Consider the following 230686-nt stretch of genomic DNA (forward strand, 5'->3'; position numbering starts at 1 on the left):
TAACACGCTTGTTTGATAAAATCCGCGGATTGCAACATGGGAATGCGTATGGACTTCCGCCAATTCCGCACCTTCGTCATTGCGGCCGAGCAACTGCATCTCGGACGCACGGCGGAATTACTCGGCATCGCTCAACCGGCCGTCACGCAACAGATCAAATCACTCGAAGCGCAGCTCGGCTTCAAGGTGTTTCATCGGGTCCGTCGCGGCATTGAACTGACAGAAGCCGGCGCGATTTTTCTGGAACATGCGCAAGCGGCACTCGCGAAAGCGGAAACGGCCGTTCTCGCCGGACGACGCGCGAGTCGCGGCGAACTCGGCAAGATCTGCATTGCGTATGCGCACTCGGCGATGCTCGAACCGGAGTTGCCTGCACTGCTCAAACGCTTCTCCGAAGCACGGCCCGACGTCGAACTGGAATTGCGCGATATCACCGTGCAGGAACAGGTCAGCGCACTCGCCGACGAACGGATCGACGTAGCGTTCTTACGCTCGCCGCCAGGACCACTCCCTGCTTCGATCAAACTCACTGCGTTCTCGCGTCAACCTCTCGACGTGGTGCTCCCGCGCAATCATCCGGCGGTGCAATCGGACACGCTGACATTGCGCGATCTCGCCAACGAGCGCTTTATCGTCGTCGACGATCCACCGGGCATCGGCATTGGACATCGGGTGCTGCAACTGTGCATGGAAGCGGGATTCGAGCCGGCGCATGTGCTGCGCGCGGGAGATTCGGTGAGTATCGTCAGTCTGGTATCGGCCGGTTTGGGCGTGGGTCTGGTGCCGCGTTCGCTATCGCGATTCGGTATCGACGACGCCGTATTCAAACCCATTCCGATGGCCAACTGCTTTACGGAAATCGTCATCGCGACCCGCGCATTCGACCGGTCCGCGACGACCCGTCTGTTGCTTGAATTCGCTCAGAAACCCACCGGCGCTTAAACGCGTCAATGCATCGAAGCGAGTGCCCCTCTCTGCGGCACTCGCCTTCCCGACAACGTTCTATTGCACTGCCACACCGCTTGCCGGATTCAAGGCGCTCGCGTGCGCCAGTTGCGCGGTCGCGCTCTTTGCTTGAACGCGCGCTTCGGTCGCTTGCATGTCCGCCCGACGTATCCGGTACTCGGCCTGTGAAGAGCGAGCATTTGACGCCGCGCAATCAATCGAATCAAGCAAACTACGGCCGCGATTTCGATAAGAAGTTGTTATCGAAATACGAAAGAAACGGTAAGCACCGACACCTGGCCAACGCCAAAAGCAAAACGTCCGCCGTCCTCGACTAGAGGAACGGCGGACGTTGACGACTCGCATGCCAAACAAAGCGCGCTAAAGATCCGAGTACTTCAATACCTTAAGCAACCACAACTGGCAGTCGGTACAACCGCGTCGGCTTAGCGACGTTGTAGACCATTTTCCGATGCGGGAATGCGTGCCTTCGACGGATGACCGATACCGCCTTCCTGCAACCAGTAGCCGAGTCCCATGAAGATCGCACCACCGGCGATATTGCCGAGCGTGACGAAGAACTCGTTATGAATCGCGCCTTCGAGCGTGATGTTTGCCGGGTGATCGCCGATCAGTGCGAGTGCAAATGCAAACATGTTGGCGACGCTGTGCTCGAAACCGCTTGCGACGAAAGCGAAGATCGGCCAGAAGATCAGACCCAGCTTGGCGCTGTCATTCGACGTGCGCGCAGCCATCCAGATTGCAAGGCAAACCAGCCAGTTGCACAGCAGTCCCTTCGCGAACAGTGCGGTTCCCGGCGTGCTCATCTTGACCGACACCGACTTGAAGAATGCATCGGAGCCGTCGGTCAACAACACGCCGCCGCCCGCCAGATGCAGGATTTCCGCAAGCACCGTTGCGCCGATCAGATTGCCGATCCAGCACACGACCCAAACCACCACCAGCCCGCCCATTCCCGTCTCACCGCGCAACACGGCGAACGGCATGTACATCGCTGTACCGGTGAACAGTTCTGCGCCCGCGAACACCACGATCGTCAATGCACAGGCAAACACAGCGCCCATGATCAGATGCGCGTAAGCGGGATCGACGTGCGCGCCGACCGTGTACATCAGGATATCGCCGAAGCCAATATAAGCACCGGCCATTGCTGCACCGATGAGAAATGCCAACGGCGAGCGCAACACAGTCGCTGCCTTGTGAGCCCCGACCTTAGCGAATTTATCAATGCTTTCTGCGTACATCACAACTCCAGTGTTTCCGAATTCTTAGTCTCACTCATGGTGCGACAAACTGGCGCGTATGATAAATCGACGCATCTCAAGATTCATTACAAAACGGAGCCAAACGTCTCGATTAAGGACCTGAATTCACTGTACTCCTGCCACGACGTCCAATCTGTGCACCTTTTGCGCCGATATCCTGACGATAGCCTTGCAATGGAGCACAGATTGGACGTGCGACGAGCAGTACACACGTCAAGACGCGCCGCTTAGGAAAAACACAGCACGGACTCGCGTTTAAAACCGGTAGTTCAGCAGCAGTTCAAGGCGCCGGTCGTTGCCAAGCAGATATTGCGTCTCGTCGTAGTACGCGCTTTGCACGTAGTGGCGATTGAGCACGTTGTACGCACGCGCGGTGATCGTCGTGTCTTTGCGCGGCTTCCATGCGAGCGCCAGATCGACAGTCGTATAAGACGGCATGACCAGTTGATTCGCCGTATCCGCATAGCGCTTGCCGACGTACTTGACGCCCGCAATGCCTGTCCATGCCGAAGCGAAACGCCAGCTGACCCACAGATTCGCGAGACGCTGCGGCACCGAAACCGGCACATTGCCCGCGCGCGATACTGTCGTCCCACCTGAGCTTTCGACGAAATCGTCGTACTTCGCGCGCAGCATCGACACATTCGCATCGATGCGCCAGTCGCGCGCGACCTCCGCGCCGAGTGTCGCTTCGAGTCCGCGCGACGACTGCTGCCCGACCTGAATCGAGTTATCCGGATTCAGTGGATCGGCGGTGACGAGATTGTTTTTGACGATCCGGTACGCAGCGAGCGACCAGTCCGCCTTGCCGCCAAGAAACGATTGCTTGATGCCGACTTCGATCTGCTTGCCCGTCGCCAGTGTGAATTTCGCTTTCGACGCGTTGAGCATCAGCAGCGAACTGACGGGATCTGCCGCGATCGAGTACTGTCCATAGACCGCGAGATCGGGTTGAATGTCGAACACCGTACCGACGCGCCAGCCCGTGTTCGCAAACACCTTCGTAAAGCCGCCGCCATTGACGAGGTCGTCGCGATTCACACTCGCATGGTCGTAGCGAATGCCGCCCACCACCGACCATCGCGATGTGATCGCGAGCCGGTCTTCGGCGAACAGCGCGTACTGGTTCGATTGCGAGCGGTACTTCGGCGCTGTCCCCGCGACATTGATAAAACTGCCCGCGTCGAAGTTATAAGGATCGACGTATGACGTGCCCGAGTACGGCGAATTATTATCGTGCTGAAACGTGGTGTGATTCAGTTCGAAGCCGGTGGAAAAGGTGTTTTTCATACCAAGCAACGCGCTTTCGAGTGTCGCGGACGTCACGTTTCCATACTGCTCCTGATCGTGAAAGATCTCGGTATAACTGCTTCTTTCGATCAATCCCGATGAAGGCATATACGTGTAGTACTCGGCGTCTTTCCAGTGCCGGTTACTCTTCATCCGGTACAGCGTGCTCGTGACGCTAAGGCTGTCGCTGGGTTGCCAGTTTGCCGCCACCGTCGCCCATCTGTCGCGATACGAAATTACGCTGTCGCCGACGTTGTAATTCTTCGAATACAACGACGAGTCGAGTTTGCCATTGATCAGCGGGATGCCGAAATACTGCATCGGATGCTGAAAGCCTTGCGCATACGACGCCGTCACGTTGAGTTCCGGCGTGATGTCGTAACGGATCGCACCCGACACCGACAGGTCACGCGAATTGCCCGCGTCCACCCAGTTCGCCGAACGGTTGCCGCTGATGTCGAAGCGATACGACAGCCGGTCGTTGATCGCGCCGCCGCTGCCGAATGCAATGCGTGCGGTCCGTTCCGTGCCGACACCCAGCTGGATTTCGTTTTCGATCGGCGTGCGGGTCGGTTTCTTCGGCACGACGTTGACGACGCCGCCAATCGCGCCCTCGCCGTAGATCACCGAAGCCGGTCCGCGCAGCACGTCGATATGATCGACGGCCCACGTATCGAACGGATACGTCACGCCGATTGCGCCATACGGGCGCACGCCGTCATACAGTTGCGTCACCGACGAACTGCCGACGAAACCGCGCGCGGACAGTTCCGAACCGCCGTTGCCCGGATGCGGCGATTCGCTGATGCCCGTCGCGCGACTGACCGCATCGACGATGCTTGCGTCGCCTCGTTCTTCGAGCGTCGCGCGATCGAGTTGCTCGACGCTTGCCGGCGTTTCGAGCGAAGTCAGTCCGAGACGACTGCCAGTCGTCAACGGACGTTCGAGTGGATTCGCTTTTGCGGCAGTGACGCGAACCGTCGGAAGCTGTTTCGACGCGGCGTCGTTCGGCGCAGCCGGAACATCGTTTGCGTCCTGTGTGGCGGGCGCGTTTTGCGCGTACGCCGCAGAAGCGAAAGCGGTCAGCGTGGCGGCGGCGAGAAGTGTGAGTGTGCGGATCATGATGGCATTGCGCGCTGTTACGCGTTCGTATGATGGGTAAGCGGCCGCTGCGACGTCGCGCGCGCGGCTGGACAGAGAGGCGTGATCGCGGTTCACGATGTGATTCGATGCGAGGCGCGCGCGACGATGAACCGGTCGAACACCCAGACCATCACCATCGTTGCGCCCATTAGCGGAAACACGACGCCGAGCAGAATCAGCGCGGCCTTCCAGCGACGCATCGGCGGCGCCGCACGTTCGCGCGACGGCGCACCGATCGATCGTTGCGGTCTGCGCGTCCACCACATCACGACACCCGTGAGCGCCATCGCGGCGAGTCCGAGCGAAATTGCCGCGCATGCAATCTGGTTCCACACGCCGAAATAGCGGCCCATATGCAAGGCCGTGCCATAGGAGACGACTTGCGACACGGCACCGTAATCGGCGTAGCCGATATCCCTGAGCACCGCACCGCTGTATTGATCGATGTAGATCGTTCGTTCTGCCTTCGGGTCGGCGGGGAACCACGACACGGTGAACACGCCTTCAGGCGTCGCGGGCAGCACGAGGTCGTAGCCGCTCGTCACGCCGCGCGCGGCAGCAATGTCGATCACCCGTGCAATCGACAACGCATCGCCCGACGCGGACTGCGAATCGGGCACCGGCACCTTGCCGACGGCCCACGGCGTCTGCGCGATCGGCAGATCGTCCATCACCATGCCGGGCATTGCGTTCGACACGGCACGGGAGCCGGTTGCGGCCTCCCTGGCGGCTTCGTGATGATGGGAAGTGCCTGCCACACTCGCATCGGCGCTGGAAGCCGCCAGCGCGCCGCTCGATGCGCCCGGCCGCGTCGAACGCAGCGGCAGGTCGCCCCACGCGCCCGCTGGATCGCCGAGGCTTGCGCGAGTTGCGAGTACCTTGAACTGCTGGCCCCAGAAACCGGACCACGGCAATCCCGACAACACGAAAGCGAGCGCGCCGAGCGCCAGCCAGATACCCATCACCGCGTGCAGGTTCTTCCACAACGGCCGCCCTTTCAACGATAGACGCGGCAGCAATGCATCGCGCGCGGTGGTCTTTTTTCGCGGCCACCACAGTGCGACGCCCGTGCCGATCATCACCAACGTCCAGCACGACGCGAGTTCCATCAGCAATTCGCCGGGACGTCCGAGCAGCAGCTTGCGATGCAGCATCCGGTCGATCCGCATAAAGCGGTTTTCGACGCTGAGCGTTCCCAGGATTTCGCCCGTGTAGGGGTTCAGATAGACGCTTTCCATCTGCGCGTCCGGTAGACGAAACACGAATTCCGCGCTACGCGCCGGATCGGTTTTCACTGCGACGCTGCTTGCAACCGAACCCGCAGGCACTGCCGTGTGTGCTCGCGCGAGCAGCGCGTCGGCGGATAGGCGCGGCGATGTTTGCGGCGCGACGTTGAATCGATGGCTGTAAAGCAGCGACTCGATTTGCGGTTGAAAACAGTACAGCGTGCCGGTGATCGCGAGGATCACCAGAAACGGCATCACAAACAGCCCGGCATAAAAATGCCAGCGCCATAGCGTGCGATAGCCGCGATAACTCGCATTCGCGGATTGATTCGACGCGGTGTCGGCGACATCGGCGTCGGCCGGCAATGCGCGTCGGGAAGGATGAGCGGACATTCGATGTTCCTCGATCGATAGATGAGTCGCTGTCGTCGGCTTCGCAACCGGCGTGACGGATCGTCCGCGCGCAATGCGCGACGACGTCGCATTCGCGAGGCGAAACCGGACAGGACGAATTCAGGGGACGAGCGCTCACGCACGCCTGCAACGCGGCGTGTAAACGGGCAATCAATTGCCCGTCAAAAGCGAGCGGATACGATCAGACGAGGAACGGTGGCGCGCGCGGACGGCCCGACGGGAACGCCTGGCGCGGTTGAAAACGGGTGGAGAGAACCGGCGCGGCCGCGGCTGTGACGACCGCTGTAAAACAGGGCGAAGCAGTCGCGACATCGGGCATCGCGACGTGATGCTGAAGCAACTGGCAATAGCCGCATGCGCCGAATGCATCGTCCGCGTGATGGCGGCCTGCATCGTGCGACTGCGTTTCCGAACAGAGTTCGGCAACCGGCTCGTGCGCCTCGCTCGACGCCACCAGTTGACTGACGAGCGGCGCGAACACGAGCAGCCACATGGCGAACAAACCGAGCCATGCGGTGACGCGAATGCGGGTTCGTAGCGCGGTCATCGGAAGACCGCGCGGGTACACATTGATTGGGAAAACATGATACGTCCTGGGTTTCAGTCGTCAGTTCGTCGTCGGGCCGTCGCTGGTTCATACGTTCATGCGTATGACGATGCCCATGCAGGCGCCGCGATACGCACACGAATGCGCAGCCCGCGATGCCGCAGCAAAACGCTGTGACATCGCATCGGAAAGACTCTAATCAGGACAGAACGGGAGGCGCGCGAGGTTGCGCCGAGGTCAGCGGTTCGACCAGACGCACGCTTTCGAAGCGGGTGGCGACCGGATGCTGGATGGCGCGTGCAGTGACGGCGAAGGTGACGGGTACGCCGGTAACGACGGGCATATGCGCAAGCAGGTTGCAGTACCCGCACGCCTGGCCGTCGGACATCGATTTGCCGGAATGCGACGGGGCGTTGTCAGCGGATTCGTGACTGACGACGTGTTGCGGCGGCTCGGACTCCATCGACGACATCGGGCAATGCGGACCCATCGACGCGATCATCGCCGCGGTGGCCATGTCGTCGCGATGGCTGGCCGCGAGTGCTTGCGACACCGTCGGCGCGAGCGTTGCCATCAGGATTGCGAGCAATCCCAGCAAGCTGCCAATCGTCCGGTAGAAGCGGCCGCGCATACGCCAGAATAATGTCAGGAGAGGAACCGGCGAATTATGCCACGCGGGCGTGTGATTGCGGGTTCAGACGTAGCAGGTTTAACGCCGCGAACGATCGCGTTTACGCAACCAGTCGAGCACCGCGCGACCCGCCGATGTCTCGAACCAGCGCGCATGACCCAGCAGATAACCGTCATACGCGACGTCCGCGTTCTCCGGCGATTTCACGATGCCCGCGAAATAACCCACTTCCGACAGCGCGAACTCCGTATGCACGATCGGCAGTAACGCGATCAGCGCAAAATACGCTTCGCCGGACAGCGGATTGAGCGATTCATAACCGGTCAGCAATGCATCGATCTGATAGAAATGCACACGACGATTCTCCGCCGCCGACATCCACTCGATCGCATTGCGTTCGATCGCCAGCGCGAGGTCGTACACCGCGCAGGTGCGATCCGACAAACCGAAATCGAGGATAGTGCGCACTTGCGCGCCCGCAGCGACATCAGTCCACAGCAGGTTCGAAGCATGCCAGTCGCCATGCGTCCACAACGGTTCGAGCGACGGCAAGCACGGTGCGAATCGCGCGTGATGCGGACCGATCGCATCGACGATCTCACTGCGCCATGCACGCGATCCGAGTGCTTCGAGCATCAAGGGTTGTGCATCGACCCAGCGTTCGAGCGCACCGGAGAAATCGTCGGAACCCAGCACACGAAAACTCTGCAATAGCGGCCTGATCGTGCGCGCGGGCGCCGCATAGTCCGCCGCCGCGCGATGCATGCGCGCCAGCGTCCGGCCCGCCGCGTATGCGTGCGACGCATGCGAAAACGGCAACCACGACATCGTCTCGCGATACGCATCGACGCCGGGTGCCAGTGCATGCACTTCATACGTCCAGTCGCCGGACGTGACGGCCGTTGCGCCGTCGAAGGTGTCGAGCACGTCCGAAACCGGCATCCCGCGCGAGCGCAGATGCGCGATAAAACGATGTTCTTCGTGCAAGCCTTCGGTGTCGCGAATCGTCACGTGATGACGCTTCACGAACAGCACATCGCCGCGCACCGTATTGACGATTGCCGCCGCCGAAAACGGTCGCGGACTGTGCCACGACACGGTCGCGATCGGACCGATTTCCGCGTCCGTACGCGAGTGATTCGCGTCGCGCCGATAGCGCGCAAGCACGCCGCTCAGTTCATCGCGCGTCATCAGCGGCCAGTCGCGTTCCTCCTGAACACCATCGACACCGAACTGCTTCGGCGCGATAGACAGCGGCAACGTGTCCGATGCGTAATCACCGTGTTGAACGGACATAGTCGAGCTTTCCCTTTGCACGTTCGCCGTTACGCAACCGACGCCGGTTCGCGTTGCGCGGCGGCGTCTACGTCACGGGCCATCGCGCGACTCCAGTCACGCCAGCCGATCACGGCCAGGCCGATAAACAGCGCGTAGAGACCGGCCGTGGGATACAAACCCTTGAACAGAAACATACCCACGTAGACCACGTTGACGACCGACCACAGCCACCACGACGCAATATAGCGGCGTGCGGTCCAATACTGTGCAACGAGGCTGAATGCGGTCAGCGACGCATCGACGAACGGCAACGCGGCGTCGGTATAGCGCGCCATCGCGAAACCGAGCGCCGCGCTGCACACGACCGCGAATCCGAGCCCCGGCAACAGCGCGCGCAACGGTACGACTCGCACGTGAACAGCGCCGGATGCGTTGCCGTCAGGGGTGTTGCCGGACTCGCGCTGCGCGAGCCAACGCCACCAGCCGTACACCTGCAAAATCGCGAACGCGCCTTGCAACAGCATGTCCGAATAGAGTTTAGCGTCGTAGAAAATCCAGCCGTACAGCGCGACCGACGCGAGTCCCACGGGCCAGCACGCCATCATCCGGCGCGCAGTCAGCCAGATTGCCAGCGCGCTCACGATCACGCCGACGATTTCAAGTGCGGACATCCTCTTACTCTCCCGTTCTGAATTCGAAGCCAGTATGCAGCATCAAAAACGGCATGCTCCCAGTGTTTAGCCGATCAGAAGTCATACGTCACCGACAGTCGCGCGGTGCGCGGTGCACCGAGATACAGGTACGCGTCGCCTTGCAGTTCGCCTGCGTCCTGCCAGTAATACTTGTTGAACAGATTATCGACGGCGACGCGCACTACGGTCTTGTGACTGCCGATCCTGGTCGTATAGCTCGCGCCCAGATTGAACACGAAGTACGACGGCACGCGTGCAGTGCCTTCCTCGTTCGCATTTTTGCTGCCCACGTAATTCACGCCGCCGAGTAGATGCAAACCGGCCAGCACGGGCATCGTGTAATCCGCATAGACGGCGGCGCTCAGGCGCGGTACGTTGATGACCTGATGCCCCTCGTAAGCGGCCGATCCCGAGTCATACGCGCGCGCACGAATCGCCGCGAGACTCGCGGTCAGCGTCAGGCGTTCGGTGGCGCGGCCGGCGGCGCTGAGTTCGATCCCCTGATGACGTTCGGTGCCATGCTGCACGAACGTATAACCCGCATCCGACGAATCGGGCTGCGCGTATTCGAACGGTTTGTTGATCGAAAACACTGCAGCCGTCAGGCTCAACCGGTTTTGCCAGTCGTATTTCGCACCGACCTCCACCTGATTCGATTCGACCGGCGGCAGGTAATCGTAGGCATTGCTCGCGCGCACCGGCGCCTGATCGCCGAGCGACAGCGCCTTGCTATACGACGCGTACAGACTCAGCGGCTCGACCGGTTTATAAACCAGCGCGACTTGCGGCAGGAACACAGTTTTATCCGTGCCGGTTTCGGGACCGTCCATGCTCGACCAGCTTTTCTGACGCAGAAATACTTCGCGGCCGCCCGCGAGAATTTGCCAGTGATCGTTGAAGCTCACGCGATCCATGCCGAACAGCGAATACTGGCGCGCGTCCAGATGCGGATACGACGCGCTCGGCGAATTCGGCGACGGTGAAAACGTCACGTCCGGTCCGTAAATATTCTCCGAGCCGACGTAGTCGTATACGGAGTCGGACAGATCGACCACGCGGCGCTGCACGCTCGTGCCGAACGTGACTTCGTGGCGAATTGCACCGGTCGCGAACTTGCCGGTGACGACCGCTTTCAGTTCATCGTTACGTCGATATTCGCCGGGGCTGCGGTAGTCGTAGACGTCGAAATCGCCACTCGAACTGAAGAAATACGGTGACGTGCCACCCGCGCCGCAACTCGCGACGTAATAGCAGCCGTACGCGAATGCGACGTTATCGTCGATCATCGTATGGCTGCGGCCGGCCGCGATATACGCTCGCCAGTTATCGTCGAACTGGTAGTCGAAGCGCGCGTTCAGGTTGAGTGCGTCAGTCGTGACGGGCTTCGCCCACGGTTGCGCACCGAGCAGTCTCGATGCCGATGCCGCCGACGGCACCACCGTTCCGCCCAACAGTTGATAGCCCGATTGCGAACGCTGGATCAGTTGCTGGAATTCCGCGTCGAATTGCAGCGATGCACGCGGACTGATGTTCCAGTCGGCGGCGATCGATCCGAACGTGCGCCGTCCGTTCGTGCCGTCCACATACGAGTGGATATTCTCTTTCGCCGCATTGATCCGGATGCCGAACTGATCGTCGACACCGAAGCGTCGGCCGAGGTCCATCGCCGCCGACGTCGAACCACGACTATCGACGCCTGCCGTTACGCTCGCAACGTTCGCGGGGCGCTTGGTCACGAAGTTGATCACACCGCCCGGCGCGATCACGCCACTGTCGATGCCGGCGAGACCTTTGAGGATTTCGACCTGTTCCTTGTTTTCGAGCGCGACGTTCTGCTCGCCCGAAATGCTCAGGCCGTCGAGCCGGATCGCGCTCGCCGGATCGACCGGATAGCCGCGAATCGACAAGCCTGGGTAATAACCGACCGGCGCATAGGCGTTATTGACGGACGCGTCGTTGCGCACCACATCGGTCAGCAGTCTGGCTTGCTGGTCGTCGAGCAGCGCGCGATTCACGACGCTGACCGAAGCGGGCGTGTCGCGTAACAATGCATCGTCGTAGCCCGCCACCGACGCGGTACGCGCACGAAACGTATCGCCGTTCGTGCCGTTGACGGTGACCGTCGGCAGCTGTGTGCCGTCGGCGGTAGACGGTGTTGAAGACGCGGGCGCTGGTGCGGCAGCGGAACTCGTGGCGTCGTTGGTCTGTGAGTACGCAGACTGCGTGGTCAGCAAACTGGTCGCAACCGCCACGCCGATCGTGGTCTTCTTCAGTTGCCGCGCGGACGGCGTGAGCAAGGTCTGCGTCAGCCGCTTAGGTCTAATGCTTGTCATATTTTTAGAAAAGCGCCGAATTCCAGCCGCGAAACACGCGACGCCGACGCAGAGCAAATGTGGATCCAGAATATCAACCAACGCAGTGGAATCAGGAAATCACCGTGTCCCGACCAATGGTAAGGAGCCAAAAGACCCTTAAAACAGGCTTATCCTTGCGAGGCACGGATTGCACCATGCGGCCGCGCGTGGGTCAAATAGGATCTTCACTCCCCGTGATAACTTCGCGACACGTGGCGAATCCTTGCAATTCGACTACGCATTGCACGAATTCGGACGGTCGATATCGTATCGCGGAGGCAGCGGCGCGGATGGAGCGCCGGATGATGGAGGGTTCGCACGTCGGGTTCGTGCGTGTGCCGGGTCACGAAGCATTGTCGTGTCGGCGGATATTCCGACCGGTTGGCGCATGTATGCGGCGCCGTGGCAACCGGCCTTACTTCCTGATCAGGATGATGCGTTTGGGCTTGTCGTCGATGATCTTCTGACGGTGCTTGTTCTTCATTTTCTTCCACTCTTTGCACTCTGTCCGCGTGCGCAGACATCCCACGCAAAGGCCGGACTTGCTGTCGAATTTGCAGATGTCGATACAGGGCGATTTGACACTCATGACGGAAAGCTCGCAGATCTCGCTGATGTGCTCTCCACTGTCGCATGAACGCGTCTCGACCGCAAAATGAACCTGTCAATGACGGCGATAGCGCAGTGTTTTTTGCGCTATCGCGATCCGGGAAGTTTAAGTTTTTCCGTGATGAGGTCAGGTGGTTAAAGCGCGGCAATGCCCGAGAGACTCGGCGAAAAAAAGTACTCGCCGCCTTTCATCACGACAAAGTCGCGGAAGTCGAAAGAGACTGTCGCGCCGGCCTGACCCCAGACTTTCGGCCAGACTTGCGCGGTCGGTGCAGGGTTCGCATGCTGACCGATGACGGGATCCATCCCGGAACCGGCGCCGGGGAATCCCGCGTTATCGACCCATAGCGTCTGAATGAATTCGAACTGGTCGACGATGCTGCGCTGATAGGCCATGAACAGCAATCCGACACCGTCCACGGGCATTTTTGAAATGTCCTCGAACGTGTCGGCCGCGCGTTCGCCATAAGTAATCCCGCGCCGCGCCATATGACGTGTCATCTCGTCGACCAGTCCACCAGGCCCACTGCCGCGAGGATTGCTCTTGCGAATATGCGACATGAACGGGCAGCGCGATCCGTCGGTATCGTGCCGATAATCGAAGTCGTTCGGTACGGCGGCATCGTTCGGTGGAAGACTATCTTCGATCAACGGCTCGTCGGACAGCGCCACCGGCGTACCGTCCTCGAACCGGCCGATCACCAGCGCACCCGCAAGTTCACGCGCGTCGCCGGTCAAGCCCATCGCGGTCGCAAGCACCTGTTCCTGGGTCTTGAACGCCCTGACCTTCTCCTCCAGCTTCCGAAACACGAAGTAGCTGCCACTGGAGTCCGCGCCGCCAAACGGATCATGGATCAGCACCTGCGCGGGACCGACCATCGGGTTCCACAGTGTGCGGCCGTCCGATTCCCCGGCGAGATCGCGTTCCAGCATCAACGGCTGGCTTCTGCCATCGACATAACCAAAGTGTTCGATGCCGTTGCCCCGCTCATTCTTTTGCTGATCGCCCGGCTGCGAGACAAGCACATCCGCGAAGGCGCTCACTTCGATTGCGACTTCCCTGGCCATGAACGCAACTTTGGCCTGCTGCACGTCGGCAATCAACAGCATCGCGTGAATCTCGTCAGCGAACCCCGGCTCCCAAGCTGCAATTTTCGGGTCGTTCAACGGATCGATGCTCGCCTGCGCGCCCGCACGAAAGCTCGCATCGCCGAACGCGGCCGTGTCCTTGCCGAGATACGCGTACCCGGCCGCACTGACCACGAAGATCTGAAACACGCCGCCATCCTTTTGGGTCGCCTTGAACGCCGCTGCATCGTCGATCTGCTTTTGCGCACTGGTGATCCGGGCCTTCAACGGACCGTGCAACCACGCTCTCACCATTGCAATCCGACCCGGCTTGAACTTCAGGAAAATATGCGCGGAATGATCGCGCCCATGCCCTTTAAGGATATTGCCCTGCAGGTCGCTCAGGTTATCGATCTGATTAGCCAGATCTTCTTCCGACAGAGGCTTGTCGATTAAATGCAATGCTTGCGGGGACGTTGTACTCATCGAAAATCTCCTGAATGCCGCTGCCGCCGGGAAAATCGTACAGCGTGTATTGGGCTCGAGCGGGCCGCTCATCGGTATCAGGCAATGGGACGATAAGCGACCGGAATTGGCACGACCGGTTCCCGCCAGGCGCAACGCGTTGCTACATGCCTCTCTCCGGAAACCGTTCGTCTTTCGATAGATGAAAGACAACTAGCAGGCCGTTGAAATATCCGTCGTTGACGCGCTGAGGTGCGTTGCGACGGATGCTGAGCTTGCATTTCTAAAACATGAAACACCTTTGTCGGCGTTCGAGAGCCGTAGCGGATTCACTATATCGATGCGATTCATTGCTTCGAACCCCTTAACCGGCAAGTGTGCGCATACGCGTCAGGTTGTAGCCAACCTGCGTCAGCACGAAGAGTTGGTCTACGCGCTCAAGTCCCCGACACATCGCTTGCCGGATTCGCCCAACCGTCTTGCCCCAGCCGAACACCTGTTCAATGCGCTTTCGCTTTTTCTGGCTTACGGCATAGCCGCTCCAGCGCGTCGTTCGCTCGTCGATCGCTGAGCCGCCGGGACGACCATCGTTTTGCGCAACATGTGGCGTAACGCGGTGTGCGCGACAGGCGGCCACGAAGCCGGCGGTGTCGTAGTTCTTGTCCGCGCCCACCGTGATACTTCGCGGTGCAACGCTCGCGGCATCAATAAGCATCTGCGCAGCGGCATCGCGTTCGGCAGTGCCCGTAGCCAGCGTCACCTGTGCGTTGACTACGAGTCCGTGGCGGTTGTCGGTCAGCACATGGCCCATATAACAGAGCACCGCACCCGTGCCTTTGCTCTTTCGAAACAGGCGTGCCTGGTCGTCTGTCGTGGATGCGTGTGTCTCGTTACTGCGCTTCTGACCGTGCCAGTTCTCGTTCGGCGCGGGAGGTTCGTCAGGCGGTGTGTCGTCTTCGTCAGAAGCAGATTTCGGCACAAAGCTCTTGTGTCCAGCCCACGCCTGAATCAGTGTGCCGTCGACGCTGAAGTGTTCCCCGGAAAGATGTCCGCGCTCACGCGCGGTTTCGACTGTCTCGTTGAACAACAACACCATTACGTCATGTTCGAGCAGCCGCTCGCGGTTCTTGCTGAACGTCGAGTGGTCCCACACTGTGCCGTCCATCGGCAGCCCGACGAACCAACGGAACAACATGTTGTACGAAATCTGTTCCACCAGCATGCGCTCGCTGCGAATCGAATACAGAACCTGCAGCAAGAGGGCTCGCACCAGCTTCTCCGGGGCAATGCTGGGCCGTCCACCTTTCGCGTCTGCCTCGTACATCCCCATGAACACGCCGTCCATGCGCTTGAGCGCATCGTTTAGCCAGGCACGAATCGGACGCAACGGATGGTCCTTCGGCACGAAATCGTCCAGCTTCAGGACTGTGAACATCGACTCGGTAAATCCATCTGCCCCACGCATCGGGTCCGTCTCTCTAGCATTGATGACATACGTTCAACGTTTACGCCTCCGTCGACGATGACAGCTTCGCGGAGTATTTCAACGGCCTGCTAGATGTAAGGCGAGAAAGATCGATAAGTAAACGTCAAAAACTTTCGCAGAATGTGAGTTATCAGACAGAAGTCAGCCATCCTCAAAAAATCAATTATCGTTTAAACCTCTTCAACGCTTTAAAACACCCGTCCCTCAATTAAATCCATATTTGAAAGTCCAAAATTAGCAGGATCGCTAATAACATCTTATCAATTAAAAACCGAATACAACTCACGCCATGAAACCGGAATCGGTAATACCGGAAAAGCATGGCGCGGCCCGTTCACGTCAGCCGCGAGACGAGATCGTCCGTGATTACCCCAGGATTGACCTAGGCCAAACGACTTCCGATAATAGCCACATCGTGGACTGTACGTCCATATTGTGGACACAAAAGAGGAATTCAATGCCCGATACGACCTACTCCGCCATGACGCCGTACCAGCTTCCGTTCCCCAAGGAAGCGCAAAAGGAAGTCGTCGTCCCGTTCGCCATCCCGACAGATGAACGGGTCTGGGTGCCGCAAGCCGAAAACGTGTCGTTCCGGCCGCTTTGCCTCAACGCATCGCAGGGTTACTGGATGAACCTGCTGCGCGTGCGCAAGTCGGGCGTGCTCAGTCGCCACCGTCACCCGCAAGGCGTGCACGGCATGGTGTTGAAGGGCCGCTGGCGCTACCTCGAACACGACTGGATCGCCACCGAGGGCAGCTACGTCTACGAACCGCCCGGCGAGACGCACACGCTGTACGTGCCCGAAGACGTCGAGGAAATGATCACGTATTTCCAGGTCAACGGCGTGATGTTCTATTGCGACCCGTACGGCAATTACACCGGTTACGAAGACGTCTTCACGAAGATCGATATGTGCCGCAAGCACTACACCGAAGTCGGTCTCGGCGAAGACTACGTGGACCAGTTCATCCGATGAGCACGCGCCCTACATTCGCCGGATACGACTTTGCGGGACGCGTCGCGGTTGTGACGGGCGCGGCGGGCGGCATCGGACGCACGGTATGCGACGCGTTCGCGCAAAACGGCGCCCGCACGGTCAACTGGGATCGCGTCGCGGGCAATCTGGACACGCCGGACGCACCACGTCATTTCGCCGTCGATATCACGCAGCCCGATTCGATCCTGGCCGCACTCGACGCGACGCTCGCCGAATTCGGCCGCATCGATTGTCTGGTGAACAACGCGGGTTTCGCGGGTCCGACACTGCCGCTGGACGAATACGATCCGCTCGAATGGCAACGGGTGATCGACGTCAATCTGCTCGGCACATATCACGTCAGCCGCTTCGTCGTACCCGTGATGCGGCGGGCGAATGCGGGGCGAATCGTCAACGTCGCATCGCTGGCGGGCAAGGAAGGCACGCCGAACGCGTCCGCGTACAGCGCAGCGAAAGCTGGCGTGATCGCGATGACGAAATCGCTCGGCAAGGAACTCGCGCAGACCGGCATCGTCGTCAACGGGATCGCGCCCGCCGCGGTGGAAACACCGTTACTCGCGCAGATGTCGCCCGGTCATGTTCAAACGATGATCGGCAAAAGTCCGATGGGCCGTCTCGGCACCACCGACGAAGTCGCGAGTCTCGCGTTGTGGCTCTGCTCGGATTCGTGCTCGTTCAGCACCGGCGCGATCTTCGATCTGTCCGGCGGACGCGCGACGTATTGAGTTCCGTCAATGCCGCGATGAACTCGCCGACAGGCTCGATCGGCACACGCTCAAACACTACAAGATCACATTCGGTTGGAGACAAACATGCCCCAGAAATCACAGCGCCTGAAGCGCACGCAGGTGATCGCGGTCGTCTTTCTGACGATTGCCGGCGTCGTCAATTACCTCGACCGCAGCACGCTGTCGATCGCCAATCATTCGGTTAGCCAGGAATTGCATCTGTCCGGCGCGCAGATGGGTTTGCTGCTGTCGGCATTCTCGCTTGCGTATGCGTTCGCGCAGTTGCCGGTCGGCGCCATGCTCGACCGCTTCGGCTCGCGCGCGATGCTGGGACTCGGCATGCTGGTCTGGTCGCTGGCGCAGGTGGCGGGCGGCTTTATCCAGACGCTCAATCATTTTCTGGCCGCGCGGATCGTGCTGGGCGTCGCCGAAGCACCACTGTTTCCGGCGGGCGCAAAAGTCGTCAACGAATGGTTCGCAGTGCGCGAGCGCGGTGGCCCGACCGGCACCTTCATCGCGTCGTCGACGATCGCGCCGATGATCGCACCGCCATTGCTGACCGTACTGATGCTCTCGTTCGGCTGGCGTCCGATGTTCGTCATCATGGGTGTGCTCGGCGTGCTGGTGTCGGTCGGCTGGTACGTGGTCTATCGCAATCGCGACGAAGTCGCGCTCACCGAAGCGGAAACCGCTTACCTGAACGACGGCGTGCAGATCGAAGAACGCCCGAAGGGCCTGAGCTTCGCCGAATGGGGCACGCTGTTCAAGCTGCGCAATACGTGGGGCATGATTTTCGGCTTCATGGGCGTGATCTATATGGTGTGGCTGTATCTGACGTGGTTGCCCGGCTACCTCGAACACGAGCGCCATCTGAGCATCGCGCGCACCGGCTGGCTGGTGTCGATTCCGTACATCTTCGGCACTTTCGGCATGGCGGGAAGCGGCTATATCGCCGATTACCTGCTCAAGCGCGGCATGGCGCCGATCCGCAGCCGCAAGTGGCCGGTCTGCGTCGGACTGATCGGCGCGGCGGCGTTCACGGTGCCTGCGGCCTACACGCCCAGCACCGCGCTCGCGATCACCTATGTGTCGCTCGCGATGTTCTTCGTCAATCTGGCCAGCGGTAGCGCATGGGCGCTCGTCAGCGTCGCCGCGCCACGACATCTGGTCGCGTCGCTCGGCAGCATGCAGAACTTCGGTGGTTATCTCGGCGGCTCGTTTGCGCCGGTCATCACCGGCATCGTGGTCGATCAGACACACTCGTTCGTCAATGCGTTGCTGATCAGCGCAGGCGTCGCATTCGCCGCCGCGTTCGTCTACCTGTTCGTCGTCAAGGAAGTGGCCCCCGCGCCGCTGCCCCGCGCCGCGACCACACAACCGACTTAAGTTCTTCTCCAGCGGAATTCACATGACATTCAAAGACAATCTTCTCGAAGGCAAAGTGGCGCTCGTGACGGGCGGCCTGTCCGGCATCGGGGCTGCCATCGCGAACCAGTTGGCGCAACTCGGCGCGAAAACCGTCGCGGCCGGTTTGTCGTTGCCGGACGGCGCGCCCGACACGCTGAACGCCAGGATCGGGCAACGCGAACTCGACGTGCGCTCCGCCGACGACGTCGCGGCAACGCTGAAAACCTTCGACCGGCTCGATTTCGTCGTCAATTGCGCGGGCGTGATCAGCCGGATCGAAGAGCATCGGCTCGACGTGTTCGAGCGCGTGATGGACATCAATCTGAACGGCACGATGCGGGTGTGCGCAGGTGCGCGCGAGATGTTGAAAGCGTCGTCGGGATGCATCGTCAATACGGCTTCGATGCTGAGCTTCTTCGGCGGCGGGCTGGTGCCTGCGTACAGCGCGAGCAAGGGCGCGATTGCGCAGCTGACGAAGTCGCTCGCGATCGCCTATGCGGCCGACGGCATTCGCGTTAACGCGATCGCGCCGGGCTGGATCGCCACGCCGCTAACGCAGGCGTTGCAGGACGACGACGGCCGCTCACAGGCGATTCTCGACCGTACGCCGATGCATCGTTGGGGACAGCCGGAAGAAGTCGCGCAGGTCGCGGCGTTTCTGTGCACGCCCGCCGCGTCGTTCATGACGGGCGCGATCGTGCCGGTCGATGGTGGCTATCTGGTGGCTTGAGTGCACGTCTGACCGTTCGGCGGTACGCAATCTCGCAGTCGATATCGGGGCCATAAAAACAAGGGCATAATTGATTACATTCCGCCCATCCATTGCCTGATGTCGACCTCCGATTCCAAGCTCCCGCCAGGCGCTGCGTCCGCCGACGCAAAGACCGTCGCCGGCGCTGCCGCGTTCTCCAAGTTCATCGCCGTGCTGCAACTGGTCGCCGACGCCGACGCGCCGCCGAACATCGCGAAACTGAGCGCGGCCAGCGGCTATCCGCGCCCCACCGTTCACCGGATCGTCGCGGCATTGCAAGCCGAAGGGCTGATCGTCGGCACGGCCAGCGGCAACACCTTCGGCCTCGGTCCGCGCCTCGTCAATCTGGCGAGCCGCAGCTGGGAGCGCTCCGACCTGCGCATTGCCGCAGTCGACGCGCTGATGAAGCTGCGCGACACGACGTCCGAAACCGTGCACCTCGCCGTGCCCAGTCAAGGCGCGATGGTGTACATCGAAAAGCTCGAAAGCCCGCATGCCGTGCGAATGGCATCGCGAATCGGCACGCGGGTGTCGCTGACGTCCAGCTCGGTCGGCAAAGCGTATCTGTCGACGCTCGACGCGGCCGGCCGCGAGGCGCTGCTGAAGGACGCGCCGCTCGAACGCTACACCGCGAACACCATCACCGACCTCGACGCGCTACGCGCCGAACTCCTGGTCACGGCCGAACGCGGCTATGCCGAAGACCGCGAAGAAAACGAAATGGCCATCTCATGCTACGGCGCGGCGATTCGCGGCACCGACGGACACACGGTCGGCTGCGTCAGCATCAGCATGCCGACCTTCCGTCATCAGACCGATGCGCGAACCTGCTATATCGAGCCGCTGCTCGCCGCATGCAGGGACATCGCCGCGCGTCTCGGACCGACCGCCGGGCGCTGAGCGCCGGCGTCACGCCCGCGCGAAGCCGTTCAGGGTCGCCCCACGCGAAACCAACCCAACGTCGTGCGACGTCTCCGCCGGTGCATTCACGATGAAAATCGCCACGGCCGATCTCAAGCTCGCCGCCTGATCGGCCATCGCCTGCGCGGCGGCGGTTGCCTGCTCGACCAGCGCCGCATTTTGCTGGGTGACTTCGTCCATCTGCGTGACGGCCACGTTGACCTGCTCGATGCCGGTGCTCTGCTCCGCCGACGCCGACGCGATCTCGCCCATGATGTCCGTCACGCGCTGAACCGAACGCACCACTTCGCCCATGGTTTGACCGGCGTTTTCGACCAGCTGCGAGCCGCTCGCGACATGCGTCACCGAGGCCTCGATCAGATCCTTGATTTCCTTCGCCGCCGAAGCACTGCGCTGCGCGAGCGTGCGCACTTCGCCCGCCACCACCGCGAAACCGCGTCCCTGTTCGCCTGCCCGCGCCGCCTCGACGGCCGCATTCAGCGCGAGGATATTGGTCTGGAATGCAATCCCTTCGATAACCGAAATGATTTCCGCGACCTTCGACGAGCTTGCCGTGATGTCGCGCATCGTATCGACCACCTGCTGCACCACGTCGCCGCCCGACGCCGCCGTTTGCGACGCGCTCGACGCCAGCGTGCTGCCCTGACGCGCGTTATCGGTGTTCTGTCGGACCGTCGACGTCAATTCTTCCATGCTGGCCGCCGTTTCTTCGAGCGACGCCGCCTGCTCCTCGGTCCGTTGCGACAGATCGACGTTGCCTTGCGCGATTTCGCCCGCCGCCACCGAGATCGATTCGGCCGAATCCTTGATGCCCGACACGATCGACGTCAACTTCGCGCGCATCGCTTCCAGCGACATCATCAGGCTCGACGTGTCGGCCGCTGCGACATCGATATGCACCATCAGATTGCCCGCCGCGATCTCGCCCGCGATCTGCTGCGCGACGCTCGGCTCGCCGCCCAGTTGACGAAGAATGCTGCGCGTAATCAGCGACGCCGTCACGATGGCGAGCAGGATCGACAGTGCGGCGATGGTCGCGATCGTCGCACGCACGTTCGAATACGTCGCGACCGCTTCCTTCTGCGATGCCTTGTTGAGTTCGTCTTCGAGATCGGCCAGTTCGACCGCTCGCGCGAGCCAGATCCGCTGCGGCACGCGGGCGTCCTGCAACAAGGTGCGGCCGGCACCCGCCGGATCGTCCGACACGGCCAGCTGCGCGACCTTGCGCAACGGCGGCAGCGCAGCGGCTTCGTCCTGCTTCAACGCGGCAATCAACGCGCGTTCGCGCGGCGTCGTCGAGACTTCCGACGCGAACATTTTGTCGAGCGCCGAATAGGCGTCCGCATACATCTGATCCTGCTTCGTGATCCGGTCGGCCTCGCGGCTCATGTCCTGCTTGTCGGACATCAGCGCCATGTTGCGCACGGCGATGGCGCGATCCTGAATCGACGAGCGCAATTCGTTTGCGAAGCGGGCTTCGGAATTGTTGACGCGAGAGATCTCGTCGAGCTTCGCGTTCAGGTCGGACAAGCCATAAAACGCTACCGAAGCAAGCGCGATCAGCAACAACGTCAGCAATCCGAATCCAAAGATGAGCCGGGTAGATAACTTAAGGTTTTTCATCTGCACTTGATCCTCTGTCGCCGTGCCGTTTAGGAGATTACGACTTGTTTACGGCATGCTGACAGCGGAATGAAGAGCAATCTGCAACGACTTTTTGACGCAGACCAAAGTCCGCGCGTTGCATTCACATCACGCGAAGTAATCGGTTTCGCGTAGATCGGTCAAAAGCGCCGGATGCTCCGGTTGCCAGCCCAGCGTCTCGCGCGTGATGGCGCTGGAAGCGTGATTGTCGAGCGCGACGAATCGCGCGATCCAGTCGAAATGCGCGGCCGCTTCGTCCGGTGTGAGACTGCGCGCGGGCACGCCCAATCCCGCGCCGATGGTCTCGGCAATCGACCGCATCGGCACGCCCTCTTCGGCGACGCCGTGCAGCCGCGAGCCCGCTGCCGCGCGTTCGAGCGCAAGACGGAACAGCGCGGCAGCGTCGAAGCGATGCACGGCCGGCCATCGGTTCGCGCCGTCCCCGACATAAGCCGCCACGCCCGTGCGCCGCGCGATGCCGATCAACGCGGGCACGAAACCGTGATCGCCGGCGCCGTGAACCGTCGGCGACAACCGCACGACGCTGGTGCGAACGCCGCGCGCCGCCGCATCGATCACCAGCGCTTCCGACGCGGCGCGCGGGTGCGCCGTGCCGCCATCGTGCGGCGTGTCGTTTTCGGTGGCGATGCGGTTACCCGCGACCAGTGCCGTGCCCGAGGTGGACACGAACGGCTTGCCGCTGCCTTCGAGCGCGTCGATCATCGCGGTAATCGCGCGACGGTCGGTTTCGGCGGCTGCGGCCATCGCGGAGAAGTCGTGTACGTAGGCCAGATGAATCACGCCATCCGATGCGCGCGCGCCGGCGGCAAGGCTGGCGGGGTCCGATAGATCGCCGCGATGCACGTCGGCGCCGAACGCTTTCAGCGTGTCGGCGGCGGCGTCGTTGCGGGCCAGCCCCAGGACCGTGTGTCCTGCGGTGATAAGCTGATGAACGGTCGCTTCGCCGATAAACCCCGTCGCCCCGGTGACGAATACTCGCATGTCAAACTCCTCGTGATGTTCGAATCGGATTCATGATTCTCGTATGTGGCTTGAGACCGTAAAAGCCGGGAGCGTATACCGTGATGCCTGTTAACACCCTCAGCATGCTGAACACGGCCACGCCGTCGCTCGGCGCTTTCTTGCGCGATCGCCGCTCGCGTCTCGCACCCGGTCCCGAGGTTCAGGGACGACGCCGGACGCCCGGCTTGCGGCGCGAAGAAGTGGCGAGTCGCGCGAACGTCAGCGTCGCGTGGTACACGTGGCTGGAACAGGGTCGCGGCGGTCCGCCGTCGGACGAGGTGCTGGAGCGTCTCGCACGGGCGCTCGAACTCGATGCCGCCAGTCGCGAGATGATGTTTCTGCTGGCGCAGCAGCGTCCGCCACCGCGCCTCGCTCCGGTCGATCTGCCGCCCGTCGCGCCTGCGGTACAACGCGTGCTCGACGGCATGCCGACCAGCCCCGCGCTGGTCAAAACACCAACCTGGGATGTAGTCGCGTGGAACGCGGCGGCGACCGCCGTGCTGGCCGACTACGCGTCGTTGCCGGTGCGCGAGCGCAATGTATTAAGGCGGATTTTCAGCGACACGCACGCTCAGGTCGCCATGCCCGATTGGGAAGACGTCGCGCGATTCGCGATTTCGGTGTTCCGGATCGACGTTGCGCGCGCGGGCAACCTGCCCGAGGCGGCAGAACTGGTCGCGGAACTGGAGGAGAGCAGCGCTGCGTTTCGTCGGCTATGGGCCGAGAACGATGTGCGCAACCACGCGGGCGGGATCAAGCGGCTGCGTCACCCGGTGCTTGGATTGATCACGCTCGAATACTCGGCGTATTCGGTGGAGGACGCGGAAGGCTTGAGCGTCGTCGTCTTCACACCGACCATCGCCGCCGAGGTTCGCGCGATAGAACGCTTGATTGCCGCTCGCGCTCACGCGGCACAAGCGGAAGAAGCGTCACACGGAGTGCCTGCACTCGCGCAGCCGTCGGAAATAGCGTCCGGCGCACCATCGAAAGCACCGGCGTAATCGAGCCGTGGCGCCGCGCATGCGAGCGCCCGGCGTGGGCTACGAATTCGCGCCGCCTGCGCTACGGCACGAAAACCACCGGCGCGACGGCTTTTTCGCATCGACGACATCGGGCACGTTGCGCCACCAGCGTTCGCCGCGATGCGGCGCGGCCAGATCGACCCGCTCGCCCATCCGCGGCGTCGACAACGGAATACCGCGCGCCGCCGCCAGTCCCACCACCCGCTCGAACGGTTCCTGCCACTGGTGCATCGCCAGATCGAACGTGCCGTTGTGAATCGGCACCAGCCAGCGGCCGCGCAGATCGGCATGCGCCTGCACGGTGTCGTCCGGTTGCATATGCACATACGGCCACTGTGCATCGTAGGCGCCGGTTTCGATCAGCGTGACGTCGAACGGCCCGAGCCGATCGCCGATGGTCTTGAAGCCATCGAAATAACCGGTGTCGCCGCTGAAGAACACGCGCAGGTCGTCGTCGGCGATTACCCATGATGCCCACAAGGTGCTGTTCGAATCGAACAGACTGCGCCCGGAGAAATGTTGTGCGGGCGTCGCGGTCAGCGTCAGGCCGTCGATCGAGTCGGTTTGCCACCAGTCGAACTGGCGGACCTTGGCCGGATCGATGCCCCATTCGATCAACCGGTCACCGACGCCGAGCGGCGTCAGAAACACGCCCGTCGTAGCGGCCAGCGCGAGCACGGTGTCGCGGTCCAGGTGGTCGTAGTGATCGTGCGACAGGATCACGCCGCGCAACGGCGGCAAATCGGCCAGCGCGATGGGCGGCGCATGAAAGCGCTTCGGACCGACGCTTCGAAACGGCGACGCACGCTCCGCGAACACCGGATCGGTCAACCAGAACTGACCGCGCAATTTCAGCAACATGGTGGAATGGCCGAGCCGGTACAGGCTGCGATCCGGCGCGGCGTCGAGTTGCGCGCGCGTCAGCGGATCGACCGGCAGCGCGCCGCCCGGCACCGTGTCCGCCGGCTTTCTGAACAGCATGTTCCACATGATGCGCAAGGTCTTGCCGAAGCCTTCGACAGGACGCGGCCGCGCGTTGCGAAAACGCTCGCCGTCATGCTGCGCCGACGTGCGCGACAGTTCGCGCCCGCGCCTTGCGGCGGTGAATCCCAACGCGCGCCCCAAAAAACCGCTGACCGAATTCATACGATGCGTCCCGACACGGAAAGTAGACTGATCAGTGTAGTTTATTCGAGAAAAAAGTAAACTGCACGGTGTAAAATTTAAACATGAACACCCGCACCGCCGACCTCACGCCCCAACGTCTGACCGATCGCAAGCGCGTCGCCGTCATCGCCGCCGCTATCGAAGAATTTCTCGCGGCCGGTTTCGACGCGACCAGCATGGACCGGATCGCCGCGCGCGCGAACGTGTCGAAGCGCACCGTGTATAACCATTTCCCGAGCAAGGAAGCGCTGTTCGCCGCGATCCTGCATCGGTTATGGGAAGCGAGTCATGAGGGCGAGGCGCCTGCGTATCGCGGCGACCAGCCGTTGCGGCCGCAACTGATGGCGTTGCTGACGCGCAAGCTGCGTCTGATGAACGACGACGCGTTTTTGTCGTTGGCGCGGGTGGCGATCGCCGCGGGCATTCATTCGCCGGAACGAGCGCGCGACATGGTCGCGCGGATGGGCGAGCGCGAAGAAGATCTGACGGTATGGATTCGTGCCGCCGCGATGGATGGGCGACTCGCTGCCGACGACCCGGTGTTCGCGTCGCAGCAGTTGCAGGGTCTGGTGAAGGGTTTTGCGTTCTGGCCGCAGGTAACGATGGGCCAGCCGCCGTTGACCGACGACGAACGCAGCCGCGTGGCCGCGTCAGCCGCCGATATGTTTCTTGCGTGCTACGCGTCGGCGTCGTGAGCTGGCGTGATTATTCCGGTCGCGCCGACTGCGCATCGACATACACCCACGCCGACACGCCCGAGGCCAGTACCACGCGGTCGCGTCGATACGCATCGACTTCGTAGTCGTCCGCGTGCTGCAACTCCGCCGGCGTGATGGCGAACACCATGCCGCTTACCGAGTCGGCCGGATTGCCGCTATACGTGACCACCGGATGATGCGTCTTGCCGCTCGTCGCCACGACCGCCGCGTCTTCTATCTTCAGCATCGTCAATGCGTAAGCCGGCATCTGGTCGGCGTCGCCGTCTAGCTTGCGGCCGAACGTGGCGAGTTGAACCTGTTCGAGTTGCAACGTGCCATACGAAAACAGACGCTCCGAATACACCTGATCGGTACTGGTCATAATGTGAACCGCGTTGATGAATGATCGAACGATTCTACCTACAGACTCGCATTTTCGTGATCTCGCGGACAGGTCGGCCTTTTATAGACATACGCGTGATACGCGTCGCGAACTGGTTGTTCGCGCCCGTGCCCGAGTTACCGAGGAAACTGCTGCTCGAACCGATTTCAGCCTGCACCGGCACGCTACGACCCGACACCGTGTTGCTGCCCGATGCCTTCTGCCAGATCGCGAGCAGGTACACGTCGGTACGCTTCGACGGTTTGCCCACACTAGCGCCGCGGCGATCGCCGCCACGGCTTCACCGCTCACACCGGCCGATTCACAAGACATGTTGCTGCAACCCGTAGAATTGATGCGGTTCGATCATCAATGACCGGCTAACGGAATAACGCTTCCATCGTGACGACCACACTTGAACAACTGAAGGCGGGACAACTTGCCGGTGCGCGGCAACTGAAGCTCGCGTGCGGGTTGACCGAATTCCCGCGCGAGATTTTCGATCTCGCCGACACGCTCGAAGTCCTCGACCTGTCCGGCAATGCACTGTCGACACTGCCCGACGATTTGCCGCGGCTTAGCCGTCTGCGAATCCTGTTCGCGTCGAATAACCGCTTTACCGAATTGCCCGCGATGCTGGGGCAATTCCCGCAACTCAGCATGGTCGGCTTCAAGGCGAACCGGATTCGCACCGTGCCCGGCGCTGCGCTCGGGCCGCAGCTTCGCTGGCTGATCCTGACGGATAACGATATCGACGCATTGCCCGCGGAAATCGGCGCGTGTTCGCAACTCCAGAAGTTGATGCTCGCGGGCAACCGCTTGCGCGCGTTGCCGCCCGAGATGGCCGCATGCACGCGTCTCGAACTCGTGCGTCTTGCGGCGAACCAGTTGAGCGCACTACCCGACTGGCTATTGCGCTTGCCGCGATTGACGTGGCTCGCTTACGCAGGCAATCCGTTTAGCGAAGCACTCGAACACACCGCGTCGATCGATACGCCGGTCGCGGAGATTGCGTGGACGTCGCTTGCGCTCGAACACACGCTCGGTGAAGGCGCGTCGGGCGTGATCTATCGCGCGACGCTGCGCGCAGACGACAGCGACCAGCCGCGTCCCGCGCAGCATGTCGCGCTCAAGCTGTTCAAAGGCGCAGTCACGAGCGACGGTCTGCCCGACTGCGAAATGGCCGCGTGCATTCATGCGAGTCGTCATCCGAACCTGATCCCGGTGATCGGCAAGGTGAAAGATCATCCGGACGGCACGCATGGACTGGTGATGACGCTGATCGATCCCGCGTTCGACAATCTCGCCGGACCACCGAGCATGGCATCCTGTACCCGCGATATCTACCGCGACGGCCTTCGCTTCGACAACGCTGCGGCGTTGCGAATCGCGCATGGCATCGCGTCGGCAGCGAGTCATCTGCATCGACGCGGCGTGATGCACGGCGACCTGTACGCGCACAACATCCTGCATGGCGGCGACGGCCGCGCGTTGCTCGGTGACTTCGGCGCGGCATCGTTTTTCGCGCCTGACGATCACGAACTCGCCCGCGCGTTGCAACGTCTCGAAGTACGCGCATTCGGTTGTCTGCTAGAAGAACTGATCGAACGTAGCGACGTAAGAACAGCCATTGGCGCAAGCGACGTCGATGCATTGCTCGAAGCCTGTCTAAGCGAACAGGTTGACGAGCGGCCGTCATTCGATACGATCACGATGCGGCTGTCCGCGTGGCTGTCCGGGCTCACCGCAATCTCACCGCTTTAGCCAAAGCTATTCAATAAGCTTAGCGTCGATCATGTCTTTAGCGATTTCAATATCGCTAAAGAACTTTCCACTCGGCATGGCGCTGTCTACGCAACTTTACGTAGGCGATTTCGCTAAGGCGCTTACGGATGACACCGTTCTTTCGTGTGCGTATGATCGCGGTCAATCCGGTAAATGCCGAATACCGCGTGTTCGACCCGCGCTGCTTTCAAATTAATTACATATCACGCTGATTCAGCTGCATTTCATTACGAACTGTCAGCTTCAACCGGTTCGAACCCGCCTTAGAAGAGGGATGTTTGCCTCGACAGAATACTCAAAGGCCCTTGCGGGCCTTTTGACGTTAGTGAAGCACGCGCTTTGCACCCAAATGATGCCAAGCGTTTTGTAAGCTATTGCGAATGCGTGACTCATAAGGTCTCGCGTCGGCAATCGAGTCGTTGGTTTCAAAATGCAACCCAGAAGGAGACCGTAGTGCCATCAACCGAACAATCCGGCCGTTCCTGGCTTTGGTTAATCTTGCTGATCCCGTATGTCGCGCTGCTTTGGCTGCCGTTCTATAACGACACGCAACCGTCGTTCGCGGGTTTTCCGTTCTTCTACTGGTATCAGTTTCTGTGGGTTCCGCTCACGTCGGTGCTGATCTACGTCGTGTACCGGGGCCTTAAATGAACGATATCAATCCAGTCAATCCGGTCGCGATGACCGTCTTCATCGCCTTCTTCGTTCTCGTCACTGTCGTCGGTTTCTTTGCGGCACGCTGGAAGCGCGGCGACCTGACGCAACTGCATGAATGGGGTCTCGGCGGACGTCAGTTCGGCACCGTCATTTCGTGGTTCCTGGTCGGCGGCGACTTCTATACCGCCTATACCGTGATCGCGGTTCCGGCACTCGTCTACTCGGTCGGCGCATACGGTTTCTTCGCGTTGCCGTACACGATCATCGTCTACCCGTTCGTGTTCGCGGTGATGCCTAAACTGTGGAAAATCGCGAAGGCGCGAGACCACATCACGGCGGCCGATTACGTCCACGGCGAATACGGCGGCAAGTGGTTCCCGGCTGCGGTCGCGTTGACGGGTATCGTCGCGACGATGCCGTATATCGCGCTCCAACTGGTCGGTATGCAGGTGGTGATCAAGGGACTCGGCGTCACCGGCGAATTGCCGCTGATCGTCGCATTCGTGATTCTCGCGCTGTACACGTACACGAGCGGCCTGCGTGCGCCGGCGATGATCGCGTTCGTCAAGGACATCATGATCTACATCGTCGTGATCGCCGCCGTCTGGCTGATCCCGTCGAAGCTCGGCGGCTACGCTCACGTGTTCGATGCAGCCGATACGTATTTCAAGGCCAAGGGCGGCGCCACCGGCATCATCCTGAAGCCGACGCAATTCACCGCCTACGCATCGCTCGCACTGGGCTCGGCGCTCGCGGCGTTCATGTATCCGCATACGATGACGGCCGTGCTGTCGTCGTCGTCCGCGCAGACGGTGCGCAAGAACGCGATTTTCCTGCCGGCGTACACGTTGTTGCTCGGCCTGATCGCGTTGCTCGGCTATATGGCCATCGCAGCGGGCGTGCATGTGAAATCGGCTTCGGACATGGTGCCGACGCTGTTCAACACGCTGTTCCCGTCGTGGTTCGTCGGCTTCGCGGCGGCGGCGATTGCCATCAGTGCGCTGGTGCCTGCCGCCATCATGTCGATCGGCGCAGCGAACCTGTTCACGCGTAACCTGTGGCGTCCGCTGGTCGCACCGTCGATGGGTCCGGCTCAGGAAGCGTCGACCGCGAAGATCGTGTCGCTGGTCGTGAAGTTCGGCGCGCTGCTGTTCATCGTGTTCCTGCCGACGCAATACGCCATCGACCTTCAGTTGCTCGGCGGCGTGTGGATCCTGCAGATCTTCCCGGCAATCGTGTTCTCGCTGTACACGCGTCGACTGAACACGCCGGGGCTGTTTCTCGGCTGGCTGGTCGGCATCGTGATCGGCACGAGCCTCGCGATCATCCAGGGTCTGAAGCCGGTGTTCGCGCTGCATCTCGGCGACGCAACGTACCCGCTGTATATCGGTCTGATCGCGCTGGCGGCGAATATCGTCGTCACGTTTATCGTGTCGGCTGTCACGCCGAAACGCGCGGCCGTTTCCGTCTAAGCCTGCTTCTGCCACTTCGAGCGGTTGCCCGAAAAACCGGTGACGGCACATGCCGTCACCGGTTTTTTTTCAGCCTTCACGCGTCACACATCACACATCACACATCACGCAGGGCGGTGCTTCTCCGATAGCGCCAGCAACGCGAATCCGCACATCGCGATCACGATCAGCCATATCAAGGTCTCGTCCCAGAAGAAGTGCCACGGATTGCGCGGCCAGTACAGCTTCAGAAACACATAGCTCGACGTGCACGACACGACCATGTACGACGCGAGCGCGACGAGCAGAATCCCCGCTTCGCGCACCGCGCGTTTGCGCTGCCCGGTCAATTCGCCTCCCACCAGCATCAGCGACAAGCCAATCAGGATGAAGACGCCCGCACCCGATTGCGTGGCAGTGGCATGCGCGGGCGCCTGACCGTTGAACAGTCCATAGAGCGTGACGAGCATTACGAACGCCGCAAGACCGTATAACAGGCGTCCGGCAGCCAGTCGCGCCGCACGCCAGCCGCCGTCCGGCTCGAACGCGGCCGGACCGATATCGACCCGCGACAGCACCAGCACCGCCGCCGGCACGCAGGCGATCAGCAAACCCCACACGGTCGAACCCAGCGACGTCGTGGTGGTCAGCAGATCGACGGCGGCATTGACCGCCGTGACGCCGATCAGAACGGGTTTCGCGCGCGACATCCCGCGCATCAGCGCAATCGCGATGCCGAGATTGGCCAGCGCGACGCTGCCGAGCCACATCCATTGCAGCGGCGCGGACAGACGCGATGTCGGTGTCAGCGCAACGTCGATCGAATGCGCGGCGTGATACGCCCGATACAGCAGAAGCAGGCAACTCACTGCGGAAAAGTACAGAAAGCAACCGACGAAAGACGGCAGCAACGAGCGCGTCGTCACAGGTGGCGCAGTGGCGTTCATAGGAGTTCTGGTTGGAGCATGCCCGGTCGATACAGACATCGCGCAAAAGCCGATTGCCTGCCTTACCGCGTATTACGGCACGAACCGCCGGAAATTGAGGGCGGCGGGATTCCCCGCGCGCCGTCAGCGCCGGTTTTCCAGAACGAAGCGGACCTTGCGCGCGAGTGCCTCGCGCGTATAGGGCTTGACCAGCAACTCGACGCCTTGATCGAGCCGGCCGCCATGCACGATGGCCTCTTGCGTATAGCCGGACGTGAACAGCACGCCGATCTCGGGCAACCGCTCGCGGGCGCGCGCCGCCAGCTCCGTGCTGCGCAACGGGCCGGGCATCACGACATCGGTGAAGAGAAGATCGACGGGAATGCCGCTTTCGACGATCGCGAGTCCGCTCGACGCGTTACCGGCTTTCAGCACGCGATAGCCGAGTTCCTTCAACATCTCGACGACGACCGATTGCACGCCTTCGTCGTCCTCGATCACCAGAATGGTTTCCGAGCCGCCCGTCACCGCTTGCAACGCACCCGGCGCGACCTGCGCTTCGATATCGAGCGAACGCGGCAGATACACGCTGACGGTGGTGCCACGGCCCACGTCGCTGTCGATCGTCACGTGCCCGCAGGATTGCTTGACGAAGCCGAACACCATCGACAGTCCAAGGCCCGAGCCCTTGCCTTCCGGCTTGGTCGTAAAGAACGGCTCGAACGCCTGACTGACGACGTCGGGCGACATCCCGCAGCCCGTGTCGCTCACCGACAGCCGCACGTAGTGCCCCGGCAGCACATCTTGTTCGTTGCGCGCGAAATCGGCGTCGAGTTCGACGTTGTCGACGTGGATCGAAAGCGTGCCGCTGCCGTCCATCGCATCGCGCGCGTTGATGCACAGATTGAGCACCGCGTTCTCGACCTGCGCGGTATCCACGAAGGTATTCCACAGGCCGTCGGCGATACGGATCTCGATCTCGAACGCCTCGCCGAGCGTGCGTCCCAACATGTCGTGCATCGCCGTCAGTGCGCGCCCGACGTTGACGACCTTCGGTTCGAGCGCCTGACGCCGGCTGAACGCGAGCAGATAGCTGGCGAGTTTCGCACCGCGATCGACGGCCACCAGCGCGTTGTCCATCCGCTGCGTCGCGCGCGCATTGCCTGCGACTTCGCGCGGAAGCAGTTGAAGGTTGCCGGAAATGACCTGAAGCAGATTGTTGAAATCGTGCGCGACGCCACCCGTCAAACGGCCGATCGCTTCCATTTTTTGCGCCTGCTGCAACGCGAGTTCCGCCTGCCGGAGCGCCTCGGCAGTTTCGCGATCCGCCGTCGTATCGCGACCGATCGCAAGCGTCACGCCGTCGCGTTGCGCGCCGGTCCAGTCGATCGTCGTATAGCCGCCGTCCTTGCGCAACACCCGCGATTCGACGCGAAACGACACCTCGTTGTCCTTGCGGGAAAGCTGTCCGGCACCGAATTTCGGCCAGTCGTCCCGATGCACGAGATCGACGATGCGCCGTTCGATCACGTCCGCCTCGCTCCAGCCGAGCAGGCTCAGAAACGCCGGATTGACCGACTGGAGCCGTCCTTCCGGACCGATCACGACCATTGCATCCACCGACAGCCGCCACATCCGGTTGCGATCCGCCGTGCGCGCTTTCACTTCGTCTTCGAGCGCCGCCGCGAACGCCTGCAACTTGCGTTCGGCGAACACCTTCGCGGTGGTTTCGACAACCGTGTCGAGCAGACCGGTGACGTTGCCGTGTTCATCGAAAACCGGGCTGTAGCAAAACGTAAAGTAAGTCTGCTCGACGACGCCGTAGCGGATCACTTCGAGCGGAAAATCTTCGATGAAGGTGGACTCGCCCGCGAGCGTGCGCTCGGCAATCGGCCCGATGACGTCCCACGCTTCGGCCCACACATCGCGGAACGAGCGGCCGAGCGCGAACGGCTTGCGGCCGAGGATCGGCACGAAAGCGTCGTTGTAGATCATCGTCAGTTCGCGGCCGACCGCGAGACACCCCGGAAAATTCGACGCCAGCACCATATTCGCCGCGACGCGCAGCGAAGCCGGCCACCGCTCGATCGGGCCGAGCGGCGTCGTGTGCCAATGATGCGTCCTGACGCGGTCGGCCATCGCGCCGCGCGCGTAGATCGGGATACCTGAAATGGGTGTGTCGTCCACAGCTGACCGTGTCCTGTGTTGCGAAGCCAGTGATTCGATGCCGCGATAGCCGGGGCTTTCATGTTCGAAGCACCGCGCCGGACAAAATTATCGCATCAACTTTTGCCCGGCACTTTCCGGCGCTCACGCGGGCTTTCGGTCCGTTCCCGCAGCAAGACCTGGTCCGAGCAGGCCAGAAAACCCTTGATCAGCCGGGCACGCGGCGACGCGCGATGCCACAGCACGCCGAAGCGGCGCGGTTCGGTCTGCACCGGCAACGCGAGTTTCGCGACCTCCAGATGCGTGGTCAGCGGCGACACGATATCCGGCACCAGCGACACCCCCAGCCCGCGATCGACCATCATCGCGATCGCCATCAGCGAGTTCAGCTCGAACAGTTCGTGCGGAACGATCTTCGCCGCCCGCAGATACTGGTCGGCCTGTTTGCCGCCGCCGAGCGACCGGTCGTAGCGGATAAACGGCTCGCGCGCGAGCAGATCGTGCGGATCGCGGCCGGCGAGTCGCGACGGCGCGAGCACGACGATCGGCTCCTCGCGCAGCAGGTGCCAGTCGTACGCTTTCGGCAACGCGAAAGCCGGATGCAGGCACACCGCGACGTCCACATCGCCGCGTTGCAGCGCTTCATACAGTTCCATCGACGTGCCGGCGCGAATCAGCACGTTCGCCTGCGGGAACGCGCTCGCGAATCGCGCCAGCACGTCCGGCACGAGGCTCAGCAACGCGGTGGTGATCGTGCCGATCCGCAGTTCCCCAGCCGCCACGCCTTCGAGCGCGAACGCTTTCAGTTCCCCGAACTCGCGCACCAGCCCGCGCGCCCGTTCGATCACGCGATAGCCCGCCTCGGTCGGCATCACCGTGCGGCCGGAGCGCACCAGCAACTCGACGCCCAGTTCGCGCTCCAGCGACTGAACCTGCTGTGCGACCGCGGCCGGCGTCACGCCGATCCGGCGCGCGGCTTCCGCCATCGAACCGCTATCGACGACGAGCAACAGATTGGCGAGAAAGGCGACGTCCATAACGATAGTTTATCTGTCGTTTGAAGATAGGTCTGGATAGTTTATCTAAATCCAGACGAGTTTTAGACTGGCTTCCAGTAAATCAAAGAATGGAACGGAGACATGAGAAGCAAACTGTTCGTGCCTGCCTCGCGACCGGAACTGTTCGCGAAGGCGCTGGCCAGCGCCGCCGATGCGCTGTCGTTCGATCTTGAAGACAGCGTCGCCGCCGAGCGCAAACCGCAAGCGCGCGCCGCGTTGCGCGAGTTGTTCCGTTCCGGTGACATCGGGCAGGCCGACCGCCGCAAAGTGCTGATCGTGCGCGTCAACGCAATCGACACCCCGCATTTCAGCGCGGATATCGACGCCGTCGCGCAGCGCGGCGTCGATCTGATCAATCTCCCGAAACCCGAAACCGCCGACGACGTGCGCGCCGCCGCGGCCGCGCTCGACAAGGCCGAAGCCGCCAACGGCGTGACCACGCCGATCCGTCTGCTGCTCAACGTCGAATCGCCGAAAGCGTTGCGCCACGCCGCCGAACTGGCCGCCGCGCATCCCCGCGTGGCGGGTCTGCAACTCGGCCTCGGCGATCTGTTCGAACCGCTCGGTATTGCGCGCCGCGAAGTCGCGGCGATCCAGCAGGCGATGTTCACGTTGCGTATCGCCGCCGGTGAAGCAGGCGTGTTCGCGTACGACTCGGCGTTCGCCAATATCAAGGATGAAGCCGGTTTTCGCGCCGAAGCGCAGCTCGCGCGGTCGATGGGCTTTCTCGGCAAGAGCTGCATTCATCCGGCGCAGATCGCGTTGGCGAACGAGGTATTCCGTCCGTCCGACGACGACATCGCGCATGCCGTGCGCGTCGTCGAAGCCGCGCGCGAAGCCGACGCCAACGGTATCGGCGCTTACGTGGTGGACGGCAAGATGATCGATCCGCCGTTCGTCGAACGTGCCCGCGCGCTGGTGCGCGACGCAGCGCGACTCGGCCTGCTCAGCGATGCGCAACGCAGCGCGCTGGCCGACGGCATCGCGCGCGACTGACACGCCGCGCCACGCCGCATCCCCCGACATAGCCATACCGATGGAGCCTCTCATGGAACGTTCGTCCCACTCATCCGAAGCCGCAGCAACGGGACCGTTGGCGGGGATTCGCGTGCTCGACCTGAGCGCCTATATTGCCGGCCCGTACGGCTGCACGCTGCTCGCCGATCAAGGCGCGGAAGTCATCAAGATCGAACCGCCGACTGGCGACAACCTGCGCAAGTATCCGTCCACGCTCGAAGCCGAAAGCCGCGCGTTTCTGGGCGTGAATCGCGGCAAGCGCGGCCTCGTGCTCGACCTGAAGCAGCCGGAAGCGCTCGCGGTCCTGATTAAGCTCGTGAAATCCGCCGACGTGCTGGTGCACAACTTCCGCCCGAACGTGCCCGCGCGTCTGGGCATCGCCTACGAGCAGTTGCGCGACGTGAATCCGCGCCTGATCTACTGCGCCGTTACCGGTTATGGCGATACCGGTCCGAACAAGGAAAAAGCCGGTTACGACCAGGTGCTGCAAACGATGAGCGGCATGTGTACGTTGCAGGGCAAGCGTGGCGGCCCGCCGGAGATCCTGTACGGGTCGGTGGTCGATTACTACGCGGCGGCAATGGTGGCCGCGGGCGTGTCGTCGGCGCTCTTCGAGCGCGAACGCAACGGCGCCGGACAGTATGTCGGCGTGTCGCTGCTGCGCAGCGCGTTGACGATGCAATCGGCACGGATGATCTGGGCCGACAGCGAACCGAAAGACGTCGGCCGCGATATGCGTTCCGGCGGCATCACCGGCATTCATCCGACCCGCGACGGCTACCTGTACATCTCCGCGAATACGCCGCATTTCTGGCAGGCGTTGTGCGAGAAAACCGGCCTCGACGCGCTCGCCACCAACGAGCGCTACGACACCGTGCGCAAGCGCGCGCAGCATTGCGACGAGATCGTGCCGCAATTGCACGCAGCGCTTCAGGCGCGCTCGGCGCCCGAATGGGAAGCGCTGTTCGGCGAAGCCGTGCCGTGCGCCGCCGCGCGCAGCATCGAGGATATGTTCGACGATCCGCAAGTGCTCGCCGAAGACATGGTCGCGACGTATCACTATCCCGGCGTCGGCACGTATCGCGGTTTCAAGCAGCCGATCCGTTTCAGCGCCACGCCCGGCCCCGAGCCGGTTGCCGCGCCCGCCTTCGGCCAGCATTCGACCGAGGTGCTGCGCGACGAAGGCTGGAGCGACGCCGAAATCGACGCGCTGCGCGCAACGCGCGCGGTACTCTGAGTTCAGGTTTCGGCGCACGGCAACCGCATCAGGACGGAGACGAACGATGGCAACGCCACAGACCCGATTGACCGCACCGGCCGGCGCGTGCGATGCGCACATGCACATTTACGATCGCCGTTTTATCGCGGACGGCGCGTCGCTGGCGGGCTTCCAGGAAGGCGCGAGCGTCGACGATTACCGTCGGGTACAGACCCGCATCGGCACGCAGCGCACCGTCGTCGTGACGCCGCGCATCTACGGCACCGACAACGCCGTCACGCTCGACGCGATCCGCCAGCTGGGTCATGACCGCACGCGCGGCGTCGCGGTGCTGTCGCCCGCCGTCACCGATACGCAACTCGCCGCGCTGCATGACGGCGGCATTCGCGGCATCCGTTTCACGCTGTACACGCCCGCGCATGCAGTCGTCACCTTCGAGATGGTCGAGCCGCTGGCGCGCCGTGTCGCGGAGCTTGGCTGGCACGTGCAACTGCATTGGACCGCAGCGCAGATCGTCGAGCATCAGGCGATGCTCGCGCGCCTGCCGTCGTCGATCGTGTTCGATCATCTGGCCCGCTTGCCGTTGCCCGAACGCACGTCGCATCCGGCCTACGACGTGGTGCGGCGACTCGCCGACAACGGCCGCGTGTGGGTCAAGCTGTCCGGTCCGTATCTCGACTCGGCACTCGGCCTGACCCACGGTTACGCCGATACGACGCCGACCGCGCGTGCATGGATCGATGCGTTGCCGACGCGCGTGGTGTGGGGCAGCGACTGGCCTCACGTCACCGAAACCCACAAGCCGGACGACGCCGATCTGCTCGATCTGCTCGGCACCTGGACGGGTGACGACGCCACCCGCCGACGCATTCTGGTCGACAACCCGGCCGCGCTCTACGGCTTCGCCACGGCGCAATGACACGCACTGAATCCCCCTGATCGACGCACGCCAAGAACGCGCGAAACACAATGAATCTCCGGAGACACGTATGAAAACCGCCGCCACGGCACCCCGCGTCCGCAAGACACGCTTTACGGAAGCGACCATCGCTTTCTTCGAACGGACCATTCCCGATCCGTTCGTGCTCGCCATTCTGATTACCGTCGTGGTCGCGGCGCTGTCGGTGTGTTTCGCGCCGCATGCGTCGGCGGGACGGCTGATCTCCGGCTGGTACAAAGGCTTCTTCGACATTCTGACCTTCGCGTTCCAGATCACGCTGATCCTCGTCACAGGTCACGCGTTCGCGCATGCGCCGCTGGTGCAGCGCGTCTTCAAGGCGCTGGTTTCGATCGCGCGTACGCCTGTTCAGGCGGCCGCGCTCACTTTCGTGCTGGTCGCGCTCGCGTCGTTTCTGAACTGGGGTTTCGGTCTCGTGGTCAGCGCGTTGCTCGCGCGCGAAGTGGCGAAGCGGATGCGCGTGGATTTCGCGTGGATCGTCGCAGCCGGCTTCTCCGGATGGGTCGTGTGGGCCAGTGGCATTTCGAGTTCGATCGCGCTTGCGCAATCCACGCCGGGCAGCGCGATGAACGTCGTGCAGAAGCTGACGGGCCAGGTGCTGCCGTTCGGCTCGACTGTGTTCACCAGCTTCAATCTGGTGCCGACCATCGTGATGCTGGTCGCGATGCCGTTCGTGTTCGCGTGGCTCAAGCCGCGCGACGAAGACGCCGTCGTGCTCGACACGGAGAAACATCCGGATGCGCCGCCGCGCGTGAAACCCCAGGGCAAGCTGAGCTTCGCGCGCTGGATCGAATACTCGTGGATCGGCAGTGCGTTTATCGGCGCGGTCGGTGTCGCGGTGCTGGTTGTGGCGCGCAGCGAACACATTGCGTTCACGGGCGTCAACGCGGTGATCTTCGTGATGTTCATCGCAGGCGTGATCCTGCACGGCTATCCGCTCGCCTATGCCGACGCCGTCAAGAACGCCGCGAAACAGACCGGTTCGATGATGCTTCAGTATCCGTTGTACGGCGGCATCATGGGCATGATGGACGCGACCGGTTTGCCCGACGTGATCTCGCACTTCTTCATCACGATATCGAATGCGCACACGCTGCCGTTCTGGAGCTATGTGTGCTCGCTGATCGTCACGTTCTTCATTCCGAGCGGCGGCGGTCACTGGGCCGTGCAAGGTCCGTTCGTAGTGCCGGCGGCGGTCGCGCTGCACGCGTCGGTGCCCGCAACGACAATGGCCGTCGCGATGGGCGAACAGGTGTCGAACATGCTGCAACCGTTCTGGGCCGCGCCGGTCGTCGCGATGGCCGGCATCGGCGTGCAACGCGTGCTCGGCTTTACGGTGATGACCTTCCTGGTCGGCGCGGTGGTCTACGGCGTCGCGCTGGTGCTGCTGGTCTAGCCAGACCTGCTCAAGACAATGAACGGAGACAAAGCCATGAAAGCAGCCGTTGCATCCGACGCCGCGACGCTCAAATCCGCGCCCGCGCGAACCTTCAAGGACCGCTGGTGGGCCGTGTTCGATCTGCGGATCGGCTCGTTGCCGCTGCCGGTGTATCTCGTGCTGGTGGCAGTGCTGGCCGCGATGACGATCCGCGGCAAACTCGCCGCGGACCTGCCGACCGGCATCGCGCTGGTCGCGGTCGGCGGCTTTACCTGCGCGGAACTGGCAAAGCGGATTCCGTGGATTCGCCATATCGGCGCGACGTCGATTTTCGCCGCATTCATTCCGTCGATGCTGGTGTACTACAAGCTGATGCCGTCGCCGGTCGTCAAGGCCGTCACCGACTTCACCAAACAGTCGAACTTCCTCTATCTGTTCATCGCCGCGATCATCGTCGGCAGCGTGCTGGGGATGGATCGCCGCACGCTGATCAAAGGCTTCGTGCGGATTTTCATTCCGGTCGCGGCAGGCTCGATCGCAGCGGCGTGCGTCGGCACCGGCGTCGGCGTTGCGCTCGGGCTGGATCTGCATCACGCGCTGTTTCTGGTGGTGGTGCCGATCATGGCGGGCGGCGTCGGCGAAGGCGCATTGCCGCTGTCGGCGGGCTACGCGCAGATCATGGGCGTCGAGCAGGGGCCGCTGTTCGCGCAGGTGTTGTCCGCGGTGATGCTCGGCAATATCGCGGCGATCTGCTGCGCGGGGCTGTTGAGCTACCTCGGCACGCGCAAGCCGTCGTGGACCGGCAACGGCCAGTTGACCGTCGCCACCCATGCCGACGATGCCGACATGCACAAGCCGCCGCTCGCGTTCGAGTTCGACGTCAGTTCGGTCGCGGCGGCGGGCGCGACGGCCATCGCGTTGTATCTGCTCGGGGTGTTGAGTCATCAACTGTTCGACTGGCCCGCGCCGGTCGTGATGCTGATTCTGGTGGTCGCGGCGCAATTGTTCCACGTCGTGTCGCCGCGCGTGCGGGGCGGCGCGCGCTTCATGTACGGCTTTTTCTCGACCGCCGTCACGTATCCGCTGATGTTCGCGATCAGCGTCGCGATGACGCCGTGGGGCGAAATCGTCACCGCGTTTCACTGGGTCAATATCGTCACCGCCGTTTCGACCGTGCTGACGCTGGTGGTGACGGGCTTTTTCGTCGGCCGGTTGATCGGCATGTACCCGGTGGAAGCCGCGATCGTCAACGCGACACATAGCGGACTCGGCGGCACCGGCGATGTCGCGATCCTGACGGCGGCGAACCGGATGGAACTGATGCCGTTCGCGCAGATCGCGACGCGCATCGGCGGCGCCGTCACCGTGATGGTGGCGCTGGCCGCGTTTGCGTGGATCCACTGACGGATCTGCCTCATCCCTATTACATCATCATTTCAATTTAAAAAAACGATGCCTCGCCAACGTTTGCGCTGAAAGCCGCATGTCGGTCCGCTATCAATCTCACCGGATTTTTGCCGTAAAGCAGTGACCGAGGAATCACCGCCGGCGGGTCGAAGCACAACAACATGCGACCAGCCGAACGGGTTCAAACGATCGCTTTTCGAAAAGCGGCGTGCGTTCTGGAATTTCGTTGATGGTTGGGAAGCGCCTTTGGATCGAGTCGAAGCTGCCGCACGGCTTCGCGTGCCCGCTCGCCATGTGTCGCGCCGATGGTTATCCACGGTCGTCGTCCTGCACGCGCCGGAGACGCCGATGAACGCCGCCGACGACGCCATTGCGCAAGACGAGGCGACCTATCAGCGCCTCGTGCAAAGCATTACCGACTACGCGATCTATATGCTCGACGTCGACGGTATCGTCACGACGTGGAATGCCGGCGCGCAGCACGCGAAGGGCTATACCGCCGCCGAAATCATCGGCAAGCATTTCTCGTGCTTCTATTCGACCGCGGACCGGCTCGCCAATCTGCCCGGCGAGAATCTCGACATCGCGCGACGGACCGGCAAGCACGAGTCCGAAGGCTGGCGTGTGCGCAAGGATGGCGGACGCTTCTGGGCGCACGTGGTGCTCGACGCGTTGCGCGATGAAGACGGCCGGCTGTTCGGTTTCGCGAAGATCACCCGCGACTGCACCGGACAGCGTCTGATGATGGAGAAATCGCGCGAGCACGAACGGCGCTTCCGCTATCTGGTTCAAAGCGTCACCGACTACGCGATCTACATGCTCGACACGAACGGCATCGTGTCGAACTGGAATGCGGGCGCCGAACGCGCGAAAGGCTACAAGGCGCGCGAGATCGTCGGGCGTCATTTCAGTTGCTTCTACACGCCCGAAGACCGCGCCGCCGGTATGCCCGCCCGCAGTCTTGCCACCGCGCTCGGCGCGGGCAAACACGAAACCGAAGGCTGGCGCGTGCGCAAGGACGGCACGCGGTTCTGGGCGCACGTCGTGATCGATCCGATCTACGACGACGACGGCGAACTGTTCGGCTACGCAAAAGTCACGCGCGACCGCACCGAAGCGCGCAACCTCCAGCAACTGACCCGCGACCACGAACGGCGCTTCCGTCTGCTCGTCGAAGGCGTCACCGATTACGCGATCTACATGCTCGACACGAACGGCATCGTGTCGAACTGGAATGCGGGCGCGCAACGCGCGAAAGGCTATACCGCGAGCGAGATCGTCGGGCGTCACTTCTCGTGTTTCTACGATCCCGAAGACCAGACGCGCGGCTTGCCGCAACTCGGTCTCGACACGGCGCGCGCTGCCGGCCGCTTCGAAACGGAAGGCTGGCGCGTGCGCAAGGACGGCACGCGTTTCTGGGCGCACGTGATCATCCAGCCGATCTACGACGACGCCGCGAAGCTGTTCGGTTACGCAAAAATTACCCGCGACCGCAGCGAGCAACGCAAGAATTCGTTGAAGCTGGCCGAGACCACCCGCAACCTCGACCTCGCGCTCGACAACATGTTGCAGGGCATCTGCCTGTTCAATCGCCACGGCCGTCTGGTGCTGTGCAACGACCAGTTCGCGCAGATCCTGTCGATTCCCGTCGAGCGGTTGAATCCGGGCGCGCGTCTGCAATCGGTGCTGCGCGAAATCTGCGCGATTGCGCGGCCTCTGGTGTCCGATCACGCGGAATCGGCGCGCGCGCTGCGGCGTCATCTGCTGGTCGCGCTCGCGCCGAACTCACGTCAAACCACGGTCGAATTCACGCATCTCGAACGCAATGTGCTGATCGTCACGCGCATGCTGTCGCACGGCGGCTGGGTGTCCACCATCGAGGACATCACCGAGCGCCGCGACAGCGAACGGCGCATCGCCTATCTCGCGCATCACGATCCGCTGACCGGCCTGCCGAACCGGACCAGCTTCCACGAGCATCTGCGGCATCTGCTCGAACGCCGCACGCCGCATGCGTCGTGCGCGCTGATGTATCTCGACCTGGACCGCTTCAAGGCCGTCAACGACACGCTCGGCCATCACGTCGGCGACGAACTGCTGCGCGCGGTGGCGAGACGGCTATCGGGCATCCTGCGCGGCGGCGATCAACTCGCGCGCCTGAGCGGCGACGAATTCACCATCGTGCTGTCGTCGTGCGCGAACGTCGAGCAGGCGTCCTCGCTCGCGGATCGGTGCGTGCGTCAACTGACGCAGCCGTTCGAGATCGCGGGCAACGAAGTGACGGTGGGCGTGAGCATCGGCATCGTGATGTGCACGCCCGGCAGCGCCGATGTGGACACCATCCTGCAGCAAGCCGATCTCGCGCTGTACAAGGCCAAACGCGAAGGCCGCAGCGGTTATCGTCTGTACGAACACGGGATGAACGACCCGCTGCGGATGCGTAACAAGCTGGAGGACGACCTGCGCCACGCGTTGCGGAACGGCGAATTCGACTTGCATTACCAGCCTATCGTCGATGCGAAAACCGGCGTGACGACGGCGTGCGAGGCGCTGTTGCGCTGGCGTCACGCGGACTACGGCAACGTGTCGCCCGCCGAATTCATTCCGGTTGCCGAAGAACGCGGCCTGATGCCGGAAATCGGTGAATGGGTATTGCGGCGCGCGTGTCGCGATGCGGCCGACTGGCCGTCGCCGATTCGCGTCAGCGTGAACGTGTCCCCCGCTCAACTGATCTACGACGACTTCGCGCAAATCGTCGCGGCGGCGTTGCGTGAATCCGGTTTGCCCGCGCAACGGATGGAACTGGAGATCACCGAAACGGCGTTCCTCGAACACTCGGACACGTCGCGCAAAGTGTTGACCGCGTTGCGCTCGCTCGGCGTCGGCGTGGCGATGGACGACTTCGGCACCGGCTATTCGTCGCTGAGTCTGTTGCACGGGTTTCCGTTCACGCGTATCAAGATCGACCGGAGCTTCGTGCAGGGCCTTCGCCAAAATCCGAAATCCGACGCGATCGTTCGGGCCATCGCGGGTCTGTGCGAAGACCTCGGGATTGCAACCATCGCGGAAGGGGTCGAAAAAGACGAACAGCGCGACGCGCTGATTGCGCAAGGATGCTCGGAATTGCAGGGATTTCTGATCGGCCGGCCGATGCCGCTCGCCCAACTGAAGCGATGCTGGCAGCGTCACGCGATGCAGTGCAACATGCCAGGCTCGCCAATTGCTTACATCGGAGGAGAAAACCTTTAAGCGGGCGACGCCGATGGCCTTAAAAACGCCGCCGGCGCTGCCTGAACCGATTGACGCGCGCATCGCGCGTGTAACCGGAAAGGCCCGCGAAGGCCGTAAAAATCAGAACGACTTGCAAAACTTACCGCGGCTAGATGACATGTATTCACTTCTGTTGGTCGACGATGAGCCGGACATTCTTGCGGCCTGGCAATTCATCCTCACCTCGGAGGGCTATGACGTGCGCTGCGCGCACAACGGCGCGGAAGCGCTCGATACCCTGAAAGTGCATCTGCCCGATCTGGTCATCACCGACTGGACCATGCCGACGATGAACGGCGCCGAACTGTGCAGGCGCCTCGGCGCGGAGCCGCGCCTCACGACCATTCCGGTGCTGGTGCACAGCGCCGTGCCACTGGGCGACAGCATGCATCCGACATGGACGCGCTTTCTGCAAAAGCCGTGTCCGCTGCCGCTGTTTCTTTCGACCGTCGGTCAACTTTGCGCCGAACAGCGGGCCGCGCGCCGCGCACGGCTGCGCCTCGTCGCTAACGGGCGGGCGGCGGGCGGCTTCTAGCCGGTCCCGCGCGGTCGCGCCGATTTTCTGCGAACGCTCAACTTCCGTCGCAAGCCAGGCTATATTTTCGCCATGGACAACAACGAACAACTTCCGGAGATCGTCGCCAACTGCGACCAGGAACCGATTCACGCGCTGGGCTTTATCCAGCCGCACGGCGCGCTGCTCGGATTCGACCGCGACGGCCGCCTGCTCGCCAGGAGCGCGAACGCGACGGAATGGCTCGGACCGTTGCCGGAGCTCGGCGAACCGGTCACCGACGCGCATCTGAGTCCGCTGTCGCGGCAAACGCTGCGGGCGGCGCTGGCCGATCCCCATATGCCGCTTGAAAGCGTCGAATGCAAAGGCGTGCGCGGCGACCGTTTCGACCTCGTTCTTCACTGGTCGGGCGAGATGCTGATTGCCGAGTTCGAGCAACTGGCCCTCAACACACCCGCGGCCTCGCAATTCGCGTTGTACGCACAACGCGCGATCCAGCGTCTGCAAGCGAACGATTACGCCGACCCCGCCTCGCTGCTGCAAGCCACCGCCGAAGCGATCCGTGCAATGACCGGCTTCGACCGCGTGATGGGCTACCGGTTTCTGCTCGACGGCAGCGGCGAAGTGCTGGGCGAAGCGCGACGCGACGATCTACCGCCGTACATGCATCAACGCTATCCGGCGGGCGACATTCCCGCGCAGGCGCGGCGTCTGTATGTGCTCAATCCGATCCGCCAGATTGCATCGGTCGATGCGCCGCCGGTGCCGATCGAACCGCCGCTGCATCCACGCACCAACGGTGCGTACGATCTCAGCTATTCGGTGTTGCGCAGCGTGTCGCCGATTCATATCGAGTACCTGAAGAACATGGGTGTCGGTGCGTCGATGAGCGTATCGATCATCGTCAACGGCAAGCTGTGGGGACTGTTCGCGTGCCATCACATGACGGCGTACCGCGCCTCGCATGCGGTGCGGCTGTCGTGCACCGTGCTGACCCAGGTGGTGTCGATCCTGATCGCGCAGATCGAAGCCCGGCAACGCGCGCTCAACGAGCGGCGCGTGCATGAACTGCGCACCCAGATCGCGTCCGAACTGATGCAGGCCGACGATCCGCTCGCCGGACTCGCGGTCGCCGCGCCGGAAGTCGCGTCGTTGCTCGCCAGCGAAGCAGTGATGGCGATCGTCGATCGGGAAGTGATTGCCCTTGGCCGTGCGCCCGTGGCCGACAAGGACAGCCTGTGGGCGCTCGCGGAGCATATGGCGAACTCCCGGCAGGACTTGCTCGCCACGTCGTCGCTGTCGGCCGATCTGCCGACGCTCGGTCCGCTCCGCACGCTCGACGGCGACGCCGCAGGCTGCCTCGCGATCCAGATGCTCGGCGATGCGCGGATCACGATCGTCTGGTTGCGCGACGAACTGGTCGAAACCATCAACTGGGCAGGACCGCCCGACAAGGTCATCGCCAGGGGGCCGAACGGCGTACGCCTGACGCCGCGCGGGTCGTTCGAAGTGTGGAAGCAGACCGTGCGCGGCCGTAGTCGTGAATGGACCGAAATGGACCAGTTCGCCGCACGCGAGTTGAAAGCGATTCTTCAGGATGTCGCGCTTCACCGGATGCGCGAGGCGGAACGCGCGCGGACCACCTTGCTCGCCACGCTCGGCCACGATCTGCGCAACCCGTTGCAGGCGATCAACATGGCCGTGCAACTGATGGGCCGCGGCCTCGCGACCAGCAACGACACGGCGAAGCGCGTCGAGGGATCGACGCGGCGCATGCAGTCGCTGATCAACTACATTCTCGATGTCAGCCGGATCCGCTCCGGCGTGGGTCTGGGTCTGAGCCGCGAGCAGGTCGGACTAAAGGATCTGCTGGAATCGACGGTCGAACAGAACCGGCTGACGCATCCCGGCATCACGATCACCACGCAATGGGCCGACGATCTCGGTCAGGCGTTCGTCGATCAGGACCGCTTCCACCAGGCGCTCGGCAACCTGATCAGCAACGCGCGGCAACATGGCGACATGAAGTATCCGATCGAGCTGATCGCGCACCTCGACGACGCATCCACTACGATCGAAGTGCGCAATCGCGTGATCGCCAAACCGGCGATGCCGTTCGAACGTCTGACCGATCCGTTCAAGAGCGGCTCGCTAGGCAATCCGAACAATCGCGGCGGGCTCGGACTTGGCCTGTATATCGCCAGCGCGATCGTCAAAGGGCATGGCGCGGAACTCAGCGGCAATTTCACCGAGACAGAAGCGCGAATCCGGATTGCGCTGCCTCGCTAAGCGTGAGCGGAACGCCGACCGTGCGACACGCCCGGTCAGTCATGCACCGCATCCGCTCAATGCTGCGCACCGCCTGCGCCCGCACCCGCACCGATCGCATTCAGTTCCGCGAGCACGGCATCGGACAGCCGCAGTTGCGCGGCCTGCATGTTCTCCCGCAAATGCGCAACCGACGACGTGCCTGGAATCAGCAGGATATTCGGCGAGCGATGCAGCAGCCACGCCAGCGCGACCTGCATCGGCGTGGCGTCGAGCGTCTGCGCCAGCGTCGATAGCGCGGACGACTGGATCGGCGTGAATCCGCCGAGCGGGAAGAACGGCACGTACGCAATGCCCTTCGCCGCGAGTTCGTCCAGCAGTGCGTCGTCGCCGCGCTGCACGAGGTTGTACTGGTTCTGCACGCACACGATCTCCACGATCTGCTGCGCTTCGGCCACTTGCTTCGACGTGGCGTTGCTCAGGCCGATATGCCGGATCAAGCCCTTGCGTTGCAGTTCGGCGAGCGCCGTCACCTGTTTCGCGATCGGCCCTTCGCTCGGCGCGTGGATGTCGCCCATGATCCGCAGATTGACGACGTCGAGCGACTCGATGCCGAGATTGCGCAGATTGTCGTGGACGCTGCGTTCGAGATCCGCCGGTTCGAACGCGGGCAGCCACGCGCCGTCGTTGCCGCGCATCGCACCGACCTTGGTCACGATGGTCAGCGCGTCCGGGTACGGATGCAGCGCTTCGCGAATGATCTGGTTGGTCACGTGCGGCCCGTAGAAGTCGCTGGTGTCGATATGATCGACGCCCAGCGCGACCGCTTCGCGCAATACGGCGAGCGCCGCGTCACGATCTTTCGGCGGTCCGAACACGCCCGGCCCGGCCAGTTGCATCGCGCCGTATCCGAGGCGATTGACCGACCGTCCGCCGAGCAAATACGAAGAAGCGGGCGAGCCGGATCCGGCGACGTTGGATGGTGACATTGCAGTTCTCCTTGATTGAACGTGCCATTGCGCAGTGCAGTGAACGTGAAACCAGTATGGCGGGGATTGCGCTGTTTAAAAATCCCATCTAGATTGCACGGGTTGTTTAACAAATTGAACAATCACGATGGAATTGAACGATCTTGCCGCGTTCGTCTCGGTTGCGCGCGCGGGCGGCTTTCGCGATGCGGCGCGAATCGGCGGGGTGTCGCCGTCGAGTCTGAGCATCGCCGTGCGCCGGCTCGAAGCGAAGCTCGGACTGCGTTTGCTGAACCGCACCACCCGCAGCGTCGCGCCGACCGAAGCCGGGTCGCGCCTGCTGGACACGCTCACGCCGTTATTCAGCGAAATGGAAGCCGCGCTCGACGTGCTGAACGGCTTCCGCGAAACGCCGACCGGTACGCTGAAGCTGAACGTACCGTCGAGCGCCGCGCGGATCGTGCTGCCCGGCGTGATCGCGCCGTTTCTGAAAGCCTATCCGGACATCCGCGTCGAAGTCGTCGTGGAAGACGGCTTCGTCGATGTGCTGTCGATCGGTTGCGACGCCGGAATCCGCTACGACGAGAAGCTCGAACAGGACATGATCGCTTTGCCGATCGGTCCGCGCTTGCAACGCTTCGCCACCGCTGCGTCGCCCGCGTATCTCGACGCACGCGGCCGCCCCGGGCATCCACGCGACCTGCTGGATCACGCGTGCCTGCGTGGCCAGTTCGCAGGCGGCGCGATGCCCACGTGGATTTTCGAGCACGACGGCGAAGTGGTCCGGCTCGATCCATCGGGACCGCTGCTGGTGCGTCCCGGCGCTGCGATCGATCTCGCGGTCAGCGCGGCTGTCGCGGGCGTCGGCGTGATTCATCTGTTCGAGGACATGTTGCGCGCGCATCTCGACAGCGGCGCGCTGGAGCCGATTCTCGAACCGTGGTGGCAACCGTTTTCGGGGCCGTTTCTCTACTATCCCGGACGGCGTCATCTGCCCGCGCCACTCCGCGCATTCGTCGATTTCCTGAAGGCGCAAGAAACGGCGTGAGCAACGCGCGAACCGACGCGCTGCGCGGCTTCGTCGAATTCATGCAGCGCATCATGAATGACCGCTAAAATCCGGACGAGTCTGAACTGAATGGAAACGCACACATGGCGGAACACAACACACTGTCCGGCACGAATCGCTGGTTGATGGACCTGGTCAAGGCCGGTGAAGCGGCAATTGCGGCGTCGGAAGACTGCGCGGCGCACACCGACCCGGCGAGCGACATTTCGATGCTGCTGAATTCGCAACGCGAACTGGTTCGCGGCGATGTCACGCGGGTTCGCGCGAAGCTGGCGGCGTTGACGCCGGTTACGCAAGCGGAGCGGCAATTCGCGGTGACGTTCGACCGGCGCTTCTGGAAAACCGGCACGTTCGTTTATCCGATGTCGGTCTTTCTCGATCCGGCGCATCAGTTTTCAGCGCAACAGGTTCAGCAGGTTCAGACACTGAATATCGGTGAAAGCGTCGATCTCGGCGATGGCCGAACGGTAATGCGCCAGCAATAACCACACCGGCGCGACGAATCCGGATTCGCGCGCCCGCTTAAAACGGCTTTAAGCCAACCGGTATCAACGGCGATATTTTTTCGATCTGAAGGCCTGCCCGAAAAAAATTATCTTTTCAGGTTCGCATTCCGATTCGACACCCCAATCCGCTTCAGCACGTCAATATCACAGCAATTGGCGTGCGCGGTCCACTCGACTATTCCTTCGGTTACTTGCCAGCCGCTTGCCGGTTGCCTGATCCGCCGAGCTGCAGGCGCACACCTCAAAGCCCGCCGACATTCCACCTCGCGCATTCCCTTATCGTATTTCACGCAGCTTGCTCTAAACTGCGCACTCCATTATCGTTATTCGCATTGAATCCAGATGACCGGAATTCGCCGAATAACCGGTTAATTCAACGACAACATAAAAACCCGAAATCAATCGATAACCGCACAGGCCAATGCGAATAGTGTGTCACTTCGCTACCGGAAAACCGCGCGAAGCTGCCAATAACCATTAATCGAGCTTTTGTGAAAGCCACGGACCATGCAAAGCCACTACAACCTCGGCTTCGTCGCCTTTTCGCTGATCGTCGCGACGCTTGCTTCCTACACCGCACTCGATCTCGCTGACCGGCTCTCGCTGCTCGCCTATGCGCGCTCGCGACAGATCTGGCTCGCGGGCGGCGCACTGGCGATGGGCTTCGGTATCTGGTCGATGCACTTTATCGGCATGCTTTCGTTTTCGATGAGCATCCCGGTCGGCTACGACTTCGCGATCACCTGTTACTCGCTCGCGATCGCCATTCTGGTCTCGTGGTTCGCGCTGCAGATCGTCACGCGCGAGCGGCTGAAACTGTCGCATCTGGTCGCGGGCGGCGTGCTGATGGGTCTGGGTATCGCCGGCATGCATTACGTCGGCATGGCCGCGCTGCTGATGAACCCGGCGATCCACTACGATCCGACGCTGTTCGCGCTGTCCATCGTGATTGCCATCGCCGCATCGACAGCGGCGTTGTGGCTCGCGCACACGCTGCGCGGCACGGATCAGCAGCACCTGATGCCGAAGCGGATCGGCGCGGCATGCGTGATGGGAATCGCGATCGCGGGCATGCACTACACCGGCATGGCAGCGGCGGACTTCGCGCCCGGTTCGATATGCGGCGCGGCCAGCGCCGTGAAACCGCAATGGCTCGCGGCGGCCGTGATTCCGTTCGCGCTCGCGATTCTGATCGTCACCTTGCTGCTGTCGCGACTCGATGCGCGCGCCGCGTTTCTGGCGACGTCGGTGGCGCGCCTCAACGATCAGATCGACCGGATGCGCGACTCGACGCATTGATCCGTGCCGCCCGGTCGCCCGGCCGGGCCGTGTCCGTAATCGAGTTCTGCGACGCGTTCTGCAACGCGTCGTGCCGATGCGTTAAAGTCGTCGCGAATGCGGTGCCATCTGCGGCGCCGCGCCAAAGCCGACCGGCAAAAAACATCACGGACCACGGGCACCATACAATGACCAAGCTTTCGACGGCGAAAGGCCGGATCGCATTTTTCGCGGCATGGTCGATGTTGTTAGCAGGCAGTCAGACACCCGCACTCGCACAGACCACGAACCCGCCGGCCGCGCACGCCAGCGCATCGATGGCGTCGGTATTCGCGCCGAGCGGCACACTGCGCGCGTCGATCAATCTCGGCAATCCGGTGCTCGCGACACTCGATCCGCAGACCGGCAAACCAGTCGGCGTATCCGTCGATCTCGCCACCGAATTCGCCAGGCGGCTCGGCGTGCCGCTGCAACTGGTCGCGGTGAAATCGGCGGGGGCGTCGGTTGAAAACGTGAGTCAGGACAAGGCCGATATCGGCTTCTTCGCGGTCGATCCGAAGCGCGGCCAGGACATCGGCTTCACGCAACCGTATGTGCTGATCGAAGGGTTCTATCTGGTTCACGACGACTCGCGGATCAAGACCAACGCGCAGGTCGATCAACCCGGCGTCACGGTGGCGGTCGGCAAAGGCAGTGCGTACGATCTGTTCCTCACGCGCGAACTGCATCGCGCCACCATCGTGCGGATTCCAACTTCCCCCGCCGTGGTTCAGGGCTTTCTCGACCAGCATCTGAGCGTCGCCGCGGGCGTCAGGCAGCAGCTCGAACAGGACGCATCGAAAGCCGGCGGCTTGCGCTTGCTCGATCAGCGCTTCATGGTGATTCGCCAGGCGATGGGCGTGCCGAAAGCAAAGGGCGACGACGCGGCGGCCTATCTGTCGGCGTTCGTCGAAGAAATGAAAAGCTCGGGATTTGTCGAAGCGTCGCTGGCGCGCCATCACATCGCGGGCGCAGCGGTTGCAAAGCCAGGCGACTGACTGGATCAGGCCGTTGTCGCAATGTCGATGCAGCGAACCGCCGGACGGCGGCGCTGCGGAGAAAACCAGCTAGCCAGACTGCCGTGGCAGCGTCGGCAGACTCGCCCGACGCCGCCACGGCATGCCACGATCAGAACTTGTGGATGATGCCGACGCCTGCAGCAAACTGGCTGCGCGACGACGACGGTGCACTGTTCTGGCCGTCGCCGATGTCGGCGGTTGCGCTGATGATGTTACCCGCGCCGTTCGTACCCAACGTCTGACCGCCCGCACGTTGATACGCCTCGAGCGCGTACAGGCCGGTGCGCTTGGAGAGGCTGTAGTACTGCGACAGGTTGAACTGCTGGTAGCGCGCCGAACTCGTGATGCCGTTCGATTGCGTTGCGCGCGTGTAGCTGTAACCCGCGGCCAGATCCAGCGCCGTCAACGGCTTGAAGTGCAGCACAGCGCCACCGGTGTTGAAGATAGCCGTGTTGCGGAACTTCGAGTTGATGCCCGGGATGTACTGCACGTTCGAATACGAGAACGACACGTCCCACTGCGAGTTGAACGCGTAGCCGCCCGTCACCGCCACGCGCTGTTGCGCCTGCGCCGTCGAGTAGCCGTTGTTGATGCCCGACACGCCCGCTTCGGCACCTGCGTTCGACGTGGTCGAATCCGCACCCCACGCGCCGCCGCCCGACGTCGAGTTGTTGATGCGCTGGAAGCCGGCTGCGATGCCGACCGGACCGTTCAGGTACTGGATCCCCGCGCTCCACGTCGAGCCTGCGTTCAGACGACCGGCCACACCGCCCAGCGAGTACGAACCGCTGACCGTCAGACCGTGCATGCTCGGCGACGTGTACACCAGCGAGTTGTTCGCGCGGTACAGCGTATCGAGCGAATCGATATCGCCCGGGTGCGCGCCGTATGCGCCCGTCAGCCACGTGGTTGGGCTATACGGTGCGAGCATCGTGTAATACGACGTGTACTGACGGCCGGCCGTGAACGTACCGTAGTTCGCGTTGGCGATACCGACATAAGCCTGGCGGTTGAACGCGAGACCTGACACCGATTGCGCACCCGTCGCGCTGTTGAAACCTTCTTCGAGCTGGAAGATCGTCCGCGTGCCGCCGCCGAGATCTTCGCTGCCCTTCAGGCCGAAGCGGCTACCGGCCCAGATGCCGTTGACCATCTTCACGACCGAACGGCCACCGGCTGTCGCGCCGAGCGACGCCTGGCTGCTTTGATAGCCGATCCCTGTATCCACGATCCCGTACAGCGTCACGCTGCTCTGCGCATGCGCGCCGAGGGCGACCAGCCCAAGGGCCGAGGTTACTAGTGCCTTTTTCATTTCTGCTCCTCTGTGAAAAATTATTCTTGCTCTGGTTCGGCGCGGCATCGAAGCCGCGTCCGGGTTCGCGGGGTCAATAAACAGGGTGGCCGTTGATGATGCTCGGCAGCCACGTCGAGAACATCGGTACGTACGTAACGATATTGATTGCACTGAAAATCGCGAGGTAATACGGCCACGCGACTTTCGTCGTCTCGCCGATCGACACATTGCCGATCGCACAACCGATGAACTGCACCGAGCCGATCGGCGGGTGAACGAGACCGAGCGCGCAATTCAGCAGGATCATGATGCCGAACTGCACCGGGCCCACGCCGCTATGCATCGCCATCGGCAGGAACAGCGGCGTCGTGATCAGGATGTGCGCCGCCATATCGACGAAGGTGCCGAGGAAAATCTGGATCAGGTTGATGTACAGCAGCATTAGCCACGGAATCGAAGTCGCGCCGTCGAGCAAACGTTCGATTGCATCCGGAATCTCCAGATACGCCATCTGGTAACGCAGCATGTTCGACACGCCGATCAGCAGCAGCACCACGCCGGTGGTTTTCGCGGCCCGCGACAGCGCGACGAACAGCTTCTTCGCGGTCATGGTCCGGTACACGACGATGGTCAGCACCAGCGAATAGATCACCGCGATCGCGGCTGCTTCGGTAGCCGTCGCAATGCCTTTGGCCACACACACCAGAATGATCGCGATCACCATCAGGCCAGGCAGCGCGCCGAGGAACGTGCGGCCCACCGCGAACCAGCCGGGGAAGCGTTGCACCGCCGTCGAGCCGTCGGGGCGACGCGGATAGCCGTAGCGCACCGCTTGCCAGTACGCGGCGATCAGCACGAAGCCCATCACCCACAGCACCGGCAGCAAGCCCGAGAACAGCAGGTCGCCGATCGACACGCCGCTCAGTTGATGACCGTTCAGCGTTCCCGTGATGCCCTGCGCGGCGAACGCGTAGATGATCATGTTGGTCGACGTCGGCATCAGCGCGCCGGCCAGCGACGAGTGCGTCGTCACGTTGACCGCGTAGGCCGCGCTATACCCTTCGCGCTTCATCAACGGAATCACCACGCCGCCCATCGCCGACGTATCGGCGGTCGGCGAACCGGACACGCCGCCGAACAGCGTGCACGCGACCACGTTGGCCATCCCGAGGCCACCGCGAAAGTGACCGACGGTTGCTTGCGCGAAGCGCAGGATGCGATCGGCGATACCGCCGTGCAGCATCAGTTCGCCGGAGAAGATGAAGAACGGCACCGCGAGAAACGAGAATGCGTTCATCCCCGAAATCATCGACTGCATCGCGGTTGCCGCAGGCAGGCCTTCGTACAGGTACGTCATGACGCACGAGAGGCCCAACGCAAACGAAACAGGAACCCCGAGAACGAGGAAGACGAGGAAGCTAACAGCGAGAATGGCAAGTTCCATGATTGCTCTATTTGTGTTTCGGTGCGAAAAGGTTCAGCAGATGTTCGAGCGAGAACAGGATGATGCAAACCCCGGCGATCAGCGGAATGCAGTAACGCAGCGCTTCGGGCAAACCGAGAATGGGAATCTTGTCTTCCATCGTGGTCTCGGCCATTTGCAGGCAGCCGAACAGCATCGCCACCGCGAATGCGATCAGGCACAGATGCTGGAACGCTTCGACGACGACCCGGCCTTTGGGCGGCAGACTCTTGACCAGCGAATCGAGTCCGATATGACCGCTCTCGCGCACTTTCAACGCTGCGCCGAACATCGCGATCACGATCACCAGCAGCAAGGCGATGGGCTCGACGTAGTCGGGTGCGTCGCTGAATACGTAGCGCATCACGACGCTGTAAAACACCATCAGACTGAGTCCGGCAAGACTCAGCGACGCCACGATCATCAGCAGGCGAAACAGAAAATCATTGGGACGTTTGATGAATCGCATTGACCCCATCCTTGCGTAAGACGGACTTTTTTATATTCAGGATTCTTTTTGCGCAACCGCCCGGAGGCGGCCGCGCACGCGGAAAGCCAGGCAAATTGCTCTGCCTGGCGTGTCGCTGCTAGTGCGTTGCTTCTGCTTACTTGACGGCCTGGATTTCGTCGACCAGCTGCTTCATTTGCGGCGTCTTTTCGTACTTGGTCCACACCGGCTGCATGGCCTTCACGAATGCCGCACGATCGACCTGCGACGACGCGAGGATGGTCGCGCCGCCCTTCGTGACCGTCTTGGCCGCGTCGGCTTCACGCGCGGTCCACAGCTTCTGGTAGTAAGGCACGGAGTCGGCGGCGGCCTTCTTGATGATGTCCTGCTCTTGCGGCGTCAGCGTGTCCCAAACCTTCTTCGAGAACACCAGCACTTCCGGCGTCATCGAATGCTGCGTTTCGGAGTAGACCTGCGCGACTTCGAAGTGCTTGGTTTCTTCGTAAGACGGCAGGTTGTTTTCAGCAGCGTCCACCAGACCCGTTTTCAGGCCCGTATAGACTTCGGCGAACGGCATCGGCGTAGGCGTGCCGCCCATTGCCTTGATCTCGTCGACCATCAGGTCGGACGGTTGCACGCGCACCTTCAGGCCTTTCATGTCAGCCGGCGAATGGATCGCCTTCTTCGTGTAGATGGAACGCGCGCCGCTCTCGTAGAACGTCAGCGCGATCATGCCCTTGGCCTTGAACGCGTCGAGAATCTTCTGGCCTTCCGGGCCGTACATCACCTTGCGGAAATGATCGATGTCACGGAACAGGAACGGCAGCGACGGGATCATCGATTCCGGCACGATTTCGTTGAACGCCGCGCCGTTTGCGCGCGTCATGTCGAGTGCGCCGATGCGAACCTGGTCGATCGTGTCGTTTTCCGAACCCAGTGCGCTATTGCCGAACACCTTCACCGAATCCTTGCCGCCGGTTGCCTTGTTGATCTCCTCACCCATGTACTTCACGGCCATATTGGTCGGATAGGTGTCGCTGTGCACGTCGGCGACGCGGAACGTGCGTGCGTGCGCTGCGCCGGTGCTGAATGCCAGTGCAGCGGCCGCGACGAACATCGAAACATGGGAAGAAGCGAACTTCGTTTTCATCGTGACATTCCTTGAAAGATGGATCACCCGGCGATCCGGATGCTTCGGCTTAGTTTTAATGCGTCACTGAGGCTTGAGAGGGATCACTTGCCGCCGGTTCTACGTCCCCCGAACAGTTGGCAATCCTCTCCGACAACCCGACTCGTCCAGCCTTGGCCTGGCTGACATGCATCGCCGCGTGCGTGCGGAATGCATGAACGATGACGCTGTCTCCATCGCGTATCGTTAAACTCGTCTGTTGTACGACAACGTATGAAAGTTTATAAAACGAGGTCTAAGTTGTACAGCCGGTATTTACCCGCACGCCAACTGTAAGGCGTCATAGATACCGATTGAAATACTGGGAAAATCAGCGTCGAGAAAGGCTTCACGCGCGATAAACGGCGTGGCCATACTGGCTCCATCACGCTGGATCAGCGCGGAAGGCCAACGTAGTGCCAGCGCGTTGTTGTACGACGAGTGATGAATTAATCAGGTAAACGGAGATAACGACCGGACGCCAGCGCCCGGTCGTTTGCGACGCGGCTACGCGTGAAGCGTGCCGGCGTATTCCGGTTCGGGCAGCCCGGTGACGCCCGGGCGCAACGCGAACAGATGACCGTCGTGTTCGGTCGCGCCTTCGCCCGGACGGATCGACGTAACGAACAGCGTGTCGAGATCGCGGCCGCCGAATGCACACATCGCCGGTTTGATCGCCGGCACGTCGATGCGGCGGTCGAGCTTGCCTTCCGGTGTGAAGCGCAGCAGCGCGCCGGCATCGTTCGCGCAGATCCAGTAGCAGCCATCGGCATCGACTGCCGCGCCGTCGGGGCGGCCCACATAGTGATGCAGATCCGCGAATACGCGACGGTTGCGCGGCTCGCCCGATGCGACGTCGTAATCGAACGCCCAGATCAGGCGACGCGTCGGATGGGAATCGGACAGATACATCGTCGTGCCGTCCGGCGACCATGCCAGCCCGTTCTGCACGATCAGCGCATCGATCACCGGCGCGGACAGCACGCCGTCCGTGTCGTAGCGATACAACGCGCCTGCAGGATCGGCGAGCGACATATCCTGAACCATCGTGCCGGACCAGAAGCGGCCCTGGCGATCGCACCGGCCGTCATTGAACCGCATGTTCGACGATGCGAAACCCGGCGCGGCCAGCTTGCGGCCCGTGACGCTCATGGCTTCGGCAGCGCCCGCGCCGCCCGGCTGAGCTTCCGGCAACGTCACCGCAAACAGGCCGCTTTCGCAACCGGCCAGCACCGTGCCGCGCGCATCGAATGCGATGCATGCGACTTTCTCCGGCAACTGCCAGTCGGTGCGCTCGCCCGTGTCGGCACGCACGCGCACGATCTTCTGCGCCGGAATGTCGACCCAGTAGAGCGCCTGTTCGGCCGCGCGCCATACCGGGGACTCGCCGACCGTCGCGGGCGTCGTCCCGGCAGCCTCGACGCGCTCCACGCGCGGATTCGACGCGGCGCTCAACGCTTCGGCTCCATCGGGCCGGCGAGCACGAACGGGCCGCCCTGATAGCGTTGGGTCGGATCGTCGAGTTCGGCGGTCGGTGCGCCGACCGGGAACAGATGTTCGAATTCGATCGAACTGTCTTGCGGCCGGAAACCGAGGAACGCCGCCTTGGTGTTGTCGACCCACTTGACGCGGTTATCCGACACGCCGTACGCGACCGCGTGCCCGACCCGATTCGTGAACAGCGAGCAGCGCACCAGTTCGATGAAGTCGCGATAGCTCAGATACGTGACGAGCATGCGCGGATTTTTCGGTTGCTCGAACGACGAACCGATCCGCAGACATACCGTCTCCAGACCGAAGCGGTCGAAGTAATAGCGCGACAGCGATTCGCCGAAGCACTTCGTCACGCCATACAGGCTGTCCGGACGCAGCGGCGCGTCCACATCCACCACCGACGTCACCGGATGAAAGCCGACCGCGTGATTCGAGCTCGCGTACACGATCCGCTTGACGCCCTGCTTTTGCGCCGCCGAATACAGGTTGTACAAGCCGCGAATATTCGCTTCGAGCAGATCTGCGAACGGCGCCTCGACGGAAATGCCGCCGAGATGCACGACCGCATCGACGCCTTCGAGCAGCGCGAGAACCGCGGCTTCGTCCGCGAGATCGACGCACGATGCCTCTTCATGCGCGGCGACATCGCCCAGCGGCGCGATATCCGTCACGCGGACGACGTCGGCCCACGCGGCCAGTACGCCGCGCAATTGCCGCCCCAGATTGCCGGCCGCGCCCGTCAGCAGCAGGCGGCGAAACGGTTTCTGGGACTGCGGGCGGTCAAGGTTCGAATCAGTCATAAGCTTTGTGTGTGGTGTGTAGACAGTTGACGCTGCGCGCGTGACGCGGTGATTGCGATCGACGCAAAAACGCTTATCTCATTGCATCAATTCATACGTCATCCTACAACATTGATGCAGTGCAACGACTTCGGTATTTACCCTAGAAACGCCACAAGTGCTTAAAACTGCGTTGATAGCACCCAAACACTGTTATACGATGACGTATAAGCAATCACCGAAAACGAACACGTTGCACTGGACTATCCCAACATGACGACACCGCAAGAACTCAAGCAGATCGTTTCCGAAGGCCTGCTGTCTTTCCCCGTGACCGACTTCGATGCGAAGGGCGACTTCCGCGCCGATACGTATGCGCAGCGCCTCGAATGGCTCGCGCCGTACGGCGCGTCGGCGCTGTTCGTGGCAGGCGGCACGGGCGAATTCTTCTCGCTCACGCATAGCGACTACACCAACGTCGTGCGCACCGCGACCGAAGTCTGCAAGGGCAAGGTGCCGATCCTCGCCGGTGCCGGCGGCCCGACGCGCGTGGCGATTGCCTATGCGCAGGAAGCCGAGCGCAACGGCGCAAACGGCATCCTGCTGATGCCGCATTACCTGACCGAAGCCTCGCAGGACGGGATCGCGCTGCACGCAGAAGAAGTCTGCAAGTCGGTGCCGAACATGGGCGTGATCATCTATAACCGCGCCAATTCGAAGCTGAACGCCGACATGCTCGAGCGTCTGGCGGACCGTTGCCCGAACCTGATCGGCTTCAAGGACGGCGTGGGCGAGATCGAAAACATGGTGACGATCCGTCGTCGTCTGGGCGACCGCTTCTCGTATCTCGGCGGCCTGCCGACCGCGGAAGTCTACGCAGCGGCGTACAAGGCGCTGGGCGTGCCGGTGTATTCGTCGGCGGTGTTCAACTTCATCCCGAAGACCGCGATGGACTTCTACCGCGCGATCGCGGCGGACGATCACGCGACCGTCGGCAAGCTGATCGACGAGTTCTTCCTGCCGTACCTGGCGATCCGCAACCGCCGTGCAGGCTACGCGGTCAGCATCGTGAAGGCCGGCGCGAAGCTGGTCGGTCACGACGCAGGTCCGGTGCGCGCACCGCTGACCGACCTGACCGACGACGAAATGAGCCAGCTCGACGTGCTGATCAAGAAGCTCGGCGCGCAGTAAGCGACATCGGCCGCGCCGCTCGACGCGGCGCAGCACCCGAAACGCCCGCGACGGACACGTCGCGGGCGTTTTTGCTATGGGCTTAATTGTCCACCAAACGGGGACAGTCTTTCCATTTTTTAGTATATTACAGCCTCTCTGATTGACGTACACTGGTGTTCATGGATGGCGAACGCACGGCAACCCAGCCAGCGCGACGCAACCGATCCAGCAATAACCTTTAAATCAGAGAGTCAAAAACATCATGCGCTACACACTGTTCGAAAACCGCAAAGACCAACTCGTTCTGGTTGCCCGACTGCTGCTCGTCGTGTTGTTCGTGATCTTCGGCTGGTCGAAGCTGACGGGATTTTCCGGCACGGTCGCGTACATGGCATCGACCGGCGCGCCGGTTCCGACGCTCTCCGCGATCATTGCCGTGGTGATGGAATTCGCGGTCGGCATCGCGATCGGCGTGGGTTTCTATACGCGTCCGCTGGCGCTGCTGCTGGCCTTGTACACGCTCGGCACCGCCATCATCGGTCACCACTACTGGAACATGACCGGCATGGAGCAATACGCCAACATGATCAACTTCTACAAGAACGTCAGCATCATGGGCGGTCTGCTGTTGCTGGTGGTAACGGGTCCCGGCAAGTATTCGATCGATAAGCGTTAAGCGCATCACAACCCAACGCGACGCAAAAACGGCCGTCTCTTCACAGAGACGGCCGTTTTTTTATTCACGCGCGGATTCGACGCGCGCCGCTCATCCACCGCGTTCCGGCGCGAAGCGCACCGACACCGCCAGTCCGCTCGCGCCGTCGAGATTGCGAACCTGGATTTCCGCACGATGCGCGCGCGCGATTTCGCGGACGATCGCCAGCCCCAGTCCGCTGCCCTCGCCGTCCGCCGCGCGGAAAAACGGTTCGAACACGCGCTCGCGCAACGACGCGTCGATGCCCGGCCCGTCGTCGGTGACGCTCAGCGTGACGCCCGACGGTTCGCCCGCGATCGACACCACCACATGCCCTTCCGCCTTCGTATAGCGGATCGCGTTGTCGACGAGATTGAACAGCAGCACCGACAGCAATTGCGCGCTGCCCATCACGACGCTGTTCGCGTCGAATTGCGCGGCGAGTTCGATCTGCCGTCGCTGCGCGAGCATCGCAAGCTGCTCGATCACATCGGTGGCGACGTCGCGCAGATCGACCGGGCGATTCTCGAAGTGCGCGTAGTCGGCGGCTTCGGCCTGCGCGAGCAGCAGCAACTGATTCGTCAGCGACACCAGCGAACGGTTGCTGCGTTGCATCGCCAGCAAGGTTTCCTTGATGCTCGCGACGTCCTGCTGACGCCGCGCATATTGCAACTGCGTGCCGAGCAACGTCAGCGGCGTGCGCAACTGATGCGCGGCATCGGAGATAAAGCGGCGCTGCGTCGCGGTTTGCCGCGCGATCACGTCGAGACTCTTGTTGAACGCATCGACGATCGGCCGTAGCTCGTTGCGCAACGGTTCCGCGTGCAGGCGCACCGACGCGTCGGGCGGACTTTCGACCATGCCCTTCGCGACCCGCATCAACGGATGCAATTCGAACGTCAACCCGACACACACGACGATCGCCGAAATGCAGACGATGCTCGCGAATACCAGCATTTGCGGCCACCACAACTGCGCGGCCATCGCGTCGCGCTCGCGCGTCGTGCGCCCTACCGACACGATCACGCGTCGCGATGCGCCCGCATCGTACAACTGCCGGACCACCGACACCGCACGAATCGCGCGGCCATCGACATGCGTGTCGTACCACTCGGGCGACGTTTTCGGTTCGAGACGCGGAAAGTCGGACGTGCCCGCGATCATGTCGCCGCCCGCTTCGCGCACGCTGTAGAACACGAGATCGGCGTGTGGCGAACTGAGGATTTCGATGGCGCTTGGCGAGACGTCGGCGTACAGATGCCCGTCCTGCCAGCCCACGTCGCCCGCCATGACCCGCGCGGACGACAGTAACGCGCCGTCCTGCAACAGATCGGCGGTGTGCAGCGCGTTGCTGCGTGTGATGAAACCCGCGGCGATCACGAACACCGTGGTCGGCAACAGCAGCCATAGCAGCAGACGCAGCCGCAGGCTATTCATCATCGTCGCCGTCTTCGATCAGATAGCCGAGCCCTCGCAGCGTAATGATCGTCGCCGTGCTCTTTTCGAGCTTCTTGCGCAGACGCGACACGTAGATTTCGATCGCGTCCTCGCTGGTCGCGGCGTTCGCGTTGCTCAACGAATCCGCGAGCATCGACTTCGACACGGTTTTGGTAGCGCGCAACATCAACGCTTCGAGCACCGCATGTTCGCGCGGCGTCAGCGTCAACGGTTCGGCGCCCACCGAAAACTGCCGGCGATCCATGTCGTACGTCAGATCGCCGCAACGCAGACGGTTCGAACGCGAAGGCGCTTGCCGGCGCGCCAGCACCTTGACGCGCGCGACCAGCTCGCGCGCGTCGAACGGCTTGACGACGTAGTCGTCGGCGCCCGCGCTCAGGCACACCACTTTTTCATCGACCGAACCGGTGGCGGTCAGAATCAGCACCGGCGTCGCGTCGCCGCGCTCGCGCATCCGGCGCAACACCTGTTTGCCGGACAGTTGCGGAATGTTGAGGTCGAGCAGCACGACGTCGTACGGCATCGTGCGTAACGCGCTTTCGGCGGCCGCGCCGTCGCACACCCGGTCGAGCGTGAAGCCGTCGTCTTCCAGGATGCGTCCCAGCCAGTGAGCCAGTTGATCGTTGTCCTCGACCAGCAGCAGCCTCATTGCAATCGTTCCTTGCGTTGCCGATGGACGCCGAAGCGTCGCTATGCGGTTTTGAAATGCGTGCGGGCGGCCTTCGACCGGTACAGCACGAGCGTCGATACGACGCCGCACAATGCCGCGAAGCTCATCCACATGCCCGGCGACGCCTTGTCGCCGGTTGCGTGGATCAGCCACGTCGAAATCGCGGGCGTGAAGCCGCCGAGCATCGAAGCAAGACTATATGCCATCGAGAAACCGGTGGTCCGCACATCGGCGGGCATCAGTTCCGTCAACGCGACGACCATCGCGCCGTTGTACCAGGCGTACAGCACCGACAGCCACAATTCGACGATCAGCAAACGCTCGAACGACGGCGCGGCGACCATCCATTGCAAGGCCGGATATGCAGTGAGGATTGCCAGCACGGTGAAGGTCAGCAATACCGGACGACGGCCGATCCGGTCGGACACGGCACCGGCGATCGGCAGCCAGACGAAGTTCGACAGACCGACGCACGCCGTCACGATCAACGCGTCGAGCGACGACAGTTTGAGCACGACCTTGCCGAACGTCGGCGTGTACGCGGTAATCAGATAGAACGACGCGGTCGTCATGATGACGAGACCCATGCCGGCCAGCACCAGACGCGCATTTTTCGCCATCGAACGCATGATCTCTGCCATGGCCGGATGATGCTTGCGCGCGACGAATTCGTCGGTTTCGCGCAGCGAACGGCGCACGTAGAACAGGAACGGCACGATCAGGCAACCGACGATAAACGGAATCCGCCAGCCCCACGCATTCATGTCGTGCGCGGGCACGACGCGGTTCAGGAACACGCCGATCGACGCGGCGAACACCACGGCGACCTGCTGGCTCGCCGACTGCCACGAGCAGTAGAAGCCGCGATTGCCCCTGGTCGCGATCTCGGACAGATACACCGACACGCCACCGAGTTCCACGCCCGCCGAGAAGCCTTGCAACAGCCGCCCGAACAGCACGATGGCGGGCGCCGCCAGTCCGATCGTCGCGTAGCCCGGCACCAGCGCCACGCATGCGGTGCCGATCGCCATCAGCGTCAACGACAGAATCAGCCCCTGGCGACGACCGTGCTGGTCGATATACGCGCCGAGCACCAGCGCGCCGACCGGCCGCATCAGAAAGCCCGCGCCGAACACCGACAGCGCAAGCATCAGCGACGCGAATTCGCTCGTCGACGGGAAGAACGTCGCCGCAATCGCCGCCGCGTAATAGCCGTAGACGGTGAAGTCGTACATCTCGAGAAAATTGCCGCTGACGACGCGGAACACGGAACGCGCGCGCGATTCCGGCGCATGTGCCGCAGCGCCGGAAGCCGGCAGGGTGCTGGACGACGAACCTGTCATGATGACCTCGAAAAACAGGCGCGAACGTATCCCCAACGGCCGGTCGGCCGCTGTACCAGGTTCGCGTGATTGAAAATGGAATGTCGCCGGGGCGACGTCTGCTAATGCGCTGACGACCGGTTGCGGATCACCCGATCATCAGCACGGATTTGCCGAGTTGCTGTCGCGACTCCAGCGCTTCGTGCGCAATTTCGACGTTGTCGAGCGTGAAGCGGCCGCTGATCTCGATCTTCAACGCGCCGTCGAGCAGCGCGGCGAAGATTTCGTCCGCGCGACGCTGCACGGTTGCGCCGTCGGCCAGATGATCCGCGAGACGGGGACGCGTCAGAAACAGCGATCCGGCTTCACCGAGTTCGTACGGATCGAGATCGTTCAGCGACCCCGCGACCGCGCCGTAATTGACCACCAGACCGCGCGTGCGCGTCGCGCGGAAACTGTCGCGCAGCGTGGTCCGGCCGACCGCATCGAACACCACATCGACACCGCGTCCGCCAGTTGCCTCGCACACGCGGTCGGCGAAGCGGCCTTCGTCGTAGAGCATCACGTGATCGGCGCCGTGCTGTCGCGCCACGGCGGCTTTCTCGTCGCTGCTGGTCGTCGCGAACACGGTCGCGCCGCGCCGCTTCGCCAGTTGCACCAGCAACTGTCCGATGCCGCCCGATGCCGCGTGAATCAGGCACGTGCTGCCGCGACCGACTTGCGCGACGTCTTCGAGCAGATAGTGCGCAGTCGATCCCTGGAAAATCGCCGCCGCGGCGAGATCGAAACCAATCGCATCGGGAATTCGCGCAACCCGCGACGCCGGCACGACCGCGTATTCGGCGTAGGCGCCCCACGAGATGCACCACGCCACCCGATCGCCAGACGTGAACGACGTCACGTCCGCGCCCGTTTCGACGACTTCGCCCGCGCCTTCCATACCGAGCGTGCACGGAATCCGCACCGGATACGTGCGCGACGCCTTGTATTTGCCCTGACGCGTATGGACGTCCATGAAGTTGATGCCCGCGCATTTCACGCGAATCAGCACCTCGTCCGGACCGGGCGACGGCACGTCGATCGACACGCGCTCCAGCACCTCCGGACCACCGTAGCTTTCAATGCGGATTGCTCTCATCTTTATCCTTCGGGATCGGTCTCGACGACCGGTCGTGGTTGTCATCGCGATGCGCTCGCCGGATCGACGAACGTATCCGTATAGGTTCGGGCGAGATCGACGTGCTGCGGATCGATCGCGCGGTTGGTCGCGGCGAGCACCGACAGCACGTTCGCCGGCGCGCCGTCGGGCATCTTGCCGTCGCGCGTGAAAGTGGGAATCGCCGCCGCCAGCGCACGCAGATAAACCGGCCGCGCGACGCCGATGTACTGCGGCGGCACCACCGCCGCAATCTGACCGGCGCTGTGCGTCGCAATGAAATTCAACGCTCGGACCAGCGCGCGCGACAGCCGTTGCGCGTCGTCGCGATGCGCGTCGAGCCACTTGACCTGCACGTACAGACACGCGCCCGCATACGGACCGCCGAGCGCGGCATCGCTATCGCGGACGTTGCGCATATCGACCAGCACATGCGCGCCGTGGTTCTGGATCAGTTCCGACGCCGTCGGCTCCTCGATCATGCCGGCATCGACCTTGCCGCTGCCGATCGCATCGACGAAGCCGTGCTCCGAGCCGAGCGCGACGACGCTATACGCGTTCGGCGGCACGCCCGCACGTTGCGCGAGATAGCGGGTCACGAAATACGTGGAAGCGCCGAAACCGGTCACACCCAGGCGACGGCCGCGCGCGTCGGCCATGCTCTGGAACGCGGGCGCGGTCTGATCCGGCCGGGACGCTTGCGCCGACGCCAGCACGACCAGTCCCGCCGCACGGGAAAACACCACGATGGATTGCACGTCCTGACCGCGCGTTTGCAGATCGATGGTGTGATCGTAAAAACCGACCGCGCCCTGGATCGCACCCGCGATCAGTTCGGTCGCGGTATCGACGCCGGCCGGTTGCGCGAGGATCTCGACATCGAGGTTTTCGTCGCGGAAGTAGCCGAGTTGCGCGGCCAGCACGACCGGCAGATAGACGATCTTCGACGGGCCGCCGGTCATCAGCGTGAGCTTTTCCGCGTGGCTGCACGGCGCCCACAGCGTCAGCGCGCAGGCCAGCAGGACGGGAAAGCGAAACCAGGCTGCCATGATGGCGTGTCTCCTTGCGACGTCCGCGTACGCGTCGACGTCACGCTCTTTCTGAATGTCTGAACGATTGAGGCGAGTATAAAGAGCGAAGCCCTTCTGCCTGCTTTCGGCGGGAACGGCTTTTGATGCAGGTTTACCACTATCGGCCGCGCGGGTTCGCGGGCCCGATCGGCTAAGATACGGGCCGCCAGTCATTTACCGAACCAACGGAGTATTTTCAGTGATTCAACCGACCACCGTATTCAAGGACAACCTCGCCCAACTGCCCGCCATCGACGGTATCGCGCGTATCGATCTGGTCGACGGCAGCGGCAACGTGGTGGCCAGCATCGAAAACCAGCCGGGCAAGCAAGGCTCGGTGGCGGTCTACCACTATCTGCAACAGGCATTCGGCACGCTCGACGCCAACGCGGCCGAACACGGCCTCGCGGTCTTCGCGGAGCACACCGCCGACGCCCGCAACCGTCCCGGCGCACACCCGAACGTCGATCGTCTGCTGGCGATCGTCGACGGCAGCGCCGCGCTGCGCATCGACGTCGTCAAGGCGGCGTAACGCATTTTCGACGCTGTGCGACCCGTGCCGCGTCATTGCGTCACACGGGTAAACGCTCACGCATGCCGTTAAAGCGACAGTCTGTTCGTCAGGCTGAACACCGCATCTATAACGCCATGCTTCGGAGCTAAAGCACATGAGTCTGTCTATCAAAGGTCGCGTCGGATTGACGTCGGGTCTGCTCGCAATCATGTTGATCGGGATCGGTGGTCTCGGTTTGTACGGAATGAGCGAGTCCAACGATGCGTTTCACATCACGTACGCGAACCAGATGCCGGCGACCCGCCATATCGGCGACGCGGCGCTGTTCGAAGCGCGCGAGATCATCGCGCTGAACAGCGGCGCGGACGCCGCCGCGAATCAGGTGGACGCGATCGTCGAGTCCGGTCTTGCGCTGCGCAAGCAGTCGGACGACGCGTGGCAGAAGTTCATGGCCATTCCGAAGTCCACGGAATCGAAAGCGCTTGCCGACGCCACCCAGGTCAAGCGTCTCGCGCTGCAAAATGCGCTGGATCGCGGCTATGCGGCCGTCCGTGCGCAAGACGCCTCAAAGAGCGCCGGCTCCATCAAGGAAGTGACCTCCGGCTTCAACGACCTGATCGCGTCCGACACCGACCTGACCACCTTCCTGTCGGGCAAGGCGACCAAAGGCTACGGCAGGGCCATCTCCACGTTCGAAACCGTGCGCACGCTGAGCGTGCTGGCGCTGCTGGCCGGCGTCGCGCTCGCGGTGTATGCGTGGATTTCGCTGGGCCGCGCGATCGGCCTGCCGCTGGAAGCGGCGCTTCGTCACTTCGATGCGATCGCCGGTGGCGATCTGCGCACGCGCGTCGAGGTCATCCGCGACGATGAAATGGGTCAGTTGATGCAGGGTCTCGCGCAAATGCAGGCGAGCCTGACGGGTACCGTCACCACCGTGCGTACCGGTTGCGAGTCGATTGCGATGGCCACGCAGCAGATTGCGGCGGGCAACGTCGATCTGTCGTCGCGCACCGAAGCGCAGGCATCCGCGATCCAGCAAACCGCCGCGAGCATGGAAGAGCTGACGGGCACGGTCAAACAGAACGCCGACAACGCGAAAGAAGCGAGCGCGCTCGCGAAGAAAGCATCGACGATTGCGAGCAAGGGCAATTCGGTCGTGTCGGAAGTGGTCGGCACGATGGGCGACATCAACCGCAGTTCGCTGAAGATCGCCGACATCATCTCGACGATCGAGGGCATCGCGTTCCAGACCAATATCCTCGCGCTGAATGCAGCGGTCGAAGCGGCACGCGCCGGCGAAGACGGACGCGGTTTCGCGGTGGTTGCGGGCGAAGTGCGCAGCCTGGCGCAACGTTCGTCGGCGGCGGCCAAGGAGATCAAGGCACTGATCGAGAACTCGGTCGAGCGCGTGCAGTCAGGTACGGCGCTGGTGGACGAAGCCGGTCGCACCATGAGCGAGATCATGTCGGCGGTGCAGCGCGTGACGGACATCATGGGCGAAATCGCGGCGGCGTCGTCGGAACAGAGCGGCGGTATCGATCAGGTCGCGCTGGCGGTGTCGCAAATGGACGAGACCACCCAGCAGAATGCGGCGCTGGTCGAGGAAGCGGCCGCTGCGGCGCAATCGCTGAAGGATCAGACGGGCACGCTGCGCGAGGCGGTCGCGATTTTCCAGACACATGGGATGGAGTTGCGTGCCGCTTGATTCTTTGGGGTGGTCGAGTGGCGCGTTGGTAGGTTGAGACAGAGGATTGCGCGGCGTGGGGTATGCGGTTAGGTCAATTATTTAGCGCTGAGCGTTTGGTGCAATCACTCCCGACGCTCACGCACGCGCCGCGCAATCACCAGCGAAACCCAGCAAAACACCGCACTGACCACCCCGACCACACCGCCAAAACTACCCACCCAAGGCAGCCCGAATTCGTGCGCGATGTAATTGCCAAGCAACGCGCCCGCACCGATGCCGACGTTATAGAGCCCCGAGAAAAGCGACACGGCAAGATCCGTCGCGTCGGGCGCGAGCTCCAGTACCTGCGCCTGCATCGCAAGCCCGAAGGAAATAATCAGTCCACCCCACAGCAGAACATGCACGGACAGTGTGCCGATCGTCAACGCGAACGGAAAAAGCAGGAGCAGGCACGCGGCCACCAGGGTCACGGCACCCAACACGAACTGACGCGGTTGCCTTGGGTATAGACGATGGAAGCAGATCGCAGCCGGTACGCCGGCCACACCGAACAGAACTAGCAGATACGTGATGCGGCCGTTGCTCGCATGATTCACGAGATGGACGAACGGTTCGAAGTACGTGTAGACGGAAAAATGAGCCGTCACCGTGAGCACCGTCACCGCGTAGAACACCATCAGCATCGGCGTTTTCAGCAATCCAGGCAGACTCCGCAATGAACCCGCGCGCATGCTCGGCAGTTCCGGAAGCGTCACCCACAACGCGGCCATCACCACTGCCGCCGCACATCCGATGATCTGAAACGTCGTGCGCCATCCCAACGCTTCGCCGATCACCCGGCCGATCGGGATGCCCGCCACCATCGCAATCGATGTTCCGATGGACAGGAAACCCAGCGCACGACTCTTGTCGTCGGCGGGAACGAGGCGCACCACCATCGACACGGAAATGGACCAGAAAACCGCGTGCGCAAACGCAATTCCGATCCGCCCGATCATCAGGATCGTGAAGTTGGGCGCGACACCCGTGACGATATGGCTGACGATGAAAAGCGCGAACACCTGCATCATCAGCTTGCGCCGCTCGACGTTGCGCACGAGCAGCGTCAGCGGCATCGAAGCGACAGCGACGGTCCACGCATAGATGGTCAGCATCAAACCGACGTCGGTCGGTTCCATGTCGAGACTGGTGCCGATGGACGTCAGCAGGCCGACCGGAACGAACTCCGTCGTATTGAATACGAATGCCGCAAACGTCAGTGCGAGTACGCCCCACCAGGGCCGCTTGAAATAGGCGAAATCGTGGGTCGCCATCATGTGCTCGAATGGCGCGCTGGCAGCACGGATGATGCGTGGGGACGTAACGCGTGATATCGCACCGCTGGTGCGTCAGATGGGACGTTCATGTGTCGTTCGATGAGATGTCGTGCAAGGCCGGCCGTCTGCCTGCGTGGCGTGTCCGGCTCGTTGCAAGCATACACATCTCGTGGCCCGGACGAATCTCAGCGACACATTTGCCGCGAACCGGGCCTCGAACGATCCACGTACTAAGACGAGCCGACCGCCGCTTGCGCGCCCATGCTCGGGTCGATCGTCAGCGCCGCCATTGCCGACCAGTCCCGATCGCCCATCCCCGCTGCGACGGTTGCCGCCATCCGGTCGTGTACGGCCGCGAGCATTGGCAGCAAACGGCCCGCCTGTTCGGATGCTTCGGACGCGAGCCGCAGATCCTTCAGGCCGAGTGACGCCTTGAAACCGGGCTCGTAGTGGCCGGCGGCGATATTCGCCGAGTAAACCTGATACGAGCGGCTGCCGAACAGCGTGTTCAGGATCAGATCGAAAAACTGCTCGCGCGGCAGTCCATTGGCTTCGGTCAGTACCACCGCTTCCGCCATCGCCTCGATCGCCATCGTGATCATCATGTTGCAGGCGATCTTCGCGGCATTCGCGGCCTGCGCATCGGCACCCATGTCCCAGACACGCTTGCCGATCACATCGAGCAGCGGCCGGACCTTCTCCACCACGTGCGGTGCGCCGCCTGCCAGCACGTTGAGTTCGCCTTTCGCGGCCACGTCGGGTCGGCCGAGCACGGGCGCGGACACGTAGTCGATTCCCGCTGCGTCGTGCGTCGCGGCGAGTTCGCGTGCGAAGGCCACGGATATCGTCGATGTGACGACATGCACGAGGCCGGGTCTCGCCTGCTTTAGCACGCCGGGTTCAAGCAGTGTCGAACGGATCACGCTGTCGTCCGGCAGCATCGTGAACACGACGTCGCTCTGGAATGCGTCGACGGGCGATGCCACCATCGTCACGCCGTCAACCGCTCCACCCGAACGGTTCCATGCGTTGACGCGATGTCCTGCCTGCGCGAGATTCGTCGCCATTGCCCGGCCCATTGCGCCGAGCCCGATTACGCCGATATCCATTGTTACCTCCTTCCCGAGTGTCGATTCAATGTCAGCGTGCGGCGCCGTCGCGCGGCAATTCCGTCTTCGACGTCAACCATGCGAGTACCGGTGCGAGTGCGTCGTCGGAGTTCTTTTCATAGATCAGGCCGTGCCCATTGCCACGCACGCCGTGATCCGCGAGATCCATCAATTCGGCCGATGCGCCGCACCCGTTGAGGAACGCGGCGGTCGGCGGACTGGCGGCAGCGAACGCCGATGCCTCGGCGGTCACGATCAGGATCGGCAAATCGGCGAGCGCGGGCAACGCGTACGAGCCGGGTTGCGCGAGCCGCACGGCGTCGGGATCGCGTGCCGGTGGTTCGAATCGCAACGGCGCGGCCGTCGGGCCCCATCGCATCGCCCCGATGTTCGGAATCTCGGCAAATGGCGGCCCCATCGGTTCGATCGCCGCGATTGCCTTGACGAGATCCGGCCGACGGTCGGCGACGAGCCAGCCGTCCGGTCCCGACGCGGAATGCGTGATGAGAATGGCCGGCCCGATGCGATCGAGCAGCGCCGCCGTGCGGTCCGCGTCCATGGTCTCGGATGCTTCGAGATCGGCGGGCAGCGGTCCGTAGCCGGCAATAAACGCATCCATTTCCGCTTCGTCATCCGATGCGAACGGCCATTGGGTATGACGTGGATCGTCGCCGGGGAAGTAAATCTGGCGTCCGCCTTCGTACGAGAACGGCGGTCCCATGCTGCCCAGGGTGTCGATGTGATACGGCGAGCGGCCATGTCCGGGCCGGTCGATCACGAGCACGGCATAGCCCGCTTCGACCAGCCGTTGCGCCCAGCCGGGTCGTCCGTCCGGCGTGTCGAACCACTCGGTGCCCTGGAAACCGCCGCCGTGCATCAGCACGACCGGCCATTCTCGCGTGATCTGTTCCGGCGCTTCCCATTCCACGTACATCGGTCCACGTTGATAAGTCTTGTCGCCGATCGCGACGCGCTCGCCCGGAATCCAGAAGTGACCGCGCCGGATCGTGCGCGACGGGGCCGTTGTCCACGGAGCAAAAGTTTGAGTCATCGGAATGTCCTGTCTAGAGTGAAACGGCGCGGGTACGACTGGGCGCGATGTCGGTGAATCGCGGCACGTCGGCCATGACCGCCGTTGCTTCCGGCGAGTTGAACGCCGCATCGACGGCGGCCTGATCGCGGAACTGGCATTCGCAGATAGCCAGCGTTCCCGCTTGTTGGCTGGCGGGGAAAAAGGCGGCGATGCTGTCCAGCCCGTACCGGGCCCAACTCGCCATCACCAGCGGCAGGTGTCGTTCGACGTACCAGGTGCGATCGAAACGATCGTGCGGCGATCCGGAATAGGTCACGTAGACCGTGACGGGCGTTGCGATTTCGAGCGTCATACGTGTCTCCTGATGTTCAAGCGCCAAACCCGCCGTCGATGGTATGCATTGCACCCGTGATGCCACGCGCGAGCGGCGCGGCCAGATACAGCACGAGACTCGCCACTTCGTCGGCGGTGCCGTGCCGACGGAGCGCCATCTCGTCGTGCATCTGCTGCGAGAGCGGACCGTCGGCCGGATTCATATCCGTATCGGTCGGGCCGGGCTGCACGACGTTGACCGTGATCCCGCGCGGACCGAAATCGCGTGCCAGACCTCTGGCCAGTCCTTGCAACGCCGACTTGCTCATGCCGTATGCGGTGAGGCCGGCAAACGGCATCCGGTCGCCATGAACGGATCCGATCGAGATAATCCGGCCGCCATCGGTCATCCGGCGCGCGGCCTCGACCGAGCCGTGATATGCGCCCCGTACGTTCACGTCGATCAGCCGATCGACGGCATCCGGATCGAGCGTCAGCGGATCGCCGCCGCCGAGAAGCGCCGCGTTATAGACGAACACATCGAGTGCGCCTGCGTCTCGAATCGACGCGAGCAGTTGCTCTCTATCCGCCGCATCCGCCTGGACAGCAATCGAGCCCGTCTCTGCTGCGAGCGCTTCGGCGGCGTCGCGCGACCCGGCATACGTGAAACGGACCCGCGCGCCGACGCCCGCAAACGACCGCACGATCGCAGCGCCGATGCCGCGACTCCCACCTACGACCATCACCGACTTACCTCGAAACAAAGCTCCATCCGGCACCGTCATATCGATCACCTTGAATTAAAGTAGTGGTCACTATATATTTACGAAAACGACGGCGCAAGGATATTTTATAGTGGTCACTAATTTAAATGCCGGGACGAAGCCGGGCCGCGGTCGCCCGCGCGCTTTCGATCCCGAAGCGGCATTGGCCGTTGGTCAGCGGCTGTTTCACGCTGCCGGCTACGATGGCGTCGGCTTGAGCGCGCTGACGGATGCGCTGGGCATCAAGCCGCCGAGCTTTTACATGGCGTTCGGCAGCAAGGCGGCGTTCTTCGAGCGCATTCTGGAGCGCTATGCGCGCACGGTGATTCCGCTCGCAGCGGTATTGCAGCCGGGGCGGCCGCCGGGCGAAGCGCTCGCCGATCTGCTCGAACGCGCGGCCCGGACCTATGCACAGGACCCGGAGTGCACGGGCTGCCTCGCGCTGGAGGCGGCGCGTGGCCACGGTGCGAACGAAAGCGCGGTCATCGCGCGCCGGACCACGGCGGGCAGGCGGGACGAGATTCGGGCGTTTATCGCAGTGACGCATCCGGAACGCGCCGATGTGGTGACGGATCTGATCTCGACCGTGATGTCGGGCTTGTCCGCGAGCGCGCGCGAAGGGATGGGCGAAGCGCGGCTAGTCGAGGTCGCTCGCGCGGCGGTGGAGAGTGTGGACGCGCTGCTTCGGTGAAGGCGGCAGGCGCGTCACGCTGTCGTGGTGCCGATCGTCCGCGTACTGACGTGACGGGTAACACCGGAAACATCTGGTAAGCACTTGTGACTCGAGGGTCGTGCTCAGGAAATAAGACTGGGCCGGGTCGTCATATCCTGCTTTCACGCAACTTACTCGCCGGACGCGTGGCTTGAACGTCTTTGACGCTCGAGACCTTAAGAGCCGGTTCACGTCAAGCAAAAGGTCTAGCATGTCCATCCTCAAAATGGCCAGTGCGCGCGTCGCACGACTTATCCTCAAGCCGTCGACGCTGGTGTCGATCGGCCTTCTGGCCGCTGGCACGGTCGCGAGCGTCGACGCTGCGGCGGCGAGCTTCCAGTGCTCCAAGCATTCGTCGGCATCGGAGAAGATCGTCTGTAACGACGCGCAACTCTCCGCGCTCGACGATCGCCTCGCTGCCTCTTATCAGCGCGCGAAAGAAGAGAGCACCGATCCGGTCGCGCTCGAAGCCGCTCGCACGCATCAATGGCTGTGGCGCCAACACAATTGCACGGACAAAGCGTGCGTGACGGACTGGTATCAACGCCGTATCGCCGAGCTGAACGCCGACTTCCATCAAGCCACGCAATCGCGTCACGACGCGTTCGAAGCATCGTTGAAGGATCAGCATCTGGAACCGTCGGCTGCCGACGCAGTGCGTCGCATGAAGGACGCATCGGTCGCATCGACGAAGCCGGTCACGACCGCGCAATAACGTCGTCGCGCCGTCACGGCCGCAGGCCGTGGCGCGTCGAACCAGTGGACGCCAGCCCGGGTCCACCCCGCATTCCGAGTTCCCTTCGGTTCGCATGAAGCCGCCCGCCGGTGTCGAGTTCGACATCGGCGGGCGGCTTTTTTTTTGGGCAGTCGCCGGTCATTCCACGTGTCGCCGGATGACGTCGCGCGGCGGACGTCATCGCGCTGTCGGCCGAAATCGCGGCCATAAAAAAGGCTCGCCGGCAGCCTCCGGTCCATCTGGACCGGAAACCGCCGGCGAGCCCTTGGCTTCGCCGGAAACCCGCGATTACGGGAGTGCGTAGGCGATTACGTAGTCACCACGATCCGGCGACTGGCGTGCGCCGCCTGCCGAGATCAGGATGTACTGCTTGCCCGTCTTGGTAGACACGAAGCTCATCGGACCGCCCTGGCTGCCGACCGGCAGACGGGCTTTCCACACTTCCTTACCCGTCGAGCTGTCGAACGCGCGCAGGTAGTAATCCTGCGTGCCGGCGATGAACACGAGGCCGCCTTGCGTGGCCAGCGTGCCGCCGAGCGTCGGCATACCGACCGGCATCGGCGCGCGCATCTTGATGCCGAACGGACCAGTATCCTGCACCGTGCCGACCGGAACCTGCCACACGATCTTCTGCGTCTTCAGATCCACTGCCGACAGCGTGCCGAACGGCGGCTTCTGGCAAGGGATACCCAGCGGCGACATGAAGCGGTTCTTGTTGACGGCGTACGGCGTGCCCTTCAGCGGCACCGCGCCCATCCCCGTGTTGACCGACTCGCCGCCGTTGCTGGTCGGCGCGCCGGCATCGACCTTCTGCGGAACCATCTGCACCCACAAACCGAGGCGCATGTCGTTGACGAAGATGTAGTGGTTGTTCGGGTCCGTCGACAGACTGCCCCAGTTCATGCCACCGAGCGAACCCGGGAAGCTGAGCGAGACATCCGTATCCGGCACCGTGAACAGGCCGTCATAACGCATCGACTTGAACGCGATACGGCAGGCCAGCTGATCGAACGGCGTGGCACCCCACATATCCGATTCGGTCATCTTCGCGTTGCCGATCTGCGGCATGCCGACCGACAGCGGCTGCGTATCCGGATACTGCTCGTTCGGAATCGTGCCCTTCTTGACCGGCACTTCTTCGACCTTGGTCAACGGCTTGCCGGTGTAACGGTCCAGCACGAAAATCTGACCCGACTTGGTACCGAACACCACGGCCGGCTTCGTCGTGCCGTCCTTTTCCGGGAAGTCGATCAGGCTCGGCTGCATCGGAACGTCGAAGTCCCACAGGTCGTTGTGGACCGTCTGATAGACCCACTTTTCCTTACCGGTCGTCGCATCGACCGCGAGGATCGAGGTGGCGTACTTGTGATCCAGCCGCGTGCGGTTCGCACCCCACAAGTCGACCGACGGGCTGCCCATCGGCATGAACACGGTGTTCATGGCCGGGTCGTACGACATCGGCGCCCACGAGTTCGGCGTGCTGCGTTCGTACGTCTGACCCGGTTCGAGCTTCGCGTTCGGATCCTTGTGACCCGGATCGAATGCCCAGCGCATTGCGCCCGTGATTACGTCGAAGCCGCGAATCACGCCGCCCGGCATGTCGGTCTGGACGTTATCCGCAACCCGACCGCCCACCACGACCGTCGTACCGGCCAGGGTCGGTGCCGACGTCAACTGATACTTCGGATCCGCCGCGTCACCGAGACCGGCCTTCAGATCGACGAAACCTTTATTGCCGAACTTGTCGCACAGTTCGCCGTTGTCGGCGTTGATTGCGACGAGGCGCGCATCGATGGTGTTCATCAGGATACGGCGCTGGCAGGTGTCGCCCGTCGCGAGTTCCGGCGCCGGAACCGGCGTCGAACCTGCGATGGTCGGTTGCACCAGCGGCTTGGTCGCATCGAAGTAAGCGAGACCGCGGCAACGGTTCCACACCTGTGCCTGCGCGTTGATCTCGCGCTTCCAGATCTGCTTGCCGGTGTCGGCATCGACGGCGATCACGTTGTTGTGCGGCGTGCACATAAAGATGCGGTCGCCGATCTGCAGCGGCGTTTGCTGATCTTCCGCGCCGTTACCGCCGGGGCTGATCGGCACGTCGCCCGTATGGAACGTCCACGCGACCTTCAGATCCTTCACGTTATCGCGCGTGATCTGGTCCAGTGCGACGAAACGGCTGCCGCCCGGCGTATTGCCGTAGTTGGCCCAGTCTTTTTGCGCATTGGCTTTATCGACCGGCACCAGCGGCAACTCTTCGCCGTTGGAGGCGACCGTCGGATGCGGCTGGAACATCTGCACGAAAGTGGCGAGCATCGCGACCACGATCACGACCGACGCGCCATACGCCGGCTTCGCCGCCGGGCTCTTGCCCTCACGGCGGCGCAGTGCCGGCAACGTGATCAGCGACAGCAGCATCAAGCCGGCCGGGACCATCAGACGCGATACCAGCGGCCAGAAATCGATGCCGGCATCGAGCGGCGCCCAGATCAGCGTGCCGATAAAGACCAGCGCGAAGAGTGCGACTGCGGAGGACTTGCGACGGAAAAACTGGATCGCGGCCAGCAGCGTGACGATGCCTGCGATAAGAAAGTACCAGCTACCGCTCAGCAGCACGAGCTTGCCGCCGCCGATCGCAAAGAAGAGACCCGTCGCCAGAAGGACGAGGCCCAATAACCAACACCAGATCGCCAGCAACCCTGACGGGCCGGCTTTATCCTTAGACATGACTTATTTTCTCCATCAAGAAACTGCGGCATTATGCTGCATTTTAACTGTTTAGGACAAATTTTCGGACTGTAGAGGATTGCTATATGTCGGGCCTGAAAGGGCCGATTTGCAAAGGGGTCGCAACACGGTTCGATCTGCGCGGATAACGCTGGAAACGGGCCTCGAAACGCACCGGGACGGTGGAGATCGCGAAAAATCGGCGGCACGGACGCATCGTGTTTGGCGATATATGCCCGTGCGACCCGCACCGCAGAAAAGGTGTTTTGCAAATCCGGTAATAAAAACGGCCGATTGAATCCGGGTTCGATCCGGATCAATCCGCAGCCGGCCTCACGCCGCGATCACCTGAATCTGATACACCGCCCACGGACACGTGACGAAACGTTCGTTCAGCGCTTTCGCCGCGAGTTCGGGAATGCGGTCGGCGTCGTAGACCGCCCAGAGCGGCCCGAGACCGCCGAGCGGCATTGGCTTGCCGTCAAGCTGCGTGGCGACGATAAAGCGATTCGCACGCACCGCGTCGAGCGTCAGCATCACCACGTATCCGTCGATGGCGCGCAGCAGCACTTTCGTGTCGCCCGCCTCCGGCGCGCCGACGTGCGCGAGCACATCGGTCAGCAACGGGCCGGACAACGTGTGCGGATGGCCGTCGTATTCGAGCGTGGGTTTGATCGTGACCGACGGCAGGCTCGCAATCGACTGGAAGTCGAACGTATAGGCTTCGTCGAATTTCACCAGTTGCTTCTTCATCAACTGGTCGAGCGCCGGATCGAGCGCGCCACGGTTGTGGCGCTTGATGTCGCCGGCAATCGTCAACAGCGTGGGCGATGCCGCGCACGCTTGATTCGAAACGGGTTTCCGCGCAAACGCAGGTGCGGCAACGGCACCGAGGACAGCCGCGCTGCTCAGGAATTGGCGTTTATCCATGGGCGGTAGCTCCTTTTCCAGATGGGACGAACGGGGTCAAATGCATCGACGATGCCGGTATTGTCGATGAATTGCCCGTTCGTGCGCGAGGATTCCCGGTGCGCGGACCGTCGCTAGCGCGCGGCCTCGTCCTGATGTTCGCGCGCGTCGCTCGGATAACGCGTCTGGCCGTAGCGGATCAGCAGCACGCCCAGCGCGATCAGCACGATCGCGACAGCCGATGCGATCAGATGCAGCTCGGTGTTCGCGCCCGCCCGCAAGATCAGGTCGCGCGCGATCGACACCATCGCGATATACAGCGGAAAGCGCACCGGCAACTGCCCCGCTTTCAGATACTGCCCGACCATCGCGAACACTTCGAGGTACAGGAACATCAGCAGCAGATCGGTCAGCGTGACGCTGCCGGAATCGGCCATTTTCCAGATCAGATGCCCCATCGCGAGGGCGGTGCCGATGCCGATCACCAGCAGACCGATCAGTTCGGCCATTTCGACCACCTGTTCAAGCAGTCGCTTGACGCGTTTGTGCAGCGTGCCTTCGTACTTCATCCGCGAAGCTCCATATCAGGGTGGATCGTGTGTGCGACAAAACGAACTTGCCGACGGGTTCCGGCCGAAAGTAGCAGACCGCCCGTCGCGCCGTATGCGGCACGTTGTCGCGAAAAAATGACGCCGTCCGCAGTCTCGAAAAATCGTCAAACCGACCGTCCGGTCGGGTTTTGGGCCGTTCTGGGGGGTGCCGGGCCTGACGTCGGAGCGCGATCGGAAGTGGTAGCATCCACGTTGAGATCATTTTGCGATGGAAGCGTGACGGCACGACACAGGTTGTCCACGCACCCTTCCGTCCGCGTCGGTCTTTCCCGTGTCCGACGCATCGCCGGACACTCTGTTTAGCTTTAAAAGGAGAACTTCTCATGTGGACCAAACCCGCTTACACCGATCTGCGCCTTGGTTTTGAGATCACGATGTACATCGCGAATCGCTGAACCAGGCCTCACCCCAGGTCACACACTAGCCTCGGCTCGCCGGGGCTATTTTTTCTGCGGACGCCCGTTCGCACAAATCAGTTGGCCGGCATCTGAAAACAGGTATGCATATTCAAATCCTTGGATCTGCGGCCGGAGGCGGCTTTCCTCAGTGGAACTGCAACTGCGCGAATTGCGCAGGCTTTCGTAGCGGCACGATCCGCGCACACGCGCGCACCCAATCGTCGATTGCGGTATCGGACGACGGCGTGAACTGGGTGCTATGTAACGCATCCCCCGACATCCGCTCGCAACTTCATCACTTCGCGCCCATGCAACCGGGCCGCGCGCTGCGCGACACCGGCATCGCCGCGATTGTCCTGATGGACAGCCAGATCGATCACACCACCGGCTTGCTGAGCTTGCGCGAAGGATGCCCGCTCGACGTCTGGTGCACCGACATGGTCCACGACGATCTGAGCACCGGCTTTCCGCTGTTCACGATGCTGAGTCACTGGAACGGTGGACTGCACTGGAACCCGATCGAACCTTCGCGCGACTTCGCGATTCCCGCCTGTCCGGGTCTGCGCTTTACGCCGTTCGTGCTGCGCAGCGCCGCGCCGCCGTATTCGCCGCATCGGCACGATCCGCATCCGGGCGACAACATCGGTCTGGTGATCGAAGATCTGCGCACTGGCGGCAAGCTGTTCTATGCGCCGGGACTCGGCGCGGTCGATGACGCGTTGCTGGCGCGCATGCACGCGGCCGATTGCCTGCTGGTCGACGGCACGCTGTGGCACGACGACGAAATGAGCCGTCGCGGCGTCGGCACGCGTACCGGCCGTCAGATGGGGCATCTTGCGCAAAGCGGCGCCGGCGGCATGCTGGAAGTGCTCGAAGCGTTTCCCGCGCAACGCAAGATCCTCACGCACATCAACAACACGAATCCGATTCTCGACGAAGACTCGCCGGAACGCGCCGAACTGGCCCGGCGTCAGGTCGAAGTCGCATTCGACGGTATGAGCATCGAGTTGTAGATTCGACGTCGGCGCCGCGCTATCGCGAGCGCCTTCCGTTTCCGCATCATTTGAGGTCACGCGACATCCATGAACCCATCTGCCCAAGCCGCCCAGAGTCCACTCACCCACGAGCAGTTCGAACAGGCGTTGCGCGCCAAAGGCGCGTACTACCACATCCATCACCCGTATCACGTGGCGATGTATGAAGGCCGCGCGACCCGCGAGCAGATTCAGGGCTGGGTGGCGAACCGCTTCTACTACCAGGTCAACATCCCGATGAAGGACGCCGCGATCCTCGCGAACTGTCCGGATCGCGAAGTGCGACGTCTGTGGATCCAGCGTCTGCTCGATCACGACGGCGCGCCGGGCGAGGATGGCGGGATCGAAGCATGGCTGCGCCTCGGCGAGGCGGTCGGGTTGGACGCCGACCAGTTGCGCTCGCAGGAACTGGTGCTGCCCGGCGTGCGCTTCGCCGTGGACGCCTACGTCAACTTCGCGCGCCGCGCGACCTGGCAGGAAGCCGCGAGCAGTTCGCTGACCGAACTGTTCGCGCCGCAAATCCATCAGTCGCGACTCGACACGTGGCCGAAGCACTATCCGTGGATCGATCCCACCGGCTATGCGTATTTCCGCACGCGGCTCGGTCAGGCGCGTCGCGACGTGGAACACGGTTTGCAGATCACGTTGCAGCACTACACTACCTACGAAGGCCAGCAGCGGATGCTGGAAATCCTGCAATTCAAGCTCGACATCCTGTGGACGATGCTGGATGCAATGTCGATGGCGTATGAATTCGGTCGTCCGCCGTATCACACGGTGACGGACCAACGTGCGTGGCACAAAGGAATCGCACTATGAGTTTCGACCGCAACCTGAAGCCGACGTGGCGACGCGGCTATCGCTTCCAGTTCGAACCCGCGCAGGACAGTCACGTGCTGCTCTATCCCGAAGGCATGGTCAAGCTGAACGGCAGCGCGAGCGCGATCGGTACGCTGATCGACGGTGAACGCAGCGTGACCGCGATCATCGCGGCGCTCGATGCGCAATTCCCCGGCGTGCCGGAACTCGGCACCGACGTCGAGCAGTTCATGCTCGTCGCCAGCGACAAGCACTGGATCGATCTTGTCTGACGATCTGATTACGCGTCCGACAGCGCAGCCGCTCACGCAATCCGACGCCGGCGCGACGCCTGCGGTCGGACTGCCGCTGTGGCTGCTCGCCGAAGTGACGTACCGCTGTCCGCTGCAATGTCCGTACTGTTCGAACCCGCTGGATTTCGCGCGCCAGGGCGAGGAACTCAGCACCGATCAATGGTTGCGCGTGATGTCCGAAGCGCGCGAACTCGGCGCCGCGCAGATCGGTTTTTCCGGTGGCGAGCCGCTGGTGCGCCCCGATCTGCCGGAGCTGATCGCACATGCGCGCGGCCTGGGTTATTACACGAACCTGATCACGTCGGGCATCGGCCTGAGCGAAGCGAAACTCGACGCGTTCGAGCGCGCCGGACTCGATCACATCCAGATCAGCTTCCAGTCGAGCGATGAGCAGGTCAACAACATGCTGGCCGGATCGCCGAAAGCGTTCGCGCAAAAACTGGCGATGGCGCGTGCCGTCAAGGCGCACGGCTATCCGATGGTGCTGAACTTCGTCACGCATCGCTACAACATCGACCATATCGACCGGATCATCGAGCTGTGCATCGCGCTCGACGCCGATTTCGTCGAACTCGCGACCTGCCAGTTCTACGGCTGGGCGTATCTGAACCGCGCCGAACTGCTGCCGACGCGCGAACAGCTCGCGCGCGCCGAGCGCATCACGAACGAATACCGTGACAAGCTCGCCGCGACCAACCATCCATGCAAACTGATCTTCGTGATGCCGGATTACTACGAAGAACGGCCGAAGCCCTGCATGAGCGGCTGGGGCAGCCTGTTCCTGACCGTGACACCGGACGGCACCGCACTGCCCTGCCACGGCGCGCGGCAATTGCCGGTGACGTTCCCGAACGTGCGCGATCACGACCTGCGCCACATCTGGTACGAGTCGTTCGGTTTCAACCGGTTTCGCGGCAACGCGTGGATGCCCGAACCGTGCCGTTCGTGCGACGAAAAGGAAAAGGACTTCGGCGGCTGTCGCTGTCAGGCGTTCATGCTGACCGGCGACGCGTCGAACGCCGATCCGGTATGCAGCAAGTCGCCGTACCATCCGGTGATCCTGAAGGCCCGCGACGAAGCCGTACAACCCCGCGTGACCGAGCATCCGCTGATCTTCCGCAATGACAAGCAATCACGCCGCCTCAGCGGCAAATAAGCGGCTGACAGCCGAACAGGCCGTCGCGAGCGGCCGCGATTTCGTCGAACTGGCTGCCAGTCCGTCCGGTGTGTTCTGGACCGCGTACGCGCCCGCCGACGCCACGTGCCGGATCTGGCGCTGGCACGCAGACACCCATGCCGAACCTGCCTGCGTGACGCCGGACGGCTTCAGCGTGCGCGGTCGCGTGTACGAATATGGCGGCGGCTCGTTTTGCATCGCCGGTCACACGCTCGTCTTCGCGAACGAAGCCGATCAGCGGCTGTACCGGCAATCGATCGACGGCGGCGTGCCGCACGCGTTGACGCCGCCCGGCCCGCGTTACGGCGACCTGCGCTTTGCGCCGGGCCGCGTGCTCGCGGTCGAGCAGGACGGCGACACGCACCGGCTGGTGGCGATCAATCTGGATGACGGCGCGCGCGACGTGCTCGCCGAAGGCGCGGATTTCTACGCTGCGCCGACGCTGAATGCTGACGGCACACGGCTCGCGTGGATCGAATGGCAGCATCCGCATCAACCGTGGACGGCGACGCGTCTGATGCTTCAGGAACGCGCCGCCGACGGCACGTGGTCCACGCCGCGCATCGTCGCCGGTCACGATGACGACGAAGCGTTGCAGCAGCCGTGTTTCGACGCATCGGGACACCTGGTCTGTCTGAGCGATCGGGCGAACTTCTGGCAGCCGTGGCGCGACGGCGCGAGCGGTTTCGAACCGCTGCCCGCCGCCGCAGCCGATCACGCGTCGGCGCCGTGGCAACTCGGCGGACGCAGTTGGCTTCCGCTCGAAGACGGCGCAAGCGTCGCAAGCTGGTTCGACGACAGTTGGGGCGTGCTCGGCCATCGCGACGCCGGCGGCAACGTGCAGCGGCTCGCGAGCGGCTACAGCCGGTTCCGCAATCTGGCCGCCGACGGCGCGCATCTCTACTGCATCGCCGCATCGCCCGAATGTCCGGCTGCGGTGCTGGCGATCCGTCGCAGCGACTATCGCGTGAGCGTGCTCGGCGAGGTCGCGCCGAGCGTGCCGGCGACGCAGATCCGTCGGCCGGAGATCATCCGCTATCGCAGCGGCGACACCGACGTCCACGGCTATTTCTACGCCCCCGCCGACGCCCCCGCATTCGCCACCGAAACCGCCGCGCCGCCCGTCGTCGTGTTCGTTCACGGCGGCCCGACCTCGGCGTGTTATCCGGTGTTCGATCCGCGCGTCGAGTTCTGGACCCAGCGCGGCTTCGCGATCGCGCAACTCAACTATCGCGGCAGCACCGGCTACGGTCGCGCCTATCGTCAGGCGCTGCACCGCAACTGGGGCGTCATCGATGTGGACGACGCGTGCAACGCCGTCGCGTATCTCGCGCAGCACGGTCAGGTCGATCCTCGACGCGCGTTTATTCGCGGCAACAGTTCGGGCGGCTACACGACGCTGTGCGCATTGGCGTTTCGCGACACGTTTCGCGGCGGCGCCAGTCTGTACGGCGTCAGCGATCCGCTGACGCTCGACGCCGCCACCCACAAGTTCGAAGCGCGCTATCTGCACTGGCTGATCGGCGATCCGGTCGCGGAACGCGAACGCTACCGGTCACGCACGCCGCTGTTGCACGCGGACACGATCACCGCGCCGGTGATCTTCTTCCAGGGCGAACTCGACGCGGTCGTCACGCCGGATCAAACCCGTTCGATGGTCGCCGCGCTCGACGCGAACGGCATCGAAACCGAAGCGCATTACTACGCCGACGAACGGCACGGCTTTCGCCAGGCCGCCAATCAGGCGCATGCGCTCGATGCGGAACACGCGTTTTATCGCAGGATCCTCGACGCACGGTGAGTCGCGGACGGCGCGGCGTCGAACCCGCAAGACTGGCACAATCCGGTGCATCTTCGATCCGCCTGGGAATTTCAATGCCTGACGCAGCCGCGCGTTCGCCGCGCATCGGTCCACTGTTTGCGCTGTTTCCATTTCTGCGACCCTACGCCGGACGCTGGGCGCTCGCGTTTCTGGCGCTGATCACCTCGGCGAGCGCGACGCTCGCGTTGCCGGTCGCGTTCAAATATCTGATCGATCGCGGATTCGCGGCGGGCAATCGCACGCATATCGACCGTTACTTCGTCGCGCTGTTCTGCGTCTCGCTGATCCTCGCCGCGGCCACCGCGCTGCGCTTCTATCTCGTGTCGTGGCTCGGCGAGCGCGTGACCGCCGATCTGCGTCGTTCGGTGTACGACCATATTCTCGAGATGAGTCCGCAGTTCTTCGAGACCACCCAGTCCGGCGAAGTGCTGTCGCGACTCACGACCGACACCACGTTGATCCAGACCGTCGTCGGCACCAGTCTGTCGATGGGGCTGCGCAACGCGTTCCTGCTGATCGGCGGCGTCGCGATGCTGGCGGTGACGAGTCCGGTGCTGTCGGCTTACATCATCGCAACGCTGGTGATCGTCATCGCGCCGATCGTGATTTTCGGACGACGCGTGCGGCGTCTATCGCGCGCGAGCCAGGACAAGGTGGCGAATGCGAGCGGACTGGCGGGCGAAATCCTGAATGCGATGCCGACCGTGCAGTCGTACACGCAGGAGCCGTTCGAGTCGCGGCGCTTTGCGGGCGCGGTCGAACTGGCATTCGATACGGCGCTCACGCGAATCCGCGCACGCGCATGGTTGACCGCCGTGGTAATCGTGCTGGTATTCAGCGCGATCGTGTTCGTGTTGTGGCTCGGCGCGCAAGCCGTGCTCGACGGCCGCATGACGGCGGGTCAGCTGTCCCAGTTCATTCTGTATGCGGTGTTCACGGCCGGCGCAGTGGGCGCGGTTGCCGAAGTGTGGGGCGATCTTCAGCGCGCGGCGGGCGCCACCGAGCGTCTGCTGCAATTGCTCGCCGCGCGTTCGCCGGTGATCGAGGCCGCGAGCGCCGTCGCGCTGCCCACGCATGGCGAAGGCATCCGTTTCGACGACGTGAGCTTTTCGTATCCGTCGCGGCCGGGCACGGCCGCGTTGTCGGGTTTGTCGCTGGAGATTCGTGCGGGTGAGCACGTGGCGCTGGTCGGGCCGTCGGGCGCGGGCAAGACCACGCTGTTCCAGTTGCTGCTGCGCTTTTACGATCCGCAGTCAGGCCGTATTCTGATCAACGGTGTGCCGACACAGCAGGTGTCGCTGGCCGGATTGCGCAGCGAGATCGGTGTGGTGTTGCAGGAATCGGTGATTTTCTCGGGCAGCGTGCTCGACAATATCCGCTATGGCGCACCCGACGCGACCCTCGCGCAGGTTCGCAAGGCGGCTGAAATGGCCGCTGCGGCCGGCTTTATCGACGCGCTGCCGCAAGGTTTCGACACCTTTCTCGGCGAACGCGGCGTGAGGTTGTCCGGCGGACAGCGCCAACGCATCGCGATTGCCCGCGCGATCCTGAAAGACCCGCCGATCCTGCTACTCGACGAAGCCACCAGTGCGCTCGACGCCGCCAGCGAACGGCTCGTGCAAACCGCCCTCGACAACGCCGCGCAAAACCGCACGACGCTGGTGATCGCGCACCGGCTCGCGACTGTCCAGCAAGCCGACCGCATCGTCGTGCTGGAGCATGGCCGGATCGTCGCGCAAGGCCGTCACGCCGATCTGTTGCTGAGTTCGCCGCTCTACGCCGAACTCGCCGCACTGCAATTCGGCGACCCGTCGGTTCGCAATCCGCAACCGGATCCGCGTACAGCCTGAGCGGGCGCGAGGCGGATGAAATGCCCGTGGAGAAAGCGGAAGGCTTACGCCTCTTTCAGCCAGGGCATTTCCACCGGCGACACCACCAGATGCCGCAGTTCGCGCTTCAGTTCGAAGATAAAGCCGACGAGGATCATCGAATCCGCATAGGGAATCGGAAACACCTGCGGATTTTCCGAGCCGCGCAGCGGATGCGCCGGCGTATCCGCCGTGGTCGCCGCGTTCTCGCGGACGCTTTCCAGTTCGTCGGCCATCGCCTGGCCGCTGATTTTCAGAACGCGGCTACGCAAGTCGGTATAGGGTTCGATGCGTGCCGCGTCTTCGTTGTACTCGGGCACTTCGTAGATGAACCAGGACATGTGCGTCTCCAGAGAAAAGGGCCGCCATTCTAGCAGCGGGCGTCACTGCGATTGACGACGACCGTCGAATGCACGTCGTTTCGCAGCCGGCTGCGAAGAGTCTAGCAGCGTCGGTCGGGCGCATGCGCGGCGATCGCGAGAAATACGCTGGCCGTGCCGGTGCCGGTTTGCGGCGCTGGCGCTCTCCGCCAGCCCACCGCGCCGTCGTGACGGGCCCCTCGCACGCAGCGCGTAAAATCGGCTCCGGTTCCCCCGCCGCCGCCCGCTCACGCCCCGGCAGACACTCCACACGCACTACGCGAGATGACCGACCTCTTTACTACCCGCCCCCGCGCGCCGCTCGCCGAACAGCTTCGACCCCAGTCGCTCGACGACGTGGTCGGGCAGTCGCATCTGCTCGGCGCGGGCAAACCGTTGCGCCTCGCGCTCGATTCGAAAAAGCTGCATTCGCTGATTTTGTGGGGACCGCCGGGCGTCGGCAAAACCACGATCGCGCGTCTCGCCGCGCAAGCCTTCGACTACGACTTCATCGCCGAATCGGCGGTTGCCGCGGGCGTGAAGGAGTTGCGGGAAGCCGCGGCGCACGCGCGGCAGACGCTCGATCATCACGGCCGTTCGACCGTGCTGTTTCTCGACGAGATTCATCGGCTGAACAAGAGTCAGCAGGACGCGTTGTTGCCGCATGTCGAAGTCGGTCTGCTGACCCTGATCGGCGCGACGACGGAAAACCCCAGCTTCGAGGTCAACAGCGCGTTGCTGTCGCGCGCGCAGGTGTATGTGCTGAAACCGTTGTCGGACGACGAGTTGCGCGCGCTGTTCGCACGCGCACAACCGGTGCTGGGCGCGTCGACATTCGAGCCGGACGCGCTCGACGCCGTCGTCGGTTTCGCCGACGGCGACGGCCGCAAGTTTCTGAATCTCGTCGAGCAGCTTGCGAACGCCGCGAGCTCGGCCGGCATCACGCGGATCGACAGCGGCTTCGTCGCCGGCGCATCCGCTGCCACCACGCGACGCTTCGACAAGGGCGGCGAAGCGTTCTACGACCAGATTTCCGCGTTGATCAAATCGGCGCGCGGCTCGGACCCGGACGCGGCGCTGTACTGGATGGCGCGCATGATCGACGGCGGCGTCGATGTTCGCTATCTGGCGCGGCGGATCGTGATTCTGGCCAGCGAGGAAGTCGGCAACGCCGACCCGCGTGCGCTGCAGGTTGCACTAAACGCCGCCGAAGCCTACGAACGGCTGGGCTCGCCGGAAGGCGAACTCGCGCTCGCGCAAGCACTGGTGTATGTCGCGGTCGCACCGAAGTCGAATGCGGTCAGCATGGCGTGGCACGAGGCGCTGTCGTTCGTGCGCAATGACCGCACGCGCGCGGTTCCGCTGCATCTGCGCAATGCGCCCACGCAACTGATGAAAGACCTGGGCTACAAGAAGGATTACCGCTACGCGCACGACGAACCGGACGCCTTCGCCGCAGGCGAAAATTACTTTCCGGACGACGTTCCGGAACAGCGCTGGTATCGACCGGTGCCGCGTGGGCTCGAACACAAGATCGGCGAGAAACTCGATCATCTGCGTGCGCTCAACGACCAGGTGCGCAAAGTGGAAAAAGATTAGCGCACGGGCGTTCGCAGCGAACGCCCACATTCAATTACGAACGCCTTTCTATTGTGTTAATCTCCCCGCTGTCTTTGGGGAGTAGCCGGCTTCTTTCACAGAAGCGCCTGCATCAACATTCTCGGTCTGTCGGACCGTGGTGCAGGTAGCCCTTTGGTTGGCAAGACCATCGACACACCGTGCGACCGGTCGGGCGTGGGGTGTGTCGCGGTTTTCCGCCCGACCACGAGCGTCCCCATGAATATCCTCACTACCGCTTTCCTCGCTTTCGCGATGTCCACGGATGCCTTTGCAGCCGCAATCGGCAAAGGCGCTACGTTGAATCGTCCGCACTGGCGCGAGGCCGTCAGAACCGGACTCATCTTCGGTGTCATCGAGGCGATCACGCCGCTCATCGGCTGGTTTCTCGGCAAGGCCGCCGCGCAATACGTCACCGCGTGGGACCACTGGATCGCGTTCGGCCTGCTGTCCGTACTCGGCGGCCGGATGCTGATCAACAGCCTCACCGCATCGAAGGCCGAAGAAAAACCGCAGACAAGTCATTCGTTCTGGGTGCTGGCGCTCACCGGTTTCGCGACGAGCATCGATGCGATGGCGGTCGGTGCGGGTCTCGCTTTCGTCGATGTGGATATTTTTTCGACCGCCGCCGCAATCGGCATGGCCACGATGATCATGGTCACACTCGGCGTGATGCTCGGCCGCGTGATCGGTCACGTGGCGGGCAAGCGCGCGGAGTTCGTCGGTGGGCTCGTGCTGATCGGCATCGGATGCACGATCCTCGCCGAACATCTTCAACTCTTCCGATAATCCGCGCACCCGGCGACGCGTCTACTCCGGCGCCACGTTGAATTTTCCCGCATGGAAATCGACGACCGCCTGATTCAGTTCCACTTGCGTGTTCATCACGAACGGACCGCGCGCGGCGATCGGTTCGTGAATCGGATCGGCATGACCGAACAGAACGACCGACGCTTCGTCGGCGTTCAGTTCGAGCGTATCGCCGTCGTCGTGAAGCTCCGCGAGTTGCCACTGCGCGACTTGCGCGCCACCGATCGAAATCCCGCCACGCACCACATACAGAAACACCACGCGTCCGTTCAAGCCGTCGAACTGCACGCGGTCGCCCGCAGGAATCCGCACGACCGACATCAACGCGTTCGTCAACGATTCGACCGGGCCACCCACCCCTTGCCACTCGCCGGCAATCAGTTGAACTTGCGCGCCCGAACCGGCCGCATCGACGACTGGCAATTCAGGCGCCTGAAGTCCGATATAACGCGGCTTCGTCATCTTCAGCTTTGCAGGCAGGTTCAGCCACAGTTGCAGAATTTCGAGCGCGCCGCCGCGCTCCATAAACGACTTCGGCGACAGCTCCGCATGAATCAGGCCGCTGCCGGCCGTCATCCACTGCATGCCGCCCGCATCGATCACGCTCTCATGGCCGCCGGTATCCGAATGCGCGAGACTGCCTTCGAGCACGAAGGTCACGGTCTCGAATCCGCGATGCGGATGCGGGCCGAACGGCAAGCCGTGGTTGCGCGGCGGATACACCTGCGGACCATGATGGTTGAGGAACAGAAACGGATTCAGGTCGGGCAACGCCGGACCGGGCAGCGGTCGCCGGGTGACGAGGTCCGCGATGTCGTCGCGATAGGCGCGATGAACGGTCTTGAGCGTGCGGTGTGTCATAGAGGTATGGGGAAACGTTGAGGTGGCGCCGGTGCAATGCCGCACATTCTGACAAAGAAGCACGATTGTCGCATCGGATCGCGCAGGATCGTTTCCGCTTTCAGATCGCCGGAATGGCGTGTCAACCGGCCACGGCGCGCCCCGTTACGCCGCGCCCAGCGCGATCGACCAAGGCGACAGTGCATCGCTGACGCCTCGGGCGAGCGGCTCGCGCGCGTCGATGATAGCCGGGCGCGCGAAGTTGATCGGCAGCACATCGTGATCGACGATTTCCGTTGCGCCGACCGCTCGCAGCGCGTCGATTACGGCGGCGTCCAACCGACGGTCGGCGCTCACCAGATCCGGACCCGACACGTCGATTCGCGGCCAGTGCGCGGCATCCTCGACGTCCATTCCGAAGTCGTGCACGAACATCAGCAGTTGCGCGACCGCCGCCATGATGCGGCGGCCGCCCGCGCCGCCCGCCACGATCACCGGCCGTCCGTTGCGCACGACGATCGCCGGGCACATGTTGGTCAGCGGACGTTTGCCGCCGCCGATCGAGTTCGCCTGCCCCGGTCGCGGATCGAACCACAGCACGCCGTTGTTCATCACGAAGCCGGTGCCGGGCAAGGTCGCCCGGCTGCCCATCGACGATAACAACGTGGTCGTCATCGACACCATCGATCCATCGCGGTCGCAGACGTTGATATGCGACGTGCATCCCTGCTCCTTCGGTTCGGCGTCGCCCGCGGTGTCGAGGCGCTGACGGTAGGCGGCCGTCATCGCGCGGGCAATCCCGGCATACCAGCCGGCCGACGGTTCGCCGCTGCCGCCCGGCGGCGGAACAGTGTCGTCCAGCCGCGAAAACACGTCGGCGAGCGTCGGGCCGGCGTTCAATCCCGACGACACCTGAATCCGGCTGCCGCGCCATTCGACCGACAGGCAATCCGCGAACTCGGGGCGATACCGTTTCATCTCGTCGGCGCCGATCACGCCGCCCATCTCGCGGATATCGCGCACCACGCTGTCGGCGATCTCGCCGTGATAGAAGTCGCGCCAGCCGGCCGTCGCCAGTTGCTCCAGCGTCTGCGCGAGCCGGCCGGTCGGCAGGAATCCCGGCACGCCCTGATACGGCGGAACCGGCGGCAGGCCGTCGCGCAGGAAAACCCGGCTGCTGGTGTCGTACCGGCGAAGCACCGGCGCGGCCTGCGCAAGCATCAGCGTCGTGAACCAGTCGAGCGCGAGCCCACGGCGCGCCAGCGCAATCGCGGGCGCCATCACCTCGCGCAACGGCATCGTGCCCCATCGTTCGAGCATCGAACCGTAACCGGCCACGGCCGTCGGCAGACAGAACGAGAGCGGCCCGTGCGCATTCGCGTCGCCTTCGACCTGAGGCCACGGAAACAGATCGCTGCCCGGCCGCCCCGTCAGCGGAAAAAACGCCGGCGACATCGCCGACGGCGCGACCGGCCCGAAATGCACCGAATGCGCGCGCGCGTCACCCCGCTCGCCACGGTTGTGGACCAGCGCAAAGCCGATGCCGCCGAGGCCCGAATTCCACGGCTCGACCGCCGCCAGCGCGAAGGCCGTCGCGACCGCCGCATCGACCGCATTGCCGCCCGCTTCGAGAATCGCGACGCCCGCCGCCGACGCGTCGTGCGCCTGCGACGTGACGATACCCGCAGACGATTCCACGGCGGGTTTTCTGACCGTCCAGTGATGAACGGGATACGCAGCTGGAACGAACGTGTGGGTCATGTGAGGCGTCGAGGTCAGCGCAGCATGGATGAAGTTCACCGGTTACCGACAAGCATGCCGCAGACAAAGAAAGCCAACATCGAAAGCTTCGACGACATCGTTCTGAAAATTAGCAGGGTCTGGCGGGACGGCGTGCGTTCTAAAAAATCGAACAACATTCAAATTGAAACGGTGCCCTTACTGTTTTTGGCGGTTTGAAACTCGTCTCAACCTCTGTATGGCGTCGCGAACCGTTACATGGGTCATCCATCAACCTGCAGTCCAACTCGAGCGAGCTGAGACCATGAACACCAGGGCAATTGATTTGACACCCATCCGGACGGATATCGGCGGCTACGTGAAGCTGTACGCACTCGCGCTCGCCATCGTCGTGATCGCCAGTTTTATCGGACCGTTTTCGTTCAAGGTCGGCCCCGGACAGGTCGTGTTGCTGCCGATGGTCTGGGCCATCCTGATGGGCGCGGCGCTGGGTCTCGCCAGCAAACGCCTGCCGTCCGCGCTGAAGCTCGACACGGCGTTGCAGTTCAAGTCGTCGGCGATCCTGCAAGCCGGTCTGCTGCTGTTCACGGCCAAACTGGGGCTGATGGTCGGTAACTCGCTGCCGGAAATCGGCCGTGCGGGCTGGTCGCTGGCGTTCCAGGAACTGGGGCATTTCGTCGGCACGATCCTGCTCGGGATGCCGCTCGCGCTGCTGCTGGGCATCAAGCGCGAGGCGATCGGCGCGACGTTTTCGGTGGGTCGCGAACCGAGTCTCGCCATCATCGGCGAGCGCTACGGGATGGACTCGCCCGAAGGACGCGGCGTGCTCGCCGAATATCTGACCGGCACGATTTTCGGTGCGGTGTTTATCGCGATTTTCGCGGGCTTCGTCACGAGCCTGCATATCTTCGACCCGATCGCGCTCGCGATGGGCTCGGGCGTCGGCTCCGGCAGCATCATGGCGGCTGCAGCGGGCGCCGTCGCCGCCCAGCAGACGCCGGAAGTGGCGAAGTCGGTGGCGACCTTCGCGGCCGCCAGCAACCTGATTACGTCGACGGTGGGCACGTATTTCACGCTGTTTATTTCGCTGCCGCTCGCGGTGTGGGGCTATCGTGTTCTCGAACCGGTTCTGGGCCGCCGCTTCGCCGCCGCACGCGAAGCCGCTGTCAACGAATCGGCTGCGATGAACGCCGGCACGGCCCATGCGCCGGCCGAAACCGAAACCGAGCTGTCGAGCGCCGCGCGCTGGTTCGCGTGGATCGCGGTGGCCGTGCTGTCGCTGGTCAGCAACCTGATTCTCTACAAGACCCCGATCGCCGACGCACTGCCCGGCACGATCATCATGGTCGCGTGCGTGGTGGTGGGCCATTACATCACCCGTCTGATGAAGAGCGTCGTTCCCGCCGTCTGCATCATCTCGCTGGTCGCCATGTTCCTGACCTCGCCGTGGTGTCCGCTGGCACCGACGATCGTCGCGTTGAGCGGCAAGATCAACTTCCTCGCCGCCGTCCCGCCGATGCTGACGTTCGCCGGTCTTTCCATTGCCAAGGACGTGCCGGCGTTCCGCCGTCTCGGCTGGCGCATCATCGTCGTGTCGCTGGTCGCGAATGCCGGCACCTTCCTCGGTGCGTCCGCCATTGCCCAACTGTTCCACCACTGATCGATAACATGACGTTCAATCCTCGTATCGTTTCACCTCACGGCCAGCGCGGCGACTGCTTCGACACGGTCCGGATGGGCGCGCGCGCCGCCGTCGTCAGCAATCATCCGGTCGCCACGTCGGTCGGCATCACGATCCTGGCCAACGGCGGCAATGCGGTGGATGCGGCGGTCGCCGTCGGTTTTGCGATCGGCGTGGCCGAACCGAACGGCTCGGGCATCGGCGGCGACGGCTACCTGATGGTCCACCACGCCGCGAGCCGCAGCGTCCATGTGGTGAACGGCACGGGCGCGTCGCCGCTCGCGGCTCGTCCCGAACACGGTCTCGACCGCTTCGGGATCCGTTCGGCGTCGGTGCCGGGGATGGTCGATGCGATGCTCGAAGCGCATGCACGCTGGGGCCGTCTGTCGCTGATGGACTGCATTGCGCCTGCGATCGCGCTGTGTCTCGACGGCGTGCCGGTCAGCTATTTCCAGGCGGACATGACGCGTAAATACGACCGGCTTCATTCGGACCCGGAAGCCGCGAAAATTTTCGCGCCCAACGGCCATCCGCTGAAGGCGGGCGCGATCCGCCGGAATGCGGACCTCGCGCAGACCTATCGGCAAATCGCCACGCACGGCCGCGACTACTTCTACAACGGGCCGGTCGCCGACGCGATCGACCGGTTCTCCGCTGCAGCGAACGGTCTGCTGCGACGCGAAGACATGGCGCGTCACCGGGTGCGCGTCGAAGCGCCGATCACGACGACCTATCGCGGCAAGCACGTGTACGAGGCGGGCCCCAACTCCAGCGGGCATCTTCTGCTTCAGCAACTGAGCATGCTCGAACAGTTCGATATCGGCGCGATGGATTATCTTTCGCCGGAAGCCGTTCATCTGATGGTCGAGGCCAAGCGGCTCGCGTATATCGACCGCGAAGCGTTCCTGTCCGACCCGGACGACACCGATATCCCGCTCGCCGGTTTGCTGTCGAAGTCGTACGCCGCAGAACGCGCCGCGCTGATCCGCCCCGACGCGGCGGCGGCGTCCGTTGCGCCGGGCGACCCGTGGCAACACGACGCGTCGTCGGCGGCGGCCCGTCAGGCGCCGTCTTCGTTCAAGGTGCTCAATGCCCGCGAGGACACCACGCACTTTTGCGTGGTGGATTCGGACGGCAACGCGGTCAGCCAGTTGCAGAGCCTGAACATGATGTTCGGCTCGCAGGCCGTCGTGCCCGGCACCGGCATCATCCTGAACAACCGGATGACTTACTGGCATCTCGATCCGTCTCATCCGAACTACCTGCGCCCCGGCGCCCGCACCCGTCACACGATGAACCCCGTCATGGTGTTCGACGATCGCGCGGAGTCGGGCGGGCCGCTTCGCTGGGTGCTCGGCACGCCGGGCGGCGACACGCAGGTGCAGACCAACTTCCAGGTGATTTCGGCGCTGGTCGATCACGGGCTGAACGAAGCGGAAGCCGCGCAGGCGCCGCGCTGGTGTCACGAACAGGACGGCACTTACTCCAACCATCCGCATGCGGTCGATGAGCAACTGACCATCGAACAGCGATACGGCGACACGTCGCTGGTGGAAGGACTCGCCGCGCGCGGTCACGACGTCGAAGGGATCGGCGCGTGGAAAGCACGCGGCAGTCTCGCGATCATCGGCGTGGACCCGGAGTCGGGTGCGCGGCTGGCGGCCGTGGACCTGCGCCGCGACGGCCAGGCGCAGGCGATGTAGGCCGCGACACACGCGGGACACCGTCTCCCGCTTTCGAACCCAGTCGACGTCACCATGACCCGCTCCAAATCTGTAACGCGCGCCACGTTCGACGACGTGATGGTGCCCGTCTATGCGCCCGCGCCCTTCGTTCCGGTACGCGCCGAAGGATCGCGCGTGTGGGACAGCGAAGATCGCGAGTACATCGATCTGGCGGGCGGGATCGCCGTCACGGCGCTGGGTCACGGACATCCGGACGTGATCGCGGCCTTGACGGAACAGGCCGCACGGCTCTGCCACATCAGCAATGTCTACACGAACCAACCCGCGCTGCGACTCGCGCGACGCCTGACGGACGCGACGTTCGCCGAGCGGGTTTTCTTCGCGAACTCCGGCGCCGAAGCCAACGAGGCCGCGCTCAAACTCGCGCGCAAGGTCGCCACCGACCGTCACGGCCTGAGCACCGATAAAGTCGATATCGTCTCGTTCAACCAGTCGTTCCACGGACGAACCCTATTCACCGTGAGCGTCGGCGGACAGCCCGACTATGCCGAAGGCTTCGGTCCACTGCCGGGCGGCATCACGCACATCCCGTTCAACGACCTCGACGCAGCGGCCAGCACGATCGGCCCGCGCACCTGCGCGGTGATCGTCGAACCGGTGCAAGGCGAAGGCGGCGTCAGACCCGCGAACCCGGCGTTTCTGCGGACGCTGCGCCACTTGTGCGACCAGCACGATGCGTTGCTCATCTTCGACGAAGTGCAAACCGGCGTCGGGCGGTCCGGCTCGCTGTACGCGTACATGGAGTACGGGGTGACGCCCGATATCCTGACCACCGCGAAATCGCTCGGAAACGGCTTTCCCATCGCAGCGATGCTGACCACCGAACCGTTGGCCCGGCACTTCTCGCCGGGCACGCACGGCTCGACGTATGGCGGCAATCCGCTCGCGGCGGCCGTCGCGGACAAGGTGCTGGAACGGGTGACCACGCGCGGCGTGCTGAACGGCGTTCGCGAGCGCGCCGATCATTGCCTCGCCGCGCTTCGCGCGATCAACGGCCGTTACGGTATCTTCAAGGAACTGCGCGGAATGGGACTGCTGATCGGCGCGGAACTGAGCGAGCCCTACGCCGGACGCGCAAAAGATTTCGTGGCCGCCGCGCTCGAACAGCGCGTGATGCTGCTCAACGCGGGCACGAACGTGCTGCGTCTGACACCGTCGCTGATCGTGCCGTTCGCGGATCTCGACGAAGGTTTCCGCCGCTTCGAACTCGCCGTCGATACGATCGTCGCGGCGGGCGTGCCACGCCGCAAAGGCGAAGCCGTGGTTTGAACGCGCGGACATATCCAGGAGAGCCTGGTCGCGTGCGAATCCGTCCAGACAAAAAAAGCGCCCGTATCGGGCGCTTTTGCGTTGAAGCCATGTTCAGGCGGTTTATGCCGCGTCGCTCGACACGCTGACGATCAGCTTTTGCAGGAACCGCTCGCACGCGGCAAGTTGTTCCAGCTCGACGAACTCGTTGGGCTTGTGCGCCTGCTCGATGTTGCCCGGCCCACACACGATGCTCGGAATCCCCGCCGTCTGAAACAGACCTGCTTCGGTTGCGTACGCGACCTTTCGGGTTGCGGTGTCGCGTTGCAATGCACGCACCAGACCATTGATGGCGGCCTGCTCGGCGACGTCGAGTGCCGGCGCCGTCGAGATGGTTTCGAACGTGATGTCCGCTTCTTCGCGTGTCACGCGCATCTGCGGGACGAGTTCGTTCTGCGCGTAGTGACGGATTTCATCGTAGATGGCCTGCGCGTTCACACCCGGCAGATTGCGGAATTCAAACTCGAACTCGCAATTCGCGGGCACCGTGTTGACCGCAATGCCACCGCGAATCGTGCCGGTTTGCGCCGTAGTGAACGGCACGTCGAACGCGTCGTCGAACGGTCCTTTCGCGCGGAACCGTTCGGCCAGCGTCTGGATATGACAGATGAGCCGCGCCGCGTATTCGATCGCATTGACGCCTTTCGGCGTCAGCGACGAATGCGCCGCGTGACCATTCACGCAGCATCGATACGCGTTGATGCCTTTGTGCGCGACCACGACCCGCATGCTGCTCGGCTCGCCGACGATGCAACCGTCGAGCCGGATGCCGCGTTTCTTCAGATCCGCCAGCATGACCGGCGCGCCCGCGCAGCCGATTTCTTCGTCGTAGGACAGCGCGAAATGAAGCGGACTCTTCAGCGCGGCGCCGCGCATGGTCGGCACGAGACCCAGCGCCACGCCGATAAAGCCCTTCATGTCGCATGCACCGCGCCCATAGAGCTTGCCGTCCTTGACGACCGGCGAGAACGGATCGGTGTCCCATTGCTGACCGTCGACGGGCACGACATCGGTGTGACCGGACAGAACCACACCGCCGTCGGTCTCACCGTTCGCGTCCGGCACGGTCGCGAACAGATTCGCTTTTTTGCCGCTTGCGTCGTAGGTCAGCGTGGTGACGAGGCCGTTCGCATCGCAATAGTCGCGGACGGTTTCGATCAGACCCAGATTCGAATTCCGGCTGGTCGTATCCATCTTCATCAACGTCTCGACCCAGTTCATGCCGGTGGCCGAGACGTCGGGTTCAGCGTGGCGCTGCGTGTTGGATTTCATAGTGCGGTGTATCGCTGACAATCAGATGTGGAACAGTTGGGCGACTATGCTCGCGCCCAGAAAGGTGCCCGCGTTCGCGACGAACGACACCAGCACGATGCGCCAGCCGAGCTTGCGGAACGCCGGAATATCCTTGGCGATCGACAGGCCGGCAAACGTGAGCATCGGTGTGGTCACGCCGAGAAAATCGTTTTGCGAGCTGAAGGCCGCGATCTGCGTGGCCCACGGGCAAAGCGGCGAAGTCAGGAACATCGCGACGATCGACACCCAGCACACCGCCGGGATTTTCCGGCCGGTCGCGGTGGCGAGCGCATCGCCCGCAACGGTCGCCAGCACCATGATCAGCATGCCGGGCAACGCAGCGACGGGACTCGTGCCGTGCGTGATCCAGTCGCAGACCAGCGCGAACACCGCCGTCATGCCCCACGCCAGCAGCTTGCCGCGATAGCTCAATTCCGGCGCGGCGGTTTCGACGTCGCCGAGTTTCGGCCGTGCTTCCTCGACTGCGCTCGTCGCCTCCGACGCGCGCGTGTTCCGGCCGATCAGCGGTTCGAGCAGCCGGTAACCCCAGACGGCCATCGGCAGCGAAATAAACAGCGTGAAGTAGGTGCCGACCGTGGTCGTGATCAGATTGCTCGCGGCGGCAAACGTCATCACGGTCTTCGCGACTTCCGGCGACTGCTGCGCAGCGATCGCACCCGACGCCGCCGCCATCATCGACCCAGAACCCACACCGGAACCCATCGCGAGCGCCAGCGGATCGAAGATATTCAGACTCGCGACGAAGCCGGCGAAGATCGCGATAAACACCGCGCCGAACACCGTGCCCGTCAGATACTCGGCCAGCACGCCGCGCCCTTCGGCGGAGTCCATGCCGTACTTTTCACCGATGATCGCAAGGCTCGGTTCCCGGCCGACCGAGAACGTCGCGCCGATCGCTTCCCGCTTGATGCCGAGCAGCAGCGCGAGCGGCAAGCCGAGCAGGATCGTGCCGACGAAGTGACCGAGTTCCTGAAACGCCAGCGCCCAACCGGCGGCTGCGAGCTTCGGCAACGCGCCGCCGACCATCAGTCCGAGCTTGGCGACGAACAGCAGCAGCGCGGGTTGCAGGATCGCGGCTGCGAGAAACTGGGTCTTGACGTCGAGACGCGCAACGCCGCCCCAACGATCGCTGGCGAGGCCCAGCGCCGCGCCCATCAGCAGCGCCCAGATCATCGGCAGCAACACAACTTTGCCAGGTCCGATCCTGAAAGCGAATGAACCGATGAATTCGGCAATCAGCAGGATGATTGCCGCATAGAAAAACAGCTTGACGCTTCTCAGCGTACTGTCGCCCCCGCGTTCCGCGTATAACGTGCCTTGCATTTCCCGTCTCCAGACTTGCCCTCGCCGGCGACATGCGGCGAGGGCATTAAAACGTCAAAGGTACCCGAAAGCGGTCGCGGGGTCCTTAGCCGTTTCAACCCACACGCTTTTCGTCTGTGTGTATTCGTACAGCGCCTCGACCCCGCTCGACCGGCCGTAGCCGCTCAACCCGTAGCCGCCGAACGGCGAAGCGACGTTGATCGTCTTGTAGCCGTTGACCCAGAACGTGCCCGCATTGATCTGCGCAGCGACGCGATGCGCGCGGCCGACATCGTTGGTCCAGACCGCGCCGGCAAGGCCGAATTCGGTGTCGTTCGCGATGGCGATGGCTTCTTCCTCGGTGTCGAACGGAATCGCGGCGACCACCGGTCCGAAAATCTCGGTACGCGCGACGTCCATCTCGTTCGTCACGTTCGCGAGCACGGTCGGCGATACGAAATAGCCGCCGTCGGCGCGCTCGGCCGATCCTGCCGCGAGCGTCGCGCCCGCCGCGACACCGCTCGCGATCATCTTCATCACGTGCTCGTACTGCGCGCGATTGTTGATCGGACCGACTTCGGTCGCGTCGTCGGTCGGCAAACCGACCTTGATCTTCTTCGCACCCGACGCGACCATCGCGACGAATTCGTCATACACCGAGCGCTGGACCAGCAGTCGCGAACCCGCGACGCAACTTTGTCCCGCACCGGCGAAGATCGCGGCCTGCGCGGTCAACGCGGCACGCTTGAGATCGGCGTCGCCGAAAATGATGTTGGCCGACTTGCCGCCCAGTTCCAGCACGCACGGCAATACCCGCTTCGCCGCCGCTTCGGCGATCCGCACGCCCGTTGCAGGCGAGCCGACGAACACGACCTTCTTGACGACCTTGTGCGCAATCGCTGCCTGAGCGACGGTGTGACCGAAGCCGGCCAGCACGTTGATCAAGCCCTTCGGCGCACCGGCGCGTTCGGCCAGCATCCCGACTACCAGCGACGTGAACGGCGTCAGTTCGGACGGCTTCAGCAACACCGCATTGCCCATCGAAATAGCGGGCGCCAGTTGCCATCCGCAGGTGAACACCGGCGCGTTCCACGGCGTGATCTGCAGCACCGTTCCTGCCGGCTCGCGACGCGTGTAATTCAGATGCGAGGTCGGAACCGGAATCACCTCGCCGTAAAATTTGTCCGTCCAGCCGCCGTAGTACTCGAACATCTCGGCGACCTTGGCGACTTCGCCACGGCAATCGCGAATCGGTTTGCCCGATCCGAGCGACTCCAGCTTCGCCAGGTTCTCGGTGTCCTTGCGCAACTCGCGGGCAATCTCGAACATCACCCGGCCGCGCGCCGCGTGGGTCAGCGCCCACCACTGCTTTTGCGCGCGCTGTGCCGCGTCCGCCGCGAGTTCGACGACCGCCGCGCCGCCATCCTTGTACGCGAGGCTCGGCTTGCCCGTGGCGGCGTCGTACAACTGGATCGGCTCACCCGTGCCTTCGACCAGCTCACCGCCGACATACGAACCGATCGTTTTGGCGTTCGGGAAAAAATGCGCGAATGCGGCCAACAGCGTGTCTGCGTGGTTATCCATTGCGATACTCCTTTGATCGGGTTACTTCGGTTCGATGAACTGGACGATGCGGTTGAAGTCTTCGGCGTCGCCGATCGACTGCTCGCTGGCCGCCCACAAACGCCCCGCCTCGACGGCGATCGGCGCTTCGACGTGCTGGCTGCCCAGCAGATCCATCGCAAGACGGACGTCCTTGCGCATCAGCTTCATCGTGAAGCCCGAATCGAACTTGCCATTGAAAATCCACGTCGGGTAATTCGTCAGCGTCGCGCTGTTGCGGCCGGAACCGCCGCTCAGCGCTTCGATCAGCTTTTCCGGATCGACGCCGACCGACTCCGCGGCGCGCACGGCTTCGCTGGTTGCCAGCAGATGAATGCCGGTGAGCAGGTTGTTGATGATCTTGGTGACATGGCCCGCGCCGACCGGCCCGACATGCACGCGCTTCGCGCTCATCACGGCGAGGATCGGTTCGACAGCGGCGACGTCTTCGTCCGAACCGCCGAGCACCATCGTCATCGTCGCGGTGGCCGCGCCCTTCGGGCCGCCGCTCACCGGACCATCGACCAGACCGACCTTGACTTCACCGAGCGCCGCCGCGACCTTGCGCGTGCTGTTCGGATCGGCGGTGGTGGTGTCCACCACGATCAGGCCGGGCTTCGCGTTGGCGGCGACGCCGCCGCTGCCCAGCACCACTTCTTCGACGATGGCCGAAGTCGGCAGCGACAGGATCAGGACATCGACGTCACGCGTGATCTCCGCGATCGATCCACGCGCCGCGACGCCTTCTTTCGCGAGCGTGTCCGCCACGCCGGGCGCGGCGTCGAAGCCGAGCACGGTGTATCCGCCGCGCTTCAGCGAAAGCGCCATGCCGCGCCCCATGTTTCCCAGTCCGATGACACCAACCGTCTTCATAAGTCCACTCCGTTGCGATGACGCTTCGGCCGAATAGAGAGCTCTATCTGTCGCCGTTCGCGTGTCTGGTGATGTCATGTTCGGCTTTTGGTCCCCTATAATCAATCAACGCCAATATTGGAAACGTTCTGTTTTTTAGAACAGGGAGCTATGGCAGACAACCTCACCGAAAGCCGGATCGTCTATTTTTTCGAAGCGGTCCGATGCGGCACCATTCGCGCGGCAGCCGACTGGCTGAACGTCGCGCCGTCGGCAGTCAGCCGCCAGATCGGGCTGCTGGAGTCGGAGCTCGACGTGACGCTGGTCGAGCGGCACGCGCGCGGCGTCAAACCGACCGAAGCCGGCGAATACCTGATCGAATACTTTCGCGAGCAACTCGCGCATAAAGACGATCTGATCTCGCGCTTGCAGGAACTGCGCGGCCTGCGTACCGGGCACGTCAGCGTCGTGCTGGGCGAGGGTTTCGTCTCCGATGTGCTGGCCGGTCCGATGCAGCAGTTCTGCAAGCTCTATCCGGGCATCAAGGTGAATCTCGACCTCGGCAGCACCAACGACGTGATGCGGCGCATCTCGGAAGACGAAGGAGAAATCGGTCTGGTCTACAACCCGCCGGCCGAGCCGAAGATCGTGTCGCGCGCGTTCAAGCAGCAGCCGATGATGGCCATCGTCGGGCCGCATTTCCCGCGTTCCGGCAAGCAGAAATCGATGACCATCCAGGAACTGGCCACCTATCCGCTTGCGGCGACGCATCCGGCGTACGGGACGCGGCAAATGCTGCAGGCAGTCGAATTCGCGGAGAAGATCCGCCTCGACCCGGTCGTGACCACCAACTCCATCAATATCCTGAAACAGTTCGCGCGATCGGGGCTCGGACTGGTCGTGCTGCCAGCGTTCGCCGTGACGACCGAAATCGAAACCGGCGAACTCCACGCGATCGAAATCGACCATCCGATCCTTCAGAACGCCGAAGCGCATCTCGTCACGCGGGTGGGGCGCAAGCTGTCGGTGGCTTCGAACAAGATGCTGCAGATGATGACCTCGCAAATGCGGGCATTTCGCTGACGCGGCGGGCGGGTGACCGGCGATCTGATTTTTAGAACAAACTTCCGCATCGTCGGCAATCGCCTTTGTTTTTGGCGATTGGACACTGTCGCCAAAGGAGGCAAATCTTGACGACCATCGACCCGCATATCCTGTGGCAGACCATTCGTAGCGAGGCGGAACGCGAGGCGCGTGTTCGGCCGATGTTGCAGCGTTATTTCGATTCGTCCGTGCTGCGGCACGACGGCATGGACGACGCGCTGGCGTCGCTGGTGGCCGCCGAACTGGTACGGATCGACGCGAGCTTGCCGGACCTGTCCGCGGAGTTCGGTGCGCTCGGCAAGGAACACCGTCTCGGCGACAGCACCGCCGCCGATATCGTCAAGATCTCGTCGTCGAACCCCGCCTGCCCGAATGCACTGGCCGCGCTTCTGTCGTTTCGCGGCATTCAGGCGCTGCACTTTCACCGTCTCGCGCACGTCTACTGGCGCGCGGGCGAAACCACCTTCGCGGTGCTGCTGCAAAACTGGTGCGCGAAGTCGTACAACGTCGATATCCATCCGGCCGCGCGCATCGGCAAAGGCCTGTTCGTCGATCATGCGATGGGCATCGTCATCGGCGAGACCGCGGTTGTCGAGGACGACGTCAGCATGTGGCACGGCGTGACGCTCGGCAGCACGTTCTCCGAATCCGGCGACCGTCATCCGAAAGTGCGCCGGGGCGCGACGCTGGCGGCGCATGCGGCGATCCTCGGCAACATCGAGATCGGCGCTGGCGCTGTCATCGCGGCGGGCAGCGTGGTGCGCACCTCGATTCCCGCCGGCATGGTGGCCGCAGGCGTGCCCGCCAAGGTCATCAAGCCGGTCTCCGGCACGTATGCCGCCATCACGGCGCCCACCCGCAACGAGGACTGACGGATGATTCCACCCAACCAGCACCGGCTCGGCATCGATCATCCGGTCGTCTCCGTCCGGAATCACCCCGCGGCCGTCGCGCAGTTCGTGCGGCTCGGTTTTGCGCCGAGTCCGATTTCGTATCACCCGTGGGGCTCGGTGTTGACGTTGATGATGTTCGAAAACAACTTCATCGAACTGATCGGCGTCGACGATCCCGCGAAGTTCGGCACCGGCGAGGTGGAGGGCTTCTGCTATGGCCGGACCCTGGGCGATTTTCTCGCGCGCTCGGAAGGGCTCGGCCTCGTCGCGCTGCATAGCAAGGACATCGAAGCCGACTTCGCCGCCGTCAAGGCGACCGGTTTGCCCACGCAGCAACGCGTCGAGTTCCGTCGCAAGCTGACCAGGGCCGACGGCACGCCGGACGAGGCGGTCGTCTCGCTCGGCATGGTGATGGACACGGAATCGGGCGACATCTCCAACTTCCTGTGTCAGCAGCATCGTCCGGAATTCATCTGGCGTCCGGACTGGCAACATCATCCGAACGGCGCGGTGGCGGTGGACGAAGTGATCTATCTCGCGCCGGACCCCGCAGCGCTCCATGCGCTCGACACGCGCTGGCGCAAGCTGTTCGGCGACGCGGCCGTGCGCCACTTCGAAGGCCGCGTCGAAGCCGACACCGGTTGCGGCAGCATGGTCGCGCTGACGCCGGCGCAAGCCACCGCGCGGTTCAACGGCCGCCTGCCGCACGCGTACACCGACAAGCCTCGCGGCATCGCGCTGCGGGTACGGGTTCGCGACCTCGCCCAGACGAAGCAGGTACTCGCGCAAAACGGTGTCGCGTTCGACACGACGCCGTGCGGGATCATGGTGTCGCCCGAAGACGCCGGCAACGCGATCATCGAATTCGCGGAGGCGAACGGTTAGCACGCGTATCACGGGTTCGTGCGGCTTCCACGGTAAGGAGAGACGACGCGACGCCGCCATTGCTATAATCGCGCAGATGGATACGAGCCCAACCCTGCTGAATCTGCATCGATGGTGGCACGCCTGAAGCAGGCGGCCCGTTTCCCCTCGTTCATCGAAAACGTGATGCCGCCAGTCCTGGCGGCATTGTCGTTTCTGCGCGCCGATGACTGGTGGTGTCGGCAAAACACGGACAACAGAGCCCATGTCGCAAGCAAACCAGACTGAACAGCAACCCGTCATCCTTACCGGCGACCGCACGACCGGTCCGCTTCACCTCGGGCATTACATCGGTTCGCTGCGCTCGCGCGTGCAGCTTCAGCACGAAGCGAAGCAGTTTCTGCTGCTGGCCGACGCTCAGGCAATGACCGACAACGTCGGACGTCACCAGAAAGTGACCGAAAACGTGATGGAAGTCGCGCTCGATTACCTCGCGGTCGGCATCGATCCGGGCAAATCGACCATTTTCATTCAGTCGCAAGTGCCGGAACTGGCGGAACTGTCCCATTACCTGCTCAATCTGGTGACGGTCGCGCGTCTCGAACGCAATCCCACCATCAAGTCCGAAATCGTGTTGCGCGGTTTCGAGCGCGACATTCCCGCCGGTTTCCTGACCTACCCGGTCAGCCAGGCCGCCGACATCACCGCGTTCAAGGCGACCCGTGTACCCGTCGGCGACGACCAGCTGCCGATGATCGAGCAAACCAACGAACTCGTGCGCCGTTTCAACAATACGGTCGATCAACAGGTGCTGGTCGAATGCGAAGCCGTGCTGTCGAAGACCGCGCGTCTGCCGGGCATCGACGGTAAGGCGAAAATGAGCAAGTCGCTCGGCAACTCGATCGCATTGGGCGCGACGCCGGACGAAATCACGAAAGCCGTGAACAACATGTACACGGACCCGAATCACCTGCGCGTGAGCGATCCCGGTCAGGTGGAAGGCAACGTCGTGTTCGCGTTCCTCGATGCGTTCGAACCGGACGTCGCGATGGTCGAAGGGTTGAAGGCGCATTATCGTCAGGGCGGTCTCGGCGACAGCGTCGTCAAGCGCGCGCTCAACGAACGTTTGCAAGCGATGCTCACGCCGATCCGCGAACGCCGCCGCGAACACGAAGCGGATCGTGGCGCGGTGCTGGAAATCCTGCGTCGCGGCACGATGCATGCACGCGAAGTGGCGGGTCAGACCGTGTCGGAAGTGAAGGCCGCGCTCGGCCTGAACTACTTCCAGAGCTAAACGACGGACATCGTCGGGACGCGGAGCGATTCGCGTCCCGATGCGCCCGGCGCGTTGCCGCTGTTTTCCCGTTGTTTCTGCGCTGTATTCCTTTTCTTCCGCCTTTCCCTCCGCTTCTCCGCTCTCCCGCTCCGCCTCTCTGCACACGCTGTCCGCATGAATTATCCGCGCGGTATACCATTTACGGGCGTGTCGACGGTCGATCCTGTCGCGCGTATTGCGTTCTTCTGGTTGCAAGACGAAGCGTGACAGATGCATGACGTGAGCGCATCGGCACACGTCTTTCAATCGTCGTTCGATCCTCACCGATAACAGTCTCTCGATCCTCAAGCCGATGCACAACGATATCCCGGAACCGCAGGCCATCAGTCATGACGTCACCCGCAGCGCGATTTTCATCGTCGCGACCATCGGCCACGGTGCCGATCAGGCAGCCAAGGTGCGCGCGTGGTGCGCCGATATCGCCGCGCACGTGCGCTCGGTCGGCACGCGTGCGCCGTCGGGCAAACTGTCGTGCGTGTGCGGATTCGGTTCGGATGCGTGGGACACGCTATTCGGCGCGCCGCGTCCCGCACGTTTGCATCCATTCCGCGATGTCGTCGCGGGCGAGCGCCGCGCGTTGGGCACGCCCGGCGATTTTCTGCTGCATATCCGCGCCGATCACATGGACCTGTGTTTCGAGCTTGCGACGCAGTTGCTCGGCGCACTCGGCGACGCAGTCACGGTGGTGGACGAAGTACACGGCTTTCGCTACTTCGATATGCGCGACATGGTCGGTTTCGTCGATGGCACCGAGAATCCAACCGGTCGCGCCGCCGACGAATTCACGCTGATCGGTGACGAAGACACCGGCTTCGCGGGCGGCAGTTACGTGATGGTGCAGAAGTACCTGCACGATATGGACGGCTGGAATGCATTGTCTGTGGAGACGCAGGAACGCATCATCGGCCGGACAAAACTGTCCGATGTCGAACTGGACGAGGCCGTCAAGCCGACGCGTTCCCATAGCTCGCTGACCACGCTCACCGAGAACGGCAAGGAAGTCAAAATCCTGCGCGACAACATGCCGTTCGGACGCCTCGGCGCGGGTGAGTTCGGTACGTACTTTATCGGTTACGCGCGTGCGCCCGATCCGATCGAGCAGATGCTGGAGAACATGTTTATCGGGCGGCCGCCGGGCAACTACGACCGGCTGCTCGACTATAGCCGCGCGGTCACGGGCGGACTCTTTTTCGTGCCGTCGGCGGAACTGCTGGAGGCATTGGCAGATCGCGATCCGCCCACCGTCACGGCCGCAATCGAATCGCAAGCGGACACGTCTACGCCTGTCGAGCCGCGCCACGACGGCTCGCTGAATATTGGCTCACTCAAGGGAATCGCCCAGCATGAATAACTTGCATCGCGAACTTGCGCCCATCTCTCATGCCGCCTGGTCGCAAATCGAGGACGAAGTGGCACGCACGTTCCGGCGCAGCGTCGCCGGGCGTCGCGTTGTCGATGTAAAGGGACCGGGTGGAACGCAACTGACCGGCATCGGCACCGGACATCAGAGCACGATTGCCGCGCCGCAACCGGGCGTGGTGGCGAAGCTCGCCGAGGTCAAGCACCTGGTCGAATTCACCGTGCCGTTCGAGTTACAGCGCGATGCGATCGACAGCGTGTTGCGCGGCGCGAACGATGCCGACTGGCAACCCGCGAAAGACGCGGCGAAGCAACTCGCGTACGCCGAAGATCGTGCGATTTTCGATGGTTATCCGGCCGCGGCAATCGGCGGACTGCGCGAAGATTCGTCGAATCCAGCGTTCGCGCTACCCGCCGATATCAGCGACTACCCGAACGCGATCGGCAACGCGCTCGAACAGTTGCGTCTTGCGGGCGTCGACGGCCCCTATTCCGTGCTGCTCGGCGCGGACGCCTACACGGCACTCACCGAAGCGCGCGATCAGGGTTATCCGGTGATCGAGCATATCAAGCGGATCGTGAACGGCGACATCATCTGGGCGCCCGCGCTGGCGGGCGGCACGGTGCTGTCCACACGCGGCGGCGACTTCGAACTGCATCTTGGCGAAGACGTGTCGATCGGTTATGCGAGCCATACCGACAGCGTCGTGCGTCTGTATCTGCGCGAAACGCTGACGTTCCTGATGTTGACGAGCGAAGCCTCGGTGTCGCTGACATCGGCGGAATGATCGATGGCGGTCCGATTGCGTCGCGCCCGGACCGTCACGTTCCCCCTTCGCGCCGGCTCTGCTCGGCGACGGTGAAAATCGCCTCGGGCATTGCTTCGAGGCGGCCTTGGGGAATCGGATCGCCACTCTCGTCGGAAAGGCCATAGGTGCCTTCTTCGATCTTTTGCAGCGCACGCGCGACATCGCCGATACGTTGATTGTTGACGTCACGCAGCGACTGGTCGATTTCATCCTGCGCCATATTCTGCGCGTCGTCCTCGTACTCTTCGGCCTCATCGCCGTGCTGCGCCTGCGCCGTCCGCTCATCGTCGATCGTGCTTTGTTCGCCGCCCAGCAATTGCTGACGCATCGCTTCGAGGCGTGCGCGCTGTTGCGCGATAAATGCTTCACTCAAGCCACTTTGCTGTCCGGTCATGATTTTCTCCGTCCCTGGGTACACGCTACGCGCGTTGGCGATGCGGGTCATGCGAGCCTGATCCGACCGTTGCCGGCGCTTATTTGAGGGTAGTGTAGAAACGGGATTTGTGCAGGGCGAGTGGCGGGTTGATGTGGCCGTTTTATTGGGTGGTGAAAGCGGAGGGGGATTTGATGGGTTTCTTCATACTAGTGGGGAATGGGCGCTGCATTCCGCGCCTTCTCCTTGCAATTTCACTACGGCAAGCGATGGTCTGGGTTACGGCATCCCGGCTGTGGCGGATTTCGCATTGGCGAAGCCACTCACACGCGTGAAGCGCTCGCCTCGAACGGTCGCAGGAAGCGTATCGCAAACCGTTCTAGTCTTCGGTCTTCGCGGAACCGATTTTGTCCAGCGACGCCAAAACATCATCGGGCAGGTCTAGCTTCACGCTCTCGACATTCTGCTTCAGATGCTCGACGGAAGATGTGCCGGGTATCAGGAGCACGTTGGGCGAACGCTGCAACAGCCATGCAAGGGCGACTTGCATCGGCGTTGCATTGCACTGCTCCGCAGCGTGACTGAGCGCATCGGCCTGCAACGGGGAAAAGCGACCGAGTGGAAAGAATGGAACATACGCGATGCCATCTCGTGCAAGACTATCAATCAGTGCATCATCGTTCCGATGAGCGAGGTTATACATGTTCTGCACGCACACAATCTGCGTGATCGCGCGAGCCTGTGCCACTTGATTCGCGGTCACATGGCTTACCCCGATGTGACGGATCAAGCCCTTCGCCTGAAGCTCCGCGAGCGCGGTCAAAGGCGCTTCGATGTCGCCCTCGGTCGGTGCTACAACATTGAACATCACGCGAAAGTTCACGACGTCCAGCACATCCAGCCCAAGATTGCGAAGATTGTCATGCACCGCCGACTCCAGTTCGGCGGCCGTCGATGCAACGTTCCACGACGCATCGCTGCCTCTAGTGGCGCCCACTTTCGTGACGATCGTCAGCGCGTCGGCATAAGGATGAAGCGCTTCGCGGATGAGCTCGTTTGTCACGTGGGGACCGTAGAAATCGCTCGTATCGATATGCGTGATTCCACTTTCGACCGCAGCACGCAGCACGGCAATCGCTGCAGCACGGTCTTTCGGTGGGCCGAAAACGTGAGGGCCTGCCAGCTGCATCGCGCCGTAGCCCATGCGTGTAACGTCCAGATCACCGAGTTTAAAATTTCCAGCGCGCGTTGCATCAGTCATTGATGTACTCCATTCGGGTTGTCGTTTCGTTGCGGCAAGATGTGGGAATAGAATACGAATAATTATTCATATTGTGAATTCGCATATGCCGATCGATAACGGACAAGGGCTGGACGCCCGCAAACAGCCACAGCAGGCGCGTTCCCAGGCTACCGTAGACGCGATTTTTGAAGCGACTATTCAGGTTTTGCTGGCGGAGGGTTTGCAACGACTCACCACGATCCGGGTGGCTGCGAGAGCTGGCGTATCGGTCGGAACGCTTTACCAGTACTTTCCTCAAAAGCAGGCGCTGCTGTTTGCGGTGTTGCAGCGGCATCTGGAGAGAGTGGTGGGCGCGATGGAGAATGCTGCGGCGTCAGTACACGACGCCTCTTTGTCGACCATGGTGAAGGTTGTTGTCGCCGCGTTCGTGAAAGCGAAGACCGCCAATCTGGACGAATCGCGTGCGCTATACGCGGTTGCGCTCGAACTCGACTCGCGCGGCTACGTTCGCGAAATCGAAGCTCGCAGCCGCGCTGCGCTAGAGGCGATGCTGAAGACGGCATCAGACGTGCATTTCGACGACCTGGCCATGACCACGTTCATGTTTTCGGGAGCATTGGTTGGTCCCGTCCGCCTGCTGCTTGAGAGCAAGTCGTCGCAGTCGATGCTGCGCAAGTTTCGCGCTCAACTTGAGTCGCTTTGTTTAGGGTATATGGAGCGCGAGGCACGTCCCAGGCATACGGCGGATTTGGGTTGAGTGTGGCAGTGTCCCGGGAAACCAGGATGTGGCGGGGTTGCTGCTTCGGGGGGCGAAAGCTGTAGAGGTTTAGTTGACTTGGAGCCGAACGGGTTGGCCGGACGACGTCTGATGCGACGCTTGCTGGTTCAAAGTTGGAGTCGCGGTTCGCGCAGGTTTGAAGTATCCGGGTTGTGGGTCATTCAATGCTGAAGTATCGGTGTGGCGTCGGGATAGGTCGCATAGTGGCCACTGTCTCTGATCGACCCTGAACGGACAATCGGACGTCTCGAAAGCGGACGTTCGCCTCACTCGAATGCACGCTGTATCTGGTTGATTAGGGCCGCGAGTTCTGGTTTATCGCCCCACATGTCAAATTCCCGAGTCGCAATCAGTCCCATCGTAAGCGGTCCCTGTTTAGGCCTCGACGATTCACCGGAAATTTGAGCGCGGCACCACGTTAGTTGGCGATGAATGCTGTGTACGTTCGGCCACGTTCCAGTCAGCGTGGGTTCAATGGCCAACAATGCCTTGTCGATCTTAAATAGCAGTTCAGCGTCCGTCATCACAATCCACAAAGCGAGCCTCATTTAAAGAAGATATTCGCTGGTGCTTCTTTCCATTGTGGGCGAAACGTAAAGTCCGTAGTAGTCAGCTAACCCATAACGATGCCATCCGCACCGTAAACTTCGCACTCGTCGCCTTGCACTTTCGAGTCAAGCAACTGCGCTAGCTGCCACATCTTGCGGAGAATCTCACTGTCAGGATTTTTGACTACTACATTGCCTTGCCGAAAATGAAACCAAGCCGTGTTCCCACTCACGCCGCCTCCTGGGTGGGCCGCCGTCCAGACTGCCAACCCGGCGTTTTTTATCCGCAAGACACTGCCGTCGCCCACGATCGCACTCGCGTAGCCATCAAGACGCATATCTTGGTTAGACTGAATAAGCGCCTCCCACTCCTCAATGCTGATCGTGGGTCCACTCGCGTCGAACCAATTTTCTTTGCGGGTGATGTGGACGTCGTATCCCATAGCTTTATGTTTGTACTTGCGTTCGTTATCCAACGCCGCATTGTCGACTATCTAGCAACCGAGGTCGAGTGACCGCTCATGGCCGAACCTGGAAATCCAGCTGCTGCCGGCGATCGCTTAGCGCGCAGCCATGCCGAATTTCCGCAGTCGACCCGTTGCCGCCGTTCATATTTCTCCAAAGCGGTCGTTCAAAGTCTCACCGGAGTCAAAAGACCGCTTCGCTGTCCACACTACGTGCAGCTACGACCCACAGAAAGGGCCTTGCTCACCCATCGCGCGCTTCCAGGTGTGTTCAGTGCTGGAAACCGGCGCAGGGGAAGCGAATGGCGCGGCAGGAGTACCCGTGTCGTTCAGATCGATATGACAGCGACCGTCCGTCACCGAGAGTAGAGCGACATAGCGGTGGGTGGCTTCCGGTGTGAACGTAAGAGTGTCGACGCAGAATTTCTCGGCTACCAGCATATTCTTTGTGTAGAACATTGAGAAAGACAACGGCGCGTTTGGCGTTACTTTGCGCGCAATCTCCTTCGCAGCATCCATTACGGGAAGATGATGCCGCTCGGTGCATTCAGCCGCGCCTCCATAAATAAATGCTTGTGCTGTGAAATCGCCCGCTTTGCGAAAAACGATAGTGGCGGCGTCTGTCTGGGACGGTTCCTGATAGGTTGTCGCGCAACCGGTGATGGCGAGCGCGGATGCGCCTAGCATAAATGTTCGAATAAATTTCATGGTTATTGATTCGGGATATGTGCTGATTAAAATCACACGCAATCACGCTCAAAAATACGAGCACGTTGAATCATCCTTTACGGCATCTAGGAAGATATCTTGAGAAATTATTCGTTCTGCAGGCGAGCTCAAATCATAGTTTGCTAACGATTTCCACGCTGACGTTGACCGTCCGTTTGTGGCCGGAGTTTGCCCTTTACGCGATCGGGCGACTTGCTGCAAAGCGATCGAACTGGCGTCCAATTGCATTACGCATGCATCATCAGGACCATGCCGAGTTTTGCAAAACGATTCGATAACCATCGTGATCCTCAAATGTTCTACCTGACACATCCCAATAAGGGTTGAGCGACGTCACGCAAACAAATCCGCTCTCGGCGAGGCGATCGCAAGTCGACTGCCACTCAACTCGATCCGGGGCGTAGAACACCAGCAAATCCTCACGTGTCGGTGTTGGCGCTACCGGATGTTCGTGGCACTGCGTGAACTCGAAGTGATAGTCCATGCCGGGACGTCCAAGCATCACCCCATCGAACCCCTGATGGTCTTGAAATTTTGCCAGCACAACGAGGCTGAGCGCTGCGCAATACATGCTTTCTGCCCGCGAAAGGTCGCTGACAGGCCTGGCGATTCTGAGGTGTGATTGCATCGGTTTGGTTATCAGGTCGTTGACCAAGAGTGTCAGAACATCGATCCTCCAGAATACGTCGAACGAAAATTGTCGCCAATTCTCACCGCCTTGCCGAATGACCGTTCATGGCCGCTCACTGCCCGATGCGATACCTATACGCACGCTCAGCTTCGCACGCATCGATCGGCAACTGGCGAACGAATCGGATAGGCGCTATCGACCCGGAAGAGACGTTCAGTACCGTCCGAGAACAGTCATTCGTGGCGCAGGACGGACGTAAGCGTGTAAAGAACCTCAAAACTTTCGCATACGAGAGGCATCGAATGGTCAACAACCCGACCAATTCGGCTGCACTCATCCGTGAAGAAGCGCCAATGCTCCGCTCGCCAATACGTCAGCGAAAGATCTCCTTCGCCTTCGCTAGCGGCGAATTCAGCACCGACGCGGTCAAATGGGACGATTTGCACTTCGGTGACTCGTAGAACGAACGCGGGTTTATCATTCCAGTCGAGCACGATTTCCATGTCACCGACCTCTGGAATCGACTCGCCGTCGAAGTCCCAAGCCGAAACCAGACTGCATGTACCACGCTTCACGCCAGCAAGAATGAGTGCAATAAGCGACGCCGAAAGAGCTTCCGAATCTCCAAATCCACCAATTCGAACATACCCTTCGGGGAGATGCATACCTCGCTCGGCCAATTCGGCGACTAGCTCTCCTACAGTTTTGCCCATATGTCGACGCCCTTTCGATTACATCCAGTTGTATCGAAACCTCACGGGCGTTGATTGTCGACTATTGGTCGGGGCGTGTCGAATGTCTCAAAATGGCCGCACGGAGTCGGCGGCCTCTGTCGACTTCGTGCCCTCGGGCTTGCCTACATGCAGCAAGCATAAGCTGACCTTGAAACGAACTATTGGGTTTGGCCAAAGCTGCCATTCACCGTCTGCTTCGGGTCAAGGTGAGGGACCGCGAAGCTTCCGTTCCATTACGATCAGTTCGCCCGTGAATCTCGGATTTTTCAGGCGGCGGATCTCCTTAAAACCGGCTCCCTGCCAGAATGCGAGCGCTCTCGGATTCGTGGCAACGGCTCCTAATTGCAGACGCCTGTAGGCCCATTCCCGCGCCATAGCTTCAATCAGTACGACCGCTTCGCTTCCATATCCTTGCCCCTGATGCTTTTCCGAAAACAATAAAAGACCGATCCACAGACAATCATCGGCGCTACTCCCTCGGATCAGGTCGGCGCAACCGATCATGTTTGTTCCGACAGAGAAGCCGACTATGGCTTTGTCTTTCGCCTCTTTATTGCTCGGTTTTCCAAAGAAAAAATCTTCAACATCCTCCTCGGACGGTGGCCGCCCCTCGACAAGCTGCGTATAGGTTGGAGCTTCTTGAAAAATGCGATGTATCTCGGCCCGGTCGTTGTCCGATTCATGAGAGAGCGTGCGGATACAGAGCATGGTGGAAAATCGCGGTGCGTAAAGATGTTGACGAGCTAAACAGATCGATTGTCGACGATTCCGGAGTCTACGTCGACTGACCGTTGGTGGCCGAAGTGAGCCGCACGTCATCGACATATCAAATTGCACCCACGAAGAATTTAGTCCGGTCAACCATCGACGATAGCATCGAGACTGGCGATCGCCCTCCCGCGAAAAGTACGACGTTGCTGACTACCGCAAGCTGCTATCTGCGTCAGCGTCCACGGTTAAGGGTTCCGCCGAATCACTTAGCTCGTCACGACCGCTCGGGTGACGCAACTTCCCATGCCTATAAAGGGCGAACGTCGGTGAGCGGCTCGTGGCGCTCTGAAAGCTCGACACCGCTGCGTGGCGTCTCAATGGCTTTCCACGAACTGAGCGCAGACCAGGCAATCGCGATGATGTCGCGGGCGACCGATTTCAACCCCGCACAGATCGTTGATGCGAACTGATGTACGCCTGGCTCGATCCGCAAGGAGGTTTTCTCGGGCACGCAGTGAACGTCAGTAGACAGAACGCATTGACCGCGTGCCCGTCCTGTCGTTTCGTACTCGCCTCCTGTAGACACACCGTCAACCTCTCCGGCATTTATCGCGCGCGCCCCATCCGGTAAATTCACGCTCACGCAAACAAGGAGAATGTGATGCAAATTACGGTGGTGGGATACGGCAACGTCGGCGCGGGAATGGTCAAGCAACTGTCGGCCGCAGGTCACTCGGTAACGGTCACGGGCCGTCAGATGGAGAACGCCGAAAAGGTGGCGACGCAATATGGCGCACGAAGCGCACCGCTCGCCTCAGCTTCGGACAATGCAGAACTGATTGTGCTGGCAGTGCCTTACGATTCGGTCGCTGCCGCACTCGACGCGCTCGGCACCCTCGACGGCAAGGTAGTCGTGGATGTCACCAATCCGCTGACCAGCGACTACATGGGCCTCACGATCGGCCACACCACCTCGGCCGCCGAAGAGATCGCGAAGCTGACGGGCGCGAGCGTGGTGAAGGCGTTCAATACGTTGTTCGCGCAAGTGCTCGGCGAAGGTCCGGTGTTTCCCTCGCAGGCAGCGTCGGTGTTCGTCGCTTCGGACGACGCCGCCGCGAAAGAACGTGTGGTCGCAGTGGCCGGCTCGATGGGCTTTTCAACCATCGACGCAGGCGGTCTGAAGAACGCCCGCTATCTGGAAGCCGTCGCCGGTCTGAACATTTATCTCGGTTATGGTGCGGGCCTCGGCACGCAAATCTCGCCGACGTGGATCACGCGCTAATCTTGTCGCGCGAAGAACCTTAAAAAGGCCCGCCGCACTCATCGTGCGGCGGGCCTTTTTTCATCCATCCTGTCATCGACCCTTCACCTTTGCCGAACGTTCGCACGACGGAAACAACACCGGCCACAAACGGGCGACCAATGGCCGCCGCTTCCATCACGCACTCAACTCGTGTGCCGACTCCACACGCGCGATCACACCGGTCATCGCACGGCACTCGCGAGCCGTCATGTCGTACTTCGCGCGAAAACTCCGGCTGAAATGCGCTGCGTCGTTGAAACCCCAGCGAAAGCAGATTTCCGACACCGACAGGCTGCGATGCGCAGGGCTCATCAGATCCTGCCGACAGCGTTCGAGACGCCGGTCGCGCAGGTAGGTAGTGAAGCTCAAACCCGCGTCTTCGAATAGTTTCTGCAGATAACGCGATGACACCCGCTGCTGCTCGGTCACCCGCGTCAGTGACAACTCGGCGTCGCCGAGCTGCTGATCGATCGATTGACAGATCCGCAGGAAATGCGCTGCACGCGTGCGGTCGCCAAAGCGGCGCGTCGCATGCGCGTTCGACAGGCTCGCCACCAGAAACTCCGACAGCGCCACTTCGACCGGATGAATGTCACTGGCATCGAAGTCTTCGAGATCGTCGCCGACGGCGCGCAACATGCCCGACAGCACGCGCGTCAAACCAGCCTTGGCGGGCAGCAGCCCGCAATCGAGCATCTGCGGATCGACCAGCCCCGGATGCAGCAAGGTCAGCGGCACACGCACATACAGCAGCCGAAAATCCGCCGGCAGTTCGAGCGTCGAATCGCGCCCGCTCGGGCCGTACAGCATGTCACCGCGCGAGACTTCGACCCGCGTACCCGCGCCCTGAAACACCGATTGTCCGTCGAGCAGCAACGCCAGCCATAAGGCGGCCTGCTGGTTGCGATAACAGCCCGAGATGGTCAGCGGCGTGGCGCGGACCCGCGAAAATTCGATACCCGTCGGCGATACCAGACCCACGACATCGCCTTCGAAACTATCGTCGATGGCCGTGGGACTCATCGGCAGACACACCGCGTCCATCGCTTCCTGCCAGACATACGGTCGTTCGTGGCTCGTACTTTTCTGCGTCGAAAAGTGCCAGGATTTCATTGCCATACCTGCGATCCCCGATCAAGCAATTGACTTGAGTCAACACATGCAATTGGCGCGCCAAGTGCTCGATTTGCTTTTCACGGGCCTTGTAGCGGGTCGTTCACGCGCAACGTGCCCGTTGTCGTGCACGTTGCACCGCTGTGAAAGACTAGCGCCCGACGAGGCGCGTCCATGGTGCGTCGCTCCATTGCCCGGCAAGATAGTCGATGGCGACGCGGATTTTGGCGGGAAGCTGTTCCCGGCTGGGATAGACGGCATAAATGCCGATTGGCGGAGGCGCGAACGCGTCCAGCACCGGCACGAGCGAGCCGCGCTCGATGGCAGGCATCACGAGGAAGCCCGGTTGCAGGACCAGCCCGATGCCCGCCTCGGCCGCGGCGATACAGGTCTCGCCGTTATTGGCGGTCATTGCCGGACGCGGCCGTCCGATGTGTTCGACGCCGGTTGCGCGTTCGAGCAGCCGCCAGTCGCTCTTGTCGGAGAAGTAGCCGTAGGCGACCGACTGATGCGCTGCGAGATCCGCTGGCGTCTGCGGCGTGCCATACCGCGCCAGATAGTCGGGCGAGCCACAGACATAAAGCGGCGTGCTGGCGAGCCGACGGTGCACCAGCGACGATTCCGCCGGCCGCGCGATCCGGATCGCGAGATCGAAGCCTTCCGCGACCAGATCGACCAATGCATCCGACAACGTGATGACAGGCCGCACCAGCGGCGCGCGTTCCAGCAGACCCGGCCACAAAGGCGCGAGATGCGCGATCCCGAAACTGACCGGCGCGCTGATCCGCAACTCGCCCGACGCGTGATCGCGTTCGCTTTGCGCGAGGCGGTCGGCGGAATCGAGTTGCAGCAGAATATCGCGGCAGGCGTGGTAATACGCTTCGCCCGCTGCGGTTAGCGCGACCTTGCGGGTAGTCCGGTGCAACAGCCGCGCGCCGAGCCGTCGCTCCAGTTCCTGCACGGTGCGCGACGTCAGCGCGCGCGAGACACCTTCCGCATCGGCGGCGGCGGCAAAGCCACCCGATTCGACCACGCCAACGAAGGTTTCGATCTCGCGCAAGCGGTTCATTTTTTCCCAAGCTTCGGGAAAATCCCGCGAGGAATTCGCACATGCGCGCCGAGCGTCGCATCGACCACCTGCGTAATGCCGACATCGCCCGCCACGCTCATCAGCGAATACGCATCGTTGCGCGACAGGCCGACATGCTCTTCGAGCAGCGTCATCGTATCGAGCGACGCATTGCGCAACGCGCGGTCCAGTTGCGGATCGAAACCGTGGACGATCCAGCTATCCGGCGTTTCGAGCAGCGGGGTCGGAAAGGTAAAGTCTTTGCGCAGGATAATCTGCATCGTCACGTTCAGCGACGATTCGATCGCAGTGCCGCTGATCTCGCCGTCGCCTTGCGAGACGTGCGGATCGCCGATCGAGAACAGCGCGCCGGGGACCTGCACCGGGTAGTACATCGTCGCGCCCGCACCGATGCGCCAGTTGTCGATATTGCCGCCGTGACGGCCGGGTGGAATCGTGCTGACGCGGCCGTCTACCGCAGGCGCGACGCCGGCCGTGCCCAGATGCGGACGTGCCGGAATGCGCACGCCGTTCAGCGCGGGCTCCCGATCGCAGACTGGACAATCGGTCATCGTGCCGGGGACCAGATATTTGCCCTTGAAATCGTACGCATAAAGCGCCGACGCATGGTTCGCGCCTTCGTCCAGTTCATAGATGGTGACGCGTTCTTTCTCGCCCATTTCCTTGTACAGATAACCCCAGTTCGCGGCGAGGTTCGAGCCGTACCGGCAGCGCGGCGTCATCTGCATGTAGCGAACTTCAAGCATGTCGCCCGGCTGCGCGCCTTCGACGAAGATCGGACCCGTCATGATGTGCACGCCGGGATTGCGGTCGTCTTCGGGAATCGCTTTCCACAGCGCGTGCAGCGCGTCGTCCATCATGAGATCGGGCGCATCGCCGGCGTGATGCGTGACAGCTTCCGCAAAAATCAGGTCGCCGCTACGCACGGTCAGCGCCGGTGCCAGCGCGGCGTCGAAGTAGCCCCAATGTACGTTGGCCGGTGTTGCGCGCAAGGTATGCAGCGCGGACGGTTCGGGATTGGCGCGCGGCGCGCCCTTTGGAATGAATGCCATGTGAGCGATGAAATCCAGTTTAAAGGTCTAGAACGAGAAGCGGTGTTTTTGCGCGCGAGCAGCATGGCGTGAAAACCGTGCCCGATGCCTGCTCGTCGGCACTCAGAATCCAGTCGCGATGGTCGGGCGTGCCGGCCAGCACGCGCGTCGTGCAGGAGCCGCACACGCCCTGCTCGCACGACATCGGCACATGCACGCCGATCCCGGCGAGCGCCGCACACACGCTCTGGCCGACCGCGACCGGCACGCGCCGGCCGCTCGATGCGAGTTCGACTTCGAATGGCAAGTCGTTGGGCTGGTTGGCCTGGTCGCTGTCGGCATCGCTACGATCGGCGGACGACGGCGCGGCAAAGCGCTCGCAATGCAGATGGTCTTCGGGCCAACCCATCGCGCGGGCCGCACCGAGCACCGCGTCGATCATTGCGAACGGGCCGCACACATAGAGATGCCGACCGGGTTCGAAACCGCCCGTTAGCAGCGTGAAATCCGTACAACGCCCCAGATGACGCGTGACCTTGCCCGCCCACGGCGCGCGGCCGATTTCATCGACGAAAGCCTGGCGCGCCGCCGACGACGCAAAATCGTGCATCTCGAAGCCGATGCCCGCGTGATGCAGCGACCACGCCATCGACATCACCGGCGTAATGCCGATCCCGCCCGCGATCAGGAGCGGCGGCCGCGTCGCGGGCGTCATCGCGAAGTGGTTGCGCGGGCCGAGCGCGTCGAGTGTGTCGTTCACGCGCAGCGTCTCGCACAGATAACGCGAGCCGCCGCGACCGTTCCGCTCGTGTTGCACCGCGATCGTGTAGCGCGACGAATCGGCGGGATCGCTGCACAGCGAGTAATGTCGCCGCTGGCCGTTGCAGTCAATTTCCAGATGCGCGCCCGCCTCGAACGGCGGCAACGGCAGATAGTCGGCCGCTTCGAGATCGAACGCGACGATGTCGTGCGCGACCTCGAACCGACGGGCCACGCGCAAACTCAAGCCAATCCCCGTATCCATCGTGATGGCCTCGCGCGCGCTCATGCGGCGAGCGACGCAGGCGCGTCGGCCGTTTCACCGAGGATAAAGCTCAACATGCTGAGCGAGCCGTATTCGAGAAAGTTCGATTCGATCCGCACCGGATCGTCTTCGTGACGCGCGCCGAGCGCGTACAGAAACGGCCAGTAGTGATCGGGCGACGGAATCGAACGCGCAGCGTCGCCGCCGGCGCTCTCGTAATCGATCACGTCGTCCGGACGGTTTTCGATGATCGCTTTCAGCGCGTGATCGTGAAAGCGCTGTGCCCAGTCGTAGCCCGTTGTCGGCGAACCCCAATCCATCGCGGACAGGTTGTGCACGACGTTGCCGCTCGCGGCGATCAGCACGCCTTCATCGCGCAGCGGGCGCAGCGCGCGGCCGATCTCGTAGTGATGACGCGCGCCGCGCGTGCGGTCCATGCTGATCTGGATCACGGGAATGTTCGCGTGCGGAAACGCCTTGAGCAACACCGACCACGTGCCGTGATCGAAGCCCCACGCGGCGTCCAGCGTCACCGGCAGCGGCGCCAGCAGTTCAGCGACGCGCGCGGCCAGCGCCGGATCGCCCGGCGCCGGATAACGCTGCTCGAACAGCGCGCGAGGAAACGCGCCGAAATCGTGAATGGTGCGCGGATTCTGATTGGCCGTGACGGCCGTGCCGCGCGTGAGCCAGTGGGCGGAAATCATCACGATCGCACGCGGCATTCCGGCAGCCGCGCCCATCGCCGTCCAGGCCTGGGTGGCGCGGTTGTCGTCAATCGCGTTCATCGGGCTGCCGTGACCGAAGAACATCACGGGCATTCGGGCGGAGGAAGAAGTAGGCATGATTACAGTGAATGGGGAGCGGAAGAAGAAGGCGCAACGCGTGCGGGCCCGATATGCGGCGCCGCGTCGATCAGGCTGCGGGTATAGGGATGTTGCGGATCGTTGAGCACGGCTTCGGTCGGTCCAGCTTCGACCACCACGCCGCGCTGCATCACGACCACGCGGGTACACAGGTAACGGACCACGGCGAGATCGTGCGAAATCAGCATCAGCGCGATCTTGTGCGACTCGCGCAACGCAAGCAGCAGTTCCATGATCTGCGCCTGCACGGAGACGTCGAGGCCCGAGACGATCTCGTCGGCGACCAGCAGACGCGGCACGTCGCACAGTGCTCGCGCGATATTCACGCGCTGCCGCTGCCCGCCCGAGAGTTGCGCTGGAAAGCGCGCGACCATCTCCGGCGCGAGGCCGACTTCATCGAGCAGATCGAGCGCGCGGCGCGCGCGGTCGACGTGCATATGCGTGCGGCTTTCCATCGGCTGGGTGACGATGCTGCCGAGCCGACGCCGCGGATTCAGCGCGGCGCGGGCGTCCTGAAAGACCATCTGGATCGCGTCGATACGCTTGCGCCACATCTCGCGGCTGGCGTCGAGCTGTTCGCCGTCGAGCAGGATCGAGCCTTCGCTGGGCGTTTCCAGACCCATCACCAGACGGCCGAGCGTGCTCTTGCCGCTGCCGCTCTCGCCGACCACACCGACGAATTCGCCCGGCGCGATCGACAGGTCAAGCGGACTCAGTGCGAGCACCGGCGCCTTTCCCGCCCCCCTGCCACCTTTAATGCCCAAGCCGCCGCCCCCGCCGACCGGCGCATAACGCTTGCCCACGCCGCGCAGTATCAGAAATGGCGCATCGGCCATCGTCGACGGCACGGCGAGCGTTGCACGCGGCGCGGCCTCGGGCAACGTGCCGCCGAGCACGCAGCGCACCGCGACGCCATCGACGGTCTGCATCGGAATGGGCGCGGCCTGGCAAGGCTCGCTGACATACGCACAGCGGGCGGCGAAACGGCAACCGGCTATCGCGCCCATTTCCTCGAAGCCCGGCATATGCCCGTTCAGCGGATCGACCCGCACGCGCTCGCCCTTGAGCGGCGGATTCGCGCGCAACAGCGCACGGGTGTATGGATGACGCGGCATATCGACGATCTGCCGCGCCTCGCCGACTTCGACCAGATCGCCCGCATACAGCACGGCGATGTCGTCGCATGCATGCAGCGCGAGGCCGAGATCGTGTGTGACGAACAACACGCTGGTGCGCCGCTTTGCCTGCATCGCGCGCATCAGCTCGACGACATGCCGCTGGGTCGTCACGTCGAGCGCCGTGGTGGCTTCGTCGGAAATCACGAGGTCGGGATTGCTGGCGAACGCCATGGCGATGCAGACCCGCTGACACATACCGCCCGACAACTGGAACGGATAACGCGTCAGGATGCCTTCCGGATCGTGCAGCAATACTTCGGCGAGCGCATCGATGCTGCGTTGGCGGCGCTCGCCCGACGGCACGCCGAGCCGGTCGAGATGCAGCGCGAATTGCCGGCCGATGGTCAAGGTCGGATCGAGCGCGCTCATCGGCTCTTGCGGAATGAAGGCGATCCGCTGGCCGAGCAGCGCACGATGGCTCGCAGCGCTGGCCGACGGCAGATCGATGCCGCCGAAACGCAGCACGTCTGCGCGCACCGCGAAGCCGCCCGGTACTGTCCGCGCGAGGACCCGGCCGAGCATGCTCTTGCCCGCGCCCGATTCACCGACCAGTCCCAACGTGCGGCCACGGCGCAGCGACATCGAAATGTCGCGCAGCAACGCGACGCCATCCCGCTCGACGTTTAGCGCATCGAGTTTCAACAGGTCGTCGTCCGCCGTGCTGGTTTGCGTTGCGACCGGCGCGCGACCCGACAGGGAACGGAAAAGCAGATTCATCACGGGTTATCCTGGCGTTCGAGCAGACGGGAATCCGTCGTGCGGCGCAGACCTTCACCGAGGAAGGTCGTGCCGAGGACAGTCAGCACGGTGCAGGCGATCGGCAGGATCAAGCCCCACGGCGTGCTGAACACATTGGCGAGGCCATCCGCAGTCATGCTGCCCCACGTGGGTTGACCAGCCTGCGCGGACAACCCCACGAACGACAGACTGCATTCCGCGACCACTGCGATGCCGACTTCGAGACTCATCAGCGTGATCAGCGTCGGCATGACGCCGGGCAGCACGTCGAACAGCACCGTGCGCAACGGATTGGCTCCGGCGATACGCGCCGCCGCGACGTAATCGCGTCGCCGGATCACGATGACCTCGGCGCGCAGCACCCGGCAAAATCGCGTCCAGTCGACGAACACCAGCGCAATGATCACGTTGACGACGCTCGGCGAGAGTGCCACCACCAGCACCAGCGCCAGCACCACGGCCGGAAACGACATCCAGATTTCGACGATCCGCAAGATCGCCCAGTCGACCTTGCCGCCGCACCAGCCTGCCACCAGCGCAAGCGTGCCGCCGATCAGCGCCGCACCGACAGGTGCCGCAAAGCCGACCAGCACCGCGACGCGCGCGCCGTACAACGCGAGGCTGTACAGATCGCGTCCGAGCGAATCGGTACCGAACAGATGCTCGTGCGCACCGCCCGCCATCCAGGCCGGCGGCAGCAAGGTGTTCAGCAAATCCTGGTCGTCCGGATGAAACGGCGCGAGCCAGGGCGCCAGCACGGAAATCGCCGTCAGCGCGATCAGCACGAACGCACCAAACAGCACACGCGGTTCGCAGGCCACGCGCCACAGCGCGGCGCGCCAAGGCGCGGGCGGCCGGGCCGATGACGAACGAGGCGCGCTCAGTGGGGTACTCATGATTGAATCCTCAGACGCGGGTTCAGCACCATTTCGAGCGCATCGGTCAGCGCATTGGCGCCCTGCACGACAACCGCATACACCAGCGCGAGGGCCTGAATAACAGGCAGATCGCGCGCGCCGATCGCGTTCACCATCAGACTGCCGATACCCGGCATGCCGAAGACTTTTTCGATCAGCAGCGTGCCGCCGATCAGCAGGCTCACCTGCATCGCGAGAATGTTCAGCGTGGGCAGCGCGGCATTTCGCCAGCCGTGGTGACGCAGGATCTGCGCTTCGGTCAGACCGCGCAGACGCGCGGCGAGGATGAATTCTTCGGTGTAGGTGCCGAGCAGGCTGGAGCGCAGAATGCGCATCAGCGGCGGCGCGATACCCATGCCCAGCGCGACGCACGGCAGCACGAGATGCAGCAGCGCGTTGCCGAACGCCGCGAACTGGCCGTCGATCAGCGTATCGATGAGCAGGAAACCGGTGTGACGGGCAACCGTGTACGCGTTATCGATCGGGCCGAGAAACGGCAGCCACTTCAGCAGGATGCCGAACGACAGGATCAGCAGGATGCCCCACAGAAAATCCGGCACCGACATCGCCAGGCCGTTGAGCAGTTCGCAGAGTTTCTCGGCGAAGCGGCCGCGTCGGCTGAACGCGTAGATGCCGCTCGCAACCCCCGCCGAGACGCCGAGCAGCAAACCACCGAACAGCAGTTCGAGCGTGGTCGGCAATGCGGCGGCGATCAACTGGCCGACCGGCAGGCCGTTTTGCATCGAGCGGCCGAAATCGCCATGCAGCACACCGCCGAGCCAGCGCAGATACTGCACCGCGAGCGGCTGGTCGAGGCCGAGCGCGTGACGCACGGCGGCGATCTCGGCGAGGCTCGCGTTCGGCGCGAGCATCATCGCGGCGGGATCGGCGCGCAACAGCCGCAGCACACCGAAAATCACCACCGACACCGCCAGCAGGATCGCGATGCGGCGGCAGAGCCGCCACGCCATCCGCACGACGCGCCGGTTGACGCGGGCGGCGCGCGACTCGCCGGGCACGCCGGGCAAACCCGCGACACCGGTTGCAGACGAACCGGCATGCACGCCGGACGCTTCGAAGGGCATGCCCATATCGGTCTCCGTGTCAGCTCACGACAACCACGTCGATCGAGGCCAGCTTGCCGTGTGCGCCGCTGGCGATCTCGCCGGCCCGGTCATGCGCCGCCTGATAACGCGGCACCAGCCACGCGTTCAGCTCCTGCTGCGCGCGTTCCTGCCACGAGTAACGGCCGCGCACCGCATAGCGCGATTGCAGGCCCATCTGCACCATTTCGTCGACATGCAGATCCTGCGCGATGATGTCGGACACGGCGCTCATGCTCATATCCACACGCTTCTCGAACAGCGGATCTTTCATCGCGCCCGGCGCATACAGCACGCCCTGATCGACGAAATGCGTGCCCGCCGAATCCGCGCGCAGGATCATGAAGATCACGCTATCCACCGACATCACCAACGATAGTGTCGGCGGCAGGTTCGCGAACAGCATGCGGTTGCGTTCCTCGTCGGTCAGCTTCGGGAAGATCGGGAACAGCGCCTTTTGCGTCGGGTTGAAGGCGGCGTCGGCGTGCAGTGTGCCGTTGAAACGGTAGTAGCCGGCTGTGTCCGATGGCAACTGCTCCGGGAAGGTTGCCAGCGAACTCGGTACGAAGTCGTGCAGCGGCCCGTGATGAAGCCGGTTTGCGTGGTAACCATCGTTGTTGTTCTCGAACATCACCTTCCAGTTCCACGAAAAGTGGAACGGCTTGTCGGGACGCGGTCCTTCGGCGTTGGTCAGATCGAAGTTCGCCAGTACCGCGTCGAGGGCGACGAGGCGCGGAGCCAGCGGCGCGGCTTCATGATCGAAGTTGATGAAAATGAAGCCTTGCCAGCATTCGACCTTCATCGTCGGCAGGCAAAAATCCTTTTTGTCGAAGCCTTCGGTGGCCTCCATCGCGGGCGCGGCAATCAGTTCACCGTCGAGCGAATAGGCCCAGTGGTGATACGGACACAGCAGCGCGCGTGCGTTGCCGAAGCCTTCGGCCACCACCATCGCGCGATGCTGGCAGACCGACGACATCGCCTTGATCTCGCGTCGCGCGTTGCGGGTGATGACCAGCGGCTCGCCGATGATCGAGGTGGTGAAGTAGTCGCCCGGATTGCGGACCCAGTCTTCACGCCCGACGCACAGCCACTCGTGATTGAAGACCGCTTCCTTTTCGAATTCGAAGAAATCGGGATCGGTGTAGCACACCGGCGGCAGGGTTTCGGCCTGTCCGACCGGCGCGGCCGATCGGTCGAGCGCCGCGAAAAACGCGTCGTCGAGTTGCGGGTTACGAAATTTGGTCATGTGTTGGTTCTCTTGCTGTTCTTCGGTATCTCTGGAGTCGGGGCGCGCCGCGAGGCTGCGCCGATCTGGCCGCGCTGCGCGTCTCAGACGCTCCAGTAGTCGGGCAACATCCAGCCGCTCGAAAATGGCGTGTAGCCGATGTTCTTGCGATAGGCGGCGGTCGCGATGCCTTGCATCAGCGGCACGGCATAGCCCTCCCCGACCGCCCAACGATGAAACTCCTTGTAGCCGGCAATCCGTTTGGTTTCGTCGAGCTGCACCAGCAGCGGGTCGAGTCGCGGCGACACGTCAGGGCTGCGCCAAACCGAAAATCCGGTTTTCGGATTCAGGTAGGAGCCGGCCGACAGCTCCGGGTCGCCGCTGCCGTTCTGCCACATCCACAAGGTCGGGCCCGGCAAGGTGCCGGCCACGGCCTGGGTGAAAAATTGCGCTGTCTCGATCGGCGTGAGTTCAGCCTCGATGCCGACCTTCTTCCACATCTGCACGATCGCGCGCGCCATGTCGTAGTCGCTCGGGTAGACACCGTTGGTCGCGAGGAATTTGACGCGTACCGGCTTGTCCTTCGAATAACCGCTCGCGGCAAGCAGTTGCTGCGCCTGCGCCGGGTCGTAGGCGAACTTGAAATCGGGATCGAAGGCCGGCGTGCCGGGCGCGGCCGGCGTCGCCATGGGCGCTGGCACGCTGTTGAAGAACGCGCGCGTGAGCGCCTGCTTGTCGATAGCATGATGCATCGCGAGACGCACGTTGCGGTCTTTGGTCGGACCGTCGTTGACCATGTGGATCAGGTACGAATCGATGGTCGGCGTGATCTTGCTGCCGAGACCGCCGCTCTGGCCCAGACGCACCGTTTCGCGCAACGGCAGCATGCCGGAGACATCGGCCTGTCCGGCCTGCACGGCCGAGACCCGCGAGGTCGGGTCCTTGACCACCTGGAACACCACGTCGCGCACCTTCGCCTGACCGCGCCAGTGACGGTCGAACGCACTCAATGTGATCCGCGAGTCGCGCTGATAGTCGACGAGCCGATACGGACCGGATCCGATCGGCTTCGCGATGAAACCGGCGCTGCCGACCTGCTCAAAATATTTGCGCGGCAGCAGATAGCCGCCCATGTAGCCGAGGAAGGCGGGCGCGGTGACCATCGGCGCCTTGAAGTGCATCACCACGCGCGTCGGCGACGGCGTGTCGATACCCACCAGCGCCCACCAGATACCGCCGACCTGCAACGACTTGTCGGCCTGCAAGCGATCGAAGAAGGTGAACTTGAAGTCGTCGGAGGTGAGCTTGTCGCCGTTGTGGAACAGCACGTCGCTGCGCAAATCGAGTTCCAGCACCTTGCCGTCGGTGTCTTTCCAGCGCCAGGCCGTGACGACACCCGGACGCAACACGCCTTTTTCGTCGATATCGATCGGCGCATCGAACACGCTGCGATAGATCGAGATCGGATTCGGTGCGACGCGCACGAGCGGGTCCCATGACGGCACATCGGTCGGAAAGGCGATCGTCAGCGGGGCGCCTGCGGCTTCGGCCGCGCCGCTCACGCCGAGTGCGCCTACCGCACTAACCGCACCGAGCGCGCTCAGTCCGCCGGAACCGGCCACGCCGGGCACCGCAAGGCCCGCCAGCGAGCCGCTCAGCATCTGGATGAAATTTCTGCGACTTGTCATGGGGAAATCCTGTTATCGCGTGCTGCGTCGACGCAGCACGCCGTTTCAAATCGAGGCCATTCCGTCACACACCGCCGACATACCGGTGAGCGCCTGCAGCAGAACCGGCTGTCACCGGCCATCCAACCTGACACCGGAGCCCGCATCCGCCCGCTCCACGCGCGTGCTGTGCTGCTTCTACGCGGCATGAAGACGGCTCACGGTGCTGATCACAGGTGTTCATGACAGGTGCTGATGGCTGATGCTCAAAAAAGGATCCGCTGCGCGACTGCCGGGGTGACGGTGAGACTTCAGGTTAGAGGGGTCAATTTCAGGCGTCTTGTCGGAGCACGCACAAAAAGCTGTCTGCAAATGTCCATGACGCCCGCCGTGCATCAAAACGTGTGGATCATTGCGATCCGCGAGGTGATCTGGGTGCGCGTGCTCGACGGCAGCGAATAGAAGCCCGCGCCCTGATTCGCATCCACGCCCGCCGACGCCCGCAGATACGAGACGTTCACGTAAAAGTTGGTGCGCCGCGAGACGTAGTACTGCGCGCCGAGGGTCGGCTGATGCCAGTGCGCGCCGTCGTAAGTGGTGTACTGGTAGCCGCCGATCACAGCGATATCGGGCTTGATGAAATACATCGCACCGGCTTCGTAGACGTTCATCGTCGCGCTGTCGGCGCCGTAGCGCAGGTTGGTCGATGTGAAGTTGGCTGCCATCGTCAGGGCGCCCACGCTGTAACTCGCGCCGACCGCGGTTTCCGACTGGCGATCCACCGTGAAATACGGGCCGGCGTAGAGATCGGTGACGGTGCCGTCGGCGTTGCGGGTTGCGACCGTCTGGCCGAGAAAGGTCGTCACGCCGATCTGCGCGTACGGGTCGATCTGCACGTTGTACAGGCGCTGGTAAACCGCAGCCATGTTGAAGCCGCCATGCTTGTAGCCCATCCCGACGCTCCACGCACTGTTCTCGTTGAAATTGCCGGCCACGTTGCCGAAGCCGTACATGCCGCCGAACGTGAAGCCGTTGTAGTCGACGCTCTTGAACTTGACGGAGTTGGTGATCTCGTTCGCCGCGATGCGGTCAAAGTTGCCCATGTGGCCCGCGTACACGCTGGCATAGCCGTTCAGGTTGTAAGGGTTGATGTAATCGGCGACGAAGTCGTACTGGTTACCGCCCGTGATCGTGCCGTAAGGCGTCGACAGCCCGACGAACGATTGACGGCCGAACAGCGCACCGCCGTTGCGCAGCGCGCCGGTGCCGAGACTGAAGCCGTTTTCGAGCTGAAAGATCGCCTTCATGCCGCCGCCGAGATCTTCGGAACCCTTCAGGCCGAACCGGTTACCGAAATTCGCGCCGTCCTGGAACTCGATCAGTCGGCCGCCGCCCTGATTGTTGATGTAGGTGAGACCCGCATCGATGACCCCGTAAAGCGTGATCGAACTCTGCGCGTGAGCGACGCCGACAGTGGACAGCAGCGCCGCGCACAACAGTAACTTCTTCATGTGTTTATCCTGGATAGAAAGGGGGACTGAAATTCCGTCAACGAAACCCTGATCCGGCTTCGTCCGGCGGTGTCAGCCGGCACGCTCAAAACTAACCAGGCAAATTCGTCAAAACTTGACCGCGCACGCTCGGGCACTTGTTTAATACCCCGTCAAAAATGCCGGTGTTTCCGCGTCAATATTGGGGCGCATCAGTTCAAGACTTCGCGCGCATGCAGACAAGCCGGCGCCGTCGCAAGCGCTTAAGCTCGGCGGCGGGTCGATCCCGACGGGCGCGTGCGCACGCCCGCTTGCGGCATCGCTGCGTGGCGCTCGCGTCATGCGTCACACGTTCGAATCACGGTCTGCGACCGGTCTTCTATCGGTCCGCTAAGGGAGAGCTGTTCATGTCGAAGCCATTGATCATCATTACCGGTGCCAGTTCGGGCATCGGCGAAGCGACCGCCCGGCTGCTGTCGGGACTCGGGTATCCACTGTTGCTGCTGGCGCGGCGCCTGGATCGCCTCGAAGCGCTGGACCTGCCCAATACGATGTGCCGCAAGGTCGACATCACCGACCGCATCGCATTGCTGGCGGCGGTCGCCGAAGGCGAAGCGAAGTACGGTCCCGCCGACGCGATCGTCAACAACGCTGGCCTGATGCTGCTCGGCGACATGACCGAACAGTCGCCGGATGAATGGGACCGGATGCTCGATGTCAACGTGAAAGGCTTGCTCAACGGCATTCATGCGGTCGTCAGGAACATGGTGGCGCGCCGTCACGGCACGATCATCAACGTCAGTTCGACCTCCGGACGCAAGACGTATCCGTCGCACGTCGCCTATGTCGGCACCAAGCACGCTGTGCATGCGCTTTCGGAAAACCTTCGCGAAGAAGTGGCGCCGCATAACGTGCGCGTAACGCTGATCGCGCCGGGCGCATGCAATACGGAATTGCAGACCATCACGACCAACCAGTCGATCAAGGATGGCTTCAAGGCGTGGAAGGAATCGATTGGCGGCGTGATCCTGCAGCCGGAGGAAGTGGCGGAAACAATCCGTTTCGCCTATGAAATGCCGCAAAACGTCTGCATCCGCGAAATCATGCTCGCATCGACCAACCAGACCGTCTGACGCGCGAGCCCAGCCCTGATGAAAACGCGCCCGCTTGTTCTCCTGCTTGCCGCGCTGTCGATGCTCGGCCCGTTCGCCACCGACAGCTATCTACCCGCACTGCCCGGTGTCGGACGGCAGTTCAACATCAGCCCGGAACTCGCGCAGATGACGCTCAGCGTCTATCTCTTCAGCTATTCGGTGATGACGCTGTTCTACGGCATGCTGTCCGATTCGTTCGGGCGGCGTCCCGTAATCGTGGGTGCGCTGTCGATGTTTGCGGTTGCGTCGCTCGGCGCGACGCTCGCGCCAAGCTTTTCCGCGTTGCTCGCGTTTCGCGCGCTGCAAGGTTTGTCGGCGGGCGCGGGGATGGTGGTCGGCCAGGCGATCGTGCGCGACACGTTCACCGGCCCGGCCGTGCAGCGGACGCTGGCGAACATCATGATGATGTTCGCGATCGCGCCGGCGGTCGCACCGGTGATCGGCGGCCAACTGAATGCAGCGTTCGGCTGGCGCGCGATTTTCGCGTTGCTGGCCGTGTTCGCCGCTGCGCTGCTGGTGATCTGCGCGCGCTGGCTGCCGGAGAGTCTGCCGCTCGCGGGCCGGCATCCGTTTCATCTGCGTGCGATCGTGCGCAACTACATGGCCGCGCTCGGGCACCGGCAATTCGTGCTGGCGATTCTGGCCAACGGCTTCGCGTTTGCGGGCTTTGCGCTCTACATCTCGTGCTCGGCGAACTTCGTGATGCATATCCTGCATCAACCGGACACCGCATTTGCGTGGCTGTTCGTGCCGATGATCGGCGGTGTAGTCGTGGGTTCGGCGTGCAGCGCGCGCTGCGCCACGCGCTTCGGCAGCATCCTGACGGTCTATCTGGGGCTCGCGACCACCGCGTTCGGCGCGCTGCTGAATCTGGCCTACAACGCGGTCTACGTGGCCGCTTTGCCGTGGGCCGTCGTGCCGATTTTCGTCTATGCCACCGGCATGGCGCTCGCGATGCCCGGCATGTCGGCAATCGCACAGAGCTTGTTGCCGGGCTTACGCGGCATGGTGGCATCGTTGCAGAATTTCGTGCAGATGTTCATCTTCGCGCTGGTGGCCGGTTGCGCGCCGCCGTTCGTCTTCGACAGTCCGTGGCGAATGGCGCAAGGCCTTGCAATCGCCGTCGCACTGGGGCTTTGCTTATGGCGCGCCAGCACGGCGCTGGCGCGCAAGACGTCGCGCGTGACACCTTGAGACAGCGCCCGTCGTGACAAGCCTGCATACGCGATCAGACAAGATCGCCGTCGATATTTTCGCCATGATACGGTGGTGGTCGACGATCAAGCACCACGCTCCATGAGTCATTAACGTCCTTACTTCCCACACCATCATGACGACATCCGTAGCGCTGTCACCCGTTACAGGCACCGCAGCCTGGCGGGGAGACGCCCTTCTCGACAAGCAGAACTGGATCTATCACCTCAGCGCGGAACAGGTCGCGGAGCTCGAGACGCTGGGCCGCCGCTTCGTCGAAGACAATCCCGATCTGCGTTTCGTGAAGGCTGCCGATTACCCGCTCGTCGCCTGCGCCGAAGCGCTTGTCGAATGGTGCAACGACGTCGACGAAGGACGCGGTTTCGTGCTGGTTCGCGGACTGCGCCCGGACCTGTATTCGGATGCGCTGTCGGCGGCGATCTATTACATCCTCGGCCTGCATGTGGGCGAACCGATCCGCCAGAACGAACTCGGCGATCTGCTCGACCACGTGTACGCCACATCGGACAAGATGCTCGACGACCCCGATGCGTTGTCGTCGAAGATTCGCGACCTGCTGCCCTTCCATTCGGACAGCTCCGACGTGGTTGCGTTGATGTGCCTGCGTCCCTCACTGGAAGGCGGCGCCTCGATCATCGTATCGGGCGCGGAAATCTACAACGAGATCCTCAAGCGCCGTCCCGACCTCGCGCCGTTGCTGCTGGAACCGTTCCATTGGGACTGGCGTCGTCAGGATCACAATGCCCCCGCCAACACCTACGTGTCGCCCATCGTCAGCATGGCCAACGGCACCTTCAGCATGTATGCGGGATCGCTGTATATCCTGACGGCGCAGGAATATCCGGAAGTACCGCGACTGACGCCGGAACAGATCGAAGTGCTGAAGCTGTTCGAAGACATCACGTACGAGCCGGGCATGTCGCTGGCGATGGATTTCCGCCCGGGTGACATTCAGTGGCTATCGAACTACGCGGCCTTGCATTCGCGCACGCGTTTTACCGATTTTCCGGAACCGCAGCGCCGTCGGCATCTGCTGCGTCTCTGGCTGTCGAGAAAATCCGCGCGTTCACTGGTGCCCGGATTCGGCAAGAATGGCGTGGTGCAGGAGCGCTATCAGCCACGCGATCAGGCAAGCGGCGACGATCGCGGTAACTTCAGGATCGGGATTGCGGCGGTACCGAGGATATAAGTTGTTGCGCCCGGTGGCGGTGACAGACCATATTCAACCGCCACGATCGATGCTCACGGAGCGTGCCTACGGTTACGCGGTTAAGTTCGATGGGGCGCTTGTTTGGTAGTCCCCCCGAGAATTGATAGCCACTCATCACGTCGAGCCGGCTATCGGACAGTACGGCTACCCTTTTGTTGTTCGGATTGCTCGCCACCGTCCTGCGACCAACCGCCGCCAAGCGCAAGAAAAAGGTTGATCTGGTCGGTAGCGATCTGCCCTTCCGCAGCGCTAACCCGTGCGCTCAGGCCCGTAAGCGTACGCGTCGCATCGAGGTCAGCGAGGAACGACTCGCGGCCAGCGAGATACAGCCGATGCGTTTCATCGGTCGCCTGAGTTGCTGATCGATATGCTGCCTGCAGCGAGTCCAGACGCGCCTGGTCTGCGGCATAGGTCGCCAGGCTCGTTTCGACCTCGCGTAGTGCATTGAGCACGACACCATCGAAGCGCGCGAGCGCGCCGGCGGTCGAGGCTTGCGCCTCCCGCACGCGCGCCCGCTGGCCATTCACCGGGAAATTCCAGCTAATCAGCGGACCGAAAGCCCAGCGCGCCGTTGGCTGCGTACCCAGGTCGTCCAGAACGCCCGTGAAGCCCGTTGACGCGCCGATGCTGACTGACGGATACAACGCGGCAGTCGCTACACCTATACGTGCGGTCGACGCGGCCAGTTGCCGCTCAGCCTCGCGAACATCGGGACGTCGTTTGAGGAGCGCCTGTCCATCGCCGACTGGGATTGGTTCACTTAACACGGGTGGCCGCTGGCACATCAGCACAGCAGCAGGCAAATCCGACGGCGCTCGCGCGAGCAGCATCGCAAGGCGGTACTGTGCTGCACTACGACGCCCGATCAGCGCAGGAATATCGGCAGCAAGCGTTTCGGCTTGGGTCTGGTCGCGCGTGACATCGGGCTGACTACCTCGCCCAAGATCTCGCAGTCTGCGGGACAAGGCAGCGCGCTGCCGTTGCAAACTCAGTGATTGTCGCGCGACTGCAAGGTCCTGAGCAGCGGAGCAGGAATCGACGTATGTACGCACGACATCGGCGACCACCGTGATCCGGGCCAGATCATTGGCTGCCTGAACCGCGTCACTGTCCGCACGGGCAGCCTCCACGCCGCGTTTCAGCTTCCCAAACAGGTCGAGTTCGTATGACACGCTGATGCCGACATCACCCGCGTTAGCGACCGGCAGCTTGCTCTCTTCGAGATACTGCTCGGCCGAATCCTGCACCCGGGATACCGCTGCGGAAACACTGCCCGAAAAGCCGCCTTGAGCCGTCGAAACATCGAAGGCCGCCCGCGATCGCGCCAGGTTTGCTTCCGCCACTCGCAGATCCGTATTGGACTTCAATGCGTCGATGACCAACTGGTTAACCACTGGGTCATCGTACAGGCGCCACCAGTTCGCCGGCACCGGCGTCGGCTGGACGTGCGCGCCGGTCGCGCCAACGATCGATGTATTCGCGAGCGGTGCGTTGACCAAGGGTCCGTCCGGTGTTTTGTAGTCCGGTCCGACAGTCATACAACCACCCAACACCACGGATATGACTGCAGAACATATGCCGATGAGCTTCATCGTCCAGCCCCCAAAGCAGAGAGGGATACGGCATTGCCTGTGGCGACCGAGACCGTCGCCGTGCGCCCCGCGATCATCCGGAAGTCAGCAGGCACCTCGTCGAGTGAAATACGAACCGGAATACGTTGAGCGAGCCGGACCCAGCTGAATGCGGGATTAACATCAGGGAGCATGTTCTGGCTTTGTGTCCGGTCGCGATCCTCGATGGCGGCAACAATGCTCTGCACATGACCATGCAATTTCATCGGCTCACCCATCACATCGATCAGAACAGGCTGACCGACGGCGATGCTACGCAGCTTCGTTTCCTCGAAATAGCCGTCGACGCGAAACGAATTCATGTCGACGACGGCCAGTACGGGCCGACCTGAACTCACAAACTCCCCGACACGTGGCGCGCGGTCGTTCAGATAACCATCAACCGGACTTCTGACCGTCGTGCGCTGGAGGTTCAATCGGGCGGTATCGACCTGAACCTGCGCATCGGCAAGCAAGCCTGTGCCTTGCTCAACCTTCGCGCGGCTTTCCTCCAGCAGTTCGCTCGCGACCAGATCGCCGAGCTTGAGATTGCGGGCATATTCGCGGCGCGCCTGATCGATCGTCGCGCGGCGTTGCTCGAGGTTTGCCTCCGCGAGGCGAAGCGCGAGCGTATAGCGAGCCTGGTCTATGACAAACAGTACGTCACCGCGTTTCAGTTGCTGGTTGTCCGTCACGTTCACCGAGGTGATGAGGCCGGAGACATCGGGCGCTACCTGGATGACGTCGGCGCGAACGTGGCCGTCTCGGGTCCACGGCGAGAACATGTAGTAGTTGACGATGCGCCACAGTAATACTGAAGCGATGGCGACAACGACAAGCGTCAGCAGGATCTGCGCCGCGGAGAACAGGGGGTTTTTAACTTTCACGTTAGTTCACAAAGCGATGCGATGCGACTACGACGATCGCAAGCACAAAAATATAAAGGCCAAGGTCAAAAATGGAACGGTGCCAGACGAGCCGGTAAAAGCCAGTCCGCGTCAGCACCTTGCCGATCACGACGTTGATGAGGTATGCCGCGAGCATCAATACAAGTACGGCCGGTACGAAGACGCCGAAGACGTCGATTTCGCCAATCATGGTGCGGGTCTCGAAACTAGACGGATAAAGGCGTGTGGCCTGAGGGTTGCGGATTCATGCGCGTGTGTCCGGTACGTCATCGGTCGGGCGCGGTCCCGCAGACGCCGGAAACAGCGATAAACGTAATCCCACCAGTGCATGTAACGCGTCGCGCAGCGAGCGCTGAGAAGTGCGAATGCGCGGCGCTGAAACGCCATCCATAGGCGCTTCTACACTGGATGCGCCACCCTCCCCGGCGTGTCCGGTCCCGCGCGCTGTCACGCAATGCAGCGCATCGTCGAGAGTCTCGAGCAACGCGAGCGGCGCGTGCTGCCGCTCGCTCCCGTTGGCACAGCGCATGTAGTAGTTGGCGAGACCCACCAGCACGCGGTCGATCGCCGTCGGCAGTTCCCCATCGAGCTTGCGGTGTAACCGGCGCAAGTCGAGTGAATTGAGCGCGACGCGCAGATCACGGAAGCTGTCGGTGGCCGGATGAGTCTGTCCATCCAGAGACCGCAAACGCGGCACAAGTTGCATCAAGCGGTCGAGCATGCGCGAAGTGAGGTTGCGCGGATCGACCAGCGGGCCGGGCGCGGCAGACCGTGCCACATCGACCCAGCTTGAGCGCAGCAGACGCCGCACTGCGAATTCGACACCAAACGGGCGCGTGATGCGAGTCCAGATATAGGCAAACAGCAGACCTGCAACACCCGCGACATTGCCATTCACGAATGCCAGAAAGTCAGTATCGTAGGCACCCTGAATGCTGATGTATGTCGCCAGATTAGCCGCGACGATCATCGTCACCATGTTGAACTGCGGCCGCGGAATCAGTGTTCCGATAAGAATGAACGGACCCGCGAACAACAGCACGAGTATCGGAAAGTCGTGAACCGTGGGAAGCACGACAAACAGATACAGCCCCGCGAGCAGCAAGCTCGCGACCGTCGCGACGAACATCCGGAACACCATCGGCGCGGGCTCGTCGAGCGGGGCGAAGAAACAGCAGGACACAGCCACCAGCGTCACCGCACCCGCCCCGTCATGCCAGCCCGAGCCGATCCACAACCAGCAGGCGACGAGAATCGCGCTGACTGGCAGAAAACACGAAAACAACATCATGCCGCGATCGTAGAAGCGATCCGTGCCACCTAACCGCCAATGCCGGAACCGTGGCCGCCATGCGCGCCGCGGGTGAACAACCTGCGCGCGCAAGCTACAGCAGTCCTGCCACACGTCGATCACCTGGCGCAGACGCCACAGTGCGTTCGAAAGCAGCGCGTCTTCCCAGTGAGCGAGTGAATCAGCGGCGGGCTGAAGTATGGCGATGCGCGCGCGCAAGTCACCGGCGACCGGATCGCTCCCGTCGTCGGGCATGTCGGCATCGGGCGAACTCCGCAGGTCATCGAACCAGCGGACGACATCGGCCAGCAACGCGTCGAGTCCCGCTGGGCGCACGTGAGCGTCGCGGAACATCGCAGAAAGCGGGTCGGCGAGCGCCGGGATCATCAGCAGAAATAGCTGCATGCGGCCACGCAGATCTTGTGCGCGCGCGACAGTTTCCGGATGCGCGTCGTCGTAACCCAGTTGACTGAGCAAAAACTCGAATTGATTGATCGCGCTCGCCATGCGCTGCCGACACGCAGAGATCGCCTCACCAGACAGATTCCCCGAAAGCATCTCGCGGCAGTAAAAAGCAGCATCGCGAAACCACGCGTCGGCACGCTCGATTAGCGTGGGCGCGAGGCGGCCTGGCAGGATGCTGCTACCCACCAGGCTCGCGCAGATGATCCCGAGCGTGATTTCCTCGGTACGTGCGATCGCCACGTCGAACACCGTTCCTGGGTCGGACACCGCAGGCAACGCAATCATCGGCATGGTGTATCCCGCAAGCATGAACACATAGCTGCGCGCCGTGCGGTCCGTGATCGCCAGGTAAAGCAGTGTGCCGGTCCACGTGGCAACTAGTACGCTAAGAATCAGAGGTGTCTCGACGAATGGGGGCACCAGTAAGACTGCTGCTGCGGCGCCTAGCGCCGTGCCTAGGGCCCGATACAGCGCTTTCGAGCGCGTTGCGCCAACGAACGGATTCGAGACGATATAGACCGTGGCCATGGCCCAGTACGGGCGCGGCAACTGGAAGATGAGCGCCAGATAGAGCGCGAGCATCGACGCGGCAAAGGTCTTGACCGAGAAAAGCCAGTCTCGCAAGGATGGGTAGATCATGATTTCCCTGTCGCTTGCGGTCCTGCGCCGACGGATAAATCCGGGGCATTCACCGCATTGAGGACGCGCATCGTGGCTTCCAGGTCTTCGCGGCTCGCACCCTTGAGCATCCGCTCACGCAGATCAAGCAAGTTCTCTTCGATCTCCGTTGTGAGCGCCCGCCCCTCCTCTGTGAGCCAGATCGTTTTTGCGCGGCGATCATCGAGATCCTCCTTTCGACGAACGAGACCGGCAGCGCAGAGCTGGTCGAGCAGGCGCACGAGCGACGGGCCTTCGATGCCGGCCTGCTCCGCGAGGGCGACCTGATGAATGCCCTCGCCGATGCGTGCGGTGATGAGCAATGGAGAAGCGCACGCTTCCGAGATGTTGTACGCGGTCAGTGCACCGTCAACCGTGCGCCGCCACTTTCGTGCGGCTACGACGAGGGCACTCCCGACAGCGAGGCGGAGGGAGTGAAGATCGGACATGTGTTTTTAAGAATCGAAACTTTCTTTGCTAGCTAACTATCGATTAGCCGGCGGGTGTCCGTAGAAGGACGCGCGGTTGACGGAAAGTCTGGCTGGCTCGACTGCCTGCCAGTTCAAAGCCCGGCGAGATAACGCATCGACCGGCATCTGTCGGCCGGGTCGTATGCATACGTCATCGCGATCAGTTCATCGGCACCGGTCGCTTTGGCAAAATCCTCGAGCGCCCGGGCCGCTGTCTGCGGGGAGCCGACGGCCTTGATGCCGAGAATTGACTCGGCGAAAGCATGCACGTGCGCCGGCAATGCGCCTGACGCTACCGGCGGCTGCAACGGTCGCCGTTGGCCCGAGCGGACATCGAAGATCATTTGCTGCGCCGTGGTCCAGAGACTTTGGGCTTCGTTGTCCGACGGCGCGATCATCACGTTGATCCCGGCCATGACATACGGTCGATCCACCTGAGCGGTGGGCGCGTCCGGCCTGAACTGGGAGCGATAGATATCAAGCACACGATGAAGGTCATCGGGGGCGAAATGGGACGCAACGGAAAATGGCAAACCCATGCGCGCTGCGATGGCGGCCCCTTGAAAACTGGAGCCCAGTATCCACACAGGCACGCGCGTTCCGGCAGCGACCCCGCCGTTCACGGGAAGACTGTGCGCCACGCCCGTATCGCTGAACCAGCCGTTCAGATCCCGTACATTGCGAATGAAACTGTCCGGATCAGAACCGGAGCGCCCGAGAACGCCCGCCGTCATCGAATCAGTGCCGGGGGCGCGCCCGAGTCCCAGATCGATCCGATCAGGGAAGAAGCGCGCCAACGTGCCAAATGCTTCAGCGACGTGCAACGGCGAGTGATTGGGCAGCATGATGCCGCCGGCGCCCAGCCGCACATTGCGCGTCAGCGAGGCCGCACGCGCGATCAGGATCGCCGTGGCACTGGCGCCAAGATGGGGCGTGTTGTGGTGTTCCGCATACCACACACGCTTGAACCCCAACGTATCGGCGAGTTGCACCAACTCCATCGAAGCGCTCAGTGCGTCGTTCAGATCGCAGTCCTGGACGACATGCACCAGGTCCAGAATGCTGATAGGAAGCTTCACGGCTTTCATCATCGATTTACCGGACGCCACGCCACGCCAACGTTCCCGCGTCGACGTTGAAGGTGCTACCTGTCGAGAACGAGGCACTGTCCGACGCGAGAAAGCACACCAGCTTCGCAACTTCCTCAGGCCGTCCCAACCGGCGGATCAGGTGCGGTCCCCAGAGTCGGGATTCCGCAGCAGCACGGTCACTGGCATTTCCGGCACTCGCACTGAGCATCGGCGTGTCGATCGCGCCGGGCACGTAGGCGTTGCAACGGATTCCGCCGTCAGCGAGATCGACAGCGGTCGCCTTCGTTAGCATGACCACCCCACCTTTGCTGGCAGCATAAGCGGGCAACCCCGGGTAAGCCACCGTCGAGGCGACCGACGCGCCATTGACGATCGCGGGGCTACGGGTCGACTTTCGCAGGTACGGCGCCGCAAACTTGGTTGCGAGCCACATGGCCTTGAGGTTGATCGACATCAGTTTGTCCCAGACTTCCTCGGGCAAGTCTTCCACGCCCGGCTGCCGTCCGGTCAGCGCGTCGTCTGTCACACCCGCGTTGTTCACCAGGACGTCGATACCACCCGCTTCCAGCGCGGTTTGTTCGATCATGTTCCGGATGGACTCTGTCACCGACAGATCGGTCTTGATGAATAGCGCCTTCGAACCCGCCTCTTTGACCTCTGCTTCAACGGCCTTTCCACGCTCCTCCTGGAGGTCGGCCACGGTCACCCAGGCCGCGCCCTGTCGCGCCGCTTCAATGGCAATGGCCCGCCCCATTCCTTGAGCGGCTCCCGTTACGATAACAATCCGATCCTTGAGATCACTCACTCCCGGCTCCTTGTGTGAATCGACAGATGCCTAGAGTAATGGATGGAAAACGGACGATCCATCGTCAAACGTATCTAATACTTTATCAATCGTCCATATATAATCGTTGCGATGGCAGTCTCGGTTCCGAGCGACCTGGAGCGGCAAGATCGCCACGCGCATGGAACCGTTTCGCGCGTCCTATGCCCATGACTGCAAACGTCCGGACGAAAGCCGGCCTCACCCGAGTGGTTTAAATGGACCTGCTTGCAGATATCGTTCGATTATTGCGACCGGAGATTCTGGACTGGAAGACCATCGAATCGAACCGGCGCTGGGGCATGATTGTTCCCCCGCTTGATTTGCCGCGGTTCAGCCTGGTCACGGCGGGAACCTGTTGGTACGTTCCCGATGTGGGCACGCCGCTTTTCATGCGGCAGGGTGATTACCTTTTATTGACGCAGGGCCACCGCTACCGCGTGGTGAGCGATATGGACGTGGTCCGTGATCTGGACGATCTGTCTACGCGTTCGCAGACCGAAGACCCGCAAGGCTATGTACGCTGGCAGGGCGAGCCTCTGGCAGAAACGACTCGCCTGGTAGGCGGCTATTTTCAGGTCGCGCCGGAGCAGGCTGCGCTCACCTCTGCACTGCTGCCCGAACTGGTCCACGTGCGTTTTGGCGACGAGGATGCTGGCCAGTTGCATCCGCTGATCGGCCTGATCGCCAACGAGGCCGGCTGCGCCCTCCCCGGCCACAACCTTGTGATGGGGCGATTGATCGAGCTCATGCTGGTGGAAATTCTTCGCCACCCGATGCAACGGATGGCCACCGAGCAAAAAGGCTGGCTTGGCGGTCTGTCCGACCCAAGAATCGCGACGGCGTTGCAAGCAATACACGCCGACATCGCCAGACAGTGGACGCTCGAGACGCTTTCGCAACACGTCGGGATGTCCAGGTCGGCGTTTGTTCAGCGGTTCTGCGAAAAAGTGGGGGTTCCTCCCGGCGCCTACGTATCGAGTTGGCGTCTGGCGATTGCCAAAGACGCGCTTCTGGACAGCGACCGCTCCGTCGCGAACATCGCCCTGGCGATCGGTTATCTCTCCGATAGCGCATTCAGCACGGCTTTCAAGCGCGCTGTCGGCTGCTCACCACGGCAGTTCCGGGACACTCAGCGTAACGCGCCTATCTAGAACTGGTCGACCGCGTTTCGATAGCGTGTGTGGACGTTGTCCAGATGGGCCTTGATCGCTGCACTCGCCTTCGATACTTTCCGCGCCTCGATTGCATCGACGATTTCGCGCCGCTCGTTCATGGCGAACTCGCTCGCGTTGATGCCGTAGTCGGTCGCAAATTGCGACGTGATACCCATGATCGTTTCCATCATCAGAACGAGAAGGGAATTGTGGCTGCACTCCGCCAGAATCACGTGAAAGGCCGCCGCGGCGGCGAGGCTGCCGTTTAGATCGCCGGCCATCTGTTTTCGCTCGACCAGCTCCAGATTGGCGCGCAACCTTTCGAGATCGGATGGCGTGCGGCGTTCGCACGCGGCACGTGCAACCACGTCGCCCATCCAGAGCCGGACTTCCGATATTTCGCTCACCTGGCCGCCGCGCAACCGCAAAACGTCGCCTAACCCGGAGACGGTGACGTTCAGATCGCCGTTGCTGATGAAAGCGCCTCCCGTGTGCCCTTTCCGGATTGTCAGAACACCGCTCGCTTCCAGCACACGCAGCGACTCCCTGACTGCGTTTCTGCTGACACCCAACTGTTCCGCGAGGTCGCGCTCGCTCGGCAACTTGTCGCCGGGAGCGAGTTCACCCGTACTCAACCTGAGACGGATATCGTCCAGGATCCGGTCGCCGACTCGTGGCGACGACACCTGTGAACCGGAAGCCTTCGCGCGCGAACTTTTCGCCTGGGATCCCAGACTATCTCCGCACTCGCTTTCAAATGATCTTTGCATCGACCGGGTTCGCCTTTGCGCGCTTAGAGACCGAAATAGATCGACTGCGCCGTATTCACGTTCGTAGCGCGTCCCGCTTGTGTCGATCCGTGCACCGACATCCCGTAACCACCAGCCGATTGGTCCGCCCCAGCCCCGCCAGACAGACGGACCTCGGCAGCAGTCAGACTCGCTGGATAGCTGGGCGAATATCCCGCCTGTTCGAGCGATAACAGTTCGTTGCGGACGTGGCTACGCTGCATGTCAGCTTGTTGCGCAGATGCCAGCAGCGGAACCGACAGGACTACGCTCGCGACCACGAGATGGATTGTGGATTTCATGATGAAACTCCCGAATAGATTTGCTTCAATGGACCTACCTTTCAAATCAGTGTAGCGACACGGACGAACTCGATTAAGCGGATTTTTACAAATTAACTATTACGTTATCCGCAACAGTAGATCGGTGTTTTTTGCATCTCCGCCGGACGTGCCAATACATCACCGCCGGACGAAGCCGGGCTGGCGCGTTTTCAATATAGGTGGTGGGAGGCACGGCGACGCAAGGACGCGTCCAGACAGGCGAGCACGTAGCAGGCCGGGGGCGGATTCCCGAAAAGGGAAATGCAGGCGTTCAGCGATATCGCGTCGCCCGCCGCGCGTCGGCGGACGACGCGAAGCGTGCATCGGCGCTCAGCGTCGATGCACGGAAATCAGGTCAAACGAATCGGAAAAGCCGGGTAGTTATCGAGCCGTCGCTCCGCCGTCTACCGGCAGCGCCACGCCGACAACAAAGGAAGCCGCATCGGAGCACAACCAGACAACTGCTTCGGCGATCTCCTCGGGTTGCGCCATCCGTCCGAGCGGATTAGCCTGCCGTGAGCGCGACACGAGTTCGTCACCGAATCTCGCCTGCGTGAGGGCCGTCTCGACGAGACCCGGACAAACAGCATTGACCCGGATCGCGCTGGACGCAAATTCGACGGCCGCAGCCTTCGTCAGACCGATCACACCATGCTTGGCCGCACCATAGATGCCGTCGCTGGGGACGCCCACGAGACCCGAGCGCGACGCATTGTTGACGATCGCCCCTCCTCCCGCAGCGAGCATGTGGTCGAGTTCGGCCTTCATGCAATGCCATACGCCTTCAAGATTGACCGACATCACGCGCTCCCAGTTTGCTTGATCCGACACCCGCAAACTGCTCGCTTTATCGGGAACGCCCGCATTGTTGAACGCGCAGTCCAACCTGCCAAACCGGCTAACCGTGCTCTCGACCATGTTTTGCACTGAGTCGGGATCGGTCACATCCACGCTTACGAACAATGACTGTTCACCGAGGCCGCTGGTAATGTAATGCGCGACCTCGGGTCCGCGTTGCGCATCCGCATCCGCGACAACCACTGCTGCGCCGAGCTTCGCGAAGGCGATCGCGGTCGCCCGACCAATGCCCGATGCGCCGCCGGTCACGAGTACCACCTTCTTATCGAATGTCCTGCTCATCTGCCTTTTCCTTCATGCGTTGGGATGGCATTGCACGGAGTACGGGCCATTTCCCGGATCGCTGGAAGACACAACGTATCCTGGCGGCTACGCCGTGATCGCCAGGTCTGCAAGTAGCGCCACAAGAATGCTGATGCCGTCGCGCAAATGAAGCACGTCAAAAATTCTCCAGTTCATGACTAGCAACTCCAGGTGTCGAATGCGTGGGTCCGACCGGCGCCACGACAACGCGTCGCCGATCGAGATCGTTTCAATGAGTACGAGCGTCAGCCATGTCGTTTCACCAACTCACCGGCAGTTCCCGCAGACCGTAAACGAACGATTGACTCTTGAATGGCAGCGCATCGAATTCGACGGCCAAACGCAAATTGGGAAAGCGTTTGAACAAGGTTTCAAACACGACCTGAAGTTCGAGTCGGGCCAGGGGTTGACCCAGACACTGGTGGATTCCAAACGAGAACGCTACATGAGACTGTCCGTTGTTCTCGCGGTGAATATCGAAGCGCTCAGGATTCGGAAATGCGACCGGATCGTGATTCGCTGCATGCAACAGCGCGAGCACACCCTCTCCCTTGCGAATCAGTTGCCCTCCGATCGTGACGTCTTCGGTCGCGACGCGGTTCGAGTTCATATGCGTAATGGAATGGAAACGAAGCATCTCTTCGACTGTCGCTCGCACCAGCGAGGGATCCGCGATCAGATCTGCCTTCTGCTGAGGATGCTGGAATAGACTCAGCAATCCCAAGCCGATCTGGTTAGCCGTCGTCTCATGACCGGCCAGATACAACAAGGTCGCCATCCGAACCGCTTCTGCATGCGGCAGCTTTCCGGGATTCACCCATTCGGCCGCAAGCCTGCCCAGCAAATCGCTTCCATCGCCCGGGTTCTCTTCTTTCTCGCGCAAAAGCTGATCGATATAGTCCGTCATTTCTTTCGCGGAACGCGTCAAGGCCTCCGGTGCAATTGCCAGATCCATACGATCGGCACTCCACTTTTGCAACTTTGCGTGATCCTCGTAGGGCACGCCGAGCATGATCGAAATCACCAATGACGGCAGCGGCAACGCCACGTCTTTAATGAAATCGGCAGGCGCGCCTTTCTTTTCCATCTGATCGAGCAGCGTGTCGAGCGACTGCTGCACCAATGGCCGCAATTCCTGCATGCGCTTCGCCATGAACTCTCTGGTCAGCATGCGGCGATAGTGACCATGCTCAGGTGGATCCATCGTAATAAATGTCTGATACGACTTCGACTGCGCTGCGCGCGCCGGCGCGACAAAAGGGAATCCCGCGACAAGCGGAGACGCACTGAAACTCGGGTTGGTCAACACCTCCCGAAAGTGTTCCATATCCGTGACGATCCACGCCGAACTTCCATCCCAGAGTTCGACTTTCGCCATCGGTCCTTCATCACGTACAGCGGCATATTGCGACGGCGGATCGAGTGGTGCATGCGCGTCGCGAGGCCAGGGAAAAGTCTGATGCGCAAAGGGGCACTTGATTTCTGCATCCTGAGTAGACATGTTCGGCACTCTCTCTTTATAGGGTGATCACTTGGCGAGTCCGCTCCGACCTCGCAATGAAAGGCGACAATTCCCGCGAGTCATCTTCCCGGCGGGTAGACACGACACGGCGGTTTAGAAGAGATGTCTCATCCCAACTCGCAGAACCAGCTGTCGGGCACTATTGGATGGGGTGATCGTGAGATAGGACGCCACTGCCGGCTGTCCCGTCGAGTTGACGCCAGATGCGATCTGGTAATCCGCCATGAAATAGACATCCGTGCGCTTCGACAGGAAGTAGTCGATGTCCGCGTTGATCAGGTGATACTTCGCACCTTCTCTCCCGTCGATCGCACCGCCGGTCAGATAGTCGTAGGATCCGTTGACCCACAGAAACGGTGTAATCCCATAACGCACGAAGGCCGAATAGCTGTTGAACGACGCATTGCCGGTATAGCCACGAGGATTCGTGAGCGCGAGGTTCCCCGATGCCGGGTCGTTCAGATCACGAAAGCTGATATGAGAGTAAGTTGCCCCGACGACGAGATTGGAAAGCGCGTATTGCACGGCAGCGCCTGCGACCTGATATGTCGATGCAGAAGCAAAGCCGCCATATACGGGGTTCACCTGCACGCCGGAAATCGAGCCTAGATTGCTCGCAGTCGTCGAGCTATTGACATTGTTTCCCCAAAACGAGCGATTGGGATCACGTGCACGGAGAAATGCAGCGGCGACCGTGAGCCCGCCGAATCCATAAGAACCGCCCAACGAGAACACGCTGTTGGTGCCGAACGACCCCGCTACGCCGCCAAAACTGTAGAGCCCGCCAAATCTGAAACCGCCATAGGTGTTCGATGTGAACTTGACCGCGTTGTTGACGCGATAGGTGTTCCCGAAATTGTTGATGTCGTTACCATGCAATGAATAGGTACCGTTCCCGACAGCGCCGGTAATCGGCCCGATAAAATCCACGACTGAGTCGTATTGGCGCCCAAGCGTAATCGAACCATACGGGGTGGACACGCCGACATACGCCTGCCGGCCGAACAGATCGCCGCCTTGCTGAAAGTTGCCAGTACCGACATCGAAACCGCTCTCCAGCACGAAGATCGCCTTGTATCCTCCGCCGAGATCTTCCGTACCGCGCAGCCCCCACCGGTTGCCTTGCATGATGCTGCTACTCATCGTGTATTGATGGCGGCCCGCTCGAGCGCCATTCACTACGCTTTGTGCGTTGTTGACGAAGTTCAATCCATAGTCGATCACGCCGTAAAGCGTGACGCTGCTTTGGGCAGATGCCGCCTGGGTCGCGACCAGGGCGGCCGACGCCAATACCAAGCTCCGGTAGTTCATACATGTCTCCATATTTAATTTAATAGGTCTCTAAAACTCTCAGGTTATGCAAGACTTTTATTTTTATCGTCGACGTTGTCTCTTGTCAGTACCTTTTTTGGACTCGTTCTGGTGAAACGGGTCAAGACCCTGACACTCCCGGGTTTTCAGGGACAACGATGCGGTGAGGTATATGGAAAGAACGATGATGAGCGTGGAAAGTGGCGCACGCCGCCAGGTCGCCCGGCAGTTTTCGCCCGAGACATGACATGGAAATCGCGTCGTCCGAAACAGTGCAAGCAGTCCGCATATCGCGCTCTCTTTGCAAATCCGTTAAACCGTCCGTCAGGGTCACTCCCGGTCGTAGATCGGGCGTGACCGCAAGACCTGATGATGTGCAAAAGATAAGGCGTGCCGATAAGAAGGGACAATACTAAAAAACGATTGATCGAGCAGATCGCACGATAGCTCGCTTAGAGCGACCTCCGCCCTTCTCGCCGAAACGAAACCGGAGAGCATCCGACGATCCTGCTGAACGCTGTGCTAAACGCACTGTCAGACAGATATCCGATCGCTAGTCCGATCTCGTTCACAGACCGGTCGCTGTTTAGCAGCGCATCCTTTGCTACCGCGATGCGCCAGTTCGAGAGGTAGGTCGCGGGCGCCTGGCCCACACATTCGGAGAAGCGGCGTGCGAACACCGCGCGTGACATGCCGACCTGCTTTGCAAGTATGTCCACAGTCCAATGATGCGCGACATCGGCATGCATCTTCTGCAACGACATCGCAATCTGCGGGTCGGCCATTCCGCTCAACCAACCGGTTCGTTGACCTTCGATTCTCAGCATCGGACGCCGCAGTACCTCGACCAGCATGATCTCGACCAACCGTCCCATGACGAGCTCACGACCTGCGAGTTCGCATAGCGATTCCTCGCCGATCAACTCGACGATACGTGTAAGACGTCCCGCTTCCTCGTCGGAGGACCGCAGGTAGAGAAGATCTGGTAGCAGACTCGCAAGGAGCTCGGTGTGCTCGGGTTCAACCTGAAAATAGCCGCCGACGAGCCTGACCTCCTCTCCATCCTGGCCATCGTTCCATCGGACATAGTCCGTGTGACCCGCGTCGGCGGCGAGAGCGGCGACGACCGGCATGACGTCCATTCCACTGCCGAGACTGTATCGTGACGACGCATTCAACATCACGTAGTCACCTTGCTTCATCAGCACTGAGGGGCCATTAGGCGGGACCAGGCAGCATTGTCCGGCGACGACGAGACAAAAGACCGGCTCGTCGCGCTGTGGCACGCTCATGCCCCAGCGCCCCCGCTCTTCGAGCGTGCGCCATAAGACCGATTGAGGGCGCATCAGTCTGACGATATCGGTCAACAGATCCACTTGAGACGACCCACTAAAAAGATCTCGTGTTTTAACTATGATCGTCTGTCGGCGTTCGTTCAGTTTCCGAAGCGGTATTCGTTCATCGCGGGACAATCCGCGTGAGGCGGAAAGACGTACCACGAACCGTCGTTATGCCGGAAGAAAAAGACCGAGAATACGTCTGACGAACGGTTGATTTCGACACGGACACAGCGCGTTGCACGCGTCCGCGGAGACTTCACCCGACTGACCCGCGCGGGGGTCGCCGCGGTAGGTTGAAGCCATTTTTCGACTAACCAACGTAAGGGGGTTGTGCCGCTGTCCATGCCAAACTCCGTGCTGCTGAATCACACCATCAAGACCGGGACTTCGTGGGAAGTGACGCTACATATTTAGTCCGTTGACCAAATAATAGTGGTCACTTGACCCATTATCAAGAAATTCAACGCTAGTGCTTACCCGGAATTTAAGTGTTTTCACCTATCTTCCGCATTAACAAAAAGCGCTTCTAATACACGTGACCAACCACTACGGTATGCGATCGCGATGGCGGGCAATCGCCCGCGGCGACCCCGGCTCACCTCATCGAGTGTCGAAGATGAAAGACCTGTCCCTCAGCTCCGCGGAACTCGGCGGGCACGATTCGCAGTCGCCCGCGCGCCAGCGCGGGAATCGTTCGACACGTGTACCGGAAATTCTCGAGGCGGCGATCCGCGTGTTCGCTTCCGAAGGAAACGTAGGATTTACACAGCGACGCGTAGCGGCTGAAGCGCAGATACGTCTCGGTACGTTGCAGCATTACTTCGGCAGCCGGGACACACTGCTGATCGCGACCATAGAAGAGGTCGCACGGCGATACCTCGAGCAATACCGCTCGATTTCCAGCGATGCATCACTCTCCGCAAGTGCGAGACTCGAAGCCGTACTCGATGACGTATTCGATGCTTTGACCGATAGCGATAACGTCGTAAGCCCCTTTGCATTCGAGTGCTGGTGCCTGGCGGAACATCAACCGGCAGTACGGGACCTGATGGTCGAAGTCAGCAAGGAATTTCAGGCGCTGTTCAGTGGGCTCGTGGCACAGATCAACGACACGCTGCCTGTCGAAGAATGCCGTCTGCGTGGCGCACTGCTCTATTCGCACTGGGAAGGTCTGATCGTTTTTCTGCGGCGTTCGGGGCCGAGTGGATTCGACGTCGCGGCATTTCGCATCGCAACGAAAGTGGTGTGGAAAGCGATCAGCGTCGCGCCTCAATAGACTTGCGCAGCAAGGTTGCGCACGCCCTTCCATACGTTTCTTCGATCACATCAGCATTTAATGCTATTGGCGCCGCTCGATGATAAGTGGTCAACTCGGGCTATGTCCCAGGTTGAAAACGGAGTGGTGAAGATGAGGCTGATAGCATGAAAATTCTGGTCCCTATCAAGCGCGTGGTCGACTATAACGTCAAGGTTCGCGTCAAGCCAGACAACAGCGGCGTGGACCTCTCGAACGTCAAGATGTCGATGAACCCGTTCTGCGAAATCGCCGTGGAAGAGGCCGTTCGGCTCAAGGAAAGAGATATCGCCACCGAGGTCGTCGTAGTGTCGATCGGCCCGAGTCAAGCCCAGGAGCAGTTGCGCACCGCACTCGCTCTCGGCGCCGATCGCGCGATTCTGATCGAGAGCGACGAAGCGCCTGGATCATTAGCGGTGGCGCGATTGCTAAAAGCGATCGTCGACAAAGAGCAACCGCGCATCACGATCCTCGGCAAGCAGGCGATCGACAGCGACAATAATCAAACCGGTCAGATGCTGGCGGGTTTGACGGGTTATCCGCAAGGCACCTTCGCATCGAAGCTCGACATTGCCGGCGACAAGATTAACGTCACCCGTGAGATCGATGGCGGTTTGCAGACCGTTGCGCTAAATCTTCCGGCTATTGTCACCGCAGATCTGCGACTGAACGAGCCGCGTTATACGACGTTACCGAGCATCATGAAAGCAAAGAAAAAGCCGCTCGATGTAATCAGTGCCGACTCACTCGGCGTGTCGATGAAGTCAACCGTCAAGACGCTCAAAGTGGAAGCCCCTGCAACGCGGACTGCGGGTGTCACGGTCGCGTCGGTGGCCGAGTTGATCGAAAAGCTCAAGCACGAAGCCAGGGTAATCCAATGACTATTCTCGTCATCGCCGAACACCACGACGGCACGTTAGGCACTGCCACACTGAACACCGTCACTGCCGCGCGTAAGATCGGCGCCGATGTCACCATGCTGGTCGCGGGTCGGAACGTCGGCGAAGTCGCGCATGCCGCGGCGAAAATCGATGGAGTGTCACGCGTACTGCTGGCAGACCACGATTCCTGCGCAGATCAACTTCCGGAAAACATCGCACCGGTGATCGCGACAATCGCGCCCGCGTATAGCCATGTGCTCGCAGCCGCTACCAGTCACGGCAAGAATCTGTTGCCACGTGTCGCCGCGCTGCTCAACACCGATCAGATCTCCGATGTCATCGAAGTCGTCAGCGACGACACATTCAAACGACCGATCTACGCTGGCAATGCGATCGCAACGGTTCAGTCGTCTGCTGCGATCAAACTGATCACCGTGCGCGGCACTGCTTTCGATGCGGCGAATGCCGGCCAGGCGCCGGCGCCTATCGAACGGGTCGAGCGTACAGATGACTTGGGCCTGTCCGTGCTTGTCGACGAGCAACGCGCCGCGAGTGATCGTCCTGAACTGACCGCTGCGAAGATCGTCGTGTCCGGTGGTCGCGGTATGCAAAGCAGCGAAAACTTCAGTCTGCTTTACCCTCTCGCGGACAAGCTTGGCGCAGCCGTCGGCGCATCGCGAGCAGCCGTCGACGCGGGCTTCGCGCCGAATGACCTGCAAGTCGGCCAGACCGGAAAAATCGTCGCACCTCAGCTGTACATCGCGATCGGAATTTCCGGCGCAATCCAGCATCTGGCCGGCATGAAAGACTCCCGAATCATCGTTGCAATCAACAAGGACGCGGACGCGCCCATCTTTCAGGTATCGGACTACGGTCTGGTGGGCGATCTCTTCGACGTCTTGCCTCAACTCGAAAGCGCGATTTGAGCGAGTCGGTCCCGGCAGCACCTTGAGCTTAGCGAAACAGGAACGAGACATGACCAGCTTGACGCAAAGACTCGCCGACTTCACGGTGAACACCCGCTTCGACGAATTGCCGCCTGCCGTTGTCGCCGAGAGCAAGCGGCTCTTTCTCGATACCTTAGGCTGCGCACTGGGTGCGGTCGGCACCGAGAGCGGACGCATCGCGCTCGAATATGTCGCTACCCTCGGGGGCAATCCAGACGCGACGGTTCTCGGCAAGACCCAACGCAGTTCGGTCACCGCTGCCGCGTATGCAAACGCGCGACTGGCCAACGTGCTGGATGCGGACGACACGTTTCCAACGTCCACGCACTTTGGCAACGCTACGGTCTTTTCCGCGCTCGCGCTCGCCGAACGATACCGGCGTAGCGGACGCGATCTGCTGACGGCCATCGCTGTCGGCTTCGACGTCGGCGCACGGATCGGCAGCTGGATGGGCGCGCCGATGCAGATCGATAACGGCAAGGTAATCGGGTGGAACGAACTGGGCGGTCCGGCCGCGACCATCACATGGGCCGCAATCGGCGCCTCGACGCATATCGCCGGTCTCGATGCGAACGAGGCCAATCATGCGTTCGGGATTGGCGGAAGCAATTCTCCCCAGCCAACGCTCAGAAAATGGGCTGAATCCGTCGAACAGCCTATGTACAAATATGCCGACGCCGGCTGGTGCGCCGAGACCGGCGTATCCGCGGCGTTGCTTGCACGGTTGGGAAGCACAGGCTTCAAGGACATTCTCGATGGCCCCAATGCTTTCTGGAAGTTCTACGGCTCCCCCACGCACGACGACGACGCGCTGCTGGCTGGCCTCGGGACCGACTGGCAAATTCTCAACACAACCTATAAGCCGTGGCCATGTTGCCGCTGGATCCATCATCCTCTCACCGCATTCACGCAATTGCGCGCGCGTCACGAGCTCAGAGCCGATGAAATCGAACGGGTCGTCGTGCGGGCCAATCCCTTTGCGTTGACGTCTATCTTCCGTGAACAGCAACCGCGCGATACCCTCAGCGCAGAATTCAGCCATGCTCACGCCGTCGCCGCGGTCGCATACGACGTCCCCCCCGGCCCGCGATGGTATGACGGCAAGACCATGAGCGACGAGCGCATCGCCGCCTTTCGCAAACGCGTGGAGGTCATGCCGGAACCGAGCTCGGCGAACATCGGCGAGTGGATGACGGGTGGTCAGTGGCGCGGCGTGCCGGGCGGCGTCGACATACATGCACGCGGACAGGTCTTCAGCGCCACCGCCGATCACTCACAAGGTGATCCATGGACAACGGCAACCCGGTTTTCCGACGAGCAGATCTACGGCAAGTTCAATACGATGATCGGCCTCGACCCACGCGGCGAAGGAACACCGGCGCTCGCAAAAGCCGCGGTTGACCTCATCGACGTGGTCATGACCCTCGACGAAGCATCGATCGAGCGCCTGGCAGAATGTCTGACCACGCTGGCGCGGGCCATGCCGGGCTCGGCCTCCTAGAGTTCGCAGAAAGATCGCATCGATACGAATGAACTCATGTCATTCAGCGGTGCGATCGTGCGTGTCCACGAGGTCGCTGCGCCGTACCGCGAGAATCGCCACGGTCGCCATGCAAGCAGCGGCGACAGCCATCCAGAAGGCATCGCGGTAACTACCCGTGTACTTGAAGACCTGACCGAATAACGCAGGGCCGCAGCCAAGACCGAAACTGAAGCAGAACATCAGTGCGCCGTAGATCGCACCTAGATGCCGTAGTCCAAATGCGCGGGACGCGAGGTAAGCTAGCGCATCGACCTCCGCACCCAATGCCAATCCGATCAGAATGGCCGCAGCACATACCGTCGTTACGGAAAGACCTGTGGTCAGACACAAACAACCGATTCCCGCACCCGCGAACACGACCGCAGTAAGACGCGGCGCGTGAAAGCGGTCGAGCAGCATGCCGAAGCCGAAACGGGCAACGACCATCGCGACGCCGACGATCGTCATCACGAACGCGCTTTGTTGTGCGTGAAAGCCCGCATCGGACAGGATGATTGGCAACACATGCGTGCCCGCGCCCGCCACGACGGAAATCAGATAGAAGCTGATCGCAATCAACCAGAACGTACGTGTCCGTAACGCGCACGCCAAGGTCATTCCCTGCATCGCGTCGGGGCGCACCCGACGCGCCTCGTGATCTGACGTTACCGCGTCAGACTGTGGTTCGTGGAGCAGGAATGCAACCGACGGAATGCTCACAACCCACACGATGACCGCCAGTGCAACGTAAGCTATCCGCCATCCAAACGCATCGATCAACGCGGCAGCCAACGGCGGAATAAGTGCCACGCCAGCACCGCTTAGAATCATCGCCGAACCCAATGCGAGCCCGAGCCGTCTCCGGTACCAGTTAGACACCGCCTTGACGTAGGGCACCGGCACCTGAGCCGCGCCGAGTAGAAACGCGAACGCGAACAGAAACACAAAACTTGCAGCACTGTCGGCAAGCAAACCGATCAGCATGACGCCGACGCCGAGCAACGGACCCGCGAAAAGCGCAACCCGCCTTGCGCCGAAGCGGTCCACCGCGAGTCCCGTCAGCGGCGCCAGCAGCGCTATCAACAATTGTCCCCAAAGGACCGCGGCACTTATCTGGGATCTCGACCATCCCGTGTCCGCAATGATTGGCTTGACGAAAACGCCGAAGCTGAAAAGCAGTATCTGTCCCGTTCCCATGAAAAGATTGAGTCCTGCGCCGAGCACGACTCCTCTCGCACGCAATGTGTTCGCTCGACTGGCAACGCTGTCGGCGGCGCATTCTGCGGTCGCAACTTTCCCTTGCATCGATTTCTCCCTGTCGCTGGCAATGCGTGTTCGGGTTCCTCTCAAGGAACCGTTTAATTGCGCCTAGAAATAGGTTTTCACGCCAACCTGAAATGTTCGGCTGGTCGCGTTGGGCGCGGCGATACTTCCCGTGTACAGCGCACCGCCCAAAGAAAGCGCCGAGCCGCCTCTATTCTTTAGCTGGGCAAAGTCCGCGTATAACGTCGTCCGTTTCGACAGCGAGTAATAAGCAGCCACAGAATAGATATACGTATTCTGCGACTCCGGAAGATTGTCGGACGTGTTGACAAGTTTCGTCACCCCGGCGACCACTCGACTTGCAGGCGTGGGGTAATACGACATGGCAAGGTTGTAAAGCGAGTAGCGCTTGACCTGCCCGGCGGCGCCGCTAGCGGTGTAACTACTGCTGTTTTTGTCGTATTCGTAGTCGAACGAGAGCTTCACCTTTGATATCCGATACGCGGCGCCGCCATCGATGGCTTCGTATCCGCCCGCGCCGTCGGTATCTTCCGTATGCACGATGCCAGCGCGGTCGTCGTCGCAGACGACGCGATCAGGCACGCTAACAGCGTGCGCTTCTTTGGGCGCGCGATTCCGGTCATGGAGAAGATTCCGCGTTAAAAATGTGGCGCGCGAACCGACACGCTTCAGCGCGCTTTTTCCGTGCGGGCTGGCACAATAGTCGGCGCGACCAAAAACATGAATGTAGATGACGACGTGAAGCCGCGAGGCGAACCGGCCGCGCGCGTTTCAGTCTTCGGATAGTGAGGCGATGGTCTGGAGGCGAGCTCAGTGAACGCGTTCTGGTACGCCTTCGCGCACCGCAGGCAACAAACGCGTGCCCGCATACATCGCACCGATTCCAATCGCGGCGACAAAAGCCGGCAGTGCGATCGCCTCGAATATCAGGTCGTAGCTCCACCCTGTCGATAACAGGAAGCTACCTGCGAGCGTACTAAAGATCGCGCCTATTCTTCCCAGCGCGAGAACGCAACCTAGCCCTGTCGCGCGCATCGCAGTCGGATACAGCAACGCACCTAATCCGTTGACACTGGAATTCGACCCGGTAAGAAAGAATCCGACCAGAAAGGTGGTACAGGCAGCCAATGATGCAATCGCATAGATCTGGCCAACTGCAATGATCATTACTCCAGCGACCACATACGTGCCGGTAAGCAGCAAGGAAAACCGCTGTGAGCGCACCCGTCCCGCGAGATAACCCAGACACAGCGTGCCGACGACGCCACCAATCGAATGCATCGCGGTGACAACCGACGCCGCCTTGATCGAGCCGCCCGCTGCCGTCAGGATGATCGGCAACCAGTTCCAGAGAAGATACAGCCCGAAATTGCCCGCGAACGCGGTTATCCAGAGCAACAATGTGCGAAATGCGAATTCCGGTGCAAACAGCTCGCGAATCGAAATGCCCTTTTGATTCTTCTCCTGACGGGCGCTGAACACGAGAGAGTCGCCTATGGCAATTTTGGAGATTCGTTTCGCAATAGCACGAATGCGCGCTTGACCATTACGGTGTTTGACTGCGAGAAAGTACATCGACTCGGGAAGACAGGCGATCAGAAACGGCACGAGAACGAGTGGTACTCCGCCTCCAAGAACCAGCATGCTGCGCCATCCGTATGCCGGCACGAGGTGAGATGCGATCAGTCCGCCAAGTGCGGAGCCCAGTGCGGGTCCAGTGAACATCACACTGACGGATTGCATTCTCCACTTCGGTGGAGCGAACTCCGCGACTAGCGCTACGACACTCGGCCCCGCCCCGCCAAATCCAAGTCCGCCAATCAGACGCGCAAGCGCCAGCTGATGTACGTTGTGACAGAACAGCGTTGCGATTGCAGCCACCCCAAAGAACAACACGGACGCGATCACGATCGGACGTCGTCCGAACCTGTCGGCAAGCGGACCGAAGACGAATGATCCTATAGCGGTGCCGATCAGCGCAGCCGCAAAGACAGGCGATAATTCGACAAGGGAAAATCCCCACTCATGGCGAACGGCCGGCGCGATATACGCGATCAAGCCAATATCCACACCTTCGATCAGCACGACAAGAAAACATAGCGCCATGATCACGCCATGAAAACCGGACAGTCCGTTCGCCTCGATAAATTGCTCTACGTCGATGGATTCGGTTCGAATCATCGTTGTCTCCTGCGTTTTGTTTTTTGGTAGCGACACAGAATCATCCGACTGCCGCGATCCTGTTCGGCTCGTGCAAAGCCGGTCCGACGCAATACACGATTTCGGCCTCGAGCACCGGCATGTCACTGAGATCGCATTCCATCTTGCAAGCCAGCACCCAGTAGCCGCGCTCATCCGATACATCGACGTTTTTGACGGCCACATCGAGACGCACGCTAGAGTCGACAGGCACGGGCCCAAGAAAACGCAACCGGTCGATACCGTGAATAACATTCATCCCGAGTTCCTCCAGGACACACACGTCGTTCAACAACGGCACGACCAGACTCAGGATCAACGTGTTCTGCGCGACGGGCTTGCCGAACGGCCCACGTCTCGCACGTCCTTCGTCGACAGATAGCCAATCCCAGTCGTCGGTCGCCGATGCGAAGGCATTGATCATGTCCTGACTCACTTCCATCCAGCTACTTTTGCCGAGGCGAAAGCCCGAGTAAGCCTTGATCCCTTCGATACCTCTTAGCAGTATCGGCATGTTGCTCTCCCGTGGAAGCCGGCTTCAAGACGGTGCGTCATTCGTTGGAATGGCTGGCGACAAGTCTTTCTTCATTGCCCTCGCCAAGCCGCGGTGCCGGCTTGCCAGGCTTCAGCAAATGGCCATTGAAGCGTGCCGGATAGCGAATTGCACGAACAGTGCCACCGGGTGTCTGCAGATCCGAATAGAGTTCGTTATGAATCACCTGAGGATCACTGAAATGGGCGCGTGGTTCGTTGACCGGCCCAGCCGGCACATCGAGTTCACGAAACCGCTCGAGCCATTCGGCGGTGGTCTTCAGTTTCAATGGGGCGGCCACGCGTTCGAAAAACGTGTGGGTCATTTCCTTGCGGTCCTTGATCTGCTTCAGTTCGTCTTTCCATTCCGGATGACCGATCGCATCGAGCGTACGGCTCAACTGCTTGCCCGAAACCGGCGACAGCACCATATACCCGTCGCGCGTCGCCAGGACGGGTTGCGGGGCCAGCGTCGCAGCGGCCGTGTCGTCGACGAAGGTCTGGTTATGGAACATGTCGGGGAAGTTGTAGTACGCGATGATGTCGAGCATCGAGGTTTCGAGATGCACCGCCTGCTGCGACCGGTCGCGGGAAATCAGCCCGGACAGTGCCATCTGCGCCGCAAATACAGCAGCGACCTTATCGGCAAGAAACGTGTTAGTCGCCCGGGGCGGGCCACCCGCTGCCTCGTAACTCAACAGGCCCGTGCGACCCTGGATCAACGCATCGAACGCGGGCTCTTTCGCCAGCGCACCGTCTGGCCCATAACCCGTGATGGAGAGCTGAACGATGCGCGGATTCAACGCACTGACCTGATCGAAACTCAAACCCAGCGACGCCGAAACATGCGGTCGCCAGTTCTCGATGTAGATGTCGGCGTCGCGCAAAAGCGTCTTGAACTTCGCCAGATCGTCGGGTGACTTCAGATCCAGCGCCACGCTGTCCTTGCCCCGGTTGGAGTTCGTCCAGACTGTGCCGACGCCTTCCCAACTATGACCGAAATTGCGGTACGGATCGCCGGAAGGTGGCTCGACCTTGATCACGTCTGCACCTAGATCGGACAACATTTGCGCGCAGAACGGGCCGGAGATGTAGCTGCATGCCTCGACTACTTTGATACCTTCGAGCGGACGACGAAAATCGCGGGCTACACCGGCCGTGTTGGTAGTGGACGCAGATGTCATGAATGCAACTCCTTTGTACGAACATTATTTGATGCAGTAGCCTCGCGCAAACGGGCCATTGCGAGAACGGTATCGAGTGTGGGGGTGTGCAGACCGGTGAGTTCGCGAACGGCTTCCAGCGAGCGCTGCAACGGTTCGAGTTCGAGCGGGCGGCCCGCTTCGAGGTCTTGCAGCATGGACATCTTGTGATGAGGTGCACTCAGCGTCAGCGCGATCCTTTTGTCGGGATCGGGACCGACATCGAGTTTCAGTGCCGCCGCAAGCGCATCCGCCTCGCGCATCATCGTCCGGACGATAGAGACGACTTCAGCAGCATCGCGGATTTCGCCAAGCGTTCCTTGCGTCAGCATCGCTACTGGATTCCAGCACAGGCTGTTCACGAATTTCACCCAGATGGCCGCGCGGATGTTGTCGTTGACCTTAGCTGGAATACCGCTCGCGCCCAGCAGCTCGCTCAGGCGCTCGACCCGCTCCGAACGACGTCCGTCCAACTCGCCAATCGGGCAGCCAGCCTTCGCGCCGTCTTGTGACACGACGCCTGGCGCGACGACGTGCGCACCGATCCAGTACACGCAACCTAGAACCTGCTCCGACGGAATGGCATGCCATTGGCGTGCGCCGGGATCGAGCGCGGGCATCTGACGGTTAGAAAAAAAGTAATACGGAATGCTGGTAGTCGGAGGTAGCACGACCGTGTTCGCCCCCATCAGCGAACGTATCTGGTCGAGCGCATCGTTGACCTGATGTGTTTTCAACGTCACGAAAACATAGTCCTGCTCGCCGAGCTCGCGGGCATCGTCAACTGCGTTCACGCGCACTGTGAAGTCTTCCGTTGCGGTGACGACACGCAGTCCATTGGTGCGAATCGCATCGAGCGTCTTGCCACGCGCCACCACGCTGACCTCGCACTGTCCCGCGCGAGCCAGATGTCCGGCGATATATCCGCCGATCGCACCGCCTCCGAAAACACATACCTTCAGCATAGATGTCTCACTCGCAACTCATGGGATACAGGTGTGGCGCTAGCGCCCCCATGCTGGACGCGGCTCGCGCCATTCGATGAGTAGAAGATACGGTGCCGCCGGACGATTGGGGAAATACGAAAAAACGATGATTCGAGCGTATCGGCGTATAGCTCGGGCGAGTTTGGCGCCGATCCGGCCGCGATAGGCGCTGCACTTCGGTATCGCGCTAACTGGTCTGACGATAGAGGCCGACCGTCGGATTGAGACGATCCGTAAAGTTAAAGAGATGATTGCTTATGGAACATCTTGCGTCGATTCGATACCGTGTGAAACACGATCCGGCGACGCAGTGATTCGCAGCGCTGAACGGACCAGGAAATGCCGCTAACCGGCACACAAAAGTATGGAGACAAGCATGAACAAGCTCACGAACAGAGTGGTGATCGTCCCCTACGCGGCGCAACGCATGGGTCGGGCGATGGCGATCGCAGCGGCCCGTCGGGGCACCGTACGCGTCACACAAGCCGATGCTCAGGAAAACAAAGCTTACTGACGCGACTCAAACGCCGAATCACGATCGATACGACCTTGTTACAGGAGTGCGGACATGAACATGCGCCAGCTTCAATATTTCCTGGCAGTTGCGACCGAATTGAACTTCACCCGGGCGTCCGAGCGCGTGAACATTGCGCAGCCCGCGTTGAGCGCACAAATCATTTCACTCGAGGATGAGCTTGGCACTGCGCTTTTCACACGGGAAAAGCGCAAGGTATTGCTGACACCCGCCGGTGACATCCTGGTCGAACACGCTCAACGCGTGCTTAACACTGCGTCGGCCGCAATTGCCGCGGTACGCGCATCAGGACGCGGCGCGCGGGCTCATCTGATTGTCGGGTCGATCTATACCGCGATCTACTGCTTTTTGCCCAACACACTGCGTCTGTTCAATTCTCTCGCACCGGCTTCCGATGTGAGTCTGCAGGAAATGACCATCTCCCAGCAAATCGCGGCGCTCAAGGAAGGTGCGATCGAAGTCGGCCTGATTCGCGGCCATGTTTACGACCACAACATCGTGACCGAACTGCTTTATCGCGAACTGCTGGTGGTCGCGGTGCCGGCGGGAAGCGAATACGATGTACCGGGGCCGGTCAGTCTGAGCGACCTCGCAACGTGGCCGTTGATTGCGGTCGCGCGCGGCACAGCGACGGAACGTGGCTACGGCGACCGCATCCTCGACATCTTCGAAGATGCGAACCTAAAGCCGACCATCGCCAAGGAGGCCCACGACATGCACACCTCCGCCTGTCTCGTCGCAGCGGGCACCGGTGTTGCGGTCGTACCGGCGGTGATGCAGTTGATGCAACCGCTCGGTGTCGCTTACCGCCCGTTGAACGCGGATACGCCGGGCGTATCGTTGTCGTTAGCCTGGCATAAGGATCGCGTACCGCCTTTGCTCGGCGCATGGCGTGAAGCAGCCCGTGCGAACGCAGCAGAACTGACCGCCCGGCATCCACAATACTTCCTCGACCCGTCGCGAGCGGTTCCGGTCGAACAGGCCGCCTGAGTCACTGTTCATCGTCGAGCCAACGCTCGATCGCCTCACTGTGTTGCCCCAGTAACGGCGCGGCCTCTACATCTTTCGAGACCACGCCGTGAAAGCGGACCGGCGCACGCATCTCCAGGTAATCGCCTTCTGTCGCATGAGTTTTGCGTCTGAAGAAGCCAACCGCGTGAAGGTGCGGATCGTCGAATACTGCGTCTAGCCCTTTGACTTCCGCGGCGGGAATATCGTGCTCCGCAAAAAGCGCCAGCCAGTGGCGTACCGGCCGATCGGCGACAATCCTCGTCAGTTCCGTCTGCAACCGGTCGAGCGCATTGAAGCGGTCTCTCGCGCTCGTCAGGCCCTCGCGCTTCAGGAACGTGCCGTGACCAGTGATGTCGAAGAAGCGCACCCACCGCTCGTCCGTATAGGGGGCGATCGACAGATAGCCGTCTGCGCATTTCACGGGTTGGCGCAATGGGTCCAGCTGTCGCGGATAGCCGGCGGGCTCGTTGGGCGGCACGAAGGCGCGTCCGTAAAGATGATCCTGCAGCAGGAAGTGCGTGAAGCTTTCGAACATCGGCACTTCCACTTCTTGCCCCGATCCAGTCCGCTCGCGGTGCAGCAATGCACCGAGCACCGCATAAGTGGCATGCAGGCCCGCGACCTTGTCGGCCATCGCCATCGGCAGGAAACGCGGCACGGGATTGCCGTCGGCCCGCGGCAACAGGCTGGCCGCACCCGAGGCGGCCTGGATGATATCGTCATAAGCCGGCTTTCCCGCGAGCGGGCCGCCCGCGCCGAACCCCGAGCAGTGCACGTAGACGAGATCGGAGCGAATCGCCTTGACCGACTCATAGCTCAGGCCCAGGCGCTCGATCGCATCGGCGCGCAGGTTGTGAATGAAGACATCGCATCGTTTCAGCAGACGACGCAGCGCCGCTTTTCCGCGCGGTTGCTTCAGATCCCACACCACGGAGCGCTTGCCGCGATTCAACGTCATGTGAGCAGGTCCCATCCCGCGCGTCGCCACGGGACGTCCCACCCGACGGATCTCATCGCCCGAAGACGGTTCGATCTTGATCACGTCGGCGCCCATTTCGGCGAGCGTCGCCGTGCAATACGGGCCGAAGATTACCGAGGTCATGTCGAGTATGCGGATACCGTCGAGTATCGGAGGAGCCTTCGTCATGGTATTTGCCGTGTGCCTTTTCGCGCGCCGTGTTGCGCGCGCTATGGTCCGTGATCAAGTCGTCACGGTCGCGTTGACCAGCGATTTGAGGTCGAACGTCATGTCGGTCGCCTCGGCTCGCGACGGGCTGATGCGCCGTTGCAGCATGCGCCGGGCGACCATGTGATCGGTCGGCCGGTTGAACGATTCGACCGCCGTGAGCCGGTCGTCGCGATAGCGGAAGATCGAGAACGCTCCGCTTGTGGGATCGCCCCGCAACACGCTCGCGTCGAGCCTGCGTGCAACACCCGCAATCTGCAAGCGCATGCCGCCCTGATCGCTCCAGAACACGGGCACCTGGTCATAACGTCGGCCGTCGGTCGTACCCATGATCCGACGCGCGACATAGCACGCCTGATCGACGGCGTTTTGAACCGACTCGAGTCGCAACCGGTCGCCATCGTCGAACGCATACGGAAACGCCGCACAGTCTCCGATCGCGGAAATCGCGGGGTCAGACGTGCGCAGTTGATCGTCTACGATAAAACCGTTGAAGATCTCGAGACCGCACGCCGAACCGAGTTCACTATTCGGCACGACACCGATTGCAACCAGCACGAGATCGGCCTGAATCACGCGTCCGTCAGCGAGCTTGACCGCGCTGACACTACCGTCTTGCGCACAGAACGCATCGACGCGCGCATCGAACGAAACCGTCAGACCGGCTGCGCGATGATGCCGCAGACACGCCTGCGACATGTCCACCGATATCGCGCGCTGCATCACCCGATCGACCGACTCGACGACGTGAACATCGCAACCCTGCGCAATTGCGACGCTCGCCACCTCGAGCCCGAGAAAGCCAGCGCCGATCACCACGACGCGCCGCGCATCACGCAACCTCGACGTTAGCGCCGCAGCGTCGGCGACCGTGCGCAATGAGATCACGCCTCGCATGGGTTCGCTCAGCGCCGGTAACGACCGGTTACGGGCTCCCGTTGCGAGAATCAGGTGATCGTAATCGAGGGTCTGCCCTGTCGACAGCCTCACCCTTTTTTGGCGAGGCTCGATCGTATCGACATGCGCATCGGGCAAGCGCTCGATCCGTTGTTCGGCGAACCATGCGGCAGTTTCCAGATGAAGATCTTCGTCGGCCACGTCGCCGGACAGATACGACTTGGACAACGGCGGTCTCTGGTACGGCAGACACGGTTCATTACCGAGCAGATCGATCGTGCCGCCATAGCCCTCGGCACGCAACGCGCTCGCTGCCTGCACACCGGCCTGGCCCGCACCGACGATCACAACGGCACGCGGAATCGTGTTCACGGCTGTGTCCCCTGCGGATCCACATCGTCCGCGATCTTCTCGACCTTGATTGCTTTCGCCGGACACTTGCGCGACGCGCCCAACACTTTCTCGTAGAGCGACTCGTCCGGGTACGCCTGAAGCAATTTAACGACGCCGTCTTCGTCGCGCTGGTCGAACACTTCGCTCGACGACAACACACACAATCCCGCGCCTACGCACACATCCTGATCCACGGAGACCCGCAGTTTGAAGCCGTTATTCGACATGTCTATCTCCTCCGCCCGGACGTACCGGGTCGTTTGATATTCACCAGACCACGGGTAAGGTTTCCAGCCCCTGCACGAAGTGATCGCCCTTCCCCTTGATCTCATCTTGGGGAACCGCAAACCGCAGTGTCGGAATCCGCTGGAACAATGTCGCGAACACCACCTGCAGTTCGACGCGTGCGAGCGGCTGACCGAGGCATTGATGAATGCCGTAACTGAACGCCACGTGATGATCGGCCTTGCGCGTGATGTCGAATTTCTCCGGCTGCTCAAACGCGTTTGCATCGTGATTGGCGCCCGAAATCAGTGCGACCACGCCTTCGCCCTTGCGAATCATCTGACCTGCGACCTCCACATCTTCCAGCGCGACGCGGAATGCGTTGTAGTGGACGATGGTATGGAACCGCAGCATTTCTTCGACGGCGCCACGCAGCAACGAAGGATCGTTGCGCAGCAGTTCGAGCTGATCCCGATTGGTCAGAAAGCTATGCACACCGAGTGCCATCTGATTGGCGGTCGTTTCGTGACCCGCCATCAGCAGCAGTTCGGCCATGATCACGAGTTCACGATGTGTCAGGTGGCCCGGTCTCACCTGCTCTACGATCAACCGGCTCAGGAGGTCTTCTCGACCGTCCGCAACTTTCGCACGCTCGGTGATCAGCGTGTCGAGATAGCCGAGGATCCGATCCGACGCCGCCTTCGGAATGGCAGGATCGACATCGAGCAGTACCTTCAGGCGGCTTTGTTCCTGGAAAAAGCCGTGATCTTCGCCGGGTACGTCGAGCAGTCCTGCGATGACCTCGGACGTCAACGGAAGGAAAAGGTCTTCCACCAGATTTGCGGGCGGCCCCTTTTCGAGCAGTTCATCAAGCAGACGGTCGAAGATCGATTCGATACGCGGGCGCATCGCGCTGACGCGTTTGATCATGAACTCCTTGGTCAGCATGCGCCGGAAACGGCCATGCTCAGGCGGGTCCATGCGGATAAATGCCGGCTCCAGATCGAGCACCGCGTCTCTGGCGGCTGACAGGCTCGGAAAGCCCGTTACATGTGGGTCGCCGCTAAAGCGGTTGTCACCCAGTACGGCCCGCACGTCGTCGTAACGGGTGAAGAGCCACGCGTCCTTGCCGTCCCACATCTGTACCTTGCCCGGACCCGGCTGCTGCTGGAAATCCCGGTACTCTTGCGGCGGAAGAAACGGACATTGTCGCGGCATCGGAAATGCCGGCTTGCTGAAAGGACATCCAGACATCGTTCCTCCAGTCACATTGATCAGTGAGAGCGTCTTTTCGGGAGGAAAGTCACAGTCCGCCGTTGACATCGAGTGTCGCGCCCGTGACATAGCGCGCGTCGTCGCTAACGAGAAATCCGACCGCGGAAGCGATCTCTTCCGGCTCGGCCGCGCGTTGCAGACCCGAACTGGCGATCAGCCGGTCACGGACTTCCTTCGGCACCTTCTCGCCCATCGCCGTGTTGATGGTGCCGGGCGAAACGGCGGCGACACGGATACCATGCGGACCCAACGGCTTCGCGAGGCTCTTGGTCAGGTTCACGATCGCAGCTTTCGAGCCGCCGTAGTCCGTCACGCCGCTGCCAAGCGTCGCGACAATAGATGCGAGATTGACGATTACGCCACCGCCGCCGGCCTTGATCAGACGCTTCGCGACCTCCTGGCTCAGGAAGAACGGCGCGCGCGTATTCACGCCATACGTAAAGTCGTAATCCGACGGAGCGATGTCGAAGAAGGTCTTGCCATGCCAGACGCCTGCGTTATTCACGAGCACGCGGATCGTGCCGTACTCGGAATCGATCGATTCGACCGACGTTCGGATCTGCTCGTAATCGGTCACATCGCACTTGTGATACGCGTACTCGCCTTTACCCGACTCAGCAATGTCCATCCCGACGACGGTATAGCCTCGTGCCGTCAGATCCTTGCAAATCGCCTGTCCGGTCAGTCCATTGGAACCCGTGACTACTGCAACCTTGTTCGTCATATGTCACCTCATCTCACGATATAGTTTTGGAACGATCTTTGCGTCAGTGCTTTGCCCGTGCGTTCTGCAAAGCCTCAGACTCAAGATTCGACTCAAACCGGGATCGGGTCCAATACTGTTTTGCGAGATCGTGAGACCAATTTCTTATCGTTTGAAGCGGTTCGGCAAGTTGACGAGTCACCGTTTGATCACGTGCCCGGATTGCTCGCGATCCCAGCAATCCACGGTCACGCCTTCGTTGCGAAGGCGATATTTTTCGACGCGCTCGCTCGGCGTTTTGGGCAAGCCGGCACGGAAGGCGATATAGCGTGGTATCGCAAAGTAAGCGAGCCGCGGCTCGCACCAGTCGATCAGGTCGATTTCCGTCACGACGTGTCCACCCTTGAGCACGACCACCGCCTTCACATCGTCTTCGCCCAGTTCGGACGGCACGCCCACCACGCACGATTCGATGACCGCAGGGTGCGCATTGATTACCGCCTCGACCTCGAACGACGAGATGTTCTCGCCACGCCGCCTGAGTGCCTGCTTCTTACGATCCACGAAGAAAAAATAGCCGTCCTCGTCCTGCGTCGCCAGATCGCCGGTATGGATCCACAGATTGCGGAACAACTCCAGCGTGGCGTCTGCGTTCCTGTAGTAGCCGGTCGTGCCTAGATGGGGGCGTTGTGGCCGTACGACGAGTTCGCCCACCTGCCCCCGCGAGACTGGATTGTCGCGATCGTCGACCAGCTGTACGTCGTAGCCGGTGCCCGCCTTGCCGCATGAGCCCGGCTTGCGCGCATCGAATGGATTGACCAGAGAACTGCTGCACTCGGTCATGCCGTACAGTTCCAGCAGGCGCGTGTTGAAACGCTTTTCGAATTCATGCCACAGGTGCTTTGGCGCAGCGGCGCCGACCATCAGCCGCAACGGGTTGTCGCCGTCTTCTATCGACGCCGGCTGCTTCATCAGGATCGACACCATGCCCCCGATATACTTCGCCGACGTACATTCCCAACGCCGGCAGTCGTCGAGCATGCGGCTTGCGGAGAACCGCTCGACCAGTACCGCTTTCGCACCGGTCAGAATCGCAGGACCGGTCGTGCCATGAGCGCTCGTATGAAAAAAAGGCAGACCGGTGTACAACACATCGTCTTCCGTATAGCGCGCATAGCGCACGGCCTCGGACCATATCTCGTACCAGTAGTGATGACTCATCATCACGCCTTTAGATACGCCGGTGGTTCCTGACGTGTATGAAATCGTCGCGAGACTTCTGAAGTCGACTTCGATATCCGGCGTCGATTCCGGGCGCGCCAGCAGATCGTCGAAACGCAGGTTCTCAATACCAGGCCACGCATCGAGCCGCGTGGCCTGGTCGACGGCGACGACGATCGAATGCCGGAGCTTGGGCAACTGATCGGCGACTGCGGCGAGTGCCGCGAAGAAGCCGTCCTCGGCAACCAGTGCGATGCAGTCCGCCTGATCGATCTGATACGCGAGACCGCTTCCCTTGAGTGCAGTGTTGATCGGCACGCAGACTGCCCCGATCCGGTTCAGCGCAAACCATGCGAGCAGAAACTCCGCACGATTCGATAGCATCAGTGCGACCTTGTCTTCCGCACGGATGTCCAGCGCGATGAATCCGTTTGCGACACGGTTCACCAACAAGTTCAACTGCTCGTATGTCAATGTCCGGTCGCGAAACTGGAGCACTTCGCGATAAGGTTGACGTCGCGCCTTGTCCTCGATGATCCGGCCAATCACGCGGTCCGTCTGCGCATACTCCTGCATTGTCCAGCTTGCCCACTTGCGTTCGGCGCGCTCGAACTTATCGTCCCATTGGCCCATACGTCTCATTCCTTTGATGGTTCTCGCGTCGATCGTGACGGTCGCGCAATAGTCCTTCCTGCATGGCCGTGCTGACGAGGAATCCGTCCTGATAGAGCGCCCCGCGTCCGAGACCGCGATTGCCGGTGGCGCACGGTCCAGCCAGATCGTAATAAAACCAGCGATCCGGACTGACAGGCGCATGAAACCACATGGCATGGTCGAGGCTCGCCGCCTGCATGGTTTTGTCGAGCGAGCCGCGGCCGCGCGGGCGCATGGCGGTATTCATCAGATCGAGATCGCACACGTAAGCAAGTAGCGCCTGACACAGCAGCGGATCGTCGCCGCATGGCGCTCTCAGGCGACACCAGATGCCGTTGACAGGCGGCAATGGCCCAGGGTCGAGCCATGCGCGCCAGCGTTCGCTACGCCGCTCGAAAAGCCGCATGATCATCGGCACGTGCGACCGGCAATTTTCCAGCAGATGAAGCTGGTCCGCGTAGAACGCGTCTTCCGGTTGCATCTGGTCCGGTGGTGCGACATCGGGTATAGCGTCGAAGCGCTGATACTCGCCCTCGGGTGCCTGAAACGACGCGGCACCGCTGAAGATCGGCAGATCGTCCTGCGTGGCCGTCACCAGCCGCGTGCTGAAGTTCCGACCTTCGCGAAGTGGCCGCACCTCGAACGAGATCGGCTTCGTCACGTCGCCGGGCTGCAGAAAGTATCCCTGCATCGAATGCAACCGATGCGGCTCGCGCACCGTTTGCCCCATCGCCATGATCGACTGGGCCAGCATCTGCCCGCCATAGATGCGCCGCGCGCCGTCGAGCGGCGAGCAGCCGGAAAAGCGCATGCCGCTCTCCCGTCTGACCCGCAACAGATCGATCAACCCGCTTACCGTCAGCGTCATGGATAGCCGCTCAAGCCGGAATGGCGACGACGAGGCCATCGAGTTCAGGCGTGATCTCGATCTGGCAACTCAGACGACTGTTATTGCGCATCGAGCTCGATGCGGCAAGCATGTCCTTCTCCATGTCGCACGCTTCACCGACGATGTCCATCCATGCCTGATCCACATGAACTTCGCAGGTCGCGCAACTGCATGCGCCGCCACATTCGGCGGCAAGACCTTCGACCATATTGTCGACCGCGCCCTGCATCACCGAGCTGCCCAGCGGCACATCGGCTTCGACAACCTCACCATTCGACTGCACGTATTTGATAACTGGCATTACACACCTCTCTTAAACCTGCATCGTTTAATTTTCGACCTTGGCCACTTCGGTCAGCGACTTGAGCGGCACCGCTTCGTCGGCGAGTTGCGTCGCACTGACCACGATCTGTCCGGCAATCAGTTTCTTGCTGAACATGAACTCCTGCGGACGATTGACGCAGTCCGCCGCAATCAGACGACCATCTTTCAGATAAAACGCGCAGAAGCTCCGATCACTGCGGAGATCGCCCCGCACGACCACTTCGTCATAGCCTTGATTCAGTCCGGCGATCTGCAGTTTGATGTCGTATTGATCCGACCAGAACCACGGCAACGCGGCATAGGGCTTTTCCTTTCCGCACAGAGCGGCCGCCGCACTTTTTGCCTGTTCTGTTGCGTTGGGAACGGATTCCAGCCGGATATAGCCGTAATAAGGCGACGGGTGCATCGTGCAATCGCCGGCGGCGACAATGTCCGGGTCGGCCGTTCGGGCGCACGCGTCGACGAGAATGCCGTTATCCGTGGCGAGATTTGCATGCGCGGCGAGTTCGACGTTTGGCATCACACCCACGCCGATAATCACGAGATCCGCATCGAAGCTACTGCCGTCCGCACACACGACTTTTTCGACGCGCGAGGTCCCTTCGAAACCGCGCACCGCAATTCCTGTGCGCACGTCCACGCCCTCTTCCCGATGCACCCGTTCGAAGAATGTGGATACTTGCGGTGCCGTCACGCGCGCCAATACACGAGGCGCCATTTCGAGGACCGTCGTGTGCATACCGAGCTTCGTCAACACCGCGGCGGTTTCCAGACCGATATAGCCACCGCCGACGATCACGGCTCGACCACCGGTCCGGACATCGCCCCTGATGCGATCGATATCGGCGATATTGCGCAGATAGTGAACGCCCGGCAACGTCGAACCTGGTAACGTCACGGTCCGCACGCGTGTGCCGGTACACAGCGCAAGCTTGTCGTACGCCAGTTTCTCGCCGCTGCGCAGCGTGATCGTCCGGTCGCCCCGATCGATCGATTCGACCCGTTCGCCGAGACGAAACTCGATATTGAAGCGCGTGTACACGTCGGCGGCACGGATCAGCAGATCGTCTGCCTGTTTGTCGCCGAGAAGATAGGCTTTCGACAACGGCGGCCTGTGATACGGCAAACGCGGCTCGTCGCCTATCACGACAATGCGTCCCTCCCAGCCTTCCTGCCGAAGGCTCGGCGCGAGTTGCGCTGCCGCGTGGCTCGCGCCGACGATGATGCAGGTCCGTTCCATCGTACTTGTCTCCTTGCCCGCTCTTATGGTGCTGCGTTCGATATCCTCAACCGTCGATCGACGGCCATCCGCTCGTACTCCGCCCCAGTACTTCGTCGTTGTGCTGTCCGAGTAACGGCGGTGCGCCGCGAATGTGCGTCGGCGTACCGGAGAATTGCAACGGATTGTTGATCACCTTGAACTCACCGCCTTTAGGATGCTGCACGGTCTTTAGCAAGGTATCGACCACATGCGGGTCGCTGAACACTTCTGGCCAGGTGCGGACCGCGCCGTAGATAGCACCAGCCGCCGACAGCACGCGTTCCCATTCCACGAGATTGCGAGTCGCGAAAATCTCCGCGAGCCGGGCGTCCACGGCGGCACGATTTTCGAGGCGCGCGGCTTTGGTCGCGAAACGCGGGTCGGTCTTCAGTTCGCCGGCTTCCATCGCGTCGCAGAGCACATGCCAGAACTTGTCGTTGATCGTGATGATCATGATGTCGCGACCATCCGCAGTGGCATACGTGTTGTTCGGCACGATGTCCCAGTGCTGGTTGCCCATCCGCCCGGGCGTCTTGCCAGTGAGGTCGAAATAGACATCGCGTGGCACCTGGCTGAAGATGCTCGCGTCGAGCATCGAGAGATCGACGCGCTGGCCTTCTCCCGTTCGCTCCCGGGCCTGCAATGCGGTCAGAATCCCGATATTGGCGAGCAAAGCGGTAATGAGGTCGGAGAAAGGAAAGCCCGTTTTCAGCGGCCCCGACTCTTCGGTACCGGTCACCTGCATGACGCCGGACACCGCCTGGATCACCATGTCGAGCGCAGGCCGGTTCCTGTCCGGCCCGTTGCGACCGAATCCCGAGATCGAGCAATAGACCAGGCGGGGGTTCAGTTCGCGCAGCGCGTCGTATCCGAGCCCCGCCTTGTCAGTCAGACCCGGCCGGAAATTTTCAACCAGGACATCCGCTTCCACGGCCAGTGCACGCGCCGCGGCACGCCCTTCCTCGCTCTTCAGATCGAGTACGATTCCGCGCTTGTTGCGATTGACGCCCAGAAAAAACGCACCGTCGCCATTGAGCATGGTTTCGCCCGAGCGCCGGAACGGATCGCCTTCCGGCTGCTCGATCTTGATGACGTCGGCGCCTGAGTCGCCGAGCATCATGGTAGCGAACGGTCCCGTCATCATCTGCGTGAAATCGAGAACCTTCAGGCCTTTGAGCGCGGTATTCATGCCTTTTCCTTTGCGACGTAAAACTCCTCGCGCTCGTGGTTCGATGCGCGCACACCCTTGTCACGACGTTGCTTCATGAAGTTGTATTCGTCGGCCTCGTAACGGACATTCGTGGCGAGCGCGTGCAGCACGTGGCCATATGAAAACTGTGCGTCGATGCCCAGCGCATTCATCGCGAGACTGGTCGCGGCTTTGCCCATGACGATGCCGTCGCGCGGCAAACGCACGATCCGTTCAGCCCATTCCTCGCCGGCGTCGGTCAGCGATGCGACCGGCACGACCTTGTTGACGAGTCCATTCGCAAGACAGGTCTGTGCATCCCACACGTCCGCCATCAGCAACAGTTCGCGGGCTTTGCGCGGACCGAGCGCCATCATTTCCCATGCCGCGAAATAGGCGGCGCCCGACAGCCCGAGTTTTTGCTCCGGGTGGCCCATCTTCGCGGTGTCGGCGGCAATCACGAGGTCGGATGCTTCCGCGAGGTAAAGGCCGCCGCCGAGGCAATAGCCCTTGACCAGCGAAAGGGTCGGCTTCAGGAACTTGAAGATGCGCTCGAAGCGCTCGATATACCGCTTGTCATGCAGCAGCCGTGCACGCTGGCTCGGCTTGCGCGGGCGGCCCTTGTCGTCGTAAGTCGTCGCGCCGTATTCGGTTCCGACTTCGGCCAGATCGTGGCCCGTCGTGAAATCGTCGCCGCCGCCCTGCAGCACGACGACACGGACGTCGTCATCGGCTTCGGCACGGTCGTAGCCCGTCATCAGCTGATCGAGCATTGCACTGGTCATGGCGTTCTTCTTCTCCGGGCGATTGATCGTGATGTAAGCCCGTCCATCTTTTGCGACATAGTCGATGCTGCCAGTCATGCTGTTCTCCTCCGCGCCCGATCCGCATCGGACGCTGTTGTCAGTTGTTCAGGTTGATCGCGACGGCCTTGACCTCGGTGTACATCCTGATCGCGTCGTAGCCGCGCTCGCGTCCCCAACCCGACTGCTTGTAGCCACCGTACGGAAGCGTCGCGTCCGGTGACGACAGCGCGTTGACGTTGACGATTCCAGCCTGCATCCGGCGCGCCATCTTGTGCGCACGGCCGATGTCCCGGGTCCAGATGCTCGCGGCAAGTCCGTATGTGGTCGCATTCGCGGTTGCGGCGATACCGTCGAGGTCGTCGTCGCTGAAAGACATGGCGCAGAGCACGGGGCCGAAAATCTCTTCGTCATGCACACACATGCCAGGCTTCACGCCCGTCAGCACGGTCGGCTGCACGAAGAAGCCGTGTTCGCCGCTCGATCCGCCACCTGCGAACAAGGTCGCGCCCTCCTGTTGCCCGCGGTCGATATACCCGGCGACACGGTCCAACTGACGTCGGGAGATCACTGGGCCCATCTGCGTGCCGGCATCCATGCCGTGACCCATCTTCATCGCATTCGCACGCTTGGCAATGCCATCGAGCACTTCGTCGAACGCCCGCTCGTGCACGTAGAGACGCGAGCCGGCGGCGCAAATCTGCCCAGCGTGAAAGAAAATCGACGAACAGACGCCCGCCGCTGCGGCATCGAGATTCGCATCGGGAAAAACGATGACGGGTGACTTTCCGCCCAATTCGAGCGACACCCGTTTCAGATTGCCGCTCGCTGCCTGCACGATGCGCCGGCCAGTCTCACCGGAGCCGGTGAACGCGACCTTGTCGATACCCGGATGCGCGGCAATCGCTGCGCCGACGGGATTGCCGAAGCCGGTGACAATATTCAGCACGCCCGCAGGAATTCCCGCTTCGAGCGCGAGTTCGCCAAGACGCAATGCGGTGAGCGGGGTCTGCTCCGACGGTTTCATCACGATCGTGCAACCAGTGGCCAACGCCGGCGCGATCTTCCACATCGCCATATTCAGCGGGAAATTCCACGGAATGATCTGTCCGACGACACCGACCGGCTCGCGCAACGTGTATGCATGCCAGTCGCCCGGCAATGACACGTTCGGCGTTTCGCCGCCCATTTTGGTGGTCCAGCCCGCCATGTAGCGCAGCATCTCCGCGATGCCCACGACATCGCCATTGCGGCAAAACGGCAACGGCTTGCCGCTGTTGATGCATTCGAGTTCCGCGAGTTCGTCCGCGTTGTCTTCGATCAACGTAGCGAAACGCAGCATCATCCGGGTGCGCTCCGCCGGCGAGACCTTGCTCCACGGTCCCTCGAATGCGCGGCGCGCGGCCACGACCGCACGATCGACATCGGATGCCGATGCTTCGGCGGCGGTGGTGATGACTGCGCCGGTGCCAGGATCGACGATCTCGGTGCGGCGGCCGGAATCGGACTCTTCCATCCGGCCGCCGATCAGCAATTGATGCGTACGCAACAGGAAACCGCGCGCCGCGTCGCCGAGTCCGGGATGTAACGTCGAAGTCATATCAGTATCCTTCCTGTGTCATGGATTTGATGACGCGGTTCATTTGCCGAGCAACTGTCTGGCGATGATCACGCGATGAATTTCGTTCGTGCCTTCGAGAATCTGATTGAGCTTTGCGTCGCGCATGAACCGCTCGACCGGATACTCGGTCGAGTAGCCATAGGAGCCATGTACCTGCACCGCTTCGAGTGCGACTTCCATCGCGACGTCGGTGACGTAGCACTTCACGATCGACGAAAGCATCGTCAGGCGGCTGTTGTCACCCGCGTCGATTTCCTGGGTGCTCGAGTAGAGCAACGTACGCGCCGCCTCGATCTTGATCGCCATGTCGGCGAGCTTGAACTGGATCGCCTGAAAGTCGCCGATCCGTTTGCCAAACTGACGGCGATCCTTTGCGTAGTTGATCGACTCTTCCATGGCCGCCTGCGCGAGTCCGAGCGACGAAGCCGCGACGGAGGGCCGGTTCAGATCGAGAATCTTCATGCACGCCTTGAAGCCGTTACCTTCTTCGCCGAGCAGACAATCGGCGTCGATGCGCATGTCTTCGAAAAACACCTGATACGTGGGCGAACCGTGGCGGCCCATCTTCACTTCCTTGCGGCCGATCTTCAACCCCGGTGTTTTCGTGTCGACCAGAAACACGCTGATGCCATCGTGACCGCGCCCTTCCGCCGTGCGAGCGAACAACAGCATGTAGTTCGCCTGAGCGGCCCACGTGATCCAGCTCTTCTGACCGTTGACGACATACGAATCGCCGTCGCGTCTCGCCGTGGTGCGAATCGCCGACACGTCGGAACCAGCTTCCGGTTCGGTTATCGCCACCGCTGAGATCGTGCGGCCTTTAGCGGCCTCCGGCAGATAACGCTGCTTTTGCGCCTCGCTGCCGAAATGCAGTAACGGCAATATCAGCCCGATAGAATTGTTCGCACACAATGTCGATGCGGCGAGCGACACCTTACCGATCTCTTCCTTTGCGATGCACACCGATGTCAGATCTCCGCCCGGGCCGCCGTATGCGTCAGGCACCCACATCTGCAGTAGTCCGAGATCGCCGAATACCTCGACCAGTTCTTCAGGAAAGCCCTTGGTCTCTTCCATTTCCGCGACGAGGGGCCGAACCTTTTCCTCTGCGACTCTGCGCACCATATCGCGCAGCATCTCCTGCTCTTCGCTGAATTTCACTTCCGTCTCCTTGCATCGCGTGTTTTCAAACGTCTCTAAACAGTTCGTCAGCTAATTCAGCCGGACGTCGGTTCGCGAAATCCAAGCGCTGTCATCACCGGTTCGTCGCTGACGCGAATCAGTTGTGAGCTGTCGTCGAGACCTTCGATCCCGAAGGTGTGCCAGCATGGAATCGCGATGACATCGCCACGGACGAGATCGACCACGCCGAGTTGTTCGACAGTCACGCGCACGCTGCCGCGCGTCACCGCGTAGAGGTTGTTGTCGATCCGCTTGCCATGCGACTGCGTCTGTCCACGTTCGATGCCGATCGCTTGCAGTCCGATCGTCTTGAGTCCGCCCGGGGCGATATCCACGGTGCCCGTCTTGCGCGTGTCGCGGTCGAGATCGACGCCTTTATGCCGCAATGGCGAATCCGGCTCGTGAGCGACCACGGGCTCATCGCGTCGCGGATGGTCCTCGAAGAACATGCATTCAAGGTTTTGCACGAGCGGCACATCGAGGAAGTCGATCCAGAAAGCGGGCTCGTCCCCGAAATTGCTGTGCCCGTGCCAATGCCACGACGGCGTCAACACCACGTCTCCCGGTGCGACGTCGACCTTCACGCCGTTCACGATCGTGAACGTATCCGTGCCTGCGTCGAGAATCAGCCTCAATGCATTCGGCGAGTGGCGGTGCGAGCGTGCCGTCTCGCCGGGAAGCACCAGTTGATACGCTGCGACCAGGTTGCGGCAGGTCGGATAGATGTTGTCGGCGATCGGATTTACCATGATCAGGTTCCGGCGCTCGGCGAGTTCCGGCGAAACGAACGCACAGGCGTCGTCGAGCGCGGCGCGTGCATCGGCGTAGCGCCAGACTGCGGGAACGAACCTGGAGCGCGGCGCCGGCCACATCTGCGGCACTTTCTTCGCCCAACCCGGCGACAGTGCGCGGGCCTGGAGCGAGTCGAAAAAGCCTTCCGGGGCCACCGGATTAGGTGTAACGGTTTCAGACATCACAGTCCTCTACTAATGTGTCGTCGTGAGTCGGCCGCCTGCGAGACGGCATGACCTGGCGAGAGCAGCGTCTAGCGGGGTCAAACGGCAAGGCCCACTTTCTCGTTGTCCCACACGGCGTGATCGCCAACCGTCCCTCGCCTGACCGGCAAGCGCATCGATCCCACGCCGTCGATCTCGATCTCGATGACATCGCCGTCTTCGACCGGCCCGACACCCGCCGGCGTGCCGCTCGCGATGATGTCGCCGGGTTCGAGGGTCATCACCGCAGAGGACATCGCGATCATGTCGGGGATATTCACGATCAGATTGCGCGTGGATGCCGATTGCCGTTCCTCGCCGTTGACCCGAAGACGCATTTCGATGTTGTCGAAATCCGCGATCTCATCGGCTGTGGTGATCCACGGACCGGTTGGGCAAAAGGTGTCGTACGATTTGCGCATCACGCGCTCTTCCTTGCCGCGCACCACCATATCGAGCAGGCAGGTGAAGCCGAAAACGTACGAACGGCTATCGGCGTGCGACACGCCCCTGCCGCGCTTGCCGATGATGATGCCGAGCTCGCACTCGTGATGAATCTCGCGACCTGCCAGCGGCGGCAACACGATTGCGTCGGCGGGACCACTCAGGCTCGAATTCGCCTTGAGGAAAAATCCCTGTCCGCTTGCCTTGAACGATGAAATCACGCCCGTTCCGACGCCTTTCATTTCATCGATGTGCGCGTGGTAGTTCGCCGGAAACGCGATCACCTTGTTGGGCCATTGAACCGGCGCCTCGAGGCGCACCTCGCTCAATGCGAGGCCTGTTCCCGATCGAACGGCATCCAGCAACGCGGGGCGCAACGTTTCCCATTGCGCGATGGCACGCACCATGCCGACCGGCGGCCATGTGCCGGGCACCACGCCGGCGACGTCACTGACATCGAATACATGACCTTCGTGCACCACACCGATGCGGCCGTTATCGAAAGATACGAGTCTCATCGCACGGCCACCTCTTCGACGTCACGCGTGGTTACACCGAGCGGTTGCACGCCTCGCGCGATGTCGATCAGTGCATCCGCGTCGTCCGGTGCGCTGTTCGCACGCCAGGTGACGTGCCCGTCCGGACGCACGAGTACCAGCGCACACTCATACAACGCGCGAGCCTGCGCGTTGTCGACATCCACGACGCGAAGCGGTACGCGGGCCTGTCTAGCCGCCGCCGTCAGCGCATCGACCGGAATCGACCGATCGAAGCGCATCAATACGAACTCGCGTCCCAGCAGATCCAGCGTCGATTGATCCGGTGCCAGCCAGACATGCGGTGCGCGATGTCCGGGCCGCGCCGTCTGTACGTAGGTGCTGACGGTGTCTTCCGGTTCGGGCGTGCCGTCTGGCACGACGATCGACGAGCCTTCGTAGCGAAAGCCGAGATGAATGCCGATCGTGTACCACTCGCGCTTCATCATCTGCGTGTACGCATCGCCGAACACCTTTCGCGCCTGGTCGCCCTGCGGTCCCGTTTCGAACACAGCCGGCGTCAGCGTCTGGCGTGGGGTCAGCATCAGCTTCAGGTTGCTGGTCGCCTCGTTGACGTTGCGAATCGCGACCGGACGTCGTTCGAATTCATAGGTGTCGAGCAGATGCGCACCGCCCCAACCCTCGACCATTGCCTGCAATTTCCAGCCGAGATCGACCGCGTCCTGCACGCCCATGTTCATCCCGAAGCCGCCGGTCGGTGACGTGAGGTGAGCCGCGTCGCCGGCGATCTTGACCCGCTGTGTACCGTAGTTGTCGGCCACCAGCTGGCGGCGAATCCACGGCATCACGGAGATGATGCGGAACTCGACATCGTCGCGTCCAACTGCACGCCGGAACGCTGCCGCGACATCGTCTTCCGTCAGCGTTCGCATGGTGCCGTCACCGACGATCGAAAAGCGCCACCAGTTGGCCCCGTTGATCGCCACGACGGTGCTCCAGGTGCCTTCAGGCCCAATGAAGATATAGCGATAGCCGGGCTTTTTGTCGTGCAGCTTCTCGAGACCTTCGCACTCGATGATCGCGTTCGTCGTGTACGTGAGCGCCGGCGTGCCCGTCATCTTGATACCGAGCGCTTCCTTCACGCGGCTTGCGCCGCCGTCGCAACCCACCACGTACTGGCATTCGATCGTGCTTTCTTCGCCCGTGACGAGGTCGCGTACCGTGACGGTGACGCCATCGCTGCGCTCCGTGTGCGACACGTACTCGGTGCTATACCGGATCTGCACATTGCCCGTCTTCGCGGCGAAACGCGTGAGCACGGGATCGAAAAAGTTTTGTGGGCAACGCTCGCGCTTTTGCGGACTTTGCTCCGGCTTCGGCTCGTCACGTACCGTCGGGAACGACTCGCGCCCAAATTCGTAACCGCCATGCAGTTGGGACACCCATGCATAGTCCTGTGAGTAGTCGCGGTTATAGCCGGCGTTTTCGACGTCGTCGACGATGCCCCAGCGGCGGCAGAACTCCATCGTGCGAATACCGACCATGTCCATCTTCGGCTGGAAAACCTGCCCGTCACCGCGTTCGATCAATACACACTGCACGCCCCGCCAACCGAGATCGCCGGCCAGCGCCAATCCAACCGGCCCCGCTCCCACGATCACCACAGGGGTGCGCCCCATCTCGCTGTTTTGCGCCATAGTCGAAAGCTCCATCATCGTTTTGCGTGTTGGCTTGACTGTGCGTCGCGCCTGTCAAAGTGAACTCAAGGTCCTGCAATGTGAAATCAATGTAACCGGCGGATGTTTAGTTAGGCCAATACTGTTTCCGAAGGGATTAAGAGGATTTCCCTATGACCTGATGCAAGGTTCTTCGTCTGGGTAGATCGGAAAATCGTATTGGTGCGAGCGGTTCGCGCGTGACTATCCTGTGGACCAGCCTCGACTCGTCGCAAGCCGTGGCCCGACAAGGAAAAATCCAAGGAGACGCGAATATGCATACGAATCATGAAAGGCCCTGGTACCGCTGGTACGTGCTGTTTATCCTGACCGTGATCTATGCGTTCAGTTACGTCGACCGTCAGATCGTCACGATCCTTGCGCCTTATCTAAAGCGGGACATGGGCATCTCCGATGCACAACTGGGCCTGTTGTACGGCACGTCGTTCGCACTGTTTTATTGCGTATTCGGCATTCCGCTCGCGCGTCTCGCGGACGGCTGGAGCCGGGTCCGTACGCTGGCGCTGGGACTGTCGTTCTGGTCGCTGATGACGGCAATGTCGGGCCTGTCGCGGAATTTCGCGGAGCTCGGCACGGCGCGTATCGGGGTGGGCGTCGGCGAAGCCAGCGCGACACCCGCCGCCGTGTCGCTGCTCGGCGACTATTTCGAGCGGGCAAAGCGCGGTACGGTGCTGGCGCTGTATTCGGTGGGCGTCTACGTCGGCGCGGGAGCGTCGCTTGCGATTGGCGGATCGATTGTCGCCGCCTGGGAGCACGCGTACGGTAAGGGCGGCCAGGCTGCGCCGCTCGGCTTGTCGGGGTGGCAGGCTTCGTTTATCTGCGTGGGCGTACCCGGTCTGATCTTCGCGTTGATTGTCCTCTTGACGATTCGCGAGCCCGCGCGGGGCCGTCTCGATGCGGTCGCACCCAGGAAAGACCCTCACCCGTTTGCGCACGCTATCCGCGACCTGGGCGCGATGGTTCCACCGTGGAGCTGGCTGACCCTGCGTTCACTCGGCGCACCGCGTCGTGAGTACCTGCGCAATGCCGTCTATCTTCTGATCGCGGTCTGCGTCGTCGTATTCGCCACATCGGCAACCAATCACATGCTTTCCGCCAGTCGTAACGCACGAATCGGAACGCTGTTCGGCATGCCTGTGACAAGCAATCTGATTCAGTGGCTCGCGATTGCTATTGCGGTCTATGTCTGTTCGAACTGGTACCAGGCGACGCGACTCGGCGATGCTACCGCTCATCGCCTGATCACCGGATCGAAGACTTTTTTTGCGCTGACGGTCTCGGGGGCTTTTCTTGCCTTCGCGATGAACGCGGTGAACGGATTCGTGTTCGTCTATGCAAGCCGTGAACTGGGGCTGACCGCCCAGGCGGGCTTGCATCTCGGCATCATCGCGATCATTGCGGGCGGGATTGGAATTAGCGTCAGCGGCTACCTGTCTGATCGCGCGCGCCGCAGACATCCGCTTGGACGGCTTTACTTCGTCTGTTTCACGGCAACCATGTTCACTGCCGCCAGCGTGATTCAGTATCTGACGCGCGATATCACTATTTTCTATTGCGCCTACGCGGTCGCGACCTTCTTCGTGCCGATGTGGTTTGGCCCACTGCAAGCCACCACTCAGGATCTGGTGATTCCGCGACTGCGCGGTACGGCATTCGCAGCATTTTCGCTAGGAGCGAACATTTTCGGACTGGGTCTGGGACCGTATAGCGTTGGCTTGATCAGTGATGCGACCGGCGATCTACGTCTGGCAATCCTGTGTGCACTGGCTGTTTTGCCGGTGTCGGTCGGCTCGCTCGTGTTGGCCAGTCGAACGCTAACCGCCAGCGAAGCAATCGCGCGCACAGAGCTCGAGCGGTTCAATGCTCAGGCCAGTGAAGATGAAATCGAGCTGTCGTTGGGTCGACAGTTGACGCACTAAGTCCGACTGGAAGATCAGTGGTCTATTTTGGCAGCGCGGAGGAACTCCGTAGGTTCCCCCGCCATTATCAGCGACGTAGCAAACTCTCAGTTACGCCGCTACTTGAATCGCTTGGCTACCAGGTCGACAAGCGACTGTTTCGGCTAGGTTGCGAGAAACCACTGAACGCGTCGTGTTCCACGTGATGTCCATTGTTATAAGTTTCCACGAAGGGCTGATTCGTCCGCATCATTTAGCACGGGGCAACTCAAGCAGTACAGCAAGCAGCGACTGTCGATGAGCCAAGTCTGAGTCGTGTTATGCGGGTCAATCCCAAGGTTTTGCCAGAGATGCCCAAACAACATTGAATCGATCGTCCCGTCTGTATTTTCCGATGTTGCTCAAGAAAACAGAGACAGTTATCCGAGCCCTCTCGTATCCAAGCGGTGGTAATCGACAGGTCGTTCCAGAATCCCGCGCTCACACCACTGCGACCTTAAGCAAATCTGCACACACCGGGTTGCACCAATAAACTTCGACACAAACCGCACTATCCAAATGACTATCGCTATCTTAATTTCTCTGTTTTTTCGGAAAATTCGTTGTCCAGCAAATATGCCGCGAAAGGCTGCTTCTTCATTATTCCGGCGACGAGGTGCGACCCGCAAGCCTTTCCCGATCCCGATGAACTCGCCGCGTTGTGGGCATGAGAGACGGGGCAGCTTGTCCAATGAGCGGTGTCATACTGGTCGTTCGCACGCGGTCAGCGACGGGGAATGGGCGCTAGTTCGTACGGTCGCGGAGTGCCTCGAATGTCGAATGATCGGGCCGCACTGGCAGCACAACGACAGAGGTTCTGTCCTCGATTTTTCCTACGCTACGCTACCGGCCTGCGCGCAAGCGACCTGATCGGTATTGCCCCGATAGCGGAAGCACTTATCAAGACGCTCGCTGGTAAGGCGCGTACTGGACGGCTGGATGAAATGAAAGCGCTAGCGCTATTGCGCCAGATCGTGTCGCTCTGAGCGAGTCGTCAATTCAAGGGACGTGTGCAGCGAGCAGGTGACCTGCGGAGGGAAACTCGTTCTACGCGCGCCAAGTGATTGGCCTCCCCTCAGACAACGAGCAGAGCTTTTGTGCCGCGCCGCCATCGCTTGACAGATATTCAGCCTGAACGTTTGCTTGCCGCCCAGTTCATCGGCCGCTGTGCGTTCCCCTGAGTAAGCAGTATCAGACAAAATTCAGCCAGTTTCAGTCATTGGCCGAAGCGCGCTCGCGGACATTCGAACGACCCGAGACATGCATATGTGGGGCCGCTCGATATCGGTCTTGGCGGGCAATCAATAATCAGTTGATCCCGTCAGCCACCGGGTTTTTTTCATCCGGAAGCGGGACCTCGAGGCTAGAAAACTTCGGATAGGAACCGAACCAACGCAGTCCTCGAGCTTCCCCCTTGCGGTAACTCGAGTACTTCGCCGCTGGCAAGGGCGCAACTGAAACGTCGAGCCAGTCGCAGCATATTCCATGTTATTTTCGCTTCCGCATAGCGCATGGTCCGAATGGCCGTCCCGAGAACCGACATCGGAAGGCCACTCGATGACCTCGCATCCCAAGAGGACAGATGCGTTTTCAGGGGCTGGCGGTAGTACTCGGCAAGAAGCGATGGCCAGAACTAAATCGTGCGCCGGACCATTCATCCGGTCGACGCGCAGCACTTTCAGCTACGGGCCACGGCGACAGGCGAGCGGAAACGCGCAGCCGGCGACGAGTTGGGGGTTCGCTGGAAACCGAAATGCCTTCGATGCTCTCAGCAAAGGAACGCGACGAACTCAATCACATCGTCGACACGCTCGTTGCAGGGTTTCATCAATCCGCCTGCGGCGATGACGCGAAACCGTCGGTCTGATATAAAACCATCTGAACACCGAGGCGCCCTTCGTTGAGCGTCTCCACTATTGTCATCACTGACGCACTTAAACACAAAATCCGCCGTCGATCGTTTCCCCGATCTCGGCGGATCCATGCCAACGCCAACGGCAAGGCTCCTCCCGCGTGGACGGGACCGACGAAGTTCAGAACTTCGTCGGCGCCGCCTCTTTAGAACTTGTGTCGAATGCCGACCCGGACTAACGATTGGCGATTGGTGGACGAAGCAGAAGTAACATAGTCCATCTGCGCATGAGTCCCGCTACTGCCGGTCAGACACGCGGCCATTGCATAGACGTCAGTGCGCTTCGACAGAAAGTAGTCGACCATCAGGTTGGCCTGCTGGTAGCGGGGCTTGTTCCCGCTCGCGTGTTCGCGTACGTCGCTGAGCGTATAGCCTCCACCCACCTGCAACGCGGCCGAGATGTTATATCCGAGCCATGCTTCATAGTTGTTGAAGTCGACATTGGCACTGTCGAGTCCCGAGTGAAACACGGTTCGGGTGGCGTTCAGGCCGAATTTAAATGCACCGATCACGTAACTCGCACCCAGACCATAAATATCCTCGCTCGTGGCGCTTGGCAGATAGTGCGTATACAGCGTGTTCTTCGACAACGAATCGAACACAGCCGCGTAGGGGCTATTGATGTGTGTATAAGCAGCCGCTGCATACAGCGGGCCACTTTTGTAGTTTGCGCCCACACTGATCACACCGTTCTTGCCGAATGAGCCGGCCTGTCCGCCGAACGAATACATCGCGCCCAAGTGAAGTCCGCCGAAATCCGGACTCTGGTATTTGGCGGAGTTGTTCACGCGAAAGGTACCGTTCAGATTATCGACGTCGCCAGCGTGCGCAAAATAAATGCCCCACTGCCCCTGCGCGCTGAGCGGCGACATGTAGTCGGTCATGAACTCGTATTGCCGCCCGAGCGTAAACGTACCGAAGCGTGAATCAATGCCAACATACGCGTTGCGACCGAACAGACGGCTATTCTGGCCGAGATTTCCGGTCGACGGATCGAAGCCGTTTTCCAGCACGAAGATCGCACGTAGGCTATCGCCCAGATCTTCCGCGCCGCGCAAACCCCAGCGTGATCCTTGGGTCACGCCACTTTGCATCTGCAGGTTGTGCCCTCCGCCCTGATTGGTCGTATAAGTGAGACCCTCTTCAACGATCCCGTACAGCGTAACGCTGCTCTGTCCAAATGCATGGGTCGTCGCGGTTGCGCCGGAAACAGCCATGATGGCTGCGGCGAACGTCTTTCTTTTTTTCATCCGTTTTCCTGATTATGGTCTGCTCGCGTGAGCGTAACGACTGGCAATGTCGTGGTGGCTTACCTGTCTGCTGGCACAGTCAGGGCGTAAAGCAGAGTCAATCTAGAAGGACCGGCGCGGAAAGAATAATGAAAAAAACCGCTTCTGTTAGTCAGAACGGTAATATCTGCGGCGGTCCACGCATCGGCATTGGCGCCACGATCACGAATACTGGAGATGAACGATCATGAACAAAGATGTACGCATCCGGACTGAGCGTGTTCCCGAGATTTCGCATGTTTCGCTGTCACGCAAGCTGAAATTGCAGCAACTGATCCTCATTGCAAAAGTCATTGACAGCGGCTCACTGCTGCGTGCCGCGAAAGAACTGGGCATGACGCAACCGGCGATCTCCAAGGCGGTGCAGGAACTCGAAGCTTTCTTCAGCGCGCCTCTTTTCGAGCGCACCAACCGGGGGGTAGTGCCGACCGAACTGGGCCGACTGCTGGGCCGTCGTGCGAAATCGATGTCTACTGAACTGCGCTACCTGACCGATGAGATCAACGCACTGCAAGGCGGCACCGCGGGCCATCTGATCGTCGGCACCTTGATCGTTGCGTCCGCCCGGTTGCTGCCAGTGGCGATCCGGCTACTCAAGGATCAAGCACCAGGCATGCTTGTCACGGTGCGCGAAGGCTCGACCACGCAGCTTTTCCCCGCGCTGTCGACCGGTGACCTCGACATAGTGGTCGGTCGTTTACCCGAGCGGGAATTGCCGCTTGCCAATGCGTTTCCGTTACATCACGAAGTGCTCTTCCAGGAATCAATCTGTCTGGTGGTCGGCGCGCGCCACGCGCTCGCGTTACCCAGACGGCCTCGCCTGGCCGACCTGGTCGATCTGCCGTGGATCCTGCCATTGGCCGACTCGCCGACCCGCCTGCGCGCCGAGCGTCTGTTTGAGGATGCCGGTCTGTCACTACCCGTAGACCGTGTCGAATCCCTGTCGATGCTCACCAACATCGGTCTTTTGCTAGAGCGTGCGTGCGTTGCACTGATGCCGCGCGTAGCCGCGCAACAGTTCGTCGACGCGGGTTTGCTCGCGATCGTACCGGTCAGCGAAGCCGCCGATTTCGGCGCCGTGGGTTTTTCCGTCCGTGCCGACAAGAAAGCCAGCCCCGCGTGTGCGCGCTTCATCGCATGCCTGCGCGAAAGCGCAGCGCTGATCGACGACTGACGGCGCGTCGGCCGCGCAACGCAGCGCCGGCCCTGCTATAGAGAAACGGAATATCGGCGGCCTGAATCGTTATTATTTTTTATGGAAACGGCCTCCTAGACTCATCGCATCCGTCCTACGCAGGAACTCATGCAGATGACTTATCCGTTTTCACTTCCTTCTTCGCCAAGCGCCGATGCGCCGCCTTTGCTGCGCAACTACATCGGCGGAGAATTTGTCGCGAGCGACGCGCACTTCGAGAATCGCAGCCCGGTGACCGGCGATCTGCTGGCACTCGTCAGTGAGGCCGGCACGACCGAGGTCAACCAGGCCGTAGCGGCAGCGCGCGCCGCGCTCACGGGTCCGTGGGGCCAGTTCGATGTTCAGCAGCGTGCCGCACTGCTCGTCAAGATTGCCGATGGCATCGAGCGACGCTTCGAAGAGTTCGTTGCGGCCGAAGTCGCCGATACCGGGCGACCGATACATCAAGCGCGCACGCTCGATATCGCTCGCGGAGTCGCCAATTTTCGTACCTTTGCGCAGCTCATCTCTACTGCATCCAGCGAGATCTTCGAAAGCCGCGCTGCTGACGGCTCGGATCAGTTCAGTTATGTGGTGCGCAAGCCGCTCGGGGTGGTGGGGATCATCTCACCGTGGAATTTGCCAATGCTACTGCTGACCTGGAAAGTCGCACCCGCGTTGGCAATGGGCAATTGCGTCGTCGTCAAACCTTCCGAAGAGACGCCGTCATCCGCGACGCTACTCGCCGAAGTGATGCACGAAGCGGGAGTGCCGAGGGGCGTATTCAATCTCGTACACGGTTTCGGTCCAGGCTCCGCGGGAGAAGCGCTGACTCGCCATAAAGACGTCGCCGCAATTACCTTTACCGGCGAATCGCGTACGGGTAGCGCCATCATGAAGGCGGTGGCCGACGACGTAAAAGAGATCTCTTTCGAACTCGGTGGCAAGAACGCAGCAGTGGTATTCGCCGACGCCGATTTCGAAGCCGCCGTCGAAGGCGTCCGTCGATCGAGCTTCACGAACGCGGGACAAGTCTGTCTGTGCTCGGAACGCGTGTATGTGGAACGGCCTATCTTCGAGCGCTTCGTCGCGGCGTTGAAGCAGAAGACCGAGGCAATGAAAATCGGCTTCCCGGATGACGCAAACGTAGACATGGGACCCGTGATCTCGCGCGGACATCGCGACAAGGTGCTGTCTTACTACCGGCTCGCGGTTGACGAAGGCGCAACCGTGGTGACGGGCGGCGGCACACCTCAATTCGGCGATGAACGGGACGGCGGCGCCTACGTCGAGCCGACCATTCTGACTGGCCTCCCCGATAGCGCACGCTGCGTGACAGAAGAAATCTTCGGACCCGTATGCCACATCGCACCATTCGACGCGGAAGACGAAGTGGTACGCCGCGTCAACGACAGCGCTTACGGGCTCGCTGCATGTGTGTGGACCACAAGTCTCGCGCGGGCGCACCGCGTGTCGCGCCAGATGCATACCGGCCTTGTATGGGTCAACACGTGGTTCAGCCGCGATCTGCGCACCCCCTTCGGCGGCACGAAGCTGTCGGGGCTGGGCCGCGAAGGCGGCCGCCATTCGCTCGACTTCTACTCCGAACTGTCGACAATCTGCATCAAACTGTGAGAGCTCTATGACTGTTTCTTCACAACTACTACACGAGAAGGCCAGACCCCGTGGCGCCTATCCGCATCTCAAGCGCGCAGGCGACTTTCTGTTCGTGTCCGGCACCAGTTCCCGTCGCGCGGACAATAGTATTGCAGGCGCACAGGTGGACCTGATGGGGACGATGGACGTCGACATTCGCGAGCAGACGCGCGCGGTGCTCGACAATATTGGCGACATCCTCGCGACCGAAGGCGCGACGCTCAAGGATGTAGTCGAGATCTGCACCTACCTCGTGAACATGAACGACTTCGCTGGATACAACGCAGTGTACGGCGACTACTTCGACACCGATGGCCCCGCTCGCACCACGGTCGCCGTACACCAGTTACCCCATCCGCAACTCGCTATCGAAATCAAGGCGGTCGCCTACAAGCCGCGCTAAGCACGCGCAGCTTCATGACCTGCAACACCTCATTGCTGCCTCAGGAGATCTGGATGTCCCGCTTCATGCCCCCGCTTAACCTGTCGCGTTGGATCGAGGACCACGAACATCTGCTCAAACCACCCGTCGGTAATCAGCAGATCTGGCAGGACCATGACTTTATCGTCACCGTGGTCGGGGGGCCGAATCATCGGACCGATTATCACGACGACCCCAGCGAAGAGTTCTTCTATCAGTTGCGGGGCAACGCCTATCTGAATCTGTGGATCGACGGCAAGAAGGATCGGGTCGATCTGCGCGAGGGTGACGTGATGCTGCTGCCGCCCCACGTGCGGCACTCGCCACAACGTCCGGAGCCGAACAGCGCCTGCCTCGTGATTGAGCGGCAACGTCCCCTGGGTCAGATGGACGGCTTTGAATGGTACTGCGATAGCGACGATGGTTGCGGCCAACTGGTGTATCGCGCCGAGGTCCAACTGATCAATATCGTGACCGATCTACCGCCGCTTTTCGACGCGTTCTACCGGGACGAGCATCTTAGGACCTGTCCGCATTGCGGACGGGTGCATCGCGGCAAAGCGGCTTGAGCACGATCGGTTAGTACGCAATAAAACCTGACTGAACATGACGACATGAAGAAAATAGACATGCACTCGCACTTCTTTCCGCCCATCGGGCGGGAAGATGCAGCCCGGCTGGATGCCGCGCAAGCGCCGTGGCTCCAGATTGACTCGGGCGGCGAGACCGGCAACATCATGATGGGCGACCGCAGTTTTCGGCCGGTGCGCGAGGCGCTCTGGAATCCCGCCGCACGCCTCGAAGAACTCGATCGCGTCGGCGTCGCGGCACAGATCATCTGCGCGACGCCGATCATGTTCGGATACCGCTATGAGGCGCGTGCCGCGGCGGAATGGGCGGCACGCATGAACGACCTCGCTCTGGAGCACTGCGCGTATCGTCCTGCCCGTCTGAAGGCGCTCGCGCAGGTGCCATTGCAAGACGTCGAACTGGCGTGCATCGAAGCGAGCCGCGCCAGGAAGGCCGGCCATGTTGGCGTGCAAATCGGCAATCACCTCGGCGCCCGCGATCTCGATGACGAACACCTGGTCGAATTTCTCACCCATTGCGCTAACGAGGCGATACCCGTGCTCGTGCATCCGTGGGACATGATGACAGACGGTCGTATGAAGCAGTGGATGCTGCCGTGGCTCGTCGCGATGCCGGCGGAGACGCAACTGGGAATTCTCTCTCTGATTCTGTCCGGCGCGTTCGAGCGGATTCCGCGTTCGCTGAAGCTGGCATTCGCTCATGGCGGCGGCAGTTTCGCTTTCTTGCTGGGTCGCGTCGACAATGCCTGGCGATGCCGTGACATCGTTCGAAAGGATTGCCCACGGCCACCTTCCGAATACGTGGACCGCTTTTACGTCGACAGCGCGGTGTTCGATCAGCGCGCGTTACGCCTGCTGGTAGAAGTGATGGGTGCGGAGCGCGTGATGCTGGGTTCCGACCATCCGTTCCCGCTCGGCGAACAACAGATCGGCGCGATGCTGGCCGAAAGCGACTGGCTCGATGAGCAGCAGCGCGGCCGCATCAGTGCGGGCAATGCCGCCACTTTCTTCGATATCGACATCACGCTGTAGTGCACAGCGCGCCAACCCCTCCTGTACCACTCGCTCCATTCCAACCGCTCGCCAGGACATTGTCATGACCGTTTCGCTCATTCGCCGATCGCTGCGCTACCGCGGCTTTTCAGAAACCGCTCGTCAGACGCGTGCGGCATTCGCGGTGCTTACCACGGCGGCAGTGACCAGCGCCGCCGCGTTGCCGTCAATGCCAGTGCAGGCCGCCGATGCCGCTCCGCTGAAGATTGGCTTTATTGGCACTTTGTCGGGACCTGGCGGCGCACTCGGTCAGGATCAATACGACGCCTTCATGCTCGCTGTCGAACAGAAGGGCGGCAAGCTCGGTGGAGTACCGGTACAGGTCCTGCGCGAGGACGACCAGCTCAAACCCGATCTCGCCTTGCAGGAAGCCCAGCAATTGATAAGTCGGGACGGCGTGAAAATCATCACCGGTGTGACGTTCTCGAACGTGATGATGGCGATTCACAAGCCGGTAACGAGCGCCGGCGTCGTCCTGATCGGTTCGAATGCAGGGCCGACACAGCTGGCGGGCGCGGGCTGCTCTCCGCTCTTCTTCTCGACTTCGTGGAATAACGATGAGCTGCACGAAGCGGGCGGGCAACTGGTGACCGATCTCGGTTTCCACCGCGTCTACGTGATGGCGCCGAACTATCAGGCAGGACGCGATGCCGTGTCGGGGTTCAAGCGCGACTACCACGGTTCGATCGTCGATGAAGTCTATACGCAGGTCAATCAACTTGACTACTCCGCCGAACTCTCGCAATTGCAAGCGGCGCAACCGGAGGCGGTGTACGTGTTCTATCCGGGCGGAATGGGTGTGAACTTCGTCAAGCAGTATCGCCAGGCCGGCCTGCTTGGCAAGATTCCGCTCATCTCTGTCTCGACGATCGACGGAACCACGCTGCCCGCGCTAAAGGAACTTGCGGTGGGTGCAATCACAAGTGCACCTTATTCGCCAGACTTGCAGAATCCGCAGAACACCCAGTTCGTGGCTGCTTTCAGCAAGAAATACGGCAGGGTCGCGTCAATGTATGCCGCCCAGTCCTACGACGCCGCCAATCTGCTCGACACAGCGCTCGCATCGGTGAAAGGCAATGTCTCGGACACGCAGGCACTGCGCCGCTCGCTGGCCGGCGCGAAGTTTGAGTCGGTGCGCGGTGCATTCAGCTTCGAAGGGAATCAGTTTCCGCGCTCAGGTTTCTATCGGGTCGACGTCGTACGCACGGGCAACGGCGCACAGTTCCAGGCTAAAGGTCCGATCGTGCCGAAGTTCGACAATCCCGTTGCTCAGCAATGCAAGATGAACTGAGCGAACGCGATGATGAACCTGACGTTGCTTGTCATGCAGTGCCTGAACGGTTTGCAGCTCGGCGTATTGCTGTTTCTGATGGCAGCCGGACTGACACTCGTATTTGGCATTCTGAATTTCGTCAATCTCGCGCACGGATCGCTCTACATGACCGGCGCATTCGTCGGCGCATTGATCTATAACCTGAGCGGATCGTTCGCTCTGGCGGCGCTCGCTGTGATCGTCGCCTTGATGGCACTTGGCATGCTGCTGGAGTCACTCGTATTCCGGAGGCTTTATCAACGGCATCACCTCGATCAGGTGCTGGCCACCTTTGGGTTAATTCTCTTTTTCAACGAGCTGACCCGCACCATCTGGGGACCGTCGCCGTACTACATGGAAGTCCCCGAGGCGTTGGCGGGCGCGGTCGATCTGTTCGGCATTCACTATCCGGCTTATCGGCTGCTGATCGTCGTCGTAGGCCTTGCCGTGGCAGGTGGCTGTTACCTGGTGATTCACCGCACGCGCATCGGTATGCTGGTTCGCGCGGGCGCCACACACCGCGACATGGTGGCCGCGCTCGGCGTGAATGTAGTGCTGCTGAACGCCGTGCTCTTCGGTGTGGCGGCAGCGCTCGCGGGCATCGCGGGTCTACTCGCGGGGCCCGTTTTGTCAGTACAGCCCGGTATGGGAGAGCCGGTCCTGATTCTAACGATGGTTGTCATCGTGATCGGTGGTATTGGTTCGGTTCGTGGCGCATTCCTCGGCGCGTTGCTGGTCGGCGTGATCGACACGCTGGGGCGCACATTGCTCCCCGTCGTGCTACGCGAGGTACTGCAACGCAGCAGCGCCGATACGGCCGGTCCCGCGCTAGCGTCGATGCTCATCTACATCCTGATGGCGCTCGTACTCGCGTGGCGTCCGCAGGGACTCTTTCCCGTCAAACATTCCTGATGCCGACATGATGCCCACTCCTCTCTTCGCGAGTCGCACCGCGCGTACGCATAGCCTGACCGACCAGGGTATGCGCAGCCGCCCGAGCTACGCAGACCGGCTAAGCTGGCTGATCGCCCTGCTGCTACTGGTCGTCCCGGCTTACGCCGCGCTCGCAGGCCAACCATTTCTGGTGACGTTATTTACACGGATTGCGATACTCGCGATTGCCGCGCTTTCACTCGACCTGATGCTCGGTGTCGGCGGCCTCGTCAGCTTGGGACATGCGTTGTATTTCGGACTAGGTGCATACGCCACGGGAATACTTGCGCAGCACGGCGTGGTCGGCGCCGGACTGCATCTGGCCGCAGCCCTCGCACTATGCGCACCGGTCGCGTTCGTGACTGGCGCGATCGCGCTACGCACAAGCGGTATCGCGTTCATCATGATCACCCTCGCCTTCGCGCAGATGTTCTATTTTTTCGTTGTCAGCTTGCGCGAATACGGCGGTGACGACGGCTTTCCGCTGGCCGCCGCCAGCCGCTTCGGCCACTTCTCGCTGGCCGATCCGACGACTCTCTACTATGTCTCTGCCGCCGTGCTGATTGCAGTATTGCTATTCGGTCGGCGCTTTCTGAAAAGCGCAGCCGGCATGACGCTGGGCGGGATCCGCATCAACGAGCGCCGCATGCGCGCGCTCGGCGTGCGGGCCTCCCGCGTCAAGCTCACCGTCTATGTGGTATCGGCGATGTTGTGTAGCGTGGCAGGTGTGCTGTTCGCAAATCTTACGCAATTCGTCGCGCCGTCATACATGTCATGGACGATGTCGGGCGATCTGATCGTGATGGTCGTGATTGGCGGTGCAGGCAGCTTTGTCGGGCCGCTGCTCGGCACACTCGCGATCGTGCTGCTGGAGGAAGGGCTCAAAAGCGTCACTGAACATTGGATGCTCGTGATGGGCCCGTTGATCGTCATCGCGGTGCTGGCGAGCCGACGCGGTCTGATTGGTGTCGCGTATGCACTCGAAGCCCGCCGCCAACGCCTCCGCGCTCAAGGAGGCGTTCGATGAGCCTGCTGCAGGTTGACGGATTGGTGAAGCGCTACGGCAACTTCACCGCAACCGATCATTTCAGTGTCAGTGTGGAACCTGGCGAGATTCACGCAGTGATAGGCCCGAATGGTGCGGGCAAGAGCACACTGATCGGCCAGCTTGCCGGAGAACTGATACCCGACAACGGCAAGATCTATTTCGCCGGCGACGACATAACGCGATTGAGCGTCGAGAAACGGGCGCGCCTCGGGCTTGCGCGTTCATATCAGATCACCTCGGTGCTGCCGGAATACACCGCGCTCGAAAACGTGCTGCTCGCGGTGAATGCGCAGCGCGGGTCACGTTTCGGCTGCTGGACCCGACTCGCCGCGCGACACGACGTGCTTGACGAAGCGCTCGCGCTGCTTGAACAGACGGGCCTCGCCGGACACGCCGACGCCTGCGTCGCTGAAATGGCACATGGTGAACACCGTCAACTGGAATTGGCGATGGCTTTGGCGACCCATCCGCGACTGCTGTTGCTCGACGAGCCCATGGCCGGCATGAGCCAGACCGAAACCGTGCAGATGACGGCGCAACTGCAGGCACTCAAGGGCTCGCATGCGATGCTGCTCGTGGAGCACGACATGGACGCGGTGTTCGCACTCGCCGACCGTATAACGGTACTGGTCTATGGCAAGGCGCTTATCACTGGCAGCCCGGACGAGATCCGCGCGAATCCGGCGGTGCGTGCCGCTTATCTGGGCGATGAGCAGTCCGCGCCCAACCTGTCACGGAGTGTTGCATGAGCCACCTGCTGGAAGTCGCTTCGCTCGAAGCATTCTATGGCCGCAGCCAGGTGCTGTTCGGCGTCGAACTAACCATTGACGACGGTCAGTTCGTCACGATGTTAGGCCGCAACGGCATGGGCAAATCAACCACGGTCAAGTCGATCACCGGGCTGCTGAAGTCGCGACGCGGCGTGATCCGGATGGCGGGCCAGCCAATCGACAATGCACCGTCTTACCGAATCGCGCGCACGGGCCTCGGTCTCGTACCCGAAGGGCGTCACATCTTCCCTACGCTGACAGTTCGCGAGAATCTGGTCGCGACCGCAAATAGCATCGAGCGCCCAGGCGGCGCATGGACATTGCAGCGTGTCTATCAACTGTTTCCGCGCCTCGAGGAACGTGCGCGCAATCTCGGCTCCGCGCTCTCCGGCGGCGAGCAGCAAATGCTTGCGATTGGCCGCGCCCTGATGACGAACCCGCGCCTGCTGATTCTCGACGAAGCGACCGAAGGACTCGCTCCGTTGATCCGCGAAGAGATCTGGAAGTGCCTCGCTGAACTAAAGAGGACCGGGCTGGCTATTCTTTGTATCGACAAGAACCTGGCATCGCAACTCGCAATCGCGGACTATCACTACGTAATGTCGAAAGGCTCGGTGGTCTGGCAGGGCACGTCCGCGCAACTGAGCGCTCAAGCGGACACGCTGCATACGCATTTGAGTATTTGAACGGGCTGTGATCCGGAATAACACGTTTTCCACGAGGTGCACTGATGCCGTTTGACCTGACGTTTCCGAACCTCGACGAACGTGCGGTGCAATACAACGCCCGTGCCTCGGTGACGAATTTCGATTCCGAGATGCGCACGTATGCGGCGCTTTCGCAGGCGTCGCGTCAGCGCTGCGCGGGAATACTGGATCTCCAGTACGGCATGGGGCACGCCGAGCGTCTCGATATTTTCCCGACCGCCGCCTCGGCACAACCGACGCCTGTTTTCGTCTATCTTCACGGCGGCTACTGGCGCTCGCAACGCAAGGAGGATGCATGCTCGATGGTAGCGGCACTGACGGGTGCGGGCGTGGCCGTCGCGATGATCGAATACACGCTGTTGCCCGAGGCCACGCTGGCGGAAGTGGTACGCGAAGTACGCAGCGCGATCGCCTGGCTGTACAAGCACGGCCGTACCTATGGCATCGATCCGCAACGCATTCACGTGTGCGGAAGCTCGGCCGGCGGGCATCTTGCCGGCATGCTGTATCAAGATTACTGGCAGCCGCACTTCAATGTTCCGCACGACGTCATCAAAGGCGTGATTGGTCTTAGCGGGTTATACGACCTACGGCCTTTGTGCGATATCAATGTCAACGAATGGCTGCGTCTGTATTCCGATCAGGCGACATTGTTGAGCCCGGCGCTACGTCTTCCGGAAAGAGCACCACCGCTGCTGCTTTCGGTGGGCGGACTGGAAACGGCAGGCTTCCGGAACCAGACCTTGCAATTCCACGAGGATGTCAGCCATCGCCGTTTGCCGGTATCACTCGTGCCGAATACGCACTCGAATCACTTCAATATCGTCAACGAGCTTGCCGATCCGGCTAGCGTGCTGTCCGAAGCAACAATCGCGCTTATCGGGAACATCTGAGTGAGCCGCTCGCGTTGCGCGAGCGACAGCGATACCTTAAAACAACTGCACTCCGCTTGCGATAAGTGGCGCTAGCCGACGGCGCCGCTTATCGCGTTGTACCTGTCAGTCTGCTGCGCTCGTCACGGATTCGGGCCCAGCTGCCGCGTGTCTGACCTGTTTAAGCAGATCGAGCGCGACGTCGACAATCATGTCTTCCTGACCGCCGACCATCTTGCGCCGGCCGAGCTCCACCAGGATGTCTACCGTCTTGAGGCCATACTTGCTCGCCGCGACCTCCGCGTGGCGGAGAAAGCTCGAATACACGCCGGCATAACCGAGCGCAAGCGTCTCGCGGTCCACCCGAACCGGACGATCCTGCAATGGCCGCACGAGATCGTCGGCAGCATCCATCAGCCGGTATAGATCACAACCGTGTTGCCAGCCCTGACGTTCCGCTGCTGCGATAAACACCTCCAGGGGCGCATTGCCCGCGCCGGCCCCCATTCCCGCGAGACTCGCGTCGATGCGATCGCACCCTTCCTCGACCGCGACCAGCGAATTCGCAACGCCGAGGCTCAGGTTGTGATGCGCATGCATACCAGTCCCGGTCTCGGGCTTTAGCGTGTCCTTGAATGCGCGGAAACGATCGCGGATGTCCTTCATGCCGAGCGCGCCTCCGGAATCTACGACGTACACACAGCTCGCGCCGTAGCTCTCCATCAGCTTCGCCTGGTCGGCGAGCTTCTGCGGCGTGGTCATGTGGCTCATCATCAGAAAGCCGACCGGGTCCATACCGAGTTTGCGCGCGAACTCCAGATGCTGACGCGACACGTCGGCCTCCGTGCAATGGGTGGCGACTCTCACCACCCGCGCACCGGCGTCGTAAGCATTGCGGAGGTCGTGCATGGTGCCAATGCCGGGAATCAGTAGCGTGGCGATCTTCGCTGTCTTCACGCTTTCTGCCGCGGCCGCGATCCATTCAACGTCGCTATGCGCGCCGAAACCATAATTGAAGCTCGAGCCTTCGATGCCGTCGCCGTGCGCGACTTCGATACTGTCGACGCCTGCCAGATCTAGCGCCGAGGCAATCGCTTTCACATGCGCAATACTGTATTGATGGCGAATCGCGTGGCTACCGTCACGCAGTGTGACGTCCGAGATATACAGCTTTTTTTCGATCGATGTCATTACGCGGCCTCCTTGTGTCCACGCGCGATGCCAGCCGTCATCCGGCGGTCCGCCATCATGTCGGCACACGCGAGCGCGGCCGACGTCATGATGTCGAGGTTGCCCGCATACGCAGGCAGATAGTGAGCGGCGCCTTCCACTTCGAGGAACACGGACGTTTTCAGGCCATGCGTCGGACCGATGCCCGGCACGTTCAGCGGCTGCTCCGGCGAGATCACATCGAACTGCACCGTCTGCTTCAGGCGATAACCCGGCACGTACACCTGCACGCTCGCCACCATTCGTGCGATGCTGTCTTCAATGACCTGCCGGTCGGCAAGTTCGGACAACACGAACACGGTGTCGCGCATGATGAGCGGCGGCTCGGCCGGATTCAGCACAATGATGGCTTTTCCGCGCGTCGCGCCGCCCAAGATTTCGATTGCACTACGCGTCGTTTCAGTGAATTCGTCGATGTTCGCGCGCGTGCCCGGGCCTGCCGATTTGCTCGATATCGACGCGACGATCTCCGCATAGTGCACCTTGGCTACGCGTGAGACCGCTGCGACGATCGGAATGGTTGCCTGCCCACCACATGTCACCATGTTTATGTTGGTGGCGTCTTCCGCTTCGAGGTTAATCGCCGGAATGACGTACGGACCAATTGCCGCGGGCGTCAGGTCGATCACCTGCACGCCGTGCGCCTGCAACACGTCATTGTGGCGCTTGTGTGCACCCGCGGACGTGGCATCGAACACGATATCGATGTCCTTGAAAAGGTCGAGCTTTAGCAGGCCATCCAGGCCTTCCGCGGTTGTCGCCACGCCCATCCTTTGCGCGCGCGCGAGGCCCTCCGATTTAGGATCGACGCCAACCATTGCGCTCATCTCGAGGCGTTTGCTGTTGCGCATCACCTTGATCATCAGGTCCGTGCCGATATTGCCGGATCCGATGATCGCCACTTTTACCTTACCAGTCATATTCGCTCCGGAATCATGTTTCCTGCTTAACGATGCATCGTTCGTTGACTCAGGGCGCAGTCCACCACGGCCCCAGACACCGGGACCTTTTGTGTCGATCACGATGGCTGCACCGTCCTGTTGCCATGCCTTAATCCGTGATGTGAAAACCAACCCGGCCGAGCCGCTCCATGTCGACAGATATGTGCTGTCCAGGCTTGATCCATTCGGCCGGCGTTGCACCGCCCGCCATCACGATCCAGCCTGCTTGCAACGGCTCGCCGGCCTGCGCCGACAGCCGTGCGGCAGCGACCAATGAACGCAGCGGATGACCGAGCAGCGCAGCGGTCGAGCCAACTTGCGAAACGCGGCCATCGATATTGAGCGTGAGACCGAGGTTGCTGAAGTCGGTCCGGGGATCGCACCATGCGCCGATCACAAAGCCGCTCGATGACGCGTTATCCGCGATTACTTCGGGCAGGGTGAACTTGAAGTCTTTGTAGCGCGAATCGATGATCTCGAGCGCGGGGGCGATAGCGTCGACAGCGGCAAGCGCTTGCGGTCCGGTGACATCACCTTCGAGCGAACGCTTCAGAATGAATGCAATTTCAGGCTCCACTCGCGGATGCACGAATCTCGAGAAGTCGATCGACGTTCCTTCCTCGATCTGCATTCCCGAAGTGAGGCGCCCCCAGATGACGTCGGAAAGCCCCATCTGGACCATCTTCGCGCGGCTCGTGAAACCCATCTTCACACCGACACGCCGCTCCCCGCGTTCGACGCGGCGCTTGATCGACGCCGATTGGATCTCGTATGCCAGATCGAGCGAAAGCCGCCCTTCGGGATCGAATTGGGAAACTTCGCTGGCGGTACGCGCAGCGTCGTCGAGCAGTGTTGCGTATTCGGAAATCGGGCTCATTGACGTGCCTCGCGCGGTTCTTGTGGGAAATCGGCTTCGAACACGGCTCGCACCGAGCCCAGCCCGTTGATACGCGCGTCGACGATATCGCCGGGAGCCACCGAAACCATCGGGCCGAGTGCGCCCGACAACACGAGGTCTCCCGCACGCAGCGGGGTGCCAAGCGTGGCCATCGTGCGCGCGAGCCACACGACGGCATTGATCGGATTGCCGAGGCAGGCAGCGCCAGCGCCGACCGACACCGGCTCGCCGCGCCGCTCCATGACCATCCCGCACAGATGCACGTCGAATTCGGACAGCTTGCGCGGACTGGCACCAAGCACGTACGCCGAGGCAGACGCGTTGTCCGCGATCGTGTCGGTTATCCGGATGTTCCAGTTCGCGATGCGGCTTCCGACGATTTCCAGCGCGGGCAGCGCGTAGTCGATTGCGTTCAGCACGTCGACCTGACCCGGGTTCGGCATGCGCAGGTCGCGCCCCATCACGAAGGCCACCTCGGCCTCGATCTTCGGTTGCGTGAGAAGAGACGAGGGAATCGGTTCGCCATCGCCGTAGCCCATATCGTCGAACAACATACCGAAATCGGGGCTGTCGACGCCCAGCTGCTTCTGCACGGCGACCGAGGTGCAGCCGATCTTGCAGCCGACGATGCGCCGGCCTTCCGCGACGCGCCGGTCGACGTTGATACGCTGAATCGCGTAAGCGTCATCAACGGTCAACTGCTCATATGTGTCACGCAGCGGAGCAATGTAGGTGCGGTTGTGCGCTGCCGTAATAAGCGCTCGGGCCGCTTCTTCGATCAGTTGCGGCGTCACCGGGCATCCTCCCGCGCGGCGATCTCGTCTTTTGTCTGATCGCCGACGGCCCAATGCGTAGCTGGCGTAACCGTCGCATAGACGCGAATCGAGTTGAGCGGCGCGCCGAGCGATTGGTGCACGGTGTGCGCGACGGCTTTGACACATGCCTTGATGGCGTCGTCGTCGCGTCCCTCTACAAGCGAGATGTGGATGATTGGCATGACTTTCCTGTTTGCATGAGCAGGTCGAGGGTTGATCCGGAACGAACGGCCCGGTCAAGCATCGGCCGCCCTATCGATCGCCGCCATCATCTACGTTCGCTTTACATACTGTCCAATACCCTCTTTTTAGAATCTGATACCGTTTCGGTATTGCTGAAACAGGAAAAGACAGATGGAACTGAAGCAGATGCGCTACTTCCTCGCATTGGCAGAGGAGTTGAATTTCGGGCGGGCCGCCGAGCGCCTGCATATGGCGCAACCACCACTCACGCGCAACATCCGTGCGCTCGAGGCGGAACTCGACACGCAGTTGTTTATCCGCACGAGCAAAGGGGCCGAACTGACCGAAGCCGGGCGCGCGCTGCTCGAAGAAGTACCGAACATTCTTGCGCTGTCGCGACGTGCCGAAGAACAGACCCAGCTAGCCGGCAAGGGTTATACGGGTCGGCTCGACGTCGGCATTTTCAGCTCGGGGATACTGAACGTAATTCCACGTCTGATGGCAGATTTTCATACCCAACGGCCTGCGGTAAAAATCGGGCTGCATAACATGTCAAAGGCTGAACAGATCGCCGCGCTTCGGGAGCGACGCATCACCATCGGCTTCAATCGGCTGGTTCCGAACGAAGCGGATATCGCGGTGGACTGGGTCCAGCGAGAGTCGTTCCTGGTTGCGCTCTATGAAGGGCATCCGTTGTGCAGGAAGAAATCTGTGACACTACGTGACCTGGATAATGAACGCATGATCCTGTACCCGAATGCGCCCGTCCACGGACTGGCGCAAGAGGTTGCGGCAGCGTTTCGAGCCGAAGGCGTCCGCTTGCGGGTCGAACAAGAAGTCGAAGACGTGGTGACATGCATCGCGCTCGTGGCGAGCCGCTTTGGCATTTGCGTGACGACTGAATCGGCGGTCAACCTGCGTTTACCCGGCGTGATGTACCGCCCGCTTAAGTCAACTCAACTGCGCCAGATTGAACTGAGTTGCCTGTATCGGCGCAGCGATAGCTCACCGATCTTGCAAGCGTTTCTCAAGTTGATACGGACATCGCGGCGATCGAAACCAGGACAGGAGAACCATCCAGGTTACTGAAGTCCCGGTTGAAACCGGTGATATTAGTTGGATGCGATTGCTTGCAGTACGTCCGGCGGAAGAAAATCTGCTGTTCAACTACCGCATCCAGTGGCACTCGGACGACTTGCCGCTGGGACGTTTTGCGACCTTCACGCTGACCGTGTAGTCAGAATGCGGAGCCAGCGAAGCACGTATATTTTTTAGCGCATTCGTTTCGTCGCCTTGGGCTATGAACGGCAAAGAACGCTATCCGATACGAAAAGTAGTCAGGCGAGCTCCCCATCATTCGGACTTAGATTCTTGCGGACGGAACGCCAACGAATATCCGGTCAAGTTTTGACTAGCATTAGGCTGCCGGTACTTCTTGGTCAAGCGCGATCAGTGTTCCGCCTGCGGCAACTACTTCATGATTGAGCGAGGTTGCGGTCGTCGTGTCGGTCAGCCCGGCGTTGAGCTTGTCGATTCGCCGGGCGGTCCTAATCATAGCTTTGACTTTCCCGATCCGGGCCAGCGTGGAAGGCATCAGCTCTTCGGCATCCGGCGAGCCGACAGGACCGCTGAGTTGGACTAGCCGTCGTCGGCCGTCCGCGTCAAGGTACTGGCGCTCGCAATACTCCGCCCCGTCCTTGCGGCGCTGGACAATGGTGCCATTTGCCGATGAATACTTCTCTCCGTAACTGCGCGGCCCACTCAAGGCCCGAGCACATCGCATGAAGTGCGGTTTCGGGGAGAGTGAAACGCGAAACCGACGGGTGAACTGATTTCGGGTTCTCGGCGGTTTTTCAGTTGGTACTGGGAATATGCACGCGCCTTGAGACCGACTGCTTGACCCGTGGGAAGATGACCGTATCGAGGACCGCGTGCATCCGAGTGCCTGGAGTGTCATGCTGCCAAGTAAGGTGCCCGGGGTGGTACGGTCGCGATTCTCCGGACTGTGAAGCTACTACTTGACGGGCGCCTGCTCCGGCCATACTGCATGCCCGAGTGTCGGATCCATCGCTGCCAGAAGGCTCGATTGACTTCGCTTTGTATGCAGGGAATCGCCATCTTCCCCGCCACCACTTCGGCTGCAATATGACGCGGGTATTCAAATTGGCAACCGCACCTTTCTGAAAGTCAAAATGCCACTGCTACCGATTACGTCAAATTTAAGAAATCATTGGGCAGAATATGAATCAACGACGTCTTCCGACCGAGCTCGCTCTTCATCTGCTAGACATACTCGGACTGCCCCGAGAAGCGCATGATCATCATGTGGGTTTCGTACATGAACGGATTAAAGACAACGCTTCGAGTCCACGATAGAGCATTGATCGGTCCAGCGCGCAGACTCACCGAGCGCTAAGATCGACCAATGTTGCAAGATGGATTGCAGTGCCGTAGAACGCATTAAAGTCGTCAATTTTGCGACTATAAAATTGTCACCGTTGCGACTATAACCTCGTCAATTCGCGTAATCGTGAGACGTCGCAGGTTTCGAAGGCATGTTGGGGGGGGGCCCGGATGCGAATTTAAGTTGTCAACGGACCGGACTCGATTGGCAGCGAAAGAGTACGCAGACGGCGTCTGTCGAGCATCGCCTGAGGCCCGCCGGCGTCGGCACCCAACGGGCACGAACCGGCCAAGATGAGACGGTCGACGACTTGGCCCGAATCGACGACAATCGAGGTAAGCACACAAGAAAACCTCCAACGCGAATGATCATAAATGCCCGCGATAGCGTCGCTGAACCTGCCTGGATGCCTGTGGCGATTGCCGAAACGTGGCATCAGACGTTTTGCGGTTGGCGAGACGAACCCGCGGATAGTCGAGTACAACGACCAAACCAATCTCGTTGGCTACGACGACAAGGTTTCGTGGTGTTCCTCATTCATTAACTGGTGCTTGGCATGCGTCGGGGTTCGAGGTACCAGATCCGCGTTGGCACGATCCTGGCTCGATTGGGGTATCGCCCTTGAAAAGCCCAACCTACGGTTGTATTACTGTCTTGACTCGCGACGATCCCACAAGCTGGCCTGATGTATCGCTCAGCGGGAACCTGTATGTCCGGTTTCGTCGTGCTGGGCGCGATTGGGATACCCGGTGGCGTGGCGCTGCTCGTTTATGGACGGATTATGCGTGGCGCTCTGGTTGGGGTTATGGGCCGCGCTACGTATGAGCTAAATCAGTTTGGGACAAATCGGTAGCGAGTGCCAGTGACCGCCATCCGCGTGTTGTTGATTCGAGTCGCGGCGGCAGCGGAGCATCAGGCAAGTGTGTGCGATGCGGGAGCGTTGGAAAAAGAATTGTCGGAAGTGTTTAACTTTTTTGCCAGTTTCGCGCCACGTTTCTGCCCGGATCCGAATGGTATCCTCGGCCCCCGCTTCGATGCCTGATAGTTTGAGATGTCGCCGCAATCGACCTCGCACACCGGACCGATACCTGAAAAATGCCGCAAGACTCCCTCGACAGGTCTTCTCAAGACCTCCGACGAATCTGTCTCGCCTGCGTACTTCCGTACGCAGGCGATCCGACTGAGCCAGACCTGAAGACAATCGCTCGCACGACGCTTTGCTCCCGCGTTGCCGGACTACAGTTCCGTGCGTAAGTATCTCTACTGGACACACCTCTGGATTGGCCTCGTTCTGGGCATCTACTTTGCATTCATGGGGCTCACCGGAAGCGCACTCGTATTCAAGACCGAAATACATGAGGTACTTACGCCGTCTCTCTATCGAGTCGATGTACCCAGAATTCCGGCCTATGTCCCGCTCGATACGTTGATTGGTGTATTCAGGAGCACTCACCCGGGGGTAAGCACTTTCTCGATCAGGCTGCCACTCAAGCCAGATGCATCGACGGTCTTTAGCTACGTTCCGGTGAATCCGCCCGGATGGCGCGGTCCGGTTATCAATCCCTATTCACCCGTTTCGCCGCCGGTAGTACAGGGGCGACACGACCGGCACGAGTGGTTTATCGATCCCTACTCGGCCAGAGTATTGGGGGAGCAGTTGGTTGGCGGCACATTTTTCTACGTCTTGCACAATCTTCACGCGCACCTCCTGCTAGAGGGAATCGGCTACACATTCCACACATACGGCGTGCTGTTTCTGCTAACGCTGGTTATATCAGGCCTATGGCTGTGGTGGCCTTCTCTGAAGAACTTCGGGAAGCAATTCAAGGCGAGAACCCGAATCAAATTCGGTGCCAGTATCAAGCGGATAATGGTGGATCTTCACAACGTGGCCGGGTTTTACGCTCTCGTGGTGCTTCTCGCTATCGTGACAACGGCATCTCTTCATTTCTGGCCGACGCAGGCAGCCGCCATTATTTCTCAGGCAGTCAAGCTGCTTTCTGAATCGAACGCCAACGCCAACGTAGATGCGAGTGATGTATTTCCCAACAATGCCTGCGCCTCGCAAATTCCCGCCCTACGCCTCGCAACTTATCAGGAGATTGCCAGAAATGCGGCGAATGCCGAGTCATCTCTCTCGATACTGGAGTTAGATATTAGCCAGGCGAACCCGGTAGTCCTAATGGGAAGTCGCAACCCACATATGGTTGCGCCGCTTCTTACGAGCGTCACCGTTAATGGCTGTAGCGGTCGCGTCGAAAAGGTGCTGACTCCCCAAGAGAGTCCAGTGGATATCCGGGCCACCAACTGGATAATGTTTGTCCACTTCGGCCAATGGGGGCCTGGATTTGCGTACTATCTCGTCAGGGCGATCTGGTTCCTCACCGGAATATGTCCGACCATTCTGTTTCTTTCCGGGGTGCTGATGTATCTGGCCAAGCGTAAGGCAAAGCAGGAAGGTCAAAGACGGCGGGCGTTCGGCTTGGCGCGTTGAGAGTTCTCAGCGCGTTACAGTGGCCATTTGCGGATGCCCGACGTGCTTCTAATATTTTTATCGCCTTTGTGGGCACTGTTGTAGTGGTAAGTCGCAACGACAGACAGACCGGATATCTGCCCTTCAGCCAGGCCGGCGGGGCGTTGCTATTCCACCTGCTGAGTCGCCTGTACGAGCACACAAGCGTTGCGGTGACAACGAATCTGGACTTCGCCGAATGGTCCAGCGTGTTCGGCGACGCGAAGATGACCACTGCGTTGCTGGATCGGCTGACGCACAGGTTCGGTCAGTTAACATGGCTTCCAGAGCGTCCGCTTCGGAGCAATGTGAGTGGCAGAAGTGGGTCGAACTGAGCCAAAACGCATCGGGCCGTACGCGGCCATGAACTGCCGTTTTACACGACCTTGAACAGCCGCGCGCACATAAAGTCGACGAACACCCTGAGTCTGGGCGATAGCTGCCGACTCGACGGCCATAGGATCGAGAATTGTCCAGGGGGCTTCCGGTGATCGTCGAGCACCGTCGCGAGCGCGTCGCGTACCAGAAAATCGGGCATGTACCCGATACCAAAGCCCGCGATGACCGCCTCGCGCAAGGCTTCCATGTTGTTGCAGGTCATCGCTGTGCGCAGGTTTGGAGGCTCGCTGTCGTCCGCCGACAGCGCCCACGGTTGGAGCTTGCCCGTCGTCAGAAAGCGGTAGCGCACGCATGCGTGCGCTTCTAGCTCGCGCAGCGTGCGGGGTACGCCAGCTTGCACCAGATAGCTAGGCGCCGCGCACAACATAAAGCTGAACGGACCGAGACCGCGCGACATCAGACTCGAATCCGTCAGCACGCCGCTGCGGATCACTACGTCGAATCCGCCTTCGACGACGTCGGCGAGCCGGTCGTTGAAATCCAGATCGAGTTCAACATCGGGATAGAGCCGTGCGAATTCCGGCAGCACGGGCATCAGGAATCGATAACCGATTACCGGTAAGCTGACGCGCAACCTGCCGCGTGGCATTTGTGCCGCCTCCGACAGGACGGCCTGGGCGTCATGTAGATCGTCCAGAATCCGATGGCAGCTCTCGAAAAAGTGACGTCCTTCGTCGGTGAGCGTGACCTTGCGAGTTGTGCGGTGAAAAAGGCGCACGCCGAGCGATTGCTCCAGTTTCGCAATGGTCTTGCCGACCGCCGACGCCGAAATGCCGAGTTTTCGGCCGGCGGCGACGAAACTGAGCGCCTCCGCCGTGCGCACAAATGCAACGATTCCGTTGAGGTTATCCATCTCGCTCCGATGCCGCCAAGGCCTGTTCAATTCAGGAATTCAACTCCGCTATCTGCGGAAGACTGCATTGTTTTTCTTCGATTGAATCTGAATTATCGTTCATCGCTCTACCGGGAGTGCATATCTACGTCGCGCTGCACGCACCGGCTTTCTTTGGAGAGCGAAGATGGACAAGACCTTTCCCCCCGTTTCATCGAGGCGGCAAGTCGCACTCCTCGCGGCCGTTTGTCTGGCTGCGCTTGCGTTACCGCTCAGCTTTTCCGGCGGTGCGGTAGCAACGCCCGCGATCGGGCGGGATCTTGCGGGTGGCCCAATCGCCCTGAACTGGATCACGAACGTATTCATGCTCACCTTTGGCAGTCTGTTGATGGCGGCAGGGGCGCTGGCCGACCGGTTCGGACGCAAACGGTTGTTTGCGTTCGGCGTGAGTGGATTTACGTTGGTCTCGCTGGTACTCGGCTTCGCGCCGTCGATCTTTGTCGTCAATGTACTGCGCGCGGTGCAGGGCGTTACGGCGGCGGCGACGCTCGCGGGCGGGACAGCGGCCCTCGCGCAGGAGTTCGATGGCCCCAGGCGCACCCAGGCATTCAGTCTGCTCGGCACCACGTTCGGGGTCGGGCTCGCGTTCGGACCTGTGCTTGCCGGCGTCCTGATCGAGCGATTCGGATGGCGCGCGATCTTCGTGACTAGTGCCGCGGCTGGCGCAATCTCGCTGCTGTTAGGCGCGTCGCAGATGCGCGAGTCGCGTGACCCGAACGCGCAGGGCCTCGATTGGGCGGGAACGGCAACGTTCACAGGCGCGTTGTCATGCTTCACCTTTGGCGTCATCCAGGCCCCCGAAAGCGGTTGGTCGAGCCCGCTTGTCGTCGCATCCCTTGTGGGCGCTGCACTGCTGGCCGCCCTGTTCGTGGTGGTCGAAATGCGAGTCGCGCGGCCGATGCTCGATTTGTCCCTGTTCCGCTATCCGCGTTTCGTTGGCGTGCAGGTGCTACCGATTGCGACCTGCTACTGCTACATCGTGCTGCTCGTCGTGCTGCCACTGCGTTTCATCGGTGCCGACGGCTACAGCGAGATCGACGCCGGCTTGCTGATGCTCGCGCTGTCTGCTCCCATGCTCGTTGTGCCGCTTGTCGCCGCGCTGCTAACGCGCTGGATGTCTGCTGGCGTCATCTCGGGCATCGGCTTGTTGATCGCCGCGGTCGGCCTGTATTGGCTGAGCGTTGCATTACGCGACGGCGCGAGCCCGACCGCGATCGCGCCATTGCTCACGATTGGCATTGGCGCCGGGATGCCCTGGGGATTGATGGACGGACTGTCAGTGAGCGTCGTGCCGAAGGAGCGCGCCGGGATGGCGACGGGCATATTCAGCACCACCCGCGTCGCGGGAGAATGCATTGCACTCGCCATGGTGAACGCAATTCTGGCGGCGCTCACGCGGGCACGCGTGTTGTCGGCCATGAAGCCAGAGGCGATGTCCGCCACAGTATCCGAAGCTGCCGCGCGACTCGCTGCGGGCGATATCGAGCGAGCATCGGTGTTGCTCCCCGCCTTGTCGCGAGTCACGCTGCAGCACATTTATTCCGACGCGTTCGGTCATCTGCTTGGAGGGTTGACTGTCGTCACGCTGCTCTGTGCGATTGCGGTATTAGCGTTTCTGAGCCGCGTTCGCACGGACGACGAACCGTCGGCGGACCGCGTGCGGTCGCGTGTGCCGGCGTGCGAGCGGGAACACGCTTGACTTATTTGACGTAGAGACCCAACGGTGAATGGTTGCCCGACGCTTAAACTCGTCGATTTCTTTGAGGGGGATGCGATAGGGGGCAAGACAAATTCTAGCGGTAGCGCAGCGGACCAAAGACCGGAACGCAGGCGATTCTGGACACGTTTCGGAAAATCGCGCGCACTCAAATGACGGCGCCGCGCCCACAGATTTCATTGCCCTGCGTTGGAGAAGTCGTCCCGAGTCTGGCAATCATACGGAAGTCTCGCGTAACGTAAGCCGTCGGCATTTGACGCACGGGGTCATCTGCCATACCGCAAGCCGGATCGCTAGCACGACGATTCCGATGAGGGCGACTGGAGCCCACTGCGGATCAAATGCACTTGGACTACTTGTATCCAGTGGCGTACCGCGAAGGTGTTTTTTCGACTATCCAGTAGCTTTTTCTGGACGTCAAAGCCTGGCGCAGAGGATAGCGCCAAGCCCGAGTGCGAACTGAAGCCAAAGCCAGCGGCCGCTCATAAATGGCCCATCGACCGTGCCACGGGTTTGAGCTAGTCCGGTTTGTGGAGCGTGATAGACGAGTCAGCCCGCGCGCGACGAAATACGATACCAATCTTGTAGAACGCCGAGAAGTGAGCGAGACCAGGCCTGGCGACTTGTCGTTCGCCTGCGATCACGTATTTGGCCCGATAGGGCTATTCGAATTGCTGCTTAACGTCGTCGCACCGAGCGATGTTCTGTCGAGATACATCCAACGCGTCTCCGATTGTTTTCAAGCGTTCAATGAGCGCCACTGGTCACGAGCGTCAGTGAGTCGAAAAAGCTTGCGACGCCGAGGTAAACACGAAAACGTTTGCAACGGGGCTTTCGGCCTGGTTGCGTCATACATGTTTCATTAGAGGGATTTCTTTAATTAATGACTTTAACGAAAACGACATAAACACGCATTAGCGTGCTGGTTTTCCTGTTTAACGGGCAGTCTAGTCATGCATCCCGCGCTCGCGCAGTTTCGTCGCCCCGGTGTCCCTGGAAGCCCACGTTGCGCCGGAGATTTGTGTCAGGACGTTCCGACCATCGACGCGGCCGATTCGAACGCTGCGGCTATGGAAATCTTTTATGCGCGTCGTGACATGGTGAGTCTCGCCGTGGTGGAAGGCGAGCGGCCCATCGGACTAATTAATCGCGACATTTTCCTGTCGGAAATGAGCAAGCCGTTTCACCGCGAGTTGTACAACAAGAAAAGCTGCATCGCATTCATGGACAAGGAGCCGCTGATCGTCGAAGCACACATGAGCATTGAGGCGCTTACGTTCAAGACGGTCGAGGCAGGTGAAAAGGCGTTGTCGGATGGCTTCATCGTGACGCGCTCAGGGAGCTTCGTTGGACTTGCGAGCGGGTTGCAACTGTTGGGCGCCGTCGCGGAAATGCAGGCGGAGAAAAACCGGCAGATTATGCAGAGCATCGAATATGCGAGTGTGATCCAGCAGGCGATGCTGCGTGCTTCGCGCGATACGCTATCCACGACGTTACCGGATGCCGAACTGATCTGGGAACCGCGCGATGTCGTGGGCGGCGACTTCTATCACTTCGCGTCGTTCCACGATGGATGGTTCGGCGCGACCGCCGACTGTACCGGCCACGGCGTGCCGGGCGCCTTCATGACGCTGCTTGCATCGGCCTCTCTCTCGCAGGCACTCGAGCGGATCGGACCGCGCGATCCCGCCGCGCTCCTTGCCGCCGTCAATCGCAACGTCAAGGGCTTGCTGGGGCAGGTGCACGGCGAAGAGGGCGAGTCGCCGCAATCCGACGACGGCCTCGATGCCGCCTTCTTCTGGTTCGACTCTGCGCAGCGTCAACTCCATTTCTCCGGTGCACGGATCGCGCTGCACGTACTGCGTCCCGAGGCAAGTCACTTCGAAAGCATTGCAGGCGATCGCGTGGGCGTCGGCTACGTCGACAGCCTCGCCGATTACACCTGGGCGTTGAATACCGTCGCGCTGCCTGTAGGCAGCTTGCTATTCGTCTCGACGGACGGACTGATCGACCAGATTGGCGGTCCGCGAAAGATTGCTTTTGGGAAGCGACGCGCACTCGATCTTATCGTCGAGCACCGTGCACAACCGCTCGCCGCGATATCGGCAAATCTGCAACGCGCGCTGGCGGATTGGCAGGGCGCGCAGTCGCGTCGCGATGACGTCACCCTCTTTTTTGCACGCGTATAAGGTAGTCAATGAACATGTTTGAACTTTCCGATCAGGACGGCGCATTCTTCGAACTTGCTCGACGGCGAAACCTGATTTTCTATCACAAGGGTTATTTCTCCCACAGCATTGTCGCGGCGATGAGCGAAGTCGTGAAGCTTCAACTTGAAGTGGCCGGAATCAGCGCGCCGACCCGCCGCAAATTGTTCTCGTCCTTTATCGAAATCTCGCAGAATATCGTCCACTATTCTTCCGACGCGCTCGTCGAAGGATGGGACAAGGGCGGCGCGATCCGTGAGGGCGCGGTGTGCATCACCACTGAGAACGAGCGTCATCTGATGTTGTGCGTGAATCCCGTGGCGACGACCGCGGTCGACGGACTGCGTGAGAGGCTGGAGCCGTTGCGCAGCATGTCGCTGGAAGAGATCAAGCAGGCGTACAAGCACTCGCTGCGTGCCGAGACGCCAGAAGAAAGCAAAGGTGCGGGACTCGGGTTTCTGACGATGGCTCGCGATGCGAGCGCGCCGCTCGAATTTGCGTTTCATCCGCGTGTCGATGCGCCGGAGACCACGCTGTTTTGCCTCAAAACCATAATCTGAGAGGGACGAGTACGCGCCATGGATAATTTTTATATTGCGGCCACGACGACCTCGCCGGAAGTCGATTTTCGATTCGATCAGAACGTACTCACGCTTCGAGGCGAGTCTTATCCGGAGAATGCGGCAGCGTTCTATGCCCCGATCATCGAACAGCTTCGCGCTTACCTTGCTGCTTGTGACGATACGGCTATTGCCGTGGATGTCACGCTGACTTACTTCAACAGTTCAAGCACCAAGATGCTGTTTAGTGTGTTCGATGCATTGGACGAGGCGGCGTCGTCGGGAAATCGCGTGCTGGTGAACTGGTATCGGGACGCCGAAGACGAAACCATTCTCGAATTTGGCGAGGAATTGCAGGCCGATTTTACGGCGATCCAGTTTTCCGATTGTCCGGTTGCAACGTAAGGACGGCCACAGTGGGTTTGAATTTCTCTATGAACGCGCCTTCGAACGACGCGCCGGATCTATTCCAGAACGAGAGCGACGCGCTGGAGAAGGCGCGCACGATCCACGCACAAATCGACGCAAATGAATGCCGGCTGGCGCTAGGTGAGTTGATCGGCCATTTTGAGCGGCTGATGCGCGAGACGCGTCGGCTGATCGGACGCAGCGACCGTGCAGAGCGAGAGATGCAGGCGCTCACGCATCAGTTGCAATATCGTGCGACGCACGATGCGTTGACCGATGTACTGAACCGCAGCGCGGTGATCGAGCGTACGAGCAAGGCATTGCGCGCCGGTCAGGCGGTGATGATCCTCCTCGACATCGACGAGTTCAAGCGCGTCAACGACGATTTCGGTCATCCAGTTGGCGATGCGGTAATCCTCGGTATTGTCGACTGCTTGCGACGTATCGTAGGCGAGCGAGGGGTGATCGGGCGTGTTGGTGGTGAGGAATTTACCGTGTTGTTACCGGGATACGAACTCGCCCGTGCGCTTCAGCTAGCGGATGAAATGCGAATCGCGATTGCGAGCCTCGTTTTCGCGGCACCGGTTGACCGTCGCATCACAGCCAGCTTTGGTGTTAGTTTCAATCCGGCCGGCACCGATTTCGACACCGCTTACGGAGTGGCGGACTCAGCGTTGTATAAGGCGAAACGGGGCGGCCGCGATCGTGTGGAATTCGCCGATCCGAGCATGTAGGCGTTCGAAGCCTTCGAGCACGTTGAGAGCGACTAGCTCTGCAGCACGCCTGTCGTCGGGCGATTCTCGCGACGACATGGATGCCGGCGCTACTGAGGACGCGTTTGTGCTCCCCGACACGGGTCTGCCGGATCCGCCGGCACCCAAGGGAAGCAAGCCGGGACGTAAGCCGGGAGCGCTTAGGTATGTCCGTGCTGCGCGCACGCACTGCACCGCATGGGCGAAGATGTCAGCGAACAGTTGCATATCGAAGTAAAGGCCTCCGTGCTTCAGCACGTGCGCTTCAACTATGCATGCCGCCACTGCGAGCGCCACGCGGAGCGCACGCCGGTAATCACTGCACCGATGCCCACCCAGCCGTTGCCGGACCGCAATGCGCTGCCCGAATAACGAATCCATGAGCAGATGTTTTAACGTGCTCTTTCGTTGTCTCGGCGCGCGTTCGTCCGTCATCTACCCCCGTCCCCAGACCGTTTATCACTAGACCAAAGCTTGCCGACAATCATCAATGACGTTTGCGAGCAGCCTTGTTTCGTAATTGACGTCGTCGGCCGCAAGCAATTCCACAACCGCTTCTTTCGCCCAACCTGCGTAAGCGCCCGGTCATCCCGTCTTGAGTTGCATTGAAGGTCTTGGGAGCATCGTGTCCACTTAAATAGGTGGACACGTGAACACTAGCGAAGACAGCGAACCGAAGCAACGCGCACTCACGCAGGAGCAGCTCGCAGGTCTGGTGGTGGGTCTGCCGTGGCAGCGCATCGGCCCGAACGGTGTGATCCGCGTCGTATGACGACGGCAAGGGCGCAAACAGTTACGCGCGCTCGCCGTGCAACTGATGGCCCAGGTCGAGGACAGGGACCGCGAGATCCGGGAGAAGACACGTGAGGTCGACGAGAGGCAACGGGAGCTGCATTACCGGCAGACCCGTATCGACCAGTTGACCCACGAGATCTCGATCCTCAGACGCCAGCAGTTCGGCCGGCGCAGCGAACCGGTTTCGGGGCGTTTTCGTCGGGCGCACGCGCCGCGCGCACGGGTCGCAATCCGCAGACCGGCGCGGAGATCCAGATCGCTGCAGCGAAGACAGTGAAGTTCACGACGTCCCCGGCGCGCTGCGCGCGTGTTGCATCGGCTCATCCTCACGGCGACCCGCACGAATGAGGTGCGTTTTGCGCGGGCGGGGGAGTTTGACCTCTCCGCCCGCACATGGTCAATTCCTGGAGATCGCACCAAGAGCGGGCGGCCGCTTCGTGAGGAGATTGTGCGGGACGTCAACGGTCGTCGCAAGCACGCCGCTACCCATAAACCGCTTTAAAATCATCGATCTACAGGGCACCGATGGAAGAAGTTGGAACGACCCGGAAAGCCCTTGTGGCGGAAGGCAGCCGGAGTCGAACCGACCAAGGAGTGTCTGACACCCCTTACTGGGTTTGAAGCCCAGCCGCACCACCAGATACGAATGCCTTCCTTCGATGCATGGACAACGGGCACTACCTTGACGCGCGCTCGCTTAAAGCAGATCGGCGAGACGGCTATCGGGACGCAGCATATGCAGATCACGTTGAAATCGAGTATACCCAACGCGATCGAAGAACTCCAGAATCTGGATCGCGCGCTTGCGTCCCAATCCGGTTGCATCGCGGAACGTCGATGCGCCCAACGCGCCGCCGTGCGATCCCGCAAGCGCAGCAACCATCGAAGCCAGTTCGTGTACCACGTCGCGGTGGTAAAACAGATCGCGCACCACCTGATAAACAGCACCCTGCCGCGCGAGTTTGCGCATCAGTACACGCACGTTCTCTTCGGGTGCGCTCGTCGTTTTCGCGAGATCGCGGACCCACGGTGGATCGAAACGTCCGGCCGCACTCAACGGCAATACTGCCTTCGCAAGCGCTTCTTCCGTCGCGTCGAGCGCCACTGCGTGAGTGGGCAAATGCAGCCACGGACCGCTTCGTACGACGACACCATCGGCGACCAGCGTATCGATCAACGCTCGCCACAACGCGTCCGGCACCAGCGGCACGGCAATCCGGCGCAACCGCGCGACGTCCGGTCCCTGTTCGTCGGGCCAGCGCGCGTGAAACTGCTGCAACGTCTCGGCGACGTGCGTCTGCAAACGCGTCCAGTGCGCGCTGAGAATCACTAGCGCGTCGTCGGCAGTCTTGCCGTGCAATGGAATCGCAATCGCCGATTCCGGCAAGCTCAGCGCGTCGGCCGGCAAGCCGGTCAGATGCAGCAGCGTCGAGCGTAACAAGCCGCGCGGCGCGGTGTCCAGCAGCGGCTCCAGCGTGCCTGCATCGAGCCACGCACGTAACGCATCGAGCCACGCCCGTCGCTCGGGCGTGCGTCGCTTGCGCGGCGGGCCGAATGGATCGAGCACACGTCCACCGCCGACGGTACGCGTCGCCTGCGGATTGCGCACGATAAAACGATCGCCCGGCACCGCGCACACGGGCGCGTCGAACACCAGTTGCACGCGCGCCGACTGACCCGGCGCCAACGTGCCGCCATCGAGCAACGCAACATGCGCGACCCGATGCGTCGTGCCGAGATGCACGTGCAGCGGGCTCCAGTGCTGCAACGTGAGTCCTGCATCGTCGAGCAGGCTCAACTCGACATCGAGCCGCTCCGACGTCGCAGCAAGGCGCGGATCGACGATCCAGTCGCCACGCGCAATCGCTTCCTTGTCGATACCGGTGAGGTTCAATGCACAGCGCTCGCCTGCACAACCGGTTTCGGTGGCGCGGCCTTGCGCGTGAACGCTGCGCACGCGTACCGCTTTACCGGCGGGCGCGAGCAGCATCGTGTCGTTGCTGTTCACGCGACCGGCGAACGCGGTGCCGGTGACGATCGTGCCTTGTCCCGCAAGCGTAAACACGCGATCCACCGCGAGCCGGAACAATCCGTCGTCGCGACGCGTTTGCCAATGTGCGGCCGCGTCGCGCAGACAGGCGTTCAATTGCGCGACGCCGGCGTCGCCGGTTTGCGTGGCGTTGGTGTCGAAGCACGGCGCATCGGCAAACGGCGTCGACGCGAGCCACGCGGCGATGTCCGCGCGTACCTGCGCGACACGTTCGGCGTCGACCCGGTCGGTCTTCGTCAACGCGATCGCGCCGCGCGTCACGCCGAGCAGTTGCAGGATCGCGAGATGCTCGCGGGTTTGCGGCATGATGCCGTCGTCGGCCGCGATCACGAGCAGCGCGAAATCGATGCCGCATGCGCCTGCTGCCATCGTATGCACGAGCTTTTCGTGGCCGGGGACGTCGATCACGCCCAGCACTTCGCCGTTCGCCAACGGCGTGTACGCATAGCCGAGTTCGATCGAAATGCCGCGCGCTTTCTCTTCCTTCAGACGGTCGGTATCGACGCCCGTCAGTGCGCGAACCAGCGTGGTTTTGCCATGATCGATATGACCGGCGGTGCCGACGATCATGCGCGCAACTCCGTTTCCTGCTTCGCGAATTGCGCGACGAATTGCGCCGCGAATGCGGCTTCGTCGGCGGCTTCGAGACAGCGCAGGTCGAGCCGCAACGCATCGTCCGCAATGCGTCCGATGACCGGGCGCGGCAATTCACGCAGGGCTTTTTCGAGCTTCATCAACATCCGTCCATTTCTTTTTCCCGTCGCAGCACGCACGACCAGACCGTAACTCGGCAGTTGATCGACGGGCAATGCGCCGCTGCCGATCTGGCTGAACATCGGTTCGGACGTCACGTTAAAAGTGTCGCCGAGCGCCTGGTGCACGACCGGACGCAGCCGATCCGCCGCAGCTTGCATGTCCGCCATCGGACGCGTCAATAGTCTGAGCGTGGTCAGTCGTTCGCGCAGCAACTCCGGCGCGCGGTACAACTGCAGCACGGGTTCGAGCGCGGCCAGCGTCAACTTGCCGACCCGCAGCGCGCGTTTCAACGGATGCTTCTTGATTTTGCGGATCAACTCCGCATTGCCGACGATCAATCCGGCCTGCGGACCGCCCAATAATTTGTCGCCGCTAAAGGTGACGAGATCCGCACCGGCTTCCACGGTTTGACGCACGGTCGGCTCGCCAGGCAAACCCCACTGCGCCAGATCGACCAGCGTGCCGCTGCCGAGATCCACCGCGACCGGCACGCCGCGCGCACGCGCCAGCGGCGCGAGTTCATCCAGCGCGACGCTCTTCGTAAAGCCGTGAATCGCATAGTTGCTGCAATGCACTTTCATCAGCAACGCGGTACGGGGATCGATCGCATCTTCGTAGTCTTTCAGATGCGTGCGATTAGTCGTGCCGACTTCGCGCAGCTTCGCGCCCGCGCGCGACATGATGTCGGGAATCCGGAACGCGCCGCCGATCTCGACGAGTTCGCCGCGCGACACGATCACTTCTTTCTTCGATGCGAGCGCGGACAGTGTCAACAACACCGCCGCCGCATTGTTGTTGACGACCGTGGCGGCTTCGGCGCCCGTAAGTTCGCAGATGAGGTCGTCGATCAGGTCGTCACGATCGCCGCGACGGCCGGTGGCGAGATCGAATTCGAGGTTTGCGGGACGCGTCATCGTATCGATGACGGCGCGCACGGCTTCGTCGGGCAATAACGCGCGACCGAGGTTTGTATGCAGCACCGTGCCGGTCAGGTTGAACACCGTGCGCAGACGGCTTTGCGAGCGCGCGGCAAGCGTGCTCGCGGCTGACGCGACGATCTGCGCTTCGTCTGCGGGCGGGGCGGTGCCGGACGCGCCTGCTTGCAGCGAGCGTCTTAGCGCATCGAGTGCCGCGCGCACCGCATCGACTACTTGCGTGCGTCCGTATTGCTCGACGAGCGGACGCGCCGCCGCGGACGCGACGACTTTTTCGACAGCCGGCACCCGTGCCAGCAACGCATTGAGTTCACTGCCCGACACTTCGCTCACCCGCTGTTTCTCCGTGTTTTATGCATCGTCCGACGGCACTTCGGGCCACAGCAGCGGATTGGGCGCGGCGCGCTGATAACCGGCCTCGTTCATCAACAGATCGAGCGTGAGGCTGGCGAGGTCATCGGCGAGCGGTTCGAAGTCGTAGTCTTTTTCCTGATAGCCGATCTTACGATAGGTGTGGCATTCATCGCACGACTCGGCTTTGAGCGCGGGATTACCGCCGTCGATGCCATGATAGGCGATCCCTTTGGTCGAGTCGCAATTCGAGCATTTGGCGCGGACCATATGCCATTCGCTGGCGCACAGGCCGCATTGCAGATAGCGCAATCCCGCTTGCGATCCACCGACGCGCACGACGCTTGCAACGGGCAGGCTGCCGCAAACCGGGCAGACGCCGGGTTCGACGTAGGGCACGTCGCGGGCGTTGATGCAGCACGCGAGGTCGGTCCAGACCACTTGCAACGCGGCCATGATGAATGGCGCGGTCGCCGGATCGATTTCGTTGTAGCGATGCGCGAGCATCGCGTCGGCTTGCGCGTCGAGTTGCGGATCGGTTTTTTCGCGGATCGAGTCGATTACGCGGGCGAGTGCCGGCGTGACAGCGCCGCCCGCTTCTACCTTATCCAGCAGACGATGGAGGACAGTTTGCCAGCCGGTCGTTTCGCGAAATGGCGAGAGCGCGGGGATGAGCGGCATCGAGTGCTGTTGCGCGGTGGCGAGTTGGTCTGCCGACGGCAATTCCGTTTCGAGGCCGGCTAGCAGTTGATGCTGGGCATCGGCGACTGTCGACATCAGGCGGATGTAGCCGCCGATGGGACTGCCGGTGGATTGAGTGCGTAAGCGCGCTGCTCGCGCGGAGAAGGTCGTTGCGCGGGATGGGAGGGCGATGCGCGGAATGGCGGTGTGGTCCAGGGATTCGATTTCGCCTGGGTCGAGGATTCGGTTGGGCACTTGCTTTTTCCTGGTTTTTAACTGGATAAGGTTTTGGGTTTTTTGCTTTTTGGTTTTTTCTGGGTGTGCTTGCGGTGATGTGGTTGTCCCGTGTTCGCGTCGGTTTGCCTGGTTCGTCCCTGTGCGGGACCGCACCTACTTTTCTTTGCTCGCGCAAAGAAAAGTAGGCAAAAGAAAGCGCGTTTACACCGACACTCCGTAGCGAGTGGCGTCCTCTCAGAACGGGTAGTGGAGTTGCCGCACCGCATGTCTTGGTGACAAGGCAATCATTCGTTCCGGCTGTTCGCTCCGCGACAGCCGACGGGCACAGCCCCGTCTTTATCTCTTGGCGCTCTTCGCGCCCCGAACTCCGTCCGTCATAACACCCATTTTCCTGGCAAGCGCCGGTCCGTTCTCGCGCGCAAAATTCCTGGCAACCTGGAACGTCGAAACCATCGTGAATGCGGGTGAATTCCGTGGCGCAAACCGGGCCTTGAGTCGGACGCTGGAACGGGCGTGAACGCAGGCGATGGGCGTGGCGAAAACCGGCCTTTGGTCCGGGCGTCGGAACCGTCGAAACGGCGTGCAAGTGACGTAGCGCAAATGGGTTTTTGAAGTGGGCGACCGCCGCAAAGCGGGCGGGATGTGCGGGCGCGGGCCACCACGCCAGGCGGTGCGGCAACTCCAAACGTGCGCGGTCCACTACCCGAAAATTACTAGACGCCACTCGCTACGAAGCGCGAGGTAAACGCGCTTTCTTTTGCCTACTTTTCTTTGCGCGAGCAAAGAAAAGTAGGTGCGGTCCCGCACAGGGACGATCCAGGCAAACCACCGTGAAAACGGGACAACCACACCCACAACAACAAACCCAAAACCCTACTTAACAACCTCCTTAAACCACTTAGGATGATGCTTCCTAGCCCACCCCAACGTCACCGTCCCCCTCGTCATCGCCCCGATAGAACCTTTAATCCAAAGCCCGGCATAAACATGCACCACAATCCCCATAATCAAAACAAACGCCGCCACCGCATGAACAACAGAAGCGAGCCGGATCACACCAACAGGAAAGTAGAAAGAGAAGTAAGCACGCCAGATCACCACACCGCTGCAAAGCAGCAACACCAGACACAACACCATCACAAAGAATAGCAGCTTCTGCCCGGCGTTATACCGCCCAATCTCCGGCAGATTCTCCTCCCGATTCGCAAGCACATCGTCGATCTGTTTCAGCCATTGAATGTCCTCGCGTTCGAGATAATTGTGATGCCAGAACCGCAGCGCAAGAATCATGAACGATACGAACATCACCACCCCGACGAACGGATGCAGGATCCGCGTCCACTGCCCGCCGCCAAATAGATTCGTCAGCCAGAACATCGACGGATGAAACAACGCCAGCCCCGATAACGCCAGCAACACAAACGTAATCGCGGTGATCCAGTGATTCGTGCGCTCGTTCGCCGTATAACGCACGATCAGATTCGGGTTCGGGTCTTCATGCTTCATCTGTCCACTCCCTGCGTTCGCCCCGGATACGGCGCGCTTCTTCCTGCGCGTCCAGTTCTTCGTCCGGCGTGACCTCGTTCGGTCCCACCCGCGTGTAATGGAAGAACCCGCTCAACGCGGCCAGCGCTATCCCGGCAACGGCCAGCGGCTTCGCGATGCCCTTCCACAACCGCACCATTGGACTGATCCGCGGATTGTCCGGCAAGCCGTGATACAGCGAAGGCTTGTCCGCGTGATGCAGCACATACATCACATGCGTGCCGCCGACGCCCGCCGGATCGTAGAGTCCCGCATTCGCGAAACCCCGTTCCTTCAGATCCTCGATGCGCTCGGCCGCGTGCTCCTTCATGTCCTCCTTCGTGCCGAAGACAATCGCGCCGGTCGGACAGGTCTTCACACACGCGGGCTCCTGTCCGACGGCGACACGGTCCGAACACAGCGTGCACTTGTACGCCCGATGATCCTTCTTCGAAATGCGCGGCACGTTGAACGGGCAGCCGGTCACGCAATACCCGCAGCCAATGCAGTTTTCCTCGTGAAAATCGACGATGCCATTCGTGTACTGCACGATCGCACCCGGCGACGGACACGCCTTCAGACAGCCCGGGTCCTCGCAGTGCATGCAGCCGTCCTTGCGGATCAGCCACGACAGATCGCCCGCGTCGTTCTCGTGCTCGGAGAAACGCATCACCGTCCACGATTCCGGCGACAGGTCGCGCGGATTGTCGTAAACGCCGATGGTGTCGCCGATCTCGTCACGCAGATCGTTCCACTCCATGCACGCGGTCTGACACGCCTTGCAACCGATGCACTTCGTGACGTCGATCAGCTTGGCGACGGTTCCCGTTACCGGCGTCCGTGCAACCGGCGGTTGCACGGTGGTGGCCGACAGGCGCTTGATATCCAGTGATTGCAGTGCCATGAGCCTCCCTTTATGCCTTCTCGACCTTCACCAGGAACGACTTGAATTCCGGTGTCTGCGAATTCCCGTCGCCCACGACCGGCGTCAACGTATTGGCGAGGTAGCCCGGCTTGGTCAAGCCCTTGAACCCCCAATGCAACGGAATACCGACGTGCTGCACCTTCTTGCCGTCGATCATCAGCGGCTTGATCCGTTTGGTCACCAACGCCACCGCGATGATGTGTCCGCGATTGCTCGACACCTTCACGCGATCGCCCGCCACCACGCCGACCTCCTTCGCGAGGTCTTCCCCGATCTCGACGAACTGCTGCGGCTGCACGATCGCGTTCAGCCGCGCGTGCTTGGTCCAGAAATGGAAGTGCTCGGTCAGACGATATGTGGTCGCGGCGTGCGGGAAATCCGCCGCCTTGCCGAACGCGGCGCGGTCGTCCGGGAACACGCGCGCGGCCGGATTACTGGTCACGTTCGCGTTCTGCGGATGCAGCGGGTTGTAGCCGAGCGGCGTTTCAAACGGCTCGTAGTGCTCGGGGAACGGGCCTTCGGCCATGCCGTCGCGAGCAAAGAAACGCGCGACGCCCTCGGGGTTCATGATGAACGGACCCATTCCGTTTTCCGGTGGCTCGTCGGCCTTAAAGTCGGGAATGTCCGGCCCGGTCCACGCTGAACCGTTCCAGCCGATCAGCTTGCGGGTCGGATCGAACGGCTTGCCCTGCAAATCCGCGGACGCGCGGTTATACAGAATCCGCCGGTTCGCGGGCCACGCCCACGCCCAGCCGAGCGTCTGGCCGATACCGGTCGGGTCGGCGTTGTCGCGACGCCCCATCTGGTTGCCCGCCTGGGTCCACGCACCGCAGAAAATCCAGCAACCGCTCGCGGTCGAACCGTCGTCCTTCAGTTGCGCGAAACCGGACAACTGATCGCCCTTCTTCACCAGCACCTTGGTCGGATCTTTCGGGTCGGTCAGATCGGCAAGCGCGCGGCCGTTGAACTCCATTGCGAGTTCTTCGGGCGTCGGACTCTGCGGATTCGCGTACGGCCAGCTCAGCTTGACGATCGGATCGGGATACTTGCCGCCCTGTTCCTGATACGCGTTACGCATCCGCAGAAAAATGCCCGACATGATTTCCAGATCGCTTTTCGCCTGCCCGGGCGGCTCGGCGCCTTGCCAGTGCCATTGCAGCACACGGCTCGAACTCACCAGCGAACCGCGTTCCTCCACGAAACAACTGGTGGGCAACCGGAATACTTCGGTTTGGATTTTCGATGAATCGACGTCGTTGTACTCGCCGTAGTTCTTCCAGAATTCGGAGGTTTCGGTGGCGAGCGGGTCCATGATGACGAGCCATTTCAGCTTCGCCAGGCTCGCCGTGGACTTCGCCTTGTTAGGCGCGGCCGCGAGCGGATTGAAGCCCTGGCAGATGTAGCCGTTCATCTTGCCTTGATGCATCAGCTCGAACTGCTGCAACAGGTCGTACGGTTTGTCGAGCTTCGGCAGATAGTCGAAACCGAAGTTGTTGTCGGCGGTGGCGTTGTCGCCCCACCACGACTTCATGAAGCTGACATGGAACGCGCGATAGTTCTTCCAGTAGCTCAGCTGGTTCGGCCGTAACGGCTGCGCCGCGCGTTTCTTGATGTACGCGTCGAAGTCCTGTTCGGCTTCGGTCGGCAAGGTCATGTAGCCCGGCAGCAGGTTCGACATCAGACCGAGATCGGTCAATCCCTGGATGTTCGAGTGACCGCGCAATGCGTTCATCCCGCCGCCCGCGATGCCGATATTGCCGAGCAGCAATTGCACCATTGCGCCGGTGCGGATCATTTGCGCGCCGACCGAGTGATGCGTCCAGCCGAGTGCGTAGAGAATCGTGCCGGCACGACCGGGCACCGCCGTGGTCGCCAGCATCTCGCAGACCTTCAGGAATTTTTCCTTCGGCGTGCCGCAACTCTTTTCGACCATTTCCGGCGTGTAGCGCGCGTAGTGCTGCTTCAGCAGGTTGTACACGCAACGCGGATCCTGCAAGGTCGGATCGACCTTCACATAGCCGTCGTCGCCGCGCTCGTAGTCCCACGTGGATTTGTCGGGATAGCCGTGCTTGTCCGCGTTATAGCCGGAGTACAGACCGTCGTCGAACGCGAAATCCGCGCGCACGATAAACGGGAAGTCCGTGTAGTTCTTCACGTACTCGTGCTGGATCTTGTCGTTCGTCAGCAGGTAATTGATCACCCCGCCAAGGAAGACGATATCGCTGCCGGTGCGGATCGGCGCGTAGTAGTCGGCGACGGAAGCGGTGCGGGTAAAGCGCGGGTCGACAACGATCAGGCGCGCCTTGCGGTGCGCCTTCGCTTCGGTGACCCACTTGAAACCGCACGGATGCGCCTCGGCCGCATTGCCGCCCATCACCAGGATAACGTCCGCGTTCTTGATGTCGACCCAATGGTTCGTCATCGCTCCACGGCCAAACGTCGGGGCAAGACCTGCCACCGTCGGACCGTGTCAGACACGCGCCTGGTTGTCGAAACCGAGCATCCCCATACTGCGGATGGTTTTGTGCGTCAGATACCCCACTTCGTTACTACCGGCCGATGCGGCAAGCATGCCGGTGGTCAACCATCGGTTGACCTTCTTGCCGTCTTCGGTAGTCTCGACGAAGTTCGCGTCGCGATCGTCCTTCATCAGCTTCGCGATGCGGTCGAGCGCGTCGCCCCACGCGATGGGCTGCCAGTGGTCCGAACCCGGCGCGCGATACTCGGGCATCGTCAGACGGCTCGGGCTGTGGATGAAGTCGATCAGGCTCGCACCCTTCGGGCACAAGGTGCCGCGATTGACCGGATGATCGGGGTCGCCTTCGATGTGGATGATGCTCGACGTGGCGTTCTTCGCGCCGTCGCCGAGGCCGTACATCAGGATCCCGCAACCGACCGAGCAATACGGGCACGTGTTGCGGGTTTCAGTGGTGCGCGCCAGTTTGTACTGCCGGACTTCGGCAAGCGCGTTGTCCGGAGAAAAGCCCATCAGGGCTAGACTCGACCCGGCCAGCGTGGATGCCGTGACCTTCAGAAACTGGCGGCGAGACATTTGCAGCATGACCGCCTCGTCGTTTTGTAGTGATGTGGGGACAACAGGTACAAGAGAAAGTATATGACGTTCTTTAACGTTGCAATCCGTCGCGTGCCGCTTGCGCGAACGCTTTTTTTCAACGGGCACGGCCCTTGCGCAAGCTTGCGGAAAGAAGACCCGACAGCCGTTGCGCGGGTCGGTAAATCCTCTCAACAGGAACACTCGTCATGAACATCGACACACTGTCCGCCGACAAGATCGAAGGGGTCGCCCGCAAGCAGGCGTCCTGGGCGATGGGCGCGTTTTCCAAATTTTCCGAAGACCGATGCGCGGCAATGGCCGCGAGCATCGCGTTTTACGCGGCGTTCTCGCTCGCGCCGACGCTCGTGATGGTGATCGCGGTGGCGGGCTGGTTCTTCGGCGCGGAAGCGGCTCGCGGCGAACTGTTCGACCATATCCACGGATTGCTCGGCAACGAAGCGGCGGCCGGCGTGCAGACCATCGTGCAGAACGCGCACCGTAGCGGCGACGCGGGCGGCATCGCGGCGATCATTTCGTTCACGATGCTCGCGATCGGTGCGTCGGCAACCTTCTCGTCATTGAACAGCGCGCTGAATATGGTGTGGCCGGTGACGGGGCCGCGCACCTCCAGCGTGATCGCACTGGTGCGGGTCCGGCTGATCTCGTTCGGCCTCGTGCTCGGCGTCGCGTTTCTGCTGATCGTGTCGCTCGTGCTCGATACGGCGATCACCTTTATCGGCAACATGCTGTGGGGCGATACGCAATACGTGATCATCGGCAATCTGCTGCAACTGGGTGTCGGCTTGCTGGTGCTCGCATGTGCGTTTGCAGCACTGCTCAAATTCCTGCCGGACGCGCGCGTGCTGTGGCGTGACGCGATGGTCGGCGGGATCGTCGCGGCCTTGCTGTTTTCGGCGGGCAAGAAACTGTTCGCGTTGTACCTGGCGCATGCGGGGATGGCCAACTCGTTCGGCGCGGCCGGGTCGCTGGCGGTGTTGTTGATGTGGCTGTACTTCTCGGCGGCGGTGCTGCTGCTCGGCGCCGAATTTTCCGCGGCGCGCGGGCGCATGCACGATCCGCGCGGTCAGTGGGGCATGATGCAGTCCGACGCGCCGGCGGGTAGCCGCGCGAAGATCGCATCGGTGCTGGCCGCATCGACGATGAGCAACGTCGGCGCACCGGTACAACCCCGCGCGGCGAGCGTCACGCGACTCGACAACGGCGCGACCGGAACGTCGCCGCCTGCGGCGGCGGACCAGCCGCGTCACCTTTCCGTTGCTGAGATCGCGCGAGCGGCGTTTACAGGCGCCGTCGGTACGCGCAGCGCACCTGCCGTCTCGCCGATGCCCGCGTCCCGCCACGCGGCCGCACAAGCGTCGCAGGCCGTGCGGCAAGCCGCCAGCATGCAAGCGAGCCGCACCGCGAAAGTGATCGATATCGGACGCAAGGTGGCGCGCGTCGAATCGCAGGCGACGCACGCCGCTGCGGTCGGTCTGATCGCGGCAAGCCGCAAGGCAACGGTTGCCGACGCCTATGTGAAGCGTCACCCGTGGGGCTCGGTGCTGCTCGCCGCCGGCGCGGCGCTCGCGGTAACCGCCTTCGCGAAGCGTCGCCCGGTGAACGACGAAGGCAAGCCATCCGAAGCACATTCAAACGGCGGTTTAGGCAGCGCCAGTCACGCTGGAACAGCGGATACCGGCAACGACGCAGCGTGACGCTCGCCGCGCCGGAAAAACACGACCGGGCAGCCATTAGTCACAAGAATAATCGGCTGTCCACCCCCTGAATTTGATTGAATGCGCCCGCAAAATTATCCAGCAGCGCAAGAAACAGCTGACTTTGCAGACAACTAAATTACGTTTCGCTTGAGTTGAGCGTGTCGATTGCAAATGCTGAAATCTCGACTATCAACGAAACAACAATATTGGGGAAACGTCCGTTCGTTATTTCCAGATCGGCAACAATTGCCAGGAAGATTTAGAAACAGGCTTTAGGGCTTGCGTCACTTTTAGGAGACATCCATTTTTTTCAGTTCTTGCCGATAGACACGCCGCGCTATTCTCCGGTCCGCAACAACAAAGCTAATCATCTGCGTGGAGAACTGGATGAAACGAATCGCACTGTCTACCCTCTCGCTTGCACTGCTCGGCGCAGCCGGCGCAGCACATGCACAAAACAGCGTCACCCTGTACGGCCTGATCGATGACTCGATCCAGTACACGCACAACGCCACGACGGCTGGTGCAAACCAGTTCGCCATGGCTTCAGGCAACCTGTCCGGTAGCCGTTGGGGCTTGAAGGGCACGGAAGATCTGGGCGGCGGCCTGAAGACGATTTTCCAGTTGGAAAACGGTTTTGATCCGAACAGCGGCAAACTGGGCCAAGGCTCGCGCATGTTTGGTCGTCAAGCCTATGTTGGCCTGACGGGCGACAGCTGGGGTACGGCAACGATCGGTCGCCAATACGACCCGCTGGTTGACCTGGTTCAAGGCATCACGGCTGACAACTACTTCGGTAGCACGTTCGCAACGGTCGGCGACGTCGACAACTACGACAACAGCTCGCGCACGAACAACGCCATCAAGTACGTCTCGCCGGTCTTCGCAGGCCTGCAGGTCGAAGGTATGTACGCGCTGGGCGGCGTTGCCGGCCAGACGGGTGCAGGCCAGACGTGGTCGGCTGCAGCTGCATACAACAACGGCCCGCTGTCGCTGGCTGCCGGTTACTTCGTTGCACAGAACCCGCGTCCGACGACCGGTCTGCGCACGACCTGGGGCGGCACGTCGGACGGCACGTTCGACGGTTCGAACGTGAACTCGGGCTACATCACGGCGAAGTCGATCAACATCGCTCGCGTTGCAGCTCAGTACGTTGCAGGTCCGTTCACGATGGGCCTGGGCTACAGCAACGCACAGTACAAGGCTGACGCACAATCGGCATTCGGCTCGACCGAGAAGTACAACACCGGACAAGGCTTCTTCAACTATCAGGCAACGCCAGCAATGCTGGTTGGCGTTGGCTATAGCTACACGAAGTCGAGCGGCGACACGGGCGCGACGTACCACCAGGTTTCGCTGGGTGCGGACTACAACCTGTCGAAGCGTACGGACGTGTACCTGGTCGGTGCATGGGCGCACGCAAGCGGTTCGACGCGTGACGGCGACACGACGAGCGCAACGTACCTGCAATCGGTAAGCGCAAGCGCGTCGGTCGGTTCGTACGGCGTGAGCGGCACGAGCTCGCAAGAGATCGTCAGCCTGGGTATCCGTCACAAGTTCTAAACCGGACCTGACGGACAGCTCGCGCAGCACGCTGTCTAAAGCCCGCCACAGGCGAAAGCCGGTGGCGGGCTTTTTTGTTTTTCGCATGATGTGTACGCGTTTCGTCGATGCGCTGATTCGCGATTTCTCTATTCGTGAATGCCGCGGCATGCGATCTCGATCCGGTTTGTTCAATGCGCAGAAATCAATTCGGCCATTTAATCGGTGCGTTCAATCAACCCGGCGAGCCACCGATTATGATCCGGTGAAGCCACCCCGCGCATTCATCGACCACGAAGATCAAGAGAGTTAATAGCAACGCCATTGCGACGGACAGGAAAACAAAGCTCCGCAGTTTTCCGGGTTTGTTCAGATCAGGACGCATCGAGGCTCCGAAGCCCAACTGGCGGGGCATTGAGCGTGTATCGAGGATGTGCGGGCCATCTTCCAGACTGGCTTCAAGGAAGTTATTGTCGAGCTACGCCAACGCAAGCGTCAAGGATTATCGACCGTTGACGAATCTTCAATCAGCAATGAAATTATCACTGAATCGTTAATACTTTTATCGACGACTTAAAATACGGCACTCAATACATGCTCAATATTTCGCGCAGTCCGGCGAAAATTCGCTACGAATAAAAACAGCACGTCTACCGGCATGACAGGCGGTATGACGTGCTGCAGACGTGATTGCGCGCAAAACCATCGCGCCATCGGTGCGACGTCGTGTTAACGCGGCGCGTCGCGACGATCCGACTGCGCGAGCGTTTGGGCCGGCGTCGAATGTCCCGGCGACCCGGCTTCGCCCGGCGCCCGATGCAAAACCGGCGCACGTTCTGCGCGCTGGGCGGGCAGTTCAGTGACCGATTGCCAGTCGGGATCGGGAATCTCGCCGAACACCTGGCGCAGCCGCTCGCCCCACGTGTTGTGGATCATGTTGAAGTACGTATTGTTCTGGTCGATGTTGACGAAACGCGTCACCCGCAGCGAGTCTTTCTCGTAGACCAGCAGATCGAGCGGCAATCCGACCGAAAGATTCGAGCGCAACGTCGAATCCATCGACACCAACGCGCATTTCGCGGCTTCGTCGAGCGGCGTGGCGGGCGTCAGCACGCGATCGATGATCGGCTTGCCATACTTCGCCTCGCCAATCTGGAAGTAAGGATTGACGCTCGACGCCTCGATGAAATTGCCGGCAGCGTACACCATGAACAGGCGCGGCCGATGCGCGGCCTTGCCGCTGCCTTCCGGCGAGGCAATCTGTCCGCCGAGAATAAAACTGCAATTGAAATCGACGCCGAATTCGTTCAACGCCGCGGCTTCGCGCTGATGCACGGTGCGCACCGCGTGACCGACCACGCGCGCGGCGTCGGCCATCGTGGCCGCGTTCCACAGCGTGGCGCGACCCGGCTCATGCGATTCGTCACACAAATCCTGCAAGACCGCCTGGGTCAACGAAAGATTGCCCGCGCCGAGTAGCACGAGCACACGGTCGCCCGGTTGCTCGAAAACCGTCATCTTGCGAGCGGTGCTGATGTGATCCACACCCGCGTTCGTGCGTGTGTCGGACAGGAATACCAGTCCATCGTCTACACACATACCCACACAGTAAGTCATAACTCTTGTCCGTAATACAGCTGAATGCCGCCATTGTAATGGGTTGCGACGTGCCTCTTTTTCTGTGGGCTTGCTTGCGTCTATCTTCTGTATACGGCGGCGGCGAGCGGGACTTAAGCATAGACGGGCGCGACATGACGCGCCCGGACGGAAAACCCTACTGCTGCAACACCGGCGTATTGACCGTCACCGACACATTCAGCTTCTCTTCCAGACCGCCGATCCGGCGACCGCGAACCGGCGCAGCCGCTTCGTAATCACGCGCGACAGCGAGGCGGCAATGGATCTCGCCCGCGAACGCCGCATGCGTGACGTCGACCGATACCCAGCCGTTGTCGAGCCAGACGTCGACCCATGCATGACTCGCGCCGTGCGACACGTCGCCCGGCTCGATGTAGCCGCTGACATAGCGCGCCGGCACGCCGCGCGCGCGGCAGCATGCGAGCATCAGATGCGCGTGATCCTGGCATACGCCGCTACCGAGTTCGAGTGCTTCCGACGCGGTGCTGGTGACTTCGGTGACGCCGGGTTTGTACTTCACGCGCTGCACGATCGCTTCGGCGAGCTGGATCAGGCTACCGGACGTGTTCAACGTCGGCACCGACGCGGCGAGCTCGCGAATTCCCGCGTCGGCTTCGGTGAGGCGTGTCGCGCACGTGAAATGTTCGAGCGGAACGGGACCGGGCGCATCGTTCAGCTGACCGTCGATCAGCGGAAAGGTATCGACCTCGCCGCCGACATGCACGCGGATCTCGCTGTGCGGCTTGTTCAGCACCAGCGTGTGCAGCACGTTGCCGTACGCGTCGAAAGCGGCGTCGAGTTTGCCCGGCACGTCGATACTCCAGCGTCGCACGACTTGCGACGCACCGCTTGCCGGTGTCAGGCGCAGCTGCTGGATCGAATAATGAACGGTCGCTTCATAGCGATACGAGGTGTCATGGCGAATCGTCAGGTACATGAAGAAACTCCGTCAGGCGACCGGCAGCATCAGATAAGTGCGCGCGACCAGGTTGCCCAGTTCGAATACGCGGGCGAGAAACTGCGTCAGGTAAGCGTGCAAACCGCTTTCGAAAATCTGCCGGATGTCCGAGTACAGCAATTCAGCGCGCAGCTTGCCGGCGAACCGCTCGCACTCGTTCGATCCTTGCGTGCGCAGCATCGCGAGATTCGCGCAGACACCTTCCAGCGACGCCAGCAACGAGCGCGGCATCTGCGGATTCAGGATCATCAGCTCGACGACACGCGCGGGCGTCACGACATCGCGATACACCTTACGGTAGATTTCCAGCGCCGACACCGAACTCAGAATGGATGTCCAGTAGTAGAAATCTTCGAGTTGACGCGCGGCGTCGCGCGAATTCGGTTCCGTGTCGGCGAAGCGCACGTCGAGAATCCGCGCGGTGTTATCCGCGCGTTCGAGAAACGTGCCGAGTTGCGTAAAGAAGAACGCGTCGTCCTGCAGCGCGGTGCCGATCGTCACGCCGCGCGACAGATGCGAGCGGAACTTGACCCATTCGAACAGCGCATCCGGACTTTCGGTGACCTGACCCGACGCCGTGCGCTCGCTGAATTGCAGCCACGTATCGTTGATCGTTTCCCACCATTCGGTGGTGAGCGTGCCGCGCACGGCGCGCGCGTTTTCGCGGGCCGCTTGCAGACACGAATAAATGCTCGACGGATTGGTCGGATCGGCGACCATGAAGTCGAGTACGTGCTCGCGGGTGGGCTCGTCATAACGCTGCGAGAACGCCTCCTCGAGTTCGGAGATGCGCAGCACCGAACGTTGGGCGCGCGCCTCCTGTTCGGGCGTTTGCGGCAGCAGCATCGTCTTCAGGTTGATGTCGAGCATACGCGCGGTATTCTCGGCACGCTCCATATAACGGGCCATCCAGAAAAGGTGGTCGGCGGTGCGACTTAGCATGACGGCTTTCCGTATTTGATCGCGCAATACATCGATGCATCGCGCGGGTTGTCCGTTCGCGCCGGCGGCTTGCAAGGCCGGCTGTCCCGATCGGGGGCGCTGCGCTTCCCTGGCAATTCATGCATGCGCTCAACGCATGCGAAGCGCGCGCATCCGGTTCAATCGACCATCCAGGTATCCTTGGTGCCGCCTCCCTGCGACGAATTCACCACCAGCGAACCTTCCTGCAACGCAACGCGGGTCAGCCCGCCTGCCACCATCGTGACGTTCTTGCCGGACAGCACGAACGGCCGCAAGTCGATATGGCGCGGCGCAACGCCGGACTCCACGAAGGTCGGGCACGCGGACAGCGCCAGCGTAGGCTGCGCGATATACCCGGTCCGGACGCGCGATCAGCCGCGCGCGGAACGCTTCGATTTCGGCTTTGGTCGACGCCGGACCGACCAGCATCCCGTAGCCGCCCGCGCCGTGCACTTCCTTGACCACGAGCTCGGACAGATGCGCGAGCGTGTACGCGAGGTCGTCGGGCTTGCGGCACTGGAACGTCGGGACGTTGTTGAGGATCGGCTTTTCGCCCAGGTAGAACTCGATCATTTCCGGCACATACGGATAGATCGATTTATCGTCGGCGATACCGGTGCCCATCGCGTTTGCGAGCGCCACGCGGCCCGCGCGGTACGACGTCAGCAGTCCCGGCACGCCGAGCGCGGAGTCGCCGCGAAACGCGAGCGGATCGAGGAAATCGTCATCGACCCGGCGATAGATCACATCGACGCGCTTCGGCCCTTGCGTGGTGCGCATGAACACGTAGTTGTCGTCGACGAACAGATCTTTGCCTTCGACCAGTTCCACGCCCATCTGCTGCGCGAGGAACGTGTGCTCGAAATACGCGGAGTTGTACATGCCCGGCGTCAGCACGACCACGACCGGATCGTCGACGCCTTCGGGCGCGACCGAACGCAAGGTGTCGAGCAACAGATCGGGGTAATGCGCGACCGGCGCAATGCGGTTCTGCACGAACAGTTCGGGGAACAGTCGCATCATCATCTTGCGGTTTTCGAGCATGTACGACACGCCCGACGGCACCCGCAGATTGTCTTCCAGCACGTAGAAGTCGCCGGCGTCACCGGCCCGCACCACGTCCACGCCCGCGATATGCGCATACACGCCGAGCGGCACGTTGACGCCTTGCATCTCCGGACGGTACTGCGCGTTGGTATAGACCTGCTCGGCCGGCACGATGCCCGCGCGCACGATGTTGCGGTCGTGATAGACGTCGTGGATAAACAGATTCAGCGCACGTACCCGCTGCCGCAGACCTGCTTCGAGCGTCTGCCATTCGCTCCGCGGAATGATGCGCGGAATCAGGTCGAACGGGATCAGCCGCTCCGTGCCGGACAGATCGCCGTTCACTGCAAAGGTGATGCCGACACGGCGAAACAGCAGATCAGCTTCCGCACGCTTGCGTGCGATAGCGTCGTCGCCCTGTTGCGTCAACCAGCGTTCGAACCGCGCGTAATGTGGCCGCACGGCATCGTCGTGCTGACGCATCTCGTCATAGCATCGCATGTCACGCCCCGCTCTTGTTGTCGGATGGAAGGCGAATGCGCTGCGCATTCGGTGTTCAACAAGCAATTAAGCAAGCGCTATGCCACTGCGCTTTCGTTGCACAAACCGGAACCGATGCACTCAAACAGCGCATGCATGGCATGCAAGGTTCAAAGGCATCCTACTGCGACGTTAAGTTATGCGCTACTGCGGTGCAACCATCAATGTAAGTTGCACCGCGCGTTGTGAATGCGGCGATGCGAACGCATCTTCTCAATGATCGCTTAGAAGGCTGGAGGCGTCTATCGGGCGGCAAAAAAAATCCCCGCAAGCCGGACGGCTTGCGGGGATTTCTTGCATTGTCTTGCAGCGCATGACGGATGTTGGATGGGCTCGATGTGGATGACATGGGCACATGCAACGGACCGTCATGATGGCTTAGGCCGATGCTGCGTCCTTCAGCTTCTTCAGCGGACGTGCCTTGATGCGCACGCTAGCCGGCTTGGCCGGGAACCAACGCTCTTCGCCCGTGAACGGGTCTTTGCCGAAGCGGCGCTTCTTCGCCGGCACAGCCGTGACGACGATCTTCAGAAGGCCCGACAGCGTGAATTCGCCAGCGCCCTTCTTGTGCACCGAGCCGAGGATGGTGTCCTCGAGTGCGGCCAACACGGCCTTCGCCGTCTTCGGTTCAACCGCTGCTTTCTCTGCGACGTGGGCAGCCAGCGAGGCCTTCGTGAAGGTGTCCTTGATCGGCGACGGTGCGCTGGACGCCTTCACGGCGACCTTCTTAGCTGCGACGACTTTCTTCGCAGGGACTTTCTTTGCAGCAACCTTTTTGGTCGGTACCGTGGCAGCCTTCTTGGCCACCTTTTTTGCGGAAGTCGGCATGTTTCTCCTACCTGTTGTGGTCAGTGAATGCACGAAGCGCACGCGGCATGCGAACGCTTCAACGCGGATTCTACAAGCGGTATTGAGTTTCGCGCGATATTTTTGTGTGTGACACGTTGACTATGTTGTGCGACACAGACTCTGCCGTGCATTTTGATGCTTGTTTACAGGGGTAAACGTGATCTCCGCCGATGGGCTTCGAACCTTGCGGAAGCCTGCTTCGGGACACCGGAAAGACTGCAGGAGCAGCGTAAGCCCATGTCGGCGCGTCGAAATAGTCCTTCGTGGAAGGCTTTTTCTGGACCTGACGCGGCTGCCAGAGCGATTTCAAAGCGTCGGCAATAGCCTGGCAAGCGTGTCGAGCGCCGTGTCGATATGGTCGACCGGAATCGATCCATAGCCGAAGATCAGGCCTGGCGGCGCATTGTCACGCAGATGAAATGTGCCCAACCCGTATAGACCGATCGATGCTTTACGCGCCGCTTCTATTACTACCGCTTCTGTCAGCGGCGCCTTCAGCAGCGCCGCCAGATGGATGCCGGCGCTCGGCACGATCGGATCGAGCCATGCCGACAGCGGACCTTGCAGATGCGCGAGCAAGCGTTCGCGGCGCGCCGCATACGCCTTGTGCGTGCGACGCAAATGCTTTGCGAAGTCGCCGTCGAGCATGAAGCGCGCGAGTGCCGTTTGCGTCAGCGTGCAGCCATGCCAGTCGCACACCTGACGTGCCTTGCACAGCGTTGCCATTAGCGAAACAGGCGGCACCATGTAACCGACGCGTAATTCCGGAAAAATTGTTTTAGAGAACGTACCGACGTAAGCGACCAGTCCAGCGCGATCGAGGCTTTTGAGCGGCTCCATCGGGCGACCTTCGAAGCGGTATTCGCAATCGTAGTCATCTTCGATGACGACGACGCCGCGCTGTTGCGCCCATTCGAGCAATTCGACGCGGCGCTCAAGACTCATCGGCATACCGAGCGGAAACTGATGCGACGGCGTCACGTAAACCAGCCGCGCGTCGTCCGGCAGCGCGCTGACGATCAGGCCTTGTGCATCGACGGGCACCGGCACGACCTTCGCGCCCGCCGCCGAGAAGCACGCCCGCGCGGGTGGATAGCCGGGGTCTTCGATGGCCGCGACGTCACCGGGGCGCAGCGTGACGCGCGCGAGCAGATCGAGCGCGTGTTGTGCGCCTTGCGTCACGATGACATCGTCCCAGTTGCTGGGGACAGCGCGATTGAACGCGAGGTAGCGAGCCACCGCCAGCCGAAGTTCCTGTTCGCCCGCGACAGCGCGATAGGTGCCGCGGCTGCGGGCCTGGCTGCGCAGTGCGTGGTTGACGCAGGTGCGCCAGACGTCGAAGGGGAACAGCGATTTATCGATGACGCCGCCCTGAAAATCGAATGGCGAGGTGTCGTGTGGACCCAGCACCGAGCCGGGTAGTGTCACGGTGTCGGGCATCTGTTCCCACAGCGGTTGTGGGTGAGGGTCGTGATGCGGCTGGGGTGGCTGGGGTGGCTCGTGGGATGTTTGCTGCGATTTTTGCCGCGGGGCGGATTGTGACGGAAGGCGGTGCAGGCCATCGGCGACGAAGGTACCGGCGCCGGGGCGCGCCGTGAGGTAGCCCTCCGACAGCAGACGGTCGAAGGCATCGAGGGTGGTCTTGCGGGAAACGCCTAGTTGCGTGGCGAGTTCGCGTGTCGATGGGAGACGTGTTCCGCCTGTCAGGCGGCCTTCGACGATGCCGGCGCGGAGCTGCCGGTAGATCTGCCCAGCGAGGTCTTGGCGGCCTTCTATGGCCAGGTGGATGTCCATTGATTGCTGTTTGGGGTTTTTATTGGGGGGTTCCCCCTGCGGGTTGGGATAGGGTACGGGAATTTTGGGTTGGGTTGGGGGGGGTTCGTGGTCGGTTGCCTGGGTCGGTTTGGTTGTCCCGGTTTCGCGGTGGGTTGCCCGGTTTGTGTCTGGTTGTCCCGGTTTCGCGCTGGTCCTCCTGGATCGTCCCTGTGCGGGACCGCACCTACTTTTCTTTGCTCGCGCAAAGAAAAGTAGGCAAAAGAAAGCGCGTTTGCACCGACACTTCGTAGCGAGTGGCGTCCTTCCAGAACGGGTAGTGGTCCGCGCACGTTTGGAGTTGCCGGTCCGTTTTTCCCGGTGGTCCGCGACCGCACATCCCGCCCGCTTCGCGGCGGTAGCCTGCTTCAAAAACCCGTTTTCGCTACGCCGCTCGTCCACCTCTTCGACGGTTCCGGCGCCCGGACCAAAGGCCGGTTTTCGCCACGCCCGTCGCCCGCGTTCACGCCCGTTCCAGCGTCCGACTCAAGGCCCGGTTTGCGCCATGGCATTCATCCGCATTCACGACGGTTTCGACGTTCCGGGTTGCAAGGAATTTTGCGCGCGAGAACGGACCGGCGCATGCAAGGAAAATGGGTGTTGTGACGGACGGAGTTCGGCGCGCGAAGGGCGCCGAGAGGAGCCTGTAAGCGATTTTGTGTCTGCGAGTCATATGATTGCCCGTAACGGGCCA

Annotated in this window: 198 protein-coding genes, 1 tRNA gene, 9 pseudogenes and 1 riboswitch; of the genes and pseudogenes, 88 read left to right on the forward strand and 120 right to left on the reverse strand. The window is 61.6% G+C overall.

Annotated features, from left to right (window positions below):
- Positions 1–48 precede the first annotated feature (48 nt).
- Positions 49–942, forward strand: coding sequence for a LysR family transcriptional regulator (locus PW947_RS05330; protein ID WP_299630025.1), 894 nt, complete (start codon positions 49–51; stop codon positions 940–942).
- Positions 943–1391: 449 nt separating this feature from the next.
- On the opposite strand, the gene PW947_RS05335 is transcribed toward PW947_RS05330, so the two are convergent.
- From PW947_RS05335 to PW947_RS05385, 11 genes are all read right to left on the reverse strand, one after another.
- Positions 1392–2210: a formate/nitrite transporter family protein gene (locus PW947_RS05335; protein ID WP_299630026.1), complete on the reverse strand. Its 819-nt coding sequence runs from the start codon at positions 2208–2210 to the stop codon at positions 1392–1394.
- 276 nt (positions 2211–2486) lie between these two features.
- Complete coding sequence (locus PW947_RS05340) at positions 2487–4640, reverse strand: TonB-dependent receptor (RefSeq protein ID WP_299630591.1); 2154 nt, start codon at positions 4638–4640, stop codon at positions 2487–2489.
- Positions 4641–4735: 95 nt separating this feature from the next.
- Complete coding sequence (locus PW947_RS05345) at positions 4736–6283, reverse strand: PepSY domain-containing protein (RefSeq protein ID WP_299630027.1); 1548 nt, start codon at positions 6281–6283, stop codon at positions 4736–4738.
- A gap of 202 nt (positions 6284–6485) precedes the next feature.
- The gene (locus PW947_RS05350; protein WP_299630029.1) at positions 6486–6851 is read right to left on the reverse strand and encodes a DUF2946 domain-containing protein; all 366 of its coding nucleotides are present in this window, start codon (positions 6849–6851) and stop codon (positions 6486–6488) included.
- A gap of 199 nt (positions 6852–7050) precedes the next feature.
- The gene (locus PW947_RS05355; protein ID WP_299630030.1) at positions 7051–7482 is read right to left on the reverse strand and encodes a DUF2946 domain-containing protein; all 432 of its coding nucleotides are present in this window, start codon (positions 7480–7482) and stop codon (positions 7051–7053) included.
- Positions 7483–7560: 78 nt separating this feature from the next.
- On the reverse strand, positions 7561–8778 hold the full coding sequence (locus tag PW947_RS05360) for a phosphotransferase (RefSeq protein WP_299630031.1): 1218 nt from the start codon (positions 8776–8778) through the stop codon (positions 7561–7563).
- Between the two features lie 29 nt (positions 8779–8807).
- Complete coding sequence (gene pnuC / locus PW947_RS05365) at positions 8808–9431, reverse strand: nicotinamide riboside transporter PnuC (protein WP_299630032.1); 624 nt, start codon at positions 9429–9431, stop codon at positions 8808–8810.
- Positions 9432–9505: 74 nt separating this feature from the next.
- Complete coding sequence (locus PW947_RS05370; RefSeq protein ID WP_299630033.1) at positions 9506–11785, reverse strand: TonB-dependent siderophore receptor; 2280 nt, start codon at positions 11783–11785, stop codon at positions 9506–9508.
- 436 nt (positions 11786–12221) lie between these two features.
- Positions 12222–12395: a DUF1289 domain-containing protein gene (locus PW947_RS05375; RefSeq protein ID WP_299630034.1), complete on the reverse strand. Its 174-nt coding sequence runs from the start codon at positions 12393–12395 to the stop codon at positions 12222–12224.
- A gap of 155 nt (positions 12396–12550) precedes the next feature.
- Positions 12551–13969, reverse strand: a complete 1419-nt coding sequence (locus tag PW947_RS05380) for a hypothetical protein (protein WP_299630035.1) — start codon at positions 13967–13969, stop codon at positions 12551–12553.
- A 343-nt stretch (positions 13970–14312) separates the two neighbouring features.
- A complete protein-coding gene (locus PW947_RS05385) occupies positions 14313–15413 on the reverse strand; it encodes an IS5 family transposase (RefSeq protein ID WP_299630036.1) in 1101 nt (366 codons plus the stop codon).
- Between the two features lie 478 nt (positions 15414–15891).
- On the opposite strand from PW947_RS05385, the gene PW947_RS05390 reads away from it, so the two are divergent.
- From PW947_RS05390 to PW947_RS05410, 5 genes are all read left to right on the forward strand, one after another.
- Positions 15892–16413 carry a 2,4'-dihydroxyacetophenone dioxygenase family protein gene (locus PW947_RS05390; protein WP_299630037.1) on the forward strand — a complete coding sequence of 174 codons (522 nt, stop codon included), beginning with the start codon at positions 15892–15894 and terminating at the stop codon, positions 16411–16413.
- Complete coding sequence (locus PW947_RS05395; RefSeq protein WP_299630038.1) at positions 16410–17159, forward strand: SDR family NAD(P)-dependent oxidoreductase; 750 nt, start codon at positions 16410–16412, stop codon at positions 17157–17159. Before PW947_RS05390 ends, PW947_RS05395 begins: the two co-directional genes overlap by 4 nt.
- Positions 17160–17246: 87 nt before the next feature.
- Complete coding sequence (locus tag PW947_RS05400; RefSeq protein ID WP_299630039.1) at positions 17247–18548, forward strand: MFS transporter; 1302 nt, start codon at positions 17247–17249, stop codon at positions 18546–18548.
- A gap of 22 nt (positions 18549–18570) precedes the next feature.
- Positions 18571–19299, forward strand: coding sequence for an SDR family oxidoreductase (locus PW947_RS05405; RefSeq protein ID WP_299630040.1), 729 nt, complete (start codon positions 18571–18573; stop codon positions 19297–19299).
- Between the two features lie 99 nt (positions 19300–19398).
- A complete protein-coding gene (locus tag PW947_RS05410; RefSeq protein ID WP_299630041.1) occupies positions 19399–20220 on the forward strand; it encodes an IclR family transcriptional regulator in 822 nt (273 codons plus the stop codon).
- Between the two features lie 81 nt (positions 20221–20301).
- Here the strand turns inward: PW947_RS05410 and PW947_RS05415 are convergent.
- Positions 20302–21864: pseudogene (locus PW947_RS05415) on the reverse strand (methyl-accepting chemotaxis protein); the annotation flags it as partial.
- Positions 21865–21993: 129 nt separating this feature from the next.
- Positions 21994–22887 (reverse strand): SDR family oxidoreductase, encoded by an 894-nt coding sequence (locus tag PW947_RS05420; RefSeq protein ID WP_299630042.1) that lies wholly within the window; start codon positions 22885–22887, stop codon positions 21994–21996.
- Positions 22888–22970: 83 nt separating this feature from the next.
- Here PW947_RS05420 and PW947_RS05425 point away from each other — a divergent pair, with 83 nt between their 5' ends.
- Positions 22971–23909: a helix-turn-helix transcriptional regulator gene (locus PW947_RS05425; RefSeq protein WP_299630043.1), complete on the forward strand. Its 939-nt coding sequence runs from the start codon at positions 22971–22973 to the stop codon at positions 23907–23909.
- A 39-nt stretch (positions 23910–23948) separates the two neighbouring features.
- On the opposite strand, the gene PW947_RS05430 is transcribed toward PW947_RS05425, so the two are convergent.
- Positions 23949–25076: an MBL fold metallo-hydrolase gene (locus tag PW947_RS05430; protein WP_299630044.1), complete on the reverse strand. Its 1128-nt coding sequence runs from the start codon at positions 25074–25076 to the stop codon at positions 23949–23951.
- Between the two features lie 83 nt (positions 25077–25159).
- Here PW947_RS05430 and PW947_RS05435 point away from each other — a divergent pair, with 83 nt between their 5' ends.
- On the forward strand, positions 25160–25792 hold the full coding sequence (locus tag PW947_RS05435; RefSeq protein ID WP_299630045.1) for a TetR/AcrR family transcriptional regulator: 633 nt from the start codon (positions 25160–25162) through the stop codon (positions 25790–25792).
- A 10-nt stretch (positions 25793–25802) separates the two neighbouring features.
- Here PW947_RS05435 and PW947_RS05440 read toward each other — a convergent pair whose 3' ends face one another.
- Both PW947_RS05440 and PW947_RS05445 read right to left on the reverse strand, forming a co-directional pair.
- Positions 25803–26177 (reverse strand): gamma-glutamylcyclotransferase family protein, encoded by a 375-nt coding sequence (locus tag PW947_RS05440; RefSeq protein WP_299630046.1) that lies wholly within the window; start codon positions 26175–26177, stop codon positions 25803–25805.
- Between the two features lie 34 nt (positions 26178–26211).
- Positions 26212–26436, reverse strand: a pseudogene (locus PW947_RS05445) (hypothetical protein); the annotation flags it as partial.
- Between the two features lie 143 nt (positions 26437–26579).
- On the opposite strand from PW947_RS05445, the gene PW947_RS05450 reads away from it, so the two are divergent.
- From PW947_RS05450 to mctP, 3 genes are all read left to right on the forward strand, one after another.
- Entirely contained in the window at positions 26580–27941 is a 1362-nt protein-coding gene (locus tag PW947_RS05450; RefSeq protein WP_299630047.1) for a protein kinase, read from the forward strand.
- A 474-nt stretch (positions 27942–28415) separates the two neighbouring features.
- Positions 28416–28613 (forward strand): DUF3311 domain-containing protein, encoded by a 198-nt coding sequence (locus PW947_RS05455; RefSeq protein WP_299630049.1) that lies wholly within the window; start codon positions 28416–28418, stop codon positions 28611–28613.
- Positions 28610–30091 (forward strand): monocarboxylate uptake permease MctP, encoded by a 1482-nt coding sequence (gene mctP, locus PW947_RS05460; RefSeq protein ID WP_299630050.1) that lies wholly within the window; start codon positions 28610–28612, stop codon positions 30089–30091. The genes PW947_RS05455 and mctP overlap by 4 nt, the downstream gene beginning before the upstream one ends.
- Positions 30092–30195: 104 nt before the next feature.
- Here the strand turns inward: mctP and PW947_RS05465 are convergent, their stop codons facing one another.
- From PW947_RS05465 to PW947_RS05475, 3 genes are all read right to left on the reverse strand, one after another.
- Complete coding sequence (locus tag PW947_RS05465) at positions 30196–31017, reverse strand: hypothetical protein (RefSeq protein ID WP_299630051.1); 822 nt, start codon at positions 31015–31017, stop codon at positions 30196–30198.
- Between the two features lie 123 nt (positions 31018–31140).
- Positions 31141–33183 carry an ATP-binding protein gene (locus PW947_RS05470; protein WP_299630052.1) on the reverse strand — a complete coding sequence of 681 codons (2043 nt, stop codon included), beginning with the start codon at positions 33181–33183 and terminating at the stop codon, positions 31141–31143.
- A 95-nt stretch (positions 33184–33278) separates the two neighbouring features.
- On the reverse strand, positions 33279–34199 hold the full coding sequence (locus tag PW947_RS05475) for a LysR substrate-binding domain-containing protein (protein WP_299630053.1): 921 nt from the start codon (positions 34197–34199) through the stop codon (positions 33279–33281).
- A 102-nt stretch (positions 34200–34301) separates the two neighbouring features.
- Between PW947_RS05475 and PW947_RS05480 the strand changes: the two genes are divergently transcribed.
- From PW947_RS05480 to PW947_RS05515, 8 genes are all read left to right on the forward strand, one after another.
- Entirely contained in the window at positions 34302–35216 is a 915-nt protein-coding gene (locus PW947_RS05480; RefSeq protein WP_299630054.1) for a CoA ester lyase, read from the forward strand.
- 52 nt (positions 35217–35268) lie between these two features.
- Entirely contained in the window at positions 35269–36474 is a 1206-nt protein-coding gene (locus tag PW947_RS05485) for a CoA transferase (protein ID WP_299630055.1), read from the forward strand.
- 46 nt (positions 36475–36520) lie between these two features.
- Positions 36521–37375 (forward strand): amidohydrolase family protein, encoded by an 855-nt coding sequence (locus tag PW947_RS05490; RefSeq protein ID WP_299630056.1) that lies wholly within the window; start codon positions 36521–36523, stop codon positions 37373–37375.
- A 70-nt stretch (positions 37376–37445) separates the two neighbouring features.
- Positions 37446–38810, forward strand: coding sequence for a TIGR00366 family protein (locus PW947_RS05495; protein WP_299630057.1), 1365 nt, complete (start codon positions 37446–37448; stop codon positions 38808–38810).
- Positions 38811–38846: 36 nt separating this feature from the next.
- On the forward strand, positions 38847–40196 hold the full coding sequence (locus PW947_RS05500; RefSeq protein WP_299630058.1) for a 2-hydroxycarboxylate transporter family protein: 1350 nt from the start codon (positions 38847–38849) through the stop codon (positions 40194–40196).
- A 351-nt stretch (positions 40197–40547) separates the two neighbouring features.
- A complete protein-coding gene (locus PW947_RS05505) occupies positions 40548–43448 on the forward strand; it encodes an EAL domain-containing protein (protein WP_299630059.1) in 2901 nt (966 codons plus the stop codon).
- A 13-nt stretch (positions 43449–43461) separates the two neighbouring features.
- On the forward strand, positions 43462–44004 hold the full coding sequence (locus tag PW947_RS05510; protein ID WP_299630060.1) for a response regulator: 543 nt from the start codon (positions 43462–43464) through the stop codon (positions 44002–44004).
- 72 nt (positions 44005–44076) lie between these two features.
- Positions 44077–46272, forward strand: coding sequence for a histidine kinase dimerization/phospho-acceptor domain-containing protein (locus PW947_RS05515; RefSeq protein WP_299630061.1), 2196 nt, complete (start codon positions 44077–44079; stop codon positions 46270–46272).
- A gap of 56 nt (positions 46273–46328) precedes the next feature.
- On the opposite strand, the gene PW947_RS05520 is transcribed toward PW947_RS05515, so the two are convergent.
- Positions 46329–47240 (reverse strand): aldo/keto reductase family oxidoreductase, encoded by a 912-nt coding sequence (locus tag PW947_RS05520; protein WP_299630062.1) that lies wholly within the window; start codon positions 47238–47240, stop codon positions 46329–46331.
- 127 nt (positions 47241–47367) lie between these two features.
- Here PW947_RS05520 and PW947_RS05525 point away from each other — a divergent pair, with 127 nt between their 5' ends.
- The 4 genes and pseudogenes from PW947_RS05525 to PW947_RS05540 all read left to right on the forward strand — a co-directional run bounded on the left by PW947_RS05525 (position 47368) and on the right by PW947_RS05540 (position 51109).
- Positions 47368–48267, forward strand: coding sequence for a LysR family transcriptional regulator (locus PW947_RS05525; protein WP_299630063.1), 900 nt, complete (start codon positions 47368–47370; stop codon positions 48265–48267).
- 104 nt (positions 48268–48371) lie between these two features.
- Complete coding sequence (locus PW947_RS05530; protein ID WP_299630064.1) at positions 48372–48773, forward strand: hypothetical protein; 402 nt, start codon at positions 48372–48374, stop codon at positions 48771–48773.
- 528 nt (positions 48774–49301) lie between these two features.
- Positions 49302–50075 (forward strand): annotated as a pseudogene (locus tag PW947_RS05535) (MHYT domain-containing protein); the annotation flags it as partial.
- 314 nt (positions 50076–50389) lie between these two features.
- Positions 50390–51109, forward strand: coding sequence for an ABC transporter substrate-binding protein (locus tag PW947_RS05540; protein WP_299630593.1), 720 nt, complete (start codon positions 50390–50392; stop codon positions 51107–51109).
- Positions 51110–51239: 130 nt separating this feature from the next.
- On the opposite strand, the gene PW947_RS05545 is transcribed toward PW947_RS05540, so the two are convergent.
- From PW947_RS05545 to PW947_RS05570, 6 genes are all read right to left on the reverse strand, one after another.
- Positions 51240–52442, reverse strand: coding sequence for a porin (locus tag PW947_RS05545; protein ID WP_299630065.1), 1203 nt, complete (start codon positions 52440–52442; stop codon positions 51240–51242).
- 73 nt (positions 52443–52515) lie between these two features.
- Positions 52516–53868 carry a TRAP transporter large permease gene (locus PW947_RS05550; protein WP_299630066.1) on the reverse strand — a complete coding sequence of 451 codons (1353 nt, stop codon included), beginning with the start codon at positions 53866–53868 and terminating at the stop codon, positions 52516–52518.
- Positions 53869–53875: 7 nt separating this feature from the next.
- Positions 53876–54355, reverse strand: coding sequence for a TRAP transporter small permease (locus PW947_RS05555; RefSeq protein WP_299630067.1), 480 nt, complete (start codon positions 54353–54355; stop codon positions 53876–53878).
- Positions 54356–54491: 136 nt separating this feature from the next.
- A complete protein-coding gene (locus PW947_RS05560) occupies positions 54492–55484 on the reverse strand; it encodes a TRAP transporter substrate-binding protein (RefSeq protein ID WP_299630068.1) in 993 nt (330 codons plus the stop codon).
- 525 nt (positions 55485–56009) lie between these two features.
- Positions 56010–56957 carry an SMP-30/gluconolactonase/LRE family protein gene (locus PW947_RS05565; RefSeq protein WP_299630069.1) on the reverse strand — a complete coding sequence of 316 codons (948 nt, stop codon included), beginning with the start codon at positions 56955–56957 and terminating at the stop codon, positions 56010–56012.
- Positions 56954–57796: an NAD(P)-dependent oxidoreductase gene (locus PW947_RS05570; protein ID WP_299630070.1), complete on the reverse strand. Its 843-nt coding sequence runs from the start codon at positions 57794–57796 to the stop codon at positions 56954–56956. Before PW947_RS05570 ends, PW947_RS05565 begins: the two co-directional genes overlap by 4 nt.
- A gap of 252 nt (positions 57797–58048) precedes the next feature.
- Here PW947_RS05570 and kdgD point away from each other — a divergent pair, with 252 nt between their 5' ends.
- Positions 58049–58966 carry a 5-dehydro-4-deoxyglucarate dehydratase gene (gene kdgD / locus PW947_RS05575; protein WP_299630071.1) on the forward strand — a complete coding sequence of 306 codons (918 nt, stop codon included), beginning with the start codon at positions 58049–58051 and terminating at the stop codon, positions 58964–58966.
- Positions 58967–59210: 244 nt separating this feature from the next.
- A complete protein-coding gene (locus tag PW947_RS05580) occupies positions 59211–59624 on the forward strand; it encodes a DoxX family protein (RefSeq protein ID WP_299630072.1) in 414 nt (137 codons plus the stop codon).
- Positions 59625–59714: 90 nt separating this feature from the next.
- On the opposite strand, the gene PW947_RS05585 is transcribed toward PW947_RS05580, so the two are convergent.
- The 5 genes from PW947_RS05585 to PW947_RS05605 all read right to left on the reverse strand — a co-directional run bounded on the left by PW947_RS05585 (position 59715) and on the right by PW947_RS05605 (position 65297).
- The gene (locus tag PW947_RS05585; protein ID WP_366146093.1) at positions 59715–61082 is read right to left on the reverse strand and encodes a sensor histidine kinase; all 1368 of its coding nucleotides are present in this window, start codon (positions 61080–61082) and stop codon (positions 59715–59717) included.
- Complete coding sequence (locus tag PW947_RS05590) at positions 61072–61749, reverse strand: response regulator transcription factor (protein ID WP_299630073.1); 678 nt, start codon at positions 61747–61749, stop codon at positions 61072–61074. The genes PW947_RS05585 and PW947_RS05590 overlap by 11 nt, the downstream gene beginning before the upstream one ends.
- 41 nt (positions 61750–61790) lie before the next feature.
- Positions 61791–63113, reverse strand: a complete 1323-nt coding sequence (locus tag PW947_RS05595; protein WP_299630074.1) for an MFS transporter — start codon at positions 63111–63113, stop codon at positions 61791–61793.
- Positions 63114–63240: 127 nt separating this feature from the next.
- Entirely contained in the window at positions 63241–64230 is a 990-nt protein-coding gene (locus PW947_RS05600; protein WP_299630075.1) for a quinone oxidoreductase, read from the reverse strand.
- 41 nt (positions 64231–64271) lie between these two features.
- The gene (locus PW947_RS05605) at positions 64272–65297 is read right to left on the reverse strand and encodes an ABC transporter substrate-binding protein (protein WP_299630076.1); all 1026 of its coding nucleotides are present in this window, start codon (positions 65295–65297) and stop codon (positions 64272–64274) included.
- 220 nt (positions 65298–65517) lie between these two features.
- On the opposite strand from PW947_RS05605, the gene PW947_RS05610 reads away from it, so the two are divergent.
- Entirely contained in the window at positions 65518–65850 is a 333-nt protein-coding gene (locus tag PW947_RS05610; protein WP_299630077.1) for a DUF2322 family protein, read from the forward strand.
- A gap of 136 nt (positions 65851–65986) precedes the next feature.
- Positions 65987–67537, forward strand: a complete 1551-nt coding sequence (locus PW947_RS05615) for a methyl-accepting chemotaxis protein (protein WP_299630078.1) — start codon at positions 65987–65989, stop codon at positions 67535–67537.
- A gap of 104 nt (positions 67538–67641) precedes the next feature.
- Here PW947_RS05615 and PW947_RS05620 read toward each other — a convergent pair whose 3' ends face one another.
- The 5 genes from PW947_RS05620 to bdcA form a co-directional block, all read right to left on the reverse strand.
- Complete coding sequence (locus PW947_RS05620; RefSeq protein ID WP_299630595.1) at positions 67642–68832, reverse strand: sugar transporter; 1191 nt, start codon at positions 68830–68832, stop codon at positions 67642–67644.
- A gap of 233 nt (positions 68833–69065) precedes the next feature.
- A complete protein-coding gene (locus PW947_RS05625; RefSeq protein WP_299630079.1) occupies positions 69066–69944 on the reverse strand; it encodes an NAD(P)-dependent oxidoreductase in 879 nt (292 codons plus the stop codon).
- 31 nt (positions 69945–69975) lie between these two features.
- Positions 69976–70995, reverse strand: a complete 1020-nt coding sequence (locus tag PW947_RS05630) for an alpha/beta hydrolase (protein ID WP_299630080.1) — start codon at positions 70993–70995, stop codon at positions 69976–69978.
- A 13-nt stretch (positions 70996–71008) separates the two neighbouring features.
- Positions 71009–71329, reverse strand: a complete 321-nt coding sequence (locus tag PW947_RS05635) for an EthD family reductase (protein WP_299630081.1) — start codon at positions 71327–71329, stop codon at positions 71009–71011.
- A 16-nt stretch (positions 71330–71345) separates the two neighbouring features.
- Complete coding sequence (gene bdcA / locus PW947_RS05640; protein WP_366146094.1) at positions 71346–72053, reverse strand: SDR family oxidoreductase; 708 nt, start codon at positions 72051–72053, stop codon at positions 71346–71348.
- 91 nt (positions 72054–72144) lie between these two features.
- Between bdcA and PW947_RS05645 the strand changes: the two genes are divergently transcribed.
- Both PW947_RS05645 and PW947_RS05650 read left to right on the forward strand, forming a co-directional pair.
- Positions 72145–72744, forward strand: a complete 600-nt coding sequence (locus PW947_RS05645) for a TetR/AcrR family transcriptional regulator (protein WP_299630083.1) — start codon at positions 72145–72147, stop codon at positions 72742–72744.
- Positions 72745–72976: 232 nt separating this feature from the next.
- Positions 72977–73480 carry a hypothetical protein gene (locus PW947_RS05650; protein ID WP_299630084.1) on the forward strand — a complete coding sequence of 168 codons (504 nt, stop codon included), beginning with the start codon at positions 72977–72979 and terminating at the stop codon, positions 73478–73480.
- Positions 73481–73789: 309 nt separating this feature from the next.
- On the opposite strand, the gene PW947_RS05655 is transcribed toward PW947_RS05650, so the two are convergent.
- The 3 genes from PW947_RS05655 to PW947_RS05665 all read right to left on the reverse strand — a co-directional run bounded on the left by PW947_RS05655 (position 73790) and on the right by PW947_RS05665 (position 77700).
- Positions 73790–76222, reverse strand: a complete 2433-nt coding sequence (locus PW947_RS05655; RefSeq protein WP_299630085.1) for a glucose/quinate/shikimate family membrane-bound PQQ-dependent dehydrogenase — start codon at positions 76220–76222, stop codon at positions 73790–73792.
- A gap of 333 nt (positions 76223–76555) precedes the next feature.
- Positions 76556–77152: a molybdopterin-dependent oxidoreductase gene (locus PW947_RS05660; protein WP_299630086.1), complete on the reverse strand. Its 597-nt coding sequence runs from the start codon at positions 77150–77152 to the stop codon at positions 76556–76558.
- A gap of 113 nt (positions 77153–77265) precedes the next feature.
- Positions 77266–77700 (reverse strand): phosphate-starvation-inducible PsiE family protein, encoded by a 435-nt coding sequence (locus tag PW947_RS05665; RefSeq protein WP_299630087.1) that lies wholly within the window; start codon positions 77698–77700, stop codon positions 77266–77268.
- A 365-nt stretch (positions 77701–78065) separates the two neighbouring features.
- Here PW947_RS05665 and pqqA point away from each other — a divergent pair, with 365 nt between their 5' ends.
- The 7 genes from pqqA to PW947_RS05700 all read left to right on the forward strand — a co-directional run bounded on the left by pqqA (position 78066) and on the right by PW947_RS05700 (position 85135).
- Positions 78066–78137 carry a pyrroloquinoline quinone precursor peptide PqqA gene (pqqA, locus tag PW947_RS05670; RefSeq protein ID WP_110385066.1) on the forward strand — a complete coding sequence of 24 codons (72 nt, stop codon included), beginning with the start codon at positions 78066–78068 and terminating at the stop codon, positions 78135–78137.
- Between the two features lie 104 nt (positions 78138–78241).
- Positions 78242–79153, forward strand: a complete 912-nt coding sequence (pqqB, locus tag PW947_RS05675) for a pyrroloquinoline quinone biosynthesis protein PqqB (protein WP_299630088.1) — start codon at positions 78242–78244, stop codon at positions 79151–79153.
- 69 nt (positions 79154–79222) lie between these two features.
- Positions 79223–79993, forward strand: a complete 771-nt coding sequence (pqqC, locus tag PW947_RS05680; protein ID WP_299630089.1) for a pyrroloquinoline-quinone synthase PqqC — start codon at positions 79223–79225, stop codon at positions 79991–79993.
- On the forward strand, positions 79990–80265 hold the full coding sequence (gene pqqD, locus PW947_RS05685) for a pyrroloquinoline quinone biosynthesis peptide chaperone PqqD (protein ID WP_299630090.1): 276 nt from the start codon (positions 79990–79992) through the stop codon (positions 80263–80265). Before pqqC ends, pqqD begins: the two co-directional genes overlap by 4 nt.
- A 7-nt stretch (positions 80266–80272) precedes the next feature.
- Positions 80273–81442, forward strand: a complete 1170-nt coding sequence (pqqE, locus tag PW947_RS05690) for a pyrroloquinoline quinone biosynthesis protein PqqE (protein ID WP_299630597.1) — start codon at positions 80273–80275, stop codon at positions 81440–81442.
- Positions 81408–83264 (forward strand): prolyl oligopeptidase family serine peptidase, encoded by a 1857-nt coding sequence (locus PW947_RS05695; RefSeq protein ID WP_299630091.1) that lies wholly within the window; start codon positions 81408–81410, stop codon positions 83262–83264. Before pqqE ends, PW947_RS05695 begins: the two co-directional genes overlap by 35 nt.
- 74 nt (positions 83265–83338) lie before the next feature.
- Complete coding sequence (locus PW947_RS05700; RefSeq protein ID WP_299630092.1) at positions 83339–85135, forward strand: ABC transporter transmembrane domain-containing protein; 1797 nt, start codon at positions 83339–83341, stop codon at positions 85133–85135.
- A 44-nt stretch (positions 85136–85179) separates the two neighbouring features.
- Here PW947_RS05700 and PW947_RS05705 read toward each other — a convergent pair whose 3' ends face one another.
- On the reverse strand, positions 85180–85494 hold the full coding sequence (locus tag PW947_RS05705; protein ID WP_299630093.1) for a helicase: 315 nt from the start codon (positions 85492–85494) through the stop codon (positions 85180–85182).
- A 303-nt stretch (positions 85495–85797) separates the two neighbouring features.
- Here PW947_RS05705 and PW947_RS05710 point away from each other — a divergent pair, with 303 nt between their 5' ends.
- Positions 85798–87111: a replication-associated recombination protein A gene (locus PW947_RS05710; RefSeq protein ID WP_299630094.1), complete on the forward strand. Its 1314-nt coding sequence runs from the start codon at positions 85798–85800 to the stop codon at positions 87109–87111.
- A gap of 64 nt (positions 87112–87175) precedes the next feature.
- A riboswitch (yybP-ykoY riboswitch) is annotated at positions 87176–87341 on the forward strand.
- A 7-nt stretch (positions 87342–87348) separates the two neighbouring features.
- Entirely contained in the window at positions 87349–87918 is a 570-nt protein-coding gene (gene mntP, locus PW947_RS05715) for a manganese efflux pump MntP (RefSeq protein ID WP_299630095.1), read from the forward strand.
- Positions 87919–87939: 21 nt separating this feature from the next.
- Here mntP and PW947_RS05720 read toward each other — a convergent pair whose 3' ends face one another.
- Complete coding sequence (locus PW947_RS05720) at positions 87940–88800, reverse strand: pirin family protein (protein WP_299630096.1); 861 nt, start codon at positions 88798–88800, stop codon at positions 87940–87942.
- 144 nt (positions 88801–88944) lie between these two features.
- Positions 88945–90540: a gamma-glutamyltransferase gene (locus PW947_RS05725; protein ID WP_299630097.1), complete on the reverse strand. Its 1596-nt coding sequence runs from the start codon at positions 90538–90540 to the stop codon at positions 88945–88947.
- Between the two features lie 24 nt (positions 90541–90564).
- Here PW947_RS05725 and PW947_RS05730 point away from each other — a divergent pair, with 24 nt between their 5' ends.
- The 4 genes from PW947_RS05730 (at position 90565) to PW947_RS05745 (ending at position 95214) form a co-directional block, all read left to right on the forward strand.
- The gene (locus PW947_RS05730; protein WP_299630098.1) at positions 90565–90738 is read left to right on the forward strand and encodes a hypothetical protein; all 174 of its coding nucleotides are present in this window, start codon (positions 90565–90567) and stop codon (positions 90736–90738) included.
- 85 nt (positions 90739–90823) lie between these two features.
- On the forward strand, positions 90824–92179 hold the full coding sequence (locus PW947_RS05735; RefSeq protein ID WP_299630099.1) for a DUF3100 domain-containing protein: 1356 nt from the start codon (positions 90824–90826) through the stop codon (positions 92177–92179).
- A gap of 8 nt (positions 92180–92187) precedes the next feature.
- On the forward strand, positions 92188–93903 hold the full coding sequence (ggt, locus tag PW947_RS05740) for a gamma-glutamyltransferase (RefSeq protein ID WP_299630100.1): 1716 nt from the start codon (positions 92188–92190) through the stop codon (positions 93901–93903).
- A 54-nt stretch (positions 93904–93957) separates the two neighbouring features.
- Positions 93958–95214: an aspartate aminotransferase family protein gene (locus tag PW947_RS05745; protein ID WP_299630101.1), complete on the forward strand. Its 1257-nt coding sequence runs from the start codon at positions 93958–93960 to the stop codon at positions 95212–95214.
- 102 nt (positions 95215–95316) lie between these two features.
- Here the strand turns inward: PW947_RS05745 and argE are convergent, their stop codons facing one another.
- The 4 genes from argE to PW947_RS05765 are packed head-to-tail and all read right to left on the reverse strand — an operon-like array spanning position 95317 to position 100422.
- On the reverse strand, positions 95317–96525 hold the full coding sequence (argE, locus tag PW947_RS05750) for an acetylornithine deacetylase (RefSeq protein ID WP_299630102.1): 1209 nt from the start codon (positions 96523–96525) through the stop codon (positions 95317–95319).
- 21 nt (positions 96526–96546) lie between these two features.
- On the reverse strand, positions 96547–97890 hold the full coding sequence (locus PW947_RS05755) for a DUF3100 domain-containing protein (RefSeq protein WP_299630103.1): 1344 nt from the start codon (positions 97888–97890) through the stop codon (positions 96547–96549).
- 54 nt (positions 97891–97944) lie between these two features.
- Positions 97945–99453: an aldehyde dehydrogenase family protein gene (locus PW947_RS05760; RefSeq protein WP_299630104.1), complete on the reverse strand. Its 1509-nt coding sequence runs from the start codon at positions 99451–99453 to the stop codon at positions 97945–97947.
- Between the two features lie 21 nt (positions 99454–99474).
- Positions 99475–100422: an NAD(P)-dependent oxidoreductase gene (locus PW947_RS05765; RefSeq protein ID WP_299630105.1), complete on the reverse strand. Its 948-nt coding sequence runs from the start codon at positions 100420–100422 to the stop codon at positions 99475–99477.
- A gap of 72 nt (positions 100423–100494) precedes the next feature.
- Between PW947_RS05765 and PW947_RS05770 the strand changes: the two genes are divergently transcribed.
- The 6 genes from PW947_RS05770 (at position 100495) to PW947_RS05795 (ending at position 106667) form a co-directional block, all read left to right on the forward strand.
- The gene (locus tag PW947_RS05770; protein WP_299630106.1) at positions 100495–101406 is read left to right on the forward strand and encodes a LysR family transcriptional regulator; all 912 of its coding nucleotides are present in this window, start codon (positions 100495–100497) and stop codon (positions 101404–101406) included.
- Positions 101407–101513: 107 nt separating this feature from the next.
- Positions 101514–102299: a serine O-acetyltransferase EpsC gene (epsC, locus tag PW947_RS05775; RefSeq protein ID WP_299630107.1), complete on the forward strand. Its 786-nt coding sequence runs from the start codon at positions 101514–101516 to the stop codon at positions 102297–102299.
- Positions 102300–102302: 3 nt separating this feature from the next.
- Complete coding sequence (locus tag PW947_RS05780; protein ID WP_299630108.1) at positions 102303–103205, forward strand: VOC family protein; 903 nt, start codon at positions 102303–102305, stop codon at positions 103203–103205.
- 244 nt (positions 103206–103449) lie between these two features.
- Complete coding sequence (gene trpS, locus PW947_RS05785) at positions 103450–104478, forward strand: tryptophan--tRNA ligase (protein WP_299630109.1); 1029 nt, start codon at positions 103450–103452, stop codon at positions 104476–104478.
- Between the two features lie 334 nt (positions 104479–104812).
- Positions 104813–105871 carry a Dyp-type peroxidase gene (locus tag PW947_RS05790; protein ID WP_299630110.1) on the forward strand — a complete coding sequence of 353 codons (1059 nt, stop codon included), beginning with the start codon at positions 104813–104815 and terminating at the stop codon, positions 105869–105871.
- Positions 105864–106667, forward strand: coding sequence for a family 1 encapsulin nanocompartment shell protein (locus tag PW947_RS05795; protein WP_299630111.1), 804 nt, complete (start codon positions 105864–105866; stop codon positions 106665–106667). Before PW947_RS05790 ends, PW947_RS05795 begins: the two co-directional genes overlap by 8 nt.
- A gap of 34 nt (positions 106668–106701) precedes the next feature.
- On the opposite strand, the gene PW947_RS05800 is transcribed toward PW947_RS05795, so the two are convergent.
- Positions 106702–107133, reverse strand: a complete 432-nt coding sequence (locus tag PW947_RS05800; RefSeq protein ID WP_366146095.1) for a TraR/DksA family transcriptional regulator — start codon at positions 107131–107133, stop codon at positions 106702–106704.
- Positions 107134–107440: 307 nt separating this feature from the next.
- Positions 107441–108322 (reverse strand): aldo/keto reductase family oxidoreductase, encoded by an 882-nt coding sequence (locus PW947_RS05805; RefSeq protein ID WP_299630112.1) that lies wholly within the window; start codon positions 108320–108322, stop codon positions 107441–107443.
- 85 nt (positions 108323–108407) lie between these two features.
- Here PW947_RS05805 and PW947_RS05810 point away from each other — a divergent pair, with 85 nt between their 5' ends.
- Positions 108408–109061 (forward strand): TetR/AcrR family transcriptional regulator, encoded by a 654-nt coding sequence (locus PW947_RS05810; RefSeq protein WP_299630113.1) that lies wholly within the window; start codon positions 108408–108410, stop codon positions 109059–109061.
- A gap of 634 nt (positions 109062–109695) precedes the next feature.
- Here PW947_RS05810 and PW947_RS05815 read toward each other — a convergent pair.
- From PW947_RS05815 to PW947_RS05835, 5 genes are all read right to left on the reverse strand, one after another.
- Positions 109696–110106 (reverse strand): hypothetical protein, encoded by a 411-nt coding sequence (locus tag PW947_RS05815; RefSeq protein WP_299630114.1) that lies wholly within the window; start codon positions 110104–110106, stop codon positions 109696–109698.
- Positions 110107–110313: 207 nt separating this feature from the next.
- Positions 110314–110802: a hypothetical protein gene (locus tag PW947_RS05820; protein ID WP_299630115.1), complete on the reverse strand. Its 489-nt coding sequence runs from the start codon at positions 110800–110802 to the stop codon at positions 110314–110316.
- Positions 110803–111064: 262 nt separating this feature from the next.
- A complete protein-coding gene (locus PW947_RS05825; protein WP_299630599.1) occupies positions 111065–111451 on the reverse strand; it encodes a VOC family protein in 387 nt (128 codons plus the stop codon).
- Positions 111452–111687: 236 nt separating this feature from the next.
- A complete protein-coding gene (locus tag PW947_RS05830) occupies positions 111688–112167 on the reverse strand; it encodes an ASCH domain-containing protein (RefSeq protein WP_299630116.1) in 480 nt (159 codons plus the stop codon).
- 222 nt (positions 112168–112389) lie between these two features.
- Entirely contained in the window at positions 112390–112896 is a 507-nt protein-coding gene (locus PW947_RS05835; RefSeq protein ID WP_299630117.1) for a GNAT family N-acetyltransferase, read from the reverse strand.
- A gap of 664 nt (positions 112897–113560) precedes the next feature.
- Between PW947_RS05835 and PW947_RS05840 the strand changes: the two genes are divergently transcribed.
- Positions 113561–114181, forward strand: a complete 621-nt coding sequence (locus PW947_RS05840) for an NAD(P)-binding domain-containing protein (RefSeq protein ID WP_299630118.1) — start codon at positions 113561–113563, stop codon at positions 114179–114181.
- Positions 114182–114337: 156 nt separating this feature from the next.
- Here the strand turns inward: PW947_RS05840 and PW947_RS05845 are convergent, their stop codons facing one another.
- From PW947_RS05845 to PW947_RS05895, 11 genes are all read right to left on the reverse strand, one after another.
- Positions 114338–115315, reverse strand: coding sequence for a helix-turn-helix domain-containing protein (locus PW947_RS05845; RefSeq protein ID WP_299630119.1), 978 nt, complete (start codon positions 115313–115315; stop codon positions 114338–114340).
- Between the two features lie 151 nt (positions 115316–115466).
- On the reverse strand, positions 115467–116384 hold the full coding sequence (locus PW947_RS05850; RefSeq protein WP_299630120.1) for a LysR family transcriptional regulator: 918 nt from the start codon (positions 116382–116384) through the stop codon (positions 115467–115469).
- Positions 116381–117457: an acetamidase/formamidase family protein gene (locus tag PW947_RS05855; protein WP_299630121.1), complete on the reverse strand. Its 1077-nt coding sequence runs from the start codon at positions 117455–117457 to the stop codon at positions 116381–116383. The genes PW947_RS05850 and PW947_RS05855 overlap by 4 nt, the downstream gene beginning before the upstream one ends.
- 19 nt (positions 117458–117476) lie before the next feature.
- On the reverse strand, positions 117477–118484 hold the full coding sequence (locus PW947_RS05860) for a PDR/VanB family oxidoreductase (protein ID WP_299630122.1): 1008 nt from the start codon (positions 118482–118484) through the stop codon (positions 117477–117479).
- Positions 118481–119302 carry a 4,5-DOPA dioxygenase extradiol gene (ygiD, locus tag PW947_RS05865; RefSeq protein WP_299630123.1) on the reverse strand — a complete coding sequence of 274 codons (822 nt, stop codon included), beginning with the start codon at positions 119300–119302 and terminating at the stop codon, positions 118481–118483. The genes PW947_RS05860 and ygiD overlap by 4 nt, the downstream gene beginning before the upstream one ends.
- Before the next feature lie 2 nt (positions 119303–119304).
- Positions 119305–121218 (reverse strand): ABC transporter ATP-binding protein, encoded by a 1914-nt coding sequence (locus PW947_RS05870; protein WP_299630124.1) that lies wholly within the window; start codon positions 121216–121218, stop codon positions 119305–119307.
- Positions 121218–122135, reverse strand: coding sequence for an ABC transporter permease (locus PW947_RS05875; protein WP_299630125.1), 918 nt, complete (start codon positions 122133–122135; stop codon positions 121218–121220). The genes PW947_RS05870 and PW947_RS05875 overlap by 1 nt, the downstream gene beginning before the upstream one ends.
- A complete protein-coding gene (locus tag PW947_RS05880; protein ID WP_299630126.1) occupies positions 122132–123247 on the reverse strand; it encodes an ABC transporter permease in 1116 nt (371 codons plus the stop codon). The genes PW947_RS05875 and PW947_RS05880 overlap by 4 nt, the downstream gene beginning before the upstream one ends.
- A 13-nt stretch (positions 123248–123260) precedes the next feature.
- Complete coding sequence (locus PW947_RS05885) at positions 123261–124505, reverse strand: aromatic ring-hydroxylating dioxygenase subunit alpha (RefSeq protein WP_299630127.1); 1245 nt, start codon at positions 124503–124505, stop codon at positions 123261–123263.
- 83 nt (positions 124506–124588) lie between these two features.
- Positions 124589–126172, reverse strand: coding sequence for an ABC transporter substrate-binding protein (locus PW947_RS05890; protein WP_299630128.1), 1584 nt, complete (start codon positions 126170–126172; stop codon positions 124589–124591).
- 374 nt (positions 126173–126546) lie between these two features.
- Positions 126547–127662 carry a porin gene (locus PW947_RS05895; protein ID WP_299630129.1) on the reverse strand — a complete coding sequence of 372 codons (1116 nt, stop codon included), beginning with the start codon at positions 127660–127662 and terminating at the stop codon, positions 126547–126549.
- A 386-nt stretch (positions 127663–128048) separates the two neighbouring features.
- Here PW947_RS05895 and PW947_RS05900 point away from each other — a divergent pair, with 386 nt between their 5' ends.
- The 3 genes from PW947_RS05900 to PW947_RS05910 all read left to right on the forward strand — a co-directional run bounded on the left by PW947_RS05900 (position 128049) and on the right by PW947_RS05910 (position 131199).
- Positions 128049–128774 carry an SDR family oxidoreductase gene (locus tag PW947_RS05900; RefSeq protein WP_299630130.1) on the forward strand — a complete coding sequence of 242 codons (726 nt, stop codon included), beginning with the start codon at positions 128049–128051 and terminating at the stop codon, positions 128772–128774.
- 18 nt (positions 128775–128792) lie between these two features.
- Entirely contained in the window at positions 128793–129989 is a 1197-nt protein-coding gene (locus PW947_RS05905) for a multidrug effflux MFS transporter (protein WP_299630131.1), read from the forward strand.
- Between the two features lie 136 nt (positions 129990–130125).
- On the forward strand, positions 130126–131199 hold the full coding sequence (locus tag PW947_RS05910; RefSeq protein ID WP_299630132.1) for a TauD/TfdA family dioxygenase: 1074 nt from the start codon (positions 130126–130128) through the stop codon (positions 131197–131199).
- Positions 131200–131348: 149 nt separating this feature from the next.
- Here the strand turns inward: PW947_RS05910 and PW947_RS05915 are convergent, their stop codons facing one another.
- The 7 genes from PW947_RS05915 to PW947_RS05945 all read right to left on the reverse strand — a co-directional run bounded on the left by PW947_RS05915 (position 131349) and on the right by PW947_RS05945 (position 138517).
- A complete protein-coding gene (locus tag PW947_RS05915; protein WP_299630133.1) occupies positions 131349–132812 on the reverse strand; it encodes an efflux transporter outer membrane subunit in 1464 nt (487 codons plus the stop codon).
- Positions 132809–133717: an HlyD family secretion protein gene (locus PW947_RS05920; RefSeq protein ID WP_299630134.1), complete on the reverse strand. Its 909-nt coding sequence runs from the start codon at positions 133715–133717 to the stop codon at positions 132809–132811. The genes PW947_RS05915 and PW947_RS05920 overlap by 4 nt, the downstream gene beginning before the upstream one ends.
- 1 nt (position 133718) lies before the next feature.
- Positions 133719–133928: a DUF1656 domain-containing protein gene (locus PW947_RS05925; protein WP_299630135.1), complete on the reverse strand. Its 210-nt coding sequence runs from the start codon at positions 133926–133928 to the stop codon at positions 133719–133721.
- Positions 133929–133982: 54 nt separating this feature from the next.
- Positions 133983–136133, reverse strand: a complete 2151-nt coding sequence (locus PW947_RS05930; protein ID WP_299630136.1) for an FUSC family protein — start codon at positions 136131–136133, stop codon at positions 133983–133985.
- Positions 136130–136600: a MarR family transcriptional regulator gene (locus tag PW947_RS05935; RefSeq protein WP_299630137.1), complete on the reverse strand. Its 471-nt coding sequence runs from the start codon at positions 136598–136600 to the stop codon at positions 136130–136132. The genes PW947_RS05930 and PW947_RS05935 overlap by 4 nt, the downstream gene beginning before the upstream one ends.
- 113 nt (positions 136601–136713) lie before the next feature.
- Positions 136714–137712, reverse strand: coding sequence for an LLM class flavin-dependent oxidoreductase (locus tag PW947_RS05940; RefSeq protein WP_299630138.1), 999 nt, complete (start codon positions 137710–137712; stop codon positions 136714–136716).
- 4 nt (positions 137713–137716) lie between these two features.
- Complete coding sequence (locus PW947_RS05945) at positions 137717–138517, reverse strand: SDR family oxidoreductase (protein ID WP_299630139.1); 801 nt, start codon at positions 138515–138517, stop codon at positions 137717–137719.
- 236 nt (positions 138518–138753) lie between these two features.
- On the opposite strand from PW947_RS05945, the gene PW947_RS05950 reads away from it, so the two are divergent.
- Positions 138754–139689, forward strand: coding sequence for an AraC family transcriptional regulator (locus PW947_RS05950; RefSeq protein ID WP_299630140.1), 936 nt, complete (start codon positions 138754–138756; stop codon positions 139687–139689).
- On the opposite strand, the gene PW947_RS05955 is transcribed toward PW947_RS05950, so the two are convergent.
- From PW947_RS05955 to PW947_RS05980, 6 genes are all read right to left on the reverse strand, one after another.
- A complete protein-coding gene (locus PW947_RS05955; RefSeq protein ID WP_299630141.1) occupies positions 139686–140462 on the reverse strand; it encodes a FadR/GntR family transcriptional regulator in 777 nt (258 codons plus the stop codon). The genes PW947_RS05950 and PW947_RS05955 overlap by 4 nt on opposite strands.
- A gap of 23 nt (positions 140463–140485) precedes the next feature.
- On the reverse strand, positions 140486–140782 hold the full coding sequence (locus PW947_RS05960) for a DUF4148 domain-containing protein (protein WP_299630142.1): 297 nt from the start codon (positions 140780–140782) through the stop codon (positions 140486–140488).
- A gap of 402 nt (positions 140783–141184) precedes the next feature.
- Positions 141185–141943: a glucose 1-dehydrogenase gene (locus PW947_RS05965; protein WP_299630143.1), complete on the reverse strand. Its 759-nt coding sequence runs from the start codon at positions 141941–141943 to the stop codon at positions 141185–141187.
- A 280-nt stretch (positions 141944–142223) separates the two neighbouring features.
- The gene (locus PW947_RS05970) at positions 142224–143465 is read right to left on the reverse strand and encodes a cytochrome P450 (RefSeq protein WP_299630144.1); all 1242 of its coding nucleotides are present in this window, start codon (positions 143463–143465) and stop codon (positions 142224–142226) included.
- A gap of 114 nt (positions 143466–143579) precedes the next feature.
- Positions 143580–144797 (reverse strand): porin, encoded by a 1218-nt coding sequence (locus PW947_RS05975; RefSeq protein WP_299630145.1) that lies wholly within the window; start codon positions 144795–144797, stop codon positions 143580–143582.
- 452 nt (positions 144798–145249) lie between these two features.
- Positions 145250–146173: an AraC family transcriptional regulator gene (locus PW947_RS05980; RefSeq protein ID WP_299630146.1), complete on the reverse strand. Its 924-nt coding sequence runs from the start codon at positions 146171–146173 to the stop codon at positions 145250–145252.
- 499 nt (positions 146174–146672) lie between these two features.
- Between PW947_RS05980 and PW947_RS05990 the strand changes: the two genes are divergently transcribed.
- From PW947_RS05990 to PW947_RS06005, 4 genes are all read left to right on the forward strand, one after another.
- Entirely contained in the window at positions 146673–147413 is a 741-nt protein-coding gene (locus tag PW947_RS05990) for a TetR/AcrR family transcriptional regulator (protein ID WP_366146096.1), read from the forward strand.
- Between the two features lie 146 nt (positions 147414–147559).
- A complete protein-coding gene (locus PW947_RS05995) occupies positions 147560–148312 on the forward strand; it encodes an electron transfer flavoprotein subunit beta/FixA family protein (protein WP_299630148.1) in 753 nt (250 codons plus the stop codon).
- Positions 148309–149238, forward strand: coding sequence for an FAD-binding protein (locus tag PW947_RS06000; RefSeq protein ID WP_299630149.1), 930 nt, complete (start codon positions 148309–148311; stop codon positions 149236–149238). The genes PW947_RS05995 and PW947_RS06000 overlap by 4 nt, the downstream gene beginning before the upstream one ends.
- A gap of 49 nt (positions 149239–149287) precedes the next feature.
- Positions 149288–150760: an MmgE/PrpD family protein gene (locus PW947_RS06005; RefSeq protein ID WP_299630150.1), complete on the forward strand. Its 1473-nt coding sequence runs from the start codon at positions 149288–149290 to the stop codon at positions 150758–150760.
- A gap of 39 nt (positions 150761–150799) precedes the next feature.
- On the opposite strand, the gene PW947_RS06010 is transcribed toward PW947_RS06005, so the two are convergent.
- The 6 genes from PW947_RS06010 to PW947_RS06035 all read right to left on the reverse strand — a co-directional run bounded on the left by PW947_RS06010 (position 150800) and on the right by PW947_RS06035 (position 156962).
- Positions 150800–152131 carry an MFS transporter gene (locus PW947_RS06010; protein ID WP_299630151.1) on the reverse strand — a complete coding sequence of 444 codons (1332 nt, stop codon included), beginning with the start codon at positions 152129–152131 and terminating at the stop codon, positions 150800–150802.
- Positions 152132–152149: 18 nt separating this feature from the next.
- A complete protein-coding gene (locus PW947_RS06015) occupies positions 152150–152647 on the reverse strand; it encodes a porin (RefSeq protein ID WP_299630152.1) in 498 nt (165 codons plus the stop codon).
- 228 nt (positions 152648–152875) lie between these two features.
- Positions 152876–154246 (reverse strand): MFS transporter, encoded by a 1371-nt coding sequence (locus PW947_RS06020; protein ID WP_299630153.1) that lies wholly within the window; start codon positions 154244–154246, stop codon positions 152876–152878.
- Between the two features lie 40 nt (positions 154247–154286).
- Positions 154287–154778 (reverse strand): MaoC/PaaZ C-terminal domain-containing protein, encoded by a 492-nt coding sequence (locus tag PW947_RS06025; protein ID WP_299630154.1) that lies wholly within the window; start codon positions 154776–154778, stop codon positions 154287–154289.
- A gap of 37 nt (positions 154779–154815) precedes the next feature.
- Positions 154816–155979: a CoA transferase gene (locus tag PW947_RS06030; protein WP_299630155.1), complete on the reverse strand. Its 1164-nt coding sequence runs from the start codon at positions 155977–155979 to the stop codon at positions 154816–154818.
- Positions 155976–156962 carry a 2-dehydropantoate 2-reductase gene (locus PW947_RS06035; protein ID WP_299630156.1) on the reverse strand — a complete coding sequence of 329 codons (987 nt, stop codon included), beginning with the start codon at positions 156960–156962 and terminating at the stop codon, positions 155976–155978. The genes PW947_RS06030 and PW947_RS06035 overlap by 4 nt, the downstream gene beginning before the upstream one ends.
- A 397-nt stretch (positions 156963–157359) precedes the next feature.
- Here PW947_RS06035 and PW947_RS06040 point away from each other — a divergent pair, with 397 nt between their 5' ends.
- Together PW947_RS06040 and PW947_RS06045 are read left to right on the forward strand one after the other, a co-directional pair.
- Positions 157360–157497 carry a hypothetical protein gene (locus PW947_RS06040; protein ID WP_299630157.1) on the forward strand — a complete coding sequence of 46 codons (138 nt, stop codon included), beginning with the start codon at positions 157360–157362 and terminating at the stop codon, positions 157495–157497.
- 54 nt (positions 157498–157551) lie between these two features.
- Positions 157552–158508, forward strand: a complete 957-nt coding sequence (locus PW947_RS06045; protein ID WP_299630158.1) for a LysR substrate-binding domain-containing protein — start codon at positions 157552–157554, stop codon at positions 158506–158508.
- 1 nt (position 158509) lies between these two features.
- On the opposite strand, the gene PW947_RS06050 is transcribed toward PW947_RS06045, so the two are convergent.
- The 16 genes from PW947_RS06050 to PW947_RS06125 all read right to left on the reverse strand — a co-directional run bounded on the left by PW947_RS06050 (position 158510) and on the right by PW947_RS06125 (position 175985).
- Positions 158510–159676 carry a CoA transferase gene (locus tag PW947_RS06050; RefSeq protein ID WP_299630159.1) on the reverse strand — a complete coding sequence of 389 codons (1167 nt, stop codon included), beginning with the start codon at positions 159674–159676 and terminating at the stop codon, positions 158510–158512.
- 54 nt (positions 159677–159730) lie between these two features.
- On the reverse strand, positions 159731–160984 hold the full coding sequence (locus PW947_RS06055) for an FAD-dependent oxidoreductase (RefSeq protein ID WP_299630160.1): 1254 nt from the start codon (positions 160982–160984) through the stop codon (positions 159731–159733).
- Entirely contained in the window at positions 160981–161232 is a 252-nt protein-coding gene (locus PW947_RS06060) for a ferredoxin (protein WP_299630161.1), read from the reverse strand. The genes PW947_RS06055 and PW947_RS06060 overlap by 4 nt, the downstream gene beginning before the upstream one ends.
- A 40-nt stretch (positions 161233–161272) precedes the next feature.
- Entirely contained in the window at positions 161273–162553 is a 1281-nt protein-coding gene (locus PW947_RS06065; RefSeq protein WP_299630162.1) for a cytochrome P450, read from the reverse strand.
- Complete coding sequence (locus tag PW947_RS06070) at positions 162534–163229, reverse strand: SDR family oxidoreductase (RefSeq protein ID WP_299630163.1); 696 nt, start codon at positions 163227–163229, stop codon at positions 162534–162536. Before PW947_RS06070 ends, PW947_RS06065 begins: the two co-directional genes overlap by 20 nt.
- A gap of 177 nt (positions 163230–163406) precedes the next feature.
- The gene (locus PW947_RS06075; RefSeq protein ID WP_299630164.1) at positions 163407–165062 is read right to left on the reverse strand and encodes an AMP-binding protein; all 1656 of its coding nucleotides are present in this window, start codon (positions 165060–165062) and stop codon (positions 163407–163409) included.
- Positions 165043–165951, reverse strand: a complete 909-nt coding sequence (locus PW947_RS06080) for an acyl-CoA thioesterase domain-containing protein (RefSeq protein ID WP_299630165.1) — start codon at positions 165949–165951, stop codon at positions 165043–165045. Before PW947_RS06080 ends, PW947_RS06075 begins: the two co-directional genes overlap by 20 nt.
- Before the next feature lie 10 nt (positions 165952–165961).
- Positions 165962–166273: a 2Fe-2S iron-sulfur cluster-binding protein gene (locus tag PW947_RS06085; RefSeq protein ID WP_299630166.1), complete on the reverse strand. Its 312-nt coding sequence runs from the start codon at positions 166271–166273 to the stop codon at positions 165962–165964.
- 27 nt (positions 166274–166300) lie between these two features.
- A complete protein-coding gene (locus PW947_RS06090) occupies positions 166301–167536 on the reverse strand; it encodes an FAD-dependent oxidoreductase (RefSeq protein ID WP_299630167.1) in 1236 nt (411 codons plus the stop codon).
- 46 nt (positions 167537–167582) lie between these two features.
- Complete coding sequence (locus tag PW947_RS06095; protein ID WP_299630168.1) at positions 167583–168746, reverse strand: CoA transferase; 1164 nt, start codon at positions 168744–168746, stop codon at positions 167583–167585.
- On the reverse strand, positions 168743–169609 hold the full coding sequence (locus tag PW947_RS06100; protein WP_299630170.1) for an enoyl-CoA hydratase-related protein: 867 nt from the start codon (positions 169607–169609) through the stop codon (positions 168743–168745). The genes PW947_RS06095 and PW947_RS06100 overlap by 4 nt, the downstream gene beginning before the upstream one ends.
- A gap of 40 nt (positions 169610–169649) precedes the next feature.
- Complete coding sequence (locus PW947_RS06105) at positions 169650–171149, reverse strand: aldehyde dehydrogenase family protein (protein ID WP_299630171.1); 1500 nt, start codon at positions 171147–171149, stop codon at positions 169650–169652.
- A gap of 39 nt (positions 171150–171188) precedes the next feature.
- Positions 171189–172331, reverse strand: coding sequence for an acyl-CoA dehydrogenase family protein (locus PW947_RS06110; protein WP_299630172.1), 1143 nt, complete (start codon positions 172329–172331; stop codon positions 171189–171191).
- 56 nt (positions 172332–172387) lie between these two features.
- A complete protein-coding gene (locus PW947_RS06115; RefSeq protein WP_299630173.1) occupies positions 172388–173326 on the reverse strand; it encodes a cupin domain-containing protein in 939 nt (312 codons plus the stop codon).
- A gap of 80 nt (positions 173327–173406) precedes the next feature.
- Positions 173407–174309 (reverse strand): fumarylacetoacetate hydrolase family protein, encoded by a 903-nt coding sequence (locus tag PW947_RS06120; RefSeq protein ID WP_299630174.1) that lies wholly within the window; start codon positions 174307–174309, stop codon positions 173407–173409.
- Positions 174306–175985 carry an FAD-dependent oxidoreductase gene (locus PW947_RS06125; protein ID WP_299630175.1) on the reverse strand — a complete coding sequence of 560 codons (1680 nt, stop codon included), beginning with the start codon at positions 175983–175985 and terminating at the stop codon, positions 174306–174308. The genes PW947_RS06120 and PW947_RS06125 overlap by 4 nt, the downstream gene beginning before the upstream one ends.
- 293 nt (positions 175986–176278) lie before the next feature.
- Between PW947_RS06125 and PW947_RS06130 the strand changes: the two genes are divergently transcribed.
- Positions 176279–177943 (forward strand): MFS transporter, encoded by a 1665-nt coding sequence (locus tag PW947_RS06130; RefSeq protein WP_299630177.1) that lies wholly within the window; start codon positions 176279–176281, stop codon positions 177941–177943.
- Between the two features lie 2076 nt (positions 177944–180019).
- Here the strand turns inward: PW947_RS06130 and PW947_RS06135 are convergent.
- Positions 180020–181123, reverse strand: a complete 1104-nt coding sequence (locus PW947_RS06135) for a porin (RefSeq protein ID WP_299630178.1) — start codon at positions 181121–181123, stop codon at positions 180020–180022.
- Between the two features lie 226 nt (positions 181124–181349).
- Between PW947_RS06135 and PW947_RS06140 the strand changes: the two genes are divergently transcribed.
- From PW947_RS06140 to PW947_RS06190, 11 genes are all read left to right on the forward strand, one after another.
- Entirely contained in the window at positions 181350–182336 is a 987-nt protein-coding gene (locus tag PW947_RS06140) for a LysR substrate-binding domain-containing protein (RefSeq protein WP_299630179.1), read from the forward strand.
- A 135-nt stretch (positions 182337–182471) separates the two neighbouring features.
- Entirely contained in the window at positions 182472–183971 is a 1500-nt protein-coding gene (locus PW947_RS06145) for a 2-hydroxymuconic semialdehyde dehydrogenase (RefSeq protein ID WP_299630601.1), read from the forward strand.
- Between the two features lie 7 nt (positions 183972–183978).
- The gene (locus PW947_RS06150) at positions 183979–184395 is read left to right on the forward strand and encodes a RidA family protein (protein ID WP_299630180.1); all 417 of its coding nucleotides are present in this window, start codon (positions 183979–183981) and stop codon (positions 184393–184395) included.
- Positions 184396–184448: 53 nt separating this feature from the next.
- Complete coding sequence (locus PW947_RS06155; protein ID WP_299630181.1) at positions 184449–184982, forward strand: 3-hydroxyanthranilate 3,4-dioxygenase; 534 nt, start codon at positions 184449–184451, stop codon at positions 184980–184982.
- A gap of 45 nt (positions 184983–185027) precedes the next feature.
- The gene (locus PW947_RS06160; RefSeq protein ID WP_299630182.1) at positions 185028–186035 is read left to right on the forward strand and encodes an amidohydrolase family protein; all 1008 of its coding nucleotides are present in this window, start codon (positions 185028–185030) and stop codon (positions 186033–186035) included.
- A 190-nt stretch (positions 186036–186225) separates the two neighbouring features.
- On the forward strand, positions 186226–187347 hold the full coding sequence (locus PW947_RS06165) for an ABC transporter substrate-binding protein (RefSeq protein ID WP_299630602.1): 1122 nt from the start codon (positions 186226–186228) through the stop codon (positions 187345–187347).
- Between the two features lie 12 nt (positions 187348–187359).
- Positions 187360–188280 (forward strand): branched-chain amino acid ABC transporter permease, encoded by a 921-nt coding sequence (locus tag PW947_RS06170; protein WP_299630603.1) that lies wholly within the window; start codon positions 187360–187362, stop codon positions 188278–188280.
- A gap of 7 nt (positions 188281–188287) precedes the next feature.
- Entirely contained in the window at positions 188288–189328 is a 1041-nt protein-coding gene (locus PW947_RS06175; RefSeq protein WP_299630183.1) for a branched-chain amino acid ABC transporter permease, read from the forward strand.
- A complete protein-coding gene (locus PW947_RS06180; RefSeq protein WP_299630184.1) occupies positions 189325–190098 on the forward strand; it encodes an ABC transporter ATP-binding protein in 774 nt (257 codons plus the stop codon). The genes PW947_RS06175 and PW947_RS06180 overlap by 4 nt, the downstream gene beginning before the upstream one ends.
- Positions 190095–190805 carry an ABC transporter ATP-binding protein gene (locus PW947_RS06185; protein ID WP_299630185.1) on the forward strand — a complete coding sequence of 237 codons (711 nt, stop codon included), beginning with the start codon at positions 190095–190097 and terminating at the stop codon, positions 190803–190805. The genes PW947_RS06180 and PW947_RS06185 overlap by 4 nt, the downstream gene beginning before the upstream one ends.
- Before the next feature lie 44 nt (positions 190806–190849).
- Positions 190850–191719, forward strand: a complete 870-nt coding sequence (locus PW947_RS06190) for an alpha/beta hydrolase (RefSeq protein ID WP_299630186.1) — start codon at positions 190850–190852, stop codon at positions 191717–191719.
- A gap of 105 nt (positions 191720–191824) precedes the next feature.
- Here PW947_RS06190 and dmpG read toward each other — a convergent pair whose 3' ends face one another.
- The 5 genes from dmpG to PW947_RS06215 form a co-directional block, all read right to left on the reverse strand.
- Positions 191825–192889 (reverse strand): 4-hydroxy-2-oxovalerate aldolase, encoded by a 1065-nt coding sequence (dmpG, locus tag PW947_RS06195; protein ID WP_299630187.1) that lies wholly within the window; start codon positions 192887–192889, stop codon positions 191825–191827.
- Complete coding sequence (locus tag PW947_RS06200) at positions 192889–193848, reverse strand: acetaldehyde dehydrogenase (acetylating) (RefSeq protein WP_299630605.1); 960 nt, start codon at positions 193846–193848, stop codon at positions 192889–192891. The genes dmpG and PW947_RS06200 overlap by 1 nt, the downstream gene beginning before the upstream one ends.
- A 130-nt stretch (positions 193849–193978) precedes the next feature.
- The gene (locus tag PW947_RS06205; protein ID WP_299630188.1) at positions 193979–194746 is read right to left on the reverse strand and encodes a fumarylacetoacetate hydrolase family protein; all 768 of its coding nucleotides are present in this window, start codon (positions 194744–194746) and stop codon (positions 193979–193981) included.
- Positions 194743–195561 (reverse strand): fumarylacetoacetate hydrolase family protein, encoded by an 819-nt coding sequence (locus PW947_RS06210; protein ID WP_299630189.1) that lies wholly within the window; start codon positions 195559–195561, stop codon positions 194743–194745. The genes PW947_RS06205 and PW947_RS06210 overlap by 4 nt, the downstream gene beginning before the upstream one ends.
- Positions 195558–195764, reverse strand: coding sequence for a tautomerase family protein (locus PW947_RS06215; protein WP_299630190.1), 207 nt, complete (start codon positions 195762–195764; stop codon positions 195558–195560). Before PW947_RS06215 ends, PW947_RS06210 begins: the two co-directional genes overlap by 4 nt.
- Positions 195765–195936: 172 nt before the next feature.
- Here PW947_RS06215 and PW947_RS06220 point away from each other — a divergent pair, with 172 nt between their 5' ends.
- The gene (locus tag PW947_RS06220; protein WP_299630191.1) at positions 195937–196854 is read left to right on the forward strand and encodes a LysR substrate-binding domain-containing protein; all 918 of its coding nucleotides are present in this window, start codon (positions 195937–195939) and stop codon (positions 196852–196854) included.
- Between the two features lie 328 nt (positions 196855–197182).
- On the opposite strand, the gene PW947_RS06225 is transcribed toward PW947_RS06220, so the two are convergent.
- Positions 197183–197359 (reverse strand): hypothetical protein, encoded by a 177-nt coding sequence (locus tag PW947_RS06225; RefSeq protein ID WP_299630192.1) that lies wholly within the window; start codon positions 197357–197359, stop codon positions 197183–197185.
- Positions 197360–198533: 1174 nt separating this feature from the next.
- Between PW947_RS06225 and PW947_RS06230 the strand changes: the two are divergent.
- The 4 genes and pseudogenes from PW947_RS06230 to PW947_RS06245 all read left to right on the forward strand — a co-directional run.
- Positions 198534–198850, forward strand: a pseudogene (locus PW947_RS06230) (TIGR02594 family protein); the annotation flags it as partial.
- A 181-nt stretch (positions 198851–199031) separates the two neighbouring features.
- Entirely contained in the window at positions 199032–199211 is a 180-nt protein-coding gene (locus PW947_RS06235) for a hypothetical protein (protein ID WP_299630193.1), read from the forward strand.
- A gap of 204 nt (positions 199212–199415) precedes the next feature.
- On the forward strand, positions 199416–200663 hold the full coding sequence (locus PW947_RS06240; RefSeq protein WP_299630194.1) for a PepSY-associated TM helix domain-containing protein: 1248 nt from the start codon (positions 199416–199418) through the stop codon (positions 200661–200663).
- A 110-nt stretch (positions 200664–200773) separates the two neighbouring features.
- A pseudogene (locus PW947_RS06245) lies at positions 200774–200941 on the forward strand (ATP-binding protein); the annotation flags it as partial.
- A 116-nt stretch (positions 200942–201057) separates the two neighbouring features.
- Here the strand turns inward: PW947_RS06245 and PW947_RS06250 are convergent.
- Entirely contained in the window at positions 201058–201933 is an 876-nt protein-coding gene (locus tag PW947_RS06250) for a LysR substrate-binding domain-containing protein (RefSeq protein WP_299630195.1), read from the reverse strand.
- A gap of 166 nt (positions 201934–202099) precedes the next feature.
- Here PW947_RS06250 and PW947_RS06255 point away from each other — a divergent pair, with 166 nt between their 5' ends.
- The 9 genes and pseudogenes from PW947_RS06255 to PW947_RS06295 form a co-directional block, all read left to right on the forward strand.
- The gene (locus PW947_RS06255; RefSeq protein ID WP_299630196.1) at positions 202100–203671 is read left to right on the forward strand and encodes an MFS transporter; all 1572 of its coding nucleotides are present in this window, start codon (positions 202100–202102) and stop codon (positions 203669–203671) included.
- Positions 203672–204759: 1088 nt separating this feature from the next.
- On the forward strand, positions 204760–205878 hold the full coding sequence (locus tag PW947_RS06260; RefSeq protein ID WP_299630197.1) for a SpoIIE family protein phosphatase: 1119 nt from the start codon (positions 204760–204762) through the stop codon (positions 205876–205878).
- A gap of 14 nt (positions 205879–205892) precedes the next feature.
- Entirely contained in the window at positions 205893–206456 is a 564-nt protein-coding gene (locus tag PW947_RS06265; RefSeq protein WP_299630198.1) for a SiaB family protein kinase, read from the forward strand.
- Between the two features lie 18 nt (positions 206457–206474).
- Entirely contained in the window at positions 206475–206861 is a 387-nt protein-coding gene (locus PW947_RS06270) for a DUF1987 domain-containing protein (RefSeq protein ID WP_299630199.1), read from the forward strand.
- A gap of 29 nt (positions 206862–206890) precedes the next feature.
- Entirely contained in the window at positions 206891–207598 is a 708-nt protein-coding gene (locus PW947_RS06275; protein WP_299630606.1) for a GGDEF domain-containing protein, read from the forward strand.
- Positions 207599–207784: 186 nt separating this feature from the next.
- Positions 207785–207964 (forward strand): annotated as a pseudogene (locus tag PW947_RS06280) (IS66 family transposase zinc-finger binding domain-containing protein); the annotation flags it as partial.
- Positions 207965–208265: 301 nt separating this feature from the next.
- Entirely contained in the window at positions 208266–208388 is a 123-nt protein-coding gene (locus PW947_RS06285; protein ID WP_299630200.1) for a hypothetical protein, read from the forward strand.
- A gap of 45 nt (positions 208389–208433) precedes the next feature.
- A pseudogene (locus tag PW947_RS06290) lies at positions 208434–208598 on the forward strand (IS66 family transposase); the annotation flags it as partial.
- A pseudogene (locus tag PW947_RS06295) lies at positions 208592–208759 on the forward strand (HU family DNA-binding protein); the annotation flags it as partial. The pseudogenes PW947_RS06290 and PW947_RS06295, both read left to right, overlap by 7 nt.
- A 211-nt stretch (positions 208760–208970) precedes the next feature.
- On the opposite strand, the gene PW947_RS06300 reads toward PW947_RS06295, so the two are convergent.
- From PW947_RS06300 to fdnG, 7 genes are all read right to left on the reverse strand, one after another.
- Positions 208971–209066: transfer RNA gene (locus PW947_RS06300), tRNA-Sec, on the reverse strand.
- Positions 209067–209108: 42 nt separating this feature from the next.
- Positions 209109–211031, reverse strand: a complete 1923-nt coding sequence (gene selB / locus PW947_RS06305; protein ID WP_299630201.1) for a selenocysteine-specific translation elongation factor — start codon at positions 211029–211031, stop codon at positions 209109–209111.
- Positions 211028–212485 (reverse strand): L-seryl-tRNA(Sec) selenium transferase, encoded by a 1458-nt coding sequence (gene selA / locus PW947_RS06310; protein ID WP_299630202.1) that lies wholly within the window; start codon positions 212483–212485, stop codon positions 211028–211030. The genes selB and selA overlap by 4 nt, the downstream gene beginning before the upstream one ends.
- Positions 212486–212503: 18 nt before the next feature.
- Complete coding sequence (fdhE, locus tag PW947_RS06315; RefSeq protein ID WP_299630203.1) at positions 212504–213439, reverse strand: formate dehydrogenase accessory protein FdhE; 936 nt, start codon at positions 213437–213439, stop codon at positions 212504–212506.
- A gap of 855 nt (positions 213440–214294) precedes the next feature.
- A complete protein-coding gene (locus PW947_RS06320) occupies positions 214295–214927 on the reverse strand; it encodes a formate dehydrogenase subunit gamma (RefSeq protein ID WP_299630204.1) in 633 nt (210 codons plus the stop codon).
- On the reverse strand, positions 214917–215849 hold the full coding sequence (fdxH, locus tag PW947_RS06325) for a formate dehydrogenase subunit beta (protein WP_299630205.1): 933 nt from the start codon (positions 215847–215849) through the stop codon (positions 214917–214919). Before fdxH ends, PW947_RS06320 begins: the two co-directional genes overlap by 11 nt.
- A gap of 10 nt (positions 215850–215859) precedes the next feature.
- On the reverse strand, positions 215860–218931 hold the full coding sequence (fdnG, locus tag PW947_RS06330) for a formate dehydrogenase-N subunit alpha (RefSeq protein WP_299630206.1): 3072 nt from the start codon (positions 218929–218931) through the stop codon (positions 215860–215862).
- A gap of 200 nt (positions 218932–219131) precedes the next feature.
- On the opposite strand from fdnG, the gene PW947_RS06335 reads away from it, so the two are divergent.
- Both PW947_RS06335 and PW947_RS06340 read left to right on the forward strand, forming a co-directional pair.
- Positions 219132–220640 (forward strand): YhjD/YihY/BrkB family envelope integrity protein, encoded by a 1509-nt coding sequence (locus PW947_RS06335; RefSeq protein WP_299630207.1) that lies wholly within the window; start codon positions 219132–219134, stop codon positions 220638–220640.
- 390 nt (positions 220641–221030) lie between these two features.
- On the forward strand, positions 221031–222206 hold the full coding sequence (locus tag PW947_RS06340) for a porin (RefSeq protein WP_299630208.1): 1176 nt from the start codon (positions 221031–221033) through the stop codon (positions 222204–222206).
- 708 nt (positions 222207–222914) lie between these two features.
- Here PW947_RS06340 and PW947_RS06345 read toward each other — a convergent pair.
- From PW947_RS06345 to PW947_RS06375, 6 genes and pseudogenes are all read right to left on the reverse strand, one after another.
- Positions 222915–223802 carry a proteasome-type protease gene (locus PW947_RS06345; RefSeq protein WP_299630209.1) on the reverse strand — a complete coding sequence of 296 codons (888 nt, stop codon included), beginning with the start codon at positions 223800–223802 and terminating at the stop codon, positions 222915–222917.
- A 157-nt stretch (positions 223803–223959) separates the two neighbouring features.
- Positions 223960–224760 carry a transglutaminase family protein gene (locus PW947_RS06350; protein ID WP_299630210.1) on the reverse strand — a complete coding sequence of 267 codons (801 nt, stop codon included), beginning with the start codon at positions 224758–224760 and terminating at the stop codon, positions 223960–223962.
- Between the two features lie 12 nt (positions 224761–224772).
- Positions 224773–225723, reverse strand: a complete 951-nt coding sequence (locus PW947_RS06355) for an alpha-E domain-containing protein (RefSeq protein WP_299630211.1) — start codon at positions 225721–225723, stop codon at positions 224773–224775.
- 158 nt (positions 225724–225881) lie between these two features.
- Positions 225882–227292: pseudogene (locus tag PW947_RS06365) on the reverse strand (circularly permuted type 2 ATP-grasp protein).
- Positions 227293–227709: 417 nt separating this feature from the next.
- Positions 227710–228159, reverse strand: a complete 450-nt coding sequence (locus tag PW947_RS06370) for an HU family DNA-binding protein (protein WP_299630212.1) — start codon at positions 228157–228159, stop codon at positions 227710–227712.
- A gap of 327 nt (positions 228160–228486) precedes the next feature.
- On the reverse strand, positions 228487–229974 hold the full coding sequence (locus PW947_RS06375) for a PLP-dependent aminotransferase family protein (protein ID WP_299630213.1): 1488 nt from the start codon (positions 229972–229974) through the stop codon (positions 228487–228489).
- Between the last annotated feature and the right edge of the window lie 712 nt (positions 229975–230686).

The organism is Paraburkholderia sp., assembly GCF_028283785.1.
Lineage (GTDB): Bacteria > Pseudomonadota > Gammaproteobacteria > Burkholderiales > Burkholderiaceae > Paraburkholderia.

Excerpts from the sequence above, each read along its gene's own strand:
- PW947_RS05330 (WP_299630025.1), top strand. The coding sequence starts at position 49 with ATGGACTTCCGCCAATTCCGCACCTTCGTCATTGCGGCCGAGCAACTG.
- PW947_RS05335 (WP_299630026.1), bottom strand. The coding sequence starts at position 2,210 with ATGTACGCAGAAAGCATTGATAAATTCGCTAAGGTCGGGGCTCACAAG.
- PW947_RS05345 (WP_299630027.1), bottom strand. The coding sequence starts at position 6,283 with ATGTCCGCTCATCCTTCCCGACGCGCATTGCCGGCCGACGCCGATGTC.
- PW947_RS05350 (WP_299630029.1), bottom strand. The coding sequence starts at position 6,851 with ATGACCGCGCTACGAACCCGCATTCGCGTCACCGCATGGCTCGGTTTG.
- PW947_RS05355 (WP_299630030.1), bottom strand. The coding sequence starts at position 7,482 with ATGCGCGGCCGCTTCTACCGGACGATTGGCAGCTTGCTGGGATTGCTC.
- PW947_RS05360 (WP_299630031.1), bottom strand. The coding sequence starts at position 8,778 with ATGTCCGTTCAACACGGTGATTACGCATCGGACACGTTGCCGCTGTCT.
- pnuC (WP_299630032.1), bottom strand. The coding sequence starts at position 9,431 with ATGTCCGCACTTGAAATCGTCGGCGTGATCGTGAGCGCGCTGGCAATC.
- PW947_RS05370 (WP_299630033.1), bottom strand. The coding sequence starts at position 11,785 with ATGACAAGCATTAGACCTAAGCGGCTGACGCAGACCTTGCTCACGCCG.
- PW947_RS05375 (WP_299630034.1), bottom strand. The coding sequence starts at position 12,395 with ATGAGTGTCAAATCGCCCTGTATCGACATCTGCAAATTCGACAGCAAG.
- PW947_RS05380 (WP_299630035.1), bottom strand. The coding sequence starts at position 13,969 with ATGAGTACAACGTCCCCGCAAGCATTGCATTTAATCGACAAGCCTCTG.
- PW947_RS05385 (WP_299630036.1), bottom strand. The coding sequence starts at position 15,413 with ATGCGTGGGGCAGATGGATTTACCGAGTCGATGTTCACAGTCCTGAAG.
- PW947_RS05390 (WP_299630037.1), top strand. The coding sequence starts at position 15,892 with ATGCCCGATACGACCTACTCCGCCATGACGCCGTACCAGCTTCCGTTC.
- PW947_RS05395 (WP_299630038.1), top strand. The coding sequence starts at position 16,410 with ATGAGCACGCGCCCTACATTCGCCGGATACGACTTTGCGGGACGCGTC.
- PW947_RS05400 (WP_299630039.1), top strand. The coding sequence starts at position 17,247 with ATGCCCCAGAAATCACAGCGCCTGAAGCGCACGCAGGTGATCGCGGTC.
- PW947_RS05405 (WP_299630040.1), top strand. The coding sequence starts at position 18,571 with ATGACATTCAAAGACAATCTTCTCGAAGGCAAAGTGGCGCTCGTGACG.
- PW947_RS05410 (WP_299630041.1), top strand. The coding sequence starts at position 19,399 with ATGTCGACCTCCGATTCCAAGCTCCCGCCAGGCGCTGCGTCCGCCGAC.
- PW947_RS05420 (WP_299630042.1), bottom strand. The coding sequence starts at position 22,887 with ATGCGAGTATTCGTCACCGGGGCGACGGGGTTTATCGGCGAAGCGACC.
- PW947_RS05425 (WP_299630043.1), top strand. The coding sequence starts at position 22,971 with ATGCCTGTTAACACCCTCAGCATGCTGAACACGGCCACGCCGTCGCTC.
- PW947_RS05430 (WP_299630044.1), bottom strand. The coding sequence starts at position 25,076 with ATGAATTCGGTCAGCGGTTTTTTGGGGCGCGCGTTGGGATTCACCGCC.
- PW947_RS05435 (WP_299630045.1), top strand. The coding sequence starts at position 25,160 with ATGAACACCCGCACCGCCGACCTCACGCCCCAACGTCTGACCGATCGC.
- PW947_RS05440 (WP_299630046.1), bottom strand. The coding sequence starts at position 26,177 with ATGACCAGTACCGATCAGGTGTATTCGGAGCGTCTGTTTTCGTATGGC.
- mctP (WP_299630050.1), top strand. The coding sequence starts at position 28,610 with ATGAACGATATCAATCCAGTCAATCCGGTCGCGATGACCGTCTTCATC.
- PW947_RS05465 (WP_299630051.1), bottom strand. The coding sequence starts at position 31,017 with ATGAACGCCACTGCGCCACCTGTGACGACGCGCTCGTTGCTGCCGTCT.
- PW947_RS05475 (WP_299630053.1), bottom strand. The coding sequence starts at position 34,199 with ATGGACGTCGCCTTTCTCGCCAATCTGTTGCTCGTCGTCGATAGCGGT.
- PW947_RS05480 (WP_299630054.1), top strand. The coding sequence starts at position 34,302 with ATGAGAAGCAAACTGTTCGTGCCTGCCTCGCGACCGGAACTGTTCGCG.
- PW947_RS05485 (WP_299630055.1), top strand. The coding sequence starts at position 35,269 with ATGGAACGTTCGTCCCACTCATCCGAAGCCGCAGCAACGGGACCGTTG.
- PW947_RS05490 (WP_299630056.1), top strand. The coding sequence starts at position 36,521 with ATGGCAACGCCACAGACCCGATTGACCGCACCGGCCGGCGCGTGCGAT.
- PW947_RS05495 (WP_299630057.1), top strand. The coding sequence starts at position 37,446 with ATGAAAACCGCCGCCACGGCACCCCGCGTCCGCAAGACACGCTTTACG.
- PW947_RS05500 (WP_299630058.1), top strand. The coding sequence starts at position 38,847 with ATGAAAGCAGCCGTTGCATCCGACGCCGCGACGCTCAAATCCGCGCCC.
- PW947_RS05505 (WP_299630059.1), top strand. The coding sequence starts at position 40,548 with ATGAACGCCGCCGACGACGCCATTGCGCAAGACGAGGCGACCTATCAG.
- PW947_RS05510 (WP_299630060.1), top strand. The coding sequence starts at position 43,462 with ATGGCCTTAAAAACGCCGCCGGCGCTGCCTGAACCGATTGACGCGCGC.
- PW947_RS05515 (WP_299630061.1), top strand. The coding sequence starts at position 44,077 with ATGGACAACAACGAACAACTTCCGGAGATCGTCGCCAACTGCGACCAG.
- PW947_RS05520 (WP_299630062.1), bottom strand. The coding sequence starts at position 47,240 with ATGTCACCATCCAACGTCGCCGGATCCGGCTCGCCCGCTTCTTCGTAT.
- PW947_RS05525 (WP_299630063.1), top strand. The coding sequence starts at position 47,368 with ATGGAATTGAACGATCTTGCCGCGTTCGTCTCGGTTGCGCGCGCGGGC.
- PW947_RS05530 (WP_299630064.1), top strand. The coding sequence starts at position 48,372 with ATGGCGGAACACAACACACTGTCCGGCACGAATCGCTGGTTGATGGAC.
- PW947_RS05540 (WP_299630593.1), top strand. The coding sequence starts at position 50,390 with ATGGCGTCGGTATTCGCGCCGAGCGGCACACTGCGCGCGTCGATCAAT.
- PW947_RS05545 (WP_299630065.1), bottom strand. The coding sequence starts at position 52,442 with ATGAAAAAGGCACTAGTAACCTCGGCCCTTGGGCTGGTCGCCCTCGGC.
- PW947_RS05550 (WP_299630066.1), bottom strand. The coding sequence starts at position 53,868 with ATGGAACTTGCCATTCTCGCTGTTAGCTTCCTCGTCTTCCTCGTTCTC.
- PW947_RS05555 (WP_299630067.1), bottom strand. The coding sequence starts at position 54,355 with ATGCGATTCATCAAACGTCCCAATGATTTTCTGTTTCGCCTGCTGATG.
- PW947_RS05560 (WP_299630068.1), bottom strand. The coding sequence starts at position 55,484 with ATGAAAACGAAGTTCGCTTCTTCCCATGTTTCGATGTTCGTCGCGGCC.
- PW947_RS05570 (WP_299630070.1), bottom strand. The coding sequence starts at position 57,796 with ATGACTGATTCGAACCTTGACCGCCCGCAGTCCCAGAAACCGTTTCGC.
- kdgD (WP_299630071.1), top strand. The coding sequence starts at position 58,049 with ATGACGACACCGCAAGAACTCAAGCAGATCGTTTCCGAAGGCCTGCTG.
- PW947_RS05580 (WP_299630072.1), top strand. The coding sequence starts at position 59,211 with ATGCGCTACACACTGTTCGAAAACCGCAAAGACCAACTCGTTCTGGTT.
- PW947_RS05585 (WP_366146093.1), bottom strand. The coding sequence starts at position 61,082 with ATGATGAATAGCCTGCGGCTGCGTCTGCTGCTATGGCTGCTGTTGCCG.
- PW947_RS05590 (WP_299630073.1), bottom strand. The coding sequence starts at position 61,749 with ATGAGGCTGCTGCTGGTCGAGGACAACGATCAACTGGCTCACTGGCTG.
- PW947_RS05595 (WP_299630074.1), bottom strand. The coding sequence starts at position 63,113 with ATGACAGGTTCGTCGTCCAGCACCCTGCCGGCTTCCGGCGCTGCGGCA.
- PW947_RS05600 (WP_299630075.1), bottom strand. The coding sequence starts at position 64,230 with ATGAGAGCAATCCGCATTGAAAGCTACGGTGGTCCGGAGGTGCTGGAG.
- PW947_RS05605 (WP_299630076.1), bottom strand. The coding sequence starts at position 65,297 with ATGGCAGCCTGGTTTCGCTTTCCCGTCCTGCTGGCCTGCGCGCTGACG.
- PW947_RS05615 (WP_299630078.1), top strand. The coding sequence starts at position 65,987 with ATGAGTCTGTCTATCAAAGGTCGCGTCGGATTGACGTCGGGTCTGCTC.
- PW947_RS05620 (WP_299630595.1), bottom strand. The coding sequence starts at position 68,832 with ATGGCGACCCACGATTTCGCCTATTTCAAGCGGCCCTGGTGGGGCGTA.
- PW947_RS05625 (WP_299630079.1), bottom strand. The coding sequence starts at position 69,944 with ATGGATATCGGCGTAATCGGGCTCGGCGCAATGGGCCGGGCAATGGCG.
- PW947_RS05630 (WP_299630080.1), bottom strand. The coding sequence starts at position 70,995 with ATGACTCAAACTTTTGCTCCGTGGACAACGGCCCCGTCGCGCACGATC.
- PW947_RS05635 (WP_299630081.1), bottom strand. The coding sequence starts at position 71,329 with ATGACGCTCGAAATCGCAACGCCCGTCACGGTCTACGTGACCTATTCC.
- PW947_RS05650 (WP_299630084.1), top strand. The coding sequence starts at position 72,977 with ATGTCCATCCTCAAAATGGCCAGTGCGCGCGTCGCACGACTTATCCTC.
- PW947_RS05655 (WP_299630085.1), bottom strand. The coding sequence starts at position 76,222 with ATGTCTAAGGATAAAGCCGGCCCGTCAGGGTTGCTGGCGATCTGGTGT.
- PW947_RS05660 (WP_299630086.1), bottom strand. The coding sequence starts at position 77,152 with ATGGATAAACGCCAATTCCTGAGCAGCGCGGCTGTCCTCGGTGCCGTT.
- PW947_RS05665 (WP_299630087.1), bottom strand. The coding sequence starts at position 77,700 with ATGAAGTACGAAGGCACGCTGCACAAACGCGTCAAGCGACTGCTTGAA.
- pqqB (WP_299630088.1), top strand. The coding sequence starts at position 78,242 with ATGCATATTCAAATCCTTGGATCTGCGGCCGGAGGCGGCTTTCCTCAG.
- pqqC (WP_299630089.1), top strand. The coding sequence starts at position 79,223 with ATGAACCCATCTGCCCAAGCCGCCCAGAGTCCACTCACCCACGAGCAG.
- pqqD (WP_299630090.1), top strand. The coding sequence starts at position 79,990 with ATGAGTTTCGACCGCAACCTGAAGCCGACGTGGCGACGCGGCTATCGC.
- PW947_RS05695 (WP_299630091.1), top strand. The coding sequence starts at position 81,408 with ATGACAAGCAATCACGCCGCCTCAGCGGCAAATAAGCGGCTGACAGCC.
- PW947_RS05700 (WP_299630092.1), top strand. The coding sequence starts at position 83,339 with ATGCCTGACGCAGCCGCGCGTTCGCCGCGCATCGGTCCACTGTTTGCG.
- PW947_RS05705 (WP_299630093.1), bottom strand. The coding sequence starts at position 85,494 with ATGTCCTGGTTCATCTACGAAGTGCCCGAGTACAACGAAGACGCGGCA.
- PW947_RS05710 (WP_299630094.1), top strand. The coding sequence starts at position 85,798 with ATGACCGACCTCTTTACTACCCGCCCCCGCGCGCCGCTCGCCGAACAG.
- mntP (WP_299630095.1), top strand. The coding sequence starts at position 87,349 with ATGAATATCCTCACTACCGCTTTCCTCGCTTTCGCGATGTCCACGGAT.
- PW947_RS05720 (WP_299630096.1), bottom strand. The coding sequence starts at position 88,800 with ATGACACACCGCACGCTCAAGACCGTTCATCGCGCCTATCGCGACGAC.
- PW947_RS05725 (WP_299630097.1), bottom strand. The coding sequence starts at position 90,540 with ATGACCCACACGTTCGTTCCAGCTGCGTATCCCGTTCATCACTGGACG.
- PW947_RS05730 (WP_299630098.1), top strand. The coding sequence starts at position 90,565 with ATGGATGAAGTTCACCGGTTACCGACAAGCATGCCGCAGACAAAGAAA.
- PW947_RS05735 (WP_299630099.1), top strand. The coding sequence starts at position 90,824 with ATGAACACCAGGGCAATTGATTTGACACCCATCCGGACGGATATCGGC.
- ggt (WP_299630100.1), top strand. The coding sequence starts at position 92,188 with ATGACGTTCAATCCTCGTATCGTTTCACCTCACGGCCAGCGCGGCGAC.
- PW947_RS05745 (WP_299630101.1), top strand. The coding sequence starts at position 93,958 with ATGACCCGCTCCAAATCTGTAACGCGCGCCACGTTCGACGACGTGATG.
- argE (WP_299630102.1), bottom strand. The coding sequence starts at position 96,525 with ATGAAATCCAACACGCAGCGCCACGCTGAACCCGACGTCTCGGCCACC.
- PW947_RS05755 (WP_299630103.1), bottom strand. The coding sequence starts at position 97,890 with ATGCAAGGCACGTTATACGCGGAACGCGGGGGCGACAGTACGCTGAGA.
- PW947_RS05760 (WP_299630104.1), bottom strand. The coding sequence starts at position 99,453 with ATGGATAACCACGCAGACACGCTGTTGGCCGCATTCGCGCATTTTTTC.
- PW947_RS05765 (WP_299630105.1), bottom strand. The coding sequence starts at position 100,422 with ATGACATCACCAGACACGCGAACGGCGACAGATAGAGCTCTCTATTCG.
- PW947_RS05770 (WP_299630106.1), top strand. The coding sequence starts at position 100,495 with ATGGCAGACAACCTCACCGAAAGCCGGATCGTCTATTTTTTCGAAGCG.
- PW947_RS05780 (WP_299630108.1), top strand. The coding sequence starts at position 102,303 with ATGATTCCACCCAACCAGCACCGGCTCGGCATCGATCATCCGGTCGTC.
- trpS (WP_299630109.1), top strand. The coding sequence starts at position 103,450 with ATGTCGCAAGCAAACCAGACTGAACAGCAACCCGTCATCCTTACCGGC.
- PW947_RS05790 (WP_299630110.1), top strand. The coding sequence starts at position 104,813 with ATGCACAACGATATCCCGGAACCGCAGGCCATCAGTCATGACGTCACC.
- PW947_RS05795 (WP_299630111.1), top strand. The coding sequence starts at position 105,864 with ATGAATAACTTGCATCGCGAACTTGCGCCCATCTCTCATGCCGCCTGG.
- PW947_RS05800 (WP_366146095.1), bottom strand. The coding sequence starts at position 107,133 with ATGACCCGCATCGCCAACGCGCGTAGCGTGTACCCAGGGACGGAGAAA.
- PW947_RS05805 (WP_299630112.1), bottom strand. The coding sequence starts at position 108,322 with ATGACTGATGCAACGCGCGCTGGAAATTTTAAACTCGGTGATCTGGAC.
- PW947_RS05810 (WP_299630113.1), top strand. The coding sequence starts at position 108,408 with ATGCCGATCGATAACGGACAAGGGCTGGACGCCCGCAAACAGCCACAG.
- PW947_RS05820 (WP_299630115.1), bottom strand. The coding sequence starts at position 110,802 with ATGAAATTTATTCGAACATTTATGCTAGGCGCATCCGCGCTCGCCATC.
- PW947_RS05825 (WP_299630599.1), bottom strand. The coding sequence starts at position 111,451 with ATGCAATCACACCTCAGAATCGCCAGGCCTGTCAGCGACCTTTCGCGG.
- PW947_RS05830 (WP_299630116.1), bottom strand. The coding sequence starts at position 112,167 with ATGGGCAAAACTGTAGGAGAGCTAGTCGCCGAATTGGCCGAGCGAGGT.
- PW947_RS05835 (WP_299630117.1), bottom strand. The coding sequence starts at position 112,896 with ATGCTCTGTATCCGCACGCTCTCTCATGAATCGGACAACGACCGGGCC.
- PW947_RS05840 (WP_299630118.1), top strand. The coding sequence starts at position 113,561 with ATGCAAATTACGGTGGTGGGATACGGCAACGTCGGCGCGGGAATGGTC.
- PW947_RS05845 (WP_299630119.1), bottom strand. The coding sequence starts at position 115,315 with ATGAAATCCTGGCACTTTTCGACGCAGAAAAGTACGAGCCACGAACGA.
- PW947_RS05850 (WP_299630120.1), bottom strand. The coding sequence starts at position 116,384 with ATGAACCGCTTGCGCGAGATCGAAACCTTCGTTGGCGTGGTCGAATCG.
- PW947_RS05855 (WP_299630121.1), bottom strand. The coding sequence starts at position 117,457 with ATGGCATTCATTCCAAAGGGCGCGCCGCGCGCCAATCCCGAACCGTCC.
- PW947_RS05860 (WP_299630122.1), bottom strand. The coding sequence starts at position 118,484 with ATGAGCGCGCGCGAGGCCATCACGATGGATACGGGGATTGGCTTGAGT.
- ygiD (WP_299630123.1), bottom strand. The coding sequence starts at position 119,302 with ATGCCTACTTCTTCCTCCGCCCGAATGCCCGTGATGTTCTTCGGTCAC.
- PW947_RS05870 (WP_299630124.1), bottom strand. The coding sequence starts at position 121,218 with ATGAATCTGCTTTTCCGTTCCCTGTCGGGTCGCGCGCCGGTCGCAACG.
- PW947_RS05875 (WP_299630125.1), bottom strand. The coding sequence starts at position 122,135 with ATGAGTACCCCACTGAGCGCGCCTCGTTCGTCATCGGCCCGGCCGCCC.
- PW947_RS05880 (WP_299630126.1), bottom strand. The coding sequence starts at position 123,247 with ATGGGCATGCCCTTCGAAGCGTCCGGCGTGCATGCCGGTTCGTCTGCA.
- PW947_RS05885 (WP_299630127.1), bottom strand. The coding sequence starts at position 124,505 with ATGACCAAATTTCGTAACCCGCAACTCGACGACGCGTTTTTCGCGGCG.
- PW947_RS05890 (WP_299630128.1), bottom strand. The coding sequence starts at position 126,172 with ATGACAAGTCGCAGAAATTTCATCCAGATGCTGAGCGGCTCGCTGGCG.
- PW947_RS05895 (WP_299630129.1), bottom strand. The coding sequence starts at position 127,662 with ATGAAGAAGTTACTGTTGTGCGCGGCGCTGCTGTCCACTGTCGGCGTC.
- PW947_RS05900 (WP_299630130.1), top strand. The coding sequence starts at position 128,049 with ATGTCGAAGCCATTGATCATCATTACCGGTGCCAGTTCGGGCATCGGC.
- PW947_RS05905 (WP_299630131.1), top strand. The coding sequence starts at position 128,793 with ATGAAAACGCGCCCGCTTGTTCTCCTGCTTGCCGCGCTGTCGATGCTC.
- PW947_RS05910 (WP_299630132.1), top strand. The coding sequence starts at position 130,126 with ATGACGACATCCGTAGCGCTGTCACCCGTTACAGGCACCGCAGCCTGG.
- PW947_RS05915 (WP_299630133.1), bottom strand. The coding sequence starts at position 132,812 with ATGAAGCTCATCGGCATATGTTCTGCAGTCATATCCGTGGTGTTGGGT.
- PW947_RS05925 (WP_299630135.1), bottom strand. The coding sequence starts at position 133,928 with ATGATTGGCGAAATCGACGTCTTCGGCGTCTTCGTACCGGCCGTACTT.
- PW947_RS05930 (WP_299630136.1), bottom strand. The coding sequence starts at position 136,133 with ATGATCTACCCATCCTTGCGAGACTGGCTTTTCTCGGTCAAGACCTTT.
- PW947_RS05935 (WP_299630137.1), bottom strand. The coding sequence starts at position 136,600 with ATGTCCGATCTTCACTCCCTCCGCCTCGCTGTCGGGAGTGCCCTCGTC.
- PW947_RS05940 (WP_299630138.1), bottom strand. The coding sequence starts at position 137,712 with ATGATGAAAGCCGTGAAGCTTCCTATCAGCATTCTGGACCTGGTGCAT.
- PW947_RS05950 (WP_299630140.1), top strand. The coding sequence starts at position 138,754 with ATGGACCTGCTTGCAGATATCGTTCGATTATTGCGACCGGAGATTCTG.
- PW947_RS05955 (WP_299630141.1), bottom strand. The coding sequence starts at position 140,462 with ATGCAAAGATCATTTGAAAGCGAGTGCGGAGATAGTCTGGGATCCCAG.
- PW947_RS05960 (WP_299630142.1), bottom strand. The coding sequence starts at position 140,782 with ATGAAATCCACAATCCATCTCGTGGTCGCGAGCGTAGTCCTGTCGGTT.
- PW947_RS05965 (WP_299630143.1), bottom strand. The coding sequence starts at position 141,943 with ATGAGCAGGACATTCGATAAGAAGGTGGTACTCGTGACCGGCGGCGCA.
- PW947_RS05970 (WP_299630144.1), bottom strand. The coding sequence starts at position 143,465 with ATGTCTACTCAGGATGCAGAAATCAAGTGCCCCTTTGCGCATCAGACT.
- PW947_RS05975 (WP_299630145.1), bottom strand. The coding sequence starts at position 144,797 with ATGAACTACCGGAGCTTGGTATTGGCGTCGGCCGCCCTGGTCGCGACC.
- PW947_RS05995 (WP_299630148.1), top strand. The coding sequence starts at position 147,560 with ATGAAAATTCTGGTCCCTATCAAGCGCGTGGTCGACTATAACGTCAAG.
- PW947_RS06000 (WP_299630149.1), top strand. The coding sequence starts at position 148,309 with ATGACTATTCTCGTCATCGCCGAACACCACGACGGCACGTTAGGCACT.
- PW947_RS06005 (WP_299630150.1), top strand. The coding sequence starts at position 149,288 with ATGACCAGCTTGACGCAAAGACTCGCCGACTTCACGGTGAACACCCGC.
- PW947_RS06020 (WP_299630153.1), bottom strand. The coding sequence starts at position 154,246 with ATGATTCGAACCGAATCCATCGACGTAGAGCAATTTATCGAGGCGAAC.
- PW947_RS06025 (WP_299630154.1), bottom strand. The coding sequence starts at position 154,778 with ATGCCGATACTGCTAAGAGGTATCGAAGGGATCAAGGCTTACTCGGGC.
- PW947_RS06030 (WP_299630155.1), bottom strand. The coding sequence starts at position 155,979 with ATGACATCTGCGTCCACTACCAACACGGCCGGTGTAGCCCGCGATTTT.
- PW947_RS06035 (WP_299630156.1), bottom strand. The coding sequence starts at position 156,962 with ATGCTGAAGGTATGTGTTTTCGGAGGCGGTGCGATCGGCGGATATATC.
- PW947_RS06040 (WP_299630157.1), top strand. The coding sequence starts at position 157,360 with ATGAACAAGCTCACGAACAGAGTGGTGATCGTCCCCTACGCGGCGCAA.
- PW947_RS06045 (WP_299630158.1), top strand. The coding sequence starts at position 157,552 with ATGAACATGCGCCAGCTTCAATATTTCCTGGCAGTTGCGACCGAATTG.
- PW947_RS06050 (WP_299630159.1), bottom strand. The coding sequence starts at position 159,676 with ATGACGAAGGCTCCTCCGATACTCGACGGTATCCGCATACTCGACATG.
- PW947_RS06060 (WP_299630161.1), bottom strand. The coding sequence starts at position 161,232 with ATGTCGAATAACGGCTTCAAACTGCGGGTCTCCGTGGATCAGGATGTG.
- PW947_RS06065 (WP_299630162.1), bottom strand. The coding sequence starts at position 162,553 with ATGTCAACGGCGGACTGTGACTTTCCTCCCGAAAAGACGCTCTCACTG.
- PW947_RS06070 (WP_299630163.1), bottom strand. The coding sequence starts at position 163,229 with ATGACGAACAAGGTTGCAGTAGTCACGGGTTCCAATGGACTGACCGGA.
- PW947_RS06075 (WP_299630164.1), bottom strand. The coding sequence starts at position 165,062 with ATGGGCCAATGGGACGATAAGTTCGAGCGCGCCGAACGCAAGTGGGCA.
- PW947_RS06080 (WP_299630165.1), bottom strand. The coding sequence starts at position 165,951 with ATGACGCTGACGGTAAGCGGGTTGATCGATCTGTTGCGGGTCAGACGG.
- PW947_RS06085 (WP_299630166.1), bottom strand. The coding sequence starts at position 166,273 with ATGCCAGTTATCAAATACGTGCAGTCGAATGGTGAGGTTGTCGAAGCC.
- PW947_RS06090 (WP_299630167.1), bottom strand. The coding sequence starts at position 167,536 with ATGGAACGGACCTGCATCATCGTCGGCGCGAGCCACGCGGCAGCGCAA.
- PW947_RS06095 (WP_299630168.1), bottom strand. The coding sequence starts at position 168,746 with ATGAATACCGCGCTCAAAGGCCTGAAGGTTCTCGATTTCACGCAGATG.
- PW947_RS06100 (WP_299630170.1), bottom strand. The coding sequence starts at position 169,609 with ATGACTGGCAGCATCGACTATGTCGCAAAAGATGGACGGGCTTACATC.
- PW947_RS06105 (WP_299630171.1), bottom strand. The coding sequence starts at position 171,149 with ATGACTTCGACGTTACATCCCGGACTCGGCGACGCGGCGCGCGGTTTC.
- PW947_RS06115 (WP_299630173.1), bottom strand. The coding sequence starts at position 173,326 with ATGTCTGAAACCGTTACACCTAATCCGGTGGCCCCGGAAGGCTTTTTC.
- PW947_RS06120 (WP_299630174.1), bottom strand. The coding sequence starts at position 174,309 with ATGAGACTCGTATCTTTCGATAACGGCCGCATCGGTGTGGTGCACGAA.
- PW947_RS06125 (WP_299630175.1), bottom strand. The coding sequence starts at position 175,985 with ATGGCGCAAAACAGCGAGATGGGGCGCACCCCTGTGGTGATCGTGGGA.
- PW947_RS06130 (WP_299630177.1), top strand. The coding sequence starts at position 176,279 with ATGCATACGAATCATGAAAGGCCCTGGTACCGCTGGTACGTGCTGTTT.
- PW947_RS06135 (WP_299630178.1), bottom strand. The coding sequence starts at position 181,123 with ATGAAAAAAAGAAAGACGTTCGCCGCAGCCATCATGGCTGTTTCCGGC.
- PW947_RS06140 (WP_299630179.1), top strand. The coding sequence starts at position 181,350 with ATGAACAAAGATGTACGCATCCGGACTGAGCGTGTTCCCGAGATTTCG.
- PW947_RS06145 (WP_299630601.1), top strand. The coding sequence starts at position 182,472 with ATGACTTATCCGTTTTCACTTCCTTCTTCGCCAAGCGCCGATGCGCCG.
- PW947_RS06150 (WP_299630180.1), top strand. The coding sequence starts at position 183,979 with ATGACTGTTTCTTCACAACTACTACACGAGAAGGCCAGACCCCGTGGC.
- PW947_RS06155 (WP_299630181.1), top strand. The coding sequence starts at position 184,449 with ATGTCCCGCTTCATGCCCCCGCTTAACCTGTCGCGTTGGATCGAGGAC.
- PW947_RS06160 (WP_299630182.1), top strand. The coding sequence starts at position 185,028 with ATGAAGAAAATAGACATGCACTCGCACTTCTTTCCGCCCATCGGGCGG.
- PW947_RS06165 (WP_299630602.1), top strand. The coding sequence starts at position 186,226 with ATGCCAGTGCAGGCCGCCGATGCCGCTCCGCTGAAGATTGGCTTTATT.
- PW947_RS06170 (WP_299630603.1), top strand. The coding sequence starts at position 187,360 with ATGAACCTGACGTTGCTTGTCATGCAGTGCCTGAACGGTTTGCAGCTC.
- PW947_RS06175 (WP_299630183.1), top strand. The coding sequence starts at position 188,288 with ATGATGCCCACTCCTCTCTTCGCGAGTCGCACCGCGCGTACGCATAGC.
- PW947_RS06180 (WP_299630184.1), top strand. The coding sequence starts at position 189,325 with ATGAGCCTGCTGCAGGTTGACGGATTGGTGAAGCGCTACGGCAACTTC.
- PW947_RS06185 (WP_299630185.1), top strand. The coding sequence starts at position 190,095 with ATGAGCCACCTGCTGGAAGTCGCTTCGCTCGAAGCATTCTATGGCCGC.
- PW947_RS06190 (WP_299630186.1), top strand. The coding sequence starts at position 190,850 with ATGCCGTTTGACCTGACGTTTCCGAACCTCGACGAACGTGCGGTGCAA.
- dmpG (WP_299630187.1), bottom strand. The coding sequence starts at position 192,889 with ATGACATCGATCGAAAAAAAGCTGTATATCTCGGACGTCACACTGCGT.
- PW947_RS06200 (WP_299630605.1), bottom strand. The coding sequence starts at position 193,848 with ATGACTGGTAAGGTAAAAGTGGCGATCATCGGATCCGGCAATATCGGC.
- PW947_RS06205 (WP_299630188.1), bottom strand. The coding sequence starts at position 194,746 with ATGAGCCCGATTTCCGAATACGCAACACTGCTCGACGACGCTGCGCGT.
- PW947_RS06215 (WP_299630190.1), bottom strand. The coding sequence starts at position 195,764 with ATGCCAATCATCCACATCTCGCTTGTAGAGGGACGCGACGACGACGCC.
- PW947_RS06220 (WP_299630191.1), top strand. The coding sequence starts at position 195,937 with ATGGAACTGAAGCAGATGCGCTACTTCCTCGCATTGGCAGAGGAGTTG.
- PW947_RS06225 (WP_299630192.1), bottom strand. The coding sequence starts at position 197,359 with ATGCCTTCCACGCTGGCCCGGATCGGGAAAGTCAAAGCTATGATTAGG.
- PW947_RS06250 (WP_299630195.1), bottom strand. The coding sequence starts at position 201,933 with ATGGATAACCTCAACGGAATCGTTGCATTTGTGCGCACGGCGGAGGCG.
- PW947_RS06255 (WP_299630196.1), top strand. The coding sequence starts at position 202,100 with ATGGACAAGACCTTTCCCCCCGTTTCATCGAGGCGGCAAGTCGCACTC.
- PW947_RS06260 (WP_299630197.1), top strand. The coding sequence starts at position 204,760 with ATGGAAATCTTTTATGCGCGTCGTGACATGGTGAGTCTCGCCGTGGTG.
- PW947_RS06265 (WP_299630198.1), top strand. The coding sequence starts at position 205,893 with ATGTTTGAACTTTCCGATCAGGACGGCGCATTCTTCGAACTTGCTCGA.
- PW947_RS06270 (WP_299630199.1), top strand. The coding sequence starts at position 206,475 with ATGGATAATTTTTATATTGCGGCCACGACGACCTCGCCGGAAGTCGAT.
- PW947_RS06275 (WP_299630606.1), top strand. The coding sequence starts at position 206,891 with ATGAACGCGCCTTCGAACGACGCGCCGGATCTATTCCAGAACGAGAGC.
- selB (WP_299630201.1), bottom strand. The coding sequence starts at position 211,031 with ATGATCGTCGGCACCGCCGGTCATATCGATCATGGCAAAACCACGCTG.
- PW947_RS06320 (WP_299630204.1), bottom strand. The coding sequence starts at position 214,927 with ATGAAGCATGAAGACCCGAACCCGAATCTGATCGTGCGTTATACGGCG.
- fdxH (WP_299630205.1), bottom strand. The coding sequence starts at position 215,849 with ATGGCACTGCAATCACTGGATATCAAGCGCCTGTCGGCCACCACCGTG.
- PW947_RS06335 (WP_299630207.1), top strand. The coding sequence starts at position 219,132 with ATGAACATCGACACACTGTCCGCCGACAAGATCGAAGGGGTCGCCCGC.
- PW947_RS06340 (WP_299630208.1), top strand. The coding sequence starts at position 221,031 with ATGAAACGAATCGCACTGTCTACCCTCTCGCTTGCACTGCTCGGCGCA.
- PW947_RS06345 (WP_299630209.1), bottom strand. The coding sequence starts at position 223,802 with ATGACTTACTGTGTGGGTATGTGTGTAGACGATGGACTGGTATTCCTG.
- PW947_RS06350 (WP_299630210.1), bottom strand. The coding sequence starts at position 224,760 with ATGTACCTGACGATTCGCCATGACACCTCGTATCGCTATGAAGCGACC.
- PW947_RS06355 (WP_299630211.1), bottom strand. The coding sequence starts at position 225,723 with ATGCTAAGTCGCACCGCCGACCACCTTTTCTGGATGGCCCGTTATATG.
- PW947_RS06370 (WP_299630212.1), bottom strand. The coding sequence starts at position 228,159 with ATGCCGACTTCCGCAAAAAAGGTGGCCAAGAAGGCTGCCACGGTACCG.
- PW947_RS06375 (WP_299630213.1), bottom strand. The coding sequence starts at position 229,974 with ATGGACATCCACCTGGCCATAGAAGGCCGCCAAGACCTCGCTGGGCAG.